The organism is Pseudomonas monsensis (assembly GCF_014268495.2).
Taxonomy (GTDB): Bacteria; Pseudomonadota; Gammaproteobacteria; order Pseudomonadales; family Pseudomonadaceae; genus Aquipseudomonas; species Aquipseudomonas monsensis.
This window is the reverse complement of the sequence record NZ_CP077087.1, coordinates 3,696,750-3,927,435: the sequence shown is the minus strand read 5'-3', so window position 1 is coordinate 3,927,435 and position 230,686 is coordinate 3,696,750. Positions and strand designations below refer to the sequence as shown.

Sequence of the window (230,686 nt, the reverse complement as noted above, 5' to 3'; positions counted from 1 at the left end):
GGCGCTACCGGCGCCGGATCTGACCGCGTTGACCACGCGCGAATACCAAGCCCCGGTCGGCGAAGTGGAAATCGCGCTGGCGCAACTCTGGGCCGAATTGCTCAACGTCGAGCGGGTGGGGCGTCACGACCATTTCTTTGAACTGGGTGGTCACTCGCTGCTGGCGGTCAGTCTGATCGGCCGGCTGCGTCAGGAAGGCATGGAAGCCGATGTCAGGTCGTTGTTCGAACATCCGACCCTGGCCGGTTACGCCGCAATTACGGAAAGAATGGAGATCGTCCTGTGAACGTGATCGAACTGTTGGCCACATTGAAGGCTAAAGATATTCAGCTGGCGGTCACGGATGACCAGTTGCGGGTCAACGGCAACAAACAGGCCTTGAGCGATCCGGCATTGCTGGCGCTGTTGCGCGAGCACAAACCGGCGCTGATCGAACTGATCAAGGCCGGGCAATACTCGGCCACCCGACACGGGCAGGTCGAGGTGCCGGCCAATGGCATTGTTCCGGGGACGACACGCATCACACCGGCGATGCTGACCCTGGTCGAACTCGACCAGGCCACCATCGACCGTCTCGTTGAGCAAGTGCCCGGCGGTGCGGCCAACGTGCAGGACATTTATCCGCTGGCGCCGCTGCAGGAAGGCATCCTCTATCACCACGCCAGCGGCGGCGAGGGCGATCCGTATGTCATGCAGTCGCACTTCGCCTTTGCCAGCCGTGAACGCTTTCAGGCGTTCGCCCACGCCCTGCAAAGCGTGATTGATCGCCACGACATCCTGCGCACTGCGGTGTTCTGGGAAGGGCTGGATGCGCCGGTGCAAGTGGTCTGGCGTCGGGCCGAACTGCCGATGGAGGAAGTGCTGCCCCCGACAGCCGACAGCGACGTGCTGGCGTACCTGCACGAACGTTTTGACGCCCGGCATTTTCGCCTCGACGTCAGCCGCGCACCGTTGATGCGCCTGGCCCATGCCTGGGACGAAGCCGGGCAGCGGGTGATCGCCACGTTGCTGTTCCATCACATGGCCCTCGATCACTCGGCCCTCGACGTGGTGCGTCATGAAATGCGCGCCTGCCTCACCGGACAAACTGAATCACTCGGGCGCCCGGTGCCGTTTCGCAATTACGTGGCCCAGGCGCGACTGGGCGTCAGCGAAGCCGAGCACGAGGCGTTCTTCCGCGACATGCTCGGCGATGTCGACGAGCCGACACTGCCTTACGGTCTGCAAGACGTGCAGGGTGACGGCAGCCAGATCGAAGAGTTGAGCGTGCCGGTCGAGGCGCTGCTGGGGCAGCGTTTGCGTGCTCAGGCGCGCACGCTCGGGGTGAGTGCCGCGAGCCTGTTTCACCTCGGCTGGGCGCAAGTGCTGGCGGCGCTCACCGGCAAGCAACAGGTGGTGTTCGGCACGGTGCTGATGGGGCGCATGCAGGGCGCCGAAGCGATTGACCGGGCGCTGGGGATTTTCATCAACACCTTGCCGCTGCGGGTGGATATCGACGGCGAGGACGTGCGTGCGGCGGTCAACGCCACGCACGCTCGGCTGACCACGCTGATGCGCCACGAATACGCGCCGCTGGCCCTGGCCCAGCGGTGCAGTCACGTGGTGGCGCCGACACCGTTGTTCAGCACGCTGCTCAATTATCGCCACAGCCACGACGTCGCCACGGCCAGTGCGCAAACCCTTGCAGCATGGGAGGGCATCACCACCCTGAGTTCCGAGGAACGCACCAACTACCCGTTGACCCTGAGCGTCGATGACCTCGGTGAGCGTTTCCATCTGACCTTGCTGGCCAGTACGCAAACCCATCCGCAGCGGGTCTGCGACTACATGCTCTGCGCGCTGGAAAACCTTGTGCTGGCGCTGGAGCAGGCGCCGCAGACGCCGGTCAATCAACTGCCGATCCTGCCGGCGGCGGAGCGGGCGCAGGTGCTGTTTGGCTTCAATGCCACGCAGGCGCAAGGCCTGACCGGGTTGCCCCTTCACCAGCGTTTCGAGGCGCAGGTGGCCGAGCGGCCTGAGGCGTTGGCGGCGGTGTTTGGCGATGCGCAAATGACCTACGCCGAACTCAACCGCGAGGCCAACGTCCTGGCGCATCACTTGATCGACCTGGGGGTAAAACCTGACGACCGTGTGGCCATCGTCGCCCGCCGTGGCCTCGAAACGCTGGTCGGGCTGGTCGCGATTCTCAAGGCCGGCGCCGGTTACGTGCCGGTTGATCCCGCACATCCGGCCGAGCGTTTGCATTATTTGCTCGATGACAGTGCGCCAGTGGCGGTTCTGACCCAGAGCCGTCTGCGTGAGCGCCTGCCGGCTCTGAGCGTGCCGGTGATCGACCTCGACCGCCGCACCTGGCCGCAGCGCGTTACCCATGACCCACAAGTGCCGGGCCTGAGCACTGCGCACCTGGCCTACGTGATTTACACCTCGGGCTCCACCGGCCTGCCCAAAGGCGTGATGGTCGAACACCACACCTTGAGCAACCTGGTCGATTGGCATTGCACAGCGTTCGACCTGTGCGCGGGTCGCCACACTTCAAGCCTCGCCGGGTTCGGTTTCGATGCGATGGCCTGGGAAGTCTGGCCGGCGCTGTGCGCCGGCGCGACCCTGCATCTGGCACCGACCCATGAGGGCGGCGAAGACATCGACGCGTTGCTTGAATGGTGGCGCGCGCAACCGCTGGACGTGAGCTTCCTGCCGACACCGGTGGCCGAATACGCCTTCAGCCAGAACCTCGAACACCCGACCCTGCGCACACTGTTGATCGGTGGTGACCGCTTGCGTCAGTTCAACCGCAACCAGCATTTCGACGTGATCAACAACTACGGCCCGACCGAGGCCACGGTGGTCGCGACCTCCGGCCTGGTGCAAAGCGGCGACGCGCTGCATATCGGCAAACCGGTGAGCAACGCCACGGTGTACCTGCTCGATGAACAGCAACGCCCGGTGCCGATTGGCGTTGCCGGCGAGTTGTATGTCGGCGGTGCCGGCGTCGCCCGGGGCTACCTGAATCGCCCGCAGATGACTGCCGAGCGTTTCCTGCGTGACCCGTTCAGCAGTGCGCCGAATGCTCGGATGTACCGCACCGGCGATCTTGCGCGCTGGCGCGAGGACGGCACCATCGAATACCTGGGGCGCAATGACGATCAGGTGAAAATTCGCGGCGTGCGCATCGAACTGGGGGAAATCGAAACCTGCCTCAACCAGTTGCCGGGGATTCAGGAAGCGGTGCTGCTGGTCCGCGAAGACCAGCCCGGCCAGCCACGGCTGGTGGCGTACTTCACCGAACAGGCCCAGGTCGAAGCCTTGCCGGTGGGCGAGTTGCGTGCGCAGTTGCTCAGCCGTTTGCCGGAATACATGGTGCCGACGGCGTTCGTCCGGCTCGGCGCACTGCCGCTGACCGCCAACGGCAAGGTCGACCGCAAGGCTCTGCCGGCACCGGAGCTGACGGCGCTGTTCACCCGCGAATACGTGGCACCCGAAGGCGAGGTGGAAACCGCACTGGCGCACATCTGGGTCGACGTGCTGCAGGTCGAGCGGGTCGGGCGTCAGGATCACTTTTTCGAACTCGGCGGCCACTCGCTGCTGGCGATGCGCATGGTTGCGCAGGTGCGTCAGCGGCTGGGGGTCGAACTGGCGCTGAGCGATCTGTTCGCCAATGCCAAACTGGCGGCGGTGGCTGCCGTCCTCAGTGAGGCCGGGCGTTGCACCCAGCCGCAGATGCTGCCGGTGCCGCGCGACGGCGCCTTGCCGCTGTCGTTCGCCCAGCAGCGCCTGTGGTTTCTGGCGCAAATGGAAGGCGCCAACACCGCCTACAACATTCCCGTGGCCCTGCGCCTGCGCGGGCACTTGCATGACGATGCGCTGCAACGCGCACTGGCGCGGATCGTCGCCCGCCACGAAACCTTGCGCAGCCGCTTCACTCAGTACAACGACGAAGCGCAGGTGCTGATTGCGCCGGTGGATACCGGTCTGTTGCTGCGCGTCGAAGATCTGCGCCAGCACCGGCAACCCGACGAAGCCTTGCAGGCGCTGATTCAGGGCGAAGCGTCGGGGCCGTTCGACTTGCAGGACGATCCGCTGATTCGCGGACGTCTGGTGCGGCTGGCCGACGATCACCATGTGCTGTTGCTGACCCTGCACCACATCATCTCCGATGGCTGGTCGATGGGCGTACTGACCCGCGAATTGATGACGCTGTACCAGGCGTTCAGTCACGGTCAGCCGGATCCATTGCCGCCGCTGACGCTGCAATACACCGATTACGCAATCTGGCAGCGGCGCTGGCTCAGCGGTGAAGTGCTGCAGCGCCAGAGTGAGTTCTGGCAACAGACGCTGGCCGGGGCGCCGGCGTTGCTGATGCTGCCGAGCGACCGTCCGCGTCCGGCGCAGCAGGACTACGCCGGCAGCAGTGTCGCGGTGGTACTCGACGAACGCCTCAGCGCCGGGCTCAAGGCGTTGGGGCAGCGGCATGGCGTGACCCTGTACATGACGCTGATGAGTGCCTGGGCAATGTTGCTCAGTCGTTTGTCCGGTCAGGCGGAGGTGGTGATCGGTTCGCCGGTGGCCAACCGCAACCGCGCCGAGATCGAAGGGCTGATCGGCATGTTCGTCAACACGTTGGCCCTGCGCATCGACACGTCGGGTGAACTCAGCGTCGAAGGGCTGCTGGCGCGGGTCAAGGCGCTGACGCTGGCGGCCCAGGCGCATCAGGATCTGCCGTTCGAGCAGGTGGTGGAAATCGTCCGGCCGGTGCGCAGTCTGGCGCACAGTCCGTTGTTCCAGACCTTGCTCAGTTGGGACGGTCTGGAAAGCCCGGCGCTGGCTCTGGGTGACCTGAGCCTGGAAGGTCTGGCCGAACCGAGCCACTTTGCCAAGTTCGATTTGTCGTTGAGTCTGAGTGACGCCGGCGGGGCGATTCGCGGGTCGCTGGAGTACGCCACGGCGCTGTTCGATGAAGCCACAGTGCAGCGCTTTGTCGGGTACTTCGAGCGCTTGTTGCAGGCGATGGTTGCCAACGATCAGGCGGTGCTGGAGCACGCACCGCTGTTGCTGCAGCAAGAGCAGCAGCGCTTGCTGGTCGAGTTCAATGCCACTGACGTCGATTACGATCTGGAGCAGACGATTCATGGGCTGTTCGAGGCGCAAGTGCAGCGCTCGCCGCAGGCGCCGGCGGTGGTGGCCGCTGAGCAGTCACTGACCTTCGCCGAACTCAATGCGCGGGCCAATCAACTGGCGCGGCACTTGCGCGGAGTGGGGGTGCAGGCCGATTCGCGGGTGGCGATCTGCGTCGAACGCAGTCTGGACATGGTGGTCGGGCTGCTGGCGATTCTCAAGGCCGGCGGCGGTTATGTGCCGCTGGACCCGGCGTACCCGCTGGAGCGTCTGGCCTACATGCTGGAAGACAGTGCACCGCTGGCGGTGTTGGTGCAGGGTTCGACGCGTTCGTTGCTCGGTAACGTCACGGTGCCGTTGATCGATCTGGATCAGCCGCACTGGCAATCGCAACCGGCGGACAATCTGTCAGCACCGGAATTGACCCCGCACCACACGGCTTACGTGATTTACACCTCGGGTTCCACCGGGCAACCCAAAGGCGTGATCAACGAACACGCCGGGGTGGTCAACCGCTTGCTGTGGATGCAGGACGCTTATCAGCTGACAGCGGCCGACACGGTATTGCAGAAGACGCCGTTCAGCTTCGACGTGTCGGTGTGGGAGTTCTTCTGGCCGTTGATGACCGGCGCCCGACTGGTCATGGCAAGGCCTGAGGGGCACAAGGATCCGCAGTACCTCAGCGAAGTGATCGAGCGCGAGCACATCACCACGCTGCACTTTGTGCCGTCGATGCTCGACGTGTTCCTCACCCACGGCGACACCACGCGTTGCAGCGGATTGCGTCAGGTCATGTGCAGTGGCGAAGCCTTGCCGGGCAGCATCGTTCGGCGTTTCAAACAGCAAGTGCCAGGCAGCAAATTGCACAACCTGTACGGCCCGACCGAAGCGGCGGTGGACGTCACCGCGTGGGATTGCGCCGGGCCGCTGGAGCAAACTCCGGACAATACGCCGATCGGCAAACCGATCGCCAACACCCGGATGTACATCCTCGATGCGCAACAACAGCCCGTGCCCCAAGGCGTGGTCGGCGAGTTGTACATCGGCGGCGTGCAAGTGGCCCGTGGTTATCTGAATCGCCCGGAGCTGAGCGCCGAACGCTTCCTCGACGATCCATTTCAGGCAAACGGACGCATGTACCGCACCGGCGACGTCGCGCGCTATCTGGCCGACGGCAATATCGAATACCTCGGCCGCAACGACGATCAGGTGAAGATCCGTGGCTTGCGCATCGAACTCGGTGAAATCCAGGCCCGCCTGACTCAGGTCGATGGTGTACAGGAAGCCGCCGTGCTGGCTCGCGAAGACGTACCTGGCGACAAGCGTCTGGTCGCGTATTACACCGGCGCCCGCCTCGAAATCGACGTTCTGCGCAGTCACCTGCTGGAGCATTTGCCGGACTACATGGTGCCCGCCGTGTTCGTGCACCTCGACACATTGCCGCTCAGCCCCAACGGCAAACTTGACCGCAAGGCGCTACCGGCGCCGGATCTGACCGCGTTGACCACGCGCGAATACCAAGCCCCGGTCGGCGAAGTGGAAATCGCGCTGGCGCAACTCTGGGCCGAATTGCTCAACGTCGAGCGGGTGGGGCGTCACGACCATTTCTTTGAACTGGGCGGCCACTCTTTGCTGGCGGTCAACCTGGTGGCGAAAATGCGCCGCGCCGGCCTGAGCGCCGACATTCGAGTGCTGTTCAACCAGCCGACGCTGGCCGCACTCGCCGCTGCGGTCGGTGGCGAGCCGGACGCCGAAGTGCCGGCCAACCGCATCCCTGCGGATTGCACGCGCATCACCCCGGATCTGCTGCCGCTGGTGACGCTCGACCAGCCAACCCTTGACCGTATTGTCGCCAGCATCCCCGGCGGTGCGGCCAACGTGCAGGATATCTACCCTCTGGCGCCGTTGCAGACCGGCATCCTGTTCCATCATTTGTCTGCCGCTCAGGGCGATCCGTATGTGTTGCAGGCGCAGTTCGCGTTTGCCGATGAACAACGTCTGAACAGCTTTACCCAAGCCTTGCAGCAGGTGATCCAGCGTCATGACATTCTGCGCACCTCGCTGTTCTGGGACGGCCTGCCAGACCCGGTGCAAGTGGTCTGGCGGCAGGCATCGCTGGTCTGTGAAAACGTCGCGCTGGAAGCGGCGGACGTTGATGCTCTGGCGCAGTTGCGCTGCCACTTTGACGCCGGGCATTACCGCATGGCCGTCGATCAGGCACCGCTGATGCGCGTGGTCCACACCTGGGACGCGGCCAATCAACGTGTCGTTGCGTTGCTGCTGTTCCATCACCTGGTGATGGATCACGTGGCGCTGGAGGTGCTGCAACAGGAAATGCAGGCCTTCCTCGTTGGCCAGCCGCAACGCCTGCCCGAGCCGGTGCCGTACCGCAATTACGTGGCGCACACTCTGGCGGGGCTGAGCGATGAGCAGCACGAAGGCTTCTTCCGCGAGATGCTCGGCGACGTCGACGAACCGACCCTGCCATACGGCCAGAACCCGGCCCTGCAAGAACAGGCGCAGAAGGCTCAGCTGACTCTCGATGCCACGCTGAACCACGAGATCCGCCGTCAGGCCCGGCGCCTCGGCGTCAGTGCTGCGAGTCTGATGCACCTGGCCTGGGCGCAGGTGCTGGGGCAATTGTCGGGGCGCGACGATGTGGTGTTCGGCACGGTGTTGCTCGGGCGCTTGCAGGGCGGCGAGGGGGCGGAACGGGCACTCGGGGTGTTCATCAACACCTTGCCGCTGCGCCTTGATTTGCGCGCGCACAGCGTCAAGGGCGCGGCGCTGGCCACGCACCAACGCCTGAGCCAGTTGCTGCAGCACGAACACGCGCAGCTGGCGCGCATCCAGCATTGCAGCGCGATGGCGCCGACCACGCCGCTGTTCAGTACGCTGTTCAATTACCGTCACGGCGCCTCGTCGGGCGCGCCTTCTGCCGAAGCCACAGCGGCGTGGCACGGCATGCAATTGCTTGAGGCCGAAGAGCACAGCAACTATCGCCTGACCCTCAGCGTCGATGACTTCGGTGAAGGTTTCAGCCTGACCGCACTGGCCGGTGCCGGCCTCGATGCACGGCGCATTTGCAGCTATTTGCAGTGCGCCTTGCACGCCTTGCTGGAGGCGCTGGAACACGCGCCGCATCAGGGTTTTGAGCACGTGTCGATTTTGCCGGCCGATGAACGCGCACAGCTATTGATCGACTTCAACGCCACCCGCGCCGATTATCCGCAAGGGCTGACGATCGCTCAGCGCTTCGAACAGCAAGTGGCCGAGCGGCCGGACGCGCCGGCAGCGGTGTTTGCCGAGGCACCCCTGAGTTATGCCGGGTTGAACCGACAGGCCAACGCACTGGCGCATCATCTGATTGCGTCGGGGGTGAAGCCCGACGACCGCGTGGCCATCGTCGCCCGTCGTGGCCTCGATACGCTGGTCGGACTGGTGGCGATTCTCAAGGCTGGCGCCGGTTATGTGCCAATCGATCCGGCGCATCCGGCCGAGCGCTTGAACTACCTGTTGACGGACAGTGCGCCAGTCGCCGTGCTTACCCAAAGTACGTTGCGCGAACGTCTGCCAGCATTGGCAGTGCCGGTGATCGACCTTGACCGGCACCTGTGGCCAAGCGACCACAGCGACAATCCTGTTCTGCCGGGCCTGACCCCGCAGCATCTGGCGTATGTGATCTACACTTCCGGCTCCACCGGCCTGCCCAAAGGCGTGATGGTCGAACACCACACGCTGAGCAATCTGGTCGATTGGCACTGCGAGGCATTCGAGTTGCGCGCCGGCGGCCAAACGTCAAGCCTGGCCGGGTTCGGCTTCGACGCGATGGCCTGGGAGGTCTGGCCGGCGTTGTGCGTTGGTGCGACCCTGCACCTGGCGCCCACCCATGACGGCAATGAAGACATCGACGCCTTGCTCCACTGGTGGCGCGCACAGCCATTGGACGTCAGCTTCCTGCCGACCCCGGTGGCCGAATACGCCTTCAGCCAGAATCTGCCGCATCCGACCCTGAAAACCCTGTTGATTGGCGGCGATCGTCTGCGCCGGTTCAACGCCAACCAGCCGTTCCGGGTGATCAACAACTACGGCCCGACCGAGGCCACGGTGGTGGCGACCTCCGGACTGGTCGAAGCCGGACAGGCGTTGCATATCGGCAAACCGGTGAGCAACGCCACGGTGTATCTGCTCGATGAACAGCATCGCCTCGTGCCGCTGGGAGTGATGGGCGAGTTGTACGTCGGCGGTGCCGGCGTGGCCCGGGGTTATCTGAATCGTCCTGAACTGACGGCGGAACGCTTTCTGCACGACCCGTTCAGCACGGCGCCGAATGCGCGCATGTACCGCAGCGGCGACCTGGCGCGCTGGCGCGAGGACGGCACCCTGGAATACCTCGGGCGCAACGATGATCAGGTCAAGATCCGCGGCGTACGCATCGAACCGGGCGAAATCGAAACCTGCCTCAACCAGCTCGACGCAATCAGGGACGCGGTGTTGCTGGCACGTGAGGATGAGCCCGGCCAGCCACGGCTGGTGGCGTATTACACCGAACAGGGCGAGTCGCTGAGCGTTGGCCAGTTGCGCGCACACCTGCTGGCGCAACTGCCGGAGTACATGGTGCCTGCCGCTTTTGTCAGGCTCGATGCATGGCCGTTGACCGCCAACGGCAAGGTCGACCGCAAGGCCTTGCCGGCACCGGATCTGGCCGCGCTGTTGACCCGCGAGTACGCCGCGCCGCAAGGCGAGCCGGAAACCACCCTGGCGCAGATCTGGGCCGAGGTGCTGCAGGTAGAGCGGGTCGGACGCCATGATCATTTCTTCGAACTCGGCGGTCACTCGCTGCTGGCGATGCGCATGGTCGCTCAGGTGCGCCAGCAACTGGGCCTGGAACTGGCCCTGGCCGACCTGTTCGCCAACCCTGAACTGGCGGCCGTTGCCCGGTGCCTGTGCGCAGCGGACGTCAGCAGCCGGGCGCAAATCCTGCCGGTCACGCGTGACGGCACCTTGTCCTTCGCCCAGCAGCGCCTGTGGTTCCTGGCGCAGATGGCGGGCGGTAACTCGGCGTACAACATTCCGATTGGCCTGCATTTGCGCGGGCGGCTCGACGGTGACGCCCTGCAACGTTCGCTGGCGCAGATCGTGGCGCGTCACGAAACCTTGCGCAGCCGTTTCCTGAGCATTGACGATGCCGCGCAGGTCGCTATCGCCCCGGTCGGCAGCGGCATGGTGTTGCAGGTCGAAGACCTGCGCCGGCACCCGCAGGCCGAAGCGACCTTGCAAACGTTGACAGCACAGGAAGCCGCGACAGCGTTCGATCTGCAGAACGATCCGCCGATTCGCGGGCGTCTGGTACGAATGGCCGACGAGCATCACGTGCTGTTGCTGACCGTGCATCACATCGTCGCCGACGGCTGGTCGATGGGCGTGCTGACCCGCGAACTGATGGCGCTGTATCAGGCGTTCAGCCACGGACAGCCCGATCCATTGCCGCCGCTGGCGTTGCAATACGGCGACTACGCGGTCTGGCAACGGCGCTGGCTCAGTGGCGAGGTGTTGCAGCGCCAGAGCGATTACTGGCAGCAGACCCTCGACGGCGCGCCGGCCCTGTTGACCTTGCCCACCGACCGGCCGCGTCCGGCGCAGCAGGATTACGCCGGGCGTCGCGTCGAAGTGCTGCTGGATGCGCGCCTGAGTGCCGGGCTCAAGGCCTTGAGTCAGCGGCATGGCGTCACCTTGTTCATGACCGTGCTCAGTGCCTGGTCGCTGTTGATGAGTCGGTTGTCCGGGCAGGCCGACGTGGTGATCGGCGCGCCAGTGGCCAACCGCACCCGTGCCGAGATCGAAGGCTTGATCGGCATGTTCGTCAACACCCTGGCCTTGCGCATCGACACCTCCGGCGCACCGAGCGTCGAAGCGCTGCTGGCGCGGGTCAAGGCGGTGACGCTGGCCGCGCAGGCCCATCAGGATCTGCCGTTCGAGCAGGTGGTGGAAATCGTCAGGCCGGTGCGCAGTCTGGCCCACAGTCCGTTGTTCCAGACCACCTTGAGCTGGGACAGCAGCGTCGGGCCGGATCTGGCGCTGGGCGAACTGACCCTGCAAGCGCTGGCCAGCGCCGGCGATGTTGCCAAGTTCGACCTGACCTTGACCCTGGGCGAAGTCGGCGAGGGGATTCGCGGTTCACTCGAATACGCCACGGCGTTGTTCGATGAAGCGACGATCCTGCGTTATGTCGGCTACTTCCAGCGACTATTGGCGGCCATGGTCGGCGATGATCACACGGTACTGGAGCAGGTGCCGTTGCTGGCGGCGGACGAGCGTCAGCGCTTGCTGCACGACTTCAACGCCACCGCCCGTGACTACCCGCAGGCGCTGACCGTGCACGGGGTGTTCCAGCAACAGGCGGCGGCGCATCCCAAAGCGGTGGCGGCGGTGCATGGTGCGCAGTCGCTGAGCTACTTCGAGCTGAATGCACGGGCCAATCGTCTGGCCCATCACTTGATCGGCCACGGCGTGCAACCGGGGGATCGCGTGGCGATCCTGCTGCCGCGGTCGCTGGAATTGCTGGTCGCGCAACTGGCGATTGCCAAGTGTGCGGCAGCTTACGTGCCGCTGGATATCCATGCACCGAGCGAACGCCAGGCATTCATGGTCGAGGACTGTCAGGCCGTGGCGTTGCTGACCCTCAGCAGCGAAGCGATCGACTTTAGCGTGGCGCGCATCGACCTGGATCGCCTGACGCTCAGCGACCAGCCGACGCACAACCCGAATCGGCTGCAGTCCTCGGAATCGCTGGCGTACGTCATGTACACCTCGGGCTCCACGGGCACCCCGAAAGGTGTGATGGTGCCGCACCGTGGCATCGGCCGCCTGGTGCTGAACAACGGCTATGCCGATTTCAATGCGCAGGACCGCGTGGTGTTCGCCTCGAACCCGGCGTTCGATGCCAGCACCATGGACATCTGGGGGCCGCTGCTCAATGGCGGGCGCGTGGTGGTCATCGACCATCAGACCCTGCTCGACCCGCACGCCTTTGGCCGGGAACTGAGCGCCAGCGGGGCGACGATCCTGTTCGTCACCACGGCGCTGTTCAACCAGTACGTGCAACTGATTCCGCAGGCGCTCAAAGACCTGCGCATTCTGTTGTGCGGGGGCGAGCGCGGCGATCCGGCGGCGTTCCGCACGTTGCTGGCCGAGGCGCCGGCGCTGCGCCTCGTGCATTGCTACGGCCCGACTGAAACCACCACCTACGCGACGACCTTCGAAGTGCAGCAGGTGGCGGAAAACGCCGAGAGCGTGCCGATTGGCGGGCCGATTGCCAACACGCAGGTCTACGTGCTCGATGCCCATCAGCAACTGGTGCCCCAGGGCGTGACCGGCGAGTTGTACATCGGCGGGCAGGGCGTGGCGCTGGGGTATCTCAACCGTGCGGATCTGACCGCCGAGAAATTCCTCCGTGATCCGTTCAGCGACCAGCCCGGCGCGCTGCTGTATCGCACTGGCGACCTCGTGCGGTGGCTGGCGCCGGGGCAACTGGAGTGCATCGGGCGTAACGATGATCAAGTGAAAATTCGCGGCTTCCGCATCGAACTCGGGGAAATCGAAAATCGCTTGCTCAACTGCGCCGGGATCAAGGAAGCGGTGGTGCTGGCGCGCCGCGACGGCCAGGAAAACGCACGTTTGGTGGCGTACTACACCGTCCACGATCAATCCGTAGACAGTGCCGACCTGCACGCGCAATTGCAGGCACGGCTGCCGGAATACATGGTGCCGAGCGCCTGGGTGCAACTTGAGGCCCTGCCGCTGAACAACAACGGCAAGATCGACCGCAAGGCCCTGCCGGCACCGACGCAGGCGGCACTGCTCAGCCGGGTCTATGTGGCCCCGGCGACGCCTTTGGAACAGCGCCTGGCCCAGGTCTGGGCCGAGGTGTTGCAGGTTGCCCAGGTCGGGCGTCACGACAACTTCTTTGAACTGGGCGGGCACTCGCTGCTGGCGATGCGCATGCTGTCGCAGGTGCGCCAGCAACTGGGCGTGGAGCTGACATTGGCCGAGCTGTTTGCCAATTCGGAGCTGGCGGCCGTGGCCGAGGTGCTCAGCCGCGCCGGGTACAGCACGTTGCCGGACATTCTGCCGGCGCCGCGTGATCAAGCGTTGCCGCTATCGTTTGCCCAACAGCGTCTGTGGTTCCTGGCACAAATGGGCGGTGGCCACTCGGCGTACAACATCCCGGTCGGCCTGCGCCTGCGCGGGCGCCTCGATGAAGTGGCCCTGCAACGGGCACTGGCGCGGATCGTCGCACGCCATGAAACCCTGCGCAGCCGCTTCATCCAGCGCGACGACGAGGCGCAGGTGCTGATCCGCGAGGAGCAGAGCGGTTTGCTGCTGCAGGTCGAAGACTTGCGTGAGCACCCGCAGGCCGATGACGCCTTGCGTCGCTTGAGCGAGGCCGAAGCGTCGGCGCCGTTCAATCTGCAACATGATTCGCTGATCCGTGGCCGTCTGGTGCGGCTGGCCGACGATCACCACGTGCTGTTGCTGACGCTGCATCACATCATCTCCGACGGCTGGTCGATGGGCGTGCTGACCCGCGAATTGGCGGCGCTGTATCAGGCGTTCAGCCACGGCGAAGCCGATCCGCTGCCGCCACTGCTGCTGCAATACACCGATTACGCGGTGTGGCAGCGGCGCTGGCTGAGTGGCGAGGTGCTGCAACGCCAGAGCGATTACTGGCAACAGACCCTGGCCGGTGCGCCGGCCTTGCTGACCTTGCCCACCGACCGGCCGCGTCCGGCGCAACAGGACCATAGCGGCGGCAGCGTCGAGGTGGTGTTGGGCGAGCCGGTCAGTGCCGGGCTCACGGCGCTATGCCAGCGTCGCGCAGTGACGCCGTACATGGTGATCATGAGCGCCTGGGCGATGACCCTCAGTCGCCTGTCCGGCCAGGCCGATGTGGTCATCGGTTCGCCGGTGGCCAACCGCACCCGCGCCGAGATCGAAGGCTTGATCGGCATGTTCGTCAACACCCTGGCCTTGCGCATCGACACCTCCGGCGAGCCGAGTGGCGAAGCCTTGCTGGCGCGGGTCAAGGCGCAAACCCTGCAGGCGCAGGCGCATCAGGACCTGCCGTTCGAGCAGGTGGTGGACATTTGCAAACCGCTGCGCAGCCTGTCCCATAGCGCGCTGTTCCAGACCCTGTTGAGCTGGGACAACAACGATGGGCCGAGTGTGAAACTGGGTGACCTGACTCTCGAAGGCGTGGCCGGGGCAGGGCGCTTCGTCAAGTTCGACCTGTCGCTGACCCTGGGCGCGCACGCAGACGGGATTCGCGGTGCGCTGAACTACGCCACGGCGTTGTTCGACGAGTCGACGATCCGCCGCTTTGTCGGTTATTTCCAGCAACTGCTGACGGCGCTGGTCAGCGATGATCAGACGGTGCTGGCGCAGGTACCGTTGCTCGACGCGCAGGAACGTCAGCGCTTGTTGATCGACTACAACGCGACCGAGGCCGATTGCCCGCTGGAGCAACCGCTGCACCGTTTGTTCGAGGAACAGGCACGGCTCAAACCGCAGGCGCTGGCGGTGCAGTCCGACGCTGGCAGTCTGACGTACCGCGAGCTTGATCAGCGCGCCAATCAGCTGGCTCATCACCTGCGTGCGCAAGGCGTGCAGCCGGAGGCGCGAGTGGCGATCTGCGTCGAGCGCGGGCTGGATCTGGTGGTCGGCCTGCTCGGGATTCTGAAAGCGGGCGGGGCGTATGTGCCGCTGGACCCGGGTTATCCGGCGGAACGACTGGCCTACATGCTCAAGGACAGCGCGCCGGTGGCGGTGCTGGTGCAGGCGGCGACGCGTTCGTTGTTCGCCGAGTCGGCGGCCGGGCTGATCGAGCTTGATCGCAGCACCTGGCAGCAGCTGCCGGATCATGCTCCGCAGGTGCCGGGCCTGAGTGCTGCGAACCTTGCGTACATGATCTACACCTCGGGTTCCACGGGGCTGCCGAAGGGCGTGATGATCGAACACCGCAGCGCCTGCAACATGGTGCATTGGGGCTCGCAGATCAGTTCGCCAACCGCGCACGGCGCGTTGTTGCAAAAGGCGCCGTTCAGCTTCGACAGCTCCGTGTGGGAAATCTTCTGGCCGCTGTGTACCGGGTTGCGCCTGGTGCTTGCACGGCCCGACGGCAACCGTGATTCGGCGTATGTGGTGCGGGCCATTCGCGAGCACAACGTGACGGTGGTGAAGTTCGTGCCGGCGCTGCTGCAGGACTTTATCGAGCAGGACGATGTCAGCCAGTGCACCAGCCTCACCGATGTGCTGAATGGTGGCGGCGAGCTCAGTGCTGCGCTGGTTCGGCAAGTGCGCCAGCGCCTGCCGTGGGTGCGTTTGCACAACGTCTATGGCCCGACTGAAACCACCGTCGACAGCACCGGCTGGACGCTGGAACCGGGCATGTCGCTGCCGGACAGCGTGGTGCCGATCGGCAAGGCGCTGAGCAACACTCGCCTGTACGTTCTCGATGACCATGATCAACCGGTGCCGCAAGGCGTCAGCGGTCAGTTGCACATCGGCGGCGTGGGGGTGGCGCGGGGTTATCACGGCTTGCCGCAGATGCAGGCCGAGCGCTTTATCGACAGTCCGTTTGTGCCGGGGGACCGGCTGTATCGCACTGGCGATCTGGCGCGCTATTGCCATGACGGCAACCTCGAATTCCTCGGCCGCAACGACTTCCAGATCAAGCTGCGCGGGTTACGTCTGGAACCCGGCGAGATCGAAGCGCGGCTGATTGAGCATCCGGCGCTCCGCGACGCGGTGGTGATGGTGCGCGACGAACGTCTGGTGGCCTGGTACACCGTGCGTGCCGGGATCGAGACGCCAGGTCTGGAAGCCTTGCGCGCGCATGTGCTGGAACGCTTGCCGGAATACATGGTGCCCGGCGCCTTCGTGCTGCTCGATGCGTTGCCGCTGACACCGAACGACAAGGTCGACCGCAAGGCTCTGCCGGAACCGGGTGTGGACGCGTTGATCAGCCGCCCTTACGTGGCGCCGCAAGGTGAAACCGAAACCACCATGGCGCGGGTCTGGGCCGAGGTGCTGGGTGTCGAACAGGTCGGTCGTCACGACAACTTCTTTGAGCTGGGCGGGCATTCGTTGCTCGCGGTGCGGTTGGTCAATCAGCTGCAACGGGCCGGTCTGCAAGTGTCGCTGGCCGAGCTGTTCCAGCACCCGAGTGTCGAATCCGCCGCTGCGTTGCTGGGGCAGGGCGAGAGCGCCGGGGAACCGGACGGACTGGTCGTGGTGCGCGCCGGGGATCACGGTACGCCGCTGTTCCTGCTGCATGAGTTCAGTGGCCGCGACGTGTACTTCCCGACGCTGGCGCAGCACATTGGCGGGACGTTCCCGATTTACGGCCTGCCCGGCGTGCCGCTTGGACAGCCGCAGTTGCGCACCCTCGAGTGCATGGCTCGGCGCATGGCCGGGATCATCCGTTCGGTGCAGGCGCAGGGGCCGTATCGGCTGGCGGGCTGGTCGTTCGGTGGCGTACTGGCCCATGAGGTCGCCCAGCAGTTGCTCGGTCAGGATCAGGTGGTGGACTTCATCGGCCTGCTCGACAGCTACGCGCCCAACTCGCTGGCGCAGGACAAGGCGCTGTGGAGTGGCGAGGGGCTGGACAAGCGCCAGTTGCTTGGCCATTGCCGTGGCCGTTCGCTGATGCTCGGTGCCGACGGCGCCAGCGCACTGGCGGCGGTGCAGGCGCTGGAAGACGTCGCCGGCGCAATGGATTTCGATCAGTTGTTCCAGCGTTGCCTGGCACAGCACTTGACCGATCCGGAGCTGGCCACGGTCAGCGCCGCGGATGCCCGGCATTACTTTGATCGCGAAGCGGCGCATCGCCTGGCACTGGCGCATTACCGGGTCAGCCCGGCGAGCCAGACGATCCATCTGTTCCGCGCTCAGGAGCTGATGGACGGGCAGTCTCTGCCCAGCCCGACGCGGGGTTGGGAAGCGCGGTTCGCCAGCCATTGGCTGCACTGCATCGACATCCCCGGCGATCACCGCACCATGATGAAGGCGCCGCATATCCAGGCGTTGGGGCAGGCCATCACGCAGGCGCTGGACGCCGTGCAACCCCCTGAGCCTGCACAGTACCAGCCGCTCCTGACGATCCAGACCGGACAGTTGGGACATGCGCCGATTTTCTGTGTGCCGGGGGCCGGTGACAGCGTCACGGGGTTTATTCACCTGACCGAAGCCATTGGCCCGGAATGGCCGATCATCGGCCTGCAACCGCGGGGGCTGGACGGCATCGGCGTGCCGCACAGTCAGGTCGAGGCGGCTGCGGCGTTCTATCTGCAAGCCATCGAGCAGCTATACCCGCAAGGCCCGGTGCACCTGATCGGCCATTCGTTCGGCGGTTGGGTCGCGCATGCCATGGCTGCGCAGTTGCAAGCGCAGGGACGTGAAGTGGCGTCGCTGACGTTGATCGACAGCGAGGCGCCGGGCGGCAACGGCACGGCAGGCAAGCCGTATACCGGCACGGCGGCGCTGCAGCGCTTGATCGACACGCTGCAACTGTCCAGCGGCAAGTCGTTGGGCATTGATCCGCAGGCCTTCGTCAACGCCGATGACGCCACGCAACTGCGCCTGCTGCATGCCGGCATGGTCCGCGCCGGCGTGTTGTCGGAGCGCGCGGCGCCGGATGCGATGCACGGCCCGGTGCGCACCTTCGCCACGGCGCTGCGCACGGTCTATCAACCGCCACTGACCTACACCGGGCCGGTGCGGCTGGTGCTGGTCGATGATCCGACCCTGGACGCGTGGGGCAATCAGCGCGAGCAGGCGGCGATGCTTGAAGGCTGGCAGCGTCATGTCAACGACCTCGCCGTGTGGTACGGGCCGGGCAACCATTTCACGATTCTCAAGGCGCCCAACGTCTTCAGCTTCGCGGCGTGGTGGCATGACGGCTTGGCGGTGCCGGTGGGCAAAGTGTTGTCCTGAATATTGTTTTTTAAAAAGGAGCCCGGCCGCTGGCCGGGCTCACCCCTGAACGGACTTGTGGTCATTTATGGAAAAGTCGAAGTTGCGCAAAGTCGGTATGGGATTGGCACTGGCGGCGGTGGCCGGGTTGGTGTTCTACACGGTGCAGGCACCGGCCGAGGCACCGCAGTACCTGACCGCCACGGTCGAGCGGGATGATATCGAGAACGCGGTGCTGGCCACCGGCGTGCTCGAAGGGATCAAACAGGTGGATGTCGGCGCGCAGGTCTCCGGCCAGTTGAAGTCGCTCAAGGTCAAGGTCGGCGACAAAGTGAAAAAGGGCCAGTGGCTGGCGGAAATCGATCCGCTGGTGCTGCAGAACACCCTGCGTCAGGCCCAGGTCGATGAAGAGAACCTGCAAGCGCAAAAACGCGCGACCCAGGCCCAGCTCAAGCAGACCAAGGCGATTTACGAGCGCTATCAGAACCTGCAGGAGGATGCTTCGATCTCGCGCCAGGATTTTGAAACCGCCGAGTCGAACTATCAGGTGCAGCAGGCCAACCTGATGTCGCTGGAGGCGCAGATCAAAAGCGCACACATCCAGATCGACACGGCCAAGGTCAACCTGGCCTACACGCGGATTGTCGCGCCGATCGACGGCGATGTAGTCGGCATCGTCACCCAGGAAGGCCAGACGGTGATCGCCAACCAGTTGGCGCCGGTGCTGTTGAAACTGGCAGATCTGGACACCATGACGGTCAAGGCGCAGGTTTCGGAAGCCGATGTGATTCACATCGCGCCGGGGCAGGAGGTGTATTTCACCATTCTCGGTGAGGACAAACGCTATTACGCCAAACTGCGCGGCACCGAACCGGCCCCGCAGAATTTCCTCGAGACCCCGGCGGCCGGTACACCCAAGCAAAGCAGCGCGGTGTTCTACAACGCCTTGTTCGAGGTGCCTAATCTCGATCACCGTTTGCGCATCTCGATGACGGCGCAGGTGCGGGTGGTGCTTGATACCGCCAAATCAGTGTTGACCATTCCCGTGGCGGCCCTCGGGCCACGCAACGCCGACGGCAGTTTCCCGGTGCGCGTGCTCGACGCCAAGGGCCACGCCCAGTCGCGCAATGTGCAGACCGGGATCAACAACAACGTCAAGGTGCAGGTCAATGCCGGTCTGGCCGAAGGCGACCGTGTGGTGATCGGTGATCCGGTGACGAATGTGGCGGGGGCCTGAGCATGACGCAGCCACTGCTCCAGCTCAGCGGCATCACCCGCAGTTTCACCGCCGGTGACCGCGAATTCCTCGCCCTGAAGAACATCGACCTGACGATCAACGCCGGGGAAATGGTCGCGATCATCGGCGCCTCGGGCTCTGGCAAATCGACCTTGATGAACATCCTCGGGTGCCTCGATTACGCCACGGCCGGCAGCTACAAAATCAACGGCCAGGAAACCCGCGACCTCGACAATCAGGCCCTCGCCGAACTGCGTCGTGACTATTTCGGTTTCATCTTCCAGCGCTATCACTTGCTGCCGCACCTGAGCGCCATGCACAACGTCGAGATGCCGGCGATTTATGCCGGCACGCCACAGCTGCAGCGCCACGCCCGCGCCCGCGAGCTGTTGGCGCGGCTGGGCCTGGAAGAACACCTGAGCCACCGGCCGAGCCAGCTCTCCGGCGGCCAGCAGCAGCGCGTGAGTATCGCCCGGGCGTTGATGAACGGCGGCGAAGTGATCCTCGCCGACGAACCCACCGGCGCTCTCGACACCACCAGCGGCAAGGAAGTGATGCGCATCCTGCTGGAACTGCACGCGGCCGGGCACACGGTGATTCTGGTGACCCACGACCCGAAAGTCGCAGCCAATGCCGAGCGCATCATCGAAGTCAGCGACGGCGAAATCCTCAGCGACCGCACGAACGAACGTGACACCACACACCTGCTCAGTGAAGAACCAGTAACCCCCAAAGCCACCGCCACGCGCCGTCTGGTGGCCAGCCTTGGCCTGTTCAAGGAGGCCTTCAGCATGGCCTGGATCGCGCTGGTGTCGCACCGCATGCGCACGTTGCTGACCATGCTCGGCATCGTCATCGGCATCACCTCGGTGGTGTCGATCTCTGCGGTCGGCGAGGGTGCCAAGCGCTACGTGCTCAAGGACATCGCGGCCATCGGCAGTAATACCATCGACGTGTTTCCCGGTCGAAGTTACGGCGACAAGCGCGCCGCCTCCATTGAAACCCTGGTGCCCGCCGACGTCACGGCGCTGAATCAGCTGTACTACGTCGACAGCGCCACGCCGATGATTGGCCGTAGCCTGTTGCTGCGCTATCGCAATATCGACGTGGATGCGCAGGTCAACGGCGTCAGCGACCAGTATTTCAAAGTGCGCGGGATCAGGATGGCCGAGGGCATCGCGTTCAGCGAAAGCGATGCGCGGCGTCAGGCCCAAGTGGTGGTGATCGATCACAACACCCGCCAGCGTTTGTTCGGCGAGGGAGTCGATCCGTTGGGGCAGGTGATTTTGATCGGCAACCTGCCGTGCACGGTGATCGGGGTCGCTGCGGAAAACAAAAACCTGTTCGCTTCAGGCAAGACCCTCAACGTCTGGGTGCCCTATGAAACCGCCGCCGGCCGGGTGTTGGGCCAGCGTTATCTGGACAGCATCAGCGTGCGCATGAAGGACGGCCAGCCGAGCAAAGTGGTGGAAGAGCACGTTATTCAGTTGTTGCAGCAGCGCCACGGCACCAAGGATTTCTTCACCAACAACCTCGACAGCGTCTTGCAGACCGTGCAGAAAACCAGCCGCTCGCTGGCCTTGCTGCTGTCGTTGATCGCGGTGATTTCGCTAGTGGTCGGTGGTATCGGAGTGATGAATATCATGCTGGTGTCAGTCACCGAACGCACCCGCGAGATCGGCATCCGCATGGCGGTGGGGGCGCGGCAGTCGGACATTCGTCAGCAGTTTCTGGTGGAGGCCGTGATGGTCTGTCTGTTGGGCGGAGCGATCGGGATTTCGCTGTCGTACGGCATCGGCCATTTGTTTTCGGTGTTCATCAAGGAATGGGAAATGGTCTTCTCCCTCGCTTCGGTGCTCACAGCGGTGATCTGCTCGACCCTGATCGGCATCGTCTTCGGCTTCGTCCCGGCCCGCAACGCCTCGCGGCTCGATCCAATCGAAGCACTGGCCCGTGACTGAATAGCTGATTGCCCCAAGGAGTTGCCGCAGGCTGCGGCAGCTCCTTGGGGGGATTGCGGATGGGGTCAGGCTGCGGTGGAGGCCGAGGTGTCCTGAGGTGAATACATCCAGCGCATCAACGAATGGCGTCCGCTGATCCCCAGCTTGATCGCCGCGCGTTTGAGATAGCTTTCCACGGTGTTGACCTTCAACTGCAACAGCTCCGCCAGTTCCGGGGCGGTACGCCCGGCCAGCAGGCCGACGCACACCTCGGTTTCGCGGTTCGACAGGCTCAGTCCCAATTGCTCCAGACGCTCGGTGAAACGCAGGCGCAGGGTTTGCAGGCCGCTGCCTTCAGACGCCTCGGCGGGAGTCGCCGTGTCATGGTTCGTCGGCTGCAGGGCGCTGATGTGTTTTTCCACCATCGGCAGCAGCACCGGCGAGATGTCCTGCAACAAGCTGCGTTCCTGCGCCGAAAACCGCTGCGACTGCGCATTGCGATACACCGAAATCACGTAGCGAAAACCGTCCTTACGGCGGGTCAGGTGCAGTTGCGAGGCATCGGCCACGCTCGAAGAATCCGCTGCGTGCGGCGCATGGGCCGCCGCAGCGCTGTGTTCGGAGAATAGCGTCTCTGCCAGTTGCGCCGAGTCTTTGACCGGCCCCGGCTCACCACGACTGGCGGCGCGGCTCACCGGTTCGACGCGCATCTGCCGGATGTGCGTGGCGTCCACTGCCAACTGGGTGAGGATCAGGTCATGCAGCATGCGCGGGAAGTGCCGGCTGCCGGTGCTGGCGATCACTTTGCCGATGTGGGGAAACAGGTGTGAATTCATATGCGTCATCCATGAATGTACGTAGAGACAGACTTCCAGCCGCGCCGCCGACGATCTCCCTGAACGGCAAACACGCGCTGCATTGGATCCTATCCTAGTACAACGTTTTAGCGACCGTTTAATGAAGGTGTTATTAGCTCATAACGAGCATCCGTCGCCATTCTTCAAGCGAGCGTGGATTTATCCGCCAGGGTTCGCTTGGATTGTCCTGTTTGAGTTGACGGTGAAACGCTTTTCAACGGATTTATCCTTTTCCGGCCCCCCAGTAATCTGTGCCCAACTTGAACGCAACAACAATTTCCAACATTGAAAAGGGACGCGCAGATGAACACTCCAACCTACAACCGCCTGAACAAAGACGACGCCGTGGTACTGCTGGTCGATCACCAGACCGGCCTGATCTCCCTGGTCCAGGACTTCTCGCCCAACGAGTTCAAGAACAACGTGCTGGCGCTGGCCGATCTGGCGAAATTCTTCAACTTGCCGACCATCCTCACCACCAGCTTCGAACAAGGCCCGAACGGCCCGCTGGTGCCGGAACTGAAAGAAATGTTCCCCGACGCGCCGTACATTGCCCGCCCGGGTCAGATCAACGCCTGGGACAACGAAGACTTCGTCAAGGCTATCAAGGCCACCGGCCGCAAACAGATCATCATCGCCGGCGTGGTAACCGATGTGTGCGTTGCGTTCCCGACCCTGTCGGCCCTGGCCGAAGGCTTCGACGTGTTCGTCGTCACCGATGCCTCCGGCACCTTCAACACCACCGTGCAACAAGCCGCGTGGAACCGCATGACCCAGGCCGGCGCACAGATGATGAACTGGTTCTCTGTGGCCTGCGAACTGCACCGCGACTGGCGCAACGACATCGAAGGGCTGGGTAACCTGCTGTCGCAACGGATTCCGAACTATCGCAACTTGATGAATGGTTATGCGGCGTTGACGGCTCAGCAGAAGTAAACCGACACGGTTCAAAGGAAAAGCCTGCTTTGAAAAGCAGGCTTTTGTCCGTTCAGACTGAATACCGATCTCACAGCTAGCGCATACCCCCTATGGGAGCGGGCAACGCAATGCTACCTGCCAAGCGCCACATTGGTCGGCGCAGTTTCGACATCTGGCTCGCCCCGTAACGTCTCCGGAACTCCCGCCCAAAGCACCGCCACCGCCACGCCCGCAATCCCTGCCAGTGTCAGAAACGCAGCACTGTAACCGGCGCCTTGCACGACGAATCCGGCCAGGCCGTTGCTCAGTGCAGCGCCCAGGCCGAAGACGGTGGTCAGGGCGCCGAGGCTGATGTTGAAGTGGCCGGTGCCTTGGGTGAGGTCTTTGACCATGATCGGGAACAGCGCGCCGAACAGACCTGCACCAACGCCGTCGAGCATCTGCACGGCCACCAGCCAGTAAGGGTCGTCGGACAAGGTGTAGAGCACGCCGCGCAGCGGCAGAATCAGGAAACCGGCGAGCAGCAGTGGCTTGCGCCCCCAGACGTCGGCTTTCGCGCCGACCAGCATGGCCGCCGGAACCATGACCAGTTGCGCCGCGACGATACAGGCGGAGGTCAGTGGCGTGGCCATTTGCAGATTGGTCAGCGACAGTTTTTGACTGACCAGCGGCAGCATCGCGGCGTTGGCCAGGTGGAACAGCGCGCAGCAAATGGCAAATAACAGCAGCGGTCGGTTGGTCAGCAGCACCGACCAGCCAGAAGGTTGGTGCCGGCCGGCCTCGGCGGGGTCGAGGCCGCGTGCGACGTCATGGTCGATGGCGTCTGCCGCAACGAAGTGAATGGCAATCACGCTGGCGAGTGCCATCGCGGCCATCAGGTAGAACACGGCGACAGGGCCGAACAGGTAGGCGAACAGGCCGGCGAGTAATGCCGCGCAGGCATTGCCGGCATGGTTGAACGTTTCGTTGCGCCCGGTTCGCCGGGTGAATGCGCGCGGCCCGGTCATGCCCAGGGTGATGGCGCAAATGGCCGGGGCGAAGACCGAGGCAGCCGCGGCACTCAGGGCCTGGGTCAACGCGACGAGACTGAAGGAGGTCACGAACGGCAGCAACAGGCAGCTGCCAGTCACCAGCAGCGCGGCGATAGCGATCAATGCACGTTTGGCGCGGGTGCCGTCGACCAGTGCGCCGGCGGGCGTTTGCGTGATCAGCGCGGCGATCCCGGCAATGGTCATGACCACGCCGATGCTGGCCGGGTCCCAGTGATGCACGGCCAACAGGTAGATCGCCAGGTACGGTCCGAGGCCGTCGCGTACGTCAGCGAGGAAAAAATTGAGGCTGTCGAGTGACAGGTTATTGCGCCGATCCAGTTGATTGCTCACGACAGCCTCATTCCCCAGGGTTCGAAATCAGGTTGCTGACCCGCGCCACCAACGTGTCGACGGCGAACGGTTTGGTCAGAACCTGCATGCCCGGGCCGAGTTGACCATTGCCGAGCACGGCGTTTTCAGCGTAGCCAGTAATGAACAAGGTCTTCAGTTTCGGCCGGATTTCCAGGCCCGCGTCGGCCATTTGCCGGCCGTTCATGCCTCCCGGCAAACCGACATCGGTGATCAGCAGGTCGATGTGTGCACTGGAACGCAACGTCTCCAGCCCTTCGACACTGTCGGCCGCCACCAGCACGACGTAGCCGAGTTCGCTGAGCACGTCCCGCAGCAGCATGCGCACTGTCGGTTCGTCGTCGACGATGAGGATCGTTTCCCCGGCTTTTGCCAGCGGGGTTGTCATGTTGTGCGTGGCATCGTGATTTTGCTGGGTCTCGCCGCAATAGCGTGGCAGGTAAATGCACATGCTCGTGCCTTGGCCCACTTGCGAGTGCACGCGCACCTGGCCGCCCGATTGTTTGGTAAAGCCGTAGATCATCGACAGCCCCAGACCTGTACCCTGGCCCAGTGGCTTGGTGGTGAAAAACGGGTCGAAGGCCTTGGCGACGATATCGGCGCTCATGCCGGTGCCGGTGTCCTTCACGCACAGGCACAGGTATTGGCCTTGAGGAATATCGAGGGTACGCGCCGACTCCACTGTCACGGAGCGATTTGAGGTTTCCACGGTGATGCAGCCGCCGTCGGGCATGGCGTCGCGGGCATTGATGCACAGGTTGAGCAGGGCGTTTTCCAGTTGACTGGCGTCGACCAGTGCAGGCCACAGGTCGGCGGCCGCCAGTGTCTTCAGGCGGATACTCGGGCCGACCGTGCGCTGGATCAGTTCGGTCATGCCGACAATCAGCGTGTTGACGTCCGTCGGGCGCGGATCGAGGGTCTGGCGTCGGGAGAATGCCAGGAGTCGATGGGTCAGGGCCGCGGCGCGTTTGGTGGCGCCTTGGGCGGTCACCAGGTACTTGTCGACGTCCTTCAGGCGGCCCTGTGCGATGCGCTTTTCCATCAGCTCCAGCGCTGCCGAAATGCCGGCCAGCAGGTTATTGAAGTCATGGGCCAGGCCGCCGGTCAGTTGCCCGACGGCTTCCATTTTTTGCGACTGGCGCAGTTTTTCTTCGGCCTGCATAAGATCGGCGGTGCGTGCCGTCACGCGTTGTTCCAAGGTGTCGTTGAGCGCTCGCAGTGCGGCGTTGGCGCGGTCTCGCTCGGCTTCGACGTTGCGTCGTTCCTCGACGTCGATGAGCACGCCGGGGAAACGCAGCGGGGTGCCGTCCTCGGCGCACTCGACGCGGCCGTTGGCCTCGATCCAGTTGTATTTGCCATCGGCGCCGCGCACCCGGTATTGATGGGAATAGGCGCCGCCGCGGGCAATTGCCTCGTCGATCGCGCTGATGAGCGCGGCCTGGTCGTCGGGGTGAACGGTCATCGCCACTTGTTCCAGGCTGAGGCCATCGCGACCCAAAGCCGGATCAAGGTTGAACACCCGGGCGAAGGCTTCGTCAACGGTGAAGCAATCGGTCGGCAGGTCCCAATGCCAGGTGCCGATAATGGCGCCGGCGGCGAGGGCCAGTTGCACGCGCTCGATGTTTTCCCGGGCCACCGCTTCGCTGACCCGCAAGCGCTCTTCGGCATCACGGCGCTGGGTGACGTCGCTGAAAAAGATTGCGATCTGGCGATCAGCCGGGGCGCCGACGCGCACCGCGCGCACGTCGAACCAGCGTTCAAAGGTGTTGGCGTAATTTTCGAAATTCGCCGGTTCGCCGGTTTTGGCGACGTGACCGTAGGTTTCGAACCAGAAGCTTTCCAGATTGGGCGCGAACTCGGTCACCCATTTGCCGCGCAGATTGACCCCGGCCTGACGCTCGAAGGCCGGGTTGGCTTCGACGAAGAAGTAGTCCACCGGGCGATCGTCAGCGTCGAATTTGACCTTGACGATGGCAAACGCCGCTTCGATGGTTTCCAGAATGGTGCTGAAGCGTTCTTCGCTCAGGCGCAGCGCGGTTTCGGCACTGCGCGAACGGGTCAGGTCGAGCATCGCGCCGATCATGCGTTCGGCCTGGCCGTCGGCATTGCGAATCATGTGGCCGCGATCAAGCACCTCGGCGTAAGAACCGTCCTGGCAGCGAAAGCGATATTCGGCGCTCCAGGTCGAGCCGCTGCCGTTGATGGCTGAGCGGATCGAGGCCTCGACGCTTTGGCGATCCTGCGGGTGGATCTGCGCGAACCGCCAGTCAGCGGTGGAGTCGATGGCGGCCGGGGCAATTCCATACGCCTGTTGCAGGGCTTCGTTCCAGATGATCTGGTTGGTGCGCAGATCCCAGTCCCATACCGCGTCGCGGGTGGCCTTGACCGCCAGGCGATAACGCTCCTGGGTTTCGAACAGCGAGCGGCCGGCCAGATGCTCACTGGTGCGGTCGCGCAGGATTTTGACGAAGCCGCCATGGCAATGGTTGTCGTCGTAAAGCGGCATCAACTCGCCCGATGCCCAGAACCGCTGCCCGTCCTTGCGCACATGCCAGCGTTCATCGGAGGCGCGTCCTTCCTGCAGGGCGCGCTGCATCTCCAGCTCGACACGGCCGGCTGCGCGGTCCTCGGGGGTGAAAAAGCGCTCGACACTCTGGCCGAGCATTTCTTCGGCGGTCCAGCCCATGACGTTGACGGCCCCGGTGTTCCACTCGGTGATTTTGCCCAACGGGTCGGTGACGACCATCGCGAAGTCGATCGCGCACTCGAAGATCGCCCGCAGGCGCGCCTCACTGCTGGCCAGTGCTGTGCGGCTCGCGGCCAGTTGCGCGGCGATATCGGGCGGGGCTTCGACACCGGCTGCTCCAGAGCCGGTGTCGAGTGCCTGGCGCAGACGCATGACCTCTGCCTCCAGCGCCTCACGGGTAAGAAGTTTCAAAGTGTCCACTGCTCATGCCTTATTGAGGTCAGGGTCTGGGTTCATTCAACGTTCTGCGAACGAGTACGGATCACCCATTGACACGGCGCCTCATGGTTAAGTTGCACCCGTGAAGTCGCGCGTCGGCTGACCTCAGAGCGACTGCCCGTTGTCGAGCCTGTCGAGCAAGGCCTGGCCGCGTTGCCAGAGTGCCTGTTGTTTGGCTGACGGCATGCGATCGAGGTTTTTGTAGAGCATGGCCATGCGCTGATTGCTGCGCAGCCTGTCGCCGTGGCGCATCAGGAAATGCCAGTACAGGGCATTGAACGGACAGGCGTTGTCGGCGGTGCTTTCGCTCACCTTGTACGCGCAATTGGCGCAGTAGTCGGACATCCGCTTGATGTATTGGCCGCTGGCGCAGTAAGGCTTGGAACCGAGGTAGCCGCCATCGGCGTGCATGACCATGCCCAGGGTATTGGGCAATTCGACCCAGTCGAACGCGTCCATGTAGATCGCCAGGTACCACTCGCAGATCTGGCTCGGAACGATGCCGGCCAGCAAGGCAAAATTGCCGGTGACCATCAGCCGCTGAATGTGATGGGCATAGGCATGTTTCAGGCTTTGCCCGATGGCTTGGCGCATGCAGTTCATTTGCGTGTCGCCGGTCCAGTAGAACTCGGGCAATGGCCGGCTGTTGCCGAAGACGTTGCCCGCGGCGTAATCGGGCATTTTCAGCCAGTACACACCGCGCACGTATTCGCGCCAGCCAATCAGTTGGCGGATGAAGCCTTCGGCGGCATTCAGGGCCACGCGGCCTGACCAATAAGCTGCCTCGACGTCGCTGCACACCTGGCGCACATCGAGCAGTCCGATATTCAGCGCGGCGCTGATGCGAGCATGGAACAGAAACGGTTCGTCGCTGGCCATCGCATCCTGATAGTCGCCGAAACCGGCCAGCCCGAAATCGAGAAAATACTCCCACAACGCCTGGGCATCGGCGTGGGTCACCGGGTAGTTGAAGTCTTCCAGAGAACCGTAGTGTCCGGTGAAACGTGCTTTCACCAGTGCGCATACTTGCTCGGTAATGGTGTCCGCCGAGAAGCTCAGGGGGTAGGGCGGCTTGACCTGTTTGGGCAGTGATTTACGGTTGTCCGCGTCGAAGTTCCAGGCTCCGCCGACCGGCGTGCCATCGCCATTGAGCAACAGCCCGCTTTTACGGCGCATCTCGCGGTAGAAATACTCCATGCGCAACTGTTTTTTTCCGGCCGCCCACTCCGAGAATTCGCCGCGAGTGCAGAGAAAACGCCGGTCGCTGTGCCAATGGATCGGCACGCCACAGTCTTTGAGGGATTGCTCCAGACGCCAGTCGCCGGTTTCGGTCAGGTGCACTTCATCCGCGTTCAGTCGCGCCTGCCAGCGCTGCAATTCGCCCGGCACGCTGCCGCTGTTTTGCGCGTCGTCGAGGGTGACGTACTGCACGCGAAAGCCCTGGTTGGCCAGCGCCTGCGCGAAGTGGCGCATGGCACTGAACACCAGGACAATTTTCTGTGGGTGATGGGGGACGTGGCTGGCTTCCTCCATCACCTCGACCAGCAGAACGGTATCGCGTTCGCGATCGAGCCCCTGCAACGAGGCGAGATCGAACGATAACTGGTCGCCGAGGACCAGGCACAGCCGGTGGATTGCTTTCATTCGAACGGATTCAGCCTGTTGAGCGGCGATAAAGTTGCCAGCAGTCGATAAAACCTCTGTTCAGATAGTTGTACGAAATTATGTGTTTGTATAGGTTTTTCTGATTAACCGGGATAAACCGGGTAATCGACGTAACCTTGCGCATCGCCGCCATAGACCGTGGCCGGGTTCAGCGCATTGAGTGGCCAGCCATTGGCGATTCGCGCAGGCAGGTCCGGATTGGCCATGAACGGCCGACCGAAGGCCACCAGGTCAGCGAGGCCGGAATCGAGCAACTGCGCCCCGGACTCGGGGGTGTAGCGCCCGGCATAAATGATTGCGCCGCTGAACGTTTCGCGCACCGCCCGGCGGAAGGTTTCCGGCATGGCCGGGGCATTGTCCCAATCGGCTTCTGCAATGGACAAGTAGGCGATGCCGACGTCTTCGAGCACTTTGATCGCTTCGATATAGGTGCGGTGCGGATCGTCCTCGACCATGCCCAGGTAGGTGCGCGCCTCATCGGTGGTGGTGAACAGCGGGGCGAAACGCACGCCGACTTTTTCCTTGCCGATGCATTCGGCGACACCCGCCACCACTTCGCGCAGAAAACGCAGGCGATTGTGCAGCGAGCCGCCGTACTGATCGGTGCGCAGGTTGCTGTGGGCGGAAATGAACTGGTTGACCAGATAACCATTGGCGCAGTGCAGTTCGATGCCGTCGAAACCGGCGTCGATCGCATTGCGCGCCGCCTGGATATACAGCTGAACCAGTTCCTGAACTTCGTCAGTGCTCAGTGCCCGAGGTGCGGAGGGCGGCACCAGTTCGCCACGGCCAGGCGCCGTTTCGATGAACACACTGACCCGGTCGGTGGCCACGGCAGACGCCGACACCGGTGCCGCCCCGTCAGGCTGCAATGCGGTGTGCGAGACGCGACCGACGTGCCAGAGCTGGGCGAAGATCACGCCGTCGACGGCATGCACGGCCTCGGTGACTGCGCGCCATCCGGCGATCTGCTCGGCACTGTGGATGCCGGGCGTCCACGCATAACCCTGGCCACGCGGCTCGATTTGCGTACCTTCGGTCACCAGCAAACCGGCACCGGCGCGCTGCTGGTAATACTCGGCCATCAATGCATTGGCGATGTTGCCCGGTTGGCTGCTGCGCTGGCGGGTGAGGGGGGGCAGGACAATGCGGTTTTTCAGAGTGTGCAGGCCCAATTTGGCGGGCGTGAAGTAAGCGTGGTGGTTCATGGGTTACCTTTCAAGGGTTTATTAGACCAGTCAACTATTGGTCGAGCGTAAAAAAAACGCCGTGCATCACGCGCACGGCGTCTGGATCGGTCAGTCATCAGCCGAGCATGTTCAACAGCTTCTCGGCGACGGCAGCGGAGCTGGCAGGGTTCTGACCGGTCACGAGTTGGCCGTCAGCCACCACGTGTACCTGCCAGTCGGCGACCTTGGAATAGTGGCCGCCCAGACGCTGGAATTCGTCTTCGATCAGGAACGGCACGACCTCGGTCAGGCCCACCGCGGCCTCTTCGGAATTAGTGAAACCGGTGACTTCGCGGCCCTGAACCAGCGGCTTGCCATCTGCCTTGACCACGTGACGCAGCACGCCCGGCGCATGGCAGACAAAACCGTGAGGCTTGTTGCTGCGGTCGAAGGCTTCGATCAGGGCGATCGACTGCTTGTCCTCGGCCAGATCCCACAGCGGGCCGTGGCCACCTGGATAGAACACGGCATCGAAATCGTCGGCGCGTACATCGGCCAGACGGCCAGTGTTGGCGAGGGCCTGTTGTGCCGCCGGATCGTTGCGGAAACGGTCGGTTTCGGCGGTCTGGGCGTCGGGCTCATCGCTTTTCGGATCGAGCGGCGGCTGGCCACCGGCCGGAGAAACCAGAGTGACATCGGCGCCGGCGTCCTTGAAGGCGTAGTACGGGGCGGCGAACTCTTCCAGCCAGAAGCCGGTTTTCTTGCCAGTGTTGCCGAGTTGATCGTGCGAAGTCAGAACCATCAAGATTTTCATAGAGCACCCTGGGGTTGATCGGGTGGCGTCGCGACGCAACGGATTTGCGCAGCGGCGACACCGGGAAATGAGTTGTCGGAGCGCAGCATAGATTCCAATTAGACCAGTCGTCTAGTAATTTTTTCTACGCAGGCTTTTCAATGACAGGTGTGGCAAACTCCCGTTCCATCGAATTAAACGACTGGTCTATTGTTTGGTACTGCACGCCCCATGAAACCGACCTACGACGACACCCGCCAACATTTGCTCGACACCGGCCACCGAATGATGGCCGAGAAAGGCTTCACCAGTGTCGGCCTCAACGAAATCCTGCAAACCGCCGGCGTGCCGAAAGGCTCGTTCTATCACTACTTCAAATCCAAGGAGTTGTACGGCCAGGCGTTGCTTGAGGATTACTTCGTCGACTATCTCGCCGACATGGAGCGACGCCTGACGCTGCCCGGCCTCAACGCCTACGAGCGGCTGATGGATTACTGGCAGGGCTGGCAGAACCGTTGCACCCTGGAAGGGCATGGCGACGAATGTCTGGTGGTGAAACTCAGTGCCGAGGTCGCCGACTTGTCCGAATCCATGCGCCTCACCTTGCGTGACGGCGCCGAACGCGTGGTCGCGCGCATTGCCCTGTGCATCGAGCAGGGCCAGGCCGACCACTGCCTCCCCGAGGGCGACGCCCGGCATTTGGCCGAGACCCTGTATCAGCTGTGGCTGGGGGCGAGCCTGCTGAACAAATTGCAGCGCACCGGGCAATCGCTGAAGACGTCGATGGCGACCACGCAAACATTGCTCAGCGTTTGACGCTTGCAGGGGCGTGAGCCCTGCCTCGTTACGCGTGAGCGCGAACATGAGGTTGCGCTTGCGCGTCTCTGCAGCTGATGCGGCGAGCCACAGAATTCCAGACCTGTGTCGGTCAGTCCCGAGCGTCCGTCAGGTGCCGGACCTTCAGGTCAGCAGTTCGCTGATCCATCGCGTCTGGCGGTTCAGTTCCTGCACCCTGCCTTCAGGCAATGTTTGCCGGGCCTGGCTGAGTTGGCTCAACGTCTTCTGCTTGTGCCGCAGCTTGTGTCGCCACTTGCTCAGGAACGCCGGGCTGCGTGCCTGCAGGTGCAAGGGACCGAAGTACAGCTCTTTGGCGCTGTAGCTCACCGCATCGGCACGTTCGGCGACGATGATTTCGTAGTCGAAGCGGTTCTCGCGCAGCACTTCTTCACTGTGGATCCGGTAGCCGTTGTCCATCAACCATTGGCGCAAGGGCTGCTCGCCGCCGTTGGGTTGCAGGATCAGCCGTTCCTTGCCGCTCAAATGAGTTTTGCCGCGGTCGAGAATGTCGCGGATGGTTTCGCCACCCATGCCGCACAGGCTGACGGCGGTAATCGCGTCTGCAGGCGTGATCGCCGCCAGACCATTGGCCAGGCGTACGCTGATGCGCTGGTGCAGATCGTTGTCGCGCACGGTGCGTTGCGCTGCCTGGAAAGGTGTCGTGGCGACTTCGCCCGCCACGGCGTACGCGATTGCTCCGCGCCGCAGCAACGCCACCGGCAGATAGCCGTGGTCCGAGCCGATATCGGCCAGGTGCGCACCGGCCGGAATGTGTGCGGCCACGCGCTCAAGGCGCATGGACAATGTCTGTTCGTTCAACGGCAACCCCTGTTTACCACGCGCCTGCTGCTGGCTGGCAGGCAAAGGGGTGCGACTCTGGCGAGCAACGCCGAGGCTGTCAAATCCTGCCGACAGAATTGAAGAGCCCCCGACAGCATGGTCGGGGGCTCACACGTCAGCCCGCCAGGGTGGCGTTGTCGATCACGAAGCGATATTTCACATCGCCCTGGAGCATGCGCTCGTAGGCGTCATTGATCTGATCGGCGCGAATCAGTTCGATGTCGGAGACGATGCCGTGTTCGGCACAAAAATCCAGCATCTCCTGGGTTTCAGGAATGCCGCCGATCATCGAACCGGCGATCGTGCGGCGCTTCATGATCAGGTTGAACACGTTCGGCGACGGGTGTGGCGAGGCAGGCGCGCCGACCAGCGTCAACGCACCATCGCGCTTGAGCAGGACGAGGAAGGCGTCGAGATCGTGCGGCGCGGCGACGGTATTGAGGATGAAGTCGAAGCTCTTGGTGTGGGCAGCCATTTCCTCGGCATTACGCGACACCACCACCTCATCGGCACCCAGCTGCCTGGCCGCTTCGCGCTTGGATTCGGAGGTGGTGAAGGCAACCACGTGCGCGCCCATTGCATGAGCCAGTTTGATGCCCATGTGGCCGAGGCCGCCAATGCCGACCACCCCCACTTTCTTGCCTGGTCCGACATTCCAGTGACGCAGCGGCGAGTAAGTGGTGATGCCCGCACACAGCAGCGGTGCGACGGCCGCCAGTTGCGCTTGCGGATGTCGAATGCGCAACACGTAGCGCTCGTGCACGACGATGTTCTGTGAGTAGCCGCCGAGCGTCCAGCCCGGCGCGTCCGGCGTCGGGAAGTTGTAGGTGCCGATCATGCTGTCGCAGTAGTTTTCCAGACCGCTTTCGCAGTCATCGCAGTGCTTGCAGCTGTCGACGATGCAGCCGACGCCGACCAGATCGCCGACCTTGAAATCCGCGACATGCGCACCGACAGCGGCAACTCGCCCGACGATTTCATGCCCCGGTACACAGGGAAACTGCGTGCCGGCCCACTCGGCGCGCACCTGATGCAGGTCCGAGTGGCAGATGCCGCAGAACGCGATGTCGATCTGCACATCATGGGCTGCAGGCGCGCGGCGGTTGATCTGCATCGGCTCAAGAGGTTTGTCGCCCGCATGGGCGCCGTAGGCTTGTACAAGCATGGGAACATCCTCGATCGGTTGGTCGTATCGGCATTCTTCACGTTCTGGTCGACCGGGCAGTAGTGCATTCCTGTGTAATCCTTGCCTGATCCTGTGCGTGTTTGTGACGTTGCACTGACAGACGATCGCGGTGTTTGCAGGTAACCTGCCGGTTCACTGACTAAAACAAAAGCAAAGCAGGAGTCACTGATGCAACCAATCCGTCTCGGTCTGGTGGGCTACGGCAAGATTGCCCAGGATCAGCACGTCCCGGCGATCAACGCCAACCCCGGATTCCAGCTGGTGTCTGTCGCCACGCAGGGCCAGCCGTGCCCTGGTGTGGAGAATTTTCATACCTTGAGCGAGTTGCTGGAACACGGCCCGCAGGTCGATGCCATCGCGTTCTGCACCCCGCCCCAAGGGCGCTTCGCGTTGGTGCAACAGGCGCTCGCCGCCGGCAAACATGTGCTGGTGGAAAAGCCGCCCTGCGCCACGTTGGGCGAGGCCCTGGCGCTGGTCGATCAAGCTGCGGCGATGGGCGTCAGTGCCTTGTTCGCCTGGCATTCGCGCTATGCGCCCGGCATTGAAGCGGCCCGCGACTGGCTGGCCTCGCGCACCCTGCAAAGCGTGCAGATCGACTGGAAGGAAGACGTGCGCAAGTGGCATCCCGGCCAGACGTGGATCTGGCAACCCGGCGGCCTCGGCGTATTCGATCCGGGTATCAATGCCCTGTCGATCGTGACGCACTTGTTGCCGCACCCATTGTTCGTTGAATCTGCCGAGCTGCGCGTGCCGGACAACTGCCAGTCGCCGATTGCCGCGTCGGTCAAAATGGCAGACGCACGGCAACTCGACGTGCGCGCGGAATTCGATTTCGACCACGGTCACGATGAGTTGTGGAGCATCGAGATTCGCTGTGCCGAAGGCGTTCTGCGCTTGGACAACGGTGGTGCACTGTTGAGCATCGACGGCGTGCGCCAGACCGTGTCGGAAGAGGGTGAGTATGCGGCGGTGTATCGGCATTTCCAGCAGTTGATTGCTGATAAGGCCAGTGATGTGGATGTGCAGCCATTGCGGCTGGTGGCGGACAGTTTCTTTGTGGGGAGTCGGGTGGCGGTCGAGGCGTTTTACGACTCCTGAAGTCAGCGCCGTCAATCGAAAGCCTGCCCTCGGGCAGGCTTTCGTGTTTCCGGGCGCTAGAACTTGATTTTCGTTGCCGGTCCCAGGGATCCCCCCTTGCGTTCGAAAAAGTTTACGTCGACCCCTTTAAGACTGCTTTCCAGCCTGGCGAAGTTATCGTCGGAGTACACATCCGAGAGCAACCGCGTGACAAAGTTGCCGCCCGGTATCCCGGTAAGCTGGGTGTCGAAGGCGAATTCGGTTTTACTCATGTGCGGGTACGGCCAGAAGAACGACGATGAAACCACGCTGTGGACACTGAAGCTCGGATCGCTGTCCAGGGTCAGCTTGCTGACGAAAGAGCAATGCACGTCGCCGGAAACGAAGATCACCTTGCTGATCTTATTGTTGCGGATGTGTTCGATGATCAAGCGACGCTGTTCGGCAAACGCGCCCCATTTATCGCCGGCATCATTCAACAGATCAGGAAACAACGGGACTGAAGTCACGACGAACTTCACCAATTGGCTACCGTTGCCCAGCCAGTCCAGGAGCGCCTTGAGTTGCGTCTCGCTGACCATGGTTGGAGGCGTTGCGGACAAGTCTCGCTCTGTGCGTGAGTCCATGACGAACCACTCCGAGCAGCCATCGACGAAGCTGTACCAGAAGTGTGAAAGGGTGCCTTCGATACGGCCTGCGCCGTCCGCGCTAAAGAGCGGGCTGTGGCTGCTCTGGTAGATTTGATAGGCGTGGATGGCATGGGGATAGAGCGTCACGCGATCCTGCTTGTCGGCATTGGCTGGCCAGTTATCTTCGATTTCATGGTCGTCCAGAATCATGTACGTCGGCACGCGAGCCATCAATTGCTGGATGTAGGTCTGTGAAAACACCGTGCGATAGCGCTCCAGAAACTGATCGAGGCGGGTATCGGGGGCAACGAAGTTGAGGTCATCGGCGTAGATCTGGTCGCCAATCATCAGCAGCGCGTCGACGGGTTTTTTCTTGTCAATCTGTTCGAGTACAGAGCGAAAGACCTTGTCGCCCCGGTCGTCATACCAGAGACCGCCAAACAGGCGCAGCAGGTAGCGACACGAGCCGACCACATAGCTTCGCGACCCCGTGGTGCTGGTGGTGCTGGTTTTGAATGACATGGTGAAGTCAGCGTCCGGTGTCGGCCACTCCAGCAGGTTTGCGTTGATCTGTTCAATTTTTTCCAGTTCGGCATCGGCAAAAAACCAGCCCGCCTGATACTCGTAAACGGTCGACGGGGTCAGGCTGGAGATGGCGAACACACCGGTCATGTCGAAGTTCGGCGACAGTTTGTTGAAGAGCGGATCCGACCATTTCTGGCCGCCGAGCTTGCGCCAGCGTACAACGCCGAAAGCGCGCCGCAGACCGTGCGCGTCCCGCTCGAGTTCGCCACGCAGAAACAAACGTGTCTGATTGGGGTCGGTGAATCCGACGATAGGCCCCACGGTGGGCAGGTTGATTTTCATTTTTCACGCTCGCTGATAGTGATTGTCGAGAGTTCAATCAGGCACAGGAAATCGCGAGGGAACCCCAAAACGTTGGCAGCAGGGCTGAGGGCGATAGGGAACAGTGGTTCCAGCAAAGGCGTCCATGGGTGCTGCGCTCCAGTGAGCTGACTGGCGGGTTTTGCGCACACACTCTCATCCTTGCAACGCTGTGAAGAGCGTTATTCCGGACTGCTGACGACCACGGAGAATGGGGAGAGGTACGGTTTAAGCTAGCCCGGATTCCTGCCGTTGCCAGTGGCAAGGGCAGAAAATTTCATCGCTGGCCGGTACCTCTCGCTGATTCAGAAACGCGCAAGCCTGTAGGGCGAGAGGGCGGGTAAATCATTCACCTGATTCAGCGCTGTCGATAACGCCATCTCGACGACCATCTCCGCCGTCACCGCCGCCTGCGTCAGCCCCAAATGCTGATGCCCGAACGCAAGCAACACTTTGCCATCGCAGACCTGGTCAATTACCGGCAGCGAATCCGGCAACGACGGCCGAAAGCCCATCCACGGCGTGGCGGCTTCAGCGCTCAGATCCTTGCGAAACAAGCCCTGACTCAAGCGATGCAACTGCCACGCACGGGCCATGCTCGGCGGGCGTTCCAGGCCGGCGAACTCGACGGTGCCGGCCAGCCGCAAGCCTTCGGACATCGGCGTCATGATGAACTTGCGTTCCAGCGAGGTGACCGCGAAGGGCAGTCGATTGTGCTCCGTCGGCAGCATCAGGTGGTAGCCGCGCTCGGTGTCCAGTGGCACTGTCCTGCCTGTCAACGCGGCGGTGAGTTTCGCCGAGTGTGCACCGCAGGCAATCAATACGCGGCGCGCGCTCAGGCTACCCGATGCGGTGGCCAGCGATACACCGTGTTCCAGCACAGCGCCGCCCTGTACCTGTTGTTTGACGAAACTCACGCCGCAGGCTTTCGCTGCTTCGACCAGTTCGCCCACCACCCGATACGGATCGATAAAGTGGCCGGTGCGCGGGAAGAATAAACCGCCCTGAATCTGTTCGCTAAGCTGCGGCGCCGCGTCCCGGATCGCGCCGGCGTGCCAGAAATCCACCGGCACTTGCTGCTGACGCAGGCGCGCCTGAAGCGCTTCGATGGCCTGGCGTGATTCACCTCGTTCGAACACCAGCAAGGAACCGTCGACTTTCAGCAGGTCGGGGCGCTCGATCTCCGTGAGCAAGCGTTGCCAGGCATCGAGGCTGGACTCATTGAGCGCGCGCAATCCAGCGACGGTTCGCCGAAACGGCTCCGGGCGCAGATTCAGCAGCAGTCGCGTGAACCACGGCAGCGCACGCGGCAGGTATTTCCAGTCCAGCCGCAGCGGCCCCATCGGGTCCATCAACATGGCCGGCAAGCGTTTGAGGATCGACACATCGGCAATCGGAAACACCTGCTCGGTGGCCAGATGCCCGGCATTGCCGAACGAGGCACCGTGACCGGGTTCCTGTTGGTCGATGACCACCACGCGCTGGCCCTGGCGCGCCAGACGCAGGGCGCAGGCGACGCCAATGATGCCGGCGCCGACCACGGCGATGTCATGGGAGACGTTATTCGGCATAGATTGACGCTTCCCTTTGGCCATCGAACAGCCGACGCAGATGCAGCGGATTGGCCTGTTTCAATGCGCTCGGCAACAGGCTGTCGGGGAAGTCCTGGTAACACACCGGACGCAGGAAACGCAGGATTGCCGCGCTGCCCACCGAGGTTGTGCGCGCGTCGGAGGTGGCCGGAAACGGGCCGCCATGCACCATCGCATCGCAGACTTCCACGCCGGTCGGCCAGCCGTTGACCAGCAGGCGGCCGGCCTTGCGTTCCAGGGTCGGCAGCAGTGAACGGGCGAGTTCAAGGTCGTCGTCATCCAGCTGCAGAGTCGTTGTCAATTGGCCTTCCAGATGCTCGATCACCCGGCGAATTTCAGCGTCACTGGCGCACTGCACAATCAACGACGCCGCGCCGAACACTTCCGCTTGCAGACTGTGATCGGTGAGGAAATCGGCAGCATCGGTGGCAAATACATGGGCCTGACACGCGTTCGGGCCACCGGCGATCTGACCGCTGGCGGCGATCCGGGCGCGACTGTTTTGCGCCAGTGCATTCACGCCAGCCTTGTAAGCACTGCAGATGTCCGGCGTGAGCATGGTCTGTGCCGGGCTGAGCTGAAGGCGCTCGGCAACGCGGCCAACGAAGGCATCCAGCGCCGGCCCCTGGCGCGCAATCACCAGCCCGGGGTTGGTGCAGAACTGTCCGGCACCCAGGGTCAGCGAGGCGACAAAGCCTTCGGCCAAGGCCTGCGTGCGTTGGTGCAAGGCCGCCGGAAACAGCAGCACCGGGTTGATCGAACTCATTTCCGCATACACCGGAATCGGCTCGGGCCGTGCCTGCGCGGCCTGAATCAAGGTCAGACCGCCGCTGCGCGAACCGGTGAAGCCGACCGCTTTGATTCGTCGATCACTGACCAGCGCAATGCCCAATTCGCGACCGGAGCCGTATACCAACGAAAACACGCCTTCGGGCACATCACAGGCTTTAACCGCCCGAGTCACGGCGCGGCCAACCAGTTCGCTGGTGCCGGGATGCGCGCCGTGCGCCTTGACAATTACCGGGCAACCGGCCGCCAGCGCCGATGCTGTATCCCCGCCGGCTACCGAGAATGCCAGCGGGAAGTTGCTCGCGCCGAACACCGCCACCGGTCCCAACGGGATCTGGCGCTGGCGCAGGTCCGAACGCGGCAACGGTTGACGCTGCGGCTGAGCCGGATCGACCCGCACATCGAGCCATTCACCGGCACGTACGGTGCGGGCGAACATCCGCAACTGCTGACAGGTGCGACCGCGTTCGCCCAGCAACCGTGCACGCGGCAGACCGGTTTCGCTGGCGGCGCGGTCGATCAGTTCATCGCCCAGGTCTTCGATTTCCTCGGCGATGCGCTCAAGAAATTCGCCACGGGCACTCAGGGTCGTCTCGCGATAACGGTCCAGAGCGGCCCAGGCCAGTGCGCAAGCCTGTTCGACATGCTCGGCTGAACCGCCGAAATATGCCGGTTCCAGCGCGGTATCGGTGGCCGGGTCGAGGCCGCGAATGGCGTCGCGATTGCCCGCGACGGTGTGTTGCCCGATCAACATGTGGCCCGTCAGAGTCATGGTGTCTTCCTGATGAATAAGGTGAGGCCTGCCGTGAGGCGCAAGGCGTCACGGCAGGCGAGGGCGCCAGGTCAGGCGAAGTGCTGCTCGGCCGACCAGTTCTCGTACCAGTGGCGGAACAGCGAATACTGGTTTTCCGCGTAACGCCGTTGGGCGTCGCTCAACGTGTCGGTCTCGTTAAAGTGCAGGGTGTATTCCTTGTCACCGTTGAGCACCATCAGGTGTTTGTAATACAGCACCAGATCGCAGCCCTCGTCGAACGAGGACAGCACCGCCAGTGCCGATTCCAGCTCGCGTGCCTGGCGCCGCGCCTTGGCGTCACCCTTGGCCGCTTGCTTGCTCAGGGCGACCAGTTGCAGCACTTCACGGGGCAAGGCGTTGCCGATACCGGTGATCGCGCCGGTGGCGTTGCAGTTGACGAAACCGTGCACCACCTGGGTGTCGACACCGACCATCAGGGTTACGTCGTCATCCTTGGAGGTGATGTTTTCGGCGGCATACCGCAGGTCGGCGCCGCCGCCGAACTCTTTGAAGCCGATCAGGTTCGGGTACTCGCGGCGCAGTTCGAAGAACAGCTCGGCGCGGGTGGCGAAGCCGTAGTAAGGGCTGTTGTAGATCACCGCCGGCAGGTTTGGCGCAGCTTGCAGGATTGCCGCGAAGTGGGCTTTTTGCGCCGCGGCCGAAGCACCACGGGACAGCACCCGCGGAATCACCATCAAGCCTTGTGCGCCGACGTTCGCCGCGTGGGCTGCGTGGGACACCGCTTCGCGAGTGTTCACCGCACCGGTGCCGACGATGGTCGGAATTCCTGCTGCGACCAGGCGTGCCACGCCCTCCTGACGCTCGGCTTCGGTGAGCAGCGGCCAGTCGCCCATCGAACCGCAATAGACCACGGCGCTCATGCCGATATCGATCAGCTCGCGACCCTTGGCCACCAGCTTGTCGAAGTCCGGTTTGCGCTGGGCGGTGCACGGGGTCATCAGGGCCGGCATGCAACCGGTGAAGATGTTGTCGCTCATTGTCTTAACTCCTTGGCACATCATTCAAAGGGAGGTGAATAGTCAACGCGGCGGCTCAGATGCCCCACGCGAACGGGTCTTGTTCGTCGATCAGCAGGGTGCTGTCAGCGGTTATAAAAGCGCGGCCGGTGATGAACGGGCGGATGCGTTCGCCTTCCCATTCGAAGCGGCCTTCGAACTGGCTGCCGGTGATGCTGGCCTGCACCCAGCGCGCGCCGGGTTGCAGCTTGTCGTCGGCGGCCAGGCAGGCGAGTTTGGCGCTGGTGCCGGTGCCGCAGGGCGAGCGGTCGTAGGCCTTGCCCGGGCACATGACAAAGTTGCGGCTGTCGGCGTGGGCATCGTCAGCGAACAGTTCGATGTGGTCGATGAGCGCACCGTCTTCGCCGTGAATGCCTTGTTCTTCGAGGGCTTTGAGCATCGCCCAGGTGTAGGCGGTGAGGTGCTCGACGTTGTCCATGCTCAGGGGCTGGCCGTGCTCGGAGACGAGGAAGAACCAGTTGCCGCCATAGGCAATATCACCGCACACGCGGCCGAAACCGGGCACGTCCACCGATACCTGTTTGCGGTAGCGGTAGGCGTGCACGTTGCCCAGGGTCACGTTGCCGTCGTCATGCAACGTGGCGCTGACCGGACCGACCGGTGTGTCGATCTTGTGCACGCCAGGCTTGATGTGCCCCAGAAACTGCAACGAGTTGATCAGGCCGATGGTGCCGTGGCCGCACATGCCGAGGTAACCGGCGTTGTTGAAGAAAATCACCCCGCACGTGGCGTCCGCCGACACCGGCTCGCAATACAGTGCGCCGACCAGCACGTCGTTGCCGCGCGGTTCGAGCAGGCAGGCGCGGCGCCAGCCATCGTGCTGAGTGCGCAGAGCCTCGCGTTTCTCCACCATGGTGTCGCCGGACAGGGCGGGAAAACCGTGCATCACCAGGCGCGTGGGCTCACCGCCGGTGTGGGAATCAATGACGTGTATGCGTTTCATGAAGGTGTCCCGTTGAGTGATTTCAGTAGGCGCCGGCAGGGCGCGCATGCACGGTGGAAGCGGTGTCGGCGACTTCACTTTCCTCGTCGTCCGCTTCAAGGCGCAGCAGGTGCGCCGGTACGCCGGTGGCGGCGCCCCAGTAGTAAATGCCGGTGGCGCAAGCGGCGACGACGAGGGTGTCGAAAGGGTGGGCGAGGATGCCCAGGCCGCCGAAGGTGCCGAGTTTCGACAGCACGATGGTCACCGCGTAGAAGGCGATCAGCCACGCCGACGAGCGCACCTGACGGCTCAGGCTCAGGTGCGCGGTTGGCACGAAACGAGCGCACAGCAAGTAGACGACGAACATCAGAATCTGCAGGCCGAGCAGCCACGACACGGTGTTCCAGCCGGACCAGTAGACGATCAGCGCGGCGATGATGAACGACACCGGCCCGAGCACGCCCATGCACTTGACCCGGAAGGGACGCGGCAGGTCCGGCGCGCTGCGGCGCAACGCGGCGACCGACACCGGGGCCACGGCGTAGCTCAACACCAGGGCAGCGGAAACCACGTTGATCAGCGCTTCCCACGACGGGAACGGCAGGGTCCAGAACACCGACAGGGCGAAGGTCAGCCACAGCGCCGGACGCGGGATGCCGGACTTCTCGTCGATGTGGGTAAAAACCTTGAAGAAGGTGCCGGTCTGCGCCCAGCCGTAGATCACGCGCGGGGTAGCGTTCATATAAATGTTGCCGCAACCGCTCGGCGAGATCACCGCGTCGGCCACCACCAGATACGCCAGCCAGCCCACCCCCAGTGCCAGGGCGATGTCGCGGTATGGCAGGGCGAATGCCTTGTTGATGCCGGCCCAGCCGTCGGCGAGCATTTCCGTTGGAATGCCGCCGAGGAACGCGGTTTGCAGCAATACGTAAATGGCGGTCGACAACAGCACCGAGAGGATCAGCGCAATCGGAATGGTGCGTTGGGGATTCTTCACTTCGCTGGCCACCGAGATGATCGGTGTCAGGCCCAGGTAAGCAAAGATCACCCCGCCTGCCGACACCGCCATCTCGATGCCCGACAGGCCGAACGGCGCGAAACCCTGAATCTGAAAGTTCTCCGGTTTGAAGAAGGTGAACAGCACCCCGATCACCAGCAGCGGCACGATGAACTTGAACACGCTGACCAGGTTGTTGGCCTTGGCGAAGGTCTTCACGCTGCGGTAGTTGAGCAGGAAAAATACGCAGAGCAGGGCGAACTGCACCAGCCAGCCGAGGATCGTCGGATCGCCGCTGCCCGCTTTGGTCAGGCCGGGAAACCACGCCGCGGCGTATTGGCGCGAGGCAACCACTTCAATCGCCACCAGACTGGAAAACGCGATCAGGGTGATGAAACCCATCAGGTAACCGAGCAGTGGCCCGTGGGAGTAAACCGGGTAGCGCACCACACCGCCGGCTCGGGGTAATGCCGCGCCCAGTTCGCAGTAAACGATACCCAGCAACAACACGGCGAACCCGCCCAGCAGCCAGGAAAAAATCCCCGCCGGGCCGGCAATGGCCGACACATGACTGGCCGCGAACAACCAGCCGGAACCGAAGATCGCACCGAGCCCGATAAATGTGAGGTCGATCAATGAAAGCTGTTTTTTGAACTTGCCTTGGCCTGACATGGCATCGCCTTCTTGTGAGTTATTGGATAGGCAGTTGTGTCACTGGGACGGCCAGACTTTGAACTGATCGACCTTGCGGCGATTGATGTTTTGCACCGGGTTGGATGACGAAATCGGCACAGTCGCGCAGAGAAACGCTGCTGCTCGACAGGCTTTCGGCGATGCTGCAATCTGCGTGCGAACGCCTTGGGCGAGCACTGGCCTGAAGCACCAACGGGGGAGAACTCTTCGATGCAGAGTGCGTTTTCGATGTTGTCGCAAGGCCGCCCGCAAACCCTGGAAGAACTGGTAGCCGGCGCCGCGCTGCTGTTGCCGATGCTCGACGTGATCCCCAGTGCGGTGATTTTCATCAAGGATCTGCAGGCGCGTTATGTCCTCGCCAATCGCACATTGGTGCAGCGCTGTGGCTTGAAGGATTTACGCCCGTTGCTGGGGAAAACCAGCGCGCAGGTGTTCCCCGCGCAACTCGGGCCGGGGTACACCGAGCAGGATCGCAAGGTGCTGGAGGAGGGCTTTGTGCTGGAGGATCAGCTGGAACTGCACCTGTACGGCAGTCGTGAACCGGGTTGGTGCCTGACCCACAAGCACCCGTTGTACAACCGCGACGGGCTGATCATCGGGCTGGCGGGTATCTCGGTCGATCTGCAATCGGCCAGTGAAACGCATCCGGCATTCGAGCGCCTGGCCGCAGTCGACGAGCATATTCGCAGCCACTTCAATCGCCGCGTCACGTTGGGCGAATTGACGCGAATCGCCGGTATTTCGGTGGCGCAACTGGAGCGCTACTGCAAGCGCGTCTTTCACCTGACGCCACGACAGATGATTCAGAAGGTGCGCCTGGAACACGCCCATCGCTTGCTGCACACCGATTTGCCGATCACCGACGTGGCGCTGCAATGCGGTTACACCGACCACAGTGCCTTCACCCGCCAGTTCAAGGCCTCCACCGGCTTCACCCCCCGCGAATATCGCCAGGCGACATCGCGCTGAGATCATCGCCTGCGTTCCCATGCAGCCCCAACCGTAAGAAATCCAACCTGTGGTGAGAGGATTTATCCCCGCCGGGCTGCGCAGCAGCCCCAAAACCTGGCCACTCATTCCTTCAGGCATACCGAGTATTCAGATTTACGACTGCTGCGCAGCCGAACGGGGATAAATCCCCTCGCCACAGGTGCTTGCCTGACTTCAGGTCAGCCCGCTCAGAGCAGGACCGTCAGCCAGGCGGAAAGCAGCAGCAACAGCGCCAATACCGCATTCATGCGCTTGAACGCCTGTGGGCTGCCGAACAGCCGTGCACTGCCGACGCCAAGCAGCGCCCAGAACGTCATGCAGGGCAACGACACCAGCAGAAATGCCAGCGACAGCACCAGCAAGCGCACGGTCTTGTCACCACCACCGACAAACACACTGACCACTGCCACGGCCATCATCCACACCTTGGGATTGACCAGTTGCAACATCGCCGCACCGAGTACGCTGAACCCTTCATCTTGTGCTTCGGTCGAGTCCAGGGCCGGGGGCGCACTGCGGAAGATCTGCCACGCCAGCCAACTCAACCAGAGCACGCCCGCCCAGGCCATGGCTTGTTGGACGCGGGGCAAACGCGACAGGGTTTCGCCGGCGCCGAGCCCGACCACCAACACGATCAATGCCGCCGCCGCGCAGGCCCCGAAAATGATCGGCAATGTCGCGCTCAGTCCCCGACGCGAACTGTGGCTCAACACCAGAATATTGGTCGGCCCCGGAGTGATCGAAGCCACGAAAGCAAACAGTAGAAAGGGCAGCAATGACGCCATGATTCGGATTCCTGAACGTGAACACAGGTCTCCATGATCGTCAGCTGGCGTGCGTCAGTCTGGAAGGTTTGAGCAGCGCTTGCGGTAGTCCGCTGGCGTCAGTTGGTAGGCGCGCTTGAACCAGCGGCCCAGGTGGCTTTGATCGGCGAAGCCGAGCACGCTGGCGACCTGCGCCGGCGACTCGCCACGGGCCAGCAACTGACGCGCCTTGGCCAGGCGCAACTGGATCAGATAAGCGTGCGGCGCCAGCCCAAAAGCGGCCTTGAAGGCGCGGGTCAAACGGAAGCGATCGACCTTGCAGGCGTTGGCCAGTTGATCCAGGCCGATGTCATCAAAGGCGTGGGCATGCAGGTAATCCCGGGCCACTTGGGCCACCAGCGGCAGGCGCGGATCGAAATCCTGGCGCTTGCGCCAGTCGAGATGGCGGGTGAGCGAAGCCAACAGGCTGTCGATGGCTGTCTGGCGGACGATGCGCAAGTCGCCGTCATGCAGGGCGTGGAAGGCCTGATTGATCGCCGTGGACAGGCGCGGGTCCTGGCTCAAGGTATCGGCAAAACCGGGTTGAGTGTTGGCCGGGGCGTCTTCGAACAACGCGTGCAGTTCGCGCTCCAGCCAGTGCGGATCAAGGTACAGCATCGAATAGGTGAACCCGTCGTCCGTGGGGGCCTGACCGTCGTGGATTTCCCCCGGTTCCAGCAAAAAGACCTGGCCCGGCGTACTGCGGTGGCGCACGCGGCGGCAATTGAATTGCTGCACACCTTGCTCGGTCACGCCGACCAGAAAACTGTCATGCCAGTGCGGGTCATAGGCATGCCCCTGAAAATGGGCACGAATCGATTCAATCCCGGTGTCGACATCCTGGGACAGCTCGATCCAGTTGCGTTTATCCACGGCAGGCTCCAGAGATCAGCATGAACGGTGCGGCCCGATAAAATACCGCGCAATGACGACCGGCGTTTAGAAGATTTGTGCAGGTCGACAACGGCGAACGGCTAGACTCGGCAGACTGACGACCTCCTTGCGACAGGTAAAACGCAATGCGCAAAACACGTTTGCCCCGATGCCGCGGGTGGGTCTTGCCGACCCTGATCATCGTCAGCCTGGCGCTCGGCACGGGGTGTTCCAGCCGCAAACACTATCCACCTTCGGGCATCGGCGACAGTTGCTACGCCAAAGCCGTGCCGACGGTGGGCGAAGGCGGTCTGGCGTGGGGTTCGAGCCTGAATATGGCGCGGCAGAAGTCGATGAACAATTGCATCCGGTATGCCGGGCGTTCCGGTGGCACTCCGGACACCTGTCAGGTGGTGCTGGCCAAGTGCAGGTAGGGCATTGACATGATTGCTAAAGGCAAATATATAGTTGCCTTAGGCAATCATTCGAGCATGGGTCATGTCCAGCACCGATCTGTTCCAGCACGCCGACATCGTGCGCAGTTTCAACCGCTTCTATACCCAGCAGATCGGCGTGCTGCAGGAGCATCTGCTGCAGAGCGAATACTCGCTGACCGAGCTGCGCATCCTTTATGAACTGGCTTCGCGTGGTGACCTGACCAGCGCCGACCTGCGCCAGATGCTGAGCCTGGATGCCGGCTACATGAGCCGCCTGATCAGCGGTTTCGAGAAGAAGGGCCTGATCCAGAAAGTCCCTTCGCCCACCGATGCCCGCGCAGCTCTACTGCACCTCACCGAGCTGGGCCGGGAAATCCTCGTCCCCCTTGAACAAGCTTCCCGCGAACAAGTGGTCGCCATGCTTCAGCGCCTGACCGAGCCGCAGCAACAACAATTGCTCGGCGCCATGACACTGATCCAGACGCTTTTGCAGAACCACCCGGACTCGACCTACGTGCTGCGTGATCCGCAACCCGGCGACATGGGCACGGTGATGCAGCAGCAGGCCGCCCTCTATAGCCGTGAGTACGGCTGGAACTCGGAATTCGAAGCGTTGGTGGCCGAGGTCATCGCGAAATACCTGCGTGACTTCGACCCGGCTTGCGAGCGCTGCTGGATCGCCGAGAAGGACGGCAAGGTTATCGGCTCGGTATTCGTCGTGCGACAGGATGAAACCACCGCGAAACTGCGCATGCTCTACGTTGACGCCAGTGCCCGGGGACTGGGCATCGGCCGTCGCCTGGTTGATGAGTGCCTGCGCTTTGCCCGGCAGATCGGTTACACACGAATGACCCTGTGGACTACCAGCAACCTGACGGCGGCGCGCCAGATTTATCAGAAGGCGGGGTTTGAATTGGTGGAAGAGGAGGCGGTCAACCGTTTCGGCAAGGCACTGGTCAGCCAGACGTGGGCACGTGATTTGTAGGGGCCGATGGCAAACAGCCTGACCGTTCAGGTCGCTTGCGCGACGATGGCCATGTCCGGTTTCAAGCGACGATGGCCGTACAGCGCAACGCCGAGCACGATCAGGCCGGCGACCAGCGCGACGATCGCCCCCTGGCGGGCGCCGAATTCATCCACGACTTGACCTGTTGCCGCTGCGCCCAGCGCGACGCCCACGCCAAGCCCTGAAATCAACCAGGTCAATGCTTCGGTCAGACGCTCGGGCGCAACCATCTGTTCGGCAAGGGTCATTGCCACGATCAGGGTCGGGGCAAAAAACACCCCCGCAACCAGTACGGCCAGTGACAACCCGAGCACATTGCTGGCCCATAACAACGGCACAGTCGTGATGGCCGTCGCCAGCCCGCACAGTAGAAACAGGCGCGATAAAGGCACTTGCAGTTTCATCGCCCCGAACGTCAGGCCGGCGACGCAGGAACCCAGGGCATATGCCGACAACACGATACTGGCGGCGACGGGCTGGCCTTGAGACTGGGCAAAGGCCACGCTGACCACATCAATGGTGCCGACAATCATGCCCATGGCCACCATCAACAGTGCAAGGATGCGAATGCCACCCACGCGAATCATCGACGTCTGTGGCACCCCGGAGGTCGCCCGAACGGATGGTTCGCTACCCCGCTGACTGACGAAGGCATACACCCCGATGGCCAGCAACAACGCCGTCACCAGTGGTCCAGCCTCGGGGAACAGCGCCACACTCAGACCCACCGCCAGTGGCGGGCCGACAATAAAAGTGACTTCGTCCAGCACCGATTCCAGGGCGTAGGCAGTGTTCAGTTTCGCTGTGCCGCGGTAAATCAGTGTCCAGCGCGCCCGGGACATCGCGGACATGCTGGGCATGAAGCCCGACATTACGGCACCCACGAACAGGGTCCAGTCCGGCAACTGCCAGTAGGCACAGGCCGGCAGTGCAAGCAGGCCGGCGCAACTGATTGCTGCAGCGCCCGGGAGTACCTGGCGTTGCCCGAAGCGGTCGACCAGCCGCGAGATCTGTGGCGCCAGCACCGCGAGCGTCAGGGCGAACGTGGCCGCCACGGCGCCCGCCAGCGCGTAATTGTCCCGCATCATCGCCAGCATGGTGATGATGCCGATACCGGCCATGGCCAGCGGAAAACGGGCCACCAGACCCGCCAGGGCAAAACCGTGAGTGCCAGGTTGGGTGAACAGTTCACGGTAAGAATTGACCATCAGCGCACACTCTCCTGGGCCGATTGACTTGCCTGCAATGGCTTCAGCGCTGAAAATGCATACGCTGCGTATGTGAGGGAATTTATTGACGTACGCGACGTATGTCAAATGATTTGAGGAGTGCCTGATGGTTCGTCGAAACCGTGCCGAAATGATCGAAGATACCCGTGCCAGGTTGCTTGCGGCCGGCCGCGAGGCCTTTACGCGGCTGGGTTACGCCCAGGCGTCGATGGATGATTTCACGGCCGGAGCCGGACTGACGCGGGGGGCGCTTTATCACCACTTCGGTGACAAAAAAGGCTTGCTGGCGGCGGTGGTGGAGCAGATCGACGCCGAGATGGAGGCGCGCCTCTCGGCGATTTCCGATGCCGCGCCCGATCAATGGGAAGGTTTTTGGGGGCGCTGCCGGGCGTTTCTGCAAATGGCCCAGGAAAAAGATATTCAGCGCATCGTGTTACAGGAAGCGCCCGCCGTGCTTGGGGCGGTGTCGGTGGAAGAGCAACAGCATTGCATCGCTTCGATGCGCGAAATTCTGCGACGCTTGCAACTCAAGGGCGTGGTGCGCGAGTTGGACGCGGAGGCGTTGGCACGCCTGGTTTACGGTGCGCTGACCGAGGCTTCGCTGTGGATTGCGAGGGCCGAAGAGGGGACCGAACGCCTGACCCAGTCACTGCAGACTCTGAAGTTGATGTTGCAAGGGGTTCGTGTCGATCCCGACCGCTAACGGGCGGTACTGCCAGAACCGATCCTCTCGATGTGACGCAAGGTCACTCGAGAGAGAAAACACTTCCTTGACCTCCGTCATCAGGCTGACAAGTCTGTCGGCCCTTCGCCAAACCCTTCGCTCATTTGCCTGACGGCCGTCACTGCCGAGTACGACTGTGGGTGAGTCGATAGAGCAATTGCGCTGCTGCACCCCGAGGGGTGATTGTTTAACGAAAGTTCTGGAGTTTATTCGGCGGGCGAAGTACGAGCGCGCGCGAACATTATTGGGCGAGTGCGGAAACAAATTTAGTTACATGTTGGAAATAAAAAGAAATATTTGTTTTTTAGCGAAGATGAGATTTTGTGCTTCTGCGTAATGTAATAATTTGAAATAACTACAGATTGGACAATAATCCTGCTCGCCATTAACTTCGCCGCGACTTCGAAGTTCACTAAGTTGTATGAAAAGTGTGGAAATCACGATGTCGATGCCGCGGGCTTTAATGCTCGATTTTGTACCGAATAGTTAAACTAACCGCTTCGTTAATCGAGCGTTTTGTTGCAGTAAATATTTGGTCGATAGCCTCGTTGTTAAAGGTGGCAGGACAATTTAGTTACTCTCTTAGTCTTTTGCGTCGAACTTTGATAAGGAATATCAGGCATGACGAAAGCTCCCATCCAAGGTGTCCTACCGGTCGCCATTCTTCCCTACAACACTGACCTTTCTCTGGACACTTCGGCCCTGCGTCTGCAAATCGAACACATCTTGCACACGGGGTGCGACGGCGTGGTCATCGGGCAGATTTCCGAGGTCTCGCGCCTGACGGCCGGCGAGCGTTTCAAACTCGCAGAATTGATCGCTGAACAAACCGGTGATAAGGGTCTGGCAATCATGAGCACGGGGGGTGAAAGTATCGCCCAGGCCGTGGAATACTCGCGCCAGGCCGAGCAGGCGGGTTGTGATGCACTGCTGGTCATGCACCCGTCAATGTGGGCGCTCGATGACGAACAGATGTATGTGTATTTCGCCAATGTGATCGAAAGCGTGCGCATTCCGGTGCTGGTGCATCATGCCAAGTCGCTGGCCAAACGGCCGATGTCGATCGCGGTTCAGGCGCGCTTGCTCGAGACCTTCGGCCCGCAAAAAGTGCAGTTCAAGCCGGAGTCTGCGCCAACCGCCCCGAAAGTGTCGCTGCTGCGTGACGCGACTGCTGGTCAGGCACGGATTTTCGAAGGCGACGGCGGCATGATGCTCGTCGACACCTATCAACGCGGGCTGGCGGGCGTGATTCCGGCCACGGAAATCGCCGAAATCACCGTGGCGCTGTGGAACGCATTGAAAGTTGGCGATGACAAACTCGCCAGAGCCATCGGCTACCCGCTGTCCTATTTGATGTGCCATATGATGGCCAGTATCGACTGTTACTTGCAGTTGTCGAAGCACCTGCTAAAACGTCGTCGATTGATGAGTAACACATTGATCCGCCCGCCAGTGGATTTCAGCATGGACCCGGAAACCCTTCGCGAAGTCGAAAAGGTTTATGACCAATTACTTGAATTCGTCACCCAGTAATAAGGAAGTTACTCATGAAGCGTTTTGGTTTTTCTATTCAGTTGACCAGTAAAGAAGCCGTTGAGTTGTATAAGAAGTTGCATCGTCAAGTGCCGGAGCAAATTGCCGGCGACCACGGTGTACTTCGCGAAATTGGTCTGCAACGCATGTCGATTTACCTGTTGCCGCCGAACACACTGTTCATGCAGGTTGAAGCCCACGAGCAATTCGACCCGCTGCGTGACTTCAGCCATGCCTTGTCTTTCCACCCGGCGGTGCAGGCATGGGATGACCAGATGCACGGCGAACAGAATCCGCTGTTGAAGCGCATTGCCGGTAACGACACCGAACTCAACTGGTGGCGTCTGGAGCAGGTCTACGACTGGACCGTCGATACGGCAGGCAACCAAAAATGACCGATCGGAGACAGTCATTCGCGTTAATGGATTGCACCTTCCGTGACGGCGGGTTCCAGACCGACTGGCGGTTTTCCGATGCCATGGCCCGGCAGTACTTCGGTACTTGCCTGGCCACCGGCGTGGACATCGTCGAACTGGGTTACCTGAACCTCGATCCGGGTGCCACTACCTCATATACCGGTTCTTACAAGGCGTTGCCCGAGTCTTTGACGGCGCAGCAACGCGAACTGATCAACCCCGGCTCGATGAAAGTGACGGTGATGATCGACGCCGGGCAAATCGTCGGACAATCGCCACAGGCGGCTGCCCGGCTGATAGTGGCGGCCGTTCGGCGCACGCCGTTCCGCATTGATATTTTGCGCATCGCCGCCAAGAGCAATGAGGTGCAAGCGAGTCTGGCGCTGGCGCAGGCGCTGGCCGGGCATGGACTGGAAGTGATGCTCAATCTGATGCAGATCGGTGAGTTGCCGGCGGATGAGCTGGCGCGGATCCTGCGCCGTCTCGACGGCGAGCCGCTTGCCGCGCTGTATTTTGCCGACAGTTTCGGGCGCCTGTTGCCGGATCAGGTTCACCGCTTGTTCCGGCAGGGGGCAGAGATGACGGCTTTGCCACTGGGCTTTCACGCCCATGACAACTACGGGCTGGCCGTGGCGAACACGCACGCAGCGCTCGGGGCAGGGGCCAGGTTTGCCGACGGCACCTTCGCCGGTTTGGGCCGGGGTGCAGGGAACGCGCCTACCGAGACCCTGGCACTGCTCAAGTCTGAAGCGCACACGATGGACGCCTGCGAGCGTTTTCTGGCCGAGCATATCGAGCCGTTGCGAGCGGTGGCGAACTGGGGGTATTCACCGACCTATCGCTGCCAGGCGCGCCACAATGTTCATCCGACTTATGCGCAGAAACTGTTCGAAGGCGCGCCACTGACGTGCCTCGAACGCAACGACATCATCGGCAGGATTGCCGGGCATGTCGGCTCGCACAAATTCGATCTGAACATTCTCAACCAATACACGTGAGCACAGGACAGGCTTATGACCACGTTCAAGCTTGGCGATGTGATGGCGGGCAAGAAGCTGGTGTTCTTCGATTGCGACGGCGTATTGCTCGACTCCAATGGCGTGAAGCTGGCGGCTGTCGATCATGCGCTGGCGCATTATCCGCAGGCGCTGCGCGACCGCTGCAAGGAAAGTTTCAGGCTCAACTTCGGGCGTGCGCGACACTGGCACTTCGAGGCGTTTGAGCGCCTGATCGCCCCTCGCGGGCCGGCCGCCAGAGACTTCGTGGCCGCGAGCATTGCACGTTATGAAGACTACTTGCGCAGCCATTACCGCTGTTCTGCGGTGGTCGCCGGAGCACCGCAGTTACTGGCGTTGCTGCAAGAGCAGGGCGTGACCTGTTTCGTCGTGAGCGGCGGCAAGGAAGAGGAAATTACCGAGGCGTTGGGTGTCAGTGGGATTGATCGCTACATGGCGCGCATTATCGGTTCGCCGACCGCCAAGATAGCCGCGATCAACGCCTTGCTCGAACAGCATGATTGCGCGGCAGCGCAGGCAGTGTTTCTCGGCGACGCGATCGCTGATGCCGAGGCCGCCATCGCCTGCAAAGTGCCTTTCATCTTTGTCAGCGGTCATGCCCTGGTTGACCGTTCTACCCTGAGTGCCCGATGGCCTGCGGGTCATTGGGCGGTTGAGGTGCCTGATCTGCGGCCGGACAACCCGGTTGTGCATTTCGGTGCAGCCTGTCAGACAGTCAAGGAGGATTATTGAATATGAACACCCGCAAACCGCTAAGGATCGCCATCACTGGCGTCAGTCGAGGATTGGGCAAAGCCCTGAGTCATGCGCTGGCTTCGCGCGGGCATCAGGTCTACGGATGCCAGTTGGCCGTTGACGCAACAACCGGCGCACAGGGCAATCCGGTGCTGTTCAACGCGTCGGTCACCGAGCCAGACGAGATGCAGCAGTTCGCCCACGCGGTCGGTCGCGAAGGCCCGGTGGACATCGTTGTCTGCAACGCCGGCGTGATCACCGAGCGCAAGCCGGCATGGGAAATCGCCGTGGAAGACTGGCAGCGCGTAATGGACGTCAACGTGCTCGGCGTGGTGAATACCCTGCACGCGTTCCTGCCTGCGATGCTCGACCGCCGGCAGGGTCTGTTTATCGCCATCAGTTCGGGCTGGGGACGCTCGGCCTCCTGGGGTCTGGGCCCGTACTGTGCCAGCAAATTCGCGGTTGAAGGGCTGATCGGCTCGCTCATCGCCGACATGCCCGAAGGGGTGGGCGCCGTTGCCCTCGATCCGGGCAATGGGGTGAACACCCAGATGCTGTCCATGTGTCTGCCGGATGAACACGAGCAATACATCTCGCCAGAAAACTGGGCAGAACATGCGGCCGATTACATCGTCGAGCATCTGTATCGGAAGAACATTTCCGGCAGCTGCACGGTTCCGCATCCAGGCCTCTGACGGCCGGCTTCTTACAGGTACGTAGATCATGCTGAACAAAAAACGGGTTGTTGTAACCGGTGGCGGTCGCGATTTCGGCCAGGCCGTGTCGGTCTGGCTGGCGCGTGAAGGTGCTCATGTCGATCTGTGTGCGCGCCAATTGGCCAGCGCCCAGGCAACGTGCGAGATCATTCAGGGCGAGGGCGGTTCTGCCCGCGCCTACCAGTGTGATATCGCCGACGCGGCATCGGTACGCGCCTTCGCCCAGAGCCTGCAGGCAGACGAGCGTCCGATCGACATCCTCGTGCTCAGTGCGGCGCAGTGGCTCGAAGGGATGCTGGGCGAGGCTGACAGCGACGAAGAAATCACCTCGACCATCAACTCCGGCCTGACCGGCTCGATCACCCTGACCCGGGCGCTGTTACCGAGCCTGCGGCGCTCGGATGCCGCTGACATCATGGCAATGGTGTCGGTCTGTGGCGTCCCGCAATTCACCCAGTCCATCGCCCACCCGGCGTTCTTTGCCGCCAAGCATGGCCTGAGCGGTTTTTGCCAGAACATGGCGCATCATCTGGCCAGCGAGCAGATCCGCGTTACCGGGTTCTATCCGCCGGATTTTGAAGTGACCGGGCTGGATGAAACGGTCGACCCTCGCGGCAAGTTGCTCAACGGCCGTTCGATCTGGGAAACCATGCGCTTTGTGCTGACCCAGCCGCGCAGCTGTCACATCGACGCGGTGCATTTCCGCGGCCCGACCCGAGAGAGCCTGCAATGATGCGCATGGCCCCAGCGCGCAGGCAGGCAGCGACGGGTTTTCGCTTGGCCGTCGATGACGCGCAACTGCAGCAGACGATGCCAGCCAACATCGCCGCCGGCTTTTTTGCGGCGCACTGCCACCCGGCGGCGTTCTACGATAAATGCGTGCAGCATCTGGCGGTCAGCAGCCTGGCCCCGGATCTGGCGTTCGATGGACGGCAACTGGCTTCACTCAATCAGTTGCCGGCCGACGACGGGCGCGGCTGGGTGGTGCGCCCGGCAGTGTCGCCGTGCTCGCGGGGCTCGGCGGTGCTGGTGTGGGGCGAGGGCATCAGTGCCAGCGAGGCGGCTGCACTGTTGCGCGAGTCGCCGGGGCCGTTCCAGATTCATGTGCACGAACAGGGTTACCCGGTATTCATCAACGGTGTGTTCGACGCTGGCCGGTTCGAGGTCAGTGATGTCTGGCGCTGCCACACCCAGGACCTGGACGGGCGACGGCACCTCACCGCCGTCACCAGCCTGAGCTTGGCGGCATTACCCGTCGAGCTGGTGCCACGCCTGGCAACGCTGGCCAGTCAATTGGGTCTGGTGCACGGGCCGTTGCACGCCGAAGTGCTGATCACACCCGCCGGCCCGCGCCTGATCAAGCTGTCGCCACGCCTGGCGAGCACCCCCTTGCCAGAGCTGTGCCGTCTGGGTGGCTGGCCCAGCCAGGAGGAGGTGTGGCAACAATGGCCGGGGCATCGGCAGGCAACCCAGTCGCCGGCAGCGGCGGTGGCGGATTACTCGTTTCTGATTACCCGCCCAGGGCGCATCAAGGCCCTGCGCTTCGATCGCGAAGTCCGTGCGCTGGCGAGTTTCAGTCACTACTTCGCCGAGCCGGTGCTGGGGCAGGACGTGGCGATGACCACCGACGGCACCACTTACGGCTGTACGGTGTTTTTACGCAATCCTGACGCCGCCGCGCTCGACGAAGACATCGCCAGGCTTCAGGCGCTCAACCGCCAGGGTGCCTTTGAGTTCGAGTAACGCTTAGCCGAACCGGCAATACCTATAAAAAACGCCCAGGGGCTGTCGTCGTGCGATGACCTTCCTGCGGCCTCGCTCAGCCTGAAATTCTGTAGAAAGGGAGTTCACATGAGTTTTGCAACCGATTTGACCAGAAGCCCTTGCAAGCAAAAAATCCATGACGTGGTGGGCATCGGTTTCGGCCCCTCGAACATTTCGCTCGCCATTGCCTTGCTGGAAATGGCCCCTGAACTGGAGGTCGCTTTCGTCGACAGTGCGCCCGGCTTCGGTTGGCACAAGGGCATGCTGTTCAAGAACGCGACCATGCAGGTGTCCTTTCTCAAGGATCTTGCCAGTTTTCGCAATCCGCGCAGCCATTTCACCTTCGTCAATTACTTGCACACCAAGGGGCGCATCGCTGCATTCTCGAATAAAAAAGACTTCTTTCCGGGGCGCCTGGAGTTCCACGATTACCTGAGCTGGTGCGCGGCAGAGTTCAGCGATCAGGTGTTCTACGGCCACCGGGTGGTCAATATCAGTGAAGGTGGTGTGGACGGCGACGGTTCACCGTTGTTCAGGGTCGAGATGCAGGTCGGCGACACCACGACTTCGCTACTCGCGCGTTCGCTGGTGCATTCGCTGGGCCTTGAGCCACAGTTGCCGGGTAACGTTCAGGCCGGTGAGCGCATCACCCACGTTCATCATTTGCTGGCGCACCTGCAAGACACACCGCTGAAACCCGACGGCCACTGCGTTGTGGTGGGCGGAGGGCAGAGCGCGGCTGAAGCGGTGGAATATCTGCTGGAGACGCATCCGGCAATGCGCGTGACGGCGATCATGGCGCGCTACGGTTACACGCCGGCCGATGACAGCCCGTTCGTCAACGAAATCTTCAATGCCGACGTGGTCGATGATTTCCATGCGGCCGCGCCGCATGTACGCAAACATATTCTGCGCACGCACGCATCCACCAATTACTCCGCGGTGGACATGGCGCTGATCGAAAAGCTCTACCGCAACTGGTATGACGATGAGGTCAGCGGTCAGCAGCGCCTGGTGCTCGAACGCATGAGCCGGCTGCAGTCGGCGCAGGTCCAGGACACGCAGGTGCAGGTGACGTTTGCCCGGCAGATGAGTAACGAGGTGCAGACTCTCGCTTGCGATTACCTGGTGTGCGCCACGGGGTTTCGGCCACGCAGCATTGCCAGCGTGTTGAGCCCGGCACTGGCGGCCCGGTTGATCCGCGATGAGGGCATGACCCGCGTTTCGCGTCATTACCGCCTGGCCTTTCAGGGCGACGCCGCGCCGCTGCTGTACTCCACCGGCGTTGCCGAAGATTCCCATGGGCTGAGCGCCACGCTGATTTCCAACATGGCCATTCGGGCCGGAGAGATCGTTGACGACCTCAAAGTCGCGCTGAAGCGGAGGCACTATGAGCAAGCCATTTGATGTGATCATCGTCGGTGCCGGCATCATCGGGGCGACGTGCTTCCAGGTCCTGAGCCAGGCCGGCCAGCGCTGTCTGTTGCTTGATGACAGGCAACTGGGCAGCGGCGTGACAGGGGCGTCCGGTTGCATCGTGCGGGTGGCGCACGCCTCGTTGCAGGCGACCCGTGCTGCAGCGCAGGGTTACCACTTTTACCGGCGTCTGGCACAGGACTCCCAAAGCCAGGTGCCCTTTGCGCAGACCGGTTATCTGCACTTCGCCGAGCCGCATGCCCTGGCGCAAATGCAAGGCTGGCTCGAGCAGGAAGACATTGAAGCGCAACTGCTCGATGCTGCGGCCCTGGCAAAGCGCTATCCGGACTTGCCGATCGCCGCCGGGCAGGCCTTGTTCGAACCCCGGTCTGGTTATATGGAAGCCAGGCCAACGCTGCACTATCTGGTGCGCTCGGCCATCGAGCAGGGCGGCGTGTACCACGATGCGGTGCAGGTTCAGGCGATCCGCGTCGACGCTGCGAGCCGGCGGGCTGTCGGTGTACTGACCTCCAATGGCAACTACGATGCGACCCGGGTCATCGTCGCTATGGGCAATGGCACCAGCGAGTTTCTCATCCGCCAGTTCGGTCATTCGTTCGGCCTCTGGAACCAGCACATCCAGGTCACCCGCTTCAAGGGCGCGGCCGCGCTGCCGACGGCGCCCTGTTTCATCGACGACACCCACCAGCTCAACGGGCGCTGGTGCCCGCTGACCGGAGGCTTCTATGTCGGTTACCCCACCGGGCAGCGAGTGCCGGCCAGTCAGGGCTATGCGGCGCTGGACCAGCGTCACGCGCAATTGACCCGCGAGCAGGGCCAATCCCGGTTCCCCTGGTTGCAGACGGCGTCGGTGGCCGGCGCGTTATGTCACAGCGACTGCTACAGCGAACAACCGATCGGATTGATTGGCGAGCAACCTGGCCTGCCAGGCGGCGTACTGGTGGCCTCCGGCTTCAGTGGCGGTGGTTTCAAGATGGCCCCTTACGTCGCCATGCAACTGGCCGACGCCATTACTCAGGGATAGAGAGACAGCACAATGAAAAAAATCAATATGTTTTCCCCGGCCAAGCGTTTCTACAACGTTGATTCGCGCGTCGTCGAGTTGCCGGGAACCGCGCTCAATCTGATGGGCTGCACATTGGCCCCGGGCCAGGAAAGCCAGCCGCACAACCATTTCGAAGATGAACTGTTCATCTTCACCGAAGGGCACGGTCTGGTCCGGACCGCGCAGGAAACCCTTGAGGTCAACGCCGGCGATGCGGTGCATTGCGCGCGATTCGAGTCGCACACCATCCGCAACCTGAGTGATCGCCAGCCGCTGCACTTTCACTCGCTGTATTGGGACGCGGGACAGTTGCAACCGAGCGAAGCGGAGCCGCCTGTGGACACTCTGATTTTTTCCACGCCGCCCACGCCCAACGGGGATTTGCATCTGGGCCACCTGTCGGGGCCCTACATCGCCGGCGATGTGCTCAAGCGCGTGTTGAGCAACAGCGGCGCCAAGGTCTTTTATGGCAGTGGCCGTGACGACAATCAGACGTACGTGCTGACGTGCGCAGCCAAGGAAAACACCTCGCCCAAGGCCTGCGCCGACCATTATGCCGAGGCGATTCGCGAGACCTGGCAGGGCTTTGGCATCGACATGGACCTGTTCATCACACCGGACAACCAAGGCGAATACGCCGACTTTGCGCATCATTACTTGCAGCGCCTGCACGATCAGGGCCTGATTTACGCCAAGGACACCCCGGTGTTCGTCGATGACCAGGGCAATGCGCTGCACGAAGCCTTTCTCAACGGCGGCTGCCCGCACTGTGGCGAAAGCAGCGACGGTAATGCCTGCGAAGCCTGCGGCCAGCCGAACCAATGCACCGACCTGACCCAGCCACGGGTCAAACGCGACGGTCGCCAGCCACAGTTGCGCATTGAGACACGCTTGTTTTTCCGTCTGAGTGCCTTTGCTGACGATCTGTCCAAGTACGTGCAGACAGCGAACATGCCGGCGCACGTCTATCAGCTCTGTCACACCATGTTGACCCAGGGGCTGCCGGATATCTGCATCAGCCATCGCAGTGACTGGGGCATTCGCCACCGCTTGCCGTCGATGCAGGATCAGGTGATGTACGTCTGGTTCGAAATGGCCTTCGGGTATCTTTGGGGAGCCAGTGATCTGCCGGTCGCCGGTGCCGATCGCTTCGCCAGAGCGGCCCATTGCTATTCGGGCAGCATGGACATCGTCCACTGCTATGGCTTCGACAACGCTTACTACCACACGCTGTTGTTCCCGGCGGTCTATCTGGCGCTGGGCCTGACGCCACCGCGCCACCATGTGGTCAACGAACTGCTGGACCTCGACGGCAGCAAATTTTCCACCAGCCGGCGCCACCTCATCTGGGGCAAGGATTTTCTCGCCGAAACCGGCAGCGACTACGCGCGCATGGCCTTGATGCTCACCCGTCCTGAAGGCATGCGCAGCAATTTCACCGTGGCCCGGATCTGCGCCCGGATCAATGAGTTGTTCCCGGAAAAACTGAGTGCCTGGATGCAGCGTCTGCAAGCACGCCTGGCCGAGCACGGCGGCAAGATCCCCGAGCCTGGTGCTTGGCTGAGCGACCAGAAAAACTACCATGACGAACTGCGCCAATGGATCGAGGGCTACCGGCAAGCAGCCTCGACGTCGACCTTTTCGCCACTGCGGATGGCCGAGCAGGTCGCGCAGGTCATCGACCGGGTCTCGCGTTTCAGTGCCGCGCAGGATTATCTGCTGAGTGCACCCGGGCAACCGCTGTCCAACCATGCCCGCACGTCGTTGGCATTGCAGGCGCTGACCGCACGTTGGCTGGCCTATGCCACCTATCCATTGATGCCGGGCCTCAGCGAGCAATTGACTGACCTGCTCAATCTGGCCGAGCGCGAGTGCGATCCACAGCAGGCGAGTGCATTCTTCGCCGCAGGCCATGCGCCGGCGCTGCATCTACGGCTTGAACTGCCGCGATTGTCGGCAGAAGCCTTGGCACGACTGATGCCGGGCCAGACTGGATGAGCCGCGTCATTGCACCACGGCCGGTCGGTATCGTCGGCCCGCTCACCGGGCCGCGTGCGGCCTACGGCGAGTGGTTGCGCCGGGCGGCGCAGGGTAGTGCGCTGCCATTGGTGTGGGCGGACGATGCGGCCGATCCGGTTGCTGCGGTCGATGCGGCGCATCGTCTGTTGGCCGCCGGTGCCGAGGTGGTCATCGGCCATTTCAACAGCGAATGTGCCCGGGCGGCGGGGGCGCTTTACCGCGCCGCCGGGGTTCCATTGCTGCTGCCGGCAGCCACTGCCGCTGATCTGTGCCAGAGCGTGGGGGCATTCCGCCTGTGCGCCAGCGAGGCGCGCCAGGTGATCGTCATGCGCGATTATCTGATGCGCCATTCTCTGCGCATCGCCGACATCTGGAGTGACGGTTCGGCCTACGGCGAACGTCTGGCGGCGGCGTTACGCCCGCACTCGACGCCCGCCACAGCAGAGGTGGCCATCTGCGCGTTGATGGGCTCGCATGTCGCGGTCGCAGGCGAGATCCGTCGACGCGCACGGCCGGGAGCGCTTTACCTGGTGCCCGACGATTGCGTGGTCGACGAGTTCGACGCACTGCTTGCCGGCACCGGGGCGAGCACCTTGTGCCCGCATGCCACCCCGGATTTTGGCCAGTGCGTGGGCCTGGCGCTGGAGCTTGTCGCGGCTGCCTTTTCACGTGGCGAGCCAGTGGCCGCGTACCTGGACAGGCACGCCGATTTTGTTCACCGACAATACCGACCCGCCGACTACACGCTGGTCCGGCGTCAATACCCCGCACTCTGCGAAAACGATACAAGGACGTAATCATGGCTCTGCAATTTTCTGGCGCTGCGCCTGGACTGCCCGGCATCGGCGAGGGCGCTATGGCTCCCGACGATCTCGACCTCATGTTGGCGGCACTGCGCCAGGCCTTGATCCGACCACGGGGAGCGCTGGCCGCGCCCGCCGAGGCGGAACAGATAGCCGAGGCCGCCGAACGAGCGGTGGGGCAGTCGATCTGTGAGGCCGGGATTGGTCTGGCTCAAGCGCTTGATGTGTATGCCGGTCTGCTCAGCCAGCAAGGCGTTGCCACTGACCATCCGGGTTATCTGGCCTACATCGGGGCTGCGCCGACCCCGGCCGCCGCGTTGATGGACGGCTTGCTGTCGGCCAGCGGCATGATCGGTTCGGGATGGCTCGGCGGGGCGGGGCTGATCTGGGCGGAAAACCAGGCATTGCGCTGGCTGTCCGATCTGGCCGGTCTGCCGGCCGCCGCCTCGGGCTGTTTTGTCAGCGGCGGCACCGCCGGCAATTTTTCCGCATTGGTGGCGGCGCGGCAGCGTTATCGAGATCGCGTGGGCATGCGTCCGGGGCTGTTGCTGGTGGCGGACGGTGCCCACTCGTCAATCATCGTCAGTGCCCGCTTACTCGATCTGCACGTCGTGGTTGTCGCCTCCGATGAGACGGGCCGTCTGACGGCGACGGCGTTGGCGCGCACGTTGGCAGAGCTTGAAGCCGACGGTCGACTGCAACAGGTGGTGGCGGTGGTGGCGGTGGCCGGTTCGACCAATGCGGGGCTGATCGACGACCTGGCCGGGGTCGGCCAACTCGCCCGACGGCACGGCATCTGGTTCCATGTCGATGCGGCCTACGGCGGCGCGTTTCTGTGCGTCCCGAGTGTGCGAGCGACATTTGCCGGCATCGAACTGGCCGACTCGCTGATCATCGACCCCCACAAGGGCCTGTTCGTGCCGTATGACTGTTGTGCGCTGCTCTATGCCGATCCGGGCCCGGTCACAGCGGCGTTTACCCAGGACGCGTCGTATCTGGAGCAGATCAACCAATCGCAGCAATGCAATCCGATGCACTACGCCTTTCACCTGTCGCGCCGGGCGCGGGGCGTACCGCTGTGGTTTTCGCTGGCGGTGTATGGCAGCGGCGCTTACCGGCACACCCTGGAGCAAATACTCGACCTGAGTGCCCGTCTGCGCACGCGAATTGCCTGTCACCCAAGGCTGACGCTGATTCCGGCGTGCGGGTTGAGTGTGATCCTGTTCCGGCGCGAGGGCTGGCAGGCGCGCGATTACGATGACTGGGCGCAGCGCTGTCTGCGTGATGGCATTGCGCTGGTGGTGCCTTCAAGCTGGCAAGGCGAAACGGTGATGCGCCTCTGCATCATGAACACCCGGCTGGATGAGCAACGCTGCGAGGCGTTACTCGCCGACCTGTGAAAGCGGTCGAGGTGAACAGGTCGAACATTGCATTGATGGCGTCAATAACAACCATTAATTCAATGAAGTTCTCATATGAAGAGCGCAGCGTAAGATCGGCTCCACACCCAACCACCGCAACGGAGCACATGATCATGAAACGCCAAACCCTGCTTGGCATCGCTTTCTCGCTTTTCGCACTGAACGCGTTCGCCGCCACCGAAACCGATCCACTGTTCAGCGATGCGGTAGCCGCTGCGACCCAAACCGACCCGCTGTTCAGCGATGCCGTCGCCGCCGATGGTTCGGATCATCTGCAGGGCAACCGGGTAGCGGAAGGTGGCGCAGACCGTCTGCTCGAACGCCGCTCGAATGTCTGAGTCGATCGCTGTAACCAACAAAACCCGGCCTCAACAACCGGGTTTTTTTACGCCTGCTCGCGCCACCTATGGCTTCTAGCGGGGAACGTGTCTTAAACAGCAAGCGACGGGACGCCCATGCGGGGCTGATGGCGCCGTCCGGTTAATCGCTGGTGTCCATGTTGACCATGGTAGCCATGAGCGTCGGGTATTGGCCGGCCTGCTGTTTGCCGATGTACTTCATGGCTGAGCGCAGGTCCTTGTTGCCTTCGACCCGACCCTCTCGTGTGTGATCCTTCATCGACTGCCCGTAAGTCTTGTCGCGTGACATCGCCATCAAGCCATTGACGACAATGTCATTGTCGTCGTGCTTGTGCTTTGACGTCTCTTGACTGGGGTAAGGGAAGTGCCAGAACACCGGTGTGTTATCCAACAGAATGTCGTTCAAAAACGGACTGCAGGTGCCGCACGGTTGCCGCTCGGTATAAACCGCGTGGATCACGGTGCCGTCGAGTGCCTGGGCCTGTGCGGGGGTCAGCCGGGCCAATCCCGCTGCGTTGCCCTGGCCGACCATCCAGTTGGGGATACTGAAGCGGTTTAACGACTGAACGCCGCGTATCGCGATCCACACTTGTTTTTCCGAGTGGCACGCGGCGCTCGGCTGCGTGATGATGAACGGGCCCGGAATGCCGCCGTTGAAGGGGTTGGGGACAGTAAAAAAGAAGGTCGCGTAATTGACCAGGGTGAAGTCGGCATTCGCCCCGCGCATGGCGCGCGCGGCCGCCGACCAAGGACTGTTGAGATACGCCTGCACCAGACTTGGGTATCCGTCATAACCGAGCCAAACCGAATTGAAGGCCAAGGTGAATTCCTTTTCACTAACGGGTAACAGGGCACCATCGCTCCGCTCCAGCTAAGTCGAGGAATCTTGAGCTGTCAATCAGGCCCCTTCATTGCGAAAGGGTTGCCGACGTTTTCATTCGCCCACCGGTTGCCTAGGTACTCTCCGCCGGCTTCGCCAGCGCAATCCCCGCCGCCCCCAGTCGCTTGAGCACCTCGAACAGCAGATCGCTTTTGGTCACCCCGACAATCCTCGGGCTGGCGACGTACCCGGTCACCGTCAAGGTGATGCCGTCCGGCGTCAGCTTGCTGAAGCGCACAAACGGCGCCGGTTTTTCGAGGACGGTTTCGTTCTCGCAGTAGGCGTTGAGCAGCAGGTCCTTCACCTCTTCCGGGTCGATATCCAGCGGAAACACCAACTCCAGAGACGCCACGCCCTGGGCACTGCCGCCGAGCGTGACGTTACGCAGGTTCTGCGAGATCAGTTGCGAGTTCGGCACGATCACGATCGAGCGGTCACTGAGCTGGATTTCCGTGGCGCGCACGTTGATGCGGCGGATATCGCCCTCGACGCCGCTGATGCTGATCAGATCGCCGACCTTCACCGGCCGCTCGGTCAGCAGAATCAGGCCCGACACGAAGTTCTTCACGATCTCCTGCAAACCGAAACCGATGCCCACCGACAGCGCACTGACGATCCACGCCAGGTTGGTCCACTTCACGCCCAGCGACGACAGGGTCAGCAGGATCACGAAGGCATAACCGATGTTGGAAAACAGCGTGCTCAGCGACGCACACATGCCGGGGTCCATGTCGGTCTTGGGCAGAAATTCGTTGTCGAGCCAGCGGCGCAGGGCGCGGATCAGCCAGATGCCGATCATCAGCGCCAGCACCGCGTTGAACAAATGGCCGGGAACGATGTTCAGCTTGCGCAACCCGGCGCCGCCGAGAATCGCCATGATATTGCTCGCCAGCTGCCCCAGCGTGGTGCCGATGCCGCCGACAAACAGCGCGATCACCGCCAGCAGCAACAGCCCGGCACGACTGAAACCGGACAACAGAATCGACATCTGATCGAGGCGTCGATCACCCACCCCGAGCAACTGTTTCAGCGCTTTGCCGCTGGCGTGTCTGGGCGAAAATACATGCTCGCAGGCGTCCTTGATCACCTGGATCAACAGGTAGAACCCGGACAGGACGATATACGACCACACCAATTCATAGGTGATGAACCGCGCCAGCGACACGTACCCGGTGAGCAGCGCCATCGCCGCCACGAACATCGACAGACTGGCGACGGTGAAAATCACACCGGAGAACGTGCTGCCCGCCGCCGACGCATCATTGGCGGCGATCATCTCCTTGCGTGCCTTGCTCACCTGCAACAGCATCGTCACCACAATCGCCAGCACCACCATGGCAATCACGCCGCGCCCGGCGAGCACAATCTGACTGCTCATGCCCGTGGCATTGCTGACCTGCACCAGCGTCACCAGCACCAGCAACGCGAAGGACAGAATCCGTGGGAACGGCTTCAGCGCCAGCGCCACCGGATCGGCAATCGCCGGCAGGCGCCACGACGGATGTTGCGTCGACAGCAAGGCTCGGCTCAGCCCGGTGATCAGCACGCAGGCATACACGACTTTTTCGAACTCATCGGAAAACGTCGCCAGCACCGGCGTCAGCGGCGCGTGGCGGGTGAGGGCGTAAAACAACACATGCAGGGCGATGGCGGTGGTGGCAATGGTCGCAAGGGCTGAAGCGAACGCCAGCGCGCTGCGGCGCAGACGCCCCTCCGGCATGCGATGAATGCAGACCCAGGTCAGCCCGCGTTCGGCCAACCGCCTTCCGTACGTCCAGATCAGCAGCGCCAGCAACACCAACAGCACCGTATAAACGTGCTGCCCTGGCGCCCACACCCTGGCCCAGGTTTCTTCGATCTGCTGCACGAAAAAGCTTAGCCTCTGGCGATCATCCGGCGAAGGGTTGATCAGCGGCGACCAGAAATCCGGGTTCAGCACACTGTCCGTACCCAGGGTCAGCTCGCTCTCCAGCAGCGTGCGCCGGATACCGGCAATCTGCGTGATCAGATCCGCCGCACTCTGCTTCAACGCCGCGAGGCTCTTGAGCGTCGCATCGACCTTGTTCTTCTGCTCCGTCAGCGACGCCCGCTGCGCGATGATATCCGCCTGCTCCGAGGCAATTCCGGTATCCGGCGCCGCCCCCAACACCCCCAGTTGCACCGTCAGTTGCGCCTGCTGCGGCAACAACGCCGTCGACAACTTATCGACATCCAGAATGAACGCCTGCACGCGATCCTGCGGGCCCTCAAGCTGGTTGTAATTGTTCGCGGCAGAAATCTGCTGTTTCAGTGCATCGAGGCGTTGTTGCAGAGCTTGCAGATCACTCTGGGAAATCACCGGCAGCGGCGCGGCGGCGGTCGCCGACGGCGCCGGTAACTCTGCCGCCCACAGCGACGGACTGCCGGGAATGAGCAGGATCAGTACGGTCAACCACAAACACTGCAATGCGTTGCGCATGGGGGCGACGGGCTCGAATGGAACACACAGCCTATGAGGTTAGGTGATTGGGGGAGATGGGGAGGAAAAGTTTCACGGCAGAAGGTGGATCAGCTCGGGTTCAAGCGCGGTGCGGCTGGCGTCGAGCAAGGCAAGCGTGACCGGGAGTTTGAAGCGGCGGCGTCCGGCACTGCCGGGGTTCAGGTAGAGACAGTTTTCGCGCCATTCGATCAGCGGCTTGTGGGAGTGGCCGGTGATCACCAGTTTGATGGCGCTGGTGAGCAGGGCGGGCACGTCGGCGATGTCGTGGGTCAGCAGGGTTGGCCAGCCGTTGAGGTCGAAACTGAGGTGGTCGGGCAGGGCGGCGGCCCAGGGCAGGTCGAGGTCGTTGTTGCCACGCACGGCGTGCAGTGGGGCAATGGCGGCGAGCTGGCTGAGGATTTCCGGGGCGCCGATGTCGCCGGCGTGGATGATCAGGTCGCTGCCCTCAAGGACAGCGAGGGCTTCGGGGCGTAGCAGGCCGTGGGTGTCGGAGATAATGGCGGTTTTCATGAGGGGGAGCGTAGCAGGCGCGGTTCGGTTTGGGTTGAAGGCCTGCGTTCGGGCAGACACACCGTGTTGCGCTGCGCTGACGATCTTTGGCGTCAGATCGACTCCGGCAGGCCTTGCTGCGCTTTGGCCCGGGCGATGGAGAACGCTTTCGGCAGGCTGGCGCCATTCTTCGCTGCAAGAATTTCGGCCATCACACTGACGGCGATTTCTGCCGGCGTCTTGCTGCCGATGTAGAGGCCGATCGGCCCGTGCAGACGTTCAAGTGACGCTTGCGTCTCACCAAAATGCTCGATCAGCCGTTCGCGGCGCAGCTGGCTGTTGCGCCGCGAGCCGATGGCGCCGATGTAGAACGCCGGGCTGTGGAGTGCTTCGAGCAGAGCCAGATCGTCGAGTTTGGGGTCATGGCTCAAGGCGACGATGCAGGTGCGCAGATCGACCGCGAAGTCGCGGACCACGTCATCGGGCATGCCGACGATACGTTCCACGCCGTCCACCGCCCAGGTCTCGATGTACTCGGGACGCGGATCGCACACCGCCACCTTGAACCCGTTGAACAACGCCATGGTCGCGAGGTACTCGGCCAGCGCCCCGGCACCGATCATGAGCATTCGATAGCCCGGCCCCAGGGTGTTGAGCATCTGCGAGCCATCGAAGCTGAATTGTTCGGGCGTCGCCGTGGCTTCGAGCGTGACCTGGCCGGAGGCCAACGTCAGGCGACGGCGAACCAGTTGCCCGGCGTCCAGTTGCACCAGCAATCCATCGAGTGACTGCCAGGCCGGGTTGAATTCGAGGATCAGCTCAAGCGTGCCACCGCAGGGCAAGCCGAAGCGATGCGCCTCGTCGGCGCTGATGCCATAGCGCACCACTTGCGCTGCGCTGTCATTGAAAGCGTTGCCGCCGTGGGCCGTGGTATAGCGGTGGATCAGGTCATCCTCGATGCAGCCGCCGGACACGCTGCCCACCACACGACCGTCGTCGCGCAGGGCCATCATCGAACCTGTCGGGCGCGGTGAAGAACCCCAGGTGCGCGCCACCGTGGCGAGCAACACCCGCTCGCCGGCGGCGAGCCAGTCCCGCGCGGTGCGCAGGACCAGCAAGTCGATGCTTTCCATCAGCGTCTCCTCTTAGCGCATCTGCAGGATAATCGGGCTGCTGCTGGCCGGGTCGGTGTGCTCACGCAGTTTGCCAACTGCTTGCGCATCCACGGCACCGCCTTGATTGCCCCAAGTGGTGCGCATGAAGGTCAGCACGTCGGCGATCTGCTGATCCGACAATTGCTCACGGAAGGCCGGCATGCGATAGGCGTCCGGGACACCGGCCGCCACGACCCGCTGCGAACCGTTGAGGGTGATGTTGATCGCCGAGGCGCTTTCCCTGGCCAGTGCGGAGGTGGCACCGGCCAGTGGCGGCATCCATTCGGCCTGGCCCTTGCCGTCCAGGCCGTGGCACGAGGCGCAGCGTGTCACGTAGGTATGCGCACCGGGTGCGTCCAGACGCGTCGCAGCCGAAACCGCTTGATACTGCCAGGGCTGGCCGTCGCGCTGGGGATCGCCCGGCAACGACTTGAGGTAACGGGCAATCGCCGTCAGATCGTCGTCGGTCATGAACTGCGTGGAGTTGTTGAAGGCCTCGGTCATCGAACCGTAGACCACCGCGTGTTTATTGCGACCGGTCTTGAGGAACTGCACGATTTCCGCTTCGCTCCAGCGCCCAAGCCCAGTGTTGTGGTCATCGCGCAGGCTCGGTGCGTACCAGCCGTCGAGCAAGGCGCCGGCGAGGTACGGCTTGCCGGTCTCATCCAGTGCCTTCTCGTTGAACGCCAAGCCTCGGGGTGAATGGCAACTGCCGCAGTGCCCGGCGCCCTGGACGAGATACGCGCCGCGGTTCCACACCTCATCCTGCGAGGCTTTGGCCGCGTAAGGTTCGGCGTCGACAAACACACCATTCCACAGTGCAATCGGCCAGCGCAGATTCAACGGAAAGGGAATTGCACTCGGGATGTTCGCCTGTTTCACCGGCGCCACGCCTTTCATGAAAAACGCATACAGCGCACGCACGTCGTCATCACTGAGCTTGGCGTAAGACGGGTAGGGCATCGCCGGATACAGACGGCGACTGTCGGGTGCCACGCCGTGGCGCACCGCTCGGTCAAAGTCCGCAAGGCTGTAGTGGCCGATGCCGGTTTCGGTGTCCGGGGTGATATTGGTTGCGTGGATTGAGCCCAGCGGCGTGGCCATTTCCAGGCCGCCGGCGAACGGCGCGCCGCCCGGCACGCTGTGACAGGCCACGCAATCGCTGAGCCGGGCGACGTATTCACCACGGGCGACCAGCGCCGGGTCGATGTCGGCCCCGGCGATTTGATGGGTTTCAAGGCGCGAGACGGGCTCGCGTGTGACATACCAGGCCAGCAGGCCTGCCGCGACCAGGCACGGCACTGCCAGCCAGCCAGCGGTTCTTGCGAATCGGCTGTTATTCATGGACGCTCCGGCGCTGATCAAGTGAAGGTGTGTCGGCTCATGGGCAGGCTGCGCACCCGTTGCCCGGTCAGCGTTGCCACTGCATTGGCGACGGCCGGCGCGACGGCGGGCAGCGGCGGTTCACCGATGCCGCCCATTTTTTCTCCGCTCTCGATGACACGCACGTGAACCCGTGCCATCCGCGCCGGCGGCAGGATCGGATACAGGTCGTAGTTGCGCGCCCGGGGCTTGCCATCCACCCACACGGCCTCTTCCACCAGCGTCTGCGACAGCCCCAGCGCCACCGCGCCATTGACCTGAGCCTCGACAATTGCCGGGTTGACGATGCTGCCCGGGTCAATCGCCTGCCAAATGTCGTGGACCTTGACCTGGCCGTGCTCGATGGACACCTCGGCGATCACCGCCGTCTCGGTACCGAACGGCGAAGCCATGGCCACGCCGCGCGCACGTTTGCTGCCGTCCTCGGCGGTAAACGGCCCGCGCTTCCAGCCGCCCGAGAGTTCACCCACCGCCTGCAGCAGCGTGGTCAGCCGTTGATTGTCGCGCAGCAGATGCAGGCGCAGTTCGAACGGGTCCTTGCCACCCTTGTCCGCCAGTTCGTCGAGGAACGATTCATAGAAAAAATCGTTGAGCGAATTGCCCACTGAACGCCAGTAACCGAGCATCGCCGGACCTTTGGCGTAGATCTGCGCGATCCGCTTGTTGGCGATCGCGTAGGACTTGCCCGACAACCCTTCAAGCGCCGTCGGGTCGAGTTTCTCGCCTTGCTTGCCGGCGAGGGCTTCGGTCGGGCCTTCGGTGGCACTGACCGCTTCGATTGCCAGCGGCCAGCCGTCGTTGTCCAGCGCCGCGCGGAAATTCACCGCCGCCACCGGACGCAGCACGTCACGCAGGAACTCCTCCTCACGGCTCCAGATCAATTTGACCGGGCGGCCAACTGCTTTGGCCAGCGCGATTGCCTGGGGATACGGACTGGCCGAGTCGTAGAGGAAGTGCCGACCGAAGAACCCGCCCAGCAATGGCGAATGCAGCGTGATGCGCGACGGATCCAGCCCCGTGCGTTTGGCGATGTCCGCGCGGAACATGTCCGGCGCCTGGTTGGGCAACCAGACCTCCAGCGAACCGTCCGGATTGAATCGGGCCAGCGCAGAAGGTGGCTCGAGTTGCCCGTGGTTCAGGTATTGGTTGTGGTAGGTGGCGTCGACCCGGGTTTTCGCACTCGCCAGAACGCCAGCCACGTCGCCTTGGTTTTCATCATCCCTGGCGGGGCCTTTGTCTTCAGCCAGTCGCTTGAACCAGGCATCGCTGGAAAAGTCGGCGGGCATCGGCCGCACCTGACTGTCTGCGGCAGGTTCCTGCCAGTCGACCTGGATGGCTTCCACTGCACGTTTTGCGTGCCACCAACGCTCGGCGACCACCGCCACGGCACCCGGCAGGCGATGCACGGAATGCACGCCTTTCATGGCCTTGACCTGATCCTCGTTGCGCAGGTTGCCCACGGTCATCCCCAGGCGCGGTGCATGCTGGACGGCGGCATGCAGCATGTCGTCGACCTTCAGATCAATGCTGTAGAGCGCTTTACCCGTGGACTTGTCATAGGCATCGAGGCGCTTCACGGGTTTGCCGATCCAGCGGAACTGACTCGGGTCACGCAACTGCACGGAAGCCGGATCGGGAACCGGCAGATCCATCGCCTGCCCGGCCAGTTCACCGTAGGCCAGCGAGCGGCCCGACTTCGCGTGCACAACCTTGCCAGGCTCGGTGCTCAATTCGCTCATCGGCACCCCCAGCTTTTGTGCGCCGGCCTGCAACAGCATGGCGCGGGCGAGGGCGCCGAGGCGGCGCATGACCGGGTAACTCAGGCGCACCGACATGCTGCCGCCGGTGATGCGCATGCCGTTTTCCAACACCACGTAGGCTTCGCCGGGCGGTGCGGCTTCGACCAGGAAGGTCGACGGGTCGGCATCCAGCTCTTCACCGACAATCTGTGCCATCGCGGTGAACGTACCTTGCCCGCCCTCCATGAACGGGCAGAGCAGGCGCACGCGATTGTCCGGGCGGATTTCGAGAAACGCCGGGACCTGCGTGCCGCGTTCGGCGGTCGCCGCCGCTGCCGCCGCTTGCACGCGGGTGGCACCCAGCGGCAGACCGAAGCCGAGCACCAGGGCACCGACGGCGGTGCCGGTGAGGAAACGTCGGCGCGACAGATTGACCGGATCGTGCAGGGCCAGGGCCGATGCTTCCAGGGAAGGGTCGATACGAACGGTCATCAGGCGTCTCCCTTGCCGGCCAGCTCATGCACGGCGGCATGAATGGCGTTGTAGGTGCCGCAACGGCACAGATTGACCATCGCCGCTTCGATCTGCGCGTCACTCGGCCTGGGGTTCTGTTTGAGCAGTGCGGTGGCGGCCATCACCTGCCCGGACTGGCAATAGCCGCACTGGGCGACCTGCAGATCGACCCAGGTCGAGACGACCCGTTTGCCCACTTCATCGGCCTCGATGGCCTCAATGGTGGTGACCTCGCGGCCGACCACGCCGGCCACCGGTGTGACGCACGAGCGCACCACATTGCCGTCCACCAGCACCGAACAGGCGCCGCATTGCGCCAGGCCGCAGCCGTACTTGGTGCCGGTCATGCCCAGGTCATCGCGGATCACCCACAGCAAGGGCGTATCGGCGTCGGCATCGACCTGATAGGTCTTCTGGTTGATTCGTAGTTCCATGGCTCACCCGCTTGATCATCGGTTGACGTGCGTTGTTATAAGCAGTGACACGCAGCGAGGCGTATCACCGGAAAAGTGTGTCGTTCGCTCAACTCGCCGCACTGCCGAGCGTCTCAGCCTCGAAAGGCTGGCCACGCAGCAACGAGATGTCACGGCTGGGCGCGGTGCCGAACAAGCGGCCGTATTCGCGGCTGAACTGCGAGGGGCTTTCATACCCGACGGCAAACGCCGCGCGCGATACGTCCAGACGCTCCATCAACATCAGCCGCCGGGCCTCGTTGAGCCGCAGCCATTTTTGGTATTGCAGCGGACTCATACCGGTGAGCTGGCGGAAATGGTGGTGAAAGGTGGGTGCGCTCATTTGCACCCGCGCCGCCAGTTCATCAATGCGCAGGGCGGCGCTGAAGTTGACCTTGAGCCAGTCGATGGCCTTGGCAATGCGATAACCCTGGCCATCGACGGCGGTGATCTGCCGCAGCCGTGCGCCTTGATCGGTGTGGAGCAGCCGATAGTGGATCTCCCGCAGGATCAGTGGCGCCAGCACCGGGATCGCCTCGGGTTCATCAAGCAATGCCAGCAAGCGATCGAGCGCACCTTCCAGGGTGGACGACATGTTGCCAATCGCGGCGCCTGACGCGGTGGAGGGCTGCCGCTTCGCCGGCAAGCCCACCTTGGTGATGACCTCGGCGAGCATGCTGACATCCAGTTTCAGCACCAGCCCGACGCAGGGCTGTGCAGGGCTGGCACGCAGCACTTCGGAGTTGGCGGGCAAGTCCAGCGAGGTGACCAGAAACCGCGAATGGTCGTAGCAATAGCCCTCGCCACCGACCCACAAACGCTTTTCCCCGCGACCCACCAGGATCAGGCTCGGTTCGACCATGCACACGACCGGGGGCGCCGGTTGATCGCGACGAAACAGCGACAGCCCGGGGATGGCCGTGGCGAAGTCGCCCGGTGCGCTCACGCGCGGGTCAATGTTCAACGCCAACGGAGATTCATGGCGCAGCGGTGTGTCGATCATGGCGGCTCACTCCTGTTGAGCGAACTGTAATCCGCTGCCGAGGCGTTTCCTATCCATCACCCTGCATCCTCAGAGGATCAGGCAAGCATTCAAGAGGAATGCACTAGGGCAGAGGTGGATCGACCGGGAGAATGTGTCGAACTGTTACGGGGAAAGTGCTCATGTGAGCAATCAATTGCTCGCCCCCTGCGCATCACCCCCTCATGTTTTTTGCACCACAGGTAGTTCCCATGACTGTTCTCTCTACAGAAAAACGCGGCTGGAGCGCCGTGCTGGCGATGTCGCTGGCCGCATTCGCCCTGGTCGCTTCCGAGTTCATGCCCGTCAGCCTGCTAACGCCGATTGCCGCTGAATTGCACATCACGGAAGGCCAGGCCGGGCAGGGTATTTCCGTATCCGGAGCATTCGCCCTGATCACCAGCCTGGTGATTGCCGCGGTCGCCGCGCGTGTCGAGCGCAAGAAGCTGTTGCTGTCCCTGACCTTGTTGATGATCGTCTCGGGGACGGTCGTCGCGTTCGCGCCGGGCTACCCCTCATTCATGTTCGGGCGTGCCTTGATCGGCATCGCCATCGGCGGTTTCTGGTCACTGTCGGCGGCGACCGCGATGCGCCTGGTGCCGTCCGATCAGGTGTCCCGCGCGCTGGCCATTGTCAATGGCGGTAACGCGCTGGCGACGGTCATCGCCGCACCTGCCGGCAGCTTCCTCGGCTCGTTGATAGGCTGGCGCGGCGCATTCTTCTGCGTGGTTCCGGTCGCCGCGCTGGCGGCCGTGTGGCTGCTGATCAGCCTTCCGTCTTTCAAGGCCGAGCGCCAGGCCGGCAGCGGTAACGCCCTGCGCCTGATGACACGGTTGCCGGTGGCGCTGGGAATGATCGCCGTCAGCGTGTTTTTCATGGGTCAGTTCATGCTGTTCACTTACCTGCGTCCGTTTCTTGAAGGAGTCACCGGCGTCAGTGTTTCAACCTTGTCGTTGATGCTGTTGGGGCTGGGACTGGCGGGCTTCATCGGGACCTTTGTGATCGAAAGGTTCATCGGCAACGGCCTCTATCGCACACTGACGGTCATCCCGCTGATCATGGCGGCCATCGCACTGGCGCTGGTGAACTTCGGCGCATCGCCGTTGCTGACCGCCGTCCTCCTCGGACTGTGGGGGCTGGTCGCGACTGCCGCGCCGGTTGGATGGTGGACATGGCTGGCGCAAACACTTCCGGATGATGCCGAAGCCGGCGGCGGCTTGCTCGTGGCCATCGTGCAACTGGCGATCGCCGCCGGGGCAATCATCGGCGGCCTGGCCTTTGATCTGAGCGGCTACAAAGCCACCTTCGAACTCAGCGCAACCGTATTGGTCGCCGCCGCCGTACTCGCCTGGCTGGCGGGGCGCAGCGCCACTGAAGTGCACCTGCCCGAATCGAACGCGACAGCCTGAGGCGATCAGCCTTCGCTCAGCGGTTCGGCCGGAAGCCGCCGTGCGCGGTTTCGCGCTGTATGCGCCACAGGGCAATCCGGTGGTGTACTACCGAAACTTCCAGCGCTCAGGGGATCTTGTTCACTCGCGGCGGTTTGTTTCAGAGAGCGAGCGACGGGCGGCGGTGGAAGGGGAGGTTGAGGCGTCTGCAGGCAAGCGAGTGATGGTGCGACACCGCCCTTATTGAGCCAATGAGCGAAGCTTGTACGATCAGCTAATCTTTGAGCACTGTCGGCGCTTATGGCGATTCAAGTGAATGAAAATGAGCTTCAGGGATGACCTCGTCTGTTCAATGGTTTTGGTGGCGCTTGTTCTGGCATACGCCTCGGGTGCCGGGAACACGCTCCACTTAGGCTACTGGTACCTCACGCTGGTGCCAGTGGTGACCTTGCTTCCAGGCCTGATTCTACGTGCCCGGGCCCTGTTCCTAACGGGAGCGACAGCCGCAGCGGCTGGTACGCTTCTGGTCTATATGGCGATCATATCCAGCTCGGGCCGTGATGGCGGCCTCGTTGGGCTGGGGCATTTGTTTTCTGTCCCGGGACTGGTCGTCGGCACCAGTGTGTCTGCTTGGTTATTGAGATTCCGTGTGAATGCGACATTGCCATGGGTCGTCGCGGGCATCGCATTTTTGGGAGCCGGCTTCGGGTTCATCATTGCCCAAACTATTGTGTGCACCACCGCTGTGGACTGCGGTGCGCTGTCGATGAGGGTGGGGAATTAGGAAGGGGGCTCCAAAGAGTGGCTTTCAGAGAGCGAAGATTTTGCACTCTCGGCCTGTTTAGATCCTCATTTCCCGGGTTTGGTGTTCTTGCGCGTCTACTTGGGTTCAACGTCAGATGACGACTGCGACTGGCAAATAAATGGATCTTTGTTGGTCCTCCCTAGCCAGGTTGAGCGCTTTGCAAAAGACTTGTCCGCAATTTAACGGTGCGGTCGGACTCAAGTCTTTGAACCGCAAATGTACAAACTGGCGTGTGGGTTGCTAGCGTTTTTTAGCGGCAGCTTTCGGCTAAAAGCAGGCGTTCGGAAATAGGGGGCTTCTCCCTTGTTTCTCCATCCCTGTACGCGCTAGCCGCGATGCTGTTTAACCGCCACGAGCAGGAAGCGGTGTGTTGAAATCAATAAGCCGCAAAGGGGTGAAGTAATGACTGAAAAACTAAAATGCGTTGATCTTCTTCAGGATTTTTTAGACAGGGTTTATGGACAGGCGTCGAGAGAACAGGGCGGTGTATTAAGTAGAAACTGTGGTCATTACGATTATGCGGGTGACAAGTTCTCTGTATGTGTTACGGTTTTTCCCAAGGAAGTTGAGCTTGTTTTTGAAGGTGAGCAAGTAGAGAGCGGAAGTTTTTTTGTGAGTCTGGATATATGTACTCCTGAAGGGGAAATATTGAAGGGCAAGGTGGTGTCTGCAAAAGGCGGTTGTGACGAAATCAGGAAAGCTTTGGAGCGTTCAGAGGCCTCAGTACTTGCAGAATTTTTGAGGTTTCTCAACGGATGAAGTCAATGCATGCTTGGTTCCAATAATTGGGGCGGATTTATTTTTGCAATGAGTTATGAATGCAAGCTGGTGTCCGACGACACCACTTCAGCCAGCAAAGTAATGAAGAAAGTAGAGGGCAGCGGCGCATGCGTTCGCGTGCAACAGCCTGGTGACCTCTACCTGAAAGATCAGTCGCTCAGATGCGCATATCAGTCAGACGTTCATGGTAAAAGACGCAAAAAGTTAGCGTGTTGATATTGAAGTAATAACTGACAAAGCTTTTGTGGGGTGGCAAAATGTTCAATGATTATCTGAGCGGTAAAGATTGCCATCTCAAATTGGAGCGGAGCTTTTATGGTTGTTTTCAATTGACGGTTCAGGCGAGTAAAGTTAGTGCTGAAGTATTTAAAGCGCCTTATTACAATACTTTTTTTCAAATGGTATGCCATTTATGGGTGGCGACCCGGCTAAGACGACGCGCATTGGGTTGATAGCAAGTGATGCCCCGGCTGAAAGCCATTTAGGTCGCAGACGGGTGCGCCGGGAGTTGACTACCGTGCCTCACACCGTCAGCCGAAATCACCGATTAACGATGCGTATCCCACGCCAGGTTCTCATTCCCTGCAGGAATGTAGCCTATAAAATTACGCCATTTTCCTTATCTCTGCCCCCGGGGTAGCGTGCTCCCAAGACAAGGAGAATCGCCATGCCCTCGACCCCGACCCAATCCGCAGACAAATTTGACACTTCCCGCGCCAACGAATACGCCAGACAAAGTCGCATCGCCCTGGCCGGTTACGATGCCTGTCACGATCTGGCTGCGTGCATGTTGGCGGCCACTTTGGGGCCGTTGCGTGGCGCCAAGGTGTTGGTGGTTGGCGCGGGCGGTACGGCGCAGGAAATCATCGCAATGGCCGCGCTTGAGCCGGACTGGCGTTTCACTGCGGTCGATCCTTCGGCACCGATGTTGGAGGCTGCGACGCAGCAGTTGCAGGCCAATGATTTGCTCGGCAGAACAGACGTGCATCTCGGGCATGTCGAGGACTTGCCGGCGCAGGCATCGTTCGACGCGGCCACATTGATCGGTGTGCTGCACCACTTGAATGGCGATGACGCCAAGCGACAGATCCTGCGCTCGGTTCAGGCCCGACTGAAACCGGGTGCGCCGCTGATTGTGGCGGGCAATCACTACGCCTATGCCAGCCAGCCGTTATTGCTGCAAGCCTGGGGGCAGCGTTGGCGGCAGCAGGGCGCGAGTGCGGAGGAGGTGAAGGCGAAACTCGGGAAGATTTTGCAGGGCGCCGATCCGCCGCATTCCGAGGCGGCGGTTCAGGCGTTGTTGCACGAGGCCGGATTTGGTGAGGCGACGCGGTTCTTCAGCAGCCTTTTCTGGGGCGCGTGGCTGGCGTGTAAAACGCGCTGAGCGGATTGTGTTCGATCCAGTGAACGCCTTACAAAACCTGCGATCAGGGCTTGTCAGTCGAACTTGACCAGGTCCTTGAAGATCAGTGGCCCCCAGCTTTTTCCTCGCGCCGGCACCAGCCCACACAAATCCAACTACGATCAAGCAGCGACAGGCAGGGCGGTCGCTTTTCATCATGGCGAAGTCACTGGAGCATTAGTGTTATGGGCTTCATCGCTGACTTCTTGATCAACGAGCTGGCTCATCGGGTCGGTGTTTGCGTGCTGCGCCTGCTCAGTGGCGGCCGCTTCAAGGGCGAAAGCGGTTTTGCCTGGGGCTGGGCCCTCGCCGTCGGTGGCCTGGTGCTGTTCGCCCCTGTTGTGGCTTTCATCGCCTGGTTGATCTACTCCGGGGGCTGATGAGGGGCGGGCGCTTATGAAGATACCTCTGCGGCAGATCCGACAGGGATCGTAATGTCAGCGATTTAATGTACCCATGACAATTCTTTGATTGTATTGATTTGCCAGTCCTACGATGAGCCTCGACCATCCGCACCGAGGCTCATCATGCACGTCGCCATCCTGACCTTTGAAGGGTTCAACGAACTCGATTCGCTCATCGCCTTCGGCATCCTCAATCGGGTGCCCGGCTGGCGCGTGTCGATTGCCAGTCCCACGGACAAGGTGCGGTCAATGAACGGACTCACCGTCGAGGCGCAGGTGTCGCTGGAGGAGGCCGGGGTCGCGGTGCTCAATCAACCGTTCGTGGCCAACGGCAATGTCGCCACCGCCGGTGGATGTCTGGCTTCGCAGTATCTGGCAGCCTGGTTCATCGCGCGCCTTGCCGGTGTGGGCGCCGCGTGCGATGCGTTCCAGTACGTGGTGCCGGTGGGGGAGCAGGAGCTCTACATCACGCGGGCGCTGGCGAACATTTCGCCATTTCTATAAAACTGGCCGGGATCAGCTCTCGGTAGTTTCAACCGGTTCTACTGGCGCCTCGGCGGCCATCTTCAAGCGATCCGCCTTGCTGATGTACTTGGGCTTTTTCGGCGCCAGTTTGGCGCTGGCCTTTTTGGCCTTTTCCTTGAACAACTGCTGAAGTTTCTTTTGACGATTCATGGGGCTACCCGGCCTGTAAGTTTGAATATCGACTAGCGAAGGGCGTAGACGTGCCACGTTTGCCCTTGCGCTGAAAAAGGGTGGGATCCTGACGTATACGGCGGGTTCAGGCAATGTCGAATCCTCACCGAATCCAATCGTGTGTCAATCACCCCCGACAATGCAGTGGCTTGCAGAATCAAACCACTCGAAAGGATCCATCCGCACATTGCGCAGACCCACTGTTTGCAGATGCGCGGCGTACAGCGGTTCGGCAAAGTAATTGATCAGGATGGAACGTCGGCGCAAGCCCGCCACGTTGCGGCTGCCGGCATGCAGCAGGTCCACGTCGAACAGCAGAATATCGCCGGCGCTGCCGGAAAGCTGCACGGCTTTCGACTCATCGTTAGCGTCGAGTGGCGGTTCTCCAGGCAGGGGGCGATGGCTGGCGGGGACGATGCGCGTAGCACCGTTCTGTGGGCCGTAATCGTCGAAAAACGCCAGGGCAACCACGCTGTCGCCGGGTCGTTGCGCCGACAGGTCGCGGTGCAAGGGTTGATGACCGCCACCCGGAAGCGGTTCACGACCCTCCACCTGCGCAAGGAAGAAGCGTTCGCCGATCAGTTCGCCTACCACTTCCAGCACCTGTGGCAAACGGCACACCGCGCGCACCGTCGGGTCATCATCGAGCAGCGAGTGACGCCAGTCCTGACCGCGGGGCACCGGCCACTGATCGGACGGCAGGACACCTGCATCGAACACACGGCGCAACTCATCCAGCCATTCGGCGGGTATGGCGTGGCGGAGCAGGGCGTAGCCATTAAACAGGGATGCCTGTGCAGGCGGCGATCTTTTGCTCTGAACACGGCGGCGGTCGGTCATGGCGTCCTCGATGCTGTGCAATCGTCCGGGGTGGTACCAATGTGGATCATGGCGGCACTTACCGTGTGGTCGTTGCCATAAGCCCAATCAAGGGGCCCGCCATACGCCACCAGATCATAGATCTCGCTCTCACCCAGTACGCGGCCATTACGAAGGTCATACAGGCGAAAAAACGCCGGGCTCTCCCAGGAGACAAACCAGCTGCGCTCCATCGCATCGTCCGGCGGCGTCTGTGGATGAAGAAAACCCGGCAACACCCAGAACGGCCGAAACGTCTGGACCTGAAAGCAACCGTCGGGGCTGATGCTAGCGGTGCCGTAGGGCTTGGCCAGCGCTTTTTCCCACCACTCGGAGGCTGTCCATAGTGCTGCGTAGAAGACCAGCAGGCCGAGGACAATCGAGACGATTCGCTGTTGACGTGTCATGACAAGCGCATACCCATTTCTACCGCACGGCGCTCGAAACCAAACTCCGCGTACATCCGCGCCGCCCGTTCATTGAACGGCCAGACCGTCAGGCGCAAGTCCTGCGCATCGTGCGCAAGGGCCCAGTCCTTGATGCGCTGGATCAGTGCGCGGCCAATGCCTTTACCCCAGAACCGTTCGGCGACACACACGGAGCCGATGCGCACGACATTCTGCGGCTGCATTAACGGCCCGACGCTGGCCGACAGGCTGGCGGTAATGAACGCCACGGCCTGGTCGCCCGCGCTGGCGAGCCACACGACCTGGCCCGGCTTCTCGAAAACGCCGGACCAGTGCGGCAAGTCGCGAGAGAAATCTTCGGTCGCAGCCGCGTAAATGTCCGGGCGAGCGGCGTGGTGCACGGCGTTGAGCAGTTGGCCCAGTTCGCACATCGCCAGGGCATCGTCAGCCGTGGCGGTGCGGTAGGTGATGGTTGCTTCCATGATGGTTGAACGCTCCTTGTGTGGGGGACGTGTAGTGCTGATGACTTCCGTTTCGAGTTGCGAATGCTGAAAGCTGAAAATGAATGCCTGGACAATTGGACTGCCGCGCCCATCAGAATCGGCCGGGGCGGCAGTTGCCAAGGTCGACTGAGGCAATGCCGCTGACAATCTCTTCACTGGCGAGGCGCCCGACGATCGCCGCCAGGGTCACACCGGGATGCATTGCGCAAACATACACTCCGCCCACCGTCGGTAGATAGCCGACAACGGGGACGCCGTCGACAGGCACGGGCCGCAAGCCGACGCATGCGCTTTGCAGTTCAATGGAGATTACCCCGTGCAGTTCGTGTTGAATGACTTGTGCGGTTCGCTGCGCGATCTCGTCCGGTTGATTGTGCGGGGCATTTCCCAAGTAGTCTTCCGCTGCCAACAACGTCCCGTCTGCATCTTGCCGCACTTCCATCTCGGGGCTGGAGATGATGCCGTTCAACCGATCCGGTTGAGTCTTGAAGCGGATGAAAATGGCCGGGGAGGCGTCTATCGGCAGTGAAACATCGAGCATCTCTGCCAGCTGCACGGTGCCCGTTCCGGCTGCCAGAACGATTACGTCAGCAGCCAAGGGCCCCGCCGTCGTCTCAATGCCCGTAACGTCTGCGCCGCTGAAGGTGAAGCCGCTTACGCGTGTCTGCGTGAACACTGTTGCGCCGTGGGCCTGTGCCCCGACAACCAATGCGCGGGTGGTCTGTACCGCATCGAGGACGCCTTCTTCGGCGTTATACGATGCTTGGCGTGGAGGGTGGCGCAGGTTCGGCTCGCGTTCGAGGATCTCGGCGCGTGACAGCCATGTCGGCGAAGAGGGCTCGTCCTCTGCGCCGGTACCCCAGGACAATGCCCCTGACCAGCGTATCTGCAATTCAGGCAGCTCCGCTTCCAGTCGGTGATAGTCTTCGATGGCCGCGCCACGCAATCGGGCGATCGGATCGTTCCCGGCATGGGCCGTATTGATCCAGGCGAACGAGCGCGCCGTTACCCCCGAGGCGGGTTCTGCGGCCTCGACCAGCGTCACCTGTGCCCCCTTGCGCGCAAGGTGATACGCCAGCGAAGCGCCCACAATACCCGCGCCGACCACCACCACGCGCTTGCCTGTCCTGTCAGCCATATCAACCTCCCTGTTGTTGACCGGCATACGGTACTACATCTCGACGAAGGCGTGCCTGGCGAATCGAGTAGGAGGCGGTTTCACAACCGCCGTCCTCTCACACCACCGTACGTACGGTTCCGTATACGGCGGTTCAGGTTATGCGATTAAGCCGGTTTATCGTATCCAGTATTGAGACCAGCCCGAGTCGATCCCATAGCTTCTTCGGTAGCGCCTGATTCATATGTGACGCTCCCGAGTTCCACCATGGGCCTCGGCCATTGACCGCCGATTTCCACGCCCGCGCCTCGTCGAGGCCCAAACGTATCAGGTTGCGCGCCCTCGTAGAGGGCCGCTTCCATTGACGCCATATGACGCAACGAAGTTTGTGACGCACCCAGCCATCCAGCTCCTCAAGTGGCCGCTTGCTCTGACTCAGCTTGAAGTAGCCAGCCCAACCACGCAGCACGGGAGTCATTTGCTCAACGATATATCTCATTGAGCGGGCCCGTATCCGACGCAAGAGTTCCCGGAGTCGGTCGCGCAGGCGGTGCAGGCTTATGCTCGCGACCCTCAGCTTCGGCTGTTGATGCCAGCTCATCCCATAACCCAAGTAATCACAGGCCCAAGGCCGTGCCACACGGCTCTTTTCCCGATTCAGTGTCAGCTTCAGGCCCTGAGTCAGGAAGCGCTCAACACTGGCCATGACCCGTTCGCCTGCACGATGACTGCGCACATAAATGTTCGCATCGTCGGCATAGCGTACGAAGCGATGGCCCCGTCGTTCCAGTTCGCGGTCGAGTTCGTTGAGCAAGATGTTCGACAGCAACGGCGAGAGCGGGCCGCCTTGCGGCGTCCCTTCCTGCCGTCGGCTGACGATCCCGCCCGCCATCATGCCGGCCTCGAGGTAACGGCGAATGAGCCTGAGCACCCGCTTGTCTTCGATCTGACGCGCAACATGGGCCATCAACACATCGTGGTTGACCCGATCAAAGAACTTCTCCAGATCAAGCTCCACGCACCAACGGTGTCCCGCCGCCACATGGTCACGGGCTGTTTCGATGGCGTGATGGGCGCTTCTGCCCGGACGAAAGCCGTAGCTGTAGTCCGAAAACAACGGATCGAAGGTCGGCGTGAGCTGTTGCAGCAAAGCCTGCTGGATCAGGCGATCCACGACGCAGGGAATACCCAACTGCCGTGTTCCGCCTTTGGATTTGGGGATGTCGACGGCGCGTACACTTTGCGGGTGATACTCGCCGGCCAGCAGCCGAGCTTTGAGGATCGGCCAATACTGTTTCACGTAGCCTGCCAATTGGTCGACCGTCATGCCATCGGCACCCGGTGCGCCCTTGTTGCTGACTACGCGTTGATACGCACGCTTGAGGTTGGCGGGTGCAAGCACCCGCCCCATCAGCGTGTCCGGCTCCGCGTTCGTCCACGTCACAGCCGCCGGTGATACCTGTGCGCTGTCAGCCGTCATCCTCGGATTCTGTCCGGGACTCGGAGTGACAGTCTTCTCTGGGAGAAATTTCTGCATTTCGGTACTCAACGAGACTCTGACGCCTACTGACGGCATAACCTGTTCGGCCCTTGGTGACGGAGTTACTCGTCACTTACTACGGCTTCGGCTGACTTCTGCACGTTCATCCCGTCGCCTCTCGACGCTCGGTAGCACAGTGGCAAACGTGCAGATCTCCCAGGGTAATTCGCGCGACCTTCCTGCTTATGCCTGTCGGATTTACGTCACAGCGTTCCGTGCAAGTATTGGGCTTTGACGATTTGGGCCGTCTTACCCCGCTGCGCCGCCTCTATCCGCTTCCTGTTCGTCAGGCCAGCATTTTGCCTCGGGCTTCCTTCAGATTCGCGGTCGCCCGCGACACCCTTGCCTCTGGCTAACACTTCCCCTTGCCGGGTGTGTAGAGGACTTTCACCTCCAAGTCACCAGCATGGCCACCACAGCCAAGCTGGTTGCGCTTGCGCGCAACGCGCCATGCCTGGCGCACCCACAAAAAAAGCCCGACTGATGTCGGGCTTCCCTTCATTCGCAAAGCCTTGCGCTGCCACGTCCTTCCTGCAACTGGCCTTCATGGCTTGCATTTGCACGCCGGGTTCTTCGAGTTTGTCCTTGCCCGGCAACTGATCAGCAGAAGACTAGGACGCCGACCGCTGAGTGACTTGTTTCGGCCCCGCCAGCGCCCAGGCAATCAGGCCGAACAACGGCACAAACACGATCAGCACGATCCACACGCCTTTGTTGCTGGATTTTCCCTCGCTTTTGCGCACCCGGTTGATGGCCCAAAGTTCGATGAGCAGAAGAACTGCCGCCAGTACGATCCACACGGTTTCGATTTGCATTGGCTACCTCCTGATGGTCTTAGGGTTAGGTGACCGGTGCGGTGGCGGGTTCATTTATTTTTTTGCAGGGTGTTGAGTTGTCGGGCCAGTTCGAGTGCCACGCGACCGCTGGCTGCGGTGGGCAACAGCTGGGTGAAGGGGATAACGATCAGGCGGTTTTCGCGCACTGCACGCAGTTGCGACAGCACCGGGTCGTGGGTCAACAGGTAGCGCTTGCGGCTGGCGGGCGACCAGTCGGCATCGGCCAGCAGAATCACGTCCGGGTCGCTGACCAGCAGGGTTTCGCGGCTCACGGTGACCCGGTATTGATTGATCTCGGCGAACAGGTTTTTCGCGCCCGCAGCGTCCAGCAACGTGCTGACAAAACCGCGCCGTCCTTCGCTGTCGAGGCCTTTGACTTCGCTGTCCAGGTAAAACACTGACAGCGGTTTCTGCGTGCCGGCCAAGGCTCGGGCATTGGCGAGGTCGGCCTCCATCGCGGCCAGCAGTGCCTTGGCTTCCGGTTGTTTGTGCAGCAACGCGCCGAGGTTCAGCAGGTCATTGCGCACATGCCCGAAGTAATCCAGCGAATGCCCGTTGCACGCCGATTCCAGCAGGTAGGAACCGATGCCGTTGCGCGCCAGCGCCGAGCGTGAAGTGACGCCGTCACCGAAGGCTGTGGCGAACCCACCGATCACCAGATCCGGCTGTTGCGCGTACAACACTTCGCTGGATGGATACTGACGTGCGATCACTGGCACGCCGAAATACGCGGTTGGGCGCTGGCCGGCATCGGTGTCGTCCAGATACGCGACGCCCACCAGCGATGATCCGGCATCAAGCGCCAGCACGAGGTCAGCTGCGTGCTGATTCAGCGCGACGATGCGCGCGGGCGGCGAAGCGGAAACCTGCCAGTGCTCGCCGCAGTTGCGCACGTTGTCAGCCATAGCCGCCGATGAGCAGAGCAGGGCGCCCAGTGCACACCACAAGGGCTTCATGTGCGCCCCCGGATCAGCAAATCCTCGACCACTTCACCGCCCAGCAGATGCACCTCGACCAGGCGCTGCACCTCCTGCCGGTTATGCACGCTGTACCAGAAGCGTTCCGGATACACCGTCACGATCGGCCCGAGATTGCACGGAAACTGGCAATGAGTGCGGGTCAGTAACACGCCGCCCGGTGTCTCGATGCGATCGTGTGCGAGCAGATGCCGGCGCAGGGTTTTCCATAACTGCAAGGCGCCGCGCTGAGTACAGCGCGGGCCGGTGCAGAGGAACACATGGCGCGCGTGATCGGGCACTTGCGACCAGTCCGGATGAGTATCGACGCCGTCGACCTTGGTGATTTCACTCATCAGAAGCGGTACGTGTAGCGAATTTCAGAGGTGAACGGCCGGCCGAGATTATCGACATTGTTCGAACGGCTGGTGACGTAATCGCGGTCGAACAGGTTTTCCATCAGCAGGCTTACACGGTGCTGATGGGCGTGGTCGAGGTAGCGATAAGCATCGGCATCGACCACCGAATAGTTGCCGTACTGCACCTGCTTCGAACTCTTGATATCGCGTATGTAGCGGATCGCGCCCCCGGCCCCCCACATACGATTTTCCGACTCATAACCCACCCTTGAGCGGGCGAAGAACCCCGGGATGTCGTTGATGCTCACGCCGCTGCGCGACTCGGTGAGATTGCGCGTCAGGTCCGCTTGCAGGCTCCATCGCTGGGTGAGCGCCAGTTTCGCGTCGGCCTCGAAACCGCGCATGCGGATCTGCCCCTCACCGTTGACCCACTGCATGCCGTCGAGGGTGATCAGGTCGTCGATCTTGCGTTTGAACAGGCTGACGCTGGCGCTGAATTCGCGCTCGAGCAGAAAGCCCTGGTAGTCGACACCGAGTTCGGCGTTGCGGCTTTTCTCCGGCTTGAGGTTGCGGTTGCCGATCTCGTCGCCCGGCTCGTTGACGAACAACTGCTCGGCATTCGGCAGTTTGTAGGCGCTGCCGTACTGACCGCGCACGGCCCAGTTATCGTTGAGGTCGTACAGCGAGGTGAGCATGCCGACCGTGGCGCCATCGCCGCCGCTCATGGCTTCGTGACGAATGCCGAGGCTCGGGTGCCAGTCGGGCAGGGCGGCGATCTGCGGGCGCAACTGCGTGTAGATCGCGTGGGCTTCGGCCTTGTCGTTGTCGATCACCAGCACATCGTCCTGACCCTTGAACCACTGGTTGTCGGTGCCGAACACCAGCACATGACCGCCGGGCAATAGCGCCTTGCCTTCGGCCTGTACGCCCCAATCGGTGAAGCCCCAGTAGTCGTTGTGGTTGATGACCTTGGTACCGCCGCCATCCACGTTGTTGACGCGGGTGTAGCGGGTGTCCCAGTCGTTGATGTGGCCTTTGACGAAGTAGCTCACGCGCTCGTTGACGGTCTGTTCGAAGGTCGCCGTGGCGATCTGCTGCACACGGTCGTTGGTGGTGTTGTGGTTGTTCAGCGGGCGGGCGAAATCGAGGTTGGCGTCGGCGTACTGATAGAACAGTTCCAGCCGCGCGTCATCGGCGAACGATTGAATCGCCTTGCCGCCGAAGGTGGTGACTTCGTAGGCACGGTTTTTCTCGCTGACGTTCTTCATGTCGCGGTTGCGGTACGGCTGGTAACCGTCGGAGACGTTGTGGCTGGCATAGGCGAGCAAACCCAGTTCGCCGAAACCGTTGCTGAAGATGTTTTCGACCCGGACGTCTTCGGTCGTGCCGCCAAAGCTGTCCACGCCCAGATTCACTTCGCCGGCGGCTTTGCGCGATTGCGGGCTGCGGGTGACGATGTTAATCACCCCCGAGACCGCCTGGGTGCCGAACAGCAGGCTTTGCCCGCCCTTGAGCACTTCGATGCGTTCGATGGCGTTGGCCGGTAGGGTGTCCAGGTACAGGCCGCCGTACAGACGATTGTTCAGGCGCACACCGTCGAGCAGGATCAGCGTGTCGTCGTTACGGCCGCCGAGCAACGAATAGGTGCCGTAGTCGAACGGGCCGTTTTTCGGCGCCACGTACAGGCCGGGAATGAACATCTGCAGGACACGGCTGACATCGGCGCCGGGGCCGGCACGTTCGATTTGTTCGCGGGAAACCCTCTCGATTTTGCTGCCGTACTGCGCCATGTCGGCGACGGTGGTGGATTCCACTGACGGCGCGGAAACGATTTGCTGATCGAGTTGCAGTGGCGTGTCGTCGGCCAGCAGCAAAGGGCTGAGCAGGCAGCCGAACAGCAGGGTTGGTGCAGAAGTGTTGAAAGGTCGAATCATTGTCTTCTCGAAAAGGATCTTCGCAGAAGAGCATGCAGGAGAAGGCATCGCGCACAGCCAATACCGGCCCATGCCCGCCCACCGCAGGATTTTGCCAAACGCATTTCAGGCCGGTCTCCGGGCTCGCGCGTATCGAGGCTTTCACCTTCCCATGGCCGTCTGGCCACAGTGGTCTGTCGAAAGCATCACGCGCCTACCGTTGCGGGGGCAGCACCGGACTTGTTCGCAATGAACGTACCGGTTTCCCGTTTCACCCCAAGCACGGCGGCAGGGGGCACCTGAAACAGGCCCGCATCTGAACACTCGCAACAGCGTTCGTCAACTTCTGACGGGACTTCTGCTCACATCGGTTTCAGCGCCGCAAACTGGCTGCTCAGCCACGTATAGAGCTGTGACACGGCCGGGGTGATCTGCTTGCGATGCGGGCATACCAGGCTCAACGGCGAGGTCTCGCCGGGTTGCTCCGGCAGCAATACAAGCAGGCGACCTGACGCGATGTCGGCGCTGACATCCAGCCAGGATTTGTAGGCGATCCCTTCGCCGTCCAGCGCCCAGCGCCGCACCACGTCGGCGTCGTCGCTGAACAGCGGTCCCGAGACTTGCACGGTCTGATTGCCCAGGTTCCACTTGTCGTAGACCCGGCCAGTCTGCAAATAGAGCAGGCACTGATGATCCAGCAGTTCATCCGGGGTCTGCGGCTGGCCGTGGCGTTGCACGTATTCAGGCGAAGCGACCAGCACCCGCCGGTTCCACGGTGCCAGCGGCAGCGCTACGTAGTTGGCATCCACGTTGGCGCCATAACGAATCGCCACGTCCACCGGGTCGCGAAACAGATCGACCATCTGATCCGACAGCACCAATCGCAAGGTCAGCTCCGGGTGCTGGCGGCGGAACTGCGTCAGCCACGGCAGCAGGATATTGCGTCCCAGATCCGACGGCGCAGTGACTTGCAACACGCCGCGCAGGGTGGCGTTTTCCCCCCGCAAATTGTCCTCGCCCTGCTTGAGGGCTTCGAGCACCGCGTGGGCGGTGGGCAAGTACTGCTCGCCTTCGGCGGTCAGGCGCAGGCTGCGGGTGGTGCGGGCGAACAGGCGCACATCCAGTTCGCGTTCCAGCCGCTTGATCGCGGCAGCGACCTGGCCGGGCAGTAAATCAGCCTCCAGCGCAGCAGCGGTAAAACTGCCCAGCGCGGCGCTGCGGGTGAATAAACCGAGATCGTCGATGCGGATCATTTTCACGCCTGCAGTGAAAGTGTTGGCGCATTCTGCCGGTTTTTCTTTGCCCGAGGGAAGCCGAAGATGGCGGCCAGTGACTGCCACAGCCCTTCAGAATCAGAGATCCCATGAAAGCCATCACCTTTACCCAACACGCCTTGCCCATCGAAGATCCGCAATCGTTGCAGGACACCGACATCCCCGAGCCCACGCCTGGCCCGCGAGACCTGCTGGTGGAAGTGCGCGCAGTGGCGGTCAACCCGGTCGATACCAAAGTCCGCGCCGGCACTTTCACCAAGGAACCGAAAATCCTTGGCTGGGACGCCGTCGGTGTTGTCCGTGCAATCGGCGCCGACGTGACGCTGTTTCAGCCCGGCGATGAAGTGTTCTATGCCGGCTCGATTGCCCGCACCGGCAGCTACAGCGAACGGCATCTGGTGGACGAGCGGATTGTCGGGCACAAGCCGCGCTCGTTGAGTGCCGCCGATGCTGCAGCGTTGCCATTGACCTCGATTACCGCCTGGGAATTGCTGTTCGATCGGCTCGGTGTCGCCGAGGGCGCGGGGCAGGGCCAAAGCCTGCTGATCACCGGCGCAGCGGGTGGCGTCGGTTCAATGTTGGTGCAACTTGCGCGGCGTTTGACCGGGCTCACCGTCATTGGCACCGCTTCGCGCCCGGAAACTGCTGACTGGGTGCGCCAGCTGGGCGCCCATCACGTCATTGATCATAGCCAGCCGATGCTCGCGCAACTGCAGGCGCTGGGCGTGGCCGAGGTCGATTACGTCGCCAGCCTGACGCACACCACGCAGCACTTTGCGCAATTGATCGAAGTGCTGCGTCCGCAGGGGCGTCTGGCGGTGATTGACGATCCCGACAGCCTCGACGTCATGCCGCTCAAGCGCAAATCGTTGTCGCTGCACTGGGAACTGATGTTTACCCGTTCGCTGTACGAAACCGACGACATGATCAACCAACATCATTTGCTCAACCGGGTCGCGGGGCTGATTGACCAGGGCGTATTGCAAACCACCGTGGGCCAGCACTTCGGGGCGATCAATGCGGCCAACATGCGCCGCGCTCATGCCTTGGTCGAAAGCGGCAAGGCCCGGGGCAAGATGGTGCTTGAAGGATTCTGAATATTCGAACGGGCCATGACGGCCCAGCGAGGAACACATGATGCGCATGAACAAACTGCCCGCGATGTTGGCCATTGCCTCGACTTTGAGCATGCCTTTGGCCCACGCCATCAGCGCTATCCCGTTGCCGCTGAATACGCCGGCCGACAGGGCTTTTGGCACGCTTGAACAAGTCCACGCGTTCTACGACGCCATGCCCACCGGCGTGACGGTCAGCGAAACCGGGCGAATCTTTGTCAACTTCCCGCGTTGGGGCGACGACGTGCCGTTCACCGTCGGCGAAATCCGCGACGGCAAGGTGGTTGCGTACCCGAACACGGCGATCAATCAGGAGAATCCGCGCGACCCGAGCGATGGCTTGATCAGCGTGCAAAGCGTGGTCGCCGACGGGCAGGGCCGGGTCTGGCTGCTTGACACCGCCGCGCCAGGGTTTGCCGAACCGAAAGCCAGAGGCGCGAAACTGCTGGCGGTGGATCTGGCCAACAACCGCATCGTCAAACGCCTGGTGTTTCCGGACAACGTCATGTTGCCGAGCACCTACGTCAACGACATGCGCTTCGACTTCCGCACCGGGGCCGAAGGCACGGTGTACGTCACCGACTCGTCGCTGCGTGGCCCGGGTGCAATCATCGTCATGGACATCGCCACTGGCCGCGCCCAGCGCCGGTTGAGCGGAGTGCCGGCAACATCGGTCGACCCGGATTTCGTGCCGATGGTCGAAGGTCTGCCGCTGACCGTCGCGGGCGCGGACGGCAAGCGCACACCGTTGGGCGTGGCGTCGGACGGCATTGCGCTGTCGGCGGACGGCAAGACCCTGTACTTCACGCCGCTGTCCAGCCGCCATCTGTACTCGGTTGCCACCGCGCTGTTGCGTGACGCCAGCGTCAGCGAACAGCAACTGGCCGCTGCCGTGCAGGACCTGGGCGAGAAGGGCGCGTCCGATGGCATGGAAGCCGATGCCGCCGGGGCGGTCTATGCCGGTGACTACGAACACAACGCGATCCGCAAACGCCTGCCGGACGGCCAGTGGCAAACCCTTGTCCACGACCCGCGCCTGCTTTGGCCCGACACCCTGTCGATCGGTCCCGACGGCTATCTGTATTTCATCGCCAACCAGTTGCACCGCCAGGCCGGCTTCCGTGGCGGGCAGGATCAACGGCAAAAACCCTATAGCCTGATGCGTCTGAAAATCGACGCGGCGCCGGCACCGACTCGCTGATCACTCAGCCTTGAATCTGGAGAAATAATGATGACCACGTCCACTGAAATGCTGGTGTCGATCGCCGTGCTCAAGGCCCGGCCTGGCCAGGAGCAGGCGCTGAAAGAGGGGCTGCTGGCACTGGTCGAGCCGACCCGCGCGGAACCGGGCAACCTCGACTATGTGTTGTTTGAACTGCGCGACCAGCGCGGCACGTTCTACATGCGCGAGGCCTTCATGCATCAGGCGGCGCTGGATGCGCATTTTGCGATGCCTTACTTCCAGCGCTTTGCCGCCACGGCGGACGACCTGCTGGAAGAACCGTTGCAACTGATCTTTCTTGAGCAAGTCTCGAGCTGATCGCGCTGTTCCCTTTGGCATCCTTGTAGCGCCCGTTGGCCATTGAAGCAGCGCAGGCTCCAGGTAACCGGCATGGCTTGCCGACGCCGGGCCCTATATCCTTCGCACTTTGCACGCGAAACGATTAGGGAAGAATTGCATGCCGTTCAGGGTGATGGTGGTCGGGGGCTACGGAAATTTCGGCAGTATCGTGTGCAGGCATCTGGCGCTGATGCCCGATGTGGCGTTGCTGCTCTCGGGCCGCGATCCGCGCAAGTTGCAGCGCAAGGTCGATGAGCTGAACAGTCGGGCGCACACAGCCTGCGAAGGCTGGTGCGGCGATGCGATGGGCAGCGAATTCCAGGCCGCATTGACTGCGCTGAACATTCAACTGGTGGTGCACACCGGCGGCCCGTTTCAGGGACAGTCGTATGCCGTGGCGCAAAGTTGCATTGCCGCTGGCGTGAACTACTGCGACCTGGCCGACTGCCGTACCTTCGTCAACGGCATTGACGTGCTCGACGCCCGCGCTAAGGAAGCCGGTGTGGCGATTCTCAGCGGCTGCAGTTCGGTGCCGACGCTGTCTTCGGCGATCATCGACGAGCAGCGCCAGCGCTTTTCGCGCATCGACTCGATCGAACATGGCATTTCTTCTTCGGCGAAAATGCCCGGCCTGTCGACGGTCGAGGGTGTGCTGGCGTACGCGGGTAAACCGATCAGGCAGTTGCGCAACGGCGAAGTCCATGAAGTGCCGGGATGGCAGGATCTGACCCTGCGCAAAATGCCGCAGCTGGGACGGCGCCTGCTGGCCAATGTCGATGTGCCGGACATGGATATTTTCGCCAGCCGCTATGGCGCACACACCCTGCGTTTTCAGGCCGGCGCCGGACTCAAGCTCGGCGGCATCGCCAATGCGCTGCTGGCGCAGGCGCTGAAAATCGGCCTGGTTCGCGACCCAGGGGTGTGGGCGGCGAGACTGCATCGGTTGGGCACCCGCTTCGAACGCTTCGGCGATGGTAAAAGCGCGATGTACATCGACATGCAAGGCCTCGGCGTTGATGGCCAGCCACTGAGCATGACCGCGCAACTGACCGCGCTCAACGACAAAGGCCCGGAAATCCCCAGCTGCGCCGCCGTGGCGCTGGCCGCGAAGATGGCTCAGGGTTACACGTCACAGCCCGGCGCCCGGCCGTGCGTGGGCGAAATCAGTGTCAAGGAATACATGGCCGCCATCAACGACCCGGACAACCTGAGCCTGTCCGTGCATTTCTGCGCCGGGCAGCGCTGAGCATGCTCTATCTGGGTCTGAAATACCTGCACGTGATTGCAGCGGTGTTCCTGTTCGGCTTCGGCATGGGTTCCTACCTCTATCTGATCGCCGCGAGCCGTACGGCCAACCCGCAAGTGATCGCCCACGTGGCGCGGATGGTCGTGCGCTTCGATGCCTGGATCACCACGCCGGCGGGGTTTGTGCAGATCATCAGCGGCTATCTGCTGATGAGGGTTTCGGGGTTGCCCATGACCACCGAGTGGCTGCTGACGTCGCTGATCATCTTCTTTTGTGTGGGGGCACTGTGGCTGCCGGTGCTGCTGCTGCAAAAGCGGCTTGAGATCATGGCATCGACTGCCGACGCGACCGGGCAGGGCTTGAGTGATGACTATCGCCGCGTGTACCGGCAGTGGTTCTGGATGGGCGTGATGGGTTTTGCCGGGATGTTCGTGATCGTGCTGATGATGGTGACCAAGATGACGCCGGTGCAGTTGCTCAGCGTTCTGGCGTAGGTGGCGTCATCTTCAAAAAGCGCTGTTCGTGATCCGCACTCGGCAGCAGGCAGGTGGCGTATTGACCGAACAGCCGATAACGATTCAGCGCGATACGGTCATAGCCCCAGTCGCGCAGTCCGCGAGGCAACACTCGCAGCAGTTGGAGCGGCTGCCAGCGGGTGGGCAATTGGCCAATGACTTCGAGGAACGCATCGGAGCGTTCCCAGACGTGGTGGTCACGGATCACTGCCATGGTGTCGAACTGATCCATCGGTAACCCCGCCCACGCCAGCAGCGCCTGGCCCTCGGGCGACTGCACCGCCGCCAGGCGCACGCGGCGCAGCCGGTCATGGCGAATCAGAAACCGTGCCCAGCCATTGCACAGTTTGCACACGCCGTCGAACAGCACCACGGTTTCACCGGGTTGGAGCAGGGGCGCGGGGGCGGGGCGGGTGTACGAGGCTGGCATCAGGGGCGGTCCAGGTGAGACGGGGTGTCCGGATCATACCGGTGGCGCCTCGATCACGTCTGCATCGGCGGAAAATCTGCTGTCGATGCAGCGTGTACTTCAGATTTTCCTGTCGATGACGACAACTAACCCACATTCCTTTGTCGCGAGTCGTTCATGAAGAAGATCGCTGTCCTGATGTTTGCCGTGCTGTTTTTGGCCGGCTGTGCCAACCAGAAATTCAAGCCCGAATACCGCACCCAGATCCACACAGTGAAGATTCTGCCGGTGGCGTGGAAGCCCAAGGAAATCACCTACATGGGCCGTGAACAGGCGTGGGGCGCCGCTGTGGGGGCCGGTGTCGGCACCGGCATCGGTTTGGCCTCCAGTGCGTCGAAAGCCGCAACCGCTGCATTGGGCGGCGCCGGTTTCGTCGCGGGGCTGAAGGCCGGTGACCTGGCGTCGATGTCGACGACCGATGCCATCGTCTACAACATGGAAACCTCTGACATCAATCTCGGCACCCTGGTCAAAAAGAGCTTCGAGGACCAGTTGGCCGCTTCCGGCCGTTTCAAGGTGGTCGGCGACAACGAACCGGCCGATGCGCAGATCGAACTGACGGTGATCAGCTGGGGTTTCTCGCTGACTCAGGGCTTCAGCAGCGTGGTCTACCCGACCATCGCCGTGAGCGGCGTGATGAAACGTGGCGATGAACTGATCTGGCAGCGCAACGAGCCAATCACCCCGTTCAACGGCGCCAACACCTATGGTTACGAGCCGTTGCGTTATCGCACCGAGCCGGAGTTGCTGCGCACGGCGTTGACCGGTGTGTCGCAGATTGTCGGCGGCTATCTGGTCAAGGATCTGAACGAATAGCCGCCGTGTGCGCGTTGATTCGGGCGCTGATCCACTGTCGACTGTAAGCCAGCACGCCTTGCGCGATGGCGGTGGGAAAGTGGATAAATCCGTGGGGCGACGCCGGTAGTAAATACACCTCGACCGGCGCCGCTTGCTGCCAGCGTCTGGCGATGGCCAGCGTGTCGTCCCGCAACGGGTCCAGTTCGCCGGCCAACAGCAGCGCCGGCGGCAAGCCGCTGAAGTCGCCGTACAGCGGTGACAACGGTGGCTGGCGGCGCTCTTCGTCTGTGCGCTCTGGCGTGAGCATGCGCAACGCTTCGACCATGCCGGGACCGTCCAGCACCAGCGTTTCCGGCGGCGCGTTGCGTACGCTCGGCGTGCCGGTCAAATCGTACACGCCGTAATACAGCAACGCGCCGCTGATGCGCTGCAGCAAATCCGCTGAGGGTTGCAGCGCCAGCAACGTCGCTGCCGCCAGATGCGCCCCGGCTGACTCCCCGACTACCACAACCGGCAAACCGGCGAACTCGTCTTCGCTGAGCAACCAGCGTGTGGCGCTCAGACAGTCTTCCAGCAGGCCTTCAATCGGCGTCGACACCGCGAGCCGGTAATCGACCGATACCACCGTGACGTTGCAGGCATTCACGATGGCAACGTTGAAGTTGTCATTCATCTGCGCATTGCCGATGACCCAACCGCCGCCATGGAAATCCAGCACCACGCCTCTGGCCGGGCCTTTGGGCCGGATGATCCGCACGCCAGCGCCGCTCGCCAGGCGTTTGCCTTGCGCGCCGAGCCCCTGTTTGCGCAGCTTGCCGGCGCCCCCCAACTGACTGACCCGCAACAACGCCTGAATCAGCCGAGGCGTGAGGCGATTGCGGATCTTGAAGCGCGGCAACCAGGCGAGCTTCCGGTTGAAGGCGCGCACTTGCGCCAACTCTCGCTCGCCTTGCCGCCAGGGTGTTTCATTACCCAAATTGACGTTCGCCATCAGTGGTTCTTGAGCAGGATGGAAAAATTCAACGCAGCAGCCATACACAGCCACGCCAGGTAAGGAAACAGAATCAGACCGGTGATCAGGTCCAGTTGCAACGCCAGCACCACCATGGCCGCGACCACCAGCCACAGCAGCGTCAGGATCACCATTGCCGCCAACACCTGATGCGCGCCGAAGAACACCGGGGTCCACAGCGTGTTCAAGGCAATCTGCGCCGCCCACAACGCCAGCACGGTCTGACTGCCGGGGATCAGGCTCAAGCGATAGCCGGCCCAGGCCAGCAGCAGGTAAATCAGCGTCCAGGCCAGCGGAAAGGCCCAGTTTGGCGGGGTGAACCGTGGCTTGATCAAAGCGGCGTACCATTCGCCCGGTTTGAACATGATGCCGGTGGTGGCCGCTGCCGCGCAGGCCAGAAGGAAAATGAAAAAGGTCATTGCCAGTCCTTAGCTGAGGTCAGCTGGTTGGGTTTGCCGGGCCATGTCGGCCGTTTAAGAAGGGACGCCTGGCGTCGGTAAAAGTTTGACCGGATCACTGACATTCCCGCCTTTCGTGATGGCGTTGAACTTAAAAGCTGACTGGTGCGTCAGGATAAACAGTTGCCGTCCAATCACACCCACGGGATCCGACCATGCACAACTTTGTCCTGAAATACCTGTTCAATGGCAAGCCGCGTAGCCACGACCTCGAGATCAAGGAGGCCCGACTCGCCGAGCATGAGGCGGCGAGGCACCTGCTGGAACTGCATTACGGCGACGCGGAAAACGGCCTGATCATGCCCTCGGCAGACGCGACACCGGAGCAGATCCTCGAACAGGCCGAGCTGGTCGGCATTACGCAGATTGAGGTCGTTGGCCCGACTCGCTGAGATCAGCGCCGCCCGGCAGCGGGGATTTCGCGCAAGTCGTGATAAACCGCCAGTCCCCGTTGTCGGGCCAGTTCCACCATCTGATCCGCGCCTGCGGACTCACCCCCGATGCGCAGTACCGCGTCGCAACGCTGTAACAGCGTTTTCGCGTAGTCGTGAAAATGCGCCTGATACACCTCATCCCCAACGTGCTGCGAGCCGGCCAGTTTTACCAGTGGCAGCGCTACCCATTCGGCCAGCAGTGGAAAATGCCCGGCCTGCAGCAACTCGGCGGCGCACGCCTGCATGGCATGCAGATTGGCCGCGATGGCCGCGGGATCGTCGCCGGTGCCGGAGCGATAAGGGCCGGCCACCAGAATCATCAGCGCAGGTGAGGGCGGTATGACGGTCTTGAGGTATTGCAGGAGGATGATGGTTTTGCCGTCCATGATCCGCCCGTCATCGACCATCGCCAGCGCCTGATCAAACGGTAATTCCAGCACTTCGATGTCTTCGCCTTCGTCGGCCAGACCGCCGCCGTCGCTGATGCGGTCTTCGGGATGGTATTCGCCGACAAAGAAATGCAGGCGCTCGGTCACTGAGCCCGGGCTCATGAACGCTTCATAGACCTTGCGCACCGAACGCACGCGGTAGCCGGTTTCTTCCTCCGCCTCCAGCCGAATGCGCTCTTCGGGGCTGGCGTTATCCAGCAGCCCGGCAGCGGTTTCGATCAGGTAGCCGTCATGGTCGTTGACGAAGGTCGGGATGCGAAACTGGCGGATGAGGATGACCGAACGTTGCGCCAGGTTGTAGAGCGCGATCGTGGCGCCATTGCCACGGTCATACACCTCACGGCTCAGCGCCTGCCAGCTGCCGTCGCGGCGTTGCAGTTCGAAGTCGATTTTTTTCAGCAGATACCAGTTGTCCGAGAGCAGGTGCTGGGCGACGATTCGAACATTGCGGTGGTTCATGGGCACTGATCCTTGATGACGAGTCGGGAATTAATACCACACCACCGGCAACTCTTTGCTCAAGAGAAAAATTCTGCTCACCCTGCGCCGCGCACCAACGGACGATGCCTGACCCATGAAAACGCTTGTGACCCCGGCAGATCTGGATTACGCCCTGAACGTCATCCTGCAAGATACCCTTCATGACTTGGGTTGCCTGTGTCGGGACCTGCAGATCACGCCTCGCGACCTGTTGAACCAAGTGGCCATAGCGATGGCCCGGCAGTTCCTGGCCGGCACCCGTGATTTCCACGCGTGCGATGAGGTCATGAATAGTCTGTTCAGCGACATCGTCGACCTGGGCGTGCGCGAAGAAATGCCCGAGCCCGCCTTCTCGATCTACCTCGCATTTGACGCGGGAGAGCATTGGCACACAGGCGACACCCGGGATGTGCTGCCTTGGGAGCGGTGGACGCGGCCTGAACTTGAACGGATTCTTGGTGCACTCGGTGACAATCAGCCCAGGCCTTGATAATCGGCGCAGGCGCTTTCGATTACACCGCCACCTCCAGCCTCAAAAACAACGCAAACAAAACACACCGAAGGACCAGGGGAAGGATCCCCCCAACCCCGTAGCAGTTGCGTGCCCTGGATTCATGGACAAATCACGCACCCCACGGCCCATTCGCGCAGGCATTTACGCACAAACCGAAACTGTCATATTCAGTATCACTCGCTTATCCATAGTCAGCAGCCCAACGCTTAATCCAATGAGGCTGCACTGTGTTTCAACGTCTTGTCTGTTCGCTGTCCATCCTGAGCCTGTCCATCGCTACCGCCCACGCCGCCGAGTCCGTGCCGCTCGATACGCCGCGCCTGCAAAGCATCGACAACTTCCGTGACATCGCCGGCATCACCACCGCGTATACCACGGCCCACGACGGCACCCTGCGCAGCGGCGTGTTTTACCGCTCCAACGCCATCACGCCGTCGGCAGCGGACCTGGCGACCCTCAACAGCCTCGGCATCAAAGCCGTCTATGACCTGCGCACCCCCAGCGAAATCGCTGCTACCCCCGACACGATGCTGAGTGGCGCCACTTACGAAAATATCGACATCATCGGCAGCACCACCTCCGGTTCGAACATCACCAATATCTCGTTCAAAAGCGCCGCCGACGCCATCGGCATGATGGAGCTGACCAACCGCGCCTTCGTCAGCGATGCCGGCATGCGCGGCCAGTTCGGCACGTTGTTCAACGAACTGGCCAGCGTCGACGCCGCCCAACTGTTCCACTGCACCGCGGGCAAGGACCGCACCGGCTGGACCGCCGCCGTGTTGCAGAGTATCGCCGGTGTCGACGACGCCACGATCATGGCCAACTACCTGGCGACCAACGACTACACCGCCGCCCGTGTTGCCGCAACCCTCAAAGCCTTGCCGGCAAGCATGGCCGCGATCTACGAACCACTGCTCGGCGTTCGGGCCAATTATTTGCAGGCCGGCCTCGATGAGGTCAAAACCGAATACGGCAGCATGGACAACTACCTCAAACAAGGCCTCGGTCTGTCGCAGGAAACGATCTACGTCCTGCGCGGCAAACTGGTCGAATACCACAGCCTGCCGGGTCAGGCCGGGCTGATCGGCAACGCCGCAGCCGGCGCCGAATTGCTCCGGCAGTTACAGAACACTCAACTGTCCGGCACCTACAGCGCCTACAACTATTACCTGCAGTCGGCCATCGACGCCGGCACCCTCGGCGGTGTCGAATCCCAGGTCGGCGGTCAGGTCCACGCCGACGCCGCCAGTTACCTGCTGCGCGAAAACGCGATGATCGAACAAGCCGCCGCACCGTTCGCCAGCGGCAGCGACCTCAAAGTCGGCCGATATCGCCTGTGGAGCACCGCGCTCGCCAGTTACCTCGGCACCGACGGTTCGGCCCACGCCGAGAGCAGTAACGAACACAGCCAGGGCCTGATGGTCGGCATCACCCAGCGCTTCAGCGAACAACTGAGCGCCCGCGGCGGCTTCGGTTACAGCAAAGGTAGCGTTGGCGGCGCGGGCGGCGAAGCCGACACCGACTTCAGCTTCCTCAACCTCGGCGCCCGCTACGGCTTTGCCAGCCTGGAACGCGGCTTGTTCGTCGACGCCAACGCCAGCGCCGGCTACGTCGACTACAACAGCAAACGCGACCTCGGCGGCGGCCTCGGCACTGCCAAAGGCGACACCCACGGCAAGCTCAGTGGCGCGACGTTGGCGCTCGGCTACCGTGCCCCGGTCAACGGCCTGACCTTCGAACCGAGCCTCGGCTTGCGTGTCAGTCACCTCGACCTGAACGGTTTCAAAGAGCAGGGCAGCGAACTCTCGCTCGACGTCGACGACAACAAGCAAACCCGCCGCAGCGCCGTCGCCAATCTCAACGTCGGCTTTGCCCCGCTGGTGATGGGCAACTGGCAACTGGTGCCCGGCGTGCAGGTCGGCTACGAACACGTACTCGGCGAGCATCAGGTCGAAAGCCAAAGCCAACTGCTGGGCCTCGACATCGAGCAACGCGCCGCCTTCGACAACCGCGACCAGTTCAGCGGCGGGGTCAACGTCATGGCCAGCCTCGGCGCCCTGAGCCTGGGCGCGCAAGTGGGTGCCAACGGCGGGGGCGACAGCCACGGCTACAGTGGCGGCCTCAAGGCCAGCTACGCGTTCTAAAAAAAATACACACAAACTGGAGCGAGCAGGCTCGCTCCTACAATTAGCTTTCCAGCTTATGAGCTGATTAATCCCGAACCCTGAACTCAGCGGGACTCACCCCATAAGCCCCCTGAAAATACCGACAAAACCGCCCGACATTACTAAACCCGAACCGCAACGCCACCTCCGTCACCGACGCCGAGCCGCGCTGCTTCAACACCTCATAAGCCCGTTCCAGCCGCACCTGCCGCTGATACGCCACAATCGACATCCCGACAAACCGCCGAAACCCTTCCTGCAACGCCCTCTGACTGACATGGCTCAACCGCGCCAGCTCCACACCACTGACCAACTGCTCCGGATGCGCCTGAATAAACGCCATCGCCAACTTCACATGCCGTGGCGCCACACTCGGCGCCGGCCGCCGCAACGCCTCGGAAAAATTGTGCGGCCACGCCTCCAGCACCGCGTCAATCAACATCTCGCGCAATCGCGACGGCATCAACGTGCCGCTATTGATCAACAGATCAAACTCAGTGCCTGTGGCCAGATCGATCAGCGCCTTGATGCCTTGAAAGGCTGCGGTGTTCAGATCAACGCTGGGTTCAAAAGCGATCTTCTCCAGAATCGGTTTTTCCAACAGCGCCGAGAGCCGCTCGGTGAGCTGATGGCGATTGATCGACATGCCGTGATGCGCGTGATCATCGAAGAAGCGCATAGAACGAATGTCAGCCTTGTCGATTGCCAGGCCAACGTGCGACACACCGATGGACTCGGTGGCGTGGTTGAACACGATCTTGCCCGCAGTGGGAATGACGAACGTGATCTCGTCCTGCGGATCGGGAAAAGAAACGCTGAAGTCGCCGTGGTAATGCATGCGCCGAAAACTGACACCGTCATGCCGACCATAGACGCCGCCGATGATGATGCTGGAGGGCGGGGGCGGAGTGTCGGCGTAGCGATTGCCGAAGAGTCTGGAGAAGAGGGCACCGAAGTCGTCGGAACGGAGATTGTCGGAGCGCAGGATGATTTGTTGGCGAAGTGGGGTTGTGGACACCTTGGGGGGCACCTTGGATTGGCGGCTCTTTGTTCGAAGCGAAAGGGTAGATGGTGATGAATGACATCTTTATTACGAACGACATTATTAGAGGGCGGATGTGACGAGAGATAGACATGGTGGCATAGGGCCTGTATTTTGTGCGGCTTTTAGTGGTGTGAAATAAAAACTTTAAATAAGGAGATAATTAATTATGGACGCTGGTGTTAATGAGGATACTTCAGATTCGCCGGGTTTTTTTTCGGATCCGGATTTGGTTAAGCTGATAAAAGTTGCCGTCGAGAAAATTAACAACATTTCTGACTCTGGCTCTGATGAGCGGCTTACACGTTTAAGGAGTTTTACACAGCGTAGTTTGGATTTTTTTTGGCAAAGCTATAATGTTGCGAATCAAAATTGCTTATATTGTATAGAAGAATTTGGCAATATTTTCAAGGGGGCTCTAAGAAAGTTTAACGTCGACGCTACTGGTGATGTCGGCGAGTTGGAACCCTTGGCGGTACTTTGCTATCAATTTCTATTGGAGTTGGAAATCGCCTACCAGTATGGTCTCCCCAGGTCATTGATTGGCTGGACTAGTTTCCTTAAAGAGTCCTATTTTTTGGATTATAGCAATAAGGTAGATTTTCAAACTGCACGAAATCGAATAGTAATCGGCGTTTTGAGAAAATATCTCCATCGTAAAGAATTGGTGACCTTGGCCGAGTTGCCGAGGGTTATTCAGCAAGGAGAGGATTTTAAAAGAAATCTTGAGAAGACCTTGGGGGATAAAAGCCAAGTTGTTGAAAAGCTAAAAGGAAATTTGGATGAATATGAGCGGAGCTTTAACTTTTTAGGGTTGAATCGTGCGTTTCGCAGTATGCGGGCTTTGAAGAAAAAGGAAGCGACAAATACACTAAGGTTTTTGGTTTTCCTTGGGGTAATTATGATTGCTCCTCTTTTTGTTAAGGTTTTATTTGAGTTGATCGATAGCTCCTCTGCTTCGGCTGTGAGTGAGGTCAGCGAGGTGAGGCCGGATGGTGGCGCTGCGGGGCCGAATCAGGCTACAGATCAAGCGTCACGTGAAAGAACTAACGGAGCAGCCGCAACTTCTGTCAGTTTGTCCGAAAAGGTCAATGTCGTTAAAGAAAGCAAGGTCTTAGACGGGGGGGAGTCATCAAAATATTTTAAAAAGATAATGTCTTTTGTCACATTTTTTGGTTTTGAGTTGGTTTTATTGTACTTTTTTAAAGTGACTTTGCATAACTATCGGTCGTTGAAGTCGCAGTTGTTGCAAATTGATCTTAGAGTGGCTTTAACTCAATTTGTACTGAAGTACTCAGAATTTGCGGGTAACTCGAAAGAAGCTGCTGCGGGTACATTTGAAAGATTTGAACAAGTGATATTCAGTGGGATTGTGGGTGGAGATAGTGAAATACCTTCTACTTTTGATGGGCTCGATCAGGTTGTAAAAGTTCTCGAAAAAGTTAGGCCTTCTTAGAAGGGAGGGTGAGGGCAGACCAATACATGAAGTGTGGTCTGATCCCTTTTTGAGCCACTGAATAGCACAAGCCACATCTTTCGTAGTCAAAATCGGTTGATTGTCAATGAGTCAGAATTCATTCGCCGGCTTAAGTGCTCTCTACGCATGTGGTTGGGGGTGATTGTTACCATATATGTTGCCCCGCAGTATATCTAACCGTTTTGCATAAGTTTCGATGCCTGTCGGTGTTATTGCAATTGAGTTGATGTCTGATCTTTGTTTTCTATGGTTTGCGATGTTTTGTTTTTGTTGTTTGTAAGATTTTCTATGTCTCGATAGTTGCTGTAATGCGCGTGGATATTGAAAAATGTTTCCTGAGGTTTTGGGTGTTGTTCATAGGGGGGTGTCTTATAGGTTTTTCTGTTAGGGGGTTTGTTATATAGGTCAATGTTAAGAGCCAGTAGCAGTGAAATTAAAGTCAAATATCTCATTGTGCGCCTGGTCTGGGTGGTGGTAAAAGGCCGGACGTGGTGCGGATGTTTTTAATGAATTACATTCCAATATTACTAGTGCAAGTTTTTCTATCGCTAATCACTGGTGATATTGTTCCCATTGGCTCCAGTGATTCCCAAGGTTTTCCCAGCCAAGTTATTGATGAGAACCCGTTGAGGCGATGTCTCCGACAATCGTGTTTCTGCAGGTGCTATTGTCAGTTTGTCGTACGGTAGCTAAGCCATCGAAGAAAACATATGAGACCCAGAGGCTATTGGATTGATTTCATGTCCAAGTAACGGGCAGGAAGTGGGATTGGTTAGGCGAGCGGCAGGTTTGCCCGATATTTAAAAAATTCTTGTAGAAATATCTTCAGGTGAAGTTGGCATAGAAGGTAATGTGCCAACCACGCAGGGTCGATATGGACCTTTTGGGGACGAGGCTCTCAAACCGGGTCTGGTTAATTCCTTACTGACAGTCAGAAACATGTCGTAACAGCATCGCGCCGCTTTTCAGAACACCCTGCTCGGCAGGCCATGGCCGACATGGCAATCTGCTCGCGAAATGACCCTGTTTGAAATGGCCTGAAAGGCTCTATACAAGTTTATTGGAGCGGTAATGCAACCCGATACGCGAACACTACCTATCACCTTGGCCCCGGAGCTCGATTTCGACCAGAACGCCGCCAGCGCGTTTGGCGAGTCGCTGTCCAGTCAATACACCCAGGCCACGCCATTCCCGCACATCGTCATCGACAATTTCCTGCACCAGGACGTCATTGCCAGTATCCGCACGCACTTCCCGGTCGAGCCGACCCACAACGAAATGATTTACGAGCGTGGCTACAAAGGCCAGCTCAAGCGCCAGATCAGTCCCAACGAATGCAGCCCCTATTTGAAGAGCGTATTCAACACCTTCAACTCCGCGCCGATGCTGCAGTTCCTTGAAAAGCTCACCGGCATCGAGGGCCTGATTCCCGATCCCTATTTCACTGGCGGCGGCCTGCACGAAACCAGGAGCGGTGGCTTCCTCGGTGTGCACTCGGACTTTCGGCTCAACAAAAAGCTTAATGTCGAGCGGCGGTTGAACGTGATCATTTACCTGACGCAAGACTGGCAGGAGGCGTACGGCGGTAATCTGGAGCTTTGGGATGTGGGGATGAAGAAATGCCTGAAAAAAATTCTGCCGGTCTATAACCGTTGCGTGATTTTCAACACGGACAAGGACAGCAATCACGGGCATCCGGAGCCGTTGACGACACCTGAAGGCATCACTCGTCGGTCGATCGCGCTTTATTACTACACCGCAAGCGGACAAGGGATTGATCCTTCGCAGAGGAACAAAACCCATTACAAGCCACGGCCGAAGGATCGCTGGAGTGTGAAGTACTACCTGAATAAATTGTTCAAGAAGAAGGGTTGAGGTTGTTTTTGTTCAAGGCTAGCGCCAGTCTTTGCGCGTCGGGCGGGTAGGGCTGATGATCGTTTTGCTTCCGGCCAGAGCACGCGATCAATTCGGCTCGCTCGCCCCCTCGGCAGTTCTCGTTCCATCAAAAGGTTGATCCATGCCCAGAAGCGGCCGACTTCAAAAAAAACTCCATACACGGTATCTGATGGCGACCGCTGAAGCGGTGGTCGGAGACGACTGCCTTGTCGGAAAACTGTGGGCACTGAACCAAGGTGACAGGTTCGAGCTGAATACAGCCTCATTCCATTCTGGGGCTATTGGAAAATACCGCCTGCAATACGTGATAACGAGAGGCCCTGTTCCTGGGCACTGGTTGTACAAAAAGTTTGACCCGGAGGAACTTGTATTATTTTTTACGGCGAAAGACTTTGCCGGCATTTGCCATGGCTGGACGCTGTTCAAGGATTGAAAACATCAGATTTGGCGCTCTGACGGGCAGTTTTTGCACTAAGACCTGAGCAGGCGTTCGTGAACGCCTGCTTCGATCAATGAACCCGCATGATTGTTGGTGCAAACGCCTGCACTTGCGATCAAGCCGCAGTTTCACCACCGCGCACTTGCCTGCCGCCATCCTTCACGCCACCCCTCAGTGCATGCCTGAGTTTCAACGCTGGCCTTTCGACGCAGTAATATGAAATGCCACTCAACAGGAACGACAGGCCCAGTATCTTGGCCACGGTGTAAGCATCGTATGAGCTAATCGGCCATAGACCGTGCAGGAAGTACATCACCGCATAGTGATTCAGGAACACCCCGTAGCTGATGTTCCCGAGGAATTCGTCAGCCCGGTGATACTTGAGTTTCGTCAGCAGATACACCGCGGGTATGCCGAGAGCAATGCCCGCGGCCACTTCTGCATTGGACGGTCGGCGCTCGATCCAGCCGGCCATGATCGCGATGAAGATCAATGCCGCCGCCACGGCGGTGCCTGCCACGATGGCCAGGCTTTTCGCCTGCGGTTTGTACAGGTAGCTGCCGCACAGAAAGATGAACAACACCCCCGGCAACAAGCGGTAGCCATACACGTCGGTGTTGATCAGACCAAGGCACGCGGGGATGAACACGGCGACGGACAAGACGAAGGCAACACCCCGCGCTCGATAGAGGATCAGGAAAGGGATCACCAGGTAGAAGCACATTTCCAGTCCAAGCGACCAGGCCGGTGGCAGGATGCCGTTTCCGGTTGCGCCAAACATGTAGAAGCCCAGTGGCACCATAGCCAGGCTCGCAGCAATGTTTTTGAACGTCAGTTCGGCCTCTTGGGGCGAGCCGGGAAACAGGATGTAGAGCACCGCACCTGCCGCGAAGAAGTAGAGCAGGAACTGAGGGTAAAGGCGCAGGACCCTGTCGAGGTAGAACAGGCCGACTTTCCCAGGCGCCTGGTAGTTGCGCTCGATCAGCGAAGTCATCACGAAACCGCTGATGATCAAGAAAGAAATCACGGCGATCACGCCCGGATTCAAACCCATGAACGTCTTGCCCATATGCGAAACAGCGACCAGCACGGCCAATAACAGTCGATAAGCGCCCACTTACATCCCCAAAACGACCTTGTAGTTATGGCGCGTAAATTACGATGGTTCGCGGACGGAGAACAGGGTTTTTCTCCGGGATGGCGCGATAACGGTCGGGCAGTCACGTTGCTGTCGGCTGGGCGGGCGCTATCGCGAGCAAAGCAATCACCGCGTATCAGGCCCCGATTTATTCACACAACGCATCTGCCACGCGATAACCGTCCACCATGGGTGCTTTGCTCACATCCAGTTCGATGCGGCAACTCTGTCCGGTCTTTTCGCCCCATTTCATTTGGAAGACCTTGCCTTCACCCACTGACAGCAACACTTGGCCGGCCTGGCCGACGACGCCGGCACTGGCGCCTTTTTCGTTGGTGATGGTGGTGCCGAACGGTGGTTGCTTGCCGTCCTTGAGGCGTACGTTGAGCAGCGCTTTTTCCGAGCGGCTGGCGGCGAAGCTGGCTTTGACCACGGCACCGCGACGCGGCACGACGTTGGTCACGCCTTCTTCGATGTCGATGTTGTTGTCCAGCTCGCCGGTGTCCAGTGCCACGCGGTTTTTACGGTAAGGCGTGACGTAGGGGACCAGAGCATACCCCTTGGCGTTGGTCAACGTGCCGGGGGCGTTGAGGACGCCGACGTTCGGGGTGTCTTTGACTTCGACCAGGGCCACGGTTTCGCCGAGGGTCTGGCCGAATTCGAGGCCATCACTGTGACCGAGCACGGAGCCTGCGGCGCTCACCGAGGTCTGTCGGTAACCGCTGCCGACACTGACGCCCGCGCCGAGCTGGGCGAACGGCGCGCGGTAGCCGATCAGGGCCGAGCCGTTGTTGCCGCCGTTGTCGGAGCGGTTGGCGTTGACGTTGTAGTTGAGGTTGCCGTCGCGCCCGCTCAGGCCGGCACGCTGGTCGAGGCTGCCGTCGTTGTTGCGCGTAACCGTGTAGGTGCCGGTGCTGCGCGTCTGGCCGATGGGCATGGATACGCTGAACACCACTTGATTGTTCTGGCCGAAGTTGTCGGTCAGGGTCTTGCTGGCGTAGATGCCGTAGGTCACGCCTTTGTATTGGGTGTTGAAGCCCAATTGCATCTGTTTGTCTTCGCGCGAGGTGCCCCAGTAGTTCTGCTTGCTCATGTTCAGGTAGAACGAGCCGTAGCTGTCGAGGGCCTGGTTGATGCTGGCTTCGACTTTGCTGCGCTTGGAGAACGTGTTGAATTCGTTCGGTTCTTGCAGGCGCACCGCTTCATCAAAGTCGCGATAGCCTTCGGTGGAATAGCGATAGCCGGCGAAGCGTACCGAAGTGCCAGTTTCGAATGCCTTGCCGTAGCGCACGCCAAAACTCTGGCCTTTCTCTTTGCCGGGCGCGACTCCGGAACCCCTCGGTACATCGGTCTGGGCCTGGGTTACGTCCAGCGAAACGGCGCCCAGACTGCCGAGGCTTTTGCCCACGCCGACGACGCCAGCGCGATAGAAGTCAGCGCCCAACAGACCGCCATACACCGTTAGATCGAACGGCAAACCGTAAGCCAGAGAAGCCTGGGCGAAGGCCGGGCGCTGGCCGCCGTCGACAGCGTTGTACTCACCGGCGGTGGCGCTGTAGCGCCAGGTTTTTTCCCGCAGCATGTTCGCCAGCGTGGCGTACGGTTGGGTGAAGCGCCGCTCGCGACCGTCAGCTTCGGTGATGATCACTTCCAGGTCGCCACTGCCCGATGCCGCATTGAGATCGTCGATTTCGAACGCGCCGGGCGCCACATACGTGGTGTACAGCGAGTAGCCGTTCTGGCGCACTTCGACCTTGGCCTGGGTTTCGGCGATGCCGCGAATGATCGGCGCATAACCTTGCATCGAGTCCGGCAGCATGCCCATGTCGGACGCCACCTGGGCGCCGCGAAACGGAATGCTGTCAAACACATCACCCGGGGTGAAGCTTTCGCCCAGGGTCAGCGTGCCCTTGATCGCGGTCAGATCACGCTGTGCATAGGTGTTGCTGCGCTGCCAGTCCTGCTGGCCGCCTTCATCCTGACGGAACGAGGAACTGGAACGAAAACGCCAGTCGCCGAGGTTGAATCCGCCGTTGGCGTAGAGGTTGTATTGCGTGCCGTTGCCACGGGCGTCGGACTGCGTGTTGGCCGCCGAGAACTGATAGTTGAGCATCGCTGCGTTGATTCCGCGATCCCATTCCTGCGGAGCGACATAACCCGCGGCGTCGCGGCGCAAGGCGATCTGCGGCACGCTGATGTCGAGGGTCAGGCGCCCGGCGTCGAAGCTCACCGAAGCGCCTTCGATCAATTGGGCAAGGTCGATGCACGCGGGGAATGACTCACCCGGGGTCAGGAACGCATCGACCTTGACCCCGAGTTCCTTGAGGAACGCCTCGGACAGACAGGCGCGCACTTCAGCGCTTTTTTCGTCCTTGGCGAAAGTCATGTCGCGGCGGTCAAAAAAACTCTGGTTCAGGCGAATCACCACCGGGTAAGTGCCGGGGCCGATGCTGCCGCTGTTGGCGATGGCGTCCAGGTCGAGGTTGGGCCCGGCGCTGGCGCCACCGAAGGGCTGCATGAAGCTGGCATCAAATTTCGCCGGTTCGTCCGCGCTCGCCGAGCTGCCCATCAGCACCGTGAGAATGGCGACCGACAGATGCAATGGAACAAAAGGCACGGACTGACGATGACGGTTCAGGGCTTCGATTCGCATGACAATACTCAACACTCGGCCGTCACGCGGCATCGGCAGCGTGCAGGCGGGTTCGCAAGAAAAGGGGGCGGTGTTACGGGGCGCTGCTCAAGGCGACTTTTTTCGGCTCGCTGTAACCGCCGTAGTCATTGATGGCGGAGAACACCACTGCGCCGCTGCGAGCGCTGAAACCTGGCAGCGCATAACGCTGGCTGCTCATCGGCGCGACCATCTTCGGTTCATTGACTTCAATGACCTGCGCACCGGCCTCGACTTTTACGCCGATAAAGGACACGTGAAACGCCGACGGGTTGTTGACCACCAGCACCGGTTTTCCTTGTTCCTGCTGCAGACTCCAGCGCAGTTGTGGCGGCGCATCCATTGGGCTGCCCTTGAGGGTGGGCGGGCGATAGAAGACTTTGATCCGCGTGCGCATGGCGATCTTCAAGGTATTGGCGTCAGGCTTGCCGGCCAGCGGGATTTCCTGGGCGTTGAAGTAGAAGACCGATTCGCGGTCTTGCGGCAGATCGCCGGGTACTTTCTGGATGCGCACCATTTGCTCTTTGCGCGGATCGAGGCGAAACAGCGGCGGGGTGGCCACGAACGGGGTGGCGGTGGTGTTGTCGTCAGCCTCGGTGTTGATCCAGGCCTGCACCGCGTAGGCCTCGGCCGTGGTGTTGCTCACGGTGATCGAGGCATCGCGTTTGTTGCCGTCGTACACGATACGCGTGCCGCCGAGCATCACACCGGCCTGGCTGAAGCTGCTGAGCAACGTCGCGCTCAGTAACACGGCCAATGCCGATGCAGTTTTGAAGGGGGATATGACTGAGTTCATTGCGTTCATCCTCTTGTCGGCACGGCCACAAAACCGTGGCAAAGGGAAGGGCGCCCGGCGGCGGCAATCGCCGCCGGAGGCTGACCGGACTTACTGGTAGTCGACGGTAAAGGCGGCTTTGGCGTTCGCCGGACCGGAAGTGGCTGTGCCGGTTGCCACGTAGTTGGCGGTGAAGCGCAGCGGTTGGGTCAGGTCCAGATAAGGCGAGGATTCCAGACCCAGTTGCACGTCTTTGCCGGACGCATCCTTGATCTGCACGGCGACGTTGGTGGCCACGCCCGCTTCCGGCAGCAGGCCGATCCACTGGCCGCTGGAACCGGCGTTGCCGCTCAGCGAGAGAAACTTGACCACGGCTTTCTTGCCGGTGACGTTACAACCCGGTGCAGTGGTGTCGATGGTCAGGGTGAAAGCGCCGCCACCTGCCACTTGACCGGCAGAAGCCAGGGAGGTGGCCGGCACACTGCCCAGGCCGACGTCGCCGGCGCCGGCCGAACCGTTGAGGTCGGAAACCACTACCGGGCAGGTGTTGTCGGTCACGCTGCCGACGAAGTTGATTTCACCGTCGGCGGCCATTGCGGCTTGCGACGCGGCTGCCAGAACCAGGGCCAGGGACAAACCTTTGAGCGCAAAATTTTTCATGATCACTTCCAGATATTGAATAAATGTCCGCAAGCCCGAAGGCCCTGAGACGGATCGACGTCGCCATCCCGACGGGGGCAGAGCGTGGCGTCTGAGGCTCATTATCTGGACGTTGATGAGAGCGCTATGTAGGGAAAATCCCTTTGCTTGTAGGAAATTTCCCAGCGCTGCTGCGCGATCAATAAGTTGTCGCCAAAAAAAACGCCCCGCCTTTGGCTCCGCACGGAATGGGCGATGGCAAAGGGGAGCGTCGGGAAAAACAGGTGGATTTTTGTTGGTGGATTTCAGCGGTAAGTCACGGTGAAACTCGCATGGCCATTGGCGGTACCGGGTTGCGGCGTCGGTCCATCGCCGGTCTGGATATAACGGGCCTTGAGCGGTACTGACGTCACGCCGTTGACGATGCGGTTGAGCTGCATGGGCTGCCCCAGATTCATCGGCGAGCCGTTGTCCTGCAACACCTGGATCGCCACGCCCTGAGCCGTCGAATCGGTCGACAGGCTCAAGACACCGTTGGCCGCGTCGAGGATGGTCGATGTCTTGTCGGCGTCGATCTGGATGTTGGCGAAGTTGCCGTTGAAGTAGCCGTTGGTGTTGGACGGGTAGTTATTGCCGGCGATGCAGGCGTTGAGGGTAATGGCGAACGGCTGGGCCTGGGTGGTGGAATTCTTGCCGTTGAATACGCGTTTTTCCCAGGTGCCCATCGGCACATTGATCTGGTTGCCCGGTGCGGCGGGCAGAGAGCAGCCGGCCAGGGTCACGGTGGCGGTGAAAGTCAGGTCGAACATTGGCCCCATATCCGAAGTGCCAGTGGCGACCAGTTGGTTGATGGTGTGGGTACCGGGCGCGATGTCCCCGGTCTTGATCAGCGCATAACGCATCATCGCCTGGCTCATGTTCGCCTGGCTGGGGGCGGTGCGATTCATGTTGAAGGGAATGAATCGGCTGGGGTTGCCCGGCGGCGGAATCCATGCGGCAGCGAAACCGGTCATGTAGATGGCCAGGCCAATACCGGGCACGTTGGTCTGCAGCAAGGCATTGGCCGGCACATCCAGCACGTCCACCGGAATGTTCACCGCCACCGGACCGACCAGTGCCGTGTTATAGGTCGCCGTGCCATAACAGAGCAAGGTGTCACCGAAATTCAGCTGACGCATCGTGCCATTGCTGTTCAACGTGGTGCCGATCGGCACGTCTCGCGGCGCGAACACTGCGCCGCCGGTGAGCGTCAACTGCTTGACCGTATTGTTGCCCGTCGCCCAGGTGCAAGCCGCCATCGCCGGTGCCGCCGTCAACATCAACGCCGTTGCGCCAAGCCCGCCCAGCATCCGTAACCCGATCTTCATGGTATGTGCCCTCCTGAGAAGAAAACGGCCATTCAATGCAGACTGACTGCATCTGGACGTTGTTGGCGTCGGCCAACGAAGGGCGGAATTATCAGGATCACGGGGCGCGCACCGAATAGCCGGCTTCCCGCTGGCGTGTAGGAAATTTCCCAGGGATTTGCTCTTGAACGTCGGGAGTCGATGGGCGTTTCGGTCAAATTACGTGATAACCACGCCCTGGGCTGGCTTTCCATTCAGCACCTGGCTAACCGGATCAATGACTTTGTCAGTGATTACCACGGGCGGCGTATCACCGGGCCGTTGCTTGAAGAAGCGAAACGCCAGAGCTGTTGACGCCGCCCCTTGGAATCAGCCCATATGCCCACATAACAGTAGTTCCCCCCACGCCTTCGAGAGGAACGCCAGACCATGACCACTCAAACCGAAACCGCCATTCTCGCCGGCGGCTGCTTCTGGGGCATGCAGGACTTGCTGCGGCGCTATCCCGGCGTGCTGCACACCCGCGTCGGTTATACCGGCGGCGATGTGCCGAATGCCACGTACCGCAACCATGGCGATCACGCCGAAGCGATCGAAATCGTCTTCGATCCTGCGGTGATCAGCTACCGGCAGATCCTTGAGTTCTTCTTCCAGATTCACGACCCGAGCACGCCCAACCGTCAGGGCAACGACCTTGGTCGCAGCTATCGTTCGGCGATTTATTACCTCAGCGAAGCACAACGCGCCATCGCCGAGGACACCACTGCCGACGTCGATGCTTCAAAACTGTGGCCGGGCCCGGCGGTCACCGAAATCGAACCGGCGGGGCCGTTCTGGGAGGCGGAACCGGAGCATCAGGATTACCTCGAGCGCATTCCCAATGGCTACACCTGCCATTTCATCCGGCCGAACTGGAAACTGCCCAAGCGCGCGTGAGCGGCGGGGCTGAAGCACGTTGCAGCGAGAGCCACCGCCGGGGTGGCTCTTGACCGCTCAGCGATCTCGATCAGGATGGCGTAGCATGGCGCCCTGAACCTTTGCCATTTCATCGCAAAGGGCAATCGAGCCTATGAAAGGGATTATCGTTGGCGACCTCATCACCTGTTCACACCCTGCGGGCTGTGGCCGATCTCGATTACTTTGATCACCGGTCGGTTGTGCTGCCTGTCGAGCTCAGCGCACTTGATGCCTGGAACCACATGACCGCCAAGCCGGGGTTGTTCATGCGCCTGGCGTTTCGCGCGAGGGACGCGATTTCCTCGTTATTCGGGGTCAAGCGTATCGGCGGATTCTCAGGCGCCAGACGCGCAACCGTTGCGGTTGGCGATTCTCTGGATTTCTTTCGGGTGGAGCACTGTGCGCCCGACGTGTTGGTGCTGACCGAACGTGACCGGCACCTGGATGTGATGATTTGCCTTTCGATCGACAAGCGAGTGCTCACGGTCACCTCATCCGTCGTTACCCATAACGCCTTTGGGCGTCTGTACATGCTACCGGTGGGGCTGGCGCACAGAGTGATCGTCAATCGGGATCTGCGTCGGTTGAAGCGCACGCTTGAAGCGCAGTAGTGTGCTCGCTCAAGCTGTGCCCGTGAGGGCGGCGCATTCACGGCTGCCCCCTAGCGCAGCAGATGGACGACCATCCCGACAAGCGCACAGGCCAGCAACACCTGGATAACGCCGCGCTTGAAGCGGAACAAGGCAATCGCCGCCGCGATGGCGATCAGTGCCGAGGGCCAGTCGAGGTGGCCGCTGAATCCCGTTGGCCAGAGCACGTGGTAACCGAAGAAACACGCCAGATTGAGGATCACCCCGACGACGGCGGCCGTTATCGCGGTGAGCGGCGCGGTGAACTTGAGTTCGTTGTGGGTCGATTCCACCAGCGGGCCACCGGCGAGAATGAACAGGAACGAGGGCAGGAAGGTGAACCAGGTCACCAGGGCGGCGGCGACGGCGCCCGCGAGAAAAACCTGATCGGGCCCGAATACCTGCGAGACATACGCCCCGACAAAAGCCACGAACGCCACCACCATGATCAGTGGCCCGGGTGTGGTTTCCCCCAGTGCCAGGCCGTCGATCATCTGTGTCGGGGTCAGCCAGCCATAATGGCTGACCGCGCCTTGGTAAACATAGGGCAGCACCGCGTAGGCACCGCCGAAGGTCAGCAGTGCGGCTTTGGTGAAGAACCAGCTCATCTGGGTCAGCGTGCCTTCCCAGCCAAAGAGCGTGGTCAGGATTGTCATTGGCAGCGCCCACAGTGCGGCGCCGGTCAAGGTAATTGCCAGCAGCTTCAGCCAGTTGAATCGGGCATGATCAGGTGGAGGCGTGTCGTCGTCGATCAACGCCGGGCCGTAGGATTTTTTTGCGGCGCTGTGGCCGCCGGCTCTGAACTTCTCGGGTGCCAGGCGCCCGCCGACGTAGCCGATCACTGCTGCGCCCAGGACGATCAGCGGAAATGGCACATTGAGCGCGAAGATCGCAGTAAATGAGGCTGCCGCAATCGCCCACAGCCAGTTGTTCTTCAATGCCCGCGAGCCGATGCGATGCGCCGCCTGGACCACAATCGCGGTCACGGCGGGTTTGATCCCGTAGAAAATCCCGGCCACCGCCGGCACTTCGCCGAAGGCGATGTACATCCATGACAGCGCGATCAGGATGAACAGCGAAGGCAGCACGAACAGTGCGCCTGCAATCACCCCGCCCCAGGTTCGGTGCATGAGCCAGCCGATGTAGGTCGCCAATTGCTGGGCTTCTGGCCCGGGCAGCAACATGCAGTAGTTCAGCGCATGCAGAAAGCGGCGCTCGGAAATCCAGCGCCGGCGCTCTACCAGCTCCTGATGCATGATCGAAATCTGACCGGCCGGTCCGCCGAAGCTGATGAACCCCAGCTTCAGCCAGAACCAGAACGCCTCGCGCAGGCTGATCGGCTGGGGCGTCGACAATGGCTCGCCGGACGCGGGTACGCAAACCTTATTCATGGGGGCGCTTCTCCGTCACAAACCCGGCCATTTGCGCAATAAGGTCAGGGCTTCACCGCGAAAACGCAAACGCTTTCACGGCTGCCCAGTAACTTTTTGCATGACCGCGGATGGCAGGCGAGACGGCGTTGATCGCGTGTGCGGCGCTGTCCTGATCCTCAGTCGTCCATCGTGCTCAGCACTTCCCCGGTGGCAGCATCTTCGAGCCAGACTTTCAGACGATTGAGGCCCACGTATTTCGAGCGGGCCATGATTTTCTGCCCCGGCTTGCCGTCGAACTTCAGGTCCGCAAACAGAAATTGTCGCGGCAGGCGGTATTCCAGCTGAATGGTGTAGGTGCCCGGCTTGAGCACCGCGCGCTGCGGGGAGTCGTTCTTGTAGTAGTACGTGGAAAAGGGAATGTTGCCGACTTTTTCGTCGTTGATCCGGATGATGTTCAGGTCCGGCTGCAGATCGGCGAAGTGGCGCTGGGGACGGCCGGCATAAGTGTCGGTTTCGACGACGGTATAGCGCGATTCGTCGACCGCCGTGACAGCACCGACGTTGGAATACGCGGGCATTTCCGCACAACCTTGCAGGCATAGCAGGGCGGCAACGAGAGGAAGCAGGATTTTATTCATCAATGGAACCCGATTGACTTTGATGTTGTACAACCAACAGTGATTTTGCAGGTCCGCTACAGGCGGGCCTAGGCGAAGAAAACGTCAACGACAGTCGCTCTCACGCCCGGCCAAAACCAAGGAATGACAGCAGTTTGTTGCCCGCTTTGCGTTCGTAGAAGGGTGTGGTTTGCGTGAGGAAGTACTCGCTCAGCCCCGTCTCGCCGGGACACACGCGACACAGATCAACGGCTTCGCCAGCCGGTGCCGTATCTGCCGCGACGTTCCCCGCTTCGCGCATGACCTGCTCGAAGTCGCCCTCGACCTCAATTCCCACGATCAGGTGCGGTTTTTCATCTAGCGAGGTGTCGTGCATCAGCGCGAGAAAAGCGCGCTTCACGTTGCGGTGTTTGGCCAGTAACTGCGTCAGCGAGTTGACCAGGGTTGACGGGTAATGCGCAGGCTGGCCGAGCAATACGCTGGTTTCTTTTTCGACAGTGCGCGAGGTGGCTTTCTGGCCGACTTCATCGCTGAGCAGATTGCGCACTTCTTCGGGGAAAAACTCTTTGCCATAAAGCGACTTGGGATTCAGGAACAGATGCGCACCCTGGGTCATCTCGAACAGGGCCCTGGCGGGCAGCTCCAGATAACTTTCCTCGCCGTCGATTGATTGTTGCAGCGTTGCCAGCGACGAAAAGAACGGAATGACCGACGTGCCGTCCGCTTTCTGCCAATGGGCGATGCTGACGTTGCTGCCGGCCTCGAGATTGACCAGGCCGTCCGCTGTGCCCGTCGTGCCGAGGATATAAACCGGTGAGTTCAACAAAGTCTTGAAGAACTCGGGACGATGCGCCGGTTCGTCGGCGGCCAGCCTGAGGCTCGTTTCGAGTGGGTTTTCTGACGGTGTGTCCATGATGTCTGTCCGTGACTCTCTGAAAAATGATCGGCAAAGAGCAAGCCAAAGGAACGCAGCGTTACGCAGAGCTTGCCGGTGGGTCAGAGCAGATTCCACGACACGCCGAGGTAAACCCCCATGCCTTCACCCGGTGTCGAACGCGCGGCGTCCAGTCCTTTATCGTCATATCCCGGCGTAACTGTAGCGGCGTAGTGTTGGTTGGTCAGATTGCGCATGTCCAGCCACGTCTGCCAGTCGCCCTTGGGCGCGTTATAGCCCAGCGTTGCGCCGAACAGCGCATAGGGATCGGCGTAGTAACTGTTGGCGTAATCCACGGCGACTTTCGATACCAGTTGCGTATTGAGCGCCGCGAAGAAGCCCTGTGGCCAGTCATAGCGCAACTCACCCTGGTAGTAGTGCATTGGCAGCCCCGGCAAGCGGTTGTCGCCGAAGCGATCATCATCGCGATAGTGGAAGTCGCTGAAGGTGTAGGCCTGGCGCAGGCTCAACCGGCGACCATCAGCGGCGGACCAGAGTTTGCTGTTCAGGCTTGCCTCGACCCCTTGGTGAACGGTAGGGCTGGCATTGAGTTCGTAAGGCGTGACGGCGTTGGCGTCCGGCAATACCGACAGCAATTCGTGGCGCACTTGCGCGTAGTACCACGCCAGACTCCACTCACCGGCGGCACTCTCGCCACGTCCGCCCAGTTCAAGGGTGGTAGCGGTCTGGTTTTGCAGCTTGATCGGGTCTTTTTGCGTGCCGGTCGCCGCGCCGCTATCAAACGGGAAACGTACATTGGAGCTGTAGATCAGCGACCACGGGTGCGGCGCTTCGACCGAGCGGCTGAGGTTGCCGAACAGTTGCAAGTCCGGCGTGACCTGATAGCGCAGGCCGATGCGCGGCGCGTAATCCCAGTCGTTCATGCTGGTTTTGCCGCCGCTTTGCGGCAGGGTCACGGCGCTTTCGCGGCGGGTGTAGATTGCCGCGAGGCCAGTGGTCAGCCACAGGTCATCGGCGATTTCCAGGTCGTTGCCGGCGTGCAGAACGGTGTCCGAACCTTGATAGGTGAAGTTGCGCATGTGTGTGCCCGGTGCGTAACCGGCGGTGTTTCCAGTCGGTATGCGCACCAGTTCGCTGGCGCCGTCATTGGGCAGGTGTTTGGTCACGCGCAGGCCAACGGTGCTGCGGCTTTCCATGCCGAAAATCGTGTCACGGCGTTTGTAGTCGAACGTGCCGCTGACGTCGGTATAGGCGACTTTCAAGCGGTTCGGGCCTTCGCGCAGATCCATCGGGTAATCGTGGTAGACGAGGCCGGTCTGAATGCTCGAATCGTCGTCGATGTAGTAGGTGGTCTTGTTGCCGATGAAGGTGCTGCCCGGCTGCTTGCGGCTGTCGTCACGCGCCACATAGGACGGATTGGCCGCGCGAGGCGAGTGTTCGATGGAGTGCTTGGTCACACGGCCGGCGAGGTCGTTGTCGGTTTCGCGGTAACGGATGTAGAAGCGCGTTTCCAGGTTCGGATTGAAGCGATAACCGAAGTTGGCGATTACGCCTTTGCTCTCGCTGGCGGTGTGATCCTGATAGCCGTCGGCGTTGGCATCGGTCAGCGACACGTAGTAATCGAAATCGCCCAGCACTTGCCCGGAGCTGACCTGGCGCTGCTGATAGCCGTGGCTGCCGGTGGCGTAGCGCACTTGCAGCTTCGGCGCGTCGTAGCCGGTGTGGCTGACGTAGTCGATGGCGCCGCCCAGCGCCAGAGAGCCCCGGTCAAAGCCGTTGGCACCGCGCAACACTTCAACGTGATCGACCCACAGCGGTTCGAGCAATTCGTAAGGCGTGCCACCGGGGCCCGTCAGCGGCAAGCCGTCGAGCATCGTGTACAGCCCCGACGCGTGTGCGCCCGGCGCCCGGTTGATGCCCGAACCGCGGATGGAAATCTTCACGCCTTCGTTGCCCGCCGACTGCGCATACACACCCGGCTGATACGCCAGCACATCCTGGTTGCTCGCCACGCGACCCTGCAAGGGCTGGCGCATGTCGACCACATTGGTGCCGCCGGGCACCTGTTCGAGGCGGGCCCTGGCCTCTTCAATCGAAGCGTCCGCAGCGTTTTGATCCTGCGCCGAAATCAGCACTTGCCCCAGTTCCAGACCTTGAGTCTCGGCCAGTGCCGGGCAGGCGAGGGCGAGGCCCAGCAGGGCGGCGGGCAGGGATTTGGACGCGGACATCGAGAAAACTCCAGGCAGAGGGGAACGGGCAATGAACAGTGCGACGCAAGAAAGATCCAGGGAAACACATGGCGACTGTGCTTTTTTGCCAGGCCATGGCAAACGGCCGGTCATGAACTAACCTCACGTGTCTGGATTGCCCGGTCAATCAACATTTCATTGCGGTCGTGTTTCATGAGGGCTCGGTCATGGCAAAAGACAAAAAGAAGGCCGCCAAGGCATCTGAACGTCCGAAGTTGAACAACAAGGACTACCTTGCGCAGTTGCGCAAGCTGCACGTCGAACTGGTCAAGTTGCAGGAGTGGGTCATTGCCAGCGGCGCCAAGGTCTGCATCGTGTTTGAAGGCCGCGACGGCGCCGGCAAGGGCGGGGTGATCAAGGCGATCACCGAGCGCGTCAGCCCGCGGGTCTTTCGTGTGGTGGCGCTGCCCGCGCCGACCGACCGTGAAAAGAGCCAGATGCACGTGCAGCGTTACCTGCCGCATTTACCGGCGGGTGGCGAAGTGGTGATTTTTGATCGCAGCTGGTACAACCGCGCCGGCGTCGAGCGGGTAATGGGTTTCTGCACCGAGGAACAGGCCGACAAGTTCCTCAACTCCATCCCGTGGGTGGAGCACACGATCGTCCAGTCTGGCGTGATCCTGCTCAAGTACTGGCTGGAAGTCAGCCCCGAAGAACAGACCCGCCGGCTTGAGGCGCGGATCAACGACGGGCGCAAGATCTGGAAACTGACCCCAATGGATCTCAAGTCCTACAGCCGCTGGTACGACTACTCACGAGCGCGGGACGAAATGTTCAAGCGCTCCGACACCGAACACGCACCGTGGCTGGTCGCCGATTCCAACGACAAGCGCCGGGCACGCCTGAACATCATCACCGATCTGCTCAGTCGCATTCCGTATGAAGACGTGAAGCGCGAGAAGGTGACGCTGCCCAAACGGCAGAAACCGGGCAACTACGAAGAACCGAACTATCCATACCGGCGGGTCGCAGAACCCTACTGAGAGGGAGGCCACTTGCCGGCGGTCAAGTGGCGCATTGGCTCAGACAACGCTGGCGCGGGTCAGGCTGCTGACGTGTCCGATGCCCGCCGCCTTCAATCGGTCGATCAGGTCATTGCGAGCATTTTGTCCGCCCGCCCGGATGTACTCCAGCTCCGCGGCGGTGATCAACATCACACTGACCAGCTTGACGGGCGATAACGGCATGTCATCGATTTGTGTGGAGAAATCCGCTTGCGGCGCGCCGAGCAGCATGCCGGTCATGTCGTCCTCGGTGACGAAGCGGGCTGGCAACTGATCGCACATGTAGTCCGATTGACTGAAGCCCGGAATTTCGAATGACATCGAGCCGTATTTCTCCAGCCGGTGGGTAAGTCCACCGGCGTGCGCCACTTCTCTGGCCAGGTGTTTCAACAATTCGAAAGCCCAGCTGCGTGTCAGTGGATAAACGTCGCCCGTGGCACCGCGCGCATGTTCGGGAATATCTGCGGTTTCGATGAACAATTCCATTTCAAAACCGTTGCCCAGGCCTTCGACACCGTCGAACGGGTCCGACATGCCTTCGGTAGCGAGGATGATCGAATCGGCACGACGCACCACACGATACGCCTGACGGGTCGATGGCCAGTCCGGGCCGCCCATCAAACTCGGGCTGATCGCGTAGCCCAGGACATCGCTTTCACTGACGCCGACGCTGTTCCAGTGCCGGTCCAGGCATTTCTGACTGGCCTCTCGCAGGGCCAGGTTGGCCTTTTCTGCCTCGCTCAGGTCGTCATAAGAGAAGGTTTCGTAGGGTTCCTCTGTATGTTCCAGTGCTGGAGCAGATTCAGTGACCGGTGTTTTCCGTGAGGCGAAGAGTTTTTTAAAAAAATGCACAGGCGTTCCTTGCGTCATCGTGATGATTTTGCCGCATGGCAGGATCCGGCAGATTCTCGCATCGGATCACATGGATTGGCCAATTGCCTGTAATCAGTCGGTAGGCGGAATTCGCCACAAAGACTTCAAAACCCTCGGGCGCGATGTTGCTTGAAGCGCGTGGCGCAGAGAATTTGTCCGGCAGCGCTTCCATCCGTCGCCCGCGCTGAACCTCGGTGATCTCGCGTCTTTCTACCAAGGGAGTCCTTCACGAGAACACGTTTATGTTCAATCAGCAAAAACAGGCATCCCTCGCGGCATGGCGCAAACTGGCGACACAGGCGCAAATGCGCCTCGACCCGGAGCAGCAGTACGACGAGTTGCTCAAGGCAGCCGATGAAATGGAGGAGCAGGGCCTGATCACCAGTGCCGAGTGGCGGCAACTGGTGCGTGATGCCGGTAGCGTGTTCACTCGCAATACGCCGCGCACAGAGGGTTGAGCGCACACCTGCAGGGTCTGCGTTATTCGACAGACACAGTGAGTGGCCGCTCAGGTGACGCGGCCTTTTTTGTGGGCTGGCTGGTCTGTTCTGGACATTTGCAACAGCTGCGCAAACGCCACTTTGTCGATCGGCCGGCTCATGAAGTAACCCTGCACTTCATTGCATTGATCCTTGCCGAGTATCGCCAGTTGTTCCTCGGTCTCGACGCCTTCGGCGGTCACCGTCAGGCCCATGGCTTTGCCCAGGCCGATGATCGCCTGTACCACTGCGCGATCGTTGGCACCGCTGCTGATCGAGGCAATGAAACGCTTGTCGATCTTGATTCCGTCGAACGGATAGGCGCGCAGATAGCCGAGGGATGAGTAGCCGGTGCCGAAATCGTCCATGTTCAGGCGCACGCCCAGTTCCTTGAGCGCATTCATGGTGGTCAACGCGCAGTCGGTGTCGTTGAGCATCACGTTTTCGGTGATCTCCAGTTCCAGGCGACTGGCCGGGAAGCGGGTTTCGACCAGTATTTCGCGGACATCCTCGACCACGTCGCTGACGGCAAATTGCGCCGGCGACAGGTTGACCGACAGCAGAATGTCCGGCGGCCAGGCCAGCGCGGTTTCGCAGGCTTCGCGCAAGACCCAGCGGCCAAGCGGGACGATCAGATCGGTCTGTTCCGCCAGGGCAATAAACACATCCGGTCCGAGCAACCCCTGAGTCGGGTGCTGCCAGCGCACCAGTGCCTCGACCGAGACGATCTGCTTGCCGTCGACCTTGTAGCGCGGCTGATAGTGCAGGACGAACTCGTTGTGTTTGAGCGCATGGCGCAGGTCATTTTCCATTTGCCGGCGGGTCTGGATCTGGTCGCTCATGTGCGCTTCGAAATAACACCAGGTGTTCTTGCCCTCGGACTTGGCCTGATACAGAGCGATGTCGGCGTAGCGGATCAGGTCGCCGGGCACGTATCCGTGGCGACGGCTGAGGGCGATGCCGATGCTGGCGCCGATGTGCAGCGGATGGTGCTCGAAGACCACCGGTTGATGCAGGCTGCCGATCAGGCGCGTGCAGAATTTGTCGATTTCAGCGTGGCTGTCCATGCCGTTGAGCACCACGACGAACTCGTCGCCACCGAGCCTTGCGACGATGTCATTGTCGCGGGTGCTTTCGCGCAGACGCGTGGCGACCTCTTGCAGCACGGCGTCGCCCGCCGGATGACCAAGTGAATCGTTGATCGGCTTGAAGTTGTCGAGGTCGATCATCAGCAGCGACAGGGCCGGGGCGTGCTCCTTGAGCAGCAGCGCGTCATCCAGATAGCGCGCCAGTTTGTTGCGGTTGGGCAGGCCGGTCAGCGCATCGTGCAGGGACAGGTGCTGGATCTGCGCATGGGCGGCCACTTCGTCAGTGATGTCACTGGCAGTGCCGCGATACCCGACAACGGCGTGCTGGTCGAAGATCGGCCGTGCGGAAAGTCGGCAATGACGTTGCTCGCCGGAGTGATCGCGGTAGGTGCAACGCAGGTCGCTGGTATTGGTTTGCTCGGTCAGTGCCCGCAGCCACAGTTCCAGCGGAGTGGTGTCGCAGAACAGCAGTTGGCCGATGTCCTGGCCTAGCCAAAAATCCTGCGGATAACCGGTCACTTCGCTGAACCGCGCCGATAGATAAGTCAGCGACAGCGCCCGGTCGACTTCCCAGATCCAGTCCGACGCGGCTTCCGCCACCGCCCGAAAACGTTCCTCACTGGCTTCCAGTCCGCGATTGGCGCTTTCCAGTGCGAGGTTCGAGGCTTGCATCACGGCAAAGCTTTGGTCGACATATTGCGAGGAGCGCAACGCATGGCGAAAGAAATACGCGGTGAGCAGCATCAGCACCAGCATGGTTACGCCGAGGGGGGGCAACAATGACCACAACAAGCGCTGACCGGGTTGCTCCAGATCGGCGATAAGGCTGTAACCGGTGTTGTCCAGCGCCACCCTGGGCCGGTCGCGGGCCAGCGTTTCATCCGGGGCGAGGGTCAGATTGCTCAAGCCATAGCCGCTGCCGAGCGCGCGCAGTTTGGTCGGGGTGAGTTTGTCGACAAACACCAACACCGAGGTTTTCCGTGGATCGCCCAACGGCCGCGCATCATTGGGAATGATCGCCGCCGCCGACACCAGCGCCGGCCAGCCTTCGAACAACGAGTAAACGCTGACGGGAATGCTCAAGTCGCTCTGGCCCTGCACCTGTTCGACCAGCGTTGCGGCGGGGATTTGCAGAAATTCGGAGACGTCGCTGTCGAGCAATTGGCCGCGCACCACCGCATACCGGGTACGCTCGCGGTCGAGGACGAACACGCCGTCATAGCCGTCATTGGTGAACAGGGTTTTGCCGACGTTCTGCTCAGTGAACGCCCAGTTGATATCCACCGGGTTGCTCAGATGTTCATAGGCGGTGGTCCAGTTGGCGTAACTGGAGATGTAGTTCTTCGACGCGGTCATGCGGTTTTCCAGGGCGCGGGCCGAGTAAAACCGGGTTTTGCTGATTTCTTCGGTGTCGAGACGATTGGCGATGCCGAGCAAGGCAACGCTCGCGGCGATCACGCCGGCGACGAACAGCGCGCCGACAGCGATGGCCAGGCGCCGGGTCACGGCGTTTTGCCGGGGTGGAAGGGGCGCCGCATAACTGGAAATATCCATGTGCTCGTCCTTGATCCGCAGTCTTCTGAATCTAGAACAATGGCGCGCACGCAATGTTCCGACTCTTCTACGCACTGTCCTCAAAAGCGTAGTGAAGACGGCGCAATTTGCCTCTTCAACAGCGGCTTGCCGATCAGCGGCGATTCCCGAAAGCACAAGACTTCCCGCGTAAAAACCGGATAATGGCGGCCATTCGTTTAGCCGTATTCTGGTAATCCCGCATGGAAATCAAGGTCAATTTTCTCGACAACCTTCGACTTGAAGCCAAGTTCGACGACTTCACGGTGATCGCTGATCAGCCCATTCGCTATAAGGGCGATGGCTCGGCACCGGGGCCGTTCGACTACTTTCTGGCGTCGTCGGCGTTGTGCGCGGCTTACTTCGTGAAGTTGTACTGCGACACGCGCAACATCCCCACCGAAAACATTCGCCTGTCGCAGAACAACATCGTCGACCCGGAAAACCGCTACAACCAGATCTTCAAGATCCAGGTCGAGTTGCCGGCAGACATCTCCGAGAAGGATCGTCTGGGCATTCTGCGGTCGATCGACCGCTGCACAGTGAAGAAGGTCGTGCAGACCGGCCCCGAGTTCGTGATCGAGGAAGTCGAAAACCTCGACGCCGATGCCCAGGCCTTGCTGATGCCGCATGCGGGCTCCGAGGCCGGCACCTGCATTGCCGGCAAGGACCTGCCGCTGGAACAGACCATCGCCAACATGTCGGGCATCCTCGCCGACCTGGGCATGAAGATTGAAATCGCCTCGTGGCGCAACATCGTGCCCAATGTCTGGTCGCTGCATATCCGCGATGCGCATTCGCCGATGTGCTTCACCAACGGCAAGGGCGCGACCAAGGAAGGCGCCCTGGCGTCGGCACTGGGCGAATTCATCGAGCGCTTGAACTGCAACTTCTTCTACAACGACCAGTTCTGGGGCGAAGAGATCGCCAATGCCGAGTTCGTGCATTACCCGGACGAGCAATGGTTCAAGCCCGGCCCGCAAGACGAGCTACCGGCCGAAATCCTCGACGAATACACCCTGAAGATTTACAACCGCGATGGCGAGTTGCGCGGTTCGCACCTGTACGACACCAACTCAGGCAACACCCAGCGTGGCATCTGCTCGCTGCCGTTTGTGCGTCAGTCGGACAATGAAGTGGTGTACTTCCCGTCCAACCTCATCGAAAACCTCTACCTCAGCAACGGCATGAGCGCTGGCAACACCCTTGCCGAAGCACAGGTGCAGTGCCTGTCGGAAATCTTTGAGCGCGCGGTCAAGCGCGAAATCCTTGAAGGCGAAATGGCCCTGCCGGATGTGCCGCAGGAAGTGCTGGAGAAATACCCGAGCATCCTCGCCGGCATCAAGGGCCTGGAAGAGCAGGGCTTCCCGGTGCTGGTCAAGGATGCGTCGCTGGGCGGTGAGTTCCCGGTGATGTGCGTGACCCTGATGAACCCGCGCACCGGCGGCGTGTTTGCCTCGTTCGGCGCGCATCCGAGCCTGGAAGTGGCGCTGGAACGCAGCCTGACCGAGTTGCTGCAGGGCCGCAGTTTCGAAGGTTTGAACGACTTGCCGCAGCCGACCTTCTCCGGGCAGGCCGTGACCGAGCCGAACAACTTCGTCGAGCACTTCATCGACTCCAGCGGTGTGGTGTCGTGGCGCTTCTTCAGTGCTAAACCGGACTTCGAATTCGTCGAGTGGGACTTCTCAGGCGATGGCGAAAACACCAACGCCGAAGAAGCCGCGACCCTCTTCGGTATCCTCGAAGACATGGGCAAGGAAGTCTACATGGCCGTCTACGAGCACATCGGTGCCAAGGCCTGCCGCATTCTGGTGCCGGACTACTCGGAGATCTACCCGGTCGAAGACCTGATCTGGGACAACACCAACAAAGCCCTGCAATTTCGCGCCGACATCCTCAACCTGCACAACCTGAGCAAAGTCGGCCTGCGCAACCTCGCCCAAGGCCTGGAAAACAGCGAACAGGACGATTACACCGACATCACCACCCTGATCGGCATCGAGTTCGACGACAACACGCCGTGGGGCAAACTGACCATCCTCGAACTGCGCCTGCTGATCTACCTCGCCCTGCAGAAGTTCGAACAGGCCAAGGATCTGGTCGAAGCCTTCCTGCAGTACAACGACAACACCGTCGAACGCGGCTTGTTCTATCAAGCCGTCAACGTCGTGCTGGAGATGGAACTGGACGAGGATCTGCAGCTGGAAGACTACGAAGCCAACTTCCGCCGCATGTTCGGTGATGAGCGCATGGACGCAGCGATTGGTTCGGTCAACGGCAGCGTGCGGTTCTACGGGTTGACGCCGACCAGCATGAAGCTGGAAGGGCTGGATCGGCATTTGCGTTTGATCGAGAGCTACAAGAAGCTGCATTCGGCGCGGGCGAATGTGGCAGGTCTAACTGGATGACAGTTGTCATCCAGGCTTGAGCAGAAAACCTGTGACGAGGAGCTTGCCAGCTCGGCACAGGTTTGCGGCTTAACTGATCGCCTGAAGTCTGATTGGGTTCAACAAGCGGTCACGCCGTGGTTGCTGTTCTCCCACGTTTTCTTAAATGACGCTCGCCGATCGCGAGCGTTGTGTAGTTGACGACGCCTGCTGTGGACGGTTCGCCAATCCCGGCAGGTTTCGCCAGCTTTTATCGACCGTGCGCCGCGTTGGCCAATGCCCCCGTATCCACCCGTACAAACACCGAGTCGCCCACCGCAGTCAGCACATCCCCCGCATACACCTCGCATATCACCCGGGTCTTGCGCCCGACGTCACCCTCGACTTTCGCTCGCAAACTCAGCGGTACGCCCATCGGTGTCGGCTTGATGAATTTGATGCCGAGGTTGCCGGTCACGCAGTCGATGCGCGGCAGGCTTCCGGGTTCGCGGTTTTCCGTGCGGTAGTGGTAGGCCATCGCCGTCCAGTTGGAATGGCAGTCGACCAGCATCGCAATCAATCCGCCGTAGACCAGGTCCGGCCAGCCGCAGTATCTGGCGTCCGGCACATGTTCGGCGAGCACGTGCACACCGTCTGCATGCCAGCGGCTTTTGATGTGCAGGCCGTGGGGATTGCGGTCACCGCAGCCGTAGCAGACGCCTTCGGGGGCCGCGAGGTCTTGCAGGGGGGTGTCGAGTTCAGACATGGGATTGCTCATCCTGGAGTGGGAAGCCCGGTCAGGCGCAGGCGATTGCGCCCGCCGCGTTTGGATTCGTAGAGTGCGGCGTCGCCTTGTTCGATCAGCGCGGTAAGGCTGGCGGGTGGCTGTTCGAACAGGTTGGCGCCGATGCTCAGCGTGACCGCCGCGGGCGTGGGGAAAGTCTGTGAAGTCATGCCGAGAAACTGTTCACGCAGGGCGTTGCCCAGTTCGACGACGCGTTCGCCGGAAGCATCATTTAGCAAAATGACGAACTCGTCGCCGCCCAGTCGCGCCGTCAGCGCATGGCGTGGCAGCAGCGAGCGGATCATCTCGCTCAAGGCGATCAGCAATCGGTCGCCGGCGGTGTGGCCGTACTGGTCGTTGACCAGTTTGAAGTTGTCGATGTCGATCAGCAGCAGGGCGCCGGGGCATTCGGGCGAGGCTTGCGTCAGCAGGCGCGGTGCGCGTTTTTCAAGGGCGCGGCGGTTGTACAGGGCGGTCAGCGGATCGCGCTCGGCCAGCCGGGCGATCTGTTTTTCCCGGCGGTAGCGCTCGGTGCCGGTCATCGACAGAGCGATCAACATGATCGCCATCGTGCCTTCGACCAGCGAAATCTGGATGATCTCGCCGCGAAACGCCGCCAGATCGATCAGCGTGCCGGGGATCACCACGGTCAACGCCTTGGCGACATAGAAAATCCCGTGAGCCAGCAGCACGTAACGCAGTTGCACCGCGCCAACGCTCAGTGATTTGCCGTGGGGGCGCAGGAGAAAACTGGCCTTGAGGGTCGAGAGCGCCACCAGCAGCGAGTTGGCCGCGAGCATGACCTTTGACCATAGCGGCCCCTCCGGCAGTAACAACATGACCAGCCAGGCGACGAAGATCAGCGACCAGGTGCGTGACAGCCGCGTCTGGGTGAAGCGTGCGACGCCGAGCAGGAACAGGAAATGCGCGGTCACCAGCAGGCCGTTGGCGAACCAGATGCCGATCAGCAAAAGGCCGTTGCTGCGCAGCAGGGCCAGAGTGGAACCCACGGTAATCGTGGCGAACCCGGCGCTCCAGAACAACAGGGAAGGTTCACGGATGCTGCGCCACTCGATCGCCATATACAGCGCTGCCGCCGCTGCCAGGGCAGTGGAGAGGGTCAACATCGTTGGTGGGTCGAGCGGCATTTCTGGACGAGCCTGTCTGATGGGCGAATAGACGGGCGATTGTAAGCGTTCGAGGCCGTTTTGGCAGGTGGGGTGGCGCGTGCGGTCGCGGCCACACGCACCGCTCGCTCATGACTTGGGCGCGAGCCAGGTGTCCACCACCCGCCGATCCAGTTCTTCCCAATACGCCATGCCCAGCACTCGCGTGGTGTTCAGGCCGCGCAAGTAGCCGCGCAATTGATTGGCGGTGTCCTGAATAAGCTGCGGGTCGGCGACGGTCTTGTCCAGCAGGACGCTTTCGTACTGGACCAGGTATTCGGCCACACGCTCGCGAAAGTCGGGTAATACGGCGTCTCGGATCAGGTCAAACGTTCTCAAAGAGGGTTCCTCATGCATCTTTTTCTAGTTGTAGTGAGTGTGGATCAGTCTGCACGGCGCGCAACTATTGCTAGAAGTAATAGTGACCATCACGAAACGCAAGTTTTGCTTTGTCGGCAATGGGCGGAAAATCACCCCCATCGAACACGCCGCTCAAGGAATTTGCGCGATGAACACATTGACCCGACTGGTTTTGGTCGCCCTGCTGACGGGCGGAGCTGTTGCCGCTGCACCAGCGTTCGCAGACGACGGCCGGTCATGTCACTTGCAGTCCATCACCGGCAGCAGCGCCACGTTGCAGCACTCGCAAACCGTGGGCGTACTGTACAGCGAGAACACCCTGGACAATCTGCAATACCTCGAGCGCTACCACGACATGGCGCTCAACGGCGCCAAGGGTGCGCTGGACTCGCGGATTCGTGAAGCGTTCGTCGATAGCTCCGACCCGGAACTGGCGATTGACTGGCTGGTGAACTCGTTGCAGCAACAGTTTCTGTCAGTGACCGTCTACGACAGCCTCGATGAGCTGGTTCAGGCCCATCCGGACATCGTGGTGAAGCTCGACACCTTCAACCGCTTGATGACCCAACGCAACAGCCTGGTCGAGGCGCGTTTTACCGCACGCTTCTATGACGCCGACCTGCAATACATCGGCAAGGCTGAAGGCGCCTTGGAAAAACAACTGCCCTCGGCCTGGGTGCATCACCAGGCGCCGCCGCAGATCGCCGCGCAGATCGAGAAGCAGCGAGACCTGCAACTCAATGCGTTGAAACAATTCGATGCATCACTCAAGGCGCTGGTGGCTTCGAGCTGAACCGCAAACCATAAATGGCAATGGCGGCGCGGTGGCGCTGCACCGTTGCCGGTTGAACCGACACTTTATTTTCAGGATTACACCCATGCGCTCTTTATTTGTTCCGGCCCTGGCGGTTTCTTCGTTGCTGCTCGCCGGTTGCGCCTCGGCGCCGAACGACCCGACCCTGACCCTGCAGACCGGCAAGACGCCTGCGCAATACGCCGATTGCGTCGTGCCGAAACTGCGAGGCAGTGCGCTCAGCCCGACCGTTTCGCAGACCCAGCGCAGCTACCGCATCGTAGTGCCGAGCAAGGTTTCGGCGGACAACGTGCTGGAGGCCTACAAGGCCGGCAACGGCGGCAAGGTGTTCATTTATGAACGCCACTTGCTGGCTTCGAACTTCCTGCCTTCGAGTTTTGAACGGGCCGCTCAGGACTGCATCTGATTCCGCCCGATCGACGTTTTTGACAGAGCTCCTTTGGTTGGCCGCAACCAACCAATTTTTTGCCCCGTGCCTTCATTCGGTCGCGGGGCTTTTTTTTTGCCAGCGGGTTTGCCTGAGGTAACATGCCGCCACCCACTTGTTACGAGCATTGAAAATGGATTCTCACTCGATTCTGGCCTTCACCCTGGTCGCTGCGATTGCCATCGCCAGCCCAGGTCCCGCGACGTTGATGGCAATCAACAACAGCCTGGCGCATGGACAGCGCAGCACCATCTGGTCTTCGCTGGGCAATGCCAGCGGTCTGTTCTGCCTGTCGGCAGCGGCGATGCTCGGGTTGGGCGCGCTGTTGGCCAGCTCGGAAATGCTGTTCAACGCAGTGAAGTTCATCGGCGCCGGTTACCTGTTCTATCTCGGGGTCAAGCAACTGCTCAAAAAGGGCCCGATGCTGGCGCAGGGCATTGAAGGCGAGGCCGGCAAGGCTCGGCCGACCCGCGGCAAACTCTACAAATCGGCTTTCCTGACCGCCGTGACCAACCCCAAGGCCACGATGTTTTTCACCGCGTTGTTCCCACAGTTCATTGATCAGAACGCGGCGCTGCTACCGCAATTTCTGATTCTGACCGCCATCTTCATGGCGTTGTCGGTGTCGTCGCTGAGTGTCTACGCCGCATTGGCCTCGCGGGCCAAAGGCGTGCTGACCCGACCGGCGCTGTCGCGTTGGGTCAGCCGGGTGGTGGGCACGACGTTCATTGGTTTTGGTGCGGTGATTCTGACCATGCGCCGCCAGACGGCGTAAGTGCGGACGGCGGTTCAGGCCCACTTGAAGCGCGCCGGGAATCGCGCCACGAAGCAGGTTCCCGCGTCGAGTGTCGAGCTGACCTGCAACGTCCCGTTGTGCGCCGTGGCAATCTGCGACGCGATATACAGCCCCAATCCGAGGCCTTCGCCGCGTTGCCCGGCTTCGGATCGCGAAAACGGTTCGAACAGCAGCGGCATCAGGGCGGCGGGTATCGGCACCCCCTGATTGGTCAGCGAGATCACGATCTCGTCGTTCTGCGCATAAGCCTTGAGGACGATCGGCGTGGCGGTCGAACCGTGCGTCACGGCATTGCCGAGCAGGTTCGACAGTAACTGACTGATGCGCAAGGCATCGCAATGAACACCTGCCGGCAGGTTCAGCGTCGACTCGAAGATGGCGAGGGGATGAGATGCCTGCACCTCGGCAAGGGTCTGTTGCAGGGTCTGCTGCAAGTCATCCACCAGGACGCGCTGTACCGGAATCCCGCCACCGAGCCGGCCGCGGGCAAAATCGAGGATGTTCTCGATCAGCACGCCCATGCGCGTCGAGCTGTTGCGGATCGCCGCTATCAGATTCAGCGAACGTTTTTCTTCGGTCCTGGTTTCCAGCAAGTCGGCACTCATGCGAATCGCGCTCAGCGGCGTGCGCAGGTCATGCCCGAGCACCGCGATGAACTGTTCGCGCAGGCGCCCCAGTTCGTTGGCGTTGTTCAGCTCGACCTTGGTCGCCTCAAGTCGCTTTTGCGTGTCGAGGTTGATCGCAATCAACTGGGCGAAAAGGGTCAGCGTTTTGGCAATGGCCGGTTCGTCGAGGTTCGCCGGTACGGAGTCGATGGCACACAGCGTGCCGAAAAATTCACCGTTGGCTTTGACGATGGGAATGGAGATGTAGCTCTCCAGTCCATAGGTTTTTGGTGTGTGGTGCTGGGAAAAAACCGGATGCGTGCTGGCCTGGCCGAAAATCACCGGTTGCTGGTGCTGGCGGATTTCGTGACAAATGGTCGACTCCAGCACCAGTTCGCCACCGGGTTTGAGGCCGAAATTGATGGAGTCGTCCACCGCGCAGGCCACCCAGTTTTTGTCAGTGACGCGCGCCACGGCGGCGAAGCGCATCCCGGTCAGGTGCTTGACCATGCTCAGGATCATGGGCACCGCGTCGATGCTGCTGATCGCTTCAACGTCGGATGAGAAGGCAGAGTCGGTCATGGCACGGTGCTTTTAAAGGAGGTCGAAACAGAGACTATCGCTTATTGGCGGCCATGACCAATGGCCGCCAAGGCGAATGTGCGGCGGTTGCACGACACGTTCGGATTCAGAACGTGTATCTGGCGGTCAGCATGTCGCTGCGCGGATTGCCACAGTTGTTGATGGGAGTTCCCACTAGGTGTTGTAACCGATGGACGAGTCGTGTGGCTCAGTCGAGGTCGCTGGCCTGATGCCGCTCCGGCACCTGCGACGCTTCATCGCCCCAGGTACGGTTGACCCGTTGCCCACGCATCACTGCCGGCCGCTTGGCGATGTCTTCTGCCCAGCGTTGCACATGGGTGTACTCATGCGCCGCAAGGAATTCCGCCGCCGAATAGACATTGTTCCGCACCAGTTGCCCGTACCACGGCCAGACGGCGATGTCGGCGATGGTGTAGCTGTCGCCGGCCAGATAAGGGCTTTCGGCCAAACGGCGGTCGAGTACATCCAGCTGACGCTTGGCTTCCATGGTGAAGCGGTTGATCGGGTACTCCATTTTCTCCGGCGCGTAGGCATAGAAATGCCCGAAACCGCCGCCCAGATAGGGCGCCGAGCCCATCTGCCAGAACAGCCAGTTGAGGGTTTCGGTGCGGCCTGCCGGGTCCTTGGGCAGGAAGGCGCCGAACTTTTCCGCCAGATACAGCAGGATCGAGCCGGACTCGAATACGCGGATCGGCGGTTCAACGCTGCGGTCGAGCAGCGCCGGGATTTTCGAATTCGGATTGATCTCGACAAAGCCGCTGGAAAATTGATCGCCTTCGCCGATGCGGATCAGCCACGCGTCGTATTCGGCCGCGCTGTGCCCCAGTGCCAGCAGCTCCTCCAACAGGATGGTCACCTTGACGCCGTTGGGCGTGGCCAGTGAATACAGCTGCAACGGATGTTTGCCGACGGGCAAGGTCTTGTCGTGGGTCGGCCCGGCAATCGGGCGGTTGATGCTGGCGAACTGGCCGCCGGACGGGGCTTCGTTTGTCCAGACTTGCGGCGGAACGTAGGGGGCTTTGCTCATGTGGGGGCCTCATCGTTGGCGGGCGGAAGTTATCGATAATAGACAGGTTTGATCAAGGCTTACGGCTGCTGTGGCCATTGATCCTTGATGTCAAACCACGGCGCCTTCGACGTCACCTCGACATGCTTCTGTTTTTCCGTGGTGAACGTCGTGTCCAGCGTCCCCAGCGCGACCGAGATCCAGTCGGCGAACTCACCCTGCTGGCGCGACCAGAACAGCGACGAGCCGCAGTGCAAACAGAACTGGCGCGAGACCGCTTCGGAAGACTGATAGGACTTGATCGCTTCGACGCCCTGTACCACTTGCAGATTCTCGCGCAACACGCTGCCATAACTGGCAAATGCCGCTCCGTGGCTTTTGCGGCACTGGCGGCAATGACAATGAGACAGCGCTTTGGGCCGCGAGCGGATCTGGTAATGGACCGCGCCGCACAGGCAACTGCCGCGAAAGGTCTGGGGGGAGGGCGTCAGCATGCGGGTTTTGGCTCCTTGTGAATCAGGGGAAGGTTTCAGCTGTCGGGTGACTGGGCCAGGAATTCACTGATCAACGAGATCACCTGTCGCTGGATCACCTCGCGGGGGCGATCGTTGCCATCGCCGCAGATAATGCCATCACCCGGCACGTCATCCTCAAGCAGCGCCACCGCGCCAGGTTTGCACACCGCCATAAAACTGAAATGGCTGGCGTCGCTGATTTCCACGTAACGCGAAGATTTTGCCGGCAGGCGTTTGGCAAGGTCGGCAGACTCCAGCCGAGCAGGCAGCTCTGGTGACGGCACGCCGGCAGCAATCACCAGTGTCGGTACCGCCAGCGCCGCCAGACTTGCATCGGTCATGCCCCGTGACAGCCCCAGGTCGAGGGACACCACGGCAGTGACGCGTTTGTCGCGCAAGTCCGTCGCCAGCCGCGCCTTTGAGTCCTCAGTGCTGGCGGGGTTCATCTGTTGGTAAACGGTGCAACTGGCCAACTGCGGATGGACCTTGCAGTCTGCGGCAAAACGCTCGGGGTCGAACCGCGCTCCGGCGACTTCCATGGCGGTCCAGCCGCCGAGAGAGTGTCCCACCACGGCAATTCGAGCCTGCGCGACCGCGCCAAACTTTTCCGGCTGCGCCGCGACGGCGTCGATGGCCCGGCTCAAATCGACCGGACGTTGCCACAACTGTGCCGCCGCTTGCGGGCTGCGGTCGCGGCTGGTTGTGCCGGGATGATTGACCGCCGCCACGATGTAACCCTGATGGGCGAGTGCGCTGGCCAGCCAGGTCTGGTTGATCCAGTTGCCGCCGTAGCCGTGGGAGAGCACCACCAAGGGATGCTTGCCGCCGGCCGGTGGCGCGTCGGGCACGGCCGGGGCGCCGACGAATACCGGGTTGTCGCCGAACAGTCGGGTGGCCGCAGTAGTGGCCGCGGCGGGATACCAGACAACCATCTCCAGTGAACGCTGATGACGCGGGTCCGTCAGCGTGGCGGACTGAAAGCCGACAGGATGATCGTCAGCGAGTGCGTGGGGGATCAGGCAGGTCAGTAGCAGGGCGCCGAGCGCTGTTTTCATGGTTGCTTTCTTCCTTGATGCGTTTTATGGGCGAGCGGCACTTTGACTGAATTCGTGTCCTTGAGCGAGTTTCTTTAGCGGCCCTTCATCAGCGGCCAGTCGTGCAGGCTTTCTTGGTGCTGTGATGGCGCTTCCGGCGTCTTCGCGAACCTGCTCGGGAATGGCCTCGCCACCGATCTGGCAGCTTACCCTGGCCCCGAAAAATCCTGGGTGGCACTGCTCGCCCGGGTCTGATCACTGGCAAATCCATCGAAACTTCGCCGCCGACAACACTGTCCAGACCTTTACACCTTCCGGCCAATGTTCTGCCGGAACAGGCTTATGCATCGGAGAAACGCGAGGATCGAGATGTCGATGGCAGTGGGAGATTTTCTGGTTGAGCGGCTCAGCCAATGGGGCGTCACGCGGATTTTTGGTTATCCGGGGGACGGCATCAACGGCGTGTTCGGCGCGCTTGCCCGGGCCAAGGGGAAAATCGAATTCGTGCAGGCGCGGCATGAAGAAATGGCCGCGTTCATGGCCTCGGCCCATGCCAAGTTCACGGGTGAGCTGGGTGTGTGCATCGCCACTTCCGGTCCGGGTGCCTCGCACCTGATCACCGGATTGTATGACGCGCGCATGGACCATATGCCCGTGCTGGCAATCGTCGGTCAGCAGGCGCGCACGGCGCTTGGCAGTCACTACCAACAGGAACTCGACCTGGTGTCGATGTTCAAGGACGTCGCCGGGGCATTTGTGCAGCAGGCATCGGCGCCTTCGCAAGTGCGGCATTTGCTCGACCGGGCGGTGCGCACGGCAGTGGGCGAACGCCGTGTGACGGCGATCATCCTGCCCAACGATTTGCAGCAACTCGAATACGAAGCACCGGCCCGCGCACACGGCACCGCGCATTCCGGTGTCGGCTACAGCAAGCCGAAAGTCTTGCCTTACGAGGCTGACTTGCAGCGTGCCGCCGAGGTGTTGAACGCCGGGGACAAGGTCGCAATTCTGGTCGGCGCCGGCGCGTTGCAGGCGACCGATGAGGTCATCGCCGTGGCCGAAAAACTCGGTGCCGGGGTTGCCAAGGCACTGCTGGGCAAAGCCGCGTTGCCGGACGATTTGCCTTGGGTCACCGGCAGCATCGGCCTGCTCGGTACCGAGCCGAGCTACAAAATGATGAGCGAGTGCGACACCTTGCTGATGATCGGTTCGGGTTTCCCGTACTCGGAATTTTTGCCCAAGGAAGGTCAGGCGCGCGGCGTGCAGATCGACTTGCAGCCCGACATGCTCAGCCTGCGCTACCCGATGGAGGTCAATCTGCTCGGGGATTCGGCGGAAACCCTGGCGGCGTTGTTGCCGCTGCTTGAACAGAAGACCTCAAATAAATGGCGCAAGAAGATCGAGGGCTGGCGCGGCAGTTGGGAGAAAACCCTGGAAAGACGCGCCATGGCCAAAGCCGATCCGATCAATCCGCAGCGGGTGGTGTATGAGCTGTCGCCGCGTTTGCCGGAGCAGGCGATCATCACCAGCGATTCCGGCTCTTGCGCCAACTGGTACGCCCGCGACCTGAAAATCCGTCGCGGCATGCAGTGCTCGCTGTCCGGCGGCCTGGCCTCGATGGGCGCCGCCGTACCTTACGCCATCGCCGCGAAATTCGCCCACCCGCAGCGCGCGGTGATTGCGCTGGTGGGCGACGGTGCGATGCAGATGAACAACATGGCCGAACTGATCACCGTTGCCAAATACTGGCGGCAATGGGCGAGCCCGAAGTGGATCTGCGCGGTGTTCAACAACGAGGACCTCAATCAGGTGACGTGGGAGCAGCGGGTGATGGAGGGCGACCCCAAGTTCGAGGCGTCGCAAAGCATTCCGGACGTGCCGTATCACTTGTTCGCCATCTCCATTGGCCTCAAAGGGATTTTTGTCGATCGTGACGAAGATGTCGCCGCCGCCTGGGAGCAGGCGCTGGCCTCGGAGGTGCCGGTGCTGATCGAATTCAAGACCGACCCGAACGTGCCGCCGCTGCCGCCGCACATCAAGCTGGAACAGGCGAAAAAATTCGCCACGACCTTGCTCAAGGGCGATCCGGATGAGGCCGGCATCATCGTGCAAGCCGCCAAACAAGTCTTGAGTTCGGTGCTGCCGGGCAAAAAATAAGCGGATAAACCCATAGCGCTGAACCCCTGTGGCGAGGGAGCGTGCTCCCTCGCCACAGGCCGGGCTCAACCGATGGACGCTTCATTGATCCGCAACTCCGCACACAGCCCACCCTGTGGCCGGTTGTACAACTGCAAGGTGCTGCCGATCTTGCTGACGATCATCTGCACAATCGCCAGGCCCAACCCGGCGCCGTTGGCATGGCCGTGACTATAAAAGCGCTCGAACAGTCGCGCGTAGTCGAGTTCGTTGATGCCGGGGCCAGCGTCTTCGACGCTGATGTACACCGCGCCGGAGTCTTGCGGCTGCACCTGCACGCGCACCTCGCTGCCGGGCGGGGCGAAGTTCAGCGCGTTCGTAACCAGGTTCTGCAGGGCAATGGCCAGGGCCACAGGGTCGGTTTCGACCGGGCAGTGGTGGTCGCTGTCGAGGATCAGTTCTATATCCTTTTCCAGCGCGAGCGGCGCCAGTTCGGCAAGCTCCTCGCGCACCAGTGCGGTGAGTTCCACGGGGCTTTTTTCCGGATGGGCCAGACGCGGTTCGATCCGCGCCATGGTCAGCAGCTGGCTGGCGATCCGCGTGGCGCGATCCACCGCGCTGACCAGAAATTCCAGCGCCTCCTCGCGTTGTTGCGAGGTGCCGGCGAGCTGCGCGTTTTGCGCATGGATGCGCAGGATCGCCAGTGGCGTGCGCAGTTCATGGGCGGCATCGGCGATAAAGCGTCGCTCCCGCGCCAGCAGATTGTCGATCTGTTGCAACAGGCGGTTGAGCGCGGTTTGCATCGGTTCGAGGTCGTGGGGCAGGGGGCTCAGGTTCAGCGGTTTGAGGGTTTCGGTGTCACGCCCGCGAATGGTTTGCGCCATGCTGCGCAAGGGTTGCAGTCCCCAGCCGATGGTCAGCCAGATCAACGCCGCCAGCGCCGGCACACCGATAACGCTCGGCCATAGTGTGTGGCCGACAATCCGCTCGATCAGGTCCTGACGAATGTCGTCGCGCTCGCCGACCCAGATCAACAACCCTTGCTGCGAGTCCTTGAGCAGAAACGCACACCAGTCGCGGCCGTTTTCCATCAGGTCATGGGAACCGAGGGTGGTCGGCGGCGCATTCAGTTCCGGCGCTTCGGCCGAACGCATCAACAATTGCCCGTCACTGCGCCAGACCTGAAACGTCAGCCGCGTTTCGTACGGATGCGCCGCTTCGCCATCGCCGACCCGGCTCATCGCCTCATCGAAGGCCTGATACAGGCGCTTCCAGTCGTTGTCGCCCGGCGCGCGTTGCGCCAGTACGCCTTGCAGCAGGCGCGCACTCTGCGCCAGTTGGGCGTCGTAGACTTCTTCGATTTCATGGTGGCTGTCGCGCAACACCAGCCAACTGATCAGCACATCGCCGATCAGCACCAGAATCAGTACGGGGACCAGAATTCGCGCGCGGATCGAAATCATGACTTGAGCTCCACGACATAACCGACGCCGCGCACGGTGCGGATCAGACCGGTCGAAAGCTTCTTGCGCAGGTTGTGAATCAGCACTTCCAGGGTGTTGCTCTCGACATGGTCCTGCCAGCCATATAGCGCCCGGGACAAGCGCTCGCGGGTGACCACCTTGCCGGGACGCGCCATCAGTTGATGGAGCAGTTGATATTCCATCGGTGTCACCACCACCTCGAGACCTTGCCAGGTGACTTGCTGGCTGACCGGGTCAAGGCATACGCCGGCATGTTCCAGCACCGGTTGGGCGCGGCCCTGACTGCGGCGCAGCAACGCACGAATGCGCGCCTTCAATTCATCGACGTCGAACGGTTTGATCAGGTAGTCGTCGGCCCCGGCATCGAGGCCGGCGATGCGTTCGGCGGTGCCATCGCGTGCGGTGAGAATCAGCACCGGCAGGTCCTGTTGTGCACCGCGCAGTTGTTGAAGCAGGGCCAGGCCATCAAGCCGTGGCAAGCCGAGATCAAGCAACAGCAGGTCGAAGCTTTCACTGTGCAGGGCGTGCAGGGCGCTGACCCCGTCCTGCAACCAGTCGAGGGTGTAGCCCTCGCTGCTCAAGGCAACACGAATGCCTTGTCCGAGGGCTTGATCGTCTTCAACCAGCAGCAGGCGCATGGGCGGTTCTCAGTGGGCAACAGGGGCGTTGATGGGCGGCATCATGCCGTTGCACAGGGCGCCGTGGCAGTCCGGCCGACGGGAAAGATGTAACCACTCGTTGCCAACTAAGCTTTCACTAAGGTTGCTTTTGCACAGTGAGGCCTTCCTCATCGAGCGAGAGTGTTTCCATGCGCAAACTTCTGCTGTTGTCCCTGATTGCCGCCAGCCCTTTGGCCGTCGCCGGCCCGCAATGCACCACCGCCGAGCGTTCGCAATGGCAAGACCAGAACGCCTTCCAGGCGCAACTCAAAGCCCAGGGTTACCAGATCAGCAAGTTCAAGGTCACTGATGGCAACTGCTACGAGATCTACGGTTTCGACAAGGACAAGCGCAAAGTCGAGATCTACCACGACCCGGTCAGCGGCAAAGCGGTCAAGACCGAGATCAAAGGCTGATGCCGAGCGCGTCCCTGCGCCTGTGGGATCCGCTGGTGCGGCTGTTTCACCTGTCCATCGCCAGCGTCTTCGTCGCCAATTACTTCTTCAATGAGGCGGGTGACGACTGGCATGTCTGGCTTGGCTATTACGCCATGGGCTGGCTGTTGCTACGGATCGTGTGGGGCTTCATCGGGCCGCGCAGTGCGCGTTGGGCGGACTTCTGGCCGACGCCGGCGCGCCTGTTGGCGCACGGGCGGTCGCTGATCGCCGGGCGGCCGGAACATCGCCTCGGGCATTCGCCGATCGGTGCGCTGGTGATGATTCTTATGATGCTGGCATTGTCGACCCTGGGCCTCAGCGGCTGGGCGATGGAAGAAGTCGATGCCCTGTGGGGCGCCGACTGGCCGTTGCAGGTCCACGAAACCGCTGCCGACGGCCTGCTGGTGCTGGTCTGCATCCATGTTGCGGCGGCGCTGTTTGAAAGCATTCTGGTGCGCGACAACTTGCCGTTGTCGATGCTTACCGGACGCCGTCGCCAATTGCCCGACGATGCTGCGCGCTGACAAGGATGTCTGCCAATTGTTAATCCTCTTGTCCTTGCCGCGAGTCCACTATGCGTGCGTTGTCCTTTCGCTTGACATTCATACTCGGCAGCCTGGCCGTGGGCCTGATTTTTCTGGCTGCTTGGCGCAGTCATCCGAGCCATGTGCTGGCACCGTTCGCGCTGGCGACACCGCCGGTTGACGCCGGGCTGCAAGCCCCCGAACCGATGTACAGCAGCCGTTTCGTGTCCTCGGAACTCGACGACTTCGTGCACTCGTCTTCGGTCACCGCGCTGCCCGGTGGTGACCTGATGGCGGTGTGGTTCGCCGGCTCGCGCGAAGGCGCTGCCGATGTGCAGATCCGCACTGCGCGATACGACGCCAAAACCGCGGAGTGGGGCGCCGAACACGTGCTGGCCACCCGTGAATCGACCCGCGACGGCACCCGGCGCTATATCCGCAAGCTCGGTAATCCGGTGATCGCGCTGGCACCGGACCAACGGCTGTGGATGTTTTACGTGTCGGTGTCCGTGGGTGGCTGGGCCACCAGCGCGATCAATGTGATGGTCTCCGATGACTTCGGGCGCAACTGGTCGACGCCACGCCAATTGGTGACCTCGCCGTTTTTCAACATCAGCACGCTGGTGCGCGCCGCGCCGGTATTCCATGCCGACGGTTCGATCGGCTTGCCGGTGTATCACGAGCTCATGGGCAAGTTCGCCGAGTACCTGTACCTGAGTGCGGACGGCGCGGTGATCGACAAATTCCGCATCAGCCGTGGCAAGCATTCGTTGCAGCCGACCATTGTGCCGCTGGACGGACACCGCGCCGTGGCCATGTTGCGTTATGCCGGCGACACCCACCACCGCGTGCTCGCCAGCCGCACCGACGACGCCGGGCAGACCTGGAGCGAACCCTATCCGCTGGAACCGGCCAACCCCAACTCTTCGCTGGCGGCGGTGGGCACGGCGGACGACGGTTTGCTGGTGGCGCTCAATGACCTGCGGGACGGGCGTTTCAAGCTCAGCCTGTACGGCACCGATGCCAATCTCAATGACTGGCGCAGCGTCATCGAACTCGATCAGTCGCCCGATCCGCTCGGCCAGCCGTTCGCCCCCGAAGCCTACAAAGCGATCATCGGCGAAGGCTTTCGCGCCTCCAGCGGTGCGCGGCGCCTGCCGCTGGAGCAACGCTTTCTGAGCAATCTCGATTACCGCGTGTGCAAACCGCAAGGCTGTGACTTCGAGTACGAGTATCCGTACTTCAGCCGTGGCTCGGACGGCCTCTATCACCTGGTGTACTCGTGGAATAACACCTTTATCAAACATGTCAGCTTCAACGATGCCTGGCTGGCGGAGCGCCTGTGATGCTGTTTCTGTGGCAAGCCCATTTGAGTTTTATCCTGCTCGGTTTTGTGCTGCTGAGCGCATTGGCGTTGACCCGACGCTGGCGCCCGTGGCTGTTGCCGGTGTTGGCGGCGCTCGGTTTTATCCCGGTCAATGATCTGCCGCTGGCGGCGTATGTGCGCAGTTACACCGATGACCTGGCAATCACCACGCTGGTGTTGCTCGCATGGGTCAGCCTACAGCGCCTGGGCGTGGTTCAGCCGTTGCCGACAGTCAGGCGTGTGCAAGTGCTGGTGCTGTTTGCCGGGTTGGCGGCGGTGCTTTACCCGGCAACTCTGGGGCTGACCTATGTCGATCCTTATCGCTGGGGCTTCAATCCACGGCCAATGATTGTGCTGATCGGTCTGACGGCGCTGGCGCTGTTGTGGCTGCGCAACACCCTCGGCGTGGCGATGCTGGCACTCGGCACGCTGGCTTTCGCCCTGCGGCTCAAGGCCTCGGAAAACTATTGGGATTACCTGATCGATCCGCTGCTGGCGGGTTATTGCCTGGTGGCCGGCGCCGCGCTGTGCGTGCGGGAAGTCTGGCGTCTGCTGCGCCCGCTACCCGCCGTACCGACATCTTCAATCTGAATCAGGACACTGAGGTCAATGATGGGCTGGATGCAATCGCGGCGTCTGCGCTATGGCGTGGGTGCGGCAGGTTTGGTGTTTTTACTGCTGGCTTTGCTGCGGCTGGTGTTTGTGCTGGGATTCTCCGGAATCGACATCAGCGAGTTTGTCGACAACCCGCAACTGCGGGAAACCCTTGGCATCGGCTTGCGCTTCGACCTGCGTCTGGCCGTGCTGCTGATGTTGCCGCTGGCGCTGCTGGCCTGGCTGCCGCGCTGGAACCTGACGCGCGTTGCGTTACTGCGCCGCGTGGCAAGGGGCTATTGGCTGTTGGTGCTGGGCGTTGTCGGGCTGGTGTACATCATCGACTTTGGCCATTACGCCTACCTCGGGGTGCGGATCAACGCCACGGTCTTGCGCTACCTGGAGGACGCGCAGATCTCGCAGCAAATGGTCTGGGAAACCTACCCGGTGCTGTGGATTGCCCTGGGCTGGCTGGCGGTGTCGGGGCTGTGGTTCTACGGATTGCTGCGCCTGGAGCGGGCGACGCTGGCGCAGGAACCTCGGACGATCCGCCGCACTTCGCTGGTATTGGGCGGTGGGGTGGGGCTGGTCGTGGTGTTGCTGGCGCTGCTTGGCCGCGTCGAAAACCTCAACCTGGAAAACCCGGTGCCGTTGCGCTGGAGCGATGCGTTTTTCTCCGGCAATGGCCAGATTGCGGCGCTGGGCCTGAACCCGGTGCTGTTTCTGTATGACACGCTCAAGGCCGGGCAGGCGCAGTTCGATGAAGCGCAAGTGCGTGCGCATTACCCGGCGGTGGCGCGCTATCTGGGCGTGGATCGGCCGGATGTGCAGACGTTGAACTTTGATCGCCAGCAAGCCGTTCAGCCATATCGCGTTGCCGGGACGCCGAACGTGATGTTCGTCATGCTCGAGTCCCTGGGCACCAGCGCGGTGGGCGCCTATGGCAACCCGCTGAATCCGACGCCGAATCTCGATCGGCTGGCGAGCCAAAGCTGGTTTTTCCGGCACTTTTACGTGCCGGTCACCGGCACGGCAAAAACCGTCTGGGCCAGCATCACCGGGGTGCCGGACGTCACCCGCCAGGCCACTGCAACGCGGCACCCGTTGATCACCCGCCAGCACACCCTGATCAACGCGTTCACCGACTATCAGAAGCTGTACATGATTGGCGGCAATGCCGGGTGGGCCAATATCAATGCGCTGATCCAGCAGAGCATCGAGGGTGTGAAGCTTTATCAGGAGCGTGACTGGCGGTCGCCGCTGGTGGACGTGTGGGGGATTTCCGATCTGGATCTGTTCAAGGAAAGCGACCGCATCCTGCGTGAACTGCCCAAGGACCGGCCGTTTTTCGCCTACGTGCAAACCTCAGGCAATCATCGGCCGTTCACCATTCCCAAGGACAATGACGGCTTTCAGATCAGCCAGCTCTCACTGGAACAGGTACAGGCCGCCGGTTCGCGCAGTGTCGAGCAATACAACGCCGTGCGCCTGCTGGACTTCAATATCGGCAAGTTGATGGAACTGGCCAAGGCCGGCGGCTATTACGACAACACGATTTTTGTGTTCTTCGGCGACCACAACACCCGCATCAGCCAGATCCCGCACATGCCGCCGGCGTTCGAACTGCTGGGGCTGGAGAGCAACCATGTGCCGATGCTGATTCACGCGCCGGGTCTGCTCAAACCCAGGGTTGTCGATGAAACCGTGGGGCTGACGGATCTGTTGCCGACGGTCGCGGGAATGGCCGGCATCCCGTTCAGCAACGGTGCGATGGGCCGCGATATTCAGCAAGCGGCGCCAGAAGGCGAGCGCGTGGTGCCGCTGGTATTGCGCGAAGGCACGTTCCCGTTGATTGGCGGCGTGACCCGGCATCACCTGCTGCAAATGCAACACGATGGCAGCGCACCGACCCTGCATGACCTGCGCTCGCCAACGCCGCTGGACAACGTCGCCGAGCAGCACCCGCAGGAATTTCAGCGGCTGGTGGAATTGACGCGTGGGCTGCATGAAAGTGCGCGGTTGATGTTGTACCGCAATGTGCGCTGAGCCTTGAATTGGCGTGGGGGAAAGTCGCGGACTAGAGTTGCTTCTCTCCGGTCCCGTCGAGCATCCGCCAATGAACAAGACAGAGGGCAGCCAATATCAGTACCGGTGAGACCTACAAGAGCGCGGTGAAGATGACCTTCGCCAAAGGTGCGTCACTGGACGATCCGACGCGGTTGTTCAATGCCAGCCTGGCGAAGAAAGCCTCACCCGGCCCCTGGGGGAGAGGGCCGGGGTGAGGGGGTAAATCCAACTGCACCCACAAATCCCAACCCTTAAACCAATGTACTCGGCGGCGCCCCCAACAACCCCGTCAACGTATTCATGATCGCCTGCTGCCTTGCGCGGTCCGCCAGATACACCGCCTGCGCCGCCGCCACATCCGCCTGGCAATGCGGGCACGTTACCTCCTGCGGATAAATGTATTGCAGGCAACTGCGGCACAGGCTGAGTTGCACCGGTATCCGTCCTTCCTCCGGCGATTGCCGGCCCTGATTGATCCACGCCAGTTTGATCACCTGACCGCTGTCGCTGACGCTGCTGACCTTTTCCCCGGTGTCGATGCGCTCGGTGATCAGGTCGAAACGGCCGACGGCAAACGACTGCTGTGCGGCGTCCTCGACCTTGACGATGCGTTCGCGCAATCCACGTTTTTCCAGCTCCAGCGTGCGGTAGTGGCAGTAGGGATTGTTGCCGGGTTTGCCCAACAGCGAGTGCGACGTCCAAGTGCAGCCGCCGCGACAGACGTCGTTGTAATAACAACTGCGGCAATAACCCCACATATCATCGACCGAACGCAGACGCCCGAAGTGCATGCCTTCGCTGTAATGCCAGATGTCATGCAGGCTCATATTGCGCACGTTGCCACCGGAGAAGCCGACCGTGGCCAGCGACGGACAGCCTTTCACTGTGCCGTCCGCCTCCAGCGCCAGCACCGTTTGCCCGGCTGCGCAGCCACTCCAGTGCACGCGTTCGTCACCGAAACCGCGCCAGATATGTTCATAGGGGCCGTAGTAGCCGATGTTGTTGCCGACGTTCATCAACAGGCCGCGATCCACGCCTTCACGATACAGCCGCGCTAGCAACGGCATCACCTCCAGTAGCTGATACGGCTGCAACAGCAGTTCCGGATGGTCGACGGCATTGCCCATTGCGACGGTGATCTGGATCTGCCAATGGGTCGCGCCGAGTTCGATGATGGTGTCCATCAGTTCGGGCAAATCGGGCAGGGTGGCCGCGCCGATCTGGGTGTTGACGCTCACGGCCAGCCCCAGGGCTTTGGCCCGGCGCAGGGTGTCCACCGCTTTGTCGAACGAGCCCGGCACATTGCGCACGGCATCGTGCAACGGCGCGAGGCCGTCGAGAGAAATGCCCACGCCATTGAGGCCGGCGTCGACCGCCGCCTGCATTTTCGCCGGGGTGAGATTGCGCCCGCCGGTCTGGATCGCGCAGTACATGCCGTGGTCGTGAATTGCCCGGATCAACTGCGTCCAGTCCTTGCGCAGATAGGCTTCGCCGCCGATCAGGGTGATCTCGCGGGTGCCCAGCTCGGCCAGTGCGTCGATCACCTCCAGGCATTCGCGGGTATTGAGTTCGTCAGGTCGGCGATGCCCCGCGCGGGAGCCGCAGTGCAGGCATTTGAGGTCGCAGGCCAGGGTAATTTCCCAGACCACGTGCACCGGCACGTAGCGCTTGAGATCGGTGTCGCTGAGGTAGCGGGCAGGGCGGGCGTCTGACATGGGAAATCCTTACGCACGTACTTGTGCGCGGCACGAATGGATTGACCTTGGTTGTCACAATTCCCGGGCGGAATCATCGCTGACCCCGCCCGGGCCTGACAGTTAGCGCGCTTCCAGGCGCGCGATTTCCGCGTTCAGTTGCTCGAGTGCACCACGCAAGACGTCCTCGTGGGCCAGTTGCTGCTCGGCTTGCCGGACCACGGACTTGAGCTGCGCCAGATCACCACTGGCCTGTGCCTGCTGCACCGCCACGGCATACAACGGCAGGTACGGATGCGGTACCGGTTGCGGCTCGACCGTCGGTGCCTGGTGCACGGCGACATGTTTCATCTCGTGCCACTGGCCCTGTTCTTCATAGCGATAATCGACAAAACCGCTGGCCCAGTCGCCGGCCAGAATGCCTTTGAGGTGGAAGGTCTGGGCGATCTGGCTGAGCGGGCCGCTCGGGCTGCCGTCGAGGGTGAGGATGATGTGGTTTTCGACTTTCGACGTCAGCTTGGCCTCGGAATAACTGCCCCAGACCCGCGCACGAAAATTGACGGTGGGCCAGGTGGCCTGAAAGACACTGGCAATCCCGCTGACTTTTTTGTGCACGGTATCGACCAACAGATCGAGGGTCAGAACCGGGGCGCCAAGCATTGAATTGCTGACATTGAGACGGGTGTGAAAAAGTCCGATCGACATGGTGCTACTCCCTTAAATGAATGGCGGATTCAATGAACGGTTTCAGCGGCTTTGCAGACGGCTGACTTCGCTCTTCGCCTTTTCCAGCGCGCTTTGCAGTTGCGGTTGTTGATCGAGTTGCTGTTGGGCCAACTTCGCCAGGTTTTTCATCTGGGCCAGATCGCCGCTGGCGATGGCGCTCTGAATCGGTGCGGCGTACAGCGGCATGATCGGCGGGTGCGGGAGAATCACCGGGCCGGGTTCGAGCGGCGGGTAGAACGAGTCGACCAGATGCACAGGCGCGTTGCTCACCTCATGCCAGCGCTGGCCATCGAAGTATGCATAATTGGCCACGCCGTCCTTCCAGTCGGTGCCGACCACCAAATGCAGTTTGAACGTGACGATCGAGTTGGCCCCCGGGCCGCCGTGATTGCCTTGCGCGGTAATCAGAATTTTGCTGACACCGGGCGCCATCACGGTCATGTAGGTGTATTCGCCCCAGACGTCCGCGTGGACGTCGAGCGGTGGGTTAATGGCTTGAGTGATCGCCGCCGTGCCGCTGACTTCTTGTTGTGGCGTGGAAACCAGCAGATTTAGCGAAAGCGTTTGCGCACCGGGCGCGTTTGTACCAATGCGATAGCACACCGGGAACAGGCCGACATTTTGCTGAGTGGAACCGGACATGGTGATTGCCTCCATTGCAATGTGGGAAATGGCCTTAACGTTTTTCCAGACGGGAAATTTCCTGGGCCAGTTTTTCGTACGCGTCCTTCAGGTCTTGCGCTTCGGGCTTTGTCGAGTCGCGCTGTTTCAACAAAGTCTTCATGTGGTGCACATCGCCGCCATCAATCGAACTCTGGATGGCGACGCCATACGGCGGGATGACGTGGGAGGATTGGGACATTTCGCGGGTTTCCTCGCAGGTGTGGCTCTACAGCCCCTTTGGGCAAAGGGGCGCCTTTCCTGACAGCCAGGCAGCAGCGTGCAACTCGGCAAACCCGGCAGGGTCTACCTGGCGTGGCACCGCCTGATCCGTCCGGATCTGTTTAACGCTTGAGGCAGTTCGCGCATGGGCGACGCGGCAGCGTCGATGCAGGCGCCAGCGGCGTCAGCCGAACCCGTCGGGTTTCGCGGGTGGCGCGATTGAATGGGTTTGCCATAACGACAAACAGAAGAAATTCGCCTGTACGTTGGTCATCATTCTTTCCTTGATAGAAAACAACGAAACACAGGGATCAGTTGGGCGCTCGAAAGCGTTTACAAGCGACTGCAATCCTTAAAAAACCATCCCTGTTTCTTTACCGGCAATTTCACGGACACCTGTCCGTTTGGTTGGCTGGCATATCGCCAGCCACGCAACCCTAGATCCGATTTCGACGGCCTGCCAGAAAAAGCGCCGAACGGTCATTGGCGCTCTCGGAAGGGACAATACCGGAGGCGAAATCGTGCGCAGACTTATTGGTCTATCACTTTGATTTAAAAGAAAGTGATGGCAGTGTTTAGCGATGTTTAAGAGGGCGTGGAACTGTTTGAAATAAAAACTTCGTGCTTAAAGCCAATTGCAGAACCTCGACGAAAACAATCGCAAACAGCCAACGCCGACCCTTTGCGATCGCCTTCGTAAAAGACTAATTACCGTCGGCCACTTTGCGTTCGATTTCATCAATTTTGTTTTGCAGCGTCTCGGCGTCCTGCTCTTTCACGCGGGTGGACGAGGGGGTGATGATTTCATCCACGGCCTCAGTGTCATCATCGTGATCTTCAAGATCACGCTCGACTACGTGCACCGGTTTGCCGGACGTATCGGTGGGCGTGGCGTTCGGGGTTTTGCTGTCATCGCTATTCATGGTGCAGACCTCCAGTGGTGTAAACATTGGAGGTGACGTTGCGGTGGGCGTTCGATATTTTTGCGTTGCACTGGAATGAGCGGTGCGCAGAAACTTTGCGCCACAACGATGGCTCGAATCGACTCGATCAACGACTGTCCGGATACCTGACGCCATGTCCCCGAAAAACCTCTTTGCAGCTTTGCTCGGTGTGTCTGTTCTGATAATCGGCGAGGCCAGCCACGCCGCCAGTTTCGACTGCGAGCGCGCCAGTGCAGCCGACGAAAAAGCGATCTGCGCCAATCGCGCGCTTAACGATATGGACGTCAGCATGGCGCTGCTCTACAAGCTCGACCGACGCTTTCTGCCCATGGGCGGGCGTGACGCGTTGATCGGGCAGCAGCACGCCTGGCTGAAAAAACGCAGCCAATGCGCGGCTGATGTGAAGTGCCTGACGGATATCTACCAGCAGCGCATTCAGGTTCTACAGCAGATCATTGATACCCGTGTGGTCACTCAGGGGCCGTTTTGAATACCAGGCAGCGCGCCAGGGGGGGCCGTTGTCAAACCAATGGCGGCTTGCGCATACCGCGCAGCGGATCATCGAGCAATCTGAATTGCTCCAGCATGAAATCGACCAGCAAGCGTGAAGACGGCAGCATCCCGTGCCGGGTCGCAAACACCGCATGAATCATTTCAGTTCTCGGCGCCCAGTCAGGCAGCACCACGACCAGTTGCCCTCGTTCGATGAAGTCGTGCACCAACGACATTGGCATCTGCGCAACGCCAACGCTGTCGATCGCCGCGCAGCGCAGCATCGGCAGGCCTTTGGTAATCAGGTTCGGGCGGTGCTGGAGGGTGAATTCCGAACCGTCCTGATGAAACAGAGTCCAGCTGTAATCGCGTTGCGGGCTGCCATGATGAACACTGGGGAACCGTGCCAGATCTTCTGGTGCGCTCGGTGTGCCCAGACGACTCAGCAGTCCGGGGCTCGCAACCAGACACTGTGGGCGCTGGGACATGACGCGGCTGACCAACTCGGAGTCCTGTAGGGGCGGCGGGCGAACCCGTAACGCCAGATCGACACCCTCGGCGACCACATCGACCTGACGATCAGTCGCTTCCAGATGCACCTCCATGCGCGGGTGGATGGCCATGAAGCGCGTGATGATCGCGCCTACGCACTCGTCCAGCAGCACGGTTGGACAGGTGACGCGCAACACGCCGCCCGGTTCGGTGTGAGTCAGGGCAATCGCGGCCTCTGCGGCTTCGGCTTCCTTGAGCATCGCACGGCAACGCTCGTAATAGGTTTGCCCCAGCTCCGTGACCGTGAAGTGGCGGGTGTTGCGGATGATCAGGCGCACGCTGAGGCGCTCTTCGAGCTGGGCGATGCGTCGACTCAGATTGGACTTGGGAATGCCCAAGGCGCGGGCGGTCTGCGCGAAACCGCCGTGATCCACCACCATGACGAAGTACTGAAGGTCATTGAGATCCAGCACGGTCGAAATCCATTCAGTCAGAAGGCGCTAACTATACAAGGCTGATCGTCCCTTGTATGGGAAACACCAGTCCGTTTTTTGCGACTACCGCGGCGGGTCAGCGGGGTTTTAGATTGCCGACGTTGAATGTCCAGGCTGACGTAGCCCCGCTAATCAATCTCAAGCCGACCGTCAGCATGATGGCGAGAAGTTGGCTGACACTCTCAAACAACGTTTTGTTTCAGCCTGCCCCCCGAGACCTGCGCACCGGTTGTGCAGGCCTGTGCGATTTCTTTGGATTAACAACGTGAACAAACTCTGTGAGATGCATGCTTTCGTCATGGTGGTCGACACCGGAAGTATTTCCGAAGCCGCACGCCGTTTAGGGATGGCTAAATCTATGGTCAGCCAACGCCTGCAAAACCTGGAAAAGCGCTTGGGCAGTATTCTGTTGGAACGCGGACGGCAGGCGCGCCTGACTGAGTCGGGCGAGGTGTTTTATCACTACTGCGTGCGCATTCTGGCTGAAGTCGACAATGCCGAAGACGCTGTACAAGCCTTCCAGTCGAGCTTGCGTGGCAACCTGCGACTGGCCGCACCAATGGCTTTCAGCATTCGCTATCTGACGCCGATCCTGTCGTCATTCGCGGTGCGTTACCCGCAACTGCAACTGGATGTCGAGTTTGACGATCGGTATGTCAATCTGCACGAAGAGCGCTACGACGCCGCAATCCGTATTGGCGAGCTGCCTGATTCTTCATTGGTGGCGAAAAACATCACCGCCAACCGCCACGTCATTTGCGCCAGCCCCGACTATCTCGCTGCTCACGGTACACCGCAAACGCCGCAGGAACTGTCCCGCCATTTCGCCATGCTCTATGTCAATCGCGAGCCCCATGGCATGTGGACGCTGCCGGTGAACAACACGCTGGAGTCATTTCGCGTGCGCTGTCGCCTGCGCACCAACAATGCTCATCAACTGATGGAAGCGGCCAAGGCCGGCATGGGCCTGGCGATTCTGCCGACGTTTCTTGCAGCGCAGCCGATGGTCGCAGGCGAACTGCAAGAGGTGTTGCCAGCGTATGCACCGCGCGGCGGAAATATCTCGGCGGTGTACCGCCAATCCCTGCGCGCCTCACCGAAACTGCAGGCGCTGATCAGCTTTCTCAGTGAGCAGATCGGCAGCCCGCCAGCATGGGAAAAACAGCTTGCCGAGCATGCCCGCCAAAGGCAGTGAGTCGTTCGCAATTAACGAAACCCCGATTCGGTTTTTGCCTGCTTATGAGCGTGTGAGTCCTTCCATATGCTTGTTCCCAACAGACGCCATTCCTGCGTCTGACAGGGAAGAAATGCATGAAGAACACCCTTGATACCGTCGACGTACTGATCGTCGGTGGCGGCTCGGCTGGTGCAGTGTTGGCGCGCCGTCTGAGCGAGAACAGCCAGCGCCAGGTCGTGCTGCTGGAAGCAGGCAACAGTTTTGCCGTGAACGACTATCCAGACATTGTCGCCAACAGCGACATTGTCGGCGCCAATGGCAACCCTCAGTTCGAGTGGGGCTACAAAACCCGGGTCGGCTACATCAAGCATCCGATTGGCGCCGTGCGCGGCAAAGTGTTGGGCGGCAGCTCTGCGATCAATGGTGCTGTGGCGATTCGCGCACGTCCCAGTGATTTCGCCCGCTGGAACCTGCCGGGATGGGGCTATGAAGACCTGCTGCCGTTTTTCAAGAAACTGGAAAGCCACAGCCGTGGTGACAGTGCTTTGCACGGGCATACCGGGCCGCTGCCGGTGCAGCAACTGAGCCATCTGGATGTCACGCCGATGCAGCGGGCATTTATTCAGGCGACATTCTCCTACGGCTATAAAGTCATCGACGACTTTGATGGCGCCGATGCCTACGGGGTCGGTCCGTACCCGATGAACGTCGTCGACGGCGTGCGCATCAACACCGGTATGGCCTACCTCAACGATGAGGTGCGCACTCGCGGTAACTTACACATCCACCCTGATAGCCTGGTGGATAAGGTCTTGTTCGACGGCCAACGCGCGATCGGGGTGCAATTGAGCGACGGCACGCAACTGCTCGCCGGTGAGGTCATTCTTAGCGCGGGCAGCTATGGCAGTGCGGCGATTCTGCTGCGTTCTGGCGTTGGTCCGGATGCCGATCTGCGGGCATTGCAGATTCCCGTGGTGGCAACGCTGCCAGTCGGCAAACAGCTGCAGGATCATCCGTTTTACTACAACGCCTACGCGGCCAATCCCCGTTTGATTGGCCGTCAATCCCCGGCCATCGGAGCCAAACTCTGGTCCCACAGCCACAGCGCAGAGCCCGGTGATCTGGACCTGCACATCACCGCGACGCACCTGTTTCCTCACGATCAGAGCCCGACCAACATCGGCTTCGTGCTGGCGGTTGCGCTCACGCGGCCACGGTCCCGGGGCACGCTCACTCTGGCCAGTCGCGATCCGCTTGCAGCGCCGATCATTGATCTGAATTTTCTCGCCGAACCCGAGGACCGTCAGCGCCTGCTCGACGGCATTCGCCTGGCGCGCAGGATCGGTGGCACAGCACCGTTGAACGCCCTGATTCACACCGAACTCAATCCGGGGGCGGGAGTTGCGTCGGACGAAGCGCTGTTGGCCAGCGTCCGGGCGAGCCTGGATACCTATCACCATCCAACTTCAACCGCTCCGATGGGCGGGCCCGGTGACCAGCATGCCGTAGTGGATTTGCAGGCACGGGTCATTGGCCTGCACGGGCTGCGCGTGGTCGATGCGTCGATCTTCCCCGATGTGCCGTCGGTGGCCACCAACATCACTGTGATTGCCTTTGCGGAAAAAATCGCCGCGCTCTACGCCTAATTATCAGGACGATGCTGCTATGAACAACACTCCCGTTTTGAATTGGATCGATGGCCAATGGCTCGATTCCGGTATTTACAAAGAATCGATAGACCCCGCGACATATGAGCAGATTGGTTGTTATGCCGAGGGAGGCGCGGATACAGCGCAACGGGGCATTGAAGCTGCCTTGCGTTCGTTCGCGCAGTCCTCGTGGAAAGACGATCGCGGCCTGCGTGGCACGGTGCTGCTTGAACTGGCGGAGGCCTTCGAACGTAACGCCGAAGCGTTGATTGACATCCTGGCGCTGGAAAACGGCAAGATCCGTCCGCAAGCGGAATTTGAAGTGCGCATGGTGCCGTCCAAATTGCGTTATTACGCGGCGTTGGCACGTACCGAGTATGGACGCGCAGCAGAGCCGACACCGGGGCGGATTTCCCTTGTATTGCGCCAGGCTGTCGGTGTGGCAGGCATCATCGTGCCGTGGAATTCACCGGTGGTGTTGATGATTCGTTCGCTGGCACCGGCGTTGGCCGCCGGTTGTACAACGGTGATCAAAATGCCGGGGCAGACCGCCCAGACTAATGCATCAGTCGCACGGATCATGAGCGAGGTGCCGTCACTGCCGCGCGGCGTGATCAATCTGTTCAGCGAAGCGGGTGCGGCGGGGTCTATCCATCTGGTCGAGTCGCCAAAAGTACCGGTGATCAGTTTTACCGGCAGTACCGGCACTGGCCGGGCGATCTCGGCGGCAGGGGCGCGACACCTCAAGCGTTTTGGTCTGGAACTGGGCGGTAAAACGCCAATGCTGGTGTTCAACGATGCCGATCTCGATGCGGCAGTTCCGGTGCTGCTCAAAGCCTTGACGGTATTCGCCGGCCAGTTCTGCATGACCGGTTCGCGACTGCTGGTGCAGCGCGATATTGCCAATGCACTGACTGATCGTCTGGCGGCCGTTCTTGAGACCGTGCGCGTGGGGCCCGCAGCAAATCCGGCCAGTGAAATGGGGCCGTTGATCGACAAAGCCAATGTGCAACGAGTCAATCAAGTGGTCGAGGAGGCAATTGCCGACGGAGCGCATGTGATTGTGCGCGGTGGGCCGGTCGTGGAGGGGCCACTGGCTAAAGGCGCGTTTTATCGACCGACATTCTTGCGTGTCAGTGATCCGCACATGGCCATTGTCCAACAAGAGACCTTCGGGCCGGTGCTGACCTTGCAGGTATTCGACAGCGAAGCCGAGGCGATCGAGTTGGCCAATAACAGCGAGTTCGGTCTGGCGGCCAGCGTCTGGACCCGTGATGTCGATCGCTCGTTACGCGTTGCCCGCGAGTTGGAGGTCGGTACCGTCTGGATCAACGATTGGGCCATGGTGTTCGATGAATTCGAAGAGGGTGGCTGCAAACAATCGGGGCAGGGCAGGCTCAACGGTGTGGCGGCCATGGATGATTTCATCGAGTACAAACACATCGCACTCAATCCCGGTCTGCGTCAGGAGTGAATGCCATGTGCTTGCAACGCTTGCTGATCGGCGCCGTGCTGGCCGGGACGCTGGCATCATCCTCAACCTTGTTTGCCAACGACACAAGGAACGACGCGATGGCCCCAGAGCCGTTGTACGACGCTTTGCTCGATGCACTCAATGCCACCTTCGGCCGTCATCCGGGGTTTCGTGCCACCCATGCCAAAGGCCTGTTGGTGAACGGTACATTCAGGGCTTCGCCGAGCGCCAGCACCCTCAGCCGGGCTGCGCATTTTCAGGGCCAAACGGTGCCGGTGGTACTGCGGTTCTCCAACTTCAGTGGCGTACCCGCCACCGCTGACGGTGATCCGCTGGCCAGCCCGCGTGGTCTGGCAGTTCGTTTTACCCTGGCAGACGGCGAGGTCACCGATATCGTGACGCACTCGTTCGACGGCTTTCCGGTGGCCACGCCCGAAGATTTTCTGATCTTCCTGCAAGGCATTGCCGCTAATGTCGCCACACCTCCCGATCCGCTGCCACTGCACCGCTATCTGGCGAGCCATCCACGGGCGCGGGCTTTCCTCGATGCACCGAAACCGGCGCCGCGCAGTTATGCGGGGCTCGAATACTTCGCGGTCAACGCACTGGTATTCAGTAATCATCAGGGCGTTCAAACAATCGGCCGTTACCGTATCGAGCCACTGCTCATGCAGCCGCTATTGAGTGACGCCGAGGCGGCGGCGAAGCCGGCGGATTACTTGCAGTCGGAAATGGCAGAGCAACTGGCCAAAGGATCGCTGACGCTGCGTCTGGTATTGCAATTGGCGTCAGCGCAGGATGCGATCGAAGACGGTTCTGTTTCGTGGTCGCGTCAGCATCAGGAGGTCGAGTTGGGAGTCTTCAGCCTTGACTCACTGGAGCCGGCCAATGCGCAACTCGTCGCCCAGCAGCGGTTGGCATTCAGTCCGGGACGGTTGCTTGACGGCATCAGTCTCAGTGCCGATCCAATGACGCTGGCGCGGGATCGCATCTATCAGCGCGCGGTACTCCGGCGACAGCAACGATGAGCAGCCATTCGGGGGCCCGCTGGAAGCACTGGGTATTGTCATGGCTGATCGTTTTGCCGCTGTCGGTGAGCATGCCCTGGGGATTGGCGGCGCTGCTGGAGATGTCGAACCTGCACTGGCCAGCATGGCTGTTCAAAGTGGTAGTGGCCGGGTTGATCTCTTTCAACATGGTCTACTGGATGCTGCCGTTGAGCGCTCGGCTGATGGCGCGCTGGTTGCTGCGTTGAAACCTGCGCGTCGCCCTCCGCTGATGGGGAGGGCGACGCATCGGGTGCAATTCTTGAGAGTGTCGCGATCCTTGGCTTTCGGCAGGAAGACTATGCCGAGTATCGTCGTCATCAGAATAAATGGGGACAGACCACGTTTAGCATTTTTGCTATGAGCGTTTAGAGAGTATTCCGAAAACGTGGTCTGTCCCCTTTTTACCTAAGACTTGTGCTGGCTGTGAGGCCGTCATCGCGGGCAAGCCTGCTCCCACAGGAGGCGGTGTTGCTCACAAACCTGTATTTACACGCAGAACCAGTGGGAGCGGGCTTGCCCGCGAAGGCGTCAGGGGCCACAACGCCTTGCTCAGTCCTTGTCACAGATCCCTGCTATTGAGGCAATTGCAGATTATCCAGCGCGCGGTTCACCGCCAGCTCACTCAGCATGATCAGTTGCGCAATCCCCAACAGCGTCCGGCGCTGCGCTGCCGGCAACAGGGCGGCGGCGTCATGGGCGATGGTTCTGGCTGAAGCGAGTGTGTCGCTGGCATCGACCAGCAGTTCTTCGTTTTTGAAGTCAGCGGTGACGGCGTACATTCCGCGGCTTCTGCGTGGCGGTGGGGGGGAGCCGGGCGGGCAGAGGTAGTGATCGAGGGCGCGGTCGGCGGCTTCGTGGAGTTTTTTTGAGTCGAGGGATTCGTAGGGGGAGGTGGCGTCGGTTTCGGGCGGGTTTGGTGTTGGTTTAATCATGGGTAAAGCCTCTAGAGTAGTGAAGCGGCCACCGTTCGCTGCTAACGAAGGAGGTGGCGGCTGTACGCGGGTTAGCAGACCAGGACTCTAGAACCCGGCGCACCGAAGTGCCCCACGCAAAGCCGCCATAACGGCAACGGACTTTGTGCGTCTAGAGAAAACCCGGGCTGCTAAACCCGATCACTGAACAATCAGCGACCGACCCACAATAGAACCCGCACCCAAGACCCACAAGCCGGCCGATTCTGGCGTAGCTGTAGGCAATGGCGCAAGGATGTGTAGCCTGTAAGACGTGTCTGAAGGTGTTTTTTAAACGCTGTGGTTTAAGTGCAAAAGATCGCCGCCGAAGGCTGCGATCTTTTGATCTGCCTGCCAGCGACAGAATCAATTCCCCTCCACGCCCTTGGCGGGAGGGAGGGGAATTACGTTTCTCCATCATCCGGCTGTGATGTTTGTTTTGGCGATTACGTTGATACGTTATGTGGTCAAACTGAGTATCCCAAAGAATGGAAAAAAGGCCCGTGAGAACCACCGACCATGCTCCATTTGCGGTCACTTCCGACCGTCATGCAGGAATTACTTTGGACCGCCCCTATCGTGGAATTGGGGTGTGGAGCGACGGGGGCGGATGATAGCTGGCAAGGGAAGAACGTTTCCATTTCTTGAAATACGAATACGGGGGCGATTATTCCAAGGTCTTGGGTGTGTCGCCATTCGTCGGACGGTAGGACGCTGTTGAACTGGGTAGGCGACCGATGTATCCGCCTAACCCCACTCACCGTCACCTGAATCTCCACCACATCTCCACTCGCATCCACAACGGTAATGGTCGTCGTGCCATTCCCCGTCCCGGAAATCCGCCCGTTGGTTGGGTTGGCAACGGCAATCGCCTCATTGGCAGACGTGTAGGTATAGGGCGGGGTGCCTTGCTGCGGAAATCGGTCTGCGTAGGTGCCGATCGGCGGGGTCGGGTTGGCGACCAGAATTTTCTGCAATTCTTCCCCGACCGCGATCCAGTTGCGAGCGCTGAGCACCACCGGTGTTTTTTCAATAATCAGCTCGGGCAACGTGGAGACTTTCAGGGTGCGCACGGTCGATGTCTGACCTGAACCGTACAAGGCCTTGGCGGTGAAACGGTGCTCCGTGGCGGTCAGTCCGCCGATCCTGTGGCTCCAGATACCAGTCACCGGATCGGCGCTGGCTTCGCCCTCGTCGGCGGCCCCATCGAAGACTTGCACCTTCTGACCCGGGCTCGCTTTACCGATGAAGATCACGGTGGTGTCACGTGTCGTGCCTCCCTGCGGGATCTCCACGCCTTGGCTGTCTTCGGCCCGGGTGATCACTGGTTGCACGTCGGCGCCTGCCTTGACGGTATAAGAGCGCACCGGAAACCCCACCGCCGTCGCCGCGTTCGCCACCCCGTCAAAATTAACCTTGAGTGTCACCTTCAAGTCACGGCCATCTTTCAAGCCTTTCAGCCAGGCCAGTGGCACCGCCCGGCTCAAGCCTGGCGCACCCACGCCCACTTCACCGCGAAGGTCGTCGAACGTCACGGTCTGGTCCTGATTGTCCTTGCCCTCGTATTGCAACCACAGCCGCTCACCCTGGACGTGCGGCCATGCCGCAACGGTGAGCAGGGCGGTGGGCTGTAACAACGCCACGTCGAGTTCATTGCCGGTCTTGCCATCCACCACCGGCGTCGGCAAACGTGCATCGCCCTCGGTAATCTTCGACACGCTCAGGTTCAGCTCATGCGATTGGGCAACCTCTGCGTTATTGCGATTCAGGTGCCAGCGAAACACCAGGGGCTTGCCTTGTCGTGCGGTCAGAAAAGCCTGACTCAACAAGGTGTTGGTGCGTTTATTGGCGTTGAATTCCACCAATGGAAACCCTGGTGCACCTGCGGGTGGGTTAACTTCCACCAGCCGCGCTTTGTCGCCTGGCAGGTGTTCTAAATACTCGACCTGAATGGTCACGCCCTGCGGATACGCCAGAACGTCGATCGGATTCACCGCCTTCAGCAGCACCGGCGGCAACAACTCGATAACCTCTGAGCCGGTAACTTCGGCCACGGCATTTTTCGAAGTGGCGAAGACGTTGCCATTTCTCAGCAATTCGTATTTCGCCCGCACTACACTGCCGGCGATTACTTTGGCGTTGGGCACCATCAGTTTGTAGGTGAACGGGATCCGCACGACGTCCTGTTCCACGCTGTGCAGGGTAACGGTGCCGTTCGACGAGGTGGCGCTGTAGCTCACGCGGATTTTATCGTTGGGTTGCCACAACGGAGCAAAGGTCTGGACCAATACGGTCAGGTCCTTGCCGGCGAGTTTGTCCAGATCGATGGTGCTCGGATCGTCGGTCGGGTCATCCGGATCCTCGGCCAGATCGGGGGCGGCCAGGCGGGTTTCCCTAAGATGCACATCGACCTCCACCGTGCCGGAGTAGGGCGAATCGGTGTCCGGCCCGTTGCCGAGCTGGTCGGTGACGGTGTAGGAAAAGATGAACTTCGGGTTGTCCCCGGCGCTCAGGAACACCGCTTCCTCGACCATGACGCAGATCGTTGTCGGCTCGGCCGAGGGAATGGGCGGGGCCTCGGCGGCGGTCACGGTGTGCGTGACATCCTGGCCGTTGCAGTTCAATCGGATCTGGTCGTAGGCGCGGCAGTAAGGGTAGGTGAAACACACTTGCACGCCCTGTTTGGCGCGGTCGGCGTCGATGCCGTCGTCGAGCACGTCCTGGGGCAGGATCAGTTGCAGTTCCGAATGGGCGCTATCGCCGGGCGAGCGGTCCTCGATGCCGGGGCGGATGGTGTTGTACAGCAGAGTCAGCTCCGGCGTGGAGGTGCCTTTGTTCTCGCTGATGCGGGTGATGGTGTAAACGAGGGTATTGACGCGATCGGTCAGCAGCAGGCCCTTGGGCAGGTACAGGGTGTGACGGGAATTTCCTTCGCCAGCCAGGACGGTTTTTGTGGCTTCGGTATCGGCGCCGTTGAGCCGCAGCCGAATGACATCGCCTTCTTCCAGCAAGTCGTCTGGCGGCGGATCGACGACGATGGTCAGGCCCATGGGCTTGAGGTCGTAGACATGCTTGGGCACACCATAGACAGCACCGACCACCGGGGAGGTGGCGTCTGGAGCGTGGGGAGGGAATAGCGCCAATATGGTGTTGTCGCTGGATTTGGCTGTGGCCATGTTTACGGCTCCTGGACGGTGGGCGGGCAGGAGTTATCAGAGCGCGTTGTGGGGTAAAGCGCACCTGTCAGATCTGACAGGTGCGTTGGGGTTTGCGACGAGTGGTCGGGGTGCAGCTAACTGTTAGCGGACCGGTGCGAATCGGGTAAGCCCTCAACAGCAAAAGATCGCAGCTTTCGGCAGTTCCTGATTGTTGCAGGAGTCGCCGAAGGCTGCGATCTTTTGTACTAAAAAACGGGAAAATGTGGTTTGGCCCCGTTTAGTTGTTAGGTTTAATCAGCCATACAAACATAACGCTGGTCGCCCATATCCATCCGTATTGGTACCCCATGGGACGCTACCCGAATTTCCGAAGGTTCCCGTAAGATTGAAATAGTAATGTGAGCCGCCGCCGCCATCTGCAAGCCACGCACCGAAAAGTGCGCTGGGATGATTGTGAATCAAGGGCCATCCCAGCAGGGCCGCCACGTCAGCTCGTTCTTTGGCGTAGAGATCATAAAACGCTCTCATTTCAGCGAGAGTGGCAAGGCGCCCACCTCTTGAAATGCAGTAACTGTGGGCGTTCGGCCATGACCGCCAAGTCGAGTCGTTTCTCAATATGGTTCTGATCCCCCCAACCGTCACCAGGTAAGAAGCTTGTGTACCGTTGGCGTCAGTGATGTTGATTCTTGTGGTGCCATTGGTTCTGCAAGTTACCGTTCCTGTTAGCTCGGTCACACTGGCTACAACAGGGTTTGACGAGATGTATTTGTAGGGACCTATACCGCCTGATGCCGCTTGCGTGAAGATCGCCTCTGTCGGCGCGTACACCGGTGGCCGTCCCTCGGCTACGATGAAGGTCGTCAGGTTCAGCGTTTTGTCAGCACCGGGATCAAGGACGGGGAATGCCGGTTCTACTGTCAGTGTTCTGGCCGGCGACGATGCGCCAGAGCCGTACAGCGCTTTGGCAGTAAAACTGTGACTGCCCAAGTCCAGATCTGTAACAGTCAGCCTCCATTCTCCATCTGTCGGACTTGCGAAGGGTTCACCTTTAGATTCGTCACCATCCACTACATCAACTTGTTGGCCCCTTGCGGCTATACCGATGAGAATCACTGAAGTTTCTACTGTGTAGCCGTTGTCCGGGATTTCGATGTTGCTCGGTGGTAAGCCTTTGATTGAGTCGATTGTCGGTTTCACATCCTCCACGGTGCTGACGGTGTAAATGCGCCGAGGAAACCCAACCGCCGTTGCCGTATTCGCCACCCCATCAAAATTAACCTTGAGCGTCACCTTCAACTCACTGCCATCTTTCAAGTCTTTCAACCAGTCCAGCGGCACCGTCCGGCTCAAGCCTGATACACCCACGCCCACTTCACCGCGAAGGTCGTCGAAGGTCACGGTCTGGTCCTGATTGTCCTTGCCTTCGTACTGCAACCACAGCCGCTCACCCTCGACGTGCGGCCAGGTCGTAACGGTGAGCTGGGCGGTGGGCAGCAACAGCAGGATGTCGAGTTCATTGCCGGTCTTGCCATCAATGAGCGGCGTCGGCAAACGCGTATCGCCCTCGTTAATCTTCGACACGCTCAGGTTCAGTTCAAGCGATCGGGCAACCTCTGCGTTATTGCGATTCAGGTGCCAGCGAAACACCAGGGGCTTGCCTTGTCGTGCGGTCAGAAAAGCCTGGCTCAACAAGGTGTTGGTGCGTTTATTGGCGTTGAATTCCACCAATGAAAACCCTGGTGCACCTGCGGGGGGGTTAACTTCCACCAGTTGCGCTTTGTCGCCTGGCAGAGCGCCCAGATATTCGACCCGGATGGTCACGCCTTGCGGATAGGCCAGCGCGTCGATCGGGCTCACCGCTGGTTTCAGCAGCGCCGGCGGCAACAACTCGATAACCTCTGAGCCGATGACTTCGGCCACGGCATTTTTCGAAGTGGCGAAGACGTTGCCATTTCTCAGCAATTCGTATTTCGCCCGCACTACACTGCCGGCGATTACTTTGGCGTTGGGCACCATCAGTTTGTAGGTGAACGGGACCCGCACGACGTCCTGTTCCACACTGTGCAGGGTAACGGTGCCGTTCGACGCGGTGGCGCTGTAGTTCACGCGGATTTTATCGTTGGGTTGCCACAACGGAGCAAAGGTCTGGACCAATACGGTCAGATCCTTGCCGGCGAGTTTGTCCAGATCAATAGTGCTCGGATCGTCGGTCGGATCGTCCGGATCCTCGGCCAGATCGGGGGCGGCCAGGCGGGTTTCCCGAAGATGCACATCGACCTCCACCGTGCCGGAGTAGGGCGAATCGGTGTCCGGCCCGTTGCCGAGCTGGTCGGTGACGGTGTAGGAAAAGATGAACTTCGGGTTGTCCCCGGCGCTCAGGAACACTGCTTCGTCGACCATGACGCAGATCGTTGTCGGCTCGGCCGAGGGAATGGGCGGGGCCTCGGCGGCGGTCACGGTGTGCGTGACATCCTGGCCGTTGCAGTTCAATCGGATCTGGTCGTAGGCGCGGCAGTAAGGGTAGGTGAAACACACTTGCACGCCCTGTTTGGCGCGGTCGGCGTCGATGCCGTCGTCGAGCACGTCCTGGGGCAGGATCAGTTGCAGTTCGGAATGGGCGCTATCGCCGGGCGAGCGGTCCTCGATGCCGGGGCGGATGGTGTTGTACAGCAGGGTCAGCTCCGGCGTGGAGGTGCCTTTGTTCTCGCTGATGCGGGTGATGGTGTAAACGAGGGTATTGACGCGATCGGTCAGCAGCAGGCCCTTGGGCAGGTACAGGGTGTGACGGGAATTTTCTTCGCCAGCCAGGACGGTCTTTGTGGCTTCGGTATCGGCGCCGTTGAGCCGTAGCCGAATGACATCGCCTTCTTCCAGCATGCCGTCTGGCGGCGGATCGACGACGATGGTCAGGCCCATGGGCTTGAGGTCGTAGACATGCTTGGGCACACCATAGACAGCACCGACCACCGGGGTGGTGGCTTCTGGAGCGTGGGGAGGGTATAGCGCCAATATGGTGTTGTCGCTGGATTTGGCTGTGGCCATGTTTACGGCTCCTGGACGGTGGGCGGGCAGGAGTTATCAGAGCGCTTTGCGGGGTAAAGCGCACCTGTCAGATCTGACAGGTGCGTTGGGGTTTGCGACGAGTGGTCGGGGTGCGGCTAACTGTTAGCGGACCGGTTCGAATCGGGTAAGTCCTCAAGAGCAAAAGATGCAGCTTTCGGCAGTTCCTGATTTTTGCAGGAGTCGCCGAAGGCTGCGATCTTTTGTACTAAAAACGGGGAAATGTGGTTTGGCTCCGTTCAGCTCCCTAGTTGAATGGCTTCAATGCCCAAGCCCCGTTTGGACCTCCTTTATTTTCACATCGAGAAATGCGGGGGGATGGATCAAAAAGAAGTGCAGCGTTTCCGGAACATCCAGCGGTTGTGCACCACCAGGCGTTCTGCCCAAAGAAGGTATAGGGAGTCTGGTAGACGCGTAAGAAATCATTGACTGCTTCTTGCGTCATTGGCGAGGCGCCGAGGCTGTTCATCCACGCCACTGCCCCATCAAAATTTACTGCACCCACATTTTTTACGTGCATTTGCCACACATTTTCCAGCCTGACCGGATAGCTCACAGAATTTCTAACGGCGTCGTACACCGTAATGGTGACGTTGCCGTTTTTCAGGCGTTTAACTTCGCCCTGATTCGAAACAGTGGCTACAGCTGTATTGCTAGACTCGTAGCTGTACGGTTCAAGTCCGCCGGTGGGGGTTCTTGTTTTTGAGTTACCTATTGATTCAAGCCCGGTGGTTGGCCAGTTGTATTTTACGGAAACGCTGTTGATGAGCATTGTCGATGTATCTATAACGAATGGTGGCGCTACTGTCAGTGTTCTGGCCGGCGACGATGCGCCAGAGCCGTACAGTGCTTTGGCAGTAAAACTGTGACTGCCCAGGTCCAGATCTGTAACAGTCAGCCTCCATTCTCCATCTGTCGGACTTGCGAAGGGTTCACCCTTAGATTCGTCACCATCCACTACATCAACTTGTTGGCCCCTTGCGGCTATACCGATGAGGATCACTGAAGTTTCTACTGTGTAGCCGTTGTCCGGGATTTCGATGTTGCTCGGTGGTAAGCCTTTGATTGAGTCGATTGTCGGTTTCACATCCTCCACGGTGCTGACGGTGTAAATGCGCCGAGGAAACCCAACCGCCGTTGCCGTATTCGCCACCCCATCAAAATTAACCTTGAACGTCACCTTCAACTCACTGCCATCTTTCAAGTCTTTCAACCAGTCCAGCGGCACCGTCCGGCTCAAGCCTGATGCACCCACGCCCACTTCACCGCGAAGGTCGTCGAAGGTCACGGTCTGGTCCTGATTGTCCTTGCCTTCGTACTGCAACCACAGTCGCTCACCCTCGACGTGCGGCCAGGTCGCAACGGTGAGCTGGGCGGTGGGCAGCAACAGCAGGATGTCGAGTTCATTGCCGGTCTTGCCATCAATGAGCGGCGTCGGCAAACGCGTATCGCCCTCGTTAATCTTCGACACGCTCAGGTTCAGCTCAAGCGATCGGGCAACCTCTGCATTATTGCGATTCAGGTGCCAGCGAAACACCATGGGCTTGCCTTGTCGTGCGATCAGAAAAGCCTGTGTCAGCAGGGTGTTGGTGCGTTTGTTGGCGTTGAACGGCACCAGTGGAAACTCCGGCGCACCTGCGGGTGGATTGACCTCGATCAGCTGTGCCCGATCATCGTCCAGTGCCTGGAGGTACTCGATGCGTATCGTCACGCCCTGCGGATACTCCAGTACATCGATAGGGTCGACCGCCGGCGCCACCAGAAATGGCAGTTGCAATTCGATGGGTACGAACACTTCGGTGACGTCGTATATCGTCGGATCTGAGGGGCCGTCCACTCCTCCTGCCAGGCGCTTGACGGTGTAACTTAACGCGATGGGATTGCCTTGTTCGGCGTTGATTACACTGTGCGGGATTTTGATCGACGACAGCTCTTTATCGGCTTCGTCAGGCTTTACGGTGTACGCAGGAAGAGGGACGGTATTTTGCCCCTCTACGGTGACGCTGACTTCATCGGCGGACTTCAACTGAGCTTCGGCCGCGATCACGACGGTGGCGCCATCGGTTACATCGTCCGGGTTCAATTGGTCGCCCTTGGCTTCCTTGATGACGGCAGCGGGCAATTTCGCTGATTCAGCTTGCCCCACCACAAACTCCAGCACATTGGAATAACTTGTGTCCTTGCTCGCATCCCGAAAAATCCGATACCGCACCGTCACCTTCTTCCCGCGGTTGGGTTCGATGTGTTGCGCCACAAACGCCGCATCCAGCGTGAAGTCGACGTCCTTGTCCTTGGACAGTGCATTGAGCTTTTTGAAATCTACCTTCTCGCCGCTGACTTCGCCGAACCAGGTGTAGGTGACGATATCGTTTGCTTCGGTCGGCCTGGCCACCGGGCGCGGAGCGGTGAGTTTGCCGACGCCGCCGGGCAGATCAGCCGGTTCCAGCGCGCCGTCCTTTTCGCCGAGGACGATCGGTGGCACCAGTTCGAATTTCGGTTCGCCGACGATCAAGCGCGCGGCGTGTTGTGAGGCGCGGCTGATGATCTCGTCGTTTTCCCCTGCGCTGAGCAGGTTGTACGACAGATCCAGCGAGCCGCCTTCCAGGGTTTTGCCGTGCCGGCCTTCGACGGTGATGATGAAACCGGCCGGGGCGCTGGCTTCTTCCTCCGTGGGAAAATACCAGTCCAGTGCCGGGTCGTAGCTGGTGTTGTCGGGGCGGGTGCCGAACCATTTCAGTTCGATGGCATTATCTGCGGTGATCGACAGATCGTAGGGAATGCGGATGCGGTAGTTGGCTGCGTCCGGGTCGAGTGCCCCCTGCGGCGCATCCAGCGCAATCGGTGCCGCCAGACGTGTCGGTTCGCCGACGACAGTGATGGTGCGTGACTTGGAGCGCTGGATGATCTTGCCGTTGCGCTCCAGTCCGTAGGAATAAATGGCTGAGCGTGTCCCCAGCGAACGCAGGCCAGGGTTGCTGTGCAGGATATCGACCTCCACCGGCGGGTTTTTATCAATGCTCTGGCGCACGACGATGTCGACGGATTTGTCTTCGGCCGTGGTGCCGGTGAGGCGCATGACGATGACATCGCCCCGACTGAACTCATTTGAATCCTCAGCCCAGACCTTCAGCAGCGGGAGGTCATCACCGAGTTTTTCCAGATCCAGAATAAGCCCGTCAGCCTGTTTAAGGATCGGCGCTAGCAGCCGCGAATTACCGGTGTCGACGACGATGCGCGCCTCCTTGCACCAGTCTTCGGACTGGTTGAGCACACGGTCGCGGATCATGTAGCTGACGGACAGGCCGGCGAGGTCCGAATCCCCGGCCGCCAGCAGGGTGGCTTCGTCGATGAGGATCCTGACCGGGTTGGCATCAGGGGCGTCGACCTGGGCCTGGGTGAGGGGGGCGGACAGTACGGTTTGACCGGCCCACCCGACATGGATCACATCCCCCACGGCGGCATTGGGGTAGGGCAGGCCGGAGCCGGATTTGGGAGCGACAATCACCACCACGCCGTCCTTGACGTTGTCCTTGTCGACCCCGTCGCGCACGACACTCTCTGGCAGGAAGGCAATGGCCAGTTCGGAGTGACCATAGTCAGGGTCGGTGTCCTGGCCGCCGGGCAGTTCGAGTTTGACGAAGAGGGTGAGTGTCGGGCCTTCCTCGGGTCGCTGGGAAAAGCGGGTCACTTTGTAGGACAGTGTCGAGGCCCCGGTCAGCAACCGATTCGGCGGTACGAACAGGGTGACACGCTCGCCGATTTCGCTGGTGTCGTAGATGGTTTTTTGATCCATCACCGCGCCATGGAGCAGCAGTTCGACCTTGTCGCCCTCGTCCATGTTGTTCCAGGGCGGGATCTGGCACTTCAATCCCTTGTCGGGAAAGTTGAGTCGCGCGGCCGCGAGGTTGACCCCCCAGATGCCGTCGGGCAACAGCACGCCGCCCGTGATTTCCGGATCGTTCAAGGCGAGTGTGTTGATGTCTTTGCGGGGTTGGACGAGCATTGAAGGCACTCCTGCCGAGTGGGGGGGCGATGGAGTGATTAGGCGCCGGGAAGGCGAAGTTGGCACCTGTCAGATCTGACAGGTGCGTTGGGGTTTGCGACGAGTGGTCAGGGTGCGGCTAACTGTTAGCGGACCGGTTCGAATCGGGTAAGCCCTCAAAAGCAAAAGATCGCAGCTTTCGGCAGTTCCTGATTTTTGCAGGAGTCGCCGAAGGCTGCGATCTTTTGCACTAACTACCGAGCGATGATTGTTCCAGTGAAAAGTTTTTTCTGTTCCCTGATTGCCTGTTATGGCTGTAAACCGGGTTCGCTCCATCCTAAATTATCTGCTGTATTGTCAATCTGAAAGACATCTATCGCACGGCTATCAGCGAGACACACAAAAAGGCGCGAGTCATCTGGGGTGAGGGCAAGTCCATGATAACTACCGGGTGCCGGGATGTTGCGAGTGCTGAAGTTTTTTGTGTCAATCACCAGTACCGATTGGCTTGCTCGGGATGGGACATATAGAAAGTCTCCACCTGAACTTAATACGAGGTGCATGGATTGAGCTGTCGGTATGTTCGTGATGGGCTTGTCGTTGCTGGTGTCGATTACCGTCACCCCTGGATACGGGGTATCGCTGTAATGGACGACATATAGGCGGCTGTTATCAGGGCTGAGCGCGCAGTAACTTGCTTTTGGGGTTATGGTGATATTACGCAGCACCTTGAGGGTGGCGGTTTCGATCACCGCGACAGAAGATCCCGGGGTAGTGATACACACGTAAAGAAGTTTCCCGTCATTAGTAAATGTACCTGATGCTGGGTTTTTTAGAGTAGCCAGGCTGCGCGGAAGCTCTGTTGCTGTATTAGTGAGAGAGATTCCATATCCATGAAGGCACCTAAAAAACTCTGTTCCATCTGGCTTGAAAAATATATGTGTCTGGTCCTGCGTGCTTTCTATTGTTTTGACTGTTTTCCCTGTGGCCGCTTCAAGGATGTAGAGCGTGTTTTTTGCATTAAGCACAGCGGTGACATACAGGAATTTGTCGTCTGGGCTTAAAGCAAAATCATACTGGACGGTCCCGACCAAGTATCTGTCTATTACGGTGTTCGAGGCGGTATCAATGACAGCGATGGATTCTGGGGAATCACAACCGACATAGGCCCTCTTGCCATCTCGACTGAAGATGATCGTGTGAGGCTGGGCTACCATCTCAATCCTGCCAACCGGCCCATGAGCCTGAACAACGACCGTAGCGCTTTCTGTTCGACCTGCATGGGTCGCAATCAGGGCGACTTCGCCCGGACGGCTCGAACCTTTAATGTCATTAACGGTGATCAAACCCAAAGCATCGCTAATGAACTCGCGATCACCCGAGCCGCCATCGGCGTATCTGAAGCCATCAGGAAGGGTCAGCGTCACTTTCGCATCCGCAATCGGTTGAGCCTCGGAGCCAACGCGAATAACGACTTCTTTCAATCGACCCGCAGGGGCGATGAGGTAAGGGGCGTTGATAAAAAACAGGACCGCAGGAAGTTTCAATATCGTTAAGTTCAGCTCTGTTGAGCGACCAGCCTGTTGATTGTTGCGATTCAGGTTCCAATGCAGTTCGATCACCTGGCCTTGCCGAGCCTCTAGAAACGCCGGACTCAGCACCGTGTTCACCCGCTTATTGGCATTGAATGGCACCAATGGAAACTTCGGCGCACCCGCCGGCGGATTGACCTCCACCAGCCGAGCTTTGTCCCCGTCAAGGGCCTGGAGGTATTCGATCCGCACCGTCACGCCGTTCGGATAGGCCAGCACATCAATCGGGTCGACCGCCGGTGCCACCAGAAATGGCGGCAGCAGTTCTATCGGGTTGGTCCCTGTCACCGTTGCTTTAGCCGTGTTGGAGTTGGCCACCAGATCACCGTTGGACCTGCGCAACTCGTAGGTGACCGTCACGCTACTGCCAGGGAAAATCTTGTCGTTGGCGATTTCAAGGAACAAGGTTTTCTTCGCGCCGAAAGGATCCGCTTCCACTTTGCCGGAAACGGGTATTACTACATCGGCGGGTTGGCCTGTGTTTGTTGCGGTATAGGTCGCGATGACGTCATCGCCCACGACAAAACGGTTGTCCGCCGTCATCACAACGATCAGCAACGGATTGCCGGCGAGTTTCTCAAGGTCAATGATGCTCGCGTCATCCCCCGGAAAGTCTTCTTTGCGTTCCAGCAGAATCGGCATCGGCAGGCGCGTACCATCCAGATCCTCATCCACGGTCTGCACCGGCGACCACGGCGCGTCAGTGTCCGGGCCGTTGCCAATCTGGTCGGTGACGGTGTAGGAAAAATGCAGTTTCTGGTCCAGCCGTTTGGCCTTGTCGAGAAATGCGCGATCCACAGTGAAGTGAATGGTGATCGGGACTTCCGAGCCTGGGTTAGGGGGTGGTGGAGCCTCGGTCGGCTTCACCTTGACGGTCATCTGCTCGCCGTTGCATTTGAGGGTAATGCTGTCGTAGGCCCTGCAGTACGGGTATGAAACGCTGACCTGCGCGTCGACGAAATCGGGATCGACGCCATTTCTGATGACCTCCGGCAGCAGCAACTCGAGTTCGGAATGGCCGCCGGGGGCGTCGTACCGATCCTTCAGGCCCGGACGGATGCGGTTATAGAGTATTTCCAGCGGCGTGGATTCGCCTCGATTGTTACTGCCACGCCTGATGGTGTAGTACAGCACGTTGACCTTGTCCGGGTGCAGTCGGTCCTTGGGAATGCGCAACGTGGTGCGCACATCCGGATCCTCAATGGTTTTGCTGTCCAGTGCAGCCGACTCGCCTTCAAGCCAAAGCTCCATGACATCGTTGGGGTCCATGGTGTCGTCCAGCGGAGGGTCGACGAGGACAACCGCGCCTTTACCGTCGGTGACCAGGTCGTAGGCCACCAGGGGCAGACCGATGTGTGCACCTACCACGGGCCTGGTTTGGCCGTTGACGATTGGCGGCCTCAGGACGGGGACGTTGTTGTCCGGTGGGGTTGAGGTGATCATGAATGAGGCTCCTGCGTGGTGGACCGGCAGGAGTTATCAGAGCGCGTTGTGGGGTAAAGCGCACCTGTCAGATCTTACAGGTGGCGACGAGCGGTCATTTATGCGCTTGCGCCAATCGCTGTAGGCGCTACCGCAGCCTGCGGCAGCGCCTACAGGGATTCGGTTCAATCCTTGAGAATGTCGCGATCCTTGGTTTCCGGCAGGAAGAATATGCCGAGTACCGCGGTCATCACGGCAATCACGATCGGGTACCACAAGCCGTAATAGATATCGCCGGTGGCGGCGACCATGGCGAACGCCACCGTCGGGAGGAAGCCGCCAAACCAGCCGTTACCAATGTGATAGGGCAGCGACATCGAGGTGTAGCGGATGCGCGTCGGGAACAGTTCCACCAGCCACGCGGCGATCGGGCCATAGACCATGGTCACGTAGATCACCAGCACGGTCAGCAAGAGCAGCACCATTGGCTCGTTGGTTTTTGCCGGGTCGGCTTTCTCCGGGTAACCGGCGTCCTTGAGTGCGGTGCCGAGGGTCGCGGTAAAGGCATCGTTGCGCGTCTTGAAGTCGGCAGCGGGCAGCGCACTGCCTTCGAAACTCTCGACCACTTTGTCGCCAATGCGCACTTGCGCGATGGTGCCGGGTTCGGCAATCACGTTCTCATACGGGATCGCCCGTTTCGCCAGCAGGGTCTTGGCCAGGTCACAGGAACTGGTGAATCGGGCCTTGCCCACCGGGTCGAACTGGAACGAACACTGATCGGGATTGGCGATCACTTTGACCGGGTTCTTCTCCTGGGCGATGAACACGTCGGGATTTCCGTACTGGGTCAGCGCATGGAAGATCGGGAAGTAGGTCAGCGCCGCCAGAATGCACCCGGCCATGATGATCGGCTTGCGCCCGATGCGGTCGGAGAGGCTACCGAAAATCACGAAAAACGGTGTGCCGATCAGCAGTGAACCGGCGATCAGCAGGTTAGCGGTCTGTGGGTCGATCTTCAGGGTCTGCAACAGGAAGAACAGCGCATAGAACTGCCCGGTGTACCAGACCACGGCCTGGCCAGCCGTGCCGCCGAGCAGCGACATGATCACCACTTTCAGGTTGTTCCAACGGGCGAAGGATTCGGTCAGCGGCGCTTTCGATGCCTTGCCTTCGGCCTTCATTTTCTGGAACACCGGCGACTCGCTCAGTTGCAGGCGGATGTACACCGAGATGATCAGCAGCAGAATCGACAGCAGGAACGGAATGCGCCAGCCCCAGGCTTCGAACGCTTCGGTGCCCAGCGCGGTGCGGCAGGCGAGAATCACCAGCAACGACAAAAACAGGCCCAGCGTTGCGGTTGTTTGAATCCACGAGGTGAAGAAGCCGCGCTTGTTGCGTGGCGCGTGTTCGGCCACGTAAGTCGCGGCGCCGCCATACTCGCCGCCCAGCGCCAGGCCTTGCAGCAAGCGCAGGGTGATCAGGATGATCGGCGCGGCGACGCCAATGGTCGCGTAACCGGGCAGCAAGCCGACGATAGCGGTCGAGATCCCCATGATCACGATGGTGATCAGGAACGTGTGTTTGCGCCCGATCATGTCGCCGAGCCGGCCGAATACAATTGCACCGAACGGCCGCACGGCAAACCCTGCCGCAAAGGCGAGCAGGGCAAAGATGAACGCAGTGGTTTCGTTGACGCCGGCAAAGAAGTGTTTGGCGATGATCGCCGCCAGCGAGCCGTAGAGGTAAAAGTCGTACCACTCGAAAACCGTACCGAGGGACGAGGCGAAGATGACCTTGCGCTCCTCCTTGGTGATGCCGCCGCTGCGCGGTGGACTGCCGGTGGACGTTGTGTAGGTTGTGGCCATGGGTGTTCTCCGTTGTGCTTATTGTTGTAGGCCGGAGTCCCCCGTTACTGCTTATCGCACTCTGGCCTTGTGGCAAATGCCGCCCTTGCGGTCGCATGAAACCTGCACAGTCTGACCGCCTCGCGGGTGTGCAAGGTTTCCTTGAGCATAATCAGCTTCTGGCAGATATCCACTCACCAGCATCTGCGTCTACGCCTTGACCCAGCGTTGCCGGCTCCACGCACTTAACCAGTCCACCACAAACACCAGCACCAGCATCGCCAGAATCACCGTGCTGGCCTGCGCTTCCTGGAACAGACTGAGGCTGACGTACAACATCTGCCCCAGCCCGCCGGCACCGACAAAACCCAGCACGCTGGCCATGCGAATGTTGTTTTCCCAGCGGTAGAGGATGTACGCCAACAGTTGCGGCGCAAGGTTGGGCAGGGTGCCGTAACAGAACGCGAGGATCGGGTTGCCGCCCTGCAGGCGAATGGCTTCGGCCGGTTGTGGCGGGGTGTTTTCCAGCGCTTCGGCGAACAACCGGCCGAGCACGCCGGTGGTGTGCAAGGCGAGGGCGAGGGTGCCGGCGTTCGGGCCGAGTCCGGCGGCGAGCACCATCAGCGCGGCCCAGACCAGTTCCGGAATTGCTCGCAGACCGTTAAGCAGCAACCGTGAAGCACTTTGCAGCGGCCAGCCAAAACGCCCGGCGGCGGGCAGCGCGAGGACGATGCCGAACACCGCCGCGAGCAGGGTGCCGAGGGCTGACATGGCCAGGGTTTCCAGCGAACCATGGAAGATCGCTTTCAGGTACTCCGCGCTCAGGTCCGGGCTGAGGAAGCGCTGCACATAGGCGCCCATCTGCTTGAGGCTGGTGGCACTGCCCAGTTCACCAAGGTCCAGGCCGAGGTAGGCGAACGAAGCGATAACGGCCACGCCGATGCCCGCGATCAGCAACAGGTTGATCAGGCGATTCATGTCAGCCTCCAGCGCAGCAAGCGACTGAGCTGATCGGCGCCCAGCACCAATAGCAGGAAGGTCAGCAGAATGCTGGCGACTTCACCGCCGGCGAACATGCGGATCGACAAGTCGATTTGCTGGCCCAGCCCGCCGGCGCCGACAAACCCCATCACCACCGAAGCGCGGATCGCGCATTCCCAGCGATAGACCGTGTACGAAAGCAGTTCCGCTGCGACATTCGGCAGCGTGCCGTAGGCAAACGCTGCCAGCCGACCGCTGCCGGCCTGCAACAAGGCATGCGCCGGGCGCTGGTCGGTGGACTCGAAAATCTCCGCATACACCTTGCCGAGCATGCCGCTGTAGGTGATCGCGATGGCCAGCACGCCCGCCGCCGGACCGAGGCCAACAGCGCGCACGAACAGCAGCGCCCAGACGATCTCCGGCACGCTGCGCAAAAAGATCAGCAGGCCGCGCACCGGCCAGCGCAGCAATCGTCCCAGGCGACTCGGCACGCCACCCTGCGAAGCCGCCGACAGCGACAGGGCGCGACTGGCCAGCAGGCCGGCAGGGATCGCCAGCAATAGCGCCAGGGCCATGCCGGCGGTGGCGATGGCCAGGGTTTGCAGGGTGGCTTTGAGCAGCAGCTGGAGAAACCCTTCGTCATGCGCCGGTGGCCAGAACTGCGCGACAAACCGGCCCATTTCATTCTGGCTGTCGGGCAGCAGCACGCCCAGGTTCAATTCGCTGAGCTGGATGCCCGGCCACAGCAAGACAATCGCCAGCACCGTCAGCAACACACGTGGCCACGCGGCCGGGTCCCGTGAATCGGCCTTCAGCATCGTGGAATCTGCACAGTCAAAGGCATCGCTGCAACGGTCGGTGATTGCAGTTGTTCGTTGGCGTACAGCGCGTCGAGCATTGGCGGGGTGACACGATCGGAAGGGCTGTCGAACAGAATCTGCCCGTCGCGCAAACCGATGATTCGCGGGAAGTGCGACAACGCCAGATCCACCGCATGCAGGCTCGCCACCAGCGTGACGTTGTGCTCACGGGCGTGGCGCGACAGGATCGACAACGTGTGCCCGGCCATCACCGGGTCCATCGCCGACACCGGTTCGTCGGCCAACAGGATTTCCGGTGCCTGATACAGCACTCGCGCAATTCCGACACGTTGCAACTGGCCGCCGGAGAGTTGCTGGCAATGGGCGAACAATTTGTCGCCCAGATCCAGCCGCGCCAACGCCGCGCGGGCGCCGGGTACGTCCAGTGGATGCAACAGATTCAGCAGACTTTTACCCAGGCTCCACTGGCCGAGCTTGCCGGCCAGGACCGCCGTGACCACGCGCTGACGCGGCGGCAGCGGCGGTGCCTGATGCACCAGGCCGATGCGCGCGCGCAGGCGTTGGCGTTGGCGGGCAGACAAGTGCCAGGCGCGCTCGCCCAGCACTTCGACGTCGCCGCTACTGGGGCGCAGGGCGGTGGCCAGCAGGTTGAGCAAACTCGATTTACCGGCCCCGGACGGGCCGATGATAGCGACCTGTTCGCCCGCGCCAATCTGCAAGTCGATGCCGCGCAGGGCATCGACTCCGTTGGCGTGGCGCAGGCTGCCGTGGTTGAGGCGTAGTGTCATTTCAGCAGTTCGGCAGCGCGGGCGGCTTCCTCGATACCCTTGTAGTTCTCCGGCCTGGTTTCAATGAAGCGGCTGGCGGCTTGCAGATCGAGGATCTTCTTCTGCTCCGGGTTGGCCGGGTCGAGGTCAAGGAAGGCTTTCTTGATCTTCGCCGCCAGGGCCGGATCGAGGGTGCCGCGCACGGTCCAGTTGTAATCGAAGTAGGTCGGGGTGGTGGCGAAGACTTTTACCTTGCTGGTGTCGACCTTGCCGGCATCGACCAGTTTCTGCCAGACACTGGCGTTGAGCACGCCGGCATCGACTTTGCCCGCCTGCACCCAGGCGACGGTGGCGTCGTGAGCGCCGGAGTAGGCAACGCGGCTGAAATACGCTTCCGGCTTGATGCCATCGTTTTTCAGCATGAAATAACGCGGCATCAGGCTGCCGGAGGTGGACGACACCGAACCGAACGCGAAGGTCTTGCCCTTGAGGTCGGCCAGGCTTTTCACGTTCGGGTCGGCGGTGATGAATTTACTGGTGAACTGCGCATCCTGCTCGCGCTGGACCAACGGGATCACTGGCGTTGTTGCGTCGGTCTTCAAACGCGCCTGCACGAAGGTGAAGCCGCCAAGCCAGGCCAAGTCGAGGCGATCGGTCGCCAGCGCTTCAACCACCGCCGGGTAATCGGCCACCGGCACGAACTGCACCTTCATGCCCAATTGCTGTTCCAGATAGGCGCCCAGCGGCTCGAATTTGCGCAGCAATTCGGTCGGGGCTTCATCGGGAATCGCGCTGACCTTCAGCACATCAGCGGCTTGCGCCACCAGCGCGAATAAGGACAGGGCCAGGCCGGCGGTCAGTGCCAGGGTTCGCTTGAGCATAGAATTCTCCGTTTCATGAGCGTCTGAAGGCGATTGGGCCGCCGCAGCAAGATCAACGCGGCGCGCAACGTCAGGGTAGACGAAACGGCGAGGTTATACGCATTCGAGGCGTCAAAGACCAGCATTGGTACTTTGCGATGTTTTACGCGATATAGCTGTAAGCGCTGCGGCACGCGCCTGCCGGTTTGCCTGTGTGCGGGTGTCTTTTCAGTGGTTTGACGTACCGGTGGTTCGCCGGCTGGCGAGTGGAAGTGGCTGGCGCAACGGCGCCGGCCACTGAGTCCGCGCTAGCTCAAGGCGAATCAGCCTTGGCCAGATCGCTCAGCAGCCACTCGGTAAAACTGCGCGCCATCGGCATGTTCTCGCTGTCGCGATGGGTCAGCAGCGCCCAGTTCGGCCCGCGAATGGTCTGTTCAACCATCGGCTGCAACGTGCCGTCGACCCTGGCCTGGCGGCTGAGCAACTGACTGACCAGGGCAATGCCGAGCCCGGAGCAGGCAGCGTCGAGCAGCAATCCCGGATCGGAAAAATTCAACCCCTGATCGCGCTGGCCGAGATCGAGCCCGGCCTCAACGGCCCAATGGCTCCAGTCCATTTCCCGCTCACCATGCAGTGTGGTGCGTTGCTCTGCTGGCAGGGCTAAAACGCTCGGATGACAGGCCGGATAGAGGCGGTCGGTGTGCAGCACTTTGAAGCTGCATTCGGCTTGCGAACTGATGTCGTCACGCACGGCAAGGTCGATGGTCTGGGTGGCCATGTCTGGCACTTCGTCGGTGCTGAAAATCCACAGATCGACTTCAGGATGTCGCGCGCGGAAATCCCCCAGGCGCGGCAGCAGCCAGTGCCGGGCGAACGCCGGCGTGGTGTTGAGCACCAGTTGATTGGGTTTCTGGTATTGGCCCAAACGACGAATGCCCACGGCCAGTTGCTGGAGTATGGACTGGGTGGTGCTGAGCAGATCCTGCCCGGCGTCGGTGAGCGCGACGCTGCGACCGCTGCGGAAAAACAGCGGTTGTTCCAGATACGCCTCAAGGTTGCGGATCTGCTGACTGATCGCCGACTGCGTGAGGTTTAACTCATCGGCGGCCTTGTGAAAACTGCCCAGTCGGGCGGCGGCTTCGAAGCCGCGCAGGGAGCTGAGCGGCGGCCAGTGCTTGAGCATGTCGATAAGTTCCTCTAATCAGTTGTGCGCTAAATCCATCGTTTGTTTGCCTGTTTTTGCGTCCGTAGCATGTTCGGCGTGAACACAATGGCTTAACTAGCGAGGTTTATCATGCAGCACAACGACAATAAAAACAGCGTCTGGATGATGCCGGCAGAATGGGTACCCCATGCTGCGACGTGGATGGTCTGGCCGCACAACCAGGCGTTGTGGGAATCCGGCTGGCGCGTGACCCTGGCGCAGGTGCAGGAGGATTTCGCTGGCGTGGCCAACGCCATCGCCCGTTTCGAGCCGGTGAAACTGGTGGTCGATCCTTCGGCGCTCGCCAGTGCCAAAGCCCTGTGCGGACCGAACATCGAACTGATTCCGTTGGCGGTCAACGACAGCTGGTGCCGCGACTCCGGCCCGAGTTTCGTCTGCCACCCGCAACATGGGCTGGCCGGTGTGAGCTGGCGCTTCAACGCGTGGGGCGGCAAGTCGGCGCACGATCTGGATGAGAGCCTGGCGCGCCGTGCGCTCAATCACCTTGGCCTGGAATGCTTCGGCACACCGCTGAGCAACGAGGGCGGGGCGATTCATGTCGATGGCGAAGGCACGCTGATCACCACCGAATCGGTGCTGCTCAACCCTAATCGCAACCCTGGCATGAGCAAGGCCGAGATGGAGGAAATCTTCAGTCGCCTGCTCGGCGTGAAGAAAACCATCTGGCTGCCGGGCGATCCGGACTACGTTACCGGCGACATGACTGACGGCCACGTCGATGGCGTTTGTGCCTTCGCCCGGCCCGGCGTTTTGCTGGTGGATGCGACACGTGATCAGTCTTCGGTTTACGCCGAAGTGGCACGGGAAAACCGCCGTGCACTGGAACTGGCCACCGACGCCCACGGGCGCAAGTTCGAGCTGATCGAGCTGTTCGAAGCCACCGACGCGGTCGATACCGAAGCTGAAGTGTTCTGCGCCTCGTACACCAACTTCTACATCGTCAATGGCGCGATCATCATGCCGGCCTACGGCATCGAGGCCGATCACCTGGCGGCGAAAACGCTGGCGCAAGCCTTCCCCGGACGCGAAGTGGTGCCGGTGCGGATCAATCACCTGGCGCATGGCGGCGGCGGTGTGCATTGCATCACCCAGCAACAGCCGGCCTGGCCGGTGGAGGGTTGAACGATGACCTTGTTGACCATCGCCACCACCCAGATGCCGTGCACTTGGGATTTGCCGGGCAACCTCGACCGGGCCGAGCAACTTGTACGCGACGCGGCGCAGCAGGGCGCGCAAGTGGTCCTGTTGCAGGAGCTATTCGCCACGCCGTATTTCTGCATCGAACAAAATCATCAACATATGGCGCTTGCCGAGGAGTATCGCGACAGCCGCGTCCTCGCGCGCTTCGCCGCACTGGCCCGGGAGCTGGGCGTGGTGTTGCCGTTGAGCTGGTTCGAAAAGGCCGGCAATGCCTATTTCAATTCGCTGGCCGTCGCTGATGCTGACGGACGTCTGTCGGGCGTGTACCGCAAGACCCACATTCCCAACGCCGTCGGCTATCAGGAGAAGGAATATTTCAGCCCCGGCGACAGCGGTTTCAAAGTCTGGGATACCGCGTTCGGCCGCCTCGGGGTGGGCATCTGCTGGGATCAGTGGTTCCCGGAAACCGCGCGCTGCCTGGCGTTGATGGGCGCTGAAGTGTTGCTCTATCCCACGGCCATCGGCTCGGAACCGGGCAACGCGGCGCTGGATTCCCGCGACCATTGGCAGATGACCATGCGCGGCCACGCCGCCGCCAATCTGCTACCGGTGGTGGCGTCGAACCGCGTTGGTCGCGAAGTGGCGAGCACCGATCCCCATCTGCAAATGAGCTTCTACGGCTCGTCGTTCATCAGCGATCACAAGGGCCAGTTGCTCGCGGTGGCCGACCGCGACAGCAGCGGCGTGCTTGTCCACTCACTCGACCTTGCCGCCATGCGCGAGGAGCGTCTGAGCTGGGGCATCTATCGCGATCGCCGTCCGGACATGTACGGCGCGTTGCTCAGCCAGGATGGCCGCCACCTCCACGCACGCTGGAACACTCAAGGGGTCTGACATGACGACTCAACACAAGCGGTTGCTCGGCGCCATTGGCCTGGCATTGACCTGCGCAATGCCGTCGCTGCACGCCGAAGACAAAACCCTGCGGCTATACAACTGGGCCGATTATTTTGCCGAAGACACGCTGAGCCGGTTCACCGCCGAAACCGGGATCAAAGTGATCTACGACGTCATGGACGGCAGCGAAACCCTCGAAGCCAAGATGCTCTCCGGCGGCAGCGGATACGACCTGATTTTCCCCGGCGACACCGTGGCCGAGCGCCTGATGCGCGCTGGCAGCCTGATGCCGCTGGATCAATCGAAGCTGACCGCACTGGGCGACATCGAGCCTGGTTTGCAGAAGCTGCGCAGCCATTACGAACACTCCAGCAAAGCCACGGTGCCTTACACTTGGGGCACCATCGGCCTGACCTACAACGCCGAGCAGATCAAACAGCGCATGGCCGATGCGCCAGTGAACAGTCTGGACATGTTGTTCAAACCGGAGCTGGCGGCGAAGTTCGCCGATTGCGGGATCTCGATGATCGATTCGCCCGATGAAGCGCTGGCAGTGGTGCTCAATTACCTGGGGCGCGATCCGCGCAGTGCGAAACCGGCGGATCTGGCGGCGGCCAGTGAGCTGTTGATGAAGCTGCGGCCGTACATTCGCAAGTTCCAGTCGCAACCGGTGACCGATCTGGTCAACGGCAATTTGTGTCTGTCGCTCGGTTACAGCGGCGACATGACCCAGGCCCAGCGCACCTCGGACAGCGCCGGCAAGCACACACGCTTCCAGTACCGTGTGCCCCGTGAAGGCACCACGGTGTGGATGGACACCATGGCCATTCCGGTCGACGCCCGACATCCGGAATACGCCTACGCGTTTATCGACTTCGTCATGCGCCCGGAGAACATGGCCGCGATCAGTAACTTCACCGGTTACCCGACTTCCAGCGCCAAGGCGCGCTCGGGCGTCGATGCAAGCATGCGCGACAACCCGGACATTTACCTCGACGAGGCAACCTATGCTCGGTTGATTCCGGGCAAGGACATCCCCCAGGCCGACATGCGCGCCCGCATGCGCACCTGGACCAAATTCAAGACGGCCACCGGCCAATGACCCAGGGCCGGCGGGTTGGCCGGCCTTTTTTTACAGGAACTGCAACATGTCGACTCGTCGCGAGTTCATCAAGCAAGTCACGGTCGCCGCAGGTGTCGGCGCAACGTTCATGGGCCTCGGCCTGTCGCCGGGCAAGGTATTCGCCGCTGCACAAGGGCGCTGGTTCATGCCCGATGAGGGCGACAAACACGCGCGCGCCTACATTGCCTTCGGCGCGCAGGATGCAATCTGGGAAGACTTCACTGCGGATGTGCAGGCAGCCCTGGGCCGCGTCGCCCGAGCCATTGCCCGCTTCGAACCGGTTACGGTGTTCTGCCGCAAGCACGAGCGCAGCCTCGCCGAAACACATTGCGGCACTCACAACATCACGTACGTGGCGGCCGCGCTGGATGACATCTGGATGCGCGACATCGGCGCCAACTTCGTGATCGACGACAAGGGCGGTCTGGGCGCGGTGGATTTCAATTTCAACGGTTGGGGCGGCAAGCAGCGGCACAGCAAGGACGCACAGATCGCCGCGCGAGTGGCCGACGACGCGCAAGCCATTTACCAACGCAGCGAACTGGTGGGCGAGGGCGGGGGTATCGAAGTCGATGGCCACGGTACCGGGATCATGACCGAAAGCAGCTGGATCAACGCCAACCGCAATCCTGACTGGAGCAAAGCTGACGTCGAAGCAGAACTGAAGGCGCGTCTGGGCTTGCGCAAAATCATCTGGCTGCCGGGCATCAAGGGCAAGGACATCACCGACGCCCACGTCGATTTCTACGCACGGTTCATCAAGCCTGGCGTCGTCATCGCCAACCTTGATACCGACCCTGATTCCTACGATCACAAGGTCACCCTGGCGCACCTGGAAATCCTCAAGCGCGCCACTGATGCCGACGGGCGCGCATTGCAGATCCACACGGTTTCGCCGCCGCTCAAACCGCGCAAAAGCAAGTTCAGCCAGAACAACCCGGATTTCGCCGCTGGCTACATCAATTACTTCGTGATCAACGGCGCGATCATCGCCCCGGAATTCGGCGATAAGGCAGCCGATAAACAGGCCTTCGACCTGCTCGCCGAGCTGTACCCGGAGCGTGAAATCGTGCAGCTCGACATCGACGCCATTGCCGCCGGCGGTGGCGGGATTCACTGCGTGACCAGCCATCAACCACAGGCGTGATTGACTCGGAGGCGGATCGGGCCAACTATCGGCGGATAACAACATCACCAATGGGCCCGACCTTGATCGAACGACGCCAATTCAGCGGAGGCATGAAGGGGAAAAACCTCCGCTACCTGAATGAGCAATCCGCTGACACCCGCATGACCCGCACCGGTTTCCTGCTGCTCGAACACTTTTCATTGCCGGCCTTCACCCAGGCGCTGGACACGATTGTCACCAGTAACCTGTTGCGCCCGGGACTGTTTTCGTCCCGTACGTTCGGGCTGGGCGAGGGTGAAGTTGTCAGCGATCTGGGGCTGGTGATTCGCCCGGATGCGAAGATGGATCTGGCGGCGTTGCAGGACCTGGATCTGCTGGTAATTTGTGGCGGTTATCGCACCGAACTGCGGGCGAGCGAGGCATTCATCGGTTTGCTGAAAGCGGCGGCGGAACGCGGCATCACCCTGGCCGGGTTGTGGAACGGTTCGTGGTTTCTTGGCCGGGCCGGGTTGCTTGACGGTTATCGTTGTGCGATCCACCCGGAACATCGTCCGGCGCTGACCGAAATCGCCAAGTCCACCCACGTCAGCAGCGAACCCTACGTGATCGATCGCGACCGGCTCACCGCGTCGAGCCCGTCCGGAGCCTTCCACATGGCGCTGGACTGGATCAAAGGCCTGCACGGCAAGGCGTTGGTCGAGGGTGTCGAGGACATTCTGGCGTTCGAAGAGTCGCGCTATCGGCGGATCAAACCGGATGAAAACATCTGCGTCAGTGCGCCGTTGCGGGAAGTGGTCAAGCTGATGGACGCCAACCTCGAAGAGCCGCTGGAGCTGGAGCAACTGGCGGTGTACGCCGGCCGCTCCCGCCGCCAGTTGGAGCGTTTGTTCAAGGAACAACTGGGCACCACGCCGCAGCGTTATTACCTGGAACTGCGCATCACCGAAGCGCGGCGGTTGCTGCAGCACACTGAACTGTCGCAGGTGGAAGTGCTGGTGGCGTGTGGGTTTGTTTCACCGAGCCATTTCAGCAAGTGTTACAGCTCGTATTTCGGTTATCGGCCGTCGAAGGAAAAACGCCTCGTCAAATAACCGAAGCCGTTACTGACCTGAGTTCACCCCGATATCTCAAGGCAACGTGCCTCTCCCAATCACCTGCGTCAGTTCCTTCTCCCACCGGGAGAGGGCTAGGGTGAGGGGCTTTACAGGTGATCCGCATCAATCACAGCCTTGGCAAACGCCTGCGGAGCTTCCTGCGGCAAGTTGTGGCCAATCCCGCCATTGATCAAGCGGAACTGATACTTGCCGGTGAAGCGCTTGGCGTAATCCTCTGGCGCCGGATGCGGCGCGCCGTTGGCGTCGCCTTCAAGGGTGATGGTCGGCACCTTGATGGACGGCGCGGTGGCGAGTTTCTGCTCCAGTGCGGCGTATTTCGCTTCGCCCTGCACCAGGCCCAGACGCCAGCGGTAGTTGAATACGGTGATGTCGACGTGATCGGGGTTCTCCAGGGCCGTGGCGCTGCGGTCAAACGTGGCGTCGTCGAATTTCCACTGCGGCGAGGCCAGTTGCCAGATCAGTTTAGCGAAGTCGTGGGTGTTCTTTTCGTAGCCAGCGCGACCACGGTCAGTGGCGAAGTAGAACTGATACCACCACTGCAATTCAGCCTTGGGCGGCAGCGGGTTTTGCCCGGCGGCCTGATTGCCGATCAGGTAGCCACTGACCGATACCAGCGCTTTCACGCGTTCCGGCCAAAGCGCCGCAACGATGTCCGCCGAACGTGCGCCCCAGTCATAACCACCGAGCACCGCTTGCTTGATTTGCAGCGCATCCATGAAGTCGATGACGTCACTGGCCAGCGCCGCCGGTTGGCCGTTGCGCAGGGTGTCTTTGGAGAGGAACTGCGTGTCGCCATAACCCCGCGCATACGGCATCAGCACCCGGTAGCCCTTGGCGGCCAGCAACGGCGCGACTTCATCGTAGCTGTGAATGTCGTAGGGCCAGCCGTGCAGCAGGATCACCACCGGGCCGTCGGCCGGGCCGGTTTCGGCGTAGGCCACGTCGAGCAGGCCGGCCTTCACGTGCTTGAGCGGGCCGAAGGGCGAGGGCGCTGAATAGCTGACGGCGGCTGGTTCGGTAGTGTGTGCCTGGGCGGTGCCAAAGGCGCCGAACAACGACACAGCGAGCATCGACAAGCCAAGTGCCGTGGCGGTTTTGCGGGTGTGCGGTGCCATCTTCATGGTGACGTCTCCTTTGCGAGCCTTTGGCCAAGGGTTGCGATTCACCCCTTCAAACCTTGAGTGCATTTGCGCGCAGGGGCGTATCTGGCCTGTGTCGAAGAACGGCGTTGTTGAAAGGCGATGTGTCTCAGCCGGGGGGCGTACACAGTGTGATACACGGCGCGAAACGGCCTGATCATTGGCCCGTATCCGGTCGAAAATAATAAGTCGCTGTTTTAAAACAAAAAATATTTCACATCAGGCTTCACAAACGAAATGAATGTTGGTAAATTGCGCCCCGTTCTCACAGCGAACCTCAACGAGGCGCTGGATAGAGCAGTAGGGGCGTCGCCAAGCGGTAAGGCAGCAGGTTTTGATCCTGCCATGCGTTGGTTCGAATCCAGCCGCCCCTGCCATATTCGAAAAAACGCCAACTTCGCAAGAAGTTGGCGTTTTTTTATGCCTGCGATTTGGTGTGTTCGCAGAAGGGCGGGCGAGTACGGCGCCGCAGCACCGTACTCGCCAACCACTCAGTGCGGAGCGCGGGGGATGGTTTTCATCAGGTCTTCAGGGCTGATGTGGCCGACCACGCTGCCCGGTTGCGGCAGGTTGAGAATGTGGCCTTTCATCTTGCCGATGATGTGCATCTCGCACGGCTTGCAGTCGAATTTCAGCGTCAGCACTTCATCGCCGTGAATCAGCTGCATCGGTGCCACCTTGGTGCGCACGCCGGTCACGCCTTTGGCCTGTTTCGGGCACAGGTTGAAGGAGAAGCGCAGGCAGTGCTTGGTGATCATCACCGGCACTTCGCCTGGCTCTTCATGCGCCTCGTACGCCGCGTCGATCAGCTTCACGCCGTGACGGTGGTAGAAGTCGCGGGCCTTCTGGTTGTAGACGTTGGCGAGGAAAGTCAGGTGCGAATCCGGGTACACCGGCGGCGGAGTGGTTTCGGCCTTGCGGCGACCACGCGGGTGCGCAGCGACACGAGCGGCGGTCAGGGCTTCGATCACTTCACGGCGCAGGGATTTGAGCTGCGAGTTCGGGATGAAGAATGCCTGAGGCGCATCCAGTTTGATGTCGGTGGCGTGGTATTGCGTGGTGCCGAGCTGGCCGAGCAGATCGCGCAGTTGCTCCAGCGCCTGCTCCGGTTTGTTGGCGACGCCGAACGGGCCGTTCAGGGTAACGCTGGCGCTGATGCCTTCCTCACTGGTGGCGGTCACTTCCAGTTGCTCTTCACGCAGACGCGCCATCCAGCTCAGGGCCACGCGACGCTCGGAGGAGGTTTTCTGCAGCGCCTGTTGCCAGTTGTGGTCGAGGTTGCGGTTCAACGGATGGTTCGGGCGCAGTTTGTACAGGCCTTCAGGCATCTCGTTCGGCTCGACGCGGTAGCGGTAGCGTTTCTCGCCGTCTTCCTCGAACTCGCCCTTGGCTTCGGCGATGTTGGCACGGAAACCCACCACTTCACGCTTGACCAGTACGTTGAGGCCGTCACCATTGGACAGCGGCTCGTGGGTCACGACCTGCATGTCGCGTTTGCCGACTTTCTCGACGGTGCCCACCGGCAGGCCGGTGAAGGTCGGCGAGTCGAAGGCGCCGATGTCGATCTTGCGATCGGTGACGAAATAATCGGTGCTGCCACGGTGGAAGGTTTTTTCCGGGTCGGGCAGGAAGAAGTGCGCGGTGCGGCCGCTGGAGGCGCGGGCCAGGTCCGGGCGGTCTTCGAGCACGTCGTCGAGGCGCTGCCGGTAGTAGGCCGTGATGTTCTTCACATAGCCCATGTCCTTGTAGCGACCTTCGATCTTGAACGAGCGCACACCCGCTTCGACCAGCGCGCGGATGTTGGCGCTCTGGTTGTTGTCCTTCATCGACAGCAGGTGTTTTTCGTAAGCGATCACGCCACCCTTTTCGTCTTTGAGGGTGTACGGCAGACGGCAGGCCTGGGAGCAGTCGCCACGGTTGGCACTGCGCCCGGTCTGCGCGTGGGAAATGTTGCACTGGCCGGAGAACGCTACGCACAACGCGCCGTGGATAAAGAACTCGATGGCGGCGTCGGTTTCATCGGCGATGGCGCGGATTTCTTTCAGGTTCAGTTCGCGAGCCAGCACCAGTTGCGAGAAACCGGCCTGATCGAGGAACTTCGCCCGCTCCAGAGTGCGGATGTCGGTCTGGGTCGAGGCGTGCAGTTCGATCGGCGGGATGTCCAGCTCCATCACGCCCAGATCCTGAACGATCAGCGCGTCGACCCCGGCGTCGTACAACTGATGGATCAGCTTGCGTGCCGGCTCCAGTTCGTTGTCGTGCAGGATGGTGTTGATGGTGGTGAAGATGCGCGCGTGGTACTTGCGGGCGAATTCCACCAGTTCGGCGATTTCGCTGACTTCGTTGCAGGCGTTGTGGCGCGCGCCGAAACTCGGGCCGCCGATGTATACGGCGTCGGCGCCGTGCAGGATCGCCTCGCGGGCGATGGCCACATCGCGGGCAGGGCTGAGCAATTCCAGGTGATGCTTGGGCAAGGACATAGTTTTTTTAGTCAGGCTGTCACGGTTAGCCGCGCATTCTACCCGCGAAACGTGCGCCCGGCACGTCTGTGCTGCCCGATGGCAGCAGACACGGTGCCCACCCCAGTGGGAGCGCGCCTGCTCGCGAAGGCGCCGGCACATTCAACCTCAACGGAGACTGAACTGAAGCGTGTGCGAGCAGGCTCGCTGCCACAGGGTTGGCGGGTGTGAATCAGGCCTTGGCGGCCATTGCGGTCACTTCCACGCGCATGCCTTCAACGGCCAGCGAGGCAACGCCGACTGCGGCACGCACCGGCCACGGTTTGGCGAAGAAACGCTTGTACACCTCGTTGAACGCGGCGCGGTCGGCCATGTCGGTGAGGTAGATGGTCAGGTGCATGACCCGGTCCATCGAGCTGCCGGCACGCTCCAGGGCGACTTTCAGCGCTTGCAGCGTGCATTCGCTCTGCTCGGTGATGCCGCCCAGTTCCAGGCTGCCATCGGCGCGGGTCGGAATCTGCGTGGAAACCATGATCCCGCCGAAGGTGGCGACGTCCGAGGAAATCGAGTCCGCATCCGGATCGGGCGTGAAGGTGATGTCTTGATTGGCCATGCTGATCTCTTGTTTGAGCGAATGAAGATCGCGCCAGTTTACAGCTTCAGCGTCGACATGGCCCGTTCGCTTACACCGGCTGCGTCGCCGCTTCCGCCGCCATGGCCGCCAGGACACTGGGACGAGCGGACACCCGGTGCGCGTAGGCGGCAAGCGCTGGCCAGTCCGCCAGTTCGATATTGAAGTTCGGCAGCCACGTGAGCACGGTGAACAGGTAGGCATCGGCGACACCGAACGTGCCCATCAGGTAGTCCTGATCCATGAGTTTGCGGTTCAGGTAGTCCAGGCGCTTGAACAGTTTCTCCTTGAAAATCGCCTTGATCGTCGGCGGAATCCGCGCATCGAACAGCGGTGCACTGCCGCCATGGATTTCCGCGTTGATGAAACTCAGGTATTCCTGCAAACGCGTCCGCTCCCAGGTGCTCGGAGCGGGTGCCAGTTGGGTGGCGGGGACGCGATCAATAAGGAACTGCAAGATGGCCGGGCCTTCGGTCAACACCTCGCCGTTATCCAGCATCAGTGCAGCGACGTAGCCCTTGGGATTGATCTCGCGAAAGTCGCGGCCGTCAGCCGTGCGCTTGCTCTGATTGTTGACGCGAATCAGCTCGAAGGGCAGGCCCAGCTCTCGCAACACGATATGCGGGGACAACGAACAGGTCATGGGCGCGAAATACAGTTTCATGGCACTTCCAGTGGATGGGGAGGTGTCAGGATCCGTTGCGCGAGCAGGCTTTCGCAAAGGTCATTTGCAGTGCTAGCGTATGACAAAATCTCATGGGTATAGAATTGTCATGGTCGCCAGACTGCCTTCCCTCAATGGCTTGCGAGCCTTTGAGTGCGCCGCTCGGTATATGAGCTTTACCAAGGCCGCCGCAGAACTGCACGTTACGCAAACTGCCATCAGTCATCAGATTCGGCGACTTGAAGACGAGCTTGGCGTGACCTTGTTTTTGCGGCTCAAGGAGGGGCTGGCGCTCACTGAAGAGGGGCAGGCCTATTTGCCCGGCATCCGTGCGGCGTTTCATGAATTGCGCCAGGCGACGCAGGCATTGTTGGCGTCGCGTCAAAACACGGTGCTGACCATCAATACCCTGGTCTCCGTGGCCTCCAAATGGCTGCTGCCGCGCCTGCCGTCGTTCCAGCAGGCCAATCCCGATATAGATGTGCGAATCAGCGCGTCCACCGACCTGGTGGATTTTCGCCAGGGTGGCATTGATGCGGCCATTCGTTACGGGCGCGGCGACTGGAAAGGTTTGCGTGCGGATTTTCTTATGTCTGATGAGATTTTCCCGGTGTGCAGCCCGGCGTTGCTCAGCACCACGAAAGGGCTGAACACGCCTGCAGATTTGCTTGATCACACCTTGCTGCAAGTCAGTGGCATGACCGCCGGAGACTGGAACCGCTGGCTTTGCGCAGCCGGTGAGTCAGCGACATTGGCTGAAGGGCCGCGGCTGACGTTCGACCTGGCGATGATGGCCGTGCAGGCCGCCGTTGACGTGCAGGGGGTGTGCATCGGGCGCTCGACCTATGTTGCCGATGATCTGCGGGCCGGGCGTCTGGTGGCGCCTTTTGCACTGCGCTTGAAGGATGAGTTGGGGTTCTATCTGGTGACGCCCCATGAAACCGCGGACTCGAAGAAAATCGTCGCCTTGAGGACATGGTTGATGGCGCAGCAGTATCCCGGCGAAATCTTTGTATAAGCCTGTATCAAACCCGATTCGGTATACACGGCGATAACAAACCCCAGGTTTGCGACACATCCGCCCTACAGGCCTGGCTCACAGTAGCGGTCAACCCACCACTACGTTCGAGAGGGCAACATCATGCGCCGTCCACTGTTTCTGGCTACCGCTGCAGTACTCGCGTCTTTGATCGGCACCGCACACGCCGCTGACACCCAACCCAAGGCCTGGCAACAAGGCCTGAGTCGCACCGATCTGGTTCGCCAGGACCTTGGTGCAGCCGACCGTGAAGTGATACAGGCGCGGGTCGATTTCGAACCCGGCGTGACCTCACCGCGCCATGCGCATCCGGGCGTGGAAGTGGCGTATGTGATCAGCGGCACTTTTGAATACCAACTGGAGGGCAGGGCGCCCGTGACGCTGAAGGCCGGGGATTCGCTGTACATTCCAGAAGGCGTGGCGCACATCGCGCGCAATGCCGGTCAGGACAAGGGTTCGGAACTGGCGACGTATATCGTCAAGAAGGGCGAGCCGTTGTTGATACTCAAGCCCTGAACGAGGGCCAAGACGCAATACCTGCAGGCGCTGCGGCACATTGCGCCTACAGGACGTCGGTCGGTCAATGAAGCGTAGCCACCCGGCGACTCTCGCCAATGCGGATTCTGTCGAGTGCCCGATTCAATGCGTCCAGTGCGTCGAGCAGGGCCTGGGCTTCGGCTTCCCGACCCTGGCCCCAGAGGCGTTCGGCCATTGTGTTCAGGGCTTGAATGGAACGTTCGATGTCTGCGGCGGTGGGGGCCTCTTTGCTGGCCGGCGGTGTCTTCGGCATTCAGGCCTCCTCGTGTGACGTTTGACGGGTCAGGCCGTTGAGCTCTTCATCCGTTTCCGCCGCCTATTGCAGCATATCCTCAGGTGCTTTGCTGCAGTCATTGACGAGGTCGTCGAGTCGGCGTCGCCTCAACTCTTTGCGGGCAACCCCGTGAAATAAACAGGGACGAATCTCTTTTCCAGCAAAGTCATCCGTCCCTGGTAGCTCAGTGAATGAAAAAATTAATCCCGCTCAACCAGTTCGGTCGCCGAGCGTTCCTTGCGCCGCCGAAGCCAGCTGAACAACGCGTGTACCGGGTGGAGGAAGGCTGCAAGCACGCCCAGCAGCATGATGATGAAAATGACAATCAACGGGACGCTTTCGTGCGAGAACATGGTGGGGTACTCCTGTAGTCACTATGTCGGAACCCGCAGGTTAGACGCCTGGAATGCGGCTTGCGATGAACGTATGTTCATTTTCGGCGGTTTGAAGTGTGTTATCGCAGGCAGTGGCAAAACGGCCAATCCGCGCAGATGTAACGATCGGTTCGGCGGTCTTTGGTAGCGGGCTTGGCGGTTTTTCGATTCAGGATTGGTTGTGGTCGGCCGATATCAGCCACTCACGGGGATACGATGCCTGCACGCGAGGAGATCGGGCGTTCACCTGAGTCGCGGTGATTCAGGCGTGCGTTAACCCATCGCGGTGCAGTGCAGTAATAAGGATGTTACGTGTTTCGCAAGTTGATAATGCTGGTGCTGATCGCCACGTTGAGTGGCTGCATGGCAACCGCCATGCGCATGGATTACGACAAACACCGATGCCCCTACATCGGCCTGCGGTTTGACTGGTGGCTGGTGGGCACCTCCAAAGGCAAGCTGATTCCGTTTTTACTGATCGATGCGCCGTTTTCGCTGGTGGTCGATACGGTGTTTTTTCCCTTCGAATATCAGTACAGCTGCAACCTTTGATTGTCCCGGATCTGCTCGCCTCGAGTGAGCGGGTTTCGAGCGTCCGGGTCAGTCCGGTATTTTCTTGTTGCTCATCACATATGGATATCCGTATATTCGGTTTTCCATATGTAATGAGCGCGCCATGATCACCCCCCCTGAAGTCTTCAAGAGCCTGGCCGACGAAACCCGCGTCCGCGCGACCCTGCTGATTGCCGATCAGGGCGAGTTATGTGTCTGTGAGTTGATGTGCGCCCTCGACGACAGCCAGCCAAAAATCAGCCGTCACCTGGCGCAGCTGCGCAGCAATGGTCTGTTGCTCGATCGGCGTCAGGGCCAGTGGGTGTATTACCGCCTCAATCCGGATCTGCCGGCCTGGGTTCACGACATTCTGCAAGTGACGGCCCAGGCCAACGCCGATTGGCTCAAGGGCAACGCCACCCGCCTGCAGAATATGGATGGCCGACCGGTTCGCGAAACCGCCTGCTGCTGAATCTTCCCTCGGAGTGACCCCATGCGAGTCCTGTTCATGTGCACGGCCAACAGCTGCCGCAGCATCCTCTCAGAAGCCCTGTTCAATCACCTGGCCCCGGTGGGATTCGAAGCGGTCAGTGCCGGCAGTTTCCCTAAAGGCCAGGTGTTGCCGCGCAGCCTGACCACGTTGCAGCAGGCCGGTATTTCGATTGCCGGTTTGCACAGCAAAGGCAATGACGCCTTCGAAGGCAATCCGCCGGACATCGTCATCACCGTCTGCGACAAAGCCGCCGGGGAAACCTGTCCGGTGTATTTCGGACCGGCGTTGAAAGCCCATTGGGGGCTGGAAGATCCCTCTGAAGTGACGGGTGACGAAGCGGCGATTGACGCCGCCTTCCGCGCCACGTTGGCGCACATCCAGCAGCGCTGCCAGGCCTTTCTTGATCTGCCGTTCGACAGCCTCAGCCGTGATGAACTGAAAACCGCGCTCGACCGAATCGGCGTGCTTTAAGGAGGATTTATGTCCGAACACCTGCCCAACCTCGATCCCACCCTGTTTGAAGAACCCGGCCCAGCGCTGACCGAAGGGCACAAGCCGCGCATCCTGTTGCTGTACGGCTCGACCCGCGAACGCTCGTTCAGTCGTTTGTTGGTGGAGGAGGCCGCACGCTTGCTGGAGCACTTCGGTGCCGAAACACGCATCTTCAACCCGTCCGGTCTGCCTCTGCCGGACGATGCGCCCCTCGATCACCCCAAGGTGCAGGAGCTGCGCGATCTGGTGCTGTGGTCGGAAGGTCAGGTCTGGTGCTCGCCGGAACGTCATGGCGCGATGTCGGCAGTGTTCAAAGCGCAGATCGACTGGATCCCGCTGGAACTCGGCGCGGTACGTCCGACCCAGGGCAAGACCCTGGCGGTGATGCAGGTGTGCGGTGGTTCGCAGTCGTTCAACGTGGTCAACCAACTGCGGGTGCTGGGGCGGTGGATGCGCATGTTCACCATCCCCAACCAGTCCTCGGTGCCAAAAGCGTACATGGAGTTCAACGACGCCGGGCGGATGAAAGCCTCGCCGTTCTACGACCGCGTCGTCGATGTGATGGAAGAACTGGTGAAGTTCACCGTGCTGCTGCGTGACCAACAAGCGTTTCTGGTTGATCGCTATTCGGAGCGCAAGGAGTCGGCTGAGCAGTTGATGGCGCGGGTGAATCAGCGTTCGATTTGAGCGTGTGGGCCAACCATTGCCAGAAGCCGCTCAGTGGGCATTTGCGTTGTTCGCCCGACGCGCTGAGCCGCCGATAGCGGACGCTCTGAAGCGCGTCCGCCGAGGCCTGCCTTATCAATTCGGCATCAGTACCGTATCGATAACGTGAATCACGCCATTGGACTGCATGACATCGGCAATGGTAATGCCCGCCTTGCCACCTTTGGCATCCTCCACCCACAACTTGCCATCGTGCAGTATCACGGTCAGCGGTTCTCCCTGGACCGATTTCAGCATCACTTTACCGCCGTGCATTTTCGCGTCATTCATCAATTGTCTGGCGGTGTAGGTGCCGGCCACGACGTGGTAGGTCAGGATCTTTGTCAGGTCGGCCTTGTGCTCTGGCTTGACCAGCGTATCGACCGTGCCGGCGGGCAGTTTTGCGAAGGCCTCGTTGGTGGGGGCGAAGACCGTGAACGGCCCTTTGCTATTAAGCGTATCGACCAGCCCGGCCGCTTTCACCGCTGCAACAAGCGTCGTGTGATCCTTGGAGTTGACTGCGTTTTCAACGATGGTTTTCGTCGGATACATGGCAGCGCCGCCAACCATCACGGTATCGGCGGCAGAGCTGAATCCGGCGCTCAGGCTCAACAGTGTGAAGCACGCGATAGCAAGGCGTTTGATGAACATGTGCATGATGCGTCTCCTTGATTTTTCGACCCTTCGAATGAGGGTGTTGAATTTACGGAGCAGGGGCAGGAATGGATGCAACGCAGAGTAAAAAAATTAGACGAATGTTCACTTCAGCTGAAAGCGGTCAGTCGAACGTCGCCAAAGGACTTGCGACGCTCATGATTCGCCAGAAAACATGAATGGGAATAAGTGTTAATTGCGAATGGTTTTGTATAGCATGCGCGGGTGTTTTTGGCGGTTTCACTCCCTGCATTGGCCTATTCGTAAAGGTTTTCTTCTCCATGCGTCGAACCCTGCTTTCCATTTGTGTGCTGCAAGCCTTGTCGTCTGCCTCATGGGCTGAACAAACGGGGGCGTCACCCTCAACGCTCGAGCTGGACGCAACCGATGTGATCGGTACGGCGAATTACGAAAGGGCGGACGGCCCGGTGCAGGGTTATCGGGCGACGCGCTCGGCCAGCGCCACGCGTACCGACACGTCGATTCACGAAACCCCGCAATCGATCAGTGTGGTTTCCAGGGATGCGGTCGAGGATCTGGGCGCCACCCGGTTGCAGGACGCGCTGGACTACGCCGGGGGCGTGGGGCGGGCGAACAATTTTGGTGGCCAGGGCCTGACCACGTTTACCGTGCGTGGCTTCACCAGCGGCGAGTTCTATCGAAACGGTTTCCCGATCAACCGCGGCTACCCGAACATGCCGGATGCCAACACAATCGAACGCCTCGAAGTGCTCCGCGGCCCGGCCACCATGCTCTACGGTCGGGGTGATCCTGGCGGCACCTTCAATGTGGTTTCCAAACAGCCGTTGCCCGAGCGCACCGTCACCCTGGGCAGCCAACTCAACGATCAAGGCATGAAGCGCGGCACGCTGGACGCTTCCGGTCCGCTCGACGAAGAAGGGCGCCTGGCCTATCGACTCAACGTCGTGGGCGAGGGCGGCGACACCTTCCGCGATCACGTCGAAACCGAGCGCTACGGCATCACGCCGGTGCTCACCTGGCAGGCGACCGACGCGACCAGGCTGATTTTCGAAGGCGATTTCATGCGAAACAACGCGCCGCTGGATCGCGGCGTTACCCGCTATGCGAAGCAGATCGGTACGGCCTCTCGCGACAGTTTTTTCGGCGAAAAAGACGTCGGCAAACTGCATAACGATAACAACATGGCGCAACTGCGTTTCGAGCACATGCTCAACGATGACTGGACCCTGGGTGGCGGTTTCCAGTGGCTCGATGGTTCGCTCAAGGGCAACGCAATCGAGGCCAACGGTATAGCCGATGACGGCCGCACCCTGGGGCGCAACTTCAACTATCGCAAGCTGGAGTGGACCGACAAGGATACCCAGCTCAACCTGACCGGGCACTTCGATACCGCTGGCTTGCAGCACACGTTGCTCACCGGTATCGAGTATGAGGATTACGACTACAAGTCGATCATTCAACGCTCCAGCGGCGCTGTCGGTGCGTACCCGATCGACATCTTCGATCCAGTGTACGGCCAGCCGCGTCCGGCACTCACCCGTACGCCGACTCACGACAAGGAAAACCTCAAGACGTATGCCGCGTTCGTGCAGGATCAGGTGGCATTGACCGACAAATTGAAAGTGCTGGCCGGCGCGCGTTTCGAGCGCTTTGAACATGACTACGAAACCTATGTGCCCGGCGGCAAGAGTTGGCAGGCGAGTGACAATGCGGTGACTCCGCGCATCGGCGTGACCTACGACTTGACCGAGACGTTGGCGGTCTATGCCGACACCGCGCGCTCCTTCAAACCGAACACCGGCGCCAGTCGCCAGGGCGGCGGGTTCGCGCCGGAGAAGGGCAAGTCCTACGAAATGGGGATCAAGTGGGAAGCACTGGATCAGCAGTTGAGTGTCGACGCGGCGGTCTATCAGATCGACAAACGTAACGTGTTGACCACCGACCCGGTGGACTCGACCTTCAGCGTTGCAGCCGGTGAGGTGCGCAGCCGTGGTTTCGACCTCAACGTCGCTGGCAACCTGACCCCCGAATGGCGGGTGATTGGCGGCTACGCCTATGTCGATGCGCAAGTGACCAAGGACAACGTATTGCGCTCTGGCACGCGCCTGCTGAACATCCCGAAAAACAGCTTCAGCCTGCTGAATATGTATGAGTTCCAGGACGGCGCGCTCAAGGGCTTGGGCCTGGGCACCGGCCTCAAGTACGTCGACGAGCGCGCCGGCCAAACCGCTAACACCGCGTTTTCGATGGGCAGTTACACCGTTGTCGACCTGCTCGGCTTCTACAAGGTCAATGACAAGGTGCGACTCAATCTTGACCTGAAAAACCTGTTCGATCGCGATTATGAAGAAGGCGCATTCGGCAACGTCTACGCTTATCCAGGCGCACCGCGAACCGTGCAGGTCGGTATTTCCTACACCTTGTAGAAGGGGGCGGGCACGAATCTCACATGCCAGAAAAGACACAGCCCTGAATCCTCAGGGCTGTGTCGTTGTTATTCCGTGGCAACTGAACCGTTCTTGCTGTAGCCGCTGCCGGCCTCGGTCAAGTTCGAGTAAAAGATGCAGCCGATCAGCCTCGCGAACAGGCCTAGCGTGTCCGCCAGGTCCGGGTCGTCGAATATCACTGCCCTGGAATCCAATGCACACAGCGCGCCCCAAAGTTGTCCATCGGGCAGGAAAACAGGCGCACCTGCGTAGCTTTCAATCAGGTATTGCTTTACCACAGGACGTGTCGAAAACCTGCCGTCTCGACTTATCTCCGGCACGAAAAGCACTTGGGGATCTCTTCGAAACTCACTGCAAAGGGTGGTCTCGAGTTCCAGTGTGTCGCCGGTGTTGATCCCAAGCTCGATCGGATCGTACGCGGAACAGACAATCCATTCCGTCTCCGTGAATTTTGCGATCGCTGCGAAGCGCGTTCCGGTCATCCGTGTGACGAGCTGCAGAATATTGGTCGTGGCTTCAATTTCAGCGATAGAGGCGCGTTCCTCCGCGCTTAGCAACGCTCTGTGAATAGTGTCACTGAGAGGCATGCATTTTTCTCCGGTAATGAATGATCGAACTGGCAGCTGCTAAACGCCTTTGAAACTGCCCGTTTGATTCCAGACAAAACGGATTCGTTCACTTGAATGGTTTCTGATTGCCTCCATCGTCGTTAACGAGAACAAAAGTCCTCGTTAAGGACGGGGCTTGGTCCATCCTGCTCTTCGCATTCAGATGTCTGCGAGGTTTTCTCGCGCCCACTGCTCGGCAGTGGTGACTTGAATGGATTGCTGCTCGTTGAACGTGCCTGCCTTGGGCCAGGCCACGCCTCTGCCTTGTGCGAACACTGCACGGTACTTTTTGATGTGATGGGTGGGGTCTTTTTCCAACTCTTGGATCAGGTGCGCAACCGTCCAGACGTTACGTTTGAAGGGCCGTCCCAGCACGCGTTCGAGGATGTCCGCCACCTGCCCATAGGTCACGGTGTCGCCAGCCAGGTAGACAATTTGATTGCGCAGGCGAGGCTCGAAGAAGACGATTTCTGCTGTCAAGGTACCAATGTCTTGCGGTGTGGTGAGCGTCACGCGGGTATCAAGGCTGCCCAGGGCGTTGACTGTGTCGTTTTCGAAGTCCACCACCTCAAACACCGGCTCGAACAGAAAGCTGGTGAACATACCTGTCGAGATGATGACCCATTCGGTTTTATCCTGAGCGCGCAGCAACTCGCGCACATCGAGCTGGGCATCGAACAGATCCTGGGGACTGCCGCGCCCGATCACCTCAAAGTCGACGCCAAATTGCCAGGGAAAGTAGCGCTTGACGCCCGACTTGAGCGCTGCTGTGGCCAGCTTCATGGGTGTTTCGCGACCGGCGACCATGCCTGCACAGCCGATGACGGTATCGAATCGAGCGAAGACCTCAGCCAGTTGATCGATCGAATCGTTGACCAGGTCTGCGGCAACCATTTGGATGTCCAGACTGCGCAATTCAGCGATTTCTGCTTTCTTCTCCGGTATCTGCGTGTTGATCGTGGCGTCCCTGAGCAGAACGCTGATTCTGGAACCGGGCGCACGTTTTGCCACCTGCGCAAGATTGCGCAGAACCGCGAGGCCAAGTTCGCCGGCACCTAGGACGAGAATTGATTGGGGGGATTGCGGGGTCACTTCGGTCATGATGTCTCCTGAAACCGGTTGCCTGTAAGATCAGCCAATGCTTGCACTATTGGGCAACGCTCGTAAGAAGGCACACGTGTGATACCAGGGGTAGAAATGACCGATCAAGACGTTCTGAGCCAGGCGCAAACTATCTGCCAAACGCTTAGAGAAGATGATGATGGCGTCAGGCGGGAAGTCCTGACTCACGCCGGTAGCCGATGGTCATTGGGCATCCTGCATGCCTTGGGTGTTTACGGGACGATGCGCCATGCCGAGATAAAAAGGCAGATGACCGGTGTGACCCAGCGAATGCTGACCAAGACACTGCGCGCCCTGGAGCGCGATGGTTTGCTGAGTCGGTGCGAGTTCGATGAGATTCCGCCGCGTGTCGAGTACGCGCTGACGCCGCTGGGCATGGAGCTGTTGGTGCGTATGTCACCCATCTGGACCTGGGTCGTCGAGAATGTCGATGACTTCCGCAAAGCGCGCCGCACTTTCGACAGTCAGGACGGCAACAAGCCTTCCTGGCAAATACCTACGCCCATTCCAGCCGATTCCAAAACGCTTTAGCCGGCGGCTGCCTGGGTGCTATGGACACCAGCCGCGCCGTTGGCGATCCGAATGACATCGTTGTTCCAGTACAGCCATTGCGAGCAACGTCTGCAATAATGACGACCACAGCGGTGCGATGGCATATCAAGTGCTCGTGCCGGTATTCGGCATTTGGTTCTGGAGGACTCCATGCGTGACATTATTGACGGCTTTCTGCGCTTTCAGCGCGAGGTTTATCCGCAACGCGTCGAGCTTTTCAAGCAGCTCGCGACGGCACAAAATCCGAAGGTGTTGTTCGTCACCTGCTCGGACAGTCGTGTTGTGCCCGAACTCCTTACGCAGCGCGAACCGGGCGAATTATTCGTCATTCGCAACGCCGGCAACATCGTGCCGTCGTATGGTCCCGAACCTGGCGGTGTCTCGGCCACCGTTGAATATGCGGTCGCCGTGCTCGGGGTACAAGACATCGTAATCTGTGGCCACTCCGACTGTGGAGCGATGGGCGCGATTTCACGCTGCACGTGTCTGGATCATCTTCCGGCGGTCGCTAACTGGTTACGCCACTCGGACGCCGCGAAAGCGATTAACGCGGCGCATGAGTTCGACACACCCCGCGCGAAGCTTGATGGGCTCGTTCGCGAAAACGTGATCGCGCAACTGGCGAACCTGCGTACGCATCCATCGGTGGCTCTCGCGCTGGAGCAGGGGCGCATGAATCTGCACGGTTGGGTCTACGACATTGAGGCGGGGTGCATCGACGCGCTCGATGGCGCAACGCGACGCTTCGTGTCACTTGCTGATTCGCCAACCACCGTTGCGATCACTGCGCGTAATGGCGGACCGATGTAATAGCGTGCAAGAAGGGCTGAAATCGGACGATAACAGCCTGTCGAGCGAGATCCAGAACAGCGTGTTGCACGGCTTCGCCATGCGCCAGTCTGGTCTCGCCTGAGCGCTGCCACCCTGGCTGGCCCATACCTGCCGGTCATAAATCCCTTGCTCTAACGCCTGATTCATAAAGATAACGACAAGCGTGCCGATACTCCAAAAGTACTCCAGGTCACTGCACACTGTTTTTGGCGATGAGCAAGGAACACCCGATCATGTCTACTCGTCAGAACGCACTCAAAGCATCCGACGTGGCCCTTTGCGCTTTGGTGTGCCTGGCTGGGGTGGCCGTCACGTTCCTGGTACTGGTTCTGTTCGTAGGGTCAGAGCAGCGTACCGTCAGCGTTGCTTTTCAACTGGAGGTCGACGAAAGATTCAGTCGCCTGCAAAGACGCTTTAATACTCAGGTCTTGAAACTGGACGTTGTGAGGCGTTTCTTTATCAACGCCGACGATGTCACTGAAAAGGAGTTTATGGGCTTCGTTACGCCTCTGGTGGAAGAGGATGAAGCCTGTAGCTGGGTCCCCAGGGTTCTCGAGAAAGATCTCCCGGCATTTCGCGCCAAGGCACTTCTCAACGGCACCAGTGATTTTTCATATCATGAAATCAACCCCGTGAACGGCGAACGAGTTCCCCTCACCAGCCGGCCGGAACACTGGATATTGCTCTACCTATTGAAGCGCGATGACGTAAAGATCATCCCCGGCATGGATGTTCTCTCGCGCCCGGGGCGCCAGGCCTTGATGAGCAAGGCACGCGAAACACGTCAAATAGTGGTGTCGGAACCGTTGAAAATGACCAACGGCCAGTCGGGGATTTTCTTTGTCGCACCTGTCTTCCGCGAGTCCCCTGAGGCGCCATCGAACGATGATGATTTGCAGGGGTTCGTTGTCTCCACCGTACGCCTGGCTTCTTTGATGGAACAAGGCATTCCATTACCAAGTCTGCAGCGACTGAACGTGACGCTTTCATTGATCGACACGCAGCATCAAGGGGAAACCATTTATCAGAGTTCGGCTCCTGCTGCTCCTTCAGCGCTGTACGAGCAACGGCTGCTGAAAGTAGCCGACCAGAATTACTTGATCCAGTTCAGGCCGAGCTCAACCTTTCTGGTCGCCAATAGTTACGCACTGTCCATCAGCCTGATTATCGTGTTCGGAGCAGGGTTGACGCTGCTGCTGACCTTGATGGTGTACTTGCTGATTACGCAGCGCGCCCGCGCGCTCTCGCTGGTAGATGAACGCACGCAAGACTTGCGTCTGTTGAACATTACCGATCACCTGACCGGAGTCTATAACCGCCGATACTTCGAAGAGTTGATGGAGCGCCTGCTCATCGAGGCTAACGCGCAATACCGCCCTCTGTCGCTGATCATGTTTGACGTCGACCACTTCAAACACATCAACGACCGCTGGGGCCATCAGTGTGGGGATGACGTTCTGAAGACGTTGTGCACACGAATACGTTCGGCAACACGCAAAACCGATCTGCTGTGCAGAACCGGCGGAGAAGAGTTCGCATTGATCTGCCCGGATACCGAACTGAACGATACAAGGCTGCTGGCAGAAAAGCTTCGAGCGCTGATCAGCACCCAACCCTTTGATGAAATTGGACAGGCAACGTGTAGCTTCGGCGTTGCGACGTGGATTCCATCAGAATCGTTTGACGCCTTCATTCGGCGTGCCGATACCGCGATGTACCGTGCAAAATCGAATGGTAGAGACCAAGTCCAGGTTGCCGATACGTAGCACTAGTCGGTCGTTCAAAAACTTTTGAACACCACTGATAGCTGAAGTCATCAGGATCCGAAAATAACTCACCGGTCGAAGGGGCAGACGCGTTACTGCCCAAGCGGATCAGTTCATTGGCGAAGCACAGGCCGACAATGATCTGTGCTGCTCCCGCGTATGGGCTTTCGCCCGGCAGCTCGAAGCTTTTCTGCCTGCCGCCGAAGGCATGGGGCTGGCTTGGCTTCCCTACTGGTTGATTCGTGATCGAATGCAGCAGGGCACACTCATAGAAATATGGGGGGATCGGCCTAGAGCAGCCATGGAGTGCTACGTCGTCTGACCCGCAGCTCAATATCAACCGCTTCGATCTCGCCTTGCGATAGATGTGCTTGTCTGCGAATTGGAGAAAATCCCGCAAGATGGGTAGCGCTAGCGATAGTTGGAAGACGACTGTTGCACAGACCGTTGACCCAAGGAGATATCACATGACGAAAAACACAAATCGGCTTCTGACGGCAGTAGTTGCCGTTGGCATGGGATCTGGCTTCGGAGCTGTTACGACGCAGGCCCAAGAGGCAACTACGACCGTCGTACGCATTGCAGAGTTGGAGATCGATCCGGCACACCTTGAAGCCTACAAGGTGGCGGTCAGGGAAGAGATAGATGAATCCATCCGCGTTGAGCCCGGGGTGCTTGCCATCTACTCGGTTGCGGAGAAGGACAAGCCCAACAGTCTTCGTTTTTTCGAGATTTATGCGAGTGAGGATGCCTATCGGGCACACATCGAATCACCGCACTTCAAGAAATATGTTGCGATAACGCAGCGCATGATCCTGGCACGCAAGCTGATCGAGACCCAGCCTGTGCAACTCAGTGCTAAAGCGCGACAGCCTGAGTGAAGACGAATGTAACCTCTATCTTGCGAAGGACCTTTACCCATGCAGTTGAATCACTGCGCATCACGCCGAGAAGAGCCGCTACATCAGCGACAGGCAGCTTCTTTTCGGTCACTTGATTGACTGCTGGATTCTGAATTCTTCGGGGTAATGCGGGTTGCTCATGGCACCTCCTGATTGACCTCGGTTTGAGGCATGGAGGTGTCTACGAAACCTGGGGCGGTTCAGGATCAACGTGAGCCATGGCATGGCAAGTGTGCAGAAATCGAGTGCTTGAGCCGTTCCTTTGCCGCGGGAATGGATCCTGCGGGCGATACAAGCGAAGCCGTCAATATTGGTACCTCGGGCAAAGGGCATGAATCCGCTAAAAAGGCGTGTCGCTCCTGTAGCTCTGTACTCGCAATACTTGGAGTCCACCATGATTAATCATGAGCAAATTGTTCATTTTTCAGAGCAGTTGAGTAAAGGTAAGGCTGAAGCTGAAGCGGCTCGGAACATAATGAAGTTTATGTGCGCGGGCGTCGGTATCGTTCTTCAGGACGAAGGAGTGTCCCCGAGTGTCAAAAGCGCGTTCGAAGCTGCGCAAAGATACTGGTTTGAGGGCGGGAAAAATGAAAGGGAGTTGAATACTGCCAGAGTTAAATGTTGGGATTTTCTGGAAGCGAAAGGGCGCGATGTTGACATTGAGGATAACGAGGATGCTGTCGTAAGAGCTTTGTTTTGCGTCATGTATCCTGACAGAGCTTCCGATGAAGATTTCGTGCAAGAGTCATTTCAGTGGTTTTTCGAGATGATCAATCGGGTTGGCGATTTCAGTCAGGCTTTTGAACCGCTAGCCGCAAAAGTAGCGCTCGACGGAAGGGCGTGACCAAAAAGGGATAAGCGCTGGCTATCACAACTGTGGTAGCCCAGTAAAAAGAGACGGTCATTAGCTGGTCTAAAGTCAAGGGTAAGAATCGCACTAGTTTCGCAGGCACAACTGGCCCGTTCTTTTTGCCAGTTCTCTAACGTTCACAACAGGCGGTAATCGGCCAAAAGTAGCCCACGAGTAGCCAATCAGTGTTACCGCTTATAGTTCTGTTGCGTCCAGTCCCCTCCTAACTGTACCTGTGCACCCGGCCCCGATGCTGCGAGTATTCTTGCACTAACCTAGAACTGTGACGCTGAATTTGATGGACCTTGTTGACGACTTTCCCGAGTATTTCCTGCCACGCTGCACCCTGCGGCGAATTCATCGACGTGATGTCGATGCGATTTTTGCAGGGCTCTCTAATCCGCAGGTAGTTGCCTGCTACGGCGTGTCTTACGACAGTCTCGAAGCGACGGACGAGCAAATGCGCTGGTACGACGCGTTGCTCGAAGAGCGCAAGGGTATTTGGTGGGGCATAGCCCAGCCGGGTCAGGACGAGTTGGTAGGCGCCTGCGGCTTCAATGATTGGTCTCATGCTGATCGCAGCCTGGAAATCGGTTACTGGCTGATGCCGGAGTACTGGGGGCAGGGGCTCATGCAAGCCTGCCTGCCCACTATTATCCGCTTCGCCTTGGGCACGCTCGGCGTGCACCGCATCCATGCAGATGTTGAGCCGGAGAATCCCGCCAGTTCGCGCTTGCTGGAGCGACTCGGCTTTGTGTTTGAGGGAACTCTTCGGGAGTTGGAGTACAAGCACGAGCGCTTCCTCAGCCTGCACCAATACAGTCTGCTGGCCACTGACCCGGCGGGGCGAGCGTTATTGGCAGACGATACACCGATCTTACGGCCGTCCCGTGGGGCAGATGCGTCTGTGCTCAGTGCTCTGCCTCAGCGCAGCAAAGCCCATTAGGGTTATCCTGCGGAGTGGATGGAAGCGTGGAAGCCGCGCTGACGCTAACCCCTGCGCAACTGGCTGGTCATTACGCGGTGTTGGTCGCGGCGGATGGTTCACATGGGGCTTCTATGGGTTGAAGCGAGCATTTGGAACATTGCTGGGTCGACCCGTCAACCATGAAGGGGGGCCACGGGCGGCGCCTGGTGGGGCATGCTCTAGTTGTTGCACGCGGGCTAGAGGTAACTACTTTGGTGGTGAAATCCGATCCGTGGGCCCAAGGCTTCTACGAGCGGCTCGGTGCTCGGCATATGCTCAATGTATCGCGCCCTGTGTGTGGCGAGCCCCGGCAACTGCCGGTACTTGAATGGCCGCTCGGTGATTGATCTTTAGTCGAAGTTATGGCGGCAGATTTATTTGCTGCTGTTAGGCTACGTGGGTCGAAATTTGCTACTCATGAACGGCAACTTCCGGCCGAGGCTGTGTAAAAACGTTTTTCAGCGCGACAGGTACTCAAGCCCGGACTGAGAATCGCGCTTCTACGTAAAATCCGCACCTGCTGACGTGCCGATAAATTTCAGATTCGACGTAAACGCGCACACTCCAATTTTGGCGAAGCGTTTTTACACACTCTGGGCCAAAAGCAGCCGTTCGGGAGTGGCGTGTTTTGACCGGGCGCTGCCGCCCCCGAACGGTTGCATAAGCTGATAGAGAACATCTGCTTTACGCCTCCACTCTCAGCAAAGGGCCGACACCCTGATGAACTCATTCACTGAGCATGTCGCCAGTTTGACGTCTTTTTCTCACACAACTGATCGTCAAAAGCACACCGGCTGCAATGCCTTGTGTACCGCACATAAGCCAGATTAGGCCTATGTGAAAAAGGACCCAGGCACTCAAACCTAAAATCAGTGTTAACAATACCCCAAGTACAAGTAGTGGCAGGTGTTGCAAAGAGGGGCTGTCCTCCAGCGAGTCGGAAAAAATGCTCCAGCATGCCCATTGCGAGAACAGCGACAGCAGAAGCCACAACATGATCACCCCCCAACCTGAAAAGGATTGTGAGGTGAACAGGTTGATCGTCGAGGTGATGGTGAACCAAAGAGTGAAGACGAATGTAGTGCTTGAAGGTACGGTATAGGCTGGAAGGGCAATGGCTATCTGAATCAACTTGAGTGTTTGCAATCGAGTCATTCATACGCTCCCTGCGAGTTGAATTTTACCGCACCCTATGGACTCATCAGTGACTATAGATCAGGAGTTCTTTGAGGGGAGTATGCTGACGGTCAGCTTTTGGCCGATTTCTGTCCGGCACCCAAGGCAGAAAACGATCCAAAACAGCCTTAATCAAGGAAAAGAGTCTGGTCCAGTGTTCAAGTCAAAAGCATTGGCATCACCTCTTAGCTTTTGGGTCTACAGTCTTGTACATCGAGCACTGGAAGCAGTTGAAATGAACGTGTCATCTTCGCTCTCGCCGCCAAGATATGTCGTCATGCTGGGTTATGGCGGGTTGCTACCCTTTATTGGTCTCGCGCTACTCATCCTCACATCTCTGGAAAATCGATCGTTTTGGGCGGTGGCGCTGGTCAACTATGGCGCGGTCATCCTGAGCTTCGTCGGCGCGTTGCACTGGGGCTTCGCCATGTCAGTGCAAAACATGAGTGCCGAATTGCGCCGCGGCCGGCTTATATGGAGCGTCACCCCGGCGCTTATCGCGTGGCTCAGCACGTTAGTGCCGGTGCCATTGGGTTGCTTGCTGTTGATCGGTGGATTTGTCGTCCATTTCTGGCAAGACCGGCAGTTGGTCCAGGTTGTGAGCCTGCACGCCTGGTATCTGCCGATGCGATTGCGCCTGACAACTGTAGCGAGTGTTTGCCTGCTTGTTGGCGCAATCACTGTAGTCATTTTTTCGTGAAACCGCGCCGGCCCGAATCGTCTGCAGTGCCGGGCGGTCGCCTGTCGCGGCTGATGCGTTTTGGCAGTCTGGCCTCGGGCGTACTGGGCGGCATGCTGGCCGAAGGTGCGCGGCAGTTGGCTCAAGGTAAGCGACCGGCGTTCAGTGATCTGCTGTTAACCCCGGGTAATGCACTTCGGGTTGCCGAGCAACTGTCGCAATTGCGTGGTGCGGCCATGAAGGTCGGACAGTTGTTATCAATGGATGCGGGTAATTTGTTACCAAGCGAGCTGAGCGACATGCTTTCTCGTCTGCGTTCCGACGCGCATCCGATGCCCATGAGCCAGTTGGTCGGGGTCCTTGACGAAAACTGGGGTAAGGGCTGGGAAGGGCGCTTCGAGCAGTTTTCCTTCACGCCATTGGCGGCGGCATCCATCGGTCAGGTTCATGCTGCGCGAGGCAAAGACGGACAACGTCTGGCGATCAAAGTGCAATATCCAGGCGTGCGCGAAAGTATTTCCAGTGATGTGGATAACGTCGCTACTTTGCTGCGCATGTCAGGGCTGCTGCCTCACGGCATGGACGTCGCACCGCTGCTCCAGGAGGCCAAGCTTCAATTGCAAAATGAAGCCGATTACCTGAAAGAAGCGATGTACTTACAGCGCTTTCATCAACAGTTAGCCGACAGTCCCGACTTCCTGGTTCCTCTTGGGCATGCCGAGTTCAGTACGCCGAACATTCTGGTGATGTCCTTCGCCGACGGCGTCGCATTGGAGGCCCTTGAACACGCACCCCAGGCAGAGCGCGACAGGATCATCACCTTGCTGTTCGGCCTGCTTCTGCGTGAGGTGTTTGAGTTTCAATGCGTCCAGACCGACCCTAACTTTGCTAATTATCGTTATCAGCAAGACACCGGGAAGATTGTGTTGCTCGATTTTGGTGCCACGCGCCTTTATGGCCGCAACAGCACCGAGGCATTTCGGAAACTGCTGGTTGCAGGCCTGCGTGAAGACCGCGCAGCCATCAGCGAAGCAGCGTTGGAAGTTGGCTACTTTCAGCATGAAACCCTGCCCAGGCATCGTTTATTGCTGACTGACCTCATCACCCAGGCCTGCGAGCCACTGCGGCATCAAGGCGCCTACGACTTTGCGATGTCAGACCTCGCAGGCCGCTTGCGCGATGCAGGGTGGCAACTGGGGGGCGAACGCGACTTCTGGCACACGCCGCCGGTGGATGTCCTTCTTCTGCATCGCAAGGTGGGTGGGTTGTACCTGCTGGCTGCGAAGCTTAAGGCGAGGGTGAATGTGCGATGCCTGTTCGAGCCTTACCTGATTTGAGCGATCCCTCGAACGAAAAAACACCCCGGAAGGCTTACCCCGAAGAAATAAAAATCACCTGTCAAAAGACAGGTGGTCAGGGCATTGGAGTTGCGAGTGAAATCAGTGAATAAATTTCATGGTTCAATCGCCGCCATGCATCACCTCATCACCAGCAGCCCCCGATGCTGGTGGCTCCAGTGGATGGCCGCAACGGGTCGATAGTCATCGTTAGGATTTGACTGCTCTAGGCCGGTTGCTGTCTGCCACGAAGGGCAGCCACCGGCCCAAAGCGGATATCACGTCTAAGTCACGGTATTCGATGCTGCGAAAGTATTTGCTGAATCGGTGTGCCTAGACCCTTTAAAGCGGCCGGTTAAGCACAAGTAAACGTGCCGCCAGAGCTGCCATTACCGCAGCGAAGCCATAAGCACCAAGGCGTTTAGATATTATTCCTTTGCTGAGGCGCCCATGCAGACGTCCGGCGCAGACCCCGAGTAGGGAATGGAAGATCAATGCGATCAGCGCAAGCAACAAACCCAAGAACATCAATTGCGAGGTGACGCTGCTGGCACCCACGGTGACGAACTGCGGCAGGAATACAATGAAGAACAACAGCGCCTTGGGGTTTAACAGGCTATTAAGTGTGGCTCGGGCCACGATCTTCCGAAACGAAGCCTGTGTAGCTAACGTATCAGTGTCCGTAGGAGGCGTCTTCAATGCCTGCCAGGCCAGCCACATCAGATAACAAGCGCCCGCCCACCGTAGCAAATCAAACGCCGGCGCCCAACTCATCACCAGCGCACCGAGACCTGCACTGACCATGATGCTCATCAGCACATCGGCCAGGGTTATTCCGAGTGCAGCTGCGTGGCCGGCACGCCAGCCGTGGGCAACTGCATGGCTACTGACGATAGCCATGTTAGGGCCAGGCACGATCAGCAACATCAAGGCAGCAGCAATGAACAGGTAGAGGTTAGTGGTGTCCGGCATAGAGCAATACCTCCTTGGCTGAGGCGTGATGCTAACCGGTAGTAGTCAGGCAGAAGCAGGTACAGTGGGGATGGATTTGGCCGCAACAGTATGGTGTAGCTGGCAGCTGGCGTTGTTAAAGAATGACCGGAGATGGGCGAGCGCCTGCTCAAATGCGGGGCCTTCAATATGCACAAACCACCTTGCGAACGAAATTCCCCCGTAGCAGGAGCGAAAAACCTAACGTCGATCCCGTAAAAGGGGAGGCCGTACCCGCAATGAAAGCGTATTCCCAGTCCGCAAAACCGGGTGTCAGTATCAAACCCACACGTGCCATCAGTCAGAATCCTCCATGAATACCCGTAACATATGACGACAACAATCAGCCATCAAGGGCTGCTTTGGGTCGACTGCGGCCCTTGATGACAGGCATCAATCGGCCAGAAGCGTACGGTCGTGATCTCTTGCCTCTAACGATTGGCAGAGCTCGACCAATATCTACCGATGATCAGCGCTTGCGTTCAAACTCATATTGGGGCCATTGCCGAAGTGCAAACGCAGTATCTGCCGAGCAGAATTCCGAGAGAGCCCAACGGTCTATCCTTCAAGACTTGACTCCAATTGATCAGGGCGCTGATGTATGAACTCTTTCTGGATCGCACTGGCCATTTTTGGGTGCCTCGTTTCTGCCTCGCTTCTCATGATGCAGTGGTATCCCAAGCTGGCATCCCACCACAGGGATGACGACACTAACTCCGTAATTCGTCTGGTAGCCAACATTTTTGTGGTTATGACATCGCTGGTCTTTGGCTTGATGATTAATTCTGCCAAAAACACTTTCGAGTCCATTGACGCAAACTTTCATGGGTATGCAACCAGCATGATCATTTTTGATCGGACACTGCGGGGCTATGGCGATGCGGCAAAAGACACGCGAACTCGCCTGATCACCTATCTTGAGCGCGCTATCGAGACCCCGTATCGGGGAGACGAGGCGCTGCAGCATCGTAACAGCGAGGCGGCTAAATACCTGGATGATATAGGCAAGTCTTTGGCTCTTATAAAGCCCCCGGACCGCTACCATGAAACGATGCTGCAGGATATTCGTCAGCAATATCATTCGCTCATCGAGCAACGCTGGAGGATCGTCGAGCAGTCAGAGGGAGCGATTCCTGGCCCGCTCATTGGGATGCTTGTTGCTTGGTTGACGCTCATTTTCGCCAGTTTTGGATACCGCGCTCCCCGTAATTCGATGGTGACAGGAATGTTCATCATCTCGTCATTGCTCATTGCGGCTTCCGTTTACCTTGTTTTGGACATGGATGTGCCATTTCATGGTCCTATCCAGATATCCGACGAGCCCCTGCGCAGGGCGCTCGCAGTAATGCAACTCTAGGGGCGCGAAACGCGCTGGCGTTCTGAGTCGTGGCCTCGAGGCGGACCACTTATTTGCGGAAACGAAGTTGGCCGGTATTTGGCGTTCTGGGTAGGCTCATGATCGCCCTAGACTTCAAGCTGCAATCGAGAGACTGCGCTTGACGGAAAGTGACTTTCATCTGAAGTGAGATTTGCAGCCAACCTGATCAGCCGTAACAGGCAGGACACGATCCAGAGTGTGTAAAAACGCTCAAGGCCTCATCGTCTTGGATCATTGACGTTCGTGGCTGAACGATCGCATGGCAAATGCTGCGTATTGCATCAGTCGCGACCTGGAACACGTCAACGCTGTTTTTACAGTCTCTGGGATGGGCCAAAATCAGCTTTTTTATGCCGACAGCGCCTTCATTAAACCGTGAGCACCGATGATTTTCATGACCCGTTTCATGTTGTAGGCGAGCACATTTAAACTCATCTCCGCGCCCACCCCGGCCAGCTTTCGCGTCAGGAAGTGCGTCGCACCCATCCATTGTTTGAGTGTCCCGAAGGGATGCTCAACCGTCCGCTTTCGGACTCGCATCATCTCCGGTGCTTTGCTCAGCCGAAGCTGCATCTCCTCCAATACGGCTTCATGCTCCCAGCGTCGAACTCGTCGTTCCGTGCTCGGTGTGCACTGCGCTTTCAGCGCGCAGCCCTGGCATTTCGAACTCCGGTAACGATGTAGCTTCAGGCCTTTTTCAACGTAGGAGTAGTGCCAGATCAGCGCCTCTCCAGCCGGGCAAATGTATTCGTTTTTTGCCGCGTCATAGATGAAGGCATCGTTATTGAAACGCCCGTCAGCCTTGGCTCCAGAGGTCATCGGCTTGGGCACATAGGCGGTGATGCCGGCATCGTGACAAGCCAGGATTTGTTCGCTTTTGAAGTAACCTCGGTCAGCCACTATCGACAACGCATCTGACGCCATCGCCTCTCGGGCTTGCTTAGCCATCGAGCTGAGTTGATCGCGATCTGAACCAACGTTGGTCACCTCATGCGCAACGATCAAATGGTGCTGCGTATCGACCGCTGTCTGCACGTTATAGCCAACAATTCCCGTGCCGCGCGTCATCATGGATCGGCTGTCTGGATCGGTCAGTGAGACCTGTTTATCCGGTGATTCATTGAGCTGAATTTCGATCGCCTGAAGCTCTTTCATTTGAATTTTGAGCTTGGCGATTTTCTCTTCCAGCCGCACGGCGCTGGGCTCGGTAGCTGTTGGTTCTTGCCGATCAGCAGCATCGAGTGCCGTCAGGTAACGGTTGATGCTCGATTCAATTTCTTCCATTCGCCGCTTCAGTTTGGCGCTGGTGAAATTGCGGTCGCGATTGTTGACGGCTTTAAATTTGCTGCCATCGATGGCGACCAGATGTTCTCCGAACAGTCCCAACTGCTGACACAATACGACGAACTGGCGGCAGACGCCTCGGATGGCTTTGCTGTTGTCTTTTCGGAAGTTGGCGATGGTCTTGAAGTCCGGCATCAAACGCCCGGTCAACCACATCAGTTCGACGTTGCGTTGGGCTTCTCGCTCCAGGCGTCGGCTCGACTGGATGCGGTTGAGATAACCGTAGATGTAGATCTTCAACAAGACCGAGGGATGGTAAGCAGGTCGGCCAGTGTCGGCTGGAATGGCACCGTCAAAACCCAGTTTGACCAGGTCGAGTTCGTCGACGAAGACGTCGACTACGCGCACCGGATTGGTATCGCTGACGTAGTCGTCGAGGCTCTCGGGAAGTAAGGTGCCTTGGCCTCGATGTTAACCTTGGATAAAGCGCTTCATGGGCGATCCCTGCGATGAAATCCTCAGAAATCATAGCAAGTGTTCGCGAAGGCGTTTTTACACACTCTGGACCCATAGCTGCCGGCCAGAAAACTGGTGTATGGAGTCTGCACTTGAAACCTCAAAAACATTTTTTCCTTATTCACTCAGTCAGATGAGATCGAGAGGTTGAATTGCGGTATTGATCTTGAGAGAAGCAGCTACAGCTCAAAAAATACATAGACTGTAGACATTCAGAACATGCTCAATCGCTTTTTTAGATGTATGAAGCCAATTCAGGCGCTGTGAATTGCGTCGTTATTTTAAATGTCGTGGGTGTCGGGAGGTGTAATTTTTATTAGTGTTTTTAGATTCGAGAAAATTCTTGGATGAGAACAAGCTGCGTCTTGTATGTCTCAGTCGCTTGTATGGCTAAATTGTAGCAGCGCTTTATTCAGCGCCAATCAACATAGCGATGCCTATAGGGATTATTCATCCAATGAAAACACTTAAGTTCGTACTGCTGACTTCGGCAATCGGTGCGTTAGCTAATACCGCGCTGGCAGCTGATGGCACCATCAATTTCACTGGCGAAATTATCGCCGCTTCCTGCGTCGCATCTTCTGGTGCGGGTACATCTGTTGGGGGGGGCGTTGGCAATCAGACCGTTGACGTGAACTTGGGCAAGGTGAGTCTGGACTCTCTCACTGGTTCCGCAGGTGGGGGGATTGCCGCTGGTAAAACGATCAACCTGAATCTGGATTGCGGTAATACCGCCGCCGGTTTGACCACCGTCAAACTCGGATTTGACCCGATGGCTGGTTCCGGCATCGATCAGAAGAACAATAGTCTGTTGAAGACAACGGGTTCCGCTAAAGGTGTAGGCATCGGGATGTACGACGCCGATAACAACCTTATCAATCTTTCCGCGAACGAAGCGTACTCCAGTGCGTTGGTGAAGAGCGGTGAAAATGAGAACGCCAAGTACACCGCCAACCTGACCATGCGTGCCGCTTACGTTGCCAACGGCGACGATCTGGAAGTGGGCACGGCTCTCGGAACGCTGCCTTTCACATTGAGTTACGAGTAACTGTCCAGCGCGGAGTGTAATGCTCCGCCTTCAAGAGGTTATGAATGAACGCCACGTTAGTTTTACGCTGCTTCCTGCTGGCGGCGCTGTTTGTCTGCCCCGGTATTTGTGTGGCAGGCATCCAGGTGAGCGGAACGCGGATAATCTTCCCCGCGTCCGACCGTGAAGCCACCATTCAAGTGCGTAATGAGGGCGCTGAGGACACGATGATCCAGTCTTGGATCGAAGCTGCTACGGGCGAAGCCGAGGCAAATATTCCTTTTGCGATCACGCCGTCCCTTGCTCGCCTGAGTTATAAAAAACAGCAATCGTTGCGCATTTTTTACCAAGGCAGAGGATTGCCAGTTGACCGTGAATCGGTGTACTGGCTCAGCATTCAGGAAATTCCGCAGTTGTCGGACTCGGAGAACACGCTGCAAGTAGCCTTTCGCCAACGGCTGAAAGTGTTTTATCGACCTTTGAAACTTCCAGGCTCACCAGATGAGTCGGCCGAAAACCTCAAGTGGGGCTGGGTGAGTGATTCAGATCAATCGAAGTTGTCGGTCAGTAATTCCTCTGCATTTTATGTTTCGCTGGCAAGTGCGTCGATAGTAGTCAACGGCAAAGAGTACGCAGTTGATACGGAGATGGTCAGCCCAGAAAGTCACTCCGAAATGAATGTAAAAGGTGTTGCCGGTAAACCTTTTGGTAGCGCAGAAGTTCGCTGGGAGTCCGTCAATGATTATGGCGCACTAGTCAAGCATCAAGCGGTTATTAAGTAGAAAAGCGCGTAAATCTCATCTCTTGAATTTTCATTTAATGGATAAATGCTCAGGGATCGCGTTGCGCATAAGGATATCGTTATGAAAAGTTTCCTATCGCACGTCGAGCAATTAAAACATTCAAAGTCGAGCTTCAGTGGCCTGTTTTCCTATATGGCTGCATTGGGTGTATTGGGCGCTACCCACGCCAACGCGGCGCAGTTCAATCCAATGTTTCTCAAGGACAAGGGGGCTGAAATCGATCTACGTTATTTCGAACAATCCAGCGGCGTAGTGCCAGGTACATACAGCGTTGACCTTTATTTGAATCAGCGTCTGGATCGTCGGCAGGAGATTACCTTCCAGGTAGACGCAGATGCCGAAAGCGCCGCCCCACAAGCGGTCCTGACGCTTGGACTGCTGCACGATATGGGGGTCAATATCCAGCGCCTGAAGCAAGAGGGGATTATCTCCCCAGACAGCAGTGACGACGACGCGGTCGAGTTGTTGCGAATCGACGGGGCGTCGGTCGAAGTCGACGTGGCCAGGCTGTCGCTTTACGTCAGCATTCCACAAGCCTATATCCAGCGTCGCGCCCGGGGTTATGTTGATCCGTCGCTGTGGGATGACGGTATCACTGCGGTGTTCAGCAGCTATCAATTGAACTTCAGCCGCAATACCGGTAACGGTTTCAATAGCGATTATGGATACCTTGGCCTGCGCAACGGTCTGAACATCGGCCAGTGGCGACTGCGCAATGAATCATCTATCAGTCAAGGCACCGGGACACCGCGGACCTTTACCAGTAACCGCAGCTACCTGGAGCACGATGTCACCCTTCTCAAGGGACGATTCGCGCTAGGCCAGCTTTATAGCAACGGCGATATTTTCGATAGCAGTCGTTTCATCGGCGTACAGCTAGGCTCCGACATCGGCATGTTGCCGGATGACGAGGCTGGCTACGCGCCGGTCGTGCGCGGCATTGCCGAAACCCAGGCTACGGTAGAAGTTCGTCAGAACGGCTACGTGATTTACTCCACCTCGGTTTCGCCGGGCGCTTTCGAGATCCGCGATATTTATCCGGGTGGTTCTAACGGCGACCTGGAAATTACCATCATCGAATCCGACGGCCGCCAACGTAAGTACAGCCAGGCGTACGCCTACTTGCCGGTGATGACTCGCCGCGGCAACTTTCAATACAGCCTGTCACTGGGCAACTACGACTATGAAGGCGCAGTGTCACCACGCTTGATTCAGGGTACGGCGGTGTACGGCGCTACCGATAACCTCACGACCTATGGCGGCGCGCAGGCCACCGATGGCTATACCGCGCTTAACTTAGGTGTGGGTGTGAACTCCGTGCTGGGGGGCACTTCGGTAGACGTAACCAACAGCCGTTCGCGACTAGATTCCGGCCAGGTGACGACAGGGCAGAGTGTGCGGTTCCTGTACTCGAAAACCCTGAGCAAGACCGATACCACCTTCACCATGGCGGGTTACCGCTATTCCACATCAGGGTATCGAACCTTAAGCGAACACATTGACGAACTGGATCCCGCCAATCACTACAGCAACCGTGGCCGCCCGAAACATCGCCTCGACTTGAGCATCAACCAGACTCTTGGCCGCAACGGCTCGCTGTTTCTCAGTGCCGGTGAGACCAACTACTGGGATCGCGCCGGCAGTACTCGACGATTGCAGGTCGGCTACAGCGGCAGTGTGGGCGTGGTGAGCTACAGCGTGTCGGCCTCACACACGCAAAGCGCTGATCGCTCACGCGATTCGGATAACCAGTTGGCGTTTTCGGTCAGCGTTCCTTTCGGCGACCGCAACCGTTCGCAACGTTTCTACAGCAACCTGACCACCGATGGTAATGGTCAGGACAACCTGCAAGGTGGCGTGGCGGGTTACCTCAACGATGAGAGCACCTTGTCCTATTCAGCTCAGGCCGGGCTGGCCGGTAACGAGCGCTCAAGTGGTGTTGGCATAGGTTGGGATGCGCCGTCGGCAAAGCTGGCGGCGAACTATTCAACGTCTGGCCCTTCCCGTCATTTGGACATGACCGCGTCCGGCTCGGTGGTGGCCCACAGCGGCGGTGTGACGTTTGGTCAGCCGGTGGGTGAGACATTCGCACTTGTCGAAGTTCCTAACGTGAAAGGTGTGGCTGTCGAAGGCTCTACGGCTCGAACTGACAGCGCCGGATACACCATCGAAAGCTACGTGCAGCCCTATCGGTACAACTGGGTAAACCTTGATACCCAGACGCTGGGCAGCGATGTTGATGTCACTGAAACTTCGCAACAACTGGTCCCGCGGCGTGGTTCGGTAGTTAAGGCTAGCTTTGAAGCCTCAAGCGGCCGACGCGTACAATTTAACCTGCTTCAAGCAAATGGCAAAAAGCTGCCTTTCGGAGCACAACTCTTTGATGAGGCTAATAAATTGTTAGCCGTGGTGGACAACCAATCACGCGCATTGGTGTTTGGCATAAAAGAGCACGGGCGATTGACGTTAAACTGGGTCGGCGGAAACTGCACAGTCCCCTACAAACTCCCTGAGCGCGACCCATCAGTTGTGTATGACCAAGTTAAAGTTACATGCGATTTAAGCTTGGCGATGGAGTAGTTGTATGAGTTTTTTAGTTCGCTCTCTAGTGGTTCTGTTTTTTATCTTAGGCCTCGTTGAGGCGAGGGCCGGAGTGTGTCGCTGGAGTTTATATACATCCCGCCCCGGCGGCACTGACATGAGGTCGTGGACTGTTATTGGACCTTCTCTATTGGATTTGCGTAAAGTTCCGGTTGGATCTGTGATGGCCAGCTCTGCGGAGCTTGTTGTTCATAATGAACAACGGCAGGTTGATTGTCCTTGGCCACAATATCCCATGTTGCGTGAAGAAGCTGGTTTTAAGGGCTTAGAGCTGGTGGATGGATTCAGTAATGTTTACAAGACCGGAATTGCTGGAGTAGGTGTAAGATTCTTGAGTCTGGATTTATTCAAGGGTGTATTGCCGTTATCTGCCGAGTACAAGAATAGCAGTGTTAGCACATATGGTAATGTTCCAAATAAAATAAAAATGGAGTTTGTTCGAACTTCGCGTGACGTTGCAGTTGGCGGTGTAAGAATGAATTTTTCAATTAATTACCAAATTAATGGTTGGAATGCTGCGGAGATCAGAATAAGTGGCGTCACGACGTTTGAATCTACAAACTATTTCAGCGGTTGCACTGGTATTGAGAAGCTTAATATTTCTATGGGGCGCGTGCTTGCAACGGAAATAGGAACTCAAAATAGATCCTTTAATCTTGATGTGCTGTGCTCCGGTATGCCTGCCGGGACCAAAGTACCGGTTAAAGTTTATTTTGACGGCAGCTCTGATGGCGCCGGGCTATTGAACGTGGACCCAGGGGGCGCCGAGGGCGTCGATATCTTGTTAGTAAATGATCGGGGGGTGAGGCTGCCATTCTCACAGGGTAATGCTTTAGCGATGACATGGATGCGAAGTGAATCCAAGGGAGAGATCTATCGACTACCCGTTGTTGCTGAGTATGCGAAAAAGGTTTCGCAAAAAATTCGCGCGGGTAAGGCTAACGCGACGTTGAATTACATTCTGGAATACAACTGAAGTAAATGCATGTGTTGGTTAAATCTTAATGCGCGTTGATCTTGATTAATGTTCAGTCTGTGCACTGGTTTTGGTACAACTAACGTTGTCGAGCGACTCGGCGCTGAAGCGGTAGTCAATGCAAAGTTTTCTACAGACTTCTTGGGTGGAGTGCTTTTGTAATCTACGGTCAACTCGAAGCGATCTGGGGTGTTTTGTTTTTTGAGTATTAATAAATGAAAATCAAAGATTTCATGTTTGTTTTTTTGTTCGGAGTTTTGTGGGGTGAAGCCGCTGAGGCAGTCGACTTTGATAGATGCGGATGGCGCACTTTAGCTGGCAATATCAGTAGGTATAACGTGAGGTTTTGGAGTGTTACTGTTCCTAGTTCAATTCTCTTGCGGAAGGCCGCAGTGGGATCATTAATGGCTAGCACCCCTATAATTGATGTTCATTACGGAGCTTGGCAAATAATTTTCCCTCTAGCTCCAATGTTGCGTAGCAAAATTTGACTCTCCTGATTACTTTAGCGGGTGCGTAGGGCTAGAAAAGCTCGACATCTCATTGGGCAGTTTTTTTGGATCGGAAGTAGTCTCAGATCCAAAACGTTTTAATCTGGATGTGTTGTGTTCCGGTATGTCTGCTGGCACGAAAGTACCCGTTGTACCTCTAGGGGTTCTATGAAGCTCCTTTTTACGACTATCAGTTTTTTGTACTAGAGTTAAGCTCGTATCTTGTGTTCAATTCAAGGCGACGTAAAAAATGAAATTTTTCGTTTGTATTTTTATACTTTTTGTTTCTGTGCAGAGTTTCAACAAGGCTTATGCTCTCTCTGATGAATGCGCCTGGAGTAGTTCTTCACCTATTCCTGGATCTACCGAATTGAGAGTTTGGAGTGTTGTCGCACCTCAGCTATTGACTTTGCGCAGAGTGCCAATTGGTTCTGTTATGGCTAGCTCAGCGGAACTCATCGTACATAGTGAAGGATGGCAAAGACAGTGTCCTCCGAAACGCTATCCTACTTTGCGGCAAGAGGTTTTTTTCAAAAATCTGGAGTTGGTAGACGGATTTGATAATGTTTATAAAACTCGATTGGAAGGTATAGGTGTGAGGGTTTTGAGTGTGGGCAGCTATAAGTCTCCAATTCCATTTGTCAGGGAAACAACCCCCAATCACAATCTTTTATATTCAAGTGTTCCTGACAGAATAAAATTTGAATTTGTGCGAATTTCGCGTGACGTTGAAGCTGGCGACGTACCAATCAAACTCACAATCCATGACTATTTAAATGGTTGGCATGCAGCTGAGATTACGGTATTGGGTACCACAAAACTCAAGTCTGAAGGCTATTTCAGCGGCTGCGCCGGTGTTGAGAAAATGAATATTTCTATGGGGCGTGTATTGGTAATGAAGCTCGAGGAGTCGAATACACCATTCAATCTCGACGTCCTGTGCTCTGGTATGTCTGCAGGAACCAATGTTCCGGTTAAGGTTTATTTTGAAGGAAGCTCAGACGGGCCGGGGCGGCTCAATCTTGAACCAGGAGGTGCCAAAGGGGTTGAGATATCGTTGCTCAGTAGCAAAGGAGTGAAACTGCCATTTTTACAAAGCAGTGCGTTGGCGATGACCTGGATTCGGAGTGAGCCACAGGGAGAGCTTTATCGTCTGCCTGTGGTTGCTGAGTATGTGAAGAAGGCATCGCAAAAGGCTGAGGCAGGTAGGGCCAACGCCACGTTGAACTACGTTCTCGAATACAACTGATATCGCTTGGTTCTAAAAGAGGCGTGAGTGAACAGCTCTTATCACGCATCCTCTCAAGACTGAGCACGGAAATCTCGATAGGGTTTAGTCATCCAGCCTTCAAACGTATCAATCAACATAGGTTTTGCGCAAAAGAATCCTTGACCCACACGAGCCCCCATCTGCTCCAAACTATCGCGTTGCTCCACCGTTTCAATGCCTTCCACCACCAATGACACCCCCAGCTCTTCGGCGAGCGCCAGCGCATGACGAATGACCGCCTGATGACGACCGGGCCTGCCAACAAAACGGGTGAAATCTCCGGCCAATTTGATTTCATGGAAGGGCACCTGGCATAGACGCAAGAGCGATGAATAACCCGTTCCGAAGTCATCCATTGACAGCCTCACTCCCAAATTGCTCAGTCGATTTAGCTGTTCAACGCAGCCAGCAGCATCGGCCGGGTCGTCCTCTGTGATTTCAAAAGTCAGCATTGATAACGGCAAACGGTGCCGGAGCAACCGCGTCTTCAAACCATCGATGAACAGGCTGTTCTGCAACTGCCCAAGGGACACATTGAAGGCCAAGCCAAGCAGCGCACCCTGTTCGTGGAGTTTGAGTTGTAGCGCCAACCCTTGCTCAAGCAATTCAAACAGCAACTCGTCGAGCCATTGCTTACGCGTCATCAACGGGATGAAACTTGCCGGGCCGAGTACGCCGCGGGTTGGGTGGTGCCAGCGTGCGAGGACTTCTGCCGCGTCCACCTTGCCCGTTCGCAAATCGAACTTGGGTTGCAGATATGCTCGAAACTCTCGGCGCCAAAGCCCACGTAGAACATCATCGGCATCTGGCAAATGAGTGCGCGCTTTGAGTAGATATGAAAATTCAAGCTCTCGATGCGTAGCCTGTTGAACTAGGGGATTTGACACGAGTGCAAGCGGGGATCGATTTGGCATGGGGAAGGGTGATCGTTTGGAATACTTCCCAAGCTTAGGTGGGCACCCGCTGACAACACGAAAGATCCATCTGTTGTTCGCCCGGTTTTTTCTGGAATGACACCAGGATTTTCCTTGCTCGGCACGCAGCATTCATTCCTGACGTAGTGACCGGCTGATCCCCTCCAGTTTCCGGATCAAAGCGCTTACCGCCTCATGCATCTCCACGGACATCGTGCCTTGCGCGCATAAATCCTCGATTTCGATGCACTGCTCAAGCAGGCCAGAGTGATTGAGCAGGTAGGCGGTGCCCTTGAGCTTGTGCACGATCCGTATGACGTCCTGCGGGTCGCGCTTTTCCAATGCGTGACTCAGGGCTTGACCTTCGACACCGTTGCTTTGAATGACTTCTTCGGCCATCGCCCCCCGGATGTCATTCAGGGGGGACGACGTAGTTTCGGACGGCTGCTTATCCGTACCCCGTTTGGGAATCCAGCGATTGAGGACGGCGAGGGTGATCGGCTTGGCCAGCGAATGGTCCATGCCTGATGCTATGCAGCGATCCAGTTCTTCTCGCTGAGCATCGGCAGTCAACCCGACGATGATGCATGGTCGAACGCGCTGGCTGCGTTCTAGCTGACGGATCATCTTGGTCATCTCGTGCCCGTTCATCTCGGGCATGTTGCAGTCGGTGATGACGATGTCGATCTCGTTCTCTTGCCAGATTGCCACGCCTTCAAGGCCGTTGTTTGCGGTCAGTGCACGATGCCCCAGGTAAGCCACTTGCTGATACAGCAGGTATTGACTTGGCAAATGATCTTCGACGATCAGGACGGCCAGCGGCGAATCGTCTAATGGAGCAGCGTGCTCTGCCGGGTTAGCGCCAGTCACTGCAATCTCGGCGCTGACGCGCTGGAGGTGAACACTGAACGTCATGCGAGTGCCAACATCTGTTTCGCTCTTAGCCTCCAGATGGCCTCCCATCAATTCACTTAATGCCAAGCAAATCGGTAGACCGAGGCCCGCCCCTGCATTGCGGTCGCTAACAGCCTCGCGCGTTACGAAGAATGGTTTGAAAATCTGGTCGATGTGTGTGGCTGGAATGCCTGCTCCTGTGTCGCTGACGCTGATCACAAAGTGCAGGGCGCTATCACTTGCGGCTGTTACCTTGCAATGAATGTCGACAACGCCACGCTCAGTGAACTTGATCGCATTGCTCAGGAGATTGGACAGGATCTGTTTGACTTTCAACCCGTCTACCCAAACCAGTTCTGCGGCCATCGGATCAATGTTCACGTGTATCTGCAATTGCTTTTGTCGCGCCAAGCCAGAAAACACATTGCTCGTCGATTCGATCAAGTCCTTGATCCGGGCGGGCTCGGGCGTCAAAGTCAGCTTGCCTGACTCGATGCGCGAGATGTCCAAAATGTCGCCGATAAGCGCCAGCAAGTGGGTCGCTGACTCATACGCGATGTGGACGGACTGTGCATTGAGCCGGGCGTTATCCTGGCGGGTGAGCACCAGTTCCAGCATGCCGATGATGGCATTGAGCGGCGTGCGGATTTCGTGACTCATGGTGGCCAGAAATACAGACTTGGTGCGGCTGGCTTTTTCGGCGGACTCCTTTGCCACTTCGAGTTCGTCGAGGAGGAGCTTGCGTTGCTTCAGATCGCGCCGCTCGCGCTGAAGGCGACGGCGCTGAAGCATGATCAGCAACCCGGCCACCAGCAGCAAGGCTCCCAACACTTCAAAAGATCGCCAGATGTACGAAGCGACCCCCTCCCAGTACTTCTCGTCGGTGGCGGAGTTGGCGCGCCAGCGTCCGATGATCTGCGGGTAATCCCGAGGGGGTATTTCCAGCATGGCTTTGTTGATAATGGAGATCATCAGTCGTTGCGCTTCGGGCGCAGCCAACACGATCTTCGCGTTATCAAGATCCAGAAGGCCGCCGACTTTAAGGCTGGTCTCGTATTTAAAAGACAGGTAGTAACGTGCCACGTTTGAAGGCGACACGACGAAGTCAACGTCTCCGTCGCGCACCAGTTTGAAGGCTTCGCCCATGGTGTCGGTTTCTTCGAAACGGGCGTTGGGGAATTGCAGGGCAAGCGAAGCAGGCAGCAAATAGCCTTGGGCGACTGCGATGGTCGCGGTGCTGTGTTGATCGAGGATCGCTGTCTCGTCGTTACGCATGACAAACAGGTAGGGCGCGGTGGCCAGGGATCGGCTGTGCAAGTACGGCGATGGCGCGCGGCTGATTTCAGTGAGGATGCCAAGATTCGCCTCACCGTTGACTAACAGGGAATTGGCCTCGCTCAACGAGCTGACGCGGATAATCTCGAAGCGTAATCCGGTTTTGCGTTGAATGATGCCCAGCAAGTCCGAAGCGATACCATTGAAACGGCCGTTACTGTTGAAAAAGGCATAGGGCGCCAAGTCTTCGCTGACCGCCAGTTTCACCGTGGTGTTGTTATCAAGCCAGGCACGTTCAGGGTCTGTAAGGCGGTCGCGAAAGCTGCCAAGGTCACAGTCCTCGATGTCAGCCCACAGCTGTTGGGCGCGGACCATGGTGCAACGGTCGACACCCTGCAAACCTTGCGCGAGCAGACCTGCCAGAATTGAGTGGTCTTCGCGAACCGCGAAAGCCACTTTAATTTCCTGCGGCGCAGTATCCTGGTTAACCTCCAACTGATTGCTGAACAACTGGCTGGACATGTAATTGGTGGAGTAGGTATCGCCAAGGTAAACATCCGTGTCACCAGTCAGCACAGAGGCCAAGGCTGCCAGGGGAGAGGCATAGAGCGCGAAGGCACCTTGGCCGCCGCTGCGTTGATACAAGTCAAGGGCGTCTTTGCTGGCAACGGCGATCCGCGTGCGTGCGTCATGCGTGTTGTAGGCGTGAAGGTCGCCTCCTTCAGAAAGCAGCGCCAATTCTGTCAGTGCGTAAGGTGGCGTCAGATGCACCCCGAAATCGGTCGCATCTTGAGGTATGGCGCTGCCCACCAAATCAATCTGTCCTGAGTGCAATGCTTCGTAGGCGGCTTTTGCTGAATCGAACGGCCGTACTTTGAACTCAATGCCAAGCTCACGCTGCATCGCCACCAGATAGTCAGCCGTCAAGCCCTCGTAGCTGTGATGCTCAGTCATGATGCCGAAGGGTGGGAAGGTGTCAGTGGTTACGCCGACAATCAACGCTTGCTTGTGCTGAAGCCATTCGCGTTCTTGTTGGTTGAGCTGCACCTTCACGCTGTCGAGCGGTTGCCGCGCATGGGGTTGCAGATCGTCAGCCCCGGCGTCTGGAATGCGCCAGCCTATCGCCAACAGGACAAGGAAAACGCTGAGTAGTGTAAATGTCGGTTTCATCAGGCCAGCGTCAAATGAGGTTGTGCTGCTTGGCTATGCTGGCAAGTTCAATCACTGACGTGACATTGAGTTTCATCAGAATGTTAATTTTATGACCGCTTACCGTTTTGCTGCTCAGGTTGAGCCTTTCTGCTATTTCACGGTTGGGCAGCCCATCGGCTAGCAGTTTGAGAACCTGCATCTCACGATCCGTAAGGTTTCCAAGATCATCCGAGGCAACGGCTCCTGCGAACAGCGGTATGGCGTCTCTTGGAAAGTGCACATAGCCCTCGGAAATGATTCCAACCGCCTTGATCAATTGGGTGATTGGCTCGCTCTTGCTGACAAAACCACTGGCGCCGGCGTGCAGGCAGCGGGTGGCAAAGGTTTCTTTGATCTGAGACGTGAAAACGAGCACCCGGGTAGCGAGCTTCTCCCGAGTGATTCGCTTCAAGACTGCCAAACCGTCCATTCCTTCCAGGCCGATATCGAGAATGACCATGTCTGGCTTCAGCGACTCGATCATCTGGAGGGCATTAATGCCGTCGGACGCTTCACCGATTGTTTCGTAGCCAATCGACGCAAGCGCCAGGCTGATGGCGTGACAAACTACCGGATGATCATCGACGATCAATACTCGTTTACTCATAAATCTCAAATCCGCGTAGTGACGAGGGGGGACGATAATCTTCTGACATTCGATGCCACTCACAATCCGGCTTGCAAAAGAAGTGAACGATTACTTTTGAAGATCTCAGTCGTTTACAGCGCGATGCCTGCTATTTGCGATAGAAATTATCGCAGGTAAAAGCTTAGCTCGACACCGGCTTTTCGCTGACCTGGATCCCGATTTTTCTGTCTCGGGAGCAAGATTTTTCTTGGGTGAAACCAGTGCCTTTGATTCTGGTTAAGAATCAAGAAAATTCTGGAAACCCATGAGACCAATCTCGTGGAAAAGTAAGGGTGTGGAGTTAAGTTTCTTTGCCTTTGCATTGGGTCAAGCTATGCGCAAGGGGATGGGAAAGATCGTCGTGCTCAACAGAAACTTCAGTTCTCTCTACCGGTACGCCGAAGAGCTCAATAAGGTTGGTTACTACTCACTTAGTTCATACACAAACATCAACGAGGTAGTCGATCTGCTGGAGGCAGGAGAGCACTTCGAATACCTGGTCTACGATTCGTTTGACTTGGATATGGATGCAGGCTACCTAAAAATGTTGGCTAGGTTTTGCGTTATATTTTCGATTGTTGCGGTCTCGGACTTAAATTCTACCCAACGTCAAAACCTGATCCTATGGGCTAGAAGCTATGCAATTCCGCTCCGGGGCGTGTTGCAGTCACCTCTTCGCACAGCAGAGCTTTATGAGCTAGTAGAGGATTGTGGGCGATATTAGATGCCAAGCGCTATATGACAGGCAGGAGGCATGACTGCTCATGACCTGACTGGTACGTCCGCTTTTGGCCGGAGGCTACCTGTTGAAGGCTACCCCCATACCTCCGAGTGTCGAGGCCGAACCAGTTATGTCAGAAGGGTAGGGTTGCGGAAATGGCCGAAAAGATGCGGAAACGATCCATACTGAGAGGAGCAAAATTCCCGAATCCCAGAAACAGCAAAGCCCTGAATAATCAGGGCTTTGTCGGTACAAAATATGGCGGAGGCGATGGGATTCGAACTGATGGACCTATTACAGTCGACGGTTTTCAAGTCCATGACTAAAACGAGTAATTTCAATTGGTTATGATCAGAGTATTCCGCTTTGATTGTGCGCAAATGTCACTCGGTATGGCCGCTAACGGCCGAGGCTGTGTAAAAACGTTTTTCAGCGCGACAGGTACTCAAGTCCGGACTGAGAATCGCGCTTCTACGTAAAATCCGCACCTGCTGACGTGCCGATAAATTTCAGATTCGACGTAAACGCGCACACTCCAATTTTGACGAAGCGTTTTTACACACTCTGGACCAGAAGCGGACGCTCCCGAGTATTGACTTTATCAGCGGAGATTCAGAGCTGGGGTTGAGTTGAGTTGAGTTGAGGCCAAGCTAATCCCCAAGCTCGAATTGCTGAAACCCTACACGCCTGACGTAAACCCAAAAGTCATGTCTTGGCTCATACTGCTCCATGCAAACCCTGTGAACCTGGCCCAGCTCATCTTCGTCGATCAGGATACGATCCCAATCGAAGTCAGGGTTCGTGGAAATGGCGTAACTAGGGTAAGGTTTGTCGAGATCGAAGTGGATCGAGTAAACGAAAAACGGAGATTCCCCCGGCATGTAGGTTTCGTACAACCGCATCAGTTCGGGCATCTGTGCTTTACAGTGCTGTTCGGCGAACTTCAGTACTTGGGGTAAATCATCCCACGCGGCGTTGACCGCGCGTTGCGCGGCGGCGACCCTGGCGCGAGGTGGCTCGTCATTGCGATGTTGGACGTAAATCAATCGGCTGCCGAATTGGTATTCGCATTGCCAGACACCCGATGGAGCACGCCAGTGGCCAAGCATGGATTCGGTCAGTAAATTGATGCCCATATGGGTGCCACACATATTAAAAGGTGTTCAGGGTACCCTCTCAAATACCGACCTGGGAAGGCCGTAGGCATTTGGGCTATTTGCCCGAAACCCATGGGGATCCCACCGGCAGCAATGGGACGAAAGCAGCTTCTTGTAAAGGGCAGCTTTTGGCCGAAAGCAATCGATCGTGAGCGTCAGCTTTTGGCCGGTTTCAGCCTGTCGCGACAGATCAAAATCGAACCAAAAGCGGGCATTTTTAAGGTGATCTTTTGATTCCCCACTGTCTGTCTTATTGCTGCTGTTCAATCAGAATCCATATCCGTGATATCGCTCAAATTGGAAGCTCCCAGGAAGTAGAACAGTCCAGCTGCAACAATGAAGAGCGCAAGCATGTAGAAGATGTAGTGGGGAGGCTGAGTCGCCAATACGATTCCGCAAAGCACCGGCCCCAGCGCCGCGCCGAGGTTGGACAGGTTTTGTGCTCCGTAATACATGCCGCGCAGGTTGTCCGGAGCGATTTTGTCGATGAACATGTACTCGGCGGGGAATACGATGATCTCGCCGACCGTAAAAATGGCTATGGAAATGACCCAGAGCAGGATAGAGGTCGACAGGGCAAAACCCGCCAACCCCAGCATGAACATACTCAGTCCCGCGACCAGCCACAGATTCAGATGCCTGTGAGAGATCTTCCTGCCTATGGAGTATTGCAAACTGATCACCATCAGCGCATTGGTCGCCACAACGGTGCTGATGATCTGGTAGGTGGATTCTGGTGTAGTAGTGACCACCAGATACTGGGAGAGATAAGCGGTGAACTGGCCAAAAACCACCGCACTAAGCAGCCCACCAAGGGTGAAACACACCAACCGATAATCTTGGAGTAACAGTTTTCCCACGGCCAGAAACGGTACTGGTTTCTGAGCTGAATCGGTGGCGTTCAGGTCTCTATTGCCCCAAACGAAATAGATGAAAAAGAATCCTGCTCCAAGCCCGGCTGATAATAGGAATGGCAAGCTGAGATCCAGTTTGGCCATGCCAGCGCCAAGAAACGGGCCGACGGCATACCCGATGTTGGTCAGCGTATATTTGATCGAGAAAACTTCGCTGCGATCAGTGACGGGAAGCAGGCTGCCAAATCCTGATTTAATCGCGATATCAATGACCGCATAAGCCAGGTTTATCAGTACCAGGCAGCTGTAGAACAGCCAAAGTTCGCGAGCCAGAAACGTCCCTAGAAACCCCAGCGTGAACACGCCACTGAAGGCCAGGATCAGCCGGTAACTGGACATCTTGTCGACCAGAAAACCACCGTAAAGACTCAATAACGACCCAATGATCAGTGTGCTGCCTATAACCAGGCCGATATCGGCGACGCTTAAGCTGAAACTCCCGGAAAGGTAAATGACCAGATAGGGCAGGGTAATTGCTCGCGCCAAGGTCAATATCAGGGACGCCGACAGCAGCAAATTTATTGTTGTCGGATAGTTTTTTAGCGTGGTCAGCATCCTTGCCTCATCGTTCAGCAGGTTGTTTTGATAGTGTTTGTCAGTCGCAAAGTGTTGATTGATGCGCGAATCAAGCTTACTGGGGAATTATGTTCTGATTTATGATGTTTTTTATCATATCGACAGAATTCAATTCATGAATGCGGGGCATGCATGTTTTCCTCCGAACGTTTAAAGGGCATTGATGTATTTGTCTGCGTTGCCGACTCCGGCAGCTTTAAAGGCGCTGCCGAGCGGATGAGTCTGACGGCTTCGGCAATCAGTAAAGGGATAGCTCGATTGGAGAGCAGGCTTGGGACTCGGTTGTTCCACCGAACAACTCGAAGCTTGTCACTGACGGATGCGGGGATTGCGTTCTATCGCACATGTACAGGCGTGCTGGCTGAGCTCGAAGAGGCTGAGCTGTCCCTACTTGCCGAAAACACTGAACCTCGCGGCAGGATTCGCATTGACCTTCCAGGTGCATTCGGCCGCCTGCAGGCACTTCCGGTCATTCTGCGGTTTGCCCAGGAACATGCACTGCTGCTGCCGCACATTTCGTTTTCCGACCGTGTCATCGACCCTATCGAGGAAGATGTCGATATCGTCGTACGCATCGGTGGTTCGGACGTTTGGCCCGCCACATTGGGGCACCGCTATCTGGGCAGTGAGTGGCATATCTTCTGTGCGTCTCCCGCATATTTGAGTAAGCACGGCACGCCCTTGACTGATCGCGACTTGGAACATCATCAGTGCATCGCTTACGGCTGGGCGGATGGAACGGTTAGCCCTTGGAGTTTTTCAGGAAAGCATCCGGGCGAAATTGAACGCAGGGCTATAGGCGCAAAGTTCGTTGTGGGAGATGGCGAAGGTTTGGTAATCGCGGTATCGGCGGGATGCGGGATAGCACAGTTACCGTCATGGTTGATCAAACGTCAGCTTGAAGAGGGGATATTGGTTGAAGTGCTTCCCCAGTTGGCAACCGAAGGCCAGGCGATCAATCTGATTTGGCTAAAGAGCCGTCAGGCGCTTCCCAAGGTCAGTGCATTATTGGAGGCGCTTGCCGCTGGTTTGGTACCGTCTGCTAGCAAAATTCAATGACCGCTTAAGGCCGAAAGCGGTCTACTGAGCATTCAATGCTACCGACGCGCTGTGCTTAGTTTGATTTGTTTAGCACCAACTTAACGGTGTCAGAAGGGTAGGGTTGCGGAAATGCCCGAATAGATGCGGAAACGATCCATAGAGAGAGGAGCAAATTTCCTGAATGCCAGAAACGACAAAGCCCTGAATAATCAGGGCTTTGTCGTACATAAGATGGCGGAGGCGATGGGATTCGAACTCATGGACCTGTTACAGTCGACGGTTTTCAAGACCGTTGCCTTAAACCACTCGGCCACACCTCCGTTGCGTTGCGGGCGCCATAATACCTGAATGAAACACACTGTCAAACTCTCTGCATGGCTTGTTACAGAGCGTCTGTTATGATCTTTGCGACTGAACGTTTCAAACCAACAGGAGTGTCGCCATGCGCGAACAGGATTACGCAGTTAATAACAGCGTGCAGGCTGAGCAGCTAGAGGTTAGCCGCGTCCTGCGCAACACTTACGGTCTACTGGCCCTGACCCTGGCTTTCAGCGGTGTGATGGCGTTCGTGGCACAGCAGATGCGTGTGGGCTACCCGAACATCTTCGTGGTGCTGATCGGCTTCTACGGGCTGTTCTTCCTTACCAACAAACTCCGTGACTCCGCGTGGGGCCTGGTGTCCGCGTTTGCGTTGACCGGATTCATGGGTTTCCTGCTCGGCCCGATCCTCAACCGTTACCTGGGCATGCAGGGCGGCGCTGAAGTGGTCAGTTCGGCGTTCGCGATGACCGCGCTGGTGTTTGGCGGTCTGTCGGCCTACGTGCTGATCACCCGTAAGGACATGAGCTTCCTCGGTGGTTTCATCACCGCCGGTTTCTTCGTCCTGCTGGGGGCAACGCTGGCGAGCATGTTCTTCCAGATCAGCGGCCTGCAACTGGCGATCAGCGCCGGCTTCGTGCTGTTCTCGTCGGTGTGCATCCTGTTCCAGACCAGCGCCATCATCCACGGCGGTGAGCGCAACTACATCATGGCGACCATCAGCCTGTATGTATCTATCTACAACCTGTTCGTCAGCTTGTTGCAGATATTCGGCATCATGAGCCGCGACGACTGATCGCCAGACTGGCATCAACAAAAAACCCGCATTTGCGGGTTTTTTGTTGCCTGCTGAACGTGCACCTAGTTGATGACAATGCTGCCATCGGCGTGCTGTTTGTAGACGGTATAAGGCAGTAAGAACGTATCGAGCACCCCGGACGCCGCTGCATCGATGAGGATGCCGAAGTTCGCGTTGTTGTGCTGGAACGTGTCGACACCTTCGCGCACTTCGGCGTTCATCAGGCAGAAGTCGTAGGTCACACCGCTGTAGATCCGTGGCACGGCGCCGCAGTAGCTTTTCTCTCTCTTGAGGCTGTCGGCGGTGTGCTTGTCGCTGCTCACTACGGTTTGCACCGTACCGCAACCATTGAGCACCAACGCCATCAGCATCACTGCATAACATTTCATACCGCCAATCCTTAGCTGGAAAAACCTCAATCTACGCCGAACGTGAAGAAAAAGCACTCAAGCCATCGGCGGCAGCCGGCGCTTGACGGGGGTCTTTTTGACAATCGCGGTATTGGTTTCGGCCAAGGTATTGAGGCGGTCGAGCAGGGTGTCCAGTTGTTCCATCGAACGCACATGCAAGCGGGCAATGAAACAGTCCTCGCCGGTGACCTTGTCGCACTCGGTAAACTCTGGAATCGACAGAATCTGCCGCTCGACTTCCTGCAACTGTCCCGGCAGCGGGCGCACGCGGACGATCGCCTGCAACTGGTAGCCGAAGCATTTGGGGTCAATCTCCACGGTGTAGCCCTTGAGCACGCCGCGCTCTTCCAGGCGACGCAAGCGCTCGGCCACGCTCGGCGAAGACAGGCCGCTGAGTTGCGCGAGCGCCTTGAGTGAGCGCCGCGAATCTTCCATCAAGGCGCCGATCAGGATCTGGTCGATGTCGTCAGTCATAAAAACTCCTGAATTAGGCAACTGAAAGAAAATACCCACTATAAAAAAGGCAGATAGCGAGTTTAGCCTGCTTTTTGCGCTGGAGTGGCCCCGGCTCCACTTGGCATACTTTTGCCACACAAGAGGAGACTGAAATGGACAAGACAATCCGCCGCGGCTCATTTGAAATGACTGCAGCCATGCTGATATCCGGGACGATCGGCTGGTTTGTGCTGGTGTCCGGGCAACCGGTGCTGGATGTGGTGTTCTGGCGCTGCGTGTTCGGCGCTGGCACCTTGCTGCTGATTTGCGCGGCATTCGGTTTTCTGCGCCCGGGCATGCTGACCCGCACGACGTTCCTGCTGGCCGTGCTCAGCGGCGTAGCGATTGTCGGCAACTGGGTGCTGTTGTTTGCTTCGTACTCCCGGGCGTCGATTGCCATCGGCACCGCGGTGTACAACGTGCAGCCGTTCATGCTGGTCGGGTTGGCGGCGCTGTTTCTCGGCGAGAAAATCACCCTGCAGAAGCTGTTCTGGCTGGCGGTCTCGTTCATGGGAATGTTGGCCATCGTCAGTGCCCACGGCACCCAGGCCGAGAGTGGCGGCGACTATCTGACAGGCATTGCGCTGGCATTGGGCGCAGCGTTTCTCTACGCGATTGCCGCGCTGATCATCAAACGCCTGACCGGCACACCGCCGCACCTGATCGCGCTGATTCAGGTCTGCACCGGCGTGCTGTTGCTCGCACCGTTCGCGCATTTCAGCGCACTGCCGCAAGCAGCGACTGCGTGGGCGAGTCTGGTGACGCTGGGCATTGTGCATACCGGTTTGATGTATGTGCTGCTGTACGGCGCGATCCAGAAACTGCCGACGGCATTGACCGGTGCGCTGTCATTTATCTATCCGATTGCAGCGATTTTCGTCGACTGGTTCGCCTTCGGCCATCGCCTGGAGATCCTGCAATGGGTCGGCGTGGCGGCGATCCTGCTGGCGGCTGCCGGCATGCAGCAGGGCTGGGGGTTGAAAATTCGCCGGCTCGCCGCGCAGTAACGCTCAGATGTTCCAGCGCGGTGCGGTTTTCGCCAGGCGCTGGCGCATCTCGGTGATGTTCGCAGCCAGTTGCCGGGTCAACAGCCGATAGCCATCCAGCGCGCTGTAAACCGGCACATCCAGCTTCACCTCCGCCAGTTCCAGAGGTCGATCGAGGCGTTGTGCCGCGCCGGTTTTCAGGGCGCGAGCCATGCCGATCAACTGCACGCGAATCTGCCGGTGTTCAGCCTTTAGCGCCGATTGCAGATGAGCCATGGCTTGCGGATCGTTGGCGTCCGGACGGGTATTGCCGAGGATTTCCAGGGTGCTGATGCACATGCGCAGATTGCGCTGGATCGCATCGAGTTCGGTCATCGAGATCTTTACTTCCTTGGACACCGACGGCATCAGCGAGCGCAGTTGCACCATCACCGCGCCGAGGCGCGCCATCAGTCTCAGATGTTCATCGGCGCTGACCGGATGGCCGCTGATGATCCGTCCGTACACCGTGGCGCAATCGCGTAAGGCATCGGCCAGGTTGTAGCGCCACGAATACACAGCGTACAGCGGCAAGGCAAACGAGAACGCCAGTGCCAGCGCGATGCCGATCAGGATATCGACGCCGCGCCACAAACCGTCCGTGATCGGATTGTCGCCATGCCCGGCGACGATGAACACGGTGATCGCCGAGAGCAGGGCGGTGTAGCCGCCCTTGCCGATGGCGTGATAGGAAAAGAATCCGCAGACCACCGCCATGGCGAAATAGGTCAGCCACGGCATACCGAGCCACGCCTGCTGCGCGACCAGCAGCAAACCGACGCCGGCGCCGATCAAGGTGCCGGTGGCGCGTTCAGCGGCTTTTTTGCCAATGTTGCCGTGATGCTGCAAACCGCCAATCACCACCAGCATGGTCACCGACGCCCACTCGCCGTGGGGCAGGTTAATGCCGGTGGTCAGCAGGATGGTCGCCAGCAACCCCAACGCCACCCGCACCGCGTGGATCACTCGGGCGTGCCGATAGCGCCGGTACGGGTCCAGCAGCGGACGCAGGATTCGGCGCAACAGCGGAGGCAGTCGGTGGGTGCTGAATGTACTCAGTGCAAGGTCCTCGTCAGAAAATGTAATCGGTGGTCAGGAAGCTTGAATCGCGACCGCGAATGATCTCGCTGATCAGGTCCTTGTTGCTGTCCTGGAACTTGGTCGCCACCAGCGTGCGGATCGAAAACACCCGCAGCGCATCGTGTACCGACAGCGTACCTTCGGCGGAGTTCTTGCGGCCGTTGAACGGGTAGGTGTCCGGGCCGCGCTGGCACTGGGCGTTGAGGTTGATCCGCCCGACCTGGTTGGCGAAGGTGTCGACCAGTCGGCCGACGGCCACCGGGTTGGTGCCGAAGATACTCAACTGCTGGCCGAAATCCGACTCCAGCACGTAGTCGATCACGGTGTCTAGGTGACGGTACGGCACAATCGGCACCACCGGGCCGAACTGCTCCTCGTTGTACACGCGCATCTGCGGCGTCACCGGATACAGCACTGCCGGGTAGAAGAACGACTCGCGCGACTCGCCGCCATTCGGGTTGACCACCTCGGCACCCTTGCTGCGCGCATCCGCTACCAGGCCATGCAGGTAATCGACCTTGCCCGACTCCGGCAGCGGTGTCAGCGACACACCGCTGTCCCAGGGCATGCCCGGTTTCAGCGTGGCCAGTCTGGCGTTGAATTTCTCGATAAAGCTGTCGACCACATCTTCGTGAACGAAGAGGATTTTCAGCGCGGTGCAACGCTGGCCGTTGAACGACAGCGAGCCGGTGACCGCTTCGCTGACGGCGTTGTCCAGATCGACTTCCGGCAGCACGATGCCCGGGTTCTTCGCATCCAGCCCCAATGCCGCGCGCAAGCGGTGCGGTTTCGGGTGCAGTTTCTTCAGGTCACTGGCGGCCTTGTTGGTGCCGATGAAGGCGAAGATGTCGATCTTGCCGCTGGCCATCAGCGCGCTGACGGTTTCGCGGCCGCTGCCGTAGATCACATTGATCACGCCGGTGGGGAAGCTGTCTCGGAAGGCTTCGAGCAACGGACGGATCAGCAACACGCCGAGCTTGGCCGGCTTGAACACCACAGTGTTGCCCATGATCAGCGCCGGAATCAGCGTGGTGAAGGTTTCGTTCAGCGGGTAGTTGTAAGGGCCCATGCACAGCGCGACGCCGAGCGGCACGCGGCGGATCTGGCCGAGTGTGTCCTGTTCCAGCTCGAAACGGCTGGAGCGGCGGTCGAGTTCTTTAAGCGCATTGATGGTATCGACGATGTAGTCGCAGGTGCGGTCGAATTCCTTTTCCGAGTCCTTGAGGTTCTTGCCGATTTCCCACATCAGCAGTTTCACTACGGCATCGCGCTGTTGGCGCATGCGGCCGAGGAAGGCTTCGACATGCTGGATACGTTCGGCGACGCGCATGGTCGGCCACAGGCCCTGGCCACGGTCGTAGGCGCGGACAGCGGCATCGAGTGCGGTCAGCGCAGTGTCGGCGTCGAGCAACGGGGTGCTGCCGAGAATCACTTGTTCCTCGCCGTTCTCGCCGTGCAGATAGACCGGGCTGCGCACTTGGGCGAGCGGGCCGTCCCAGCGGCGCAACTGGCCATCGACGAGGTATTCGCGTTGCTCGACCTGACCGTCGAGGCGGTATTTTTCCGGGATGTCGCTGACAGAAGGGAACAGGTTGCCAAGGATGTTTGCTGTGGTCATGTCGCTACCCCGTGTTGATGTCCGTATGCAGATCAAAAAGTCTCTGTAGGTTATACGCCTGAATGCGCCGGGATTTAAACCCGCGAATGTCACTCGAATGTCACGCAAAGGCGCAGAACAGAGGGGGGCAGCGACACCGCTGAACTTGGGCGCGCTGGCTTTCCAGCGATGTGGCCGGTACTTTCACGGGCTTCATTGGCTGACAATTCGCTATCGCTGGCACGCCAGCTCCCACAGGGTTTTGTGTCTATCGCCGATTTCGACTTCATTCCGGACTGGCCCCGGATGCCCCCTCTCTGTCCCGCAATGCCCTCAACCTGCTGACCTGCCTGCCTTAAGGTGTGCTCACAACAATAAGCGCTGCCACCTTCGAGGAACGTTATGCGGGCAATCCGTCTCACTTTACTGCTGGCGTTAGCCATGACGCTGTTTGGCTGCGGCGAAGAGCCCAAACCCCCGGCCACCGCCCATGACGCGATACCCAAAGAGCCGACCCTTGCGCAGATCTACACCAACAGCTGCCAGCTCTGCCACGCCAATCCGGCCGCCAACGCACCGCTCACCGGCGATCGCAAAGCCTGGGAGCCGCGCATCCGGCAGGGCGCCGACACGCTGCTCGATCACGCTATCAATGGCTATAACGGCATGCCGCCGATGGGCCAGTGCGTCGAGTGCTCGGAAGAACAATTCCTGCAACTGATCGGCTTCATGGCCGATCAACCTCTCCCACAATAAGGGCGTGCTCATGACGATGGGTATGACACGGCGTCAGTTGTTGCAGCGGGCAAGTATCGTTGGCGCCTTCAGTGCGCTGGCGACGAACCCGGCCTTGGGCCAATTGATGCGCGCGCCACGACTGATTCCCTGGCGCAACTGGTCGGGCGGGCAGAGTTGCCTGCCGGCGGCACGGCTGGCGCCGAAGAACCTCGATGAGTTGACTCAAGTGATCCGTCAGGCGCAGGGCAAGATCCGCCCCGTAGGCTCGGCGCATTCGTTCAGCGCGCTGGTGCCCACCGACGGCACGCTGTTGTCGCTGAGTTACTTCAACGGTCTGCTCGATCACGACCCGAACACCCTGCAGGCCGAATTCGCCGCCGGCACGCCGATGTCACGCATGGGGCAACCGCTGAAAGACATCGGCCAGGCTCTGCAGAACATGGCCGATATTGATTACCAGACCCTCGCCGGCGCCATCGCCACTTCGACCCACGGCACCGGCAAAACTTTTCAGTCTTACTCGGCGCACGTCTGCGCGATGCAATTGGTCACCGCCAGCGGCGAAGTGCTGGACTGCGACAGCCAGCGCCACCGCGATGTGTTCAATGCGTCTCGCGTGTCTCTTGGCGCCCTCGGTGTGGCAACGAAAATCCGCCTGCAAAACCGCCCGGCCTATCGCCTGCGCGAGCACCAATGGATCGCCAGGACCGAAGAGCTGCTGGAGGACCTCGACAAGAACACCCGGGAAAACCAGCATTGGGAAATGCTCGTGGTCACCCATTCCGACTACGCCTTGTCCATCGCCCTCAACGAAACCAGCGATCCGGCCACGCCGCCGATTCCACCCGATGAGGAGGGCGGCAACGAGTTTGTCACCCTGATCGAGAAGATCGACAAATATGGCAGCGATTTCCCAGATCTGCGCCGCACGCTGCTCAACAGCCTGCGCCATCTGGCCAGTTTCGAAGATCGCGTGGGCGACTCGTTTGACATCTATGCCAACGTGCGCACGGTGCGCTTCAACGAAATGGAATATTCCGTACCGGCGGAGCAGGGCCCGGCGTGCCTGCGCGAAATCCTCAAGCTGATTCAGGACAAGGACCTGC

The 230,686-nt window shown here is 59.9% G+C and carries 195 protein-coding genes, 2 tRNA genes, 5 pseudogenes and 1 riboswitch (2 of these 203 only partly in view); of the genes and pseudogenes, 99 read left to right on the top strand and 103 right to left on the bottom strand.

Going from position 1 to position 230,686, the window contains the following annotated elements; genetic code table 11:
• From HV782_RS17245 to HV782_RS17230, 4 genes are all read left to right on the top strand, one after another.
• Positions 1 to 286 carry the 3' portion of a non-ribosomal peptide synthetase gene (locus HV782_RS17245; RefSeq protein ID WP_217890321.1) on the top strand. Its footprint begins 12,728 nt before the window's first position, so only the last 286 of its 13,014 coding nucleotides appear in the window; the start codon falls outside the window, past its left edge; its stop codon occupies positions 284 to 286.
• The gene (locus HV782_RS17240; protein ID WP_217890320.1) at positions 283 to 18,105 is read left to right on the top strand and encodes a non-ribosomal peptide synthase/polyketide synthase; all 17,823 of its coding nucleotides are present in this window, start codon (positions 283 to 285) and stop codon (positions 18,103 to 18,105) included. Before HV782_RS17245 ends, HV782_RS17240 begins: the two co-directional genes overlap by 4 nt.
• A gap of 67 nt (positions 18,106 to 18,172) precedes the next feature.
• On the top strand, positions 18,173 to 19,321 hold the full coding sequence (macA, locus tag HV782_RS17235) for a macrolide transporter subunit MacA (RefSeq protein WP_123462846.1): 1,149 nt from the start codon (positions 18,173 to 18,175) through the stop codon (positions 19,319 to 19,321).
• A gap of 2 nt (positions 19,322 to 19,323) precedes the next feature.
• On the top strand, positions 19,324 to 21,282 hold the full coding sequence (locus HV782_RS17230) for a MacB family efflux pump subunit (RefSeq protein ID WP_186748144.1): 1,959 nt from the start codon (positions 19,324 to 19,326) through the stop codon (positions 21,280 to 21,282).
• Positions 21,283 to 21,347: 65 nt separating this feature from the next.
• On the opposite strand, the gene HV782_RS17225 is transcribed toward HV782_RS17230, so the two are convergent.
• On the bottom strand, positions 21,348 to 22,097 hold the full coding sequence (locus tag HV782_RS17225; protein WP_186748145.1) for a response regulator transcription factor: 750 nt from the start codon (positions 22,095 to 22,097) through the stop codon (positions 21,348 to 21,350).
• 324 nt (positions 22,098 to 22,421) lie between these two features.
• Between HV782_RS17225 and ycaC the strand changes: the two genes are divergently transcribed.
• A complete protein-coding gene (gene ycaC / locus HV782_RS17220; protein ID WP_123462852.1) occupies positions 22,422 to 23,054 on the top strand; it encodes an isochorismate family cysteine hydrolase YcaC in 633 nt (210 codons plus the stop codon).
• Positions 23,055 to 23,167: 113 nt separating this feature from the next.
• Here the strand turns inward: ycaC and HV782_RS17215 are convergent, their stop codons facing one another.
• From HV782_RS17215 to HV782_RS17195, 5 genes are all read right to left on the bottom strand, one after another.
• Entirely contained in the window at positions 23,168 to 24,418 is a 1,251-nt protein-coding gene (locus tag HV782_RS17215; protein ID WP_186748146.1) for an MFS transporter, read from the bottom strand.
• 7 nt (positions 24,419 to 24,425) lie between these two features.
• Positions 24,426 to 27,335: a PAS domain-containing hybrid sensor histidine kinase/response regulator gene (locus HV782_RS17210; RefSeq protein WP_186748178.1), complete on the bottom strand. Its 2,910-nt coding sequence runs from the start codon at positions 27,333 to 27,335 to the stop codon at positions 24,426 to 24,428.
• Between the two features lie 171 nt (positions 27,336 to 27,506).
• The gene (locus HV782_RS17205; RefSeq protein WP_186748147.1) at positions 27,507 to 29,045 is read right to left on the bottom strand and encodes a cryptochrome/photolyase family protein; all 1,539 of its coding nucleotides are present in this window, start codon (positions 29,043 to 29,045) and stop codon (positions 27,507 to 27,509) included.
• A gap of 104 nt (positions 29,046 to 29,149) precedes the next feature.
• Positions 29,150 to 30,274, bottom strand: coding sequence for an alkene reductase (locus tag HV782_RS17200; RefSeq protein ID WP_128616139.1), 1,125 nt, complete (start codon positions 30,272 to 30,274; stop codon positions 29,150 to 29,152).
• 97 nt (positions 30,275 to 30,371) lie between these two features.
• Complete coding sequence (locus HV782_RS17195; protein WP_186748148.1) at positions 30,372 to 31,049, bottom strand: type 1 glutamine amidotransferase domain-containing protein; 678 nt, start codon at positions 31,047 to 31,049, stop codon at positions 30,372 to 30,374.
• 210 nt (positions 31,050 to 31,259) lie between these two features.
• Between HV782_RS17195 and curR the strand changes: the two genes are divergently transcribed.
• The gene (gene curR / locus HV782_RS17190) at positions 31,260 to 31,844 is read left to right on the top strand and encodes a TetR family transcriptional repressor CurR (protein ID WP_123462865.1); all 585 of its coding nucleotides are present in this window, start codon (positions 31,260 to 31,262) and stop codon (positions 31,842 to 31,844) included.
• A 144-nt stretch (positions 31,845 to 31,988) separates the two neighbouring features.
• On the opposite strand, the gene HV782_RS17185 is transcribed toward curR, so the two are convergent.
• Positions 31,989 to 32,684, bottom strand: a complete 696-nt coding sequence (locus tag HV782_RS17185) for a tRNA (adenine(22)-N(1))-methyltransferase (RefSeq protein ID WP_302467477.1) — start codon at positions 32,682 to 32,684, stop codon at positions 31,989 to 31,991.
• A gap of 136 nt (positions 32,685 to 32,820) precedes the next feature.
• The gene (locus tag HV782_RS17180; RefSeq protein WP_186748149.1) at positions 32,821 to 33,870 is read right to left on the bottom strand and encodes an NAD(P)-dependent alcohol dehydrogenase; all 1,050 of its coding nucleotides are present in this window, start codon (positions 33,868 to 33,870) and stop codon (positions 32,821 to 32,823) included.
• 189 nt (positions 33,871 to 34,059) lie between these two features.
• Between HV782_RS17180 and HV782_RS17175 the strand changes: the two genes are divergently transcribed.
• The gene (locus HV782_RS17175; protein ID WP_186748150.1) at positions 34,060 to 34,989 is read left to right on the top strand and encodes a Gfo/Idh/MocA family protein; all 930 of its coding nucleotides are present in this window, start codon (positions 34,060 to 34,062) and stop codon (positions 34,987 to 34,989) included.
• A gap of 56 nt (positions 34,990 to 35,045) precedes the next feature.
• Here HV782_RS17175 and HV782_RS17170 read toward each other — a convergent pair whose 3' ends face one another.
• From HV782_RS17170 to HV782_RS17145, 6 genes are all read right to left on the bottom strand, one after another.
• Positions 35,046 to 36,464, bottom strand: coding sequence for an alkaline phosphatase D family protein (locus HV782_RS17170; protein ID WP_186748151.1), 1,419 nt, complete (start codon positions 36,462 to 36,464; stop codon positions 35,046 to 35,048).
• A gap of 323 nt (positions 36,465 to 36,787) precedes the next feature.
• Entirely contained in the window at positions 36,788 to 38,053 is a 1,266-nt protein-coding gene (locus tag HV782_RS17165) for an NAD(P)/FAD-dependent oxidoreductase (protein ID WP_186748152.1), read from the bottom strand.
• Positions 38,043 to 39,635, bottom strand: coding sequence for an aldehyde dehydrogenase (NADP(+)) (locus tag HV782_RS17160; protein ID WP_186748153.1), 1,593 nt, complete (start codon positions 39,633 to 39,635; stop codon positions 38,043 to 38,045). Before HV782_RS17160 ends, HV782_RS17165 begins: the two co-directional genes overlap by 11 nt.
• 71 nt (positions 39,636 to 39,706) lie before the next feature.
• A complete protein-coding gene (locus tag HV782_RS17155; protein ID WP_123462877.1) occupies positions 39,707 to 40,654 on the bottom strand; it encodes a dihydrodipicolinate synthase family protein in 948 nt (315 codons plus the stop codon).
• 55 nt (positions 40,655 to 40,709) lie between these two features.
• Entirely contained in the window at positions 40,710 to 41,636 is a 927-nt protein-coding gene (locus HV782_RS17150) for a 4-hydroxyproline epimerase (protein ID WP_186748154.1), read from the bottom strand.
• Positions 41,637 to 41,658: 22 nt separating this feature from the next.
• A complete protein-coding gene (locus HV782_RS17145; RefSeq protein WP_186748155.1) occupies positions 41,659 to 43,284 on the bottom strand; it encodes an APC family permease in 1,626 nt (541 codons plus the stop codon).
• Positions 43,285 to 43,515: 231 nt separating this feature from the next.
• On the opposite strand from HV782_RS17145, the gene HV782_RS17140 reads away from it, so the two are divergent.
• Entirely contained in the window at positions 43,516 to 44,274 is a 759-nt protein-coding gene (locus HV782_RS17140) for an AraC family transcriptional regulator (RefSeq protein WP_186748156.1), read from the top strand.
• 209 nt (positions 44,275 to 44,483) lie between these two features.
• Here HV782_RS17140 and HV782_RS17135 read toward each other — a convergent pair whose 3' ends face one another.
• Complete coding sequence (locus HV782_RS17135) at positions 44,484 to 45,080, bottom strand: LysE family translocator (RefSeq protein WP_128616199.1); 597 nt, start codon at positions 45,078 to 45,080, stop codon at positions 44,484 to 44,486.
• A 54-nt stretch (positions 45,081 to 45,134) separates the two neighbouring features.
• Complete coding sequence (locus tag HV782_RS17130; RefSeq protein WP_128616198.1) at positions 45,135 to 45,971, bottom strand: AraC family transcriptional regulator; 837 nt, start codon at positions 45,969 to 45,971, stop codon at positions 45,135 to 45,137.
• A gap of 146 nt (positions 45,972 to 46,117) precedes the next feature.
• Between HV782_RS17130 and HV782_RS17125 the strand changes: the two genes are divergently transcribed.
• Both HV782_RS17125 and HV782_RS17120 read left to right on the top strand, forming a co-directional pair.
• Entirely contained in the window at positions 46,118 to 46,405 is a 288-nt protein-coding gene (locus HV782_RS17125) for a hypothetical protein (protein ID WP_123462887.1), read from the top strand.
• A 64-nt stretch (positions 46,406 to 46,469) separates the two neighbouring features.
• Complete coding sequence (locus tag HV782_RS17120) at positions 46,470 to 47,393, top strand: bifunctional helix-turn-helix transcriptional regulator/GNAT family N-acetyltransferase (RefSeq protein WP_128616196.1); 924 nt, start codon at positions 46,470 to 46,472, stop codon at positions 47,391 to 47,393.
• Positions 47,394 to 47,419: 26 nt separating this feature from the next.
• Here the strand turns inward: HV782_RS17120 and HV782_RS17115 are convergent, their stop codons facing one another.
• Positions 47,420 to 48,622: an MFS transporter gene (locus HV782_RS17115; protein ID WP_186748157.1), complete on the bottom strand. Its 1,203-nt coding sequence runs from the start codon at positions 48,620 to 48,622 to the stop codon at positions 47,420 to 47,422.
• A 127-nt stretch (positions 48,623 to 48,749) separates the two neighbouring features.
• Between HV782_RS17115 and HV782_RS17110 the strand changes: the two genes are divergently transcribed.
• From HV782_RS17110 to HV782_RS17045, 14 genes are all read left to right on the top strand, one after another.
• Complete coding sequence (locus tag HV782_RS17110) at positions 48,750 to 49,346, top strand: TetR/AcrR family transcriptional regulator (protein ID WP_186748158.1); 597 nt, start codon at positions 48,750 to 48,752, stop codon at positions 49,344 to 49,346.
• A 642-nt stretch (positions 49,347 to 49,988) separates the two neighbouring features.
• Positions 49,989 to 50,900, top strand: a complete 912-nt coding sequence (locus HV782_RS17105) for a dihydrodipicolinate synthase family protein (protein ID WP_123462895.1) — start codon at positions 49,989 to 49,991, stop codon at positions 50,898 to 50,900.
• Positions 50,901 to 50,914: 14 nt separating this feature from the next.
• Entirely contained in the window at positions 50,915 to 51,295 is a 381-nt protein-coding gene (locus HV782_RS17100) for an L-rhamnose mutarotase (RefSeq protein ID WP_128616192.1), read from the top strand.
• Entirely contained in the window at positions 51,292 to 52,314 is a 1,023-nt protein-coding gene (locus HV782_RS17095; RefSeq protein ID WP_186748159.1) for a hydroxymethylglutaryl-CoA lyase-like TIM-barrel protein, read from the top strand. The genes HV782_RS17100 and HV782_RS17095 overlap by 4 nt, the downstream gene beginning before the upstream one ends.
• A 15-nt stretch (positions 52,315 to 52,329) precedes the next feature.
• Positions 52,330 to 53,064: an HAD family hydrolase gene (locus HV782_RS17090; RefSeq protein ID WP_123462901.1), complete on the top strand. Its 735-nt coding sequence runs from the start codon at positions 52,330 to 52,332 to the stop codon at positions 53,062 to 53,064.
• A gap of 2 nt (positions 53,065 to 53,066) precedes the next feature.
• On the top strand, positions 53,067 to 53,762 hold the full coding sequence (locus HV782_RS17085; RefSeq protein WP_225931024.1) for an SDR family oxidoreductase: 696 nt from the start codon (positions 53,067 to 53,069) through the stop codon (positions 53,760 to 53,762).
• Positions 53,763 to 53,790: 28 nt separating this feature from the next.
• Entirely contained in the window at positions 53,791 to 54,516 is a 726-nt protein-coding gene (locus HV782_RS17080) for an SDR family oxidoreductase (protein ID WP_123462906.1), read from the top strand.
• Complete coding sequence (locus HV782_RS17075) at positions 54,513 to 55,526, top strand: hypothetical protein (RefSeq protein ID WP_186748161.1); 1,014 nt, start codon at positions 54,513 to 54,515, stop codon at positions 55,524 to 55,526. The genes HV782_RS17080 and HV782_RS17075 overlap by 4 nt, the downstream gene beginning before the upstream one ends.
• Positions 55,527 to 55,634: 108 nt before the next feature.
• Positions 55,635 to 56,954: a lysine N(6)-hydroxylase/L-ornithine N(5)-oxygenase family protein gene (locus tag HV782_RS17070; protein ID WP_128616186.1), complete on the top strand. Its 1,320-nt coding sequence runs from the start codon at positions 55,635 to 55,637 to the stop codon at positions 56,952 to 56,954.
• Positions 56,938 to 58,008, top strand: a complete 1,071-nt coding sequence (locus HV782_RS17065; RefSeq protein WP_128616185.1) for an NAD(P)/FAD-dependent oxidoreductase — start codon at positions 56,938 to 56,940, stop codon at positions 58,006 to 58,008. Before HV782_RS17070 ends, HV782_RS17065 begins: the two co-directional genes overlap by 17 nt.
• A 12-nt stretch (positions 58,009 to 58,020) precedes the next feature.
• The gene (locus tag HV782_RS17060) at positions 58,021 to 60,027 is read left to right on the top strand and encodes a class I tRNA ligase family protein (protein WP_225931023.1); all 2,007 of its coding nucleotides are present in this window, start codon (positions 58,021 to 58,023) and stop codon (positions 60,025 to 60,027) included.
• Positions 60,024 to 60,845 (top strand): ABC transporter substrate-binding protein, encoded by an 822-nt coding sequence (locus tag HV782_RS17055; protein ID WP_186748162.1) that lies wholly within the window; start codon positions 60,024 to 60,026, stop codon positions 60,843 to 60,845. The genes HV782_RS17060 and HV782_RS17055 overlap by 4 nt, the downstream gene beginning before the upstream one ends.
• Positions 60,846 to 60,847: 2 nt before the next feature.
• A complete protein-coding gene (locus HV782_RS17050; protein WP_186748163.1) occupies positions 60,848 to 62,251 on the top strand; it encodes a pyridoxal phosphate-dependent decarboxylase family protein in 1,404 nt (467 codons plus the stop codon).
• A 134-nt stretch (positions 62,252 to 62,385) separates the two neighbouring features.
• Complete coding sequence (locus HV782_RS17045) at positions 62,386 to 62,610, top strand: hypothetical protein (protein ID WP_123462919.1); 225 nt, start codon at positions 62,386 to 62,388, stop codon at positions 62,608 to 62,610.
• Between the two features lie 142 nt (positions 62,611 to 62,752).
• Here the strand turns inward: HV782_RS17045 and HV782_RS17040 are convergent, their stop codons facing one another.
• The 8 genes from HV782_RS17040 to HV782_RS17005 all read right to left on the bottom strand — a co-directional run bounded on the left by HV782_RS17040 (position 62,753) and on the right by HV782_RS17005 (position 72,723).
• Positions 62,753 to 63,451 (bottom strand): hypothetical protein, encoded by a 699-nt coding sequence (locus HV782_RS17040; RefSeq protein WP_123462921.1) that lies wholly within the window; start codon positions 63,449 to 63,451, stop codon positions 62,753 to 62,755.
• A gap of 133 nt (positions 63,452 to 63,584) precedes the next feature.
• Positions 63,585 to 65,969 carry a DUF3772 domain-containing protein gene (locus HV782_RS17035; RefSeq protein ID WP_186748164.1) on the bottom strand — a complete coding sequence of 795 codons (2,385 nt, stop codon included), beginning with the start codon at positions 65,967 to 65,969 and terminating at the stop codon, positions 63,585 to 63,587.
• A gap of 72 nt (positions 65,970 to 66,041) precedes the next feature.
• Positions 66,042 to 66,500 (bottom strand): metallophosphoesterase family protein, encoded by a 459-nt coding sequence (locus tag HV782_RS17030; RefSeq protein ID WP_128614776.1) that lies wholly within the window; start codon positions 66,498 to 66,500, stop codon positions 66,042 to 66,044.
• A 92-nt stretch (positions 66,501 to 66,592) separates the two neighbouring features.
• Positions 66,593 to 67,612, bottom strand: a complete 1,020-nt coding sequence (locus HV782_RS17025) for an XdhC family protein (protein WP_186748165.1) — start codon at positions 67,610 to 67,612, stop codon at positions 66,593 to 66,595.
• Positions 67,613 to 67,624: 12 nt separating this feature from the next.
• Positions 67,625 to 68,977: a c-type cytochrome gene (locus HV782_RS17020; protein ID WP_186748166.1), complete on the bottom strand. Its 1,353-nt coding sequence runs from the start codon at positions 68,975 to 68,977 to the stop codon at positions 67,625 to 67,627.
• Positions 68,978 to 68,994: 17 nt separating this feature from the next.
• Positions 68,995 to 71,247 (bottom strand): xanthine dehydrogenase family protein molybdopterin-binding subunit, encoded by a 2,253-nt coding sequence (locus HV782_RS17015; RefSeq protein ID WP_186748167.1) that lies wholly within the window; start codon positions 71,245 to 71,247, stop codon positions 68,995 to 68,997.
• Entirely contained in the window at positions 71,247 to 71,702 is a 456-nt protein-coding gene (locus tag HV782_RS17010) for a (2Fe-2S)-binding protein (RefSeq protein WP_123462932.1), read from the bottom strand. The genes HV782_RS17015 and HV782_RS17010 overlap by 1 nt, the downstream gene beginning before the upstream one ends.
• An 88-nt stretch (positions 71,703 to 71,790) precedes the next feature.
• Complete coding sequence (locus HV782_RS17005; RefSeq protein WP_186748168.1) at positions 71,791 to 72,723, bottom strand: AraC family transcriptional regulator; 933 nt, start codon at positions 72,721 to 72,723, stop codon at positions 71,791 to 71,793.
• A 230-nt stretch (positions 72,724 to 72,953) separates the two neighbouring features.
• Here HV782_RS17005 and HV782_RS17000 point away from each other — a divergent pair, with 230 nt between their 5' ends.
• From HV782_RS17000 to HV782_RS16970, 7 genes are all read left to right on the top strand, one after another.
• Positions 72,954 to 74,150 (top strand): MFS transporter, encoded by a 1,197-nt coding sequence (locus HV782_RS17000; RefSeq protein ID WP_186748169.1) that lies wholly within the window; start codon positions 72,954 to 72,956, stop codon positions 74,148 to 74,150.
• Positions 74,151 to 74,445: 295 nt separating this feature from the next.
• Entirely contained in the window at positions 74,446 to 74,913 is a 468-nt protein-coding gene (locus HV782_RS16995) for a hypothetical protein (RefSeq protein ID WP_128614772.1), read from the top strand.
• A 423-nt stretch (positions 74,914 to 75,336) separates the two neighbouring features.
• Positions 75,337 to 75,693, top strand: a complete 357-nt coding sequence (locus tag HV782_RS16990) for a hypothetical protein (RefSeq protein WP_186748170.1) — start codon at positions 75,337 to 75,339, stop codon at positions 75,691 to 75,693.
• A gap of 9 nt (positions 75,694 to 75,702) precedes the next feature.
• Complete coding sequence (locus tag HV782_RS16985; protein WP_186748171.1) at positions 75,703 to 75,930, top strand: hypothetical protein; 228 nt, start codon at positions 75,703 to 75,705, stop codon at positions 75,928 to 75,930.
• A 451-nt stretch (positions 75,931 to 76,381) separates the two neighbouring features.
• Positions 76,382 to 77,098: an SAM-dependent methyltransferase gene (locus HV782_RS16980; protein WP_186748172.1), complete on the top strand. Its 717-nt coding sequence runs from the start codon at positions 76,382 to 76,384 to the stop codon at positions 77,096 to 77,098.
• Between the two features lie 203 nt (positions 77,099 to 77,301).
• The gene (locus tag HV782_RS16975) at positions 77,302 to 77,496 is read left to right on the top strand and encodes a hypothetical protein (RefSeq protein WP_186748173.1); all 195 of its coding nucleotides are present in this window, start codon (positions 77,302 to 77,304) and stop codon (positions 77,494 to 77,496) included.
• Positions 77,497 to 77,643: 147 nt separating this feature from the next.
• Positions 77,644 to 78,024, top strand: coding sequence for a type 1 glutamine amidotransferase family protein (locus HV782_RS16970; RefSeq protein ID WP_186748174.1), 381 nt, complete (start codon positions 77,644 to 77,646; stop codon positions 78,022 to 78,024).
• A gap of 12 nt (positions 78,025 to 78,036) precedes the next feature.
• On the opposite strand, the gene HV782_RS16965 is transcribed toward HV782_RS16970, so the two are convergent.
• From HV782_RS16965 to HV782_RS16915, 11 genes are all read right to left on the bottom strand, one after another.
• Entirely contained in the window at positions 78,037 to 78,195 is a 159-nt protein-coding gene (locus HV782_RS16965) for a DUF2986 domain-containing protein (protein WP_123464171.1), read from the bottom strand.
• 144 nt (positions 78,196 to 78,339) lie between these two features.
• Positions 78,340 to 79,056 (bottom strand): phytanoyl-CoA dioxygenase family protein, encoded by a 717-nt coding sequence (locus HV782_RS16960; RefSeq protein ID WP_186748175.1) that lies wholly within the window; start codon positions 79,054 to 79,056, stop codon positions 78,340 to 78,342.
• A complete protein-coding gene (locus HV782_RS16955; protein ID WP_123464174.1) occupies positions 79,053 to 79,481 on the bottom strand; it encodes a hypothetical protein in 429 nt (142 codons plus the stop codon). Before HV782_RS16955 ends, HV782_RS16960 begins: the two co-directional genes overlap by 4 nt.
• A complete protein-coding gene (locus HV782_RS16950) occupies positions 79,478 to 79,963 on the bottom strand; it encodes a GNAT family N-acetyltransferase (RefSeq protein ID WP_186748176.1) in 486 nt (161 codons plus the stop codon). Before HV782_RS16950 ends, HV782_RS16955 begins: the two co-directional genes overlap by 4 nt.
• A 112-nt stretch (positions 79,964 to 80,075) precedes the next feature.
• Positions 80,076 to 81,122, bottom strand: a complete 1,047-nt coding sequence (locus HV782_RS16945) for an NAD(P)/FAD-dependent oxidoreductase (RefSeq protein ID WP_186748177.1) — start codon at positions 81,120 to 81,122, stop codon at positions 80,076 to 80,078.
• A 133-nt stretch (positions 81,123 to 81,255) separates the two neighbouring features.
• Positions 81,256 to 82,677 (bottom strand): group II intron reverse transcriptase/maturase, encoded by a 1,422-nt coding sequence (ltrA, locus tag HV782_RS16940; protein ID WP_186748782.1) that lies wholly within the window; start codon positions 82,675 to 82,677, stop codon positions 81,256 to 81,258.
• A 575-nt stretch (positions 82,678 to 83,252) separates the two neighbouring features.
• Positions 83,253 to 83,456 carry a PLD nuclease N-terminal domain-containing protein gene (locus tag HV782_RS16935; protein ID WP_186748234.1) on the bottom strand — a complete coding sequence of 68 codons (204 nt, stop codon included), beginning with the start codon at positions 83,454 to 83,456 and terminating at the stop codon, positions 83,253 to 83,255.
• A 50-nt stretch (positions 83,457 to 83,506) separates the two neighbouring features.
• Positions 83,507 to 84,433: an ABC transporter substrate-binding protein gene (locus HV782_RS16930; protein WP_186748235.1), complete on the bottom strand. Its 927-nt coding sequence runs from the start codon at positions 84,431 to 84,433 to the stop codon at positions 83,507 to 83,509.
• Positions 84,430 to 84,789 carry a (2Fe-2S) ferredoxin domain-containing protein gene (locus HV782_RS16925; protein WP_186748236.1) on the bottom strand — a complete coding sequence of 120 codons (360 nt, stop codon included), beginning with the start codon at positions 84,787 to 84,789 and terminating at the stop codon, positions 84,430 to 84,432. The genes HV782_RS16930 and HV782_RS16925 overlap by 4 nt, the downstream gene beginning before the upstream one ends.
• Positions 84,789 to 86,726 (bottom strand): TonB-dependent receptor plug domain-containing protein, encoded by a 1,938-nt coding sequence (locus tag HV782_RS16920; protein WP_186748237.1) that lies wholly within the window; start codon positions 86,724 to 86,726, stop codon positions 84,789 to 84,791. The genes HV782_RS16925 and HV782_RS16920 overlap by 1 nt, the downstream gene beginning before the upstream one ends.
• 91 nt (positions 86,727 to 86,817) lie before the next feature.
• Positions 86,818 to 87,023: riboswitch (cobalamin riboswitch) on the bottom strand.
• 44 nt (positions 87,024 to 87,067) lie between these two features.
• Positions 87,068 to 87,958, bottom strand: a complete 891-nt coding sequence (locus HV782_RS16915) for a LysR family transcriptional regulator (RefSeq protein ID WP_128614271.1) — start codon at positions 87,956 to 87,958, stop codon at positions 87,068 to 87,070.
• Between the two features lie 110 nt (positions 87,959 to 88,068).
• Between HV782_RS16915 and HV782_RS16910 the strand changes: the two genes are divergently transcribed.
• The 5 genes from HV782_RS16910 to HV782_RS16890 all read left to right on the top strand — a co-directional run bounded on the left by HV782_RS16910 (position 88,069) and on the right by HV782_RS16890 (position 92,395).
• Positions 88,069 to 89,076 (top strand): zinc-binding alcohol dehydrogenase family protein, encoded by a 1,008-nt coding sequence (locus HV782_RS16910; RefSeq protein ID WP_186748238.1) that lies wholly within the window; start codon positions 88,069 to 88,071, stop codon positions 89,074 to 89,076.
• A 40-nt stretch (positions 89,077 to 89,116) separates the two neighbouring features.
• Positions 89,117 to 90,295, top strand: a complete 1,179-nt coding sequence (locus HV782_RS16905) for an L-dopachrome tautomerase-related protein (RefSeq protein ID WP_186748239.1) — start codon at positions 89,117 to 89,119, stop codon at positions 90,293 to 90,295.
• Positions 90,296 to 90,325: 30 nt separating this feature from the next.
• Complete coding sequence (locus HV782_RS16900) at positions 90,326 to 90,634, top strand: putative quinol monooxygenase (RefSeq protein ID WP_123464377.1); 309 nt, start codon at positions 90,326 to 90,328, stop codon at positions 90,632 to 90,634.
• 139 nt (positions 90,635 to 90,773) lie between these two features.
• A complete protein-coding gene (locus tag HV782_RS16895; protein WP_186748240.1) occupies positions 90,774 to 91,901 on the top strand; it encodes a saccharopine dehydrogenase family protein in 1,128 nt (375 codons plus the stop codon).
• A 2-nt stretch (positions 91,902 to 91,903) separates the two neighbouring features.
• Positions 91,904 to 92,395, top strand: a complete 492-nt coding sequence (locus HV782_RS16890) for a DUF2269 family protein (protein ID WP_186748241.1) — start codon at positions 91,904 to 91,906, stop codon at positions 92,393 to 92,395.
• Here the strand turns inward: HV782_RS16890 and HV782_RS16885 are convergent.
• Positions 92,379 to 92,846 (bottom strand): thiol-disulfide oxidoreductase DCC family protein, encoded by a 468-nt coding sequence (locus HV782_RS16885; RefSeq protein ID WP_186748242.1) that lies wholly within the window; start codon positions 92,844 to 92,846, stop codon positions 92,379 to 92,381. The genes HV782_RS16890 and HV782_RS16885 overlap by 17 nt on opposite strands.
• A 156-nt stretch (positions 92,847 to 93,002) precedes the next feature.
• Here HV782_RS16885 and HV782_RS16880 point away from each other — a divergent pair, with 156 nt between their 5' ends.
• Positions 93,003 to 93,701 carry a hypothetical protein gene (locus HV782_RS16880; RefSeq protein WP_186748243.1) on the top strand — a complete coding sequence of 233 codons (699 nt, stop codon included), beginning with the start codon at positions 93,003 to 93,005 and terminating at the stop codon, positions 93,699 to 93,701.
• On the opposite strand, the gene HV782_RS16875 is transcribed toward HV782_RS16880, so the two are convergent.
• Together HV782_RS16875 and tspO are read right to left on the bottom strand one after the other, a co-directional pair.
• Entirely contained in the window at positions 93,682 to 94,674 is a 993-nt protein-coding gene (locus tag HV782_RS16875; protein WP_186748244.1) for an alpha/beta hydrolase fold domain-containing protein, read from the bottom strand. The genes HV782_RS16880 and HV782_RS16875 overlap by 20 nt on opposite strands.
• A complete protein-coding gene (tspO, locus tag HV782_RS16870; RefSeq protein ID WP_186748245.1) occupies positions 94,674 to 95,114 on the bottom strand; it encodes a tryptophan-rich sensory protein TspO in 441 nt (146 codons plus the stop codon). The genes HV782_RS16875 and tspO overlap by 1 nt, the downstream gene beginning before the upstream one ends.
• Positions 95,115 to 95,308: 194 nt before the next feature.
• On the opposite strand from tspO, the gene HV782_RS16865 reads away from it, so the two are divergent.
• Entirely contained in the window at positions 95,309 to 95,545 is a 237-nt protein-coding gene (locus tag HV782_RS16865) for a hypothetical protein (RefSeq protein ID WP_123464205.1), read from the top strand.
• Between the two features lie 2 nt (positions 95,546 to 95,547).
• On the opposite strand, the gene HV782_RS16860 is transcribed toward HV782_RS16865, so the two are convergent.
• Entirely contained in the window at positions 95,548 to 96,495 is a 948-nt protein-coding gene (locus HV782_RS16860; RefSeq protein WP_186748246.1) for an NUDIX hydrolase, read from the bottom strand.
• A gap of 115 nt (positions 96,496 to 96,610) precedes the next feature.
• Between HV782_RS16860 and HV782_RS16855 the strand changes: the two genes are divergently transcribed.
• The gene (locus HV782_RS16855; RefSeq protein ID WP_186748247.1) at positions 96,611 to 97,006 is read left to right on the top strand and encodes a hypothetical protein; all 396 of its coding nucleotides are present in this window, start codon (positions 96,611 to 96,613) and stop codon (positions 97,004 to 97,006) included.
• 251 nt (positions 97,007 to 97,257) lie between these two features.
• A complete protein-coding gene (locus HV782_RS16850) occupies positions 97,258 to 99,177 on the top strand; it encodes a tyrosine-protein phosphatase (RefSeq protein ID WP_186748248.1) in 1,920 nt (639 codons plus the stop codon).
• 67 nt (positions 99,178 to 99,244) lie between these two features.
• Here the strand turns inward: HV782_RS16850 and HV782_RS16845 are convergent, their stop codons facing one another.
• Positions 99,245 to 100,216: an AraC family transcriptional regulator gene (locus HV782_RS16845; protein WP_128616181.1), complete on the bottom strand. Its 972-nt coding sequence runs from the start codon at positions 100,214 to 100,216 to the stop codon at positions 99,245 to 99,247.
• Between the two features lie 193 nt (positions 100,217 to 100,409).
• On the opposite strand from HV782_RS16845, the gene HV782_RS16840 reads away from it, so the two are divergent.
• The 3 genes from HV782_RS16840 to HV782_RS16830 all read left to right on the top strand — a co-directional run bounded on the left by HV782_RS16840 (position 100,410) and on the right by HV782_RS16830 (position 104,046).
• Positions 100,410 to 101,696: a hypothetical protein gene (locus HV782_RS16840; protein ID WP_186748249.1), complete on the top strand. Its 1,287-nt coding sequence runs from the start codon at positions 100,410 to 100,412 to the stop codon at positions 101,694 to 101,696.
• A gap of 1,092 nt (positions 101,697 to 102,788) precedes the next feature.
• On the top strand, positions 102,789 to 103,592 hold the full coding sequence (locus tag HV782_RS16835; protein ID WP_186748250.1) for a 2OG-Fe(II) oxygenase: 804 nt from the start codon (positions 102,789 to 102,791) through the stop codon (positions 103,590 to 103,592).
• A gap of 190 nt (positions 103,593 to 103,782) precedes the next feature.
• Positions 103,783 to 104,046, top strand: coding sequence for a hypothetical protein (locus HV782_RS16830; protein ID WP_186748251.1), 264 nt, complete (start codon positions 103,783 to 103,785; stop codon positions 104,044 to 104,046).
• 121 nt (positions 104,047 to 104,167) lie between these two features.
• Here HV782_RS16830 and HV782_RS16825 read toward each other — a convergent pair whose 3' ends face one another.
• The 5 genes from HV782_RS16825 to HV782_RS16805 all read right to left on the bottom strand — a co-directional run bounded on the left by HV782_RS16825 (position 104,168) and on the right by HV782_RS16805 (position 110,642).
• Positions 104,168 to 105,169: an acyltransferase family protein gene (locus HV782_RS16825; RefSeq protein WP_186748252.1), complete on the bottom strand. Its 1,002-nt coding sequence runs from the start codon at positions 105,167 to 105,169 to the stop codon at positions 104,168 to 104,170.
• Between the two features lie 169 nt (positions 105,170 to 105,338).
• Positions 105,339 to 107,843: a fimbria/pilus outer membrane usher protein gene (locus HV782_RS16820; RefSeq protein WP_186748253.1), complete on the bottom strand. Its 2,505-nt coding sequence runs from the start codon at positions 107,841 to 107,843 to the stop codon at positions 105,339 to 105,341.
• Positions 107,844 to 107,916: 73 nt separating this feature from the next.
• Complete coding sequence (locus tag HV782_RS16815) at positions 107,917 to 108,657, bottom strand: fimbrial biogenesis chaperone (RefSeq protein WP_186748254.1); 741 nt, start codon at positions 108,655 to 108,657, stop codon at positions 107,917 to 107,919.
• A 90-nt stretch (positions 108,658 to 108,747) separates the two neighbouring features.
• Positions 108,748 to 109,296 carry a fimbrial protein gene (locus tag HV782_RS16810; protein ID WP_123464224.1) on the bottom strand — a complete coding sequence of 183 codons (549 nt, stop codon included), beginning with the start codon at positions 109,294 to 109,296 and terminating at the stop codon, positions 108,748 to 108,750.
• Between the two features lie 284 nt (positions 109,297 to 109,580).
• On the bottom strand, positions 109,581 to 110,642 hold the full coding sequence (locus HV782_RS16805; protein WP_186748255.1) for a fimbrial protein: 1,062 nt from the start codon (positions 110,640 to 110,642) through the stop codon (positions 109,581 to 109,583).
• Positions 110,643 to 110,822: 180 nt separating this feature from the next.
• Here HV782_RS16805 and HV782_RS16800 point away from each other — a divergent pair, with 180 nt between their 5' ends.
• The 3 genes from HV782_RS16800 to HV782_RS16790 all read left to right on the top strand — a co-directional run bounded on the left by HV782_RS16800 (position 110,823) and on the right by HV782_RS16790 (position 112,189).
• The gene (locus HV782_RS16800; RefSeq protein WP_186748256.1) at positions 110,823 to 110,975 is read left to right on the top strand and encodes a hypothetical protein; all 153 of its coding nucleotides are present in this window, start codon (positions 110,823 to 110,825) and stop codon (positions 110,973 to 110,975) included.
• 75 nt (positions 110,976 to 111,050) lie between these two features.
• On the top strand, positions 111,051 to 111,557 hold the full coding sequence (gene msrA / locus HV782_RS16795) for a peptide-methionine (S)-S-oxide reductase MsrA (RefSeq protein WP_123464229.1): 507 nt from the start codon (positions 111,051 to 111,053) through the stop codon (positions 111,555 to 111,557).
• Positions 111,558 to 111,706: 149 nt separating this feature from the next.
• Positions 111,707 to 112,189 (top strand): DUF2867 domain-containing protein, encoded by a 483-nt coding sequence (locus HV782_RS16790; protein WP_186748257.1) that lies wholly within the window; start codon positions 111,707 to 111,709, stop codon positions 112,187 to 112,189.
• Positions 112,190 to 112,239: 50 nt separating this feature from the next.
• On the opposite strand, the gene chrA is transcribed toward HV782_RS16790, so the two are convergent.
• The 4 genes from chrA to HV782_RS16770 form a co-directional block, all read right to left on the bottom strand.
• Positions 112,240 to 113,598 (bottom strand): chromate efflux transporter, encoded by a 1,359-nt coding sequence (chrA, locus tag HV782_RS16785; RefSeq protein WP_123464233.1) that lies wholly within the window; start codon positions 113,596 to 113,598, stop codon positions 112,240 to 112,242.
• Positions 113,599 to 113,756: 158 nt separating this feature from the next.
• The gene (locus tag HV782_RS16780) at positions 113,757 to 114,218 is read right to left on the bottom strand and encodes a hypothetical protein (protein ID WP_186748258.1); all 462 of its coding nucleotides are present in this window, start codon (positions 114,216 to 114,218) and stop codon (positions 113,757 to 113,759) included.
• Positions 114,219 to 114,318: 100 nt separating this feature from the next.
• On the bottom strand, positions 114,319 to 115,110 hold the full coding sequence (sseB, locus tag HV782_RS16775; protein WP_186748259.1) for an enhanced serine sensitivity protein SseB: 792 nt from the start codon (positions 115,108 to 115,110) through the stop codon (positions 114,319 to 114,321).
• A gap of 83 nt (positions 115,111 to 115,193) precedes the next feature.
• The gene (locus HV782_RS16770) at positions 115,194 to 117,320 is read right to left on the bottom strand and encodes a TonB-dependent receptor family protein (protein ID WP_186748260.1); all 2,127 of its coding nucleotides are present in this window, start codon (positions 117,318 to 117,320) and stop codon (positions 115,194 to 115,196) included.
• Between the two features lie 188 nt (positions 117,321 to 117,508).
• Between HV782_RS16770 and ppk2 the strand changes: the two genes are divergently transcribed.
• Positions 117,509 to 118,324 carry a polyphosphate kinase 2 gene (gene ppk2, locus HV782_RS16765; RefSeq protein WP_128614951.1) on the top strand — a complete coding sequence of 272 codons (816 nt, stop codon included), beginning with the start codon at positions 117,509 to 117,511 and terminating at the stop codon, positions 118,322 to 118,324.
• Positions 118,325 to 118,363: 39 nt separating this feature from the next.
• Here ppk2 and HV782_RS16760 read toward each other — a convergent pair whose 3' ends face one another.
• The gene (locus tag HV782_RS16760) at positions 118,364 to 119,197 is read right to left on the bottom strand and encodes a suppressor of fused domain protein (RefSeq protein WP_186748261.1); all 834 of its coding nucleotides are present in this window, start codon (positions 119,195 to 119,197) and stop codon (positions 118,364 to 118,366) included.
• Positions 119,198 to 119,460: 263 nt separating this feature from the next.
• Between HV782_RS16760 and HV782_RS16755 the strand changes: the two genes are divergently transcribed.
• Entirely contained in the window at positions 119,461 to 119,676 is a 216-nt protein-coding gene (locus HV782_RS16755; RefSeq protein WP_128615106.1) for a hypothetical protein, read from the top strand.
• 50 nt (positions 119,677 to 119,726) lie between these two features.
• On the opposite strand, the gene HV782_RS16750 is transcribed toward HV782_RS16755, so the two are convergent.
• Positions 119,727 to 122,339: a bifunctional diguanylate cyclase/phosphodiesterase gene (locus tag HV782_RS16750; RefSeq protein ID WP_186748262.1), complete on the bottom strand. Its 2,613-nt coding sequence runs from the start codon at positions 122,337 to 122,339 to the stop codon at positions 119,727 to 119,729.
• Positions 122,340 to 122,560: 221 nt separating this feature from the next.
• Here HV782_RS16750 and HV782_RS16745 point away from each other — a divergent pair, with 221 nt between their 5' ends.
• Positions 122,561 to 124,765 carry an OsmC domain/YcaO domain-containing protein gene (locus tag HV782_RS16745; protein ID WP_128615104.1) on the top strand — a complete coding sequence of 735 codons (2,205 nt, stop codon included), beginning with the start codon at positions 122,561 to 122,563 and terminating at the stop codon, positions 124,763 to 124,765.
• A 229-nt stretch (positions 124,766 to 124,994) separates the two neighbouring features.
• Here the strand turns inward: HV782_RS16745 and HV782_RS16740 are convergent, their stop codons facing one another.
• The 3 genes from HV782_RS16740 to HV782_RS16730 all read right to left on the bottom strand — a co-directional run bounded on the left by HV782_RS16740 (position 124,995) and on the right by HV782_RS16730 (position 127,012).
• A complete protein-coding gene (locus HV782_RS16740) occupies positions 124,995 to 125,489 on the bottom strand; it encodes a PaaI family thioesterase (RefSeq protein ID WP_128615103.1) in 495 nt (164 codons plus the stop codon).
• Positions 125,490 to 125,497: 8 nt separating this feature from the next.
• On the bottom strand, positions 125,498 to 126,655 hold the full coding sequence (locus HV782_RS16735) for a GGDEF domain-containing protein (RefSeq protein ID WP_186748263.1): 1,158 nt from the start codon (positions 126,653 to 126,655) through the stop codon (positions 125,498 to 125,500).
• 108 nt (positions 126,656 to 126,763) lie between these two features.
• Entirely contained in the window at positions 126,764 to 127,012 is a 249-nt protein-coding gene (locus HV782_RS16730; RefSeq protein WP_128615102.1) for a hypothetical protein, read from the bottom strand.
• Positions 127,013 to 127,181: 169 nt separating this feature from the next.
• Here HV782_RS16730 and HV782_RS16725 point away from each other — a divergent pair, with 169 nt between their 5' ends.
• The 3 genes from HV782_RS16725 (at position 127,182) to HV782_RS16715 (ending at position 129,049) form a co-directional block, all read left to right on the top strand.
• On the top strand, positions 127,182 to 127,826 hold the full coding sequence (locus tag HV782_RS16725) for an ATPase (protein ID WP_186748264.1): 645 nt from the start codon (positions 127,182 to 127,184) through the stop codon (positions 127,824 to 127,826).
• Positions 127,827 to 127,911: 85 nt separating this feature from the next.
• Positions 127,912 to 128,253, top strand: coding sequence for a YajG family lipoprotein (locus HV782_RS16720; protein ID WP_186748265.1), 342 nt, complete (start codon positions 127,912 to 127,914; stop codon positions 128,251 to 128,253).
• Positions 128,254 to 128,407: 154 nt separating this feature from the next.
• The gene (locus HV782_RS16715; RefSeq protein ID WP_186748266.1) at positions 128,408 to 129,049 is read left to right on the top strand and encodes a LysE family translocator; all 642 of its coding nucleotides are present in this window, start codon (positions 128,408 to 128,410) and stop codon (positions 129,047 to 129,049) included.
• A 14-nt stretch (positions 129,050 to 129,063) separates the two neighbouring features.
• On the opposite strand, the gene HV782_RS16710 is transcribed toward HV782_RS16715, so the two are convergent.
• The 4 genes from HV782_RS16710 to HV782_RS16695 form a co-directional block, all read right to left on the bottom strand.
• Positions 129,064 to 130,257 carry a GAF domain-containing sensor histidine kinase gene (locus HV782_RS16710; protein WP_123464264.1) on the bottom strand — a complete coding sequence of 398 codons (1,194 nt, stop codon included), beginning with the start codon at positions 130,255 to 130,257 and terminating at the stop codon, positions 129,064 to 129,066.
• A gap of 208 nt (positions 130,258 to 130,465) precedes the next feature.
• A complete protein-coding gene (yghU, locus tag HV782_RS16705) occupies positions 130,466 to 131,305 on the bottom strand; it encodes a glutathione-dependent disulfide-bond oxidoreductase (RefSeq protein WP_186748267.1) in 840 nt (279 codons plus the stop codon).
• A gap of 59 nt (positions 131,306 to 131,364) precedes the next feature.
• Positions 131,365 to 131,778 carry a GFA family protein gene (locus tag HV782_RS16700; RefSeq protein ID WP_123464268.1) on the bottom strand — a complete coding sequence of 138 codons (414 nt, stop codon included), beginning with the start codon at positions 131,776 to 131,778 and terminating at the stop codon, positions 131,365 to 131,367.
• A 35-nt stretch (positions 131,779 to 131,813) separates the two neighbouring features.
• Positions 131,814 to 132,854, bottom strand: a complete 1,041-nt coding sequence (locus tag HV782_RS16695) for an alpha/beta hydrolase family protein (RefSeq protein ID WP_186748268.1) — start codon at positions 132,852 to 132,854, stop codon at positions 131,814 to 131,816.
• Between the two features lie 348 nt (positions 132,855 to 133,202).
• Here HV782_RS16695 and HV782_RS16690 point away from each other — a divergent pair, with 348 nt between their 5' ends.
• Positions 133,203 to 134,990, top strand: a complete 1,788-nt coding sequence (locus HV782_RS16690; protein ID WP_186748269.1) for a thiamine pyrophosphate-requiring protein — start codon at positions 133,203 to 133,205, stop codon at positions 134,988 to 134,990.
• A 65-nt stretch (positions 134,991 to 135,055) separates the two neighbouring features.
• Here the strand turns inward: HV782_RS16690 and HV782_RS16685 are convergent, their stop codons facing one another.
• Both HV782_RS16685 and HV782_RS16680 read right to left on the bottom strand, forming a co-directional pair.
• Positions 135,056 to 136,432: an ATP-binding protein gene (locus tag HV782_RS16685; protein WP_186748270.1), complete on the bottom strand. Its 1,377-nt coding sequence runs from the start codon at positions 136,430 to 136,432 to the stop codon at positions 135,056 to 135,058.
• On the bottom strand, positions 136,429 to 137,091 hold the full coding sequence (locus HV782_RS16680; protein WP_123464275.1) for a response regulator: 663 nt from the start codon (positions 137,089 to 137,091) through the stop codon (positions 136,429 to 136,431). Before HV782_RS16680 ends, HV782_RS16685 begins: the two co-directional genes overlap by 4 nt.
• A 170-nt stretch (positions 137,092 to 137,261) precedes the next feature.
• Between HV782_RS16680 and HV782_RS16675 the strand changes: the two genes are divergently transcribed.
• From HV782_RS16675 to HV782_RS28620, 6 genes and pseudogenes are all read left to right on the top strand, one after another.
• Positions 137,262 to 137,528 carry a PepSY domain-containing protein gene (locus HV782_RS16675; RefSeq protein ID WP_123464277.1) on the top strand — a complete coding sequence of 89 codons (267 nt, stop codon included), beginning with the start codon at positions 137,262 to 137,264 and terminating at the stop codon, positions 137,526 to 137,528.
• Positions 137,528 to 138,073, top strand: a complete 546-nt coding sequence (locus HV782_RS16670; RefSeq protein WP_186748271.1) for a cytochrome b/b6 domain-containing protein — start codon at positions 137,528 to 137,530, stop codon at positions 138,071 to 138,073. Before HV782_RS16675 ends, HV782_RS16670 begins: the two co-directional genes overlap by 1 nt.
• Before the next feature lie 50 nt (positions 138,074 to 138,123).
• Positions 138,124 to 139,419, top strand: coding sequence for a sialidase family protein (locus HV782_RS16665; RefSeq protein ID WP_123464281.1), 1,296 nt, complete (start codon positions 138,124 to 138,126; stop codon positions 139,417 to 139,419).
• Positions 139,419 to 140,030 carry a hypothetical protein gene (locus HV782_RS16660; protein ID WP_123464282.1) on the top strand — a complete coding sequence of 204 codons (612 nt, stop codon included), beginning with the start codon at positions 139,419 to 139,421 and terminating at the stop codon, positions 140,028 to 140,030. Before HV782_RS16665 ends, HV782_RS16660 begins: the two co-directional genes overlap by 1 nt.
• A 21-nt stretch (positions 140,031 to 140,051) precedes the next feature.
• A complete protein-coding gene (locus HV782_RS16655) occupies positions 140,052 to 142,079 on the top strand; it encodes an LTA synthase family protein (protein WP_186748279.1) in 2,028 nt (675 codons plus the stop codon).
• A gap of 86 nt (positions 142,080 to 142,165) precedes the next feature.
• A pseudogene (locus tag HV782_RS28620) lies at positions 142,166 to 142,270 on the top strand (DUF1801 domain-containing protein); the annotation flags it as partial.
• Between the two features lie 81 nt (positions 142,271 to 142,351).
• On the opposite strand, the gene HV782_RS16650 reads toward HV782_RS28620, so the two are convergent.
• The 5 genes from HV782_RS16650 to HV782_RS16630 all read right to left on the bottom strand — a co-directional run bounded on the left by HV782_RS16650 (position 142,352) and on the right by HV782_RS16630 (position 146,325).
• Positions 142,352 to 143,815, bottom strand: coding sequence for a GDL motif peptide-associated radical SAM/SPASM maturase (locus HV782_RS16650; RefSeq protein ID WP_123464286.1), 1,464 nt, complete (start codon positions 143,813 to 143,815; stop codon positions 142,352 to 142,354).
• Positions 143,816 to 143,917: 102 nt separating this feature from the next.
• Positions 143,918 to 144,499 carry a DUF1842 domain-containing protein gene (locus HV782_RS16645; protein WP_123464288.1) on the bottom strand — a complete coding sequence of 194 codons (582 nt, stop codon included), beginning with the start codon at positions 144,497 to 144,499 and terminating at the stop codon, positions 143,918 to 143,920.
• Between the two features lie 42 nt (positions 144,500 to 144,541).
• Complete coding sequence (locus tag HV782_RS16640) at positions 144,542 to 145,162, bottom strand: DUF1842 domain-containing protein (RefSeq protein ID WP_186748272.1); 621 nt, start codon at positions 145,160 to 145,162, stop codon at positions 144,542 to 144,544.
• Positions 145,163 to 145,196: 34 nt separating this feature from the next.
• Positions 145,197 to 145,382, bottom strand: a complete 186-nt coding sequence (locus HV782_RS16635; protein WP_123464292.1) for a DUF1843 domain-containing protein — start codon at positions 145,380 to 145,382, stop codon at positions 145,197 to 145,199.
• Positions 145,383 to 146,106: 724 nt separating this feature from the next.
• The gene (locus tag HV782_RS16630; RefSeq protein ID WP_123464294.1) at positions 146,107 to 146,325 is read right to left on the bottom strand and encodes a hypothetical protein; all 219 of its coding nucleotides are present in this window, start codon (positions 146,323 to 146,325) and stop codon (positions 146,107 to 146,109) included.
• Positions 146,326 to 146,515: 190 nt separating this feature from the next.
• On the opposite strand from HV782_RS16630, the gene HV782_RS16625 reads away from it, so the two are divergent.
• On the top strand, positions 146,516 to 146,836 hold the full coding sequence (locus HV782_RS16625) for a lysozyme inhibitor LprI family protein (RefSeq protein WP_411353425.1): 321 nt from the start codon (positions 146,516 to 146,518) through the stop codon (positions 146,834 to 146,836).
• 31 nt (positions 146,837 to 146,867) lie between these two features.
• Here the strand turns inward: HV782_RS16625 and HV782_RS16620 are convergent, their stop codons facing one another.
• Positions 146,868 to 147,803 (bottom strand): LysR substrate-binding domain-containing protein, encoded by a 936-nt coding sequence (locus HV782_RS16620; protein WP_186748274.1) that lies wholly within the window; start codon positions 147,801 to 147,803, stop codon positions 146,868 to 146,870.
• 286 nt (positions 147,804 to 148,089) lie between these two features.
• Here HV782_RS16620 and HV782_RS16615 point away from each other — a divergent pair, with 286 nt between their 5' ends.
• The 5 genes from HV782_RS16615 (at position 148,090) to HV782_RS16595 (ending at position 153,379) form a co-directional block, all read left to right on the top strand.
• Entirely contained in the window at positions 148,090 to 149,019 is a 930-nt protein-coding gene (locus tag HV782_RS16615) for a LysR family transcriptional regulator (protein WP_186748275.1), read from the top strand.
• Between the two features lie 116 nt (positions 149,020 to 149,135).
• Positions 149,136 to 150,647: a GMC family oxidoreductase gene (locus HV782_RS16610; protein WP_186748276.1), complete on the top strand. Its 1,512-nt coding sequence runs from the start codon at positions 149,136 to 149,138 to the stop codon at positions 150,645 to 150,647.
• A gap of 19 nt (positions 150,648 to 150,666) precedes the next feature.
• Positions 150,667 to 152,124, top strand: coding sequence for an aldehyde dehydrogenase family protein (locus HV782_RS16605; protein ID WP_186748277.1), 1,458 nt, complete (start codon positions 150,667 to 150,669; stop codon positions 152,122 to 152,124).
• A gap of 5 nt (positions 152,125 to 152,129) precedes the next feature.
• Positions 152,130 to 153,152: a catalase family peroxidase gene (locus HV782_RS16600; RefSeq protein ID WP_225931022.1), complete on the top strand. Its 1,023-nt coding sequence runs from the start codon at positions 152,130 to 152,132 to the stop codon at positions 153,150 to 153,152.
• Complete coding sequence (locus HV782_RS16595; protein ID WP_186748278.1) at positions 153,149 to 153,379, top strand: putative antibiotic biosynthesis monooxygenase; 231 nt, start codon at positions 153,149 to 153,151, stop codon at positions 153,377 to 153,379. Before HV782_RS16600 ends, HV782_RS16595 begins: the two co-directional genes overlap by 4 nt.
• A 366-nt stretch (positions 153,380 to 153,745) precedes the next feature.
• Here HV782_RS16595 and HV782_RS16590 read toward each other — a convergent pair whose 3' ends face one another.
• The 11 genes from HV782_RS16590 to HV782_RS16540 all read right to left on the bottom strand — a co-directional run bounded on the left by HV782_RS16590 (position 153,746) and on the right by HV782_RS16540 (position 173,793).
• A complete protein-coding gene (locus HV782_RS16590) occupies positions 153,746 to 154,105 on the bottom strand; it encodes a DUF6124 family protein (protein ID WP_217890319.1) in 360 nt (119 codons plus the stop codon).
• 485 nt (positions 154,106 to 154,590) lie between these two features.
• A complete protein-coding gene (locus tag HV782_RS16585; RefSeq protein WP_217890318.1) occupies positions 154,591 to 157,299 on the bottom strand; it encodes an immunoglobulin-like domain-containing protein in 2,709 nt (902 codons plus the stop codon).
• 276 nt (positions 157,300 to 157,575) lie between these two features.
• Entirely contained in the window at positions 157,576 to 160,323 is a 2,748-nt protein-coding gene (locus HV782_RS16580) for an immunoglobulin-like domain-containing protein (protein WP_217890317.1), read from the bottom strand.
• Between the two features lie 265 nt (positions 160,324 to 160,588).
• Positions 160,589 to 164,344, bottom strand: coding sequence for an immunoglobulin-like domain-containing protein (locus tag HV782_RS16575; protein ID WP_217890316.1), 3,756 nt, complete (start codon positions 164,342 to 164,344; stop codon positions 160,589 to 160,591).
• A gap of 287 nt (positions 164,345 to 164,631) precedes the next feature.
• Entirely contained in the window at positions 164,632 to 167,358 is a 2,727-nt protein-coding gene (locus tag HV782_RS16570) for a YncE family protein (RefSeq protein WP_186747938.1), read from the bottom strand.
• Positions 167,359 to 167,522: 164 nt separating this feature from the next.
• Positions 167,523 to 169,202 (bottom strand): MFS transporter, encoded by a 1,680-nt coding sequence (locus tag HV782_RS16565; protein WP_186747940.1) that lies wholly within the window; start codon positions 169,200 to 169,202, stop codon positions 167,523 to 167,525.
• Between the two features lie 189 nt (positions 169,203 to 169,391).
• Positions 169,392 to 170,159, bottom strand: a complete 768-nt coding sequence (gene phnE / locus HV782_RS16560) for a phosphonate ABC transporter, permease protein PhnE (RefSeq protein WP_123464304.1) — start codon at positions 170,157 to 170,159, stop codon at positions 169,392 to 169,394.
• Positions 170,156 to 170,980, bottom strand: a complete 825-nt coding sequence (locus HV782_RS16555) for a PhnE/PtxC family ABC transporter permease (protein ID WP_186747942.1) — start codon at positions 170,978 to 170,980, stop codon at positions 170,156 to 170,158. Before HV782_RS16555 ends, phnE begins: the two co-directional genes overlap by 4 nt.
• Entirely contained in the window at positions 170,974 to 171,771 is a 798-nt protein-coding gene (locus HV782_RS16550; RefSeq protein WP_186747943.1) for a phosphonate ABC transporter ATP-binding protein, read from the bottom strand. Before HV782_RS16550 ends, HV782_RS16555 begins: the two co-directional genes overlap by 7 nt.
• Positions 171,768 to 172,631, bottom strand: coding sequence for a putative selenate ABC transporter substrate-binding protein (locus HV782_RS16545; protein WP_186747944.1), 864 nt, complete (start codon positions 172,629 to 172,631; stop codon positions 171,768 to 171,770). The genes HV782_RS16550 and HV782_RS16545 overlap by 4 nt, the downstream gene beginning before the upstream one ends.
• A gap of 292 nt (positions 172,632 to 172,923) precedes the next feature.
• Complete coding sequence (locus HV782_RS16540) at positions 172,924 to 173,793, bottom strand: LysR substrate-binding domain-containing protein (protein WP_186747945.1); 870 nt, start codon at positions 173,791 to 173,793, stop codon at positions 172,924 to 172,926.
• Between the two features lie 111 nt (positions 173,794 to 173,904).
• Between HV782_RS16540 and HV782_RS16535 the strand changes: the two genes are divergently transcribed.
• Genes HV782_RS16535 through HV782_RS16515 form a run of 5 tightly spaced genes read left to right on the top strand, consistent with a single transcriptional unit; the run spans position 173,905 to position 179,215 of the window.
• Positions 173,905 to 174,957: an agmatine deiminase family protein gene (locus HV782_RS16535; RefSeq protein ID WP_186747946.1), complete on the top strand. Its 1,053-nt coding sequence runs from the start codon at positions 173,905 to 173,907 to the stop codon at positions 174,955 to 174,957.
• Positions 174,958 to 174,960: 3 nt separating this feature from the next.
• Positions 174,961 to 175,869 (top strand): N-carbamoylputrescine amidase, encoded by a 909-nt coding sequence (gene aguB, locus HV782_RS16530; RefSeq protein ID WP_186747947.1) that lies wholly within the window; start codon positions 174,961 to 174,963, stop codon positions 175,867 to 175,869.
• 1 nt (position 175,870) lies between these two features.
• Positions 175,871 to 176,974: an extracellular solute-binding protein gene (locus HV782_RS16525; protein ID WP_186747948.1), complete on the top strand. Its 1,104-nt coding sequence runs from the start codon at positions 175,871 to 175,873 to the stop codon at positions 176,972 to 176,974.
• Between the two features lie 46 nt (positions 176,975 to 177,020).
• Positions 177,021 to 178,142, top strand: a complete 1,122-nt coding sequence (locus tag HV782_RS16520; RefSeq protein WP_186747949.1) for an agmatine deiminase family protein — start codon at positions 177,021 to 177,023, stop codon at positions 178,140 to 178,142.
• Between the two features lie 50 nt (positions 178,143 to 178,192).
• A complete protein-coding gene (locus HV782_RS16515; protein ID WP_123464332.1) occupies positions 178,193 to 179,215 on the top strand; it encodes a GlxA family transcriptional regulator in 1,023 nt (340 codons plus the stop codon).
• Positions 179,216 to 179,325: 110 nt separating this feature from the next.
• On the opposite strand, the gene HV782_RS16510 is transcribed toward HV782_RS16515, so the two are convergent.
• Entirely contained in the window at positions 179,326 to 180,360 is a 1,035-nt protein-coding gene (locus HV782_RS16510) for an alpha/beta fold hydrolase (protein ID WP_186747950.1), read from the bottom strand.
• Positions 180,361 to 180,680: 320 nt separating this feature from the next.
• Here HV782_RS16510 and HV782_RS16505 point away from each other — a divergent pair.
• A tRNA-Gln gene (locus HV782_RS16505) sits at positions 180,681 to 180,755 on the top strand.
• 114 nt (positions 180,756 to 180,869) lie between these two features.
• Here HV782_RS16505 and HV782_RS16500 read toward each other — a convergent pair.
• The 3 genes from HV782_RS16500 to gstA form a co-directional block, all read right to left on the bottom strand.
• Entirely contained in the window at positions 180,870 to 182,858 is a 1,989-nt protein-coding gene (locus tag HV782_RS16500; RefSeq protein ID WP_123464336.1) for a peptidase U32 family protein, read from the bottom strand.
• Positions 182,859 to 183,069: 211 nt separating this feature from the next.
• Positions 183,070 to 183,450, bottom strand: coding sequence for a RidA family protein (locus tag HV782_RS16495; RefSeq protein ID WP_123464338.1), 381 nt, complete (start codon positions 183,448 to 183,450; stop codon positions 183,070 to 183,072).
• Between the two features lie 70 nt (positions 183,451 to 183,520).
• A complete protein-coding gene (gene gstA / locus HV782_RS16490) occupies positions 183,521 to 184,132 on the bottom strand; it encodes a glutathione transferase GstA (RefSeq protein ID WP_186747951.1) in 612 nt (203 codons plus the stop codon).
• A gap of 109 nt (positions 184,133 to 184,241) precedes the next feature.
• Between gstA and HV782_RS16485 the strand changes: the two genes are divergently transcribed.
• Both HV782_RS16485 and HV782_RS16480 read left to right on the top strand, forming a co-directional pair.
• Positions 184,242 to 185,150 carry a transcriptional regulator GcvA gene (locus tag HV782_RS16485; protein ID WP_186747952.1) on the top strand — a complete coding sequence of 303 codons (909 nt, stop codon included), beginning with the start codon at positions 184,242 to 184,244 and terminating at the stop codon, positions 185,148 to 185,150.
• Between the two features lie 123 nt (positions 185,151 to 185,273).
• On the top strand, positions 185,274 to 185,687 hold the full coding sequence (locus tag HV782_RS16480) for a cupin domain-containing protein (RefSeq protein ID WP_186747953.1): 414 nt from the start codon (positions 185,274 to 185,276) through the stop codon (positions 185,685 to 185,687).
• 64 nt (positions 185,688 to 185,751) lie between these two features.
• On the opposite strand, the gene HV782_RS16475 is transcribed toward HV782_RS16480, so the two are convergent.
• Together HV782_RS16475 and HV782_RS16470 are read right to left on the bottom strand one after the other, a co-directional pair.
• On the bottom strand, positions 185,752 to 185,961 hold the full coding sequence (locus HV782_RS16475; RefSeq protein ID WP_186747954.1) for a hypothetical protein: 210 nt from the start codon (positions 185,959 to 185,961) through the stop codon (positions 185,752 to 185,754).
• Between the two features lie 221 nt (positions 185,962 to 186,182).
• Complete coding sequence (locus tag HV782_RS16470; RefSeq protein ID WP_177490665.1) at positions 186,183 to 186,335, bottom strand: hypothetical protein; 153 nt, start codon at positions 186,333 to 186,335, stop codon at positions 186,183 to 186,185.
• Between the two features lie 333 nt (positions 186,336 to 186,668).
• On the opposite strand from HV782_RS16470, the gene HV782_RS16465 reads away from it, so the two are divergent.
• The 4 genes from HV782_RS16465 (at position 186,669) to arsH (ending at position 188,580) form a co-directional block, all read left to right on the top strand.
• Positions 186,669 to 186,908 (top strand): YceK/YidQ family lipoprotein, encoded by a 240-nt coding sequence (locus HV782_RS16465; RefSeq protein ID WP_123464348.1) that lies wholly within the window; start codon positions 186,669 to 186,671, stop codon positions 186,906 to 186,908.
• A 124-nt stretch (positions 186,909 to 187,032) separates the two neighbouring features.
• Positions 187,033 to 187,380: a metalloregulator ArsR/SmtB family transcription factor gene (locus tag HV782_RS16460; protein ID WP_128615850.1), complete on the top strand. Its 348-nt coding sequence runs from the start codon at positions 187,033 to 187,035 to the stop codon at positions 187,378 to 187,380.
• Positions 187,381 to 187,401: 21 nt separating this feature from the next.
• Positions 187,402 to 187,872 carry an arsenate reductase ArsC gene (locus HV782_RS16455; RefSeq protein ID WP_186747955.1) on the top strand — a complete coding sequence of 157 codons (471 nt, stop codon included), beginning with the start codon at positions 187,402 to 187,404 and terminating at the stop codon, positions 187,870 to 187,872.
• Positions 187,873 to 187,881: 9 nt separating this feature from the next.
• Positions 187,882 to 188,580, top strand: a complete 699-nt coding sequence (arsH, locus tag HV782_RS16450; RefSeq protein ID WP_186747956.1) for an arsenical resistance protein ArsH — start codon at positions 187,882 to 187,884, stop codon at positions 188,578 to 188,580.
• A gap of 114 nt (positions 188,581 to 188,694) precedes the next feature.
• On the opposite strand, the gene HV782_RS16445 is transcribed toward arsH, so the two are convergent.
• Complete coding sequence (locus HV782_RS16445; RefSeq protein WP_186747957.1) at positions 188,695 to 189,255, bottom strand: fasciclin domain-containing protein; 561 nt, start codon at positions 189,253 to 189,255, stop codon at positions 188,695 to 188,697.
• A 278-nt stretch (positions 189,256 to 189,533) separates the two neighbouring features.
• Between HV782_RS16445 and HV782_RS16440 the strand changes: the two genes are divergently transcribed.
• Positions 189,534 to 191,660: a TonB-dependent siderophore receptor gene (locus HV782_RS16440; protein WP_186747958.1), complete on the top strand. Its 2,127-nt coding sequence runs from the start codon at positions 189,534 to 189,536 to the stop codon at positions 191,658 to 191,660.
• Between the two features lie 68 nt (positions 191,661 to 191,728).
• Here HV782_RS16440 and HV782_RS16435 read toward each other — a convergent pair whose 3' ends face one another.
• Positions 191,729 to 192,268 (bottom strand): GAF domain-containing protein, encoded by a 540-nt coding sequence (locus HV782_RS16435; protein WP_123464351.1) that lies wholly within the window; start codon positions 192,266 to 192,268, stop codon positions 191,729 to 191,731.
• Positions 192,269 to 192,448: 180 nt separating this feature from the next.
• Positions 192,449 to 193,390 (bottom strand): aromatic alcohol reductase, encoded by a 942-nt coding sequence (locus HV782_RS16430; protein ID WP_128615855.1) that lies wholly within the window; start codon positions 193,388 to 193,390, stop codon positions 192,449 to 192,451.
• Between the two features lie 96 nt (positions 193,391 to 193,486).
• Here HV782_RS16430 and HV782_RS16425 point away from each other — a divergent pair, with 96 nt between their 5' ends.
• From HV782_RS16425 to HV782_RS16415, 3 genes are all read left to right on the top strand, one after another.
• The gene (locus tag HV782_RS16425; protein WP_186747959.1) at positions 193,487 to 193,942 is read left to right on the top strand and encodes a winged helix-turn-helix transcriptional regulator; all 456 of its coding nucleotides are present in this window, start codon (positions 193,487 to 193,489) and stop codon (positions 193,940 to 193,942) included.
• A gap of 171 nt (positions 193,943 to 194,113) precedes the next feature.
• Positions 194,114 to 194,773 carry a carbonic anhydrase gene (locus tag HV782_RS16420; RefSeq protein WP_123464354.1) on the top strand — a complete coding sequence of 220 codons (660 nt, stop codon included), beginning with the start codon at positions 194,114 to 194,116 and terminating at the stop codon, positions 194,771 to 194,773.
• Between the two features lie 254 nt (positions 194,774 to 195,027).
• Complete coding sequence (locus HV782_RS16415) at positions 195,028 to 196,560, top strand: diguanylate cyclase (RefSeq protein ID WP_225931021.1); 1,533 nt, start codon at positions 195,028 to 195,030, stop codon at positions 196,558 to 196,560.
• Between the two features lie 73 nt (positions 196,561 to 196,633).
• Here the strand turns inward: HV782_RS16415 and HV782_RS28615 are convergent.
• Positions 196,634 to 196,741: pseudogene (locus tag HV782_RS28615) on the bottom strand (DMT family transporter); the annotation flags it as partial.
• 286 nt (positions 196,742 to 197,027) lie between these two features.
• Between HV782_RS28615 and HV782_RS16410 the strand changes: the two are divergent.
• Positions 197,028 to 197,441: a putative quinol monooxygenase gene (locus tag HV782_RS16410; protein WP_225931020.1), complete on the top strand. Its 414-nt coding sequence runs from the start codon at positions 197,028 to 197,030 to the stop codon at positions 197,439 to 197,441.
• 31 nt (positions 197,442 to 197,472) lie between these two features.
• Here HV782_RS16410 and HV782_RS16405 read toward each other — a convergent pair.
• A pseudogene (locus HV782_RS16405) lies at positions 197,473 to 197,603 on the bottom strand (transposase); the annotation flags it as partial.
• A gap of 253 nt (positions 197,604 to 197,856) precedes the next feature.
• Here HV782_RS16405 and HV782_RS16400 point away from each other — a divergent pair.
• The 3 genes from HV782_RS16400 to HV782_RS28820 all read left to right on the top strand — a co-directional run bounded on the left by HV782_RS16400 (position 197,857) and on the right by HV782_RS28820 (position 199,626).
• Complete coding sequence (locus HV782_RS16400; RefSeq protein WP_186747960.1) at positions 197,857 to 198,306, top strand: hypothetical protein; 450 nt, start codon at positions 197,857 to 197,859, stop codon at positions 198,304 to 198,306.
• A 304-nt stretch (positions 198,307 to 198,610) separates the two neighbouring features.
• Positions 198,611 to 199,258 (top strand): GNAT family N-acetyltransferase, encoded by a 648-nt coding sequence (locus HV782_RS16395; protein WP_202894579.1) that lies wholly within the window; start codon positions 198,611 to 198,613, stop codon positions 199,256 to 199,258.
• A gap of 131 nt (positions 199,259 to 199,389) precedes the next feature.
• Positions 199,390 to 199,626, top strand: coding sequence for a GNAT family N-acetyltransferase (locus tag HV782_RS28820; protein ID WP_202894580.1), 237 nt, complete (start codon positions 199,390 to 199,392; stop codon positions 199,624 to 199,626).
• Between the two features lie 379 nt (positions 199,627 to 200,005).
• Here HV782_RS28820 and HV782_RS16385 read toward each other — a convergent pair whose 3' ends face one another.
• On the bottom strand, positions 200,006 to 200,434 hold the full coding sequence (locus HV782_RS16385; protein WP_127927711.1) for a hypothetical protein: 429 nt from the start codon (positions 200,432 to 200,434) through the stop codon (positions 200,006 to 200,008).
• 256 nt (positions 200,435 to 200,690) lie between these two features.
• On the opposite strand from HV782_RS16385, the gene HV782_RS16380 reads away from it, so the two are divergent.
• Both HV782_RS16380 and HV782_RS16375 read left to right on the top strand, forming a co-directional pair.
• Positions 200,691 to 201,155 carry a DUF3429 domain-containing protein gene (locus HV782_RS16380; protein WP_186747984.1) on the top strand — a complete coding sequence of 155 codons (465 nt, stop codon included), beginning with the start codon at positions 200,691 to 200,693 and terminating at the stop codon, positions 201,153 to 201,155.
• On the top strand, positions 201,152 to 202,471 hold the full coding sequence (locus HV782_RS16375) for an ABC1 kinase family protein (protein WP_217890315.1): 1,320 nt from the start codon (positions 201,152 to 201,154) through the stop codon (positions 202,469 to 202,471). Before HV782_RS16380 ends, HV782_RS16375 begins: the two co-directional genes overlap by 4 nt.
• Before the next feature lie 342 nt (positions 202,472 to 202,813).
• Here the strand turns inward: HV782_RS16375 and HV782_RS16370 are convergent, their stop codons facing one another.
• On the bottom strand, positions 202,814 to 203,443 hold the full coding sequence (locus tag HV782_RS16370; RefSeq protein WP_186747961.1) for a LysE family translocator: 630 nt from the start codon (positions 203,441 to 203,443) through the stop codon (positions 202,814 to 202,816).
• A 167-nt stretch (positions 203,444 to 203,610) separates the two neighbouring features.
• Positions 203,611 to 203,759, bottom strand: a pseudogene (locus HV782_RS16365) (glutamine amidotransferase); the annotation flags it as partial.
• Positions 203,760 to 204,062: 303 nt separating this feature from the next.
• Here HV782_RS16365 and HV782_RS16360 point away from each other — a divergent pair.
• Complete coding sequence (locus HV782_RS16360) at positions 204,063 to 204,818, top strand: bestrophin-like domain (protein ID WP_128615863.1); 756 nt, start codon at positions 204,063 to 204,065, stop codon at positions 204,816 to 204,818.
• 369 nt (positions 204,819 to 205,187) lie between these two features.
• On the opposite strand, the pseudogene HV782_RS16355 reads toward HV782_RS16360, so the two are convergent.
• A pseudogene (locus tag HV782_RS16355) lies at positions 205,188 to 206,618 on the bottom strand (IS1182 family transposase).
• Between the two features lie 478 nt (positions 206,619 to 207,096).
• Between HV782_RS16355 and HV782_RS16350 the strand changes: the two are divergent.
• The 5 genes from HV782_RS16350 (at position 207,097) to HV782_RS16330 (ending at position 213,786) form a co-directional block, all read left to right on the top strand.
• A complete protein-coding gene (locus tag HV782_RS16350; RefSeq protein WP_123464360.1) occupies positions 207,097 to 207,687 on the top strand; it encodes a fimbrial protein in 591 nt (196 codons plus the stop codon).
• A gap of 44 nt (positions 207,688 to 207,731) precedes the next feature.
• Entirely contained in the window at positions 207,732 to 208,448 is a 717-nt protein-coding gene (locus tag HV782_RS16345) for a fimbrial biogenesis chaperone (RefSeq protein ID WP_186747962.1), read from the top strand.
• Positions 208,449 to 208,601: 153 nt separating this feature from the next.
• Complete coding sequence (locus HV782_RS16340) at positions 208,602 to 211,049, top strand: fimbria/pilus outer membrane usher protein (protein WP_186747986.1); 2,448 nt, start codon at positions 208,602 to 208,604, stop codon at positions 211,047 to 211,049.
• Positions 211,050 to 211,053: 4 nt separating this feature from the next.
• The gene (locus HV782_RS16335) at positions 211,054 to 212,046 is read left to right on the top strand and encodes a fimbrial protein (protein WP_186747963.1); all 993 of its coding nucleotides are present in this window, start codon (positions 211,054 to 211,056) and stop codon (positions 212,044 to 212,046) included.
• Positions 212,047 to 212,787: 741 nt separating this feature from the next.
• Entirely contained in the window at positions 212,788 to 213,786 is a 999-nt protein-coding gene (locus HV782_RS16330; protein WP_123464365.1) for a fimbrial protein, read from the top strand.
• Positions 213,787 to 213,839: 53 nt separating this feature from the next.
• Here HV782_RS16330 and HV782_RS16325 read toward each other — a convergent pair whose 3' ends face one another.
• The 3 genes from HV782_RS16325 to HV782_RS16315 all read right to left on the bottom strand — a co-directional run bounded on the left by HV782_RS16325 (position 213,840) and on the right by HV782_RS16315 (position 218,688).
• Positions 213,840 to 214,619, bottom strand: a complete 780-nt coding sequence (locus HV782_RS16325) for an EAL domain-containing protein (RefSeq protein ID WP_186747964.1) — start codon at positions 214,617 to 214,619, stop codon at positions 213,840 to 213,842.
• A gap of 234 nt (positions 214,620 to 214,853) precedes the next feature.
• Positions 214,854 to 218,060 carry an ATP-binding protein gene (locus tag HV782_RS16320; RefSeq protein WP_186747965.1) on the bottom strand — a complete coding sequence of 1,069 codons (3,207 nt, stop codon included), beginning with the start codon at positions 218,058 to 218,060 and terminating at the stop codon, positions 214,854 to 214,856.
• Positions 218,061 to 218,070: 10 nt separating this feature from the next.
• The gene (locus tag HV782_RS16315) at positions 218,071 to 218,688 is read right to left on the bottom strand and encodes a response regulator (protein WP_123464371.1); all 618 of its coding nucleotides are present in this window, start codon (positions 218,686 to 218,688) and stop codon (positions 218,071 to 218,073) included.
• A gap of 286 nt (positions 218,689 to 218,974) precedes the next feature.
• Here HV782_RS16315 and HV782_RS16310 point away from each other — a divergent pair, with 286 nt between their 5' ends.
• Positions 218,975 to 219,433 carry a hypothetical protein gene (locus tag HV782_RS16310; RefSeq protein WP_186747966.1) on the top strand — a complete coding sequence of 153 codons (459 nt, stop codon included), beginning with the start codon at positions 218,975 to 218,977 and terminating at the stop codon, positions 219,431 to 219,433.
• Positions 219,434 to 220,080: 647 nt separating this feature from the next.
• Here the strand turns inward: HV782_RS16310 and HV782_RS16305 are convergent.
• Both HV782_RS16305 and HV782_RS16300 read right to left on the bottom strand, forming a co-directional pair.
• Positions 220,081 to 220,566, bottom strand: coding sequence for a hypothetical protein (locus tag HV782_RS16305; protein ID WP_186747967.1), 486 nt, complete (start codon positions 220,564 to 220,566; stop codon positions 220,081 to 220,083).
• A 284-nt stretch (positions 220,567 to 220,850) separates the two neighbouring features.
• Complete coding sequence (locus HV782_RS16300; protein WP_186747968.1) at positions 220,851 to 222,056, bottom strand: MFS transporter; 1,206 nt, start codon at positions 222,054 to 222,056, stop codon at positions 220,851 to 220,853.
• 153 nt (positions 222,057 to 222,209) lie between these two features.
• On the opposite strand from HV782_RS16300, the gene HV782_RS16295 reads away from it, so the two are divergent.
• Positions 222,210 to 223,136, top strand: a complete 927-nt coding sequence (locus HV782_RS16295) for a LysR family transcriptional regulator (RefSeq protein ID WP_186747969.1) — start codon at positions 222,210 to 222,212, stop codon at positions 223,134 to 223,136.
• 214 nt (positions 223,137 to 223,350) lie between these two features.
• On the opposite strand, the gene HV782_RS16290 is transcribed toward HV782_RS16295, so the two are convergent.
• Positions 223,351 to 223,438, bottom strand: a tRNA-Ser gene (locus tag HV782_RS16290).
• A gap of 122 nt (positions 223,439 to 223,560) precedes the next feature.
• On the opposite strand from HV782_RS16290, the gene HV782_RS16285 reads away from it, so the two are divergent.
• The gene (locus tag HV782_RS16285) at positions 223,561 to 224,232 is read left to right on the top strand and encodes a Bax inhibitor-1/YccA family protein (protein ID WP_123469141.1); all 672 of its coding nucleotides are present in this window, start codon (positions 223,561 to 223,563) and stop codon (positions 224,230 to 224,232) included.
• Positions 224,233 to 224,297: 65 nt separating this feature from the next.
• On the opposite strand, the gene HV782_RS16280 is transcribed toward HV782_RS16285, so the two are convergent.
• On the bottom strand, positions 224,298 to 224,624 hold the full coding sequence (locus HV782_RS16280) for a YceK/YidQ family lipoprotein (RefSeq protein WP_123469139.1): 327 nt from the start codon (positions 224,622 to 224,624) through the stop codon (positions 224,298 to 224,300).
• 57 nt (positions 224,625 to 224,681) lie between these two features.
• Positions 224,682 to 225,119, bottom strand: coding sequence for an Lrp/AsnC family transcriptional regulator (locus tag HV782_RS16275; protein WP_123469137.1), 438 nt, complete (start codon positions 225,117 to 225,119; stop codon positions 224,682 to 224,684).
• 134 nt (positions 225,120 to 225,253) lie between these two features.
• Here HV782_RS16275 and HV782_RS16270 point away from each other — a divergent pair, with 134 nt between their 5' ends.
• Positions 225,254 to 226,147, top strand: a complete 894-nt coding sequence (locus tag HV782_RS16270) for a DMT family transporter (protein WP_123469135.1) — start codon at positions 225,254 to 225,256, stop codon at positions 226,145 to 226,147.
• Positions 226,148 to 226,150: 3 nt separating this feature from the next.
• Here HV782_RS16270 and HV782_RS16265 read toward each other — a convergent pair whose 3' ends face one another.
• Both HV782_RS16265 and HV782_RS16260 read right to left on the bottom strand, forming a co-directional pair.
• Complete coding sequence (locus tag HV782_RS16265) at positions 226,151 to 227,191, bottom strand: FUSC family protein (RefSeq protein WP_186747987.1); 1,041 nt, start codon at positions 227,189 to 227,191, stop codon at positions 226,151 to 226,153.
• Between the two features lie 46 nt (positions 227,192 to 227,237).
• Positions 227,238 to 228,863 carry an NADP-dependent glyceraldehyde-3-phosphate dehydrogenase gene (locus HV782_RS16260; RefSeq protein ID WP_186747970.1) on the bottom strand — a complete coding sequence of 542 codons (1,626 nt, stop codon included), beginning with the start codon at positions 228,861 to 228,863 and terminating at the stop codon, positions 227,238 to 227,240.
• Positions 228,864 to 229,244: 381 nt separating this feature from the next.
• Between HV782_RS16260 and HV782_RS16255 the strand changes: the two genes are divergently transcribed.
• Together HV782_RS16255 and HV782_RS16250 are read left to right on the top strand one after the other, a co-directional pair.
• Complete coding sequence (locus HV782_RS16255; RefSeq protein ID WP_128616168.1) at positions 229,245 to 229,598, top strand: c-type cytochrome; 354 nt, start codon at positions 229,245 to 229,247, stop codon at positions 229,596 to 229,598.
• Positions 229,599 to 229,674: 76 nt separating this feature from the next.
• Positions 229,675 to 230,686 carry the 5' portion of a D-arabinono-1,4-lactone oxidase gene (locus tag HV782_RS16250; RefSeq protein ID WP_186747988.1) on the top strand. Its footprint extends 317 nt past the window's final position, so 1,012 of the gene's 1,329 nt are visible here — the first part of the coding sequence; its start codon is at positions 229,675 to 229,677; its stop codon lies beyond the right edge, outside the window.

Excerpts from the sequence above, each read along its gene's own strand:
- macA (WP_123462846.1), top strand. The coding sequence starts at position 18,173 with ATGGAAAAGTCGAAGTTGCGCAAAGTCGGTATGGGATTGGCACTGGCG.
- HV782_RS17230 (WP_186748144.1), top strand. The coding sequence starts at position 19,324 with ATGACGCAGCCACTGCTCCAGCTCAGCGGCATCACCCGCAGTTTCACC.
- HV782_RS17225 (WP_186748145.1), bottom strand. The coding sequence starts at position 22,097 with ATGAATTCACACCTGTTTCCCCACATCGGCAAAGTGATCGCCAGCACC.
- ycaC (WP_123462852.1), top strand. The coding sequence starts at position 22,422 with ATGAACACTCCAACCTACAACCGCCTGAACAAAGACGACGCCGTGGTA.
- HV782_RS17210 (WP_186748178.1), bottom strand. The coding sequence starts at position 27,335 with ATGCGTCTGCGCCAGGCACTCGACACCGGCTCTGGAGCAGCCGGTGTC.
- HV782_RS17205 (WP_186748147.1), bottom strand. The coding sequence starts at position 29,045 with ATGAAAGCAATCCACCGGCTGTGCCTGGTCCTCGGCGACCAGTTATCG.
- HV782_RS17200 (WP_128616139.1), bottom strand. The coding sequence starts at position 30,274 with ATGAACCACCACGCTTACTTCACGCCCGCCAAATTGGGCCTGCACACT.
- HV782_RS17195 (WP_186748148.1), bottom strand. The coding sequence starts at position 31,049 with ATGAAAATCTTGATGGTTCTGACTTCGCACGATCAACTCGGCAACACT.
- curR (WP_123462865.1), top strand. The coding sequence starts at position 31,260 with ATGAAACCGACCTACGACGACACCCGCCAACATTTGCTCGACACCGGC.
- HV782_RS17180 (WP_186748149.1), bottom strand. The coding sequence starts at position 33,870 with ATGCTTGTACAAGCCTACGGCGCCCATGCGGGCGACAAACCTCTTGAG.
- HV782_RS17175 (WP_186748150.1), top strand. The coding sequence starts at position 34,060 with ATGCAACCAATCCGTCTCGGTCTGGTGGGCTACGGCAAGATTGCCCAG.
- HV782_RS17170 (WP_186748151.1), bottom strand. The coding sequence starts at position 36,464 with ATGAAAATCAACCTGCCCACCGTGGGGCCTATCGTCGGATTCACCGAC.
- HV782_RS17165 (WP_186748152.1), bottom strand. The coding sequence starts at position 38,053 with ATGCCGAATAACGTCTCCCATGACATCGCCGTGGTCGGCGCCGGCATC.
- HV782_RS17160 (WP_186748153.1), bottom strand. The coding sequence starts at position 39,635 with ATGACTCTGACGGGCCACATGTTGATCGGGCAACACACCGTCGCGGGC.
- HV782_RS17155 (WP_123462877.1), bottom strand. The coding sequence starts at position 40,654 with ATGAGCGACAACATCTTCACCGGTTGCATGCCGGCCCTGATGACCCCG.
- HV782_RS17150 (WP_186748154.1), bottom strand. The coding sequence starts at position 41,636 with ATGAAACGCATACACGTCATTGATTCCCACACCGGCGGTGAGCCCACG.
- HV782_RS17145 (WP_186748155.1), bottom strand. The coding sequence starts at position 43,284 with ATGTCAGGCCAAGGCAAGTTCAAAAAACAGCTTTCATTGATCGACCTC.
- HV782_RS17140 (WP_186748156.1), top strand. The coding sequence starts at position 43,516 with ATGCAGAGTGCGTTTTCGATGTTGTCGCAAGGCCGCCCGCAAACCCTG.
- HV782_RS17135 (WP_128616199.1), bottom strand. The coding sequence starts at position 45,080 with ATGGCGTCATTGCTGCCCTTTCTACTGTTTGCTTTCGTGGCTTCGATC.
- HV782_RS17125 (WP_123462887.1), top strand. The coding sequence starts at position 46,118 with ATGCGCAAAACACGTTTGCCCCGATGCCGCGGGTGGGTCTTGCCGACC.
- HV782_RS17120 (WP_128616196.1), top strand. The coding sequence starts at position 46,470 with ATGTCCAGCACCGATCTGTTCCAGCACGCCGACATCGTGCGCAGTTTC.
- HV782_RS17115 (WP_186748157.1), bottom strand. The coding sequence starts at position 48,622 with ATGGTCAATTCTTACCGTGAACTGTTCACCCAACCTGGCACTCACGGT.
- HV782_RS17110 (WP_186748158.1), top strand. The coding sequence starts at position 48,750 with ATGGTTCGTCGAAACCGTGCCGAAATGATCGAAGATACCCGTGCCAGG.
- HV782_RS17105 (WP_123462895.1), top strand. The coding sequence starts at position 49,989 with ATGACGAAAGCTCCCATCCAAGGTGTCCTACCGGTCGCCATTCTTCCC.
- HV782_RS17100 (WP_128616192.1), top strand. The coding sequence starts at position 50,915 with ATGAAGCGTTTTGGTTTTTCTATTCAGTTGACCAGTAAAGAAGCCGTT.
- HV782_RS17095 (WP_186748159.1), top strand. The coding sequence starts at position 51,292 with ATGACCGATCGGAGACAGTCATTCGCGTTAATGGATTGCACCTTCCGT.
- HV782_RS17090 (WP_123462901.1), top strand. The coding sequence starts at position 52,330 with ATGACCACGTTCAAGCTTGGCGATGTGATGGCGGGCAAGAAGCTGGTG.
- HV782_RS17085 (WP_225931024.1), top strand. The coding sequence starts at position 53,067 with ATGAACACCCGCAAACCGCTAAGGATCGCCATCACTGGCGTCAGTCGA.
- HV782_RS17080 (WP_123462906.1), top strand. The coding sequence starts at position 53,791 with ATGCTGAACAAAAAACGGGTTGTTGTAACCGGTGGCGGTCGCGATTTC.
- HV782_RS17075 (WP_186748161.1), top strand. The coding sequence starts at position 54,513 with ATGATGCGCATGGCCCCAGCGCGCAGGCAGGCAGCGACGGGTTTTCGC.
- HV782_RS17070 (WP_128616186.1), top strand. The coding sequence starts at position 55,635 with ATGAGTTTTGCAACCGATTTGACCAGAAGCCCTTGCAAGCAAAAAATC.
- HV782_RS17065 (WP_128616185.1), top strand. The coding sequence starts at position 56,938 with ATGAGCAAGCCATTTGATGTGATCATCGTCGGTGCCGGCATCATCGGG.
- HV782_RS17060 (WP_225931023.1), top strand. The coding sequence starts at position 58,021 with ATGAAAAAAATCAATATGTTTTCCCCGGCCAAGCGTTTCTACAACGTT.
- HV782_RS17055 (WP_186748162.1), top strand. The coding sequence starts at position 60,024 with ATGAGCCGCGTCATTGCACCACGGCCGGTCGGTATCGTCGGCCCGCTC.
- HV782_RS17050 (WP_186748163.1), top strand. The coding sequence starts at position 60,848 with ATGGCTCTGCAATTTTCTGGCGCTGCGCCTGGACTGCCCGGCATCGGC.
- HV782_RS17045 (WP_123462919.1), top strand. The coding sequence starts at position 62,386 with ATGAAACGCCAAACCCTGCTTGGCATCGCTTTCTCGCTTTTCGCACTG.
- HV782_RS17035 (WP_186748164.1), bottom strand. The coding sequence starts at position 65,969 with ATGCGCAACGCATTGCAGTGTTTGTGGTTGACCGTACTGATCCTGCTC.
- HV782_RS17030 (WP_128614776.1), bottom strand. The coding sequence starts at position 66,500 with ATGAAAACCGCCATTATCTCCGACACCCACGGCCTGCTACGCCCCGAA.
- HV782_RS17025 (WP_186748165.1), bottom strand. The coding sequence starts at position 67,612 with ATGGAAAGCATCGACTTGCTGGTCCTGCGCACCGCGCGGGACTGGCTC.
- HV782_RS17020 (WP_186748166.1), bottom strand. The coding sequence starts at position 68,977 with ATGAATAACAGCCGATTCGCAAGAACCGCTGGCTGGCTGGCAGTGCCG.
- HV782_RS17015 (WP_186748167.1), bottom strand. The coding sequence starts at position 71,247 with ATGACCGTTCGTATCGACCCTTCCCTGGAAGCATCGGCCCTGGCCCTG.
- HV782_RS17010 (WP_123462932.1), bottom strand. The coding sequence starts at position 71,702 with ATGGAACTACGAATCAACCAGAAGACCTATCAGGTCGATGCCGACGCC.
- HV782_RS17005 (WP_186748168.1), bottom strand. The coding sequence starts at position 72,723 with ATGATCGACACACCGCTGCGCCATGAATCTCCGTTGGCGTTGAACATT.
- HV782_RS17000 (WP_186748169.1), top strand. The coding sequence starts at position 72,954 with ATGACTGTTCTCTCTACAGAAAAACGCGGCTGGAGCGCCGTGCTGGCG.
- HV782_RS16995 (WP_128614772.1), top strand. The coding sequence starts at position 74,446 with ATGAAAATGAGCTTCAGGGATGACCTCGTCTGTTCAATGGTTTTGGTG.
- HV782_RS16990 (WP_186748170.1), top strand. The coding sequence starts at position 75,337 with ATGACTGAAAAACTAAAATGCGTTGATCTTCTTCAGGATTTTTTAGAC.
- HV782_RS16985 (WP_186748171.1), top strand. The coding sequence starts at position 75,703 with ATGCTTGGTTCCAATAATTGGGGCGGATTTATTTTTGCAATGAGTTAT.
- HV782_RS16980 (WP_186748172.1), top strand. The coding sequence starts at position 76,382 with ATGCCCTCGACCCCGACCCAATCCGCAGACAAATTTGACACTTCCCGC.
- HV782_RS16975 (WP_186748173.1), top strand. The coding sequence starts at position 77,302 with ATGGGCTTCATCGCTGACTTCTTGATCAACGAGCTGGCTCATCGGGTC.
- HV782_RS16970 (WP_186748174.1), top strand. The coding sequence starts at position 77,644 with ATGCACGTCGCCATCCTGACCTTTGAAGGGTTCAACGAACTCGATTCG.
- HV782_RS16965 (WP_123464171.1), bottom strand. The coding sequence starts at position 78,195 with ATGAATCGTCAAAAGAAACTTCAGCAGTTGTTCAAGGAAAAGGCCAAA.
- HV782_RS16960 (WP_186748175.1), bottom strand. The coding sequence starts at position 79,056 with ATGACCGACCGCCGCCGTGTTCAGAGCAAAAGATCGCCGCCTGCACAG.
- HV782_RS16955 (WP_123464174.1), bottom strand. The coding sequence starts at position 79,481 with ATGACACGTCAACAGCGAATCGTCTCGATTGTCCTCGGCCTGCTGGTC.
- HV782_RS16950 (WP_186748176.1), bottom strand. The coding sequence starts at position 79,963 with ATGGAAGCAACCATCACCTACCGCACCGCCACGGCTGACGATGCCCTG.
- HV782_RS16945 (WP_186748177.1), bottom strand. The coding sequence starts at position 81,122 with ATGGCTGACAGGACAGGCAAGCGCGTGGTGGTGGTCGGCGCGGGTATT.
- ltrA (WP_186748782.1), bottom strand. The coding sequence starts at position 82,677 with ATGCCGTCAGTAGGCGTCAGAGTCTCGTTGAGTACCGAAATGCAGAAA.
- HV782_RS16935 (WP_186748234.1), bottom strand. The coding sequence starts at position 83,456 with ATGCAAATCGAAACCGTGTGGATCGTACTGGCGGCAGTTCTTCTGCTC.
- HV782_RS16930 (WP_186748235.1), bottom strand. The coding sequence starts at position 84,433 with ATGAAGCCCTTGTGGTGTGCACTGGGCGCCCTGCTCTGCTCATCGGCG.
- HV782_RS16925 (WP_186748236.1), bottom strand. The coding sequence starts at position 84,789 with ATGAGTGAAATCACCAAGGTCGACGGCGTCGATACTCATCCGGACTGG.
- HV782_RS16920 (WP_186748237.1), bottom strand. The coding sequence starts at position 86,726 with ATGATTCGACCTTTCAACACTTCTGCACCAACCCTGCTGTTCGGCTGC.
- HV782_RS16915 (WP_128614271.1), bottom strand. The coding sequence starts at position 87,958 with ATGATCCGCATCGACGATCTCGGTTTATTCACCCGCAGCGCCGCGCTG.
- HV782_RS16910 (WP_186748238.1), top strand. The coding sequence starts at position 88,069 with ATGAAAGCCATCACCTTTACCCAACACGCCTTGCCCATCGAAGATCCG.
- HV782_RS16905 (WP_186748239.1), top strand. The coding sequence starts at position 89,117 with ATGCGCATGAACAAACTGCCCGCGATGTTGGCCATTGCCTCGACTTTG.
- HV782_RS16900 (WP_123464377.1), top strand. The coding sequence starts at position 90,326 with ATGACCACGTCCACTGAAATGCTGGTGTCGATCGCCGTGCTCAAGGCC.
- HV782_RS16895 (WP_186748240.1), top strand. The coding sequence starts at position 90,774 with ATGCCGTTCAGGGTGATGGTGGTCGGGGGCTACGGAAATTTCGGCAGT.
- HV782_RS16890 (WP_186748241.1), top strand. The coding sequence starts at position 91,904 with ATGCTCTATCTGGGTCTGAAATACCTGCACGTGATTGCAGCGGTGTTC.
- HV782_RS16885 (WP_186748242.1), bottom strand. The coding sequence starts at position 92,846 with ATGCCAGCCTCGTACACCCGCCCCGCCCCCGCGCCCCTGCTCCAACCC.
- HV782_RS16880 (WP_186748243.1), top strand. The coding sequence starts at position 93,003 with ATGAAGAAGATCGCTGTCCTGATGTTTGCCGTGCTGTTTTTGGCCGGC.
- HV782_RS16875 (WP_186748244.1), bottom strand. The coding sequence starts at position 94,674 with ATGGCGAACGTCAATTTGGGTAATGAAACACCCTGGCGGCAAGGCGAG.
- tspO (WP_186748245.1), bottom strand. The coding sequence starts at position 95,114 with ATGACCTTTTTCATTTTCCTTCTGGCCTGCGCGGCAGCGGCCACCACC.
- HV782_RS16865 (WP_123464205.1), top strand. The coding sequence starts at position 95,309 with ATGCACAACTTTGTCCTGAAATACCTGTTCAATGGCAAGCCGCGTAGC.
- HV782_RS16860 (WP_186748246.1), bottom strand. The coding sequence starts at position 96,495 with ATGAACCACCGCAATGTTCGAATCGTCGCCCAGCACCTGCTCTCGGAC.
- HV782_RS16855 (WP_186748247.1), top strand. The coding sequence starts at position 96,611 with ATGAAAACGCTTGTGACCCCGGCAGATCTGGATTACGCCCTGAACGTC.
- HV782_RS16840 (WP_186748249.1), top strand. The coding sequence starts at position 100,410 with ATGGACGCTGGTGTTAATGAGGATACTTCAGATTCGCCGGGTTTTTTT.
- HV782_RS16835 (WP_186748250.1), top strand. The coding sequence starts at position 102,789 with ATGCAACCCGATACGCGAACACTACCTATCACCTTGGCCCCGGAGCTC.
- HV782_RS16830 (WP_186748251.1), top strand. The coding sequence starts at position 103,783 with ATGGCGACCGCTGAAGCGGTGGTCGGAGACGACTGCCTTGTCGGAAAA.
- HV782_RS16820 (WP_186748253.1), bottom strand. The coding sequence starts at position 107,843 with ATGCGAATCGAAGCCCTGAACCGTCATCGTCAGTCCGTGCCTTTTGTT.
- HV782_RS16815 (WP_186748254.1), bottom strand. The coding sequence starts at position 108,657 with ATGAACTCAGTCATATCCCCCTTCAAAACTGCATCGGCATTGGCCGTG.
- HV782_RS16810 (WP_123464224.1), bottom strand. The coding sequence starts at position 109,296 with ATGAAAAATTTTGCGCTCAAAGGTTTGTCCCTGGCCCTGGTTCTGGCA.
- HV782_RS16805 (WP_186748255.1), bottom strand. The coding sequence starts at position 110,642 with ATGAAGATCGGGTTACGGATGCTGGGCGGGCTTGGCGCAACGGCGTTG.
- HV782_RS16800 (WP_186748256.1), top strand. The coding sequence starts at position 110,823 with ATGGGCGTTTCGGTCAAATTACGTGATAACCACGCCCTGGGCTGGCTT.
- msrA (WP_123464229.1), top strand. The coding sequence starts at position 111,051 with ATGACCACTCAAACCGAAACCGCCATTCTCGCCGGCGGCTGCTTCTGG.
- chrA (WP_123464233.1), bottom strand. The coding sequence starts at position 113,598 with ATGAATAAGGTTTGCGTACCCGCGTCCGGCGAGCCATTGTCGACGCCC.
- HV782_RS16780 (WP_186748258.1), bottom strand. The coding sequence starts at position 114,218 with ATGAATAAAATCCTGCTTCCTCTCGTTGCCGCCCTGCTATGCCTGCAA.
- sseB (WP_186748259.1), bottom strand. The coding sequence starts at position 115,110 with ATGGACACACCGTCAGAAAACCCACTCGAAACGAGCCTCAGGCTGGCC.
- HV782_RS16770 (WP_186748260.1), bottom strand. The coding sequence starts at position 117,320 with ATGTCCGCGTCCAAATCCCTGCCCGCCGCCCTGCTGGGCCTCGCCCTC.
- ppk2 (WP_128614951.1), top strand. The coding sequence starts at position 117,509 with ATGGCAAAAGACAAAAAGAAGGCCGCCAAGGCATCTGAACGTCCGAAG.
- HV782_RS16755 (WP_128615106.1), top strand. The coding sequence starts at position 119,461 with ATGTTCAATCAGCAAAAACAGGCATCCCTCGCGGCATGGCGCAAACTG.
- HV782_RS16750 (WP_186748262.1), bottom strand. The coding sequence starts at position 122,339 with ATGGATATTTCCAGTTATGCGGCGCCCCTTCCACCCCGGCAAAACGCC.
- HV782_RS16745 (WP_128615104.1), top strand. The coding sequence starts at position 122,561 with ATGGAAATCAAGGTCAATTTTCTCGACAACCTTCGACTTGAAGCCAAG.
- HV782_RS16740 (WP_128615103.1), bottom strand. The coding sequence starts at position 125,489 with ATGTCTGAACTCGACACCCCCCTGCAAGACCTCGCGGCCCCCGAAGGC.
- HV782_RS16735 (WP_186748263.1), bottom strand. The coding sequence starts at position 126,655 with ATGCCGCTCGACCCACCAACGATGTTGACCCTCTCCACTGCCCTGGCA.
- HV782_RS16725 (WP_186748264.1), top strand. The coding sequence starts at position 127,182 with ATGAACACATTGACCCGACTGGTTTTGGTCGCCCTGCTGACGGGCGGA.
- HV782_RS16720 (WP_186748265.1), top strand. The coding sequence starts at position 127,912 with ATGCGCTCTTTATTTGTTCCGGCCCTGGCGGTTTCTTCGTTGCTGCTC.
- HV782_RS16715 (WP_186748266.1), top strand. The coding sequence starts at position 128,408 with ATGGATTCTCACTCGATTCTGGCCTTCACCCTGGTCGCTGCGATTGCC.
- HV782_RS16710 (WP_123464264.1), bottom strand. The coding sequence starts at position 130,257 with ATGACCGACTCTGCCTTCTCATCCGACGTTGAAGCGATCAGCAGCATC.
- yghU (WP_186748267.1), bottom strand. The coding sequence starts at position 131,305 with ATGAGCAAAGCCCCCTACGTTCCGCCGCAAGTCTGGACAAACGAAGCC.
- HV782_RS16700 (WP_123464268.1), bottom strand. The coding sequence starts at position 131,778 with ATGCTGACGCCCTCCCCCCAGACCTTTCGCGGCAGTTGCCTGTGCGGC.
- HV782_RS16695 (WP_186748268.1), bottom strand. The coding sequence starts at position 132,854 with ATGAAAACAGCGCTCGGCGCCCTGCTACTGACCTGCCTGATCCCCCAC.
- HV782_RS16690 (WP_186748269.1), top strand. The coding sequence starts at position 133,203 with ATGTCGATGGCAGTGGGAGATTTTCTGGTTGAGCGGCTCAGCCAATGG.
- HV782_RS16685 (WP_186748270.1), bottom strand. The coding sequence starts at position 136,432 with ATGATTTCGATCCGCGCGCGAATTCTGGTCCCCGTACTGATTCTGGTG.
- HV782_RS16680 (WP_123464275.1), bottom strand. The coding sequence starts at position 137,091 with ATGCGCCTGCTGCTGGTTGAAGACGATCAAGCCCTCGGACAAGGCATT.
- HV782_RS16675 (WP_123464277.1), top strand. The coding sequence starts at position 137,262 with ATGCGCAAACTTCTGCTGTTGTCCCTGATTGCCGCCAGCCCTTTGGCC.
- HV782_RS16670 (WP_186748271.1), top strand. The coding sequence starts at position 137,528 with ATGCCGAGCGCGTCCCTGCGCCTGTGGGATCCGCTGGTGCGGCTGTTT.
- HV782_RS16665 (WP_123464281.1), top strand. The coding sequence starts at position 138,124 with ATGCGTGCGTTGTCCTTTCGCTTGACATTCATACTCGGCAGCCTGGCC.
- HV782_RS16660 (WP_123464282.1), top strand. The coding sequence starts at position 139,419 with ATGCTGTTTCTGTGGCAAGCCCATTTGAGTTTTATCCTGCTCGGTTTT.
- HV782_RS16655 (WP_186748279.1), top strand. The coding sequence starts at position 140,052 with ATGGGCTGGATGCAATCGCGGCGTCTGCGCTATGGCGTGGGTGCGGCA.
- HV782_RS16650 (WP_123464286.1), bottom strand. The coding sequence starts at position 143,815 with ATGTCAGACGCCCGCCCTGCCCGCTACCTCAGCGACACCGATCTCAAG.
- HV782_RS16645 (WP_123464288.1), bottom strand. The coding sequence starts at position 144,499 with ATGTCGATCGGACTTTTTCACACCCGTCTCAATGTCAGCAATTCAATG.
- HV782_RS16640 (WP_186748272.1), bottom strand. The coding sequence starts at position 145,162 with ATGTCCGGTTCCACTCAGCAAAATGTCGGCCTGTTCCCGGTGTGCTAT.
- HV782_RS16635 (WP_123464292.1), bottom strand. The coding sequence starts at position 145,382 with ATGTCCCAATCCTCCCACGTCATCCCGCCGTATGGCGTCGCCATCCAG.
- HV782_RS16630 (WP_123464294.1), bottom strand. The coding sequence starts at position 146,325 with ATGAATAGCGATGACAGCAAAACCCCGAACGCCACGCCCACCGATACG.
- HV782_RS16610 (WP_186748276.1), top strand. The coding sequence starts at position 149,136 with ATGAAGAACACCCTTGATACCGTCGACGTACTGATCGTCGGTGGCGGC.
- HV782_RS16605 (WP_186748277.1), top strand. The coding sequence starts at position 150,667 with ATGAACAACACTCCCGTTTTGAATTGGATCGATGGCCAATGGCTCGAT.
- HV782_RS16600 (WP_225931022.1), top strand. The coding sequence starts at position 152,130 with ATGTGCTTGCAACGCTTGCTGATCGGCGCCGTGCTGGCCGGGACGCTG.
- HV782_RS16595 (WP_186748278.1), top strand. The coding sequence starts at position 153,149 with ATGAGCAGCCATTCGGGGGCCCGCTGGAAGCACTGGGTATTGTCATGG.
- HV782_RS16590 (WP_217890319.1), bottom strand. The coding sequence starts at position 154,105 with ATGATTAAACCAACACCAAACCCGCCCGAAACCGACGCCACCTCCCCC.
- HV782_RS16585 (WP_217890318.1), bottom strand. The coding sequence starts at position 157,299 with ATGGCCACAGCCAAATCCAGCGACAACACCATATTGGCGCTATTCCCT.
- HV782_RS16580 (WP_217890317.1), bottom strand. The coding sequence starts at position 160,323 with ATGGCCACAGCCAAATCCAGCGACAACACCATATTGGCGCTATACCCT.
- HV782_RS16575 (WP_217890316.1), bottom strand. The coding sequence starts at position 164,344 with ATGCTCGTCCAACCCCGCAAAGACATCAACACACTCGCCTTGAACGAT.
- HV782_RS16570 (WP_186747938.1), bottom strand. The coding sequence starts at position 167,358 with ATGATCACCTCAACCCCACCGGACAACAACGTCCCCGTCCTGAGGCCG.
- HV782_RS16565 (WP_186747940.1), bottom strand. The coding sequence starts at position 169,202 with ATGGCCACAACCTACACAACGTCCACCGGCAGTCCACCGCGCAGCGGC.
- phnE (WP_123464304.1), bottom strand. The coding sequence starts at position 170,159 with ATGAATCGCCTGATCAACCTGTTGCTGATCGCGGGCATCGGCGTGGCC.
- HV782_RS16555 (WP_186747942.1), bottom strand. The coding sequence starts at position 170,980 with ATGCTGAAGGCCGATTCACGGGACCCGGCCGCGTGGCCACGTGTGTTG.
- HV782_RS16550 (WP_186747943.1), bottom strand. The coding sequence starts at position 171,771 with ATGACACTACGCCTCAACCACGGCAGCCTGCGCCACGCCAACGGAGTC.
- HV782_RS16545 (WP_186747944.1), bottom strand. The coding sequence starts at position 172,631 with ATGCTCAAGCGAACCCTGGCACTGACCGCCGGCCTGGCCCTGTCCTTA.
- HV782_RS16540 (WP_186747945.1), bottom strand. The coding sequence starts at position 173,793 with ATGCTCAAGCACTGGCCGCCGCTCAGCTCCCTGCGCGGCTTCGAAGCC.
- HV782_RS16535 (WP_186747946.1), top strand. The coding sequence starts at position 173,905 with ATGCAGCACAACGACAATAAAAACAGCGTCTGGATGATGCCGGCAGAA.
- aguB (WP_186747947.1), top strand. The coding sequence starts at position 174,961 with ATGACCTTGTTGACCATCGCCACCACCCAGATGCCGTGCACTTGGGAT.
- HV782_RS16525 (WP_186747948.1), top strand. The coding sequence starts at position 175,871 with ATGACGACTCAACACAAGCGGTTGCTCGGCGCCATTGGCCTGGCATTG.
- HV782_RS16520 (WP_186747949.1), top strand. The coding sequence starts at position 177,021 with ATGTCGACTCGTCGCGAGTTCATCAAGCAAGTCACGGTCGCCGCAGGT.
- HV782_RS16515 (WP_123464332.1), top strand. The coding sequence starts at position 178,193 with ATGGGCCCGACCTTGATCGAACGACGCCAATTCAGCGGAGGCATGAAG.
- HV782_RS16510 (WP_186747950.1), bottom strand. The coding sequence starts at position 180,360 with ATGAAGATGGCACCGCACACCCGCAAAACCGCCACGGCACTTGGCTTG.
- HV782_RS16500 (WP_123464336.1), bottom strand. The coding sequence starts at position 182,858 with ATGTCCTTGCCCAAGCATCACCTGGAATTGCTCAGCCCTGCCCGCGAT.
- HV782_RS16495 (WP_123464338.1), bottom strand. The coding sequence starts at position 183,450 with ATGGCCAATCAAGACATCACCTTCACGCCCGATCCGGATGCGGACTCG.
- gstA (WP_186747951.1), bottom strand. The coding sequence starts at position 184,132 with ATGAAACTGTATTTCGCGCCCATGACCTGTTCGTTGTCCCCGCATATC.
- HV782_RS16485 (WP_186747952.1), top strand. The coding sequence starts at position 184,242 with ATGGTCGCCAGACTGCCTTCCCTCAATGGCTTGCGAGCCTTTGAGTGC.
- HV782_RS16480 (WP_186747953.1), top strand. The coding sequence starts at position 185,274 with ATGCGCCGTCCACTGTTTCTGGCTACCGCTGCAGTACTCGCGTCTTTG.
- HV782_RS16475 (WP_186747954.1), bottom strand. The coding sequence starts at position 185,961 with ATGCCGAAGACACCGCCGGCCAGCAAAGAGGCCCCCACCGCCGCAGAC.
- HV782_RS16470 (WP_177490665.1), bottom strand. The coding sequence starts at position 186,335 with ATGTTCTCGCACGAAAGCGTCCCGTTGATTGTCATTTTCATCATCATG.
- HV782_RS16460 (WP_128615850.1), top strand. The coding sequence starts at position 187,033 with ATGATCACCCCCCCTGAAGTCTTCAAGAGCCTGGCCGACGAAACCCGC.
- HV782_RS16455 (WP_186747955.1), top strand. The coding sequence starts at position 187,402 with ATGCGAGTCCTGTTCATGTGCACGGCCAACAGCTGCCGCAGCATCCTC.
- arsH (WP_186747956.1), top strand. The coding sequence starts at position 187,882 with ATGTCCGAACACCTGCCCAACCTCGATCCCACCCTGTTTGAAGAACCC.
- HV782_RS16445 (WP_186747957.1), bottom strand. The coding sequence starts at position 189,255 with ATGCACATGTTCATCAAACGCCTTGCTATCGCGTGCTTCACACTGTTG.
- HV782_RS16440 (WP_186747958.1), top strand. The coding sequence starts at position 189,534 with ATGCGTCGAACCCTGCTTTCCATTTGTGTGCTGCAAGCCTTGTCGTCT.
- HV782_RS16435 (WP_123464351.1), bottom strand. The coding sequence starts at position 192,268 with ATGCCTCTCAGTGACACTATTCACAGAGCGTTGCTAAGCGCGGAGGAA.
- HV782_RS16430 (WP_128615855.1), bottom strand. The coding sequence starts at position 193,390 with ATGACCGAAGTGACCCCGCAATCCCCCCAATCAATTCTCGTCCTAGGT.
- HV782_RS16425 (WP_186747959.1), top strand. The coding sequence starts at position 193,487 with ATGACCGATCAAGACGTTCTGAGCCAGGCGCAAACTATCTGCCAAACG.
- HV782_RS16420 (WP_123464354.1), top strand. The coding sequence starts at position 194,114 with ATGCGTGACATTATTGACGGCTTTCTGCGCTTTCAGCGCGAGGTTTAT.
- HV782_RS16415 (WP_225931021.1), top strand. The coding sequence starts at position 195,028 with ATGTCTACTCGTCAGAACGCACTCAAAGCATCCGACGTGGCCCTTTGC.
- HV782_RS16410 (WP_225931020.1), top strand. The coding sequence starts at position 197,028 with ATGACGAAAAACACAAATCGGCTTCTGACGGCAGTAGTTGCCGTTGGC.
- HV782_RS16400 (WP_186747960.1), top strand. The coding sequence starts at position 197,857 with ATGATTAATCATGAGCAAATTGTTCATTTTTCAGAGCAGTTGAGTAAA.
- HV782_RS16395 (WP_202894579.1), top strand. The coding sequence starts at position 198,611 with ATGGACCTTGTTGACGACTTTCCCGAGTATTTCCTGCCACGCTGCACC.
- HV782_RS16385 (WP_127927711.1), bottom strand. The coding sequence starts at position 200,434 with ATGACTCGATTGCAAACACTCAAGTTGATTCAGATAGCCATTGCCCTT.
- HV782_RS16380 (WP_186747984.1), top strand. The coding sequence starts at position 200,691 with ATGAACGTGTCATCTTCGCTCTCGCCGCCAAGATATGTCGTCATGCTG.
- HV782_RS16370 (WP_186747961.1), bottom strand. The coding sequence starts at position 203,443 with ATGCCGGACACCACTAACCTCTACCTGTTCATTGCTGCTGCCTTGATG.
- HV782_RS16360 (WP_128615863.1), top strand. The coding sequence starts at position 204,063 with ATGAACTCTTTCTGGATCGCACTGGCCATTTTTGGGTGCCTCGTTTCT.
- HV782_RS16350 (WP_123464360.1), top strand. The coding sequence starts at position 207,097 with ATGAAAACACTTAAGTTCGTACTGCTGACTTCGGCAATCGGTGCGTTA.
- HV782_RS16345 (WP_186747962.1), top strand. The coding sequence starts at position 207,732 with ATGAACGCCACGTTAGTTTTACGCTGCTTCCTGCTGGCGGCGCTGTTT.
- HV782_RS16340 (WP_186747986.1), top strand. The coding sequence starts at position 208,602 with ATGGCTGCATTGGGTGTATTGGGCGCTACCCACGCCAACGCGGCGCAG.
- HV782_RS16335 (WP_186747963.1), top strand. The coding sequence starts at position 211,054 with ATGAGTTTTTTAGTTCGCTCTCTAGTGGTTCTGTTTTTTATCTTAGGC.
- HV782_RS16330 (WP_123464365.1), top strand. The coding sequence starts at position 212,788 with ATGAAATTTTTCGTTTGTATTTTTATACTTTTTGTTTCTGTGCAGAGT.
- HV782_RS16320 (WP_186747965.1), bottom strand. The coding sequence starts at position 218,060 with ATGAAACCGACATTTACACTACTCAGCGTTTTCCTTGTCCTGTTGGCG.
- HV782_RS16315 (WP_123464371.1), bottom strand. The coding sequence starts at position 218,688 with ATGAGTAAACGAGTATTGATCGTCGATGATCATCCGGTAGTTTGTCAC.
- HV782_RS16310 (WP_186747966.1), top strand. The coding sequence starts at position 218,975 with ATGAGACCAATCTCGTGGAAAAGTAAGGGTGTGGAGTTAAGTTTCTTT.
- HV782_RS16305 (WP_186747967.1), bottom strand. The coding sequence starts at position 220,566 with ATGGGCATCAATTTACTGACCGAATCCATGCTTGGCCACTGGCGTGCT.
- HV782_RS16300 (WP_186747968.1), bottom strand. The coding sequence starts at position 222,056 with ATGCTGACCACGCTAAAAAACTATCCGACAACAATAAATTTGCTGCTG.
- HV782_RS16295 (WP_186747969.1), top strand. The coding sequence starts at position 222,210 with ATGTTTTCCTCCGAACGTTTAAAGGGCATTGATGTATTTGTCTGCGTT.
- HV782_RS16285 (WP_123469141.1), top strand. The coding sequence starts at position 223,561 with ATGCGCGAACAGGATTACGCAGTTAATAACAGCGTGCAGGCTGAGCAG.
- HV782_RS16280 (WP_123469139.1), bottom strand. The coding sequence starts at position 224,624 with ATGAAATGTTATGCAGTGATGCTGATGGCGTTGGTGCTCAATGGTTGC.
- HV782_RS16275 (WP_123469137.1), bottom strand. The coding sequence starts at position 225,119 with ATGACTGACGACATCGACCAGATCCTGATCGGCGCCTTGATGGAAGAT.
- HV782_RS16270 (WP_123469135.1), top strand. The coding sequence starts at position 225,254 with ATGGACAAGACAATCCGCCGCGGCTCATTTGAAATGACTGCAGCCATG.
- HV782_RS16260 (WP_186747970.1), bottom strand. The coding sequence starts at position 228,863 with ATGACCACAGCAAACATCCTTGGCAACCTGTTCCCTTCTGTCAGCGAC.
- HV782_RS16255 (WP_128616168.1), top strand. The coding sequence starts at position 229,245 with ATGCGGGCAATCCGTCTCACTTTACTGCTGGCGTTAGCCATGACGCTG.